The 225065-nt window shown below is 65.4% G+C and carries 207 protein-coding genes and 1 pseudogene (2 of these 208 running past the window's edge); 102 read left to right on the top strand and 106 right to left on the bottom strand.

The genetic code is table 11. The features are described 5' to 3' along the window. Positions 1 to 598 carry the 5' portion of an AbgT family transporter gene (locus tag L6Q21_RS01445; RefSeq protein ID WP_237828659.1) on the bottom strand. It extends 968 nt beyond the left edge of the window, so the window shows 598 of its 1566 coding nt (coding positions 1–598); the start codon lies at positions 596 to 598; the stop codon falls past the left edge of the window. 168 nt (positions 599 to 766) lie between these two features. On the opposite strand from L6Q21_RS01445, the gene L6Q21_RS01440 reads away from it, so the two are divergent. Then, positions 767 to 2605: an SLC13 family permease gene (locus tag L6Q21_RS01440; RefSeq protein WP_237828658.1), complete on the top strand. Its 1839-nt coding sequence runs from the start codon at positions 767 to 769 to the stop codon at positions 2603 to 2605. Positions 2606 to 2620: 15 nt separating this feature from the next. On the opposite strand, the gene L6Q21_RS01435 is transcribed toward L6Q21_RS01440, so the two are convergent. Next, positions 2621 to 3520 carry a LysR family transcriptional regulator gene (locus L6Q21_RS01435; protein ID WP_237828657.1) on the bottom strand — a complete coding sequence of 300 codons (900 nt, stop codon included), beginning with the start codon at positions 3518 to 3520 and terminating at the stop codon, positions 2621 to 2623. Between the two features lie 115 nt (positions 3521 to 3635). Between L6Q21_RS01435 and L6Q21_RS01430 the strand changes: the two genes are divergently transcribed. After that, positions 3636 to 5741, top strand: a complete 2106-nt coding sequence (locus tag L6Q21_RS01430; RefSeq protein ID WP_237828656.1) for a malate synthase G — start codon at positions 3636 to 3638, stop codon at positions 5739 to 5741. 49 nt (positions 5742 to 5790) lie between these two features. On the opposite strand, the gene scpA is transcribed toward L6Q21_RS01430, so the two are convergent. Together scpA and L6Q21_RS17920 are read right to left on the bottom strand one after the other, a co-directional pair. Beyond that, positions 5791 to 7986 carry a methylmalonyl-CoA mutase gene (gene scpA, locus L6Q21_RS01425; protein ID WP_237828655.1) on the bottom strand — a complete coding sequence of 732 codons (2196 nt, stop codon included), beginning with the start codon at positions 7984 to 7986 and terminating at the stop codon, positions 5791 to 5793. A gap of 125 nt (positions 7987 to 8111) precedes the next feature. Next, on the bottom strand, positions 8112 to 8246 hold the full coding sequence (locus L6Q21_RS17920) for a hypothetical protein (RefSeq protein WP_255696643.1): 135 nt from the start codon (positions 8244 to 8246) through the stop codon (positions 8112 to 8114). A 195-nt stretch (positions 8247 to 8441) separates the two neighbouring features. On the opposite strand from L6Q21_RS17920, the gene L6Q21_RS01420 reads away from it, so the two are divergent. Then, positions 8442 to 9842: a serine hydrolase domain-containing protein gene (locus L6Q21_RS01420; RefSeq protein ID WP_237828654.1), complete on the top strand. Its 1401-nt coding sequence runs from the start codon at positions 8442 to 8444 to the stop codon at positions 9840 to 9842. A gap of 7 nt (positions 9843 to 9849) precedes the next feature. Here the strand turns inward: L6Q21_RS01420 and L6Q21_RS01415 are convergent, their stop codons facing one another. From L6Q21_RS01415 to murI, 3 genes are read right to left on the bottom strand one after another with little or no spacing between them, the layout of a single operon-like run. After that, complete coding sequence (locus L6Q21_RS01415) at positions 9850 to 10875, bottom strand: enoyl-CoA hydratase/isomerase family protein (RefSeq protein ID WP_237828653.1); 1026 nt, start codon at positions 10873 to 10875, stop codon at positions 9850 to 9852. Continuing rightward, on the bottom strand, positions 10872 to 11339 hold the full coding sequence (locus L6Q21_RS01410) for a PaaI family thioesterase (protein WP_237828652.1): 468 nt from the start codon (positions 11337 to 11339) through the stop codon (positions 10872 to 10874). The genes L6Q21_RS01415 and L6Q21_RS01410 overlap by 4 nt, the downstream gene beginning before the upstream one ends. Beyond that, positions 11339 to 12133 (bottom strand): glutamate racemase, encoded by a 795-nt coding sequence (gene murI / locus L6Q21_RS01405; RefSeq protein WP_237828651.1) that lies wholly within the window; start codon positions 12131 to 12133, stop codon positions 11339 to 11341. Before murI ends, L6Q21_RS01410 begins: the two co-directional genes overlap by 1 nt. 97 nt (positions 12134 to 12230) lie before the next feature. On the opposite strand from murI, the gene L6Q21_RS01400 reads away from it, so the two are divergent. Further along, complete coding sequence (locus L6Q21_RS01400; protein WP_237828650.1) at positions 12231 to 12560, top strand: SMR family transporter; 330 nt, start codon at positions 12231 to 12233, stop codon at positions 12558 to 12560. A gap of 19 nt (positions 12561 to 12579) precedes the next feature. Here the strand turns inward: L6Q21_RS01400 and L6Q21_RS01395 are convergent, their stop codons facing one another. Further along, on the bottom strand, positions 12580 to 14388 hold the full coding sequence (locus tag L6Q21_RS01395) for a PHA/PHB synthase family protein (RefSeq protein ID WP_336246216.1): 1809 nt from the start codon (positions 14386 to 14388) through the stop codon (positions 12580 to 12582). A 242-nt stretch (positions 14389 to 14630) separates the two neighbouring features. On the opposite strand from L6Q21_RS01395, the gene L6Q21_RS01390 reads away from it, so the two are divergent. The 6 genes from L6Q21_RS01390 (at position 14631) to L6Q21_RS01365 (ending at position 20714) form a co-directional block, all read left to right on the top strand. Next, the gene (locus L6Q21_RS01390; protein ID WP_237828649.1) at positions 14631 to 14834 is read left to right on the top strand and encodes a hypothetical protein; all 204 of its coding nucleotides are present in this window, start codon (positions 14631 to 14633) and stop codon (positions 14832 to 14834) included. 163 nt (positions 14835 to 14997) lie between these two features. Beyond that, positions 14998 to 16206 (top strand): LL-diaminopimelate aminotransferase, encoded by a 1209-nt coding sequence (locus L6Q21_RS01385; protein WP_237828648.1) that lies wholly within the window; start codon positions 14998 to 15000, stop codon positions 16204 to 16206. An 11-nt stretch (positions 16207 to 16217) separates the two neighbouring features. Next, positions 16218 to 18455, top strand: a complete 2238-nt coding sequence (locus L6Q21_RS01380; protein WP_237828647.1) for a xanthine dehydrogenase family protein molybdopterin-binding subunit — start codon at positions 16218 to 16220, stop codon at positions 18453 to 18455. Then, entirely contained in the window at positions 18455 to 19471 is a 1017-nt protein-coding gene (gene hemH, locus L6Q21_RS01375) for a ferrochelatase (RefSeq protein ID WP_418895788.1), read from the top strand. Before L6Q21_RS01380 ends, hemH begins: the two co-directional genes overlap by 1 nt. A gap of 79 nt (positions 19472 to 19550) precedes the next feature. After that, positions 19551 to 20273 carry an acetoacetyl-CoA reductase gene (phbB, locus tag L6Q21_RS01370; RefSeq protein ID WP_237828645.1) on the top strand — a complete coding sequence of 241 codons (723 nt, stop codon included), beginning with the start codon at positions 19551 to 19553 and terminating at the stop codon, positions 20271 to 20273. Between the two features lie 225 nt (positions 20274 to 20498). Continuing rightward, the gene (locus tag L6Q21_RS01365) at positions 20499 to 20714 is read left to right on the top strand and encodes a ribbon-helix-helix domain-containing protein (protein WP_237828644.1); all 216 of its coding nucleotides are present in this window, start codon (positions 20499 to 20501) and stop codon (positions 20712 to 20714) included. Here L6Q21_RS01365 and L6Q21_RS01360 read toward each other — a convergent pair. From L6Q21_RS01360 to L6Q21_RS01330, 7 genes are all read right to left on the bottom strand, one after another. After that, complete coding sequence (locus L6Q21_RS01360) at positions 20692 to 21213, bottom strand: NUDIX hydrolase (RefSeq protein ID WP_237828643.1); 522 nt, start codon at positions 21211 to 21213, stop codon at positions 20692 to 20694. The genes L6Q21_RS01365 and L6Q21_RS01360 overlap by 23 nt on opposite strands. 43 nt (positions 21214 to 21256) lie before the next feature. Continuing rightward, the gene (locus L6Q21_RS01355) at positions 21257 to 21682 is read right to left on the bottom strand and encodes a beta/gamma crystallin-related protein (protein WP_237828642.1); all 426 of its coding nucleotides are present in this window, start codon (positions 21680 to 21682) and stop codon (positions 21257 to 21259) included. Positions 21683 to 21687: 5 nt separating this feature from the next. Beyond that, positions 21688 to 22254, bottom strand: a complete 567-nt coding sequence (locus L6Q21_RS01350) for a beta/gamma crystallin-related protein (RefSeq protein WP_237828641.1) — start codon at positions 22252 to 22254, stop codon at positions 21688 to 21690. A 289-nt stretch (positions 22255 to 22543) separates the two neighbouring features. Continuing rightward, positions 22544 to 24850: a TonB-dependent receptor gene (locus L6Q21_RS01345; RefSeq protein WP_237828640.1), complete on the bottom strand. Its 2307-nt coding sequence runs from the start codon at positions 24848 to 24850 to the stop codon at positions 22544 to 22546. A 78-nt stretch (positions 24851 to 24928) separates the two neighbouring features. After that, positions 24929 to 25099: a YezD family protein gene (locus L6Q21_RS01340; protein WP_237828639.1), complete on the bottom strand. Its 171-nt coding sequence runs from the start codon at positions 25097 to 25099 to the stop codon at positions 24929 to 24931. Continuing rightward, complete coding sequence (locus L6Q21_RS01335; RefSeq protein ID WP_237828638.1) at positions 25093 to 25791, bottom strand: RBBP9/YdeN family alpha/beta hydrolase; 699 nt, start codon at positions 25789 to 25791, stop codon at positions 25093 to 25095. Before L6Q21_RS01335 ends, L6Q21_RS01340 begins: the two co-directional genes overlap by 7 nt. 89 nt (positions 25792 to 25880) lie before the next feature. Continuing rightward, positions 25881 to 26333, bottom strand: coding sequence for an RrF2 family transcriptional regulator (locus L6Q21_RS01330; protein WP_237828637.1), 453 nt, complete (start codon positions 26331 to 26333; stop codon positions 25881 to 25883). Between the two features lie 153 nt (positions 26334 to 26486). Between L6Q21_RS01330 and L6Q21_RS01325 the strand changes: the two genes are divergently transcribed. Then, complete coding sequence (locus tag L6Q21_RS01325) at positions 26487 to 27185, top strand: 2'-5' RNA ligase family protein (RefSeq protein ID WP_237828636.1); 699 nt, start codon at positions 26487 to 26489, stop codon at positions 27183 to 27185. A 55-nt stretch (positions 27186 to 27240) separates the two neighbouring features. Continuing rightward, a complete protein-coding gene (locus tag L6Q21_RS01320; protein WP_237828635.1) occupies positions 27241 to 27885 on the top strand; it encodes a GntR family transcriptional regulator in 645 nt (214 codons plus the stop codon). A 12-nt stretch (positions 27886 to 27897) separates the two neighbouring features. On the opposite strand, the gene L6Q21_RS01315 is transcribed toward L6Q21_RS01320, so the two are convergent. Both L6Q21_RS01315 and L6Q21_RS01310 read right to left on the bottom strand, forming a co-directional pair. After that, entirely contained in the window at positions 27898 to 28866 is a 969-nt protein-coding gene (locus tag L6Q21_RS01315) for a calcium/sodium antiporter (RefSeq protein WP_237828634.1), read from the bottom strand. Continuing rightward, positions 28859 to 31558 (bottom strand): cation-translocating P-type ATPase, encoded by a 2700-nt coding sequence (locus L6Q21_RS01310; RefSeq protein WP_237828632.1) that lies wholly within the window; start codon positions 31556 to 31558, stop codon positions 28859 to 28861. The genes L6Q21_RS01315 and L6Q21_RS01310 overlap by 8 nt, the downstream gene beginning before the upstream one ends. Before the next feature lie 182 nt (positions 31559 to 31740). Between L6Q21_RS01310 and L6Q21_RS01305 the strand changes: the two genes are divergently transcribed. Continuing rightward, positions 31741 to 33033 (top strand): Hsp70 family protein, encoded by a 1293-nt coding sequence (locus L6Q21_RS01305; RefSeq protein WP_237828630.1) that lies wholly within the window; start codon positions 31741 to 31743, stop codon positions 33031 to 33033. Between the two features lie 24 nt (positions 33034 to 33057). On the opposite strand, the gene L6Q21_RS01300 is transcribed toward L6Q21_RS01305, so the two are convergent. Beyond that, entirely contained in the window at positions 33058 to 34002 is a 945-nt protein-coding gene (locus L6Q21_RS01300) for a LysR family transcriptional regulator (protein WP_237828935.1), read from the bottom strand. A 94-nt stretch (positions 34003 to 34096) separates the two neighbouring features. Here L6Q21_RS01300 and L6Q21_RS01295 point away from each other — a divergent pair, with 94 nt between their 5' ends. From L6Q21_RS01295 to L6Q21_RS01280, 4 genes are all read left to right on the top strand, one after another. Beyond that, complete coding sequence (locus L6Q21_RS01295) at positions 34097 to 34795, top strand: pirin family protein (RefSeq protein ID WP_237828629.1); 699 nt, start codon at positions 34097 to 34099, stop codon at positions 34793 to 34795. Between the two features lie 63 nt (positions 34796 to 34858). Next, positions 34859 to 35458 (top strand): NAD(P)H:quinone oxidoreductase, encoded by a 600-nt coding sequence (gene wrbA, locus L6Q21_RS01290; RefSeq protein WP_237828628.1) that lies wholly within the window; start codon positions 34859 to 34861, stop codon positions 35456 to 35458. 95 nt (positions 35459 to 35553) lie between these two features. Continuing rightward, positions 35554 to 36924, top strand: coding sequence for a TrkH family potassium uptake protein (locus tag L6Q21_RS01285; RefSeq protein ID WP_237828627.1), 1371 nt, complete (start codon positions 35554 to 35556; stop codon positions 36922 to 36924). Then, positions 36914 to 37585 (top strand): potassium channel family protein, encoded by a 672-nt coding sequence (locus L6Q21_RS01280; protein WP_237828626.1) that lies wholly within the window; start codon positions 36914 to 36916, stop codon positions 37583 to 37585. The genes L6Q21_RS01285 and L6Q21_RS01280 overlap by 11 nt, the downstream gene beginning before the upstream one ends. Before the next feature lie 42 nt (positions 37586 to 37627). Here L6Q21_RS01280 and L6Q21_RS01275 read toward each other — a convergent pair whose 3' ends face one another. The 4 genes from L6Q21_RS01275 to lgt form a co-directional block, all read right to left on the bottom strand. Further along, complete coding sequence (locus L6Q21_RS01275) at positions 37628 to 38293, bottom strand: superoxide dismutase (protein ID WP_237828625.1); 666 nt, start codon at positions 38291 to 38293, stop codon at positions 37628 to 37630. A gap of 78 nt (positions 38294 to 38371) precedes the next feature. Beyond that, positions 38372 to 40171, bottom strand: a complete 1800-nt coding sequence (locus L6Q21_RS01270) for an aminopeptidase P family protein (RefSeq protein ID WP_237828624.1) — start codon at positions 40169 to 40171, stop codon at positions 38372 to 38374. After that, positions 40168 to 41217: a class I SAM-dependent methyltransferase gene (locus tag L6Q21_RS01265; RefSeq protein WP_237828622.1), complete on the bottom strand. Its 1050-nt coding sequence runs from the start codon at positions 41215 to 41217 to the stop codon at positions 40168 to 40170. Before L6Q21_RS01265 ends, L6Q21_RS01270 begins: the two co-directional genes overlap by 4 nt. Continuing rightward, positions 41214 to 42035, bottom strand: coding sequence for a prolipoprotein diacylglyceryl transferase (lgt, locus tag L6Q21_RS01260; protein WP_237828621.1), 822 nt, complete (start codon positions 42033 to 42035; stop codon positions 41214 to 41216). The genes L6Q21_RS01265 and lgt overlap by 4 nt, the downstream gene beginning before the upstream one ends. A gap of 71 nt (positions 42036 to 42106) precedes the next feature. On the opposite strand from lgt, the gene L6Q21_RS01255 reads away from it, so the two are divergent. From L6Q21_RS01255 to pgeF, 5 genes are read left to right on the top strand one after another with little or no spacing between them, the layout of a single operon-like run. After that, positions 42107 to 43300 (top strand): acyl-CoA dehydrogenase family protein, encoded by a 1194-nt coding sequence (locus L6Q21_RS01255; protein ID WP_237828620.1) that lies wholly within the window; start codon positions 42107 to 42109, stop codon positions 43298 to 43300. Between the two features lie 4 nt (positions 43301 to 43304). Beyond that, positions 43305 to 44444 carry an acyl-CoA dehydrogenase family protein gene (locus L6Q21_RS01250; RefSeq protein WP_237828619.1) on the top strand — a complete coding sequence of 380 codons (1140 nt, stop codon included), beginning with the start codon at positions 43305 to 43307 and terminating at the stop codon, positions 44442 to 44444. 10 nt (positions 44445 to 44454) lie between these two features. Continuing rightward, positions 44455 to 46182 (top strand): class I adenylate-forming enzyme family protein, encoded by a 1728-nt coding sequence (locus L6Q21_RS01245; protein WP_237828618.1) that lies wholly within the window; start codon positions 44455 to 44457, stop codon positions 46180 to 46182. After that, positions 46179 to 46691: a GNAT family N-acetyltransferase gene (locus L6Q21_RS01240; RefSeq protein WP_237828617.1), complete on the top strand. Its 513-nt coding sequence runs from the start codon at positions 46179 to 46181 to the stop codon at positions 46689 to 46691. Before L6Q21_RS01245 ends, L6Q21_RS01240 begins: the two co-directional genes overlap by 4 nt. Further along, on the top strand, positions 46688 to 47443 hold the full coding sequence (pgeF, locus tag L6Q21_RS01235) for a peptidoglycan editing factor PgeF (RefSeq protein WP_237828616.1): 756 nt from the start codon (positions 46688 to 46690) through the stop codon (positions 47441 to 47443). The genes L6Q21_RS01240 and pgeF overlap by 4 nt, the downstream gene beginning before the upstream one ends. Here pgeF and L6Q21_RS01230 read toward each other — a convergent pair. Beyond that, positions 47427 to 48386 (bottom strand): DMT family transporter, encoded by a 960-nt coding sequence (locus L6Q21_RS01230; RefSeq protein ID WP_237828615.1) that lies wholly within the window; start codon positions 48384 to 48386, stop codon positions 47427 to 47429. The two genes, pgeF and L6Q21_RS01230, sit on opposite strands and share 17 nt — an antisense overlap. A gap of 104 nt (positions 48387 to 48490) precedes the next feature. Between L6Q21_RS01230 and L6Q21_RS01225 the strand changes: the two genes are divergently transcribed. Beyond that, positions 48491 to 48979, top strand: a complete 489-nt coding sequence (locus L6Q21_RS01225; RefSeq protein WP_237828613.1) for an Lrp/AsnC family transcriptional regulator — start codon at positions 48491 to 48493, stop codon at positions 48977 to 48979. Positions 48980 to 49106: 127 nt separating this feature from the next. Here the strand turns inward: L6Q21_RS01225 and L6Q21_RS01220 are convergent, their stop codons facing one another. Next, positions 49107 to 50195, bottom strand: a complete 1089-nt coding sequence (locus L6Q21_RS01220) for a tetratricopeptide repeat protein (protein ID WP_237828612.1) — start codon at positions 50193 to 50195, stop codon at positions 49107 to 49109. Between the two features lie 337 nt (positions 50196 to 50532). On the opposite strand from L6Q21_RS01220, the gene L6Q21_RS01215 reads away from it, so the two are divergent. From L6Q21_RS01215 to L6Q21_RS01165, 11 genes are all read left to right on the top strand, one after another. Continuing rightward, positions 50533 to 51423 (top strand): ACP S-malonyltransferase, encoded by an 891-nt coding sequence (locus tag L6Q21_RS01215; RefSeq protein WP_237828934.1) that lies wholly within the window; start codon positions 50533 to 50535, stop codon positions 51421 to 51423. Between the two features lie 95 nt (positions 51424 to 51518). Next, on the top strand, positions 51519 to 52253 hold the full coding sequence (gene fabG / locus L6Q21_RS01210; RefSeq protein ID WP_237828604.1) for a 3-oxoacyl-[acyl-carrier-protein] reductase: 735 nt from the start codon (positions 51519 to 51521) through the stop codon (positions 52251 to 52253). A 127-nt stretch (positions 52254 to 52380) separates the two neighbouring features. Further along, positions 52381 to 52617 carry an acyl carrier protein gene (locus L6Q21_RS01205; protein WP_237828602.1) on the top strand — a complete coding sequence of 79 codons (237 nt, stop codon included), beginning with the start codon at positions 52381 to 52383 and terminating at the stop codon, positions 52615 to 52617. A gap of 209 nt (positions 52618 to 52826) precedes the next feature. Continuing rightward, positions 52827 to 54074 (top strand): beta-ketoacyl-ACP synthase II, encoded by a 1248-nt coding sequence (fabF, locus tag L6Q21_RS01200; RefSeq protein WP_237828597.1) that lies wholly within the window; start codon positions 52827 to 52829, stop codon positions 54072 to 54074. Between the two features lie 3 nt (positions 54075 to 54077). Continuing rightward, positions 54078 to 55079 carry an endolytic transglycosylase MltG gene (gene mltG / locus L6Q21_RS01195; RefSeq protein WP_237828595.1) on the top strand — a complete coding sequence of 334 codons (1002 nt, stop codon included), beginning with the start codon at positions 54078 to 54080 and terminating at the stop codon, positions 55077 to 55079. A 46-nt stretch (positions 55080 to 55125) separates the two neighbouring features. Next, positions 55126 to 56550: a 3-isopropylmalate dehydratase large subunit gene (gene leuC, locus L6Q21_RS01190; RefSeq protein ID WP_237828592.1), complete on the top strand. Its 1425-nt coding sequence runs from the start codon at positions 55126 to 55128 to the stop codon at positions 56548 to 56550. Continuing rightward, entirely contained in the window at positions 56547 to 57479 is a 933-nt protein-coding gene (locus L6Q21_RS01185; protein WP_237828589.1) for an ABC transporter ATP-binding protein, read from the top strand. Before leuC ends, L6Q21_RS01185 begins: the two co-directional genes overlap by 4 nt. Before the next feature lie 3 nt (positions 57480 to 57482). Next, entirely contained in the window at positions 57483 to 59090 is a 1608-nt protein-coding gene (nadB, locus tag L6Q21_RS01180; RefSeq protein WP_237828586.1) for an L-aspartate oxidase, read from the top strand. A gap of 268 nt (positions 59091 to 59358) precedes the next feature. Continuing rightward, positions 59359 to 59751 carry a MerC domain-containing protein gene (locus L6Q21_RS01175; RefSeq protein WP_237828584.1) on the top strand — a complete coding sequence of 131 codons (393 nt, stop codon included), beginning with the start codon at positions 59359 to 59361 and terminating at the stop codon, positions 59749 to 59751. A 52-nt stretch (positions 59752 to 59803) separates the two neighbouring features. Beyond that, the gene (locus L6Q21_RS01170) at positions 59804 to 60682 is read left to right on the top strand and encodes an MBL fold metallo-hydrolase (protein ID WP_237828582.1); all 879 of its coding nucleotides are present in this window, start codon (positions 59804 to 59806) and stop codon (positions 60680 to 60682) included. Then, positions 60676 to 61314 (top strand): DUF4230 domain-containing protein, encoded by a 639-nt coding sequence (locus L6Q21_RS01165; RefSeq protein WP_237828580.1) that lies wholly within the window; start codon positions 60676 to 60678, stop codon positions 61312 to 61314. The genes L6Q21_RS01170 and L6Q21_RS01165 overlap by 7 nt, the downstream gene beginning before the upstream one ends. Before the next feature lie 308 nt (positions 61315 to 61622). Here the strand turns inward: L6Q21_RS01165 and L6Q21_RS01160 are convergent, their stop codons facing one another. Both L6Q21_RS01160 and L6Q21_RS01155 read right to left on the bottom strand, forming a co-directional pair. Then, positions 61623 to 64100 (bottom strand): caspase family protein, encoded by a 2478-nt coding sequence (locus L6Q21_RS01160; RefSeq protein WP_237828578.1) that lies wholly within the window; start codon positions 64098 to 64100, stop codon positions 61623 to 61625. Between the two features lie 16 nt (positions 64101 to 64116). Beyond that, the gene (locus L6Q21_RS01155) at positions 64117 to 64863 is read right to left on the bottom strand and encodes a hypothetical protein (protein WP_237828574.1); all 747 of its coding nucleotides are present in this window, start codon (positions 64861 to 64863) and stop codon (positions 64117 to 64119) included. Between the two features lie 206 nt (positions 64864 to 65069). Between L6Q21_RS01155 and L6Q21_RS01150 the strand changes: the two genes are divergently transcribed. The 3 genes from L6Q21_RS01150 to L6Q21_RS01140 all read left to right on the top strand — a co-directional run bounded on the left by L6Q21_RS01150 (position 65070) and on the right by L6Q21_RS01140 (position 74457). Next, positions 65070 to 68249 carry a CHAT domain-containing protein gene (locus L6Q21_RS01150; RefSeq protein WP_237828573.1) on the top strand — a complete coding sequence of 1060 codons (3180 nt, stop codon included), beginning with the start codon at positions 65070 to 65072 and terminating at the stop codon, positions 68247 to 68249. 3 nt (positions 68250 to 68252) lie between these two features. Next, entirely contained in the window at positions 68253 to 69470 is a 1218-nt protein-coding gene (locus L6Q21_RS01145) for a M64 family metallopeptidase (RefSeq protein ID WP_237828572.1), read from the top strand. Between the two features lie 352 nt (positions 69471 to 69822). After that, positions 69823 to 74457 carry a hypothetical protein gene (locus tag L6Q21_RS01140; protein ID WP_237828569.1) on the top strand — a complete coding sequence of 1545 codons (4635 nt, stop codon included), beginning with the start codon at positions 69823 to 69825 and terminating at the stop codon, positions 74455 to 74457. Positions 74458 to 74712: 255 nt separating this feature from the next. Here L6Q21_RS01140 and L6Q21_RS01135 read toward each other — a convergent pair whose 3' ends face one another. Further along, complete coding sequence (locus tag L6Q21_RS01135; protein ID WP_237828565.1) at positions 74713 to 76050, bottom strand: amidohydrolase; 1338 nt, start codon at positions 76048 to 76050, stop codon at positions 74713 to 74715. 51 nt (positions 76051 to 76101) lie between these two features. Beyond that, the gene (locus L6Q21_RS01130) at positions 76102 to 76494 is read right to left on the bottom strand and encodes a metallopeptidase family protein (protein ID WP_237828564.1); all 393 of its coding nucleotides are present in this window, start codon (positions 76492 to 76494) and stop codon (positions 76102 to 76104) included. A 27-nt stretch (positions 76495 to 76521) separates the two neighbouring features. On the opposite strand from L6Q21_RS01130, the gene L6Q21_RS01125 reads away from it, so the two are divergent. Then, a complete protein-coding gene (locus tag L6Q21_RS01125; protein ID WP_237828563.1) occupies positions 76522 to 76806 on the top strand; it encodes a 4a-hydroxytetrahydrobiopterin dehydratase in 285 nt (94 codons plus the stop codon). 151 nt (positions 76807 to 76957) lie between these two features. Next, complete coding sequence (locus tag L6Q21_RS01120; protein ID WP_237828562.1) at positions 76958 to 77536, top strand: fasciclin domain-containing protein; 579 nt, start codon at positions 76958 to 76960, stop codon at positions 77534 to 77536. 294 nt (positions 77537 to 77830) lie between these two features. On the opposite strand, the gene L6Q21_RS01115 is transcribed toward L6Q21_RS01120, so the two are convergent. The 6 genes from L6Q21_RS01115 to L6Q21_RS01090 all read right to left on the bottom strand — a co-directional run bounded on the left by L6Q21_RS01115 (position 77831) and on the right by L6Q21_RS01090 (position 84060). Continuing rightward, on the bottom strand, positions 77831 to 78613 hold the full coding sequence (locus tag L6Q21_RS01115; RefSeq protein WP_237828561.1) for an SDR family NAD(P)-dependent oxidoreductase: 783 nt from the start codon (positions 78611 to 78613) through the stop codon (positions 77831 to 77833). A 79-nt stretch (positions 78614 to 78692) separates the two neighbouring features. Continuing rightward, entirely contained in the window at positions 78693 to 79583 is an 891-nt protein-coding gene (locus L6Q21_RS01110; RefSeq protein WP_237828558.1) for a DMT family transporter, read from the bottom strand. Between the two features lie 14 nt (positions 79584 to 79597). Further along, the gene (gene purH / locus L6Q21_RS01105) at positions 79598 to 81172 is read right to left on the bottom strand and encodes a bifunctional phosphoribosylaminoimidazolecarboxamide formyltransferase/IMP cyclohydrolase (protein ID WP_237828555.1); all 1575 of its coding nucleotides are present in this window, start codon (positions 81170 to 81172) and stop codon (positions 79598 to 79600) included. 238 nt (positions 81173 to 81410) lie between these two features. Then, positions 81411 to 83174 (bottom strand): heparinase II/III family protein, encoded by a 1764-nt coding sequence (locus L6Q21_RS01100; RefSeq protein ID WP_237828554.1) that lies wholly within the window; start codon positions 83172 to 83174, stop codon positions 81411 to 81413. After that, entirely contained in the window at positions 83174 to 83833 is a 660-nt protein-coding gene (rpe, locus tag L6Q21_RS01095) for a ribulose-phosphate 3-epimerase (protein ID WP_237828552.1), read from the bottom strand. Before rpe ends, L6Q21_RS01100 begins: the two co-directional genes overlap by 1 nt. Positions 83834 to 83883: 50 nt before the next feature. Then, positions 83884 to 84060, bottom strand: coding sequence for a DUF1289 domain-containing protein (locus tag L6Q21_RS01090; RefSeq protein ID WP_237828551.1), 177 nt, complete (start codon positions 84058 to 84060; stop codon positions 83884 to 83886). A 41-nt stretch (positions 84061 to 84101) separates the two neighbouring features. On the opposite strand from L6Q21_RS01090, the gene L6Q21_RS01085 reads away from it, so the two are divergent. Further along, the gene (locus tag L6Q21_RS01085) at positions 84102 to 85715 is read left to right on the top strand and encodes an alkaline phosphatase D family protein (RefSeq protein ID WP_237828550.1); all 1614 of its coding nucleotides are present in this window, start codon (positions 84102 to 84104) and stop codon (positions 85713 to 85715) included. A 126-nt stretch (positions 85716 to 85841) separates the two neighbouring features. Here L6Q21_RS01085 and L6Q21_RS01080 read toward each other — a convergent pair whose 3' ends face one another. From L6Q21_RS01080 to L6Q21_RS01070, 3 genes are all read right to left on the bottom strand, one after another. After that, positions 85842 to 87563 carry an acyl-CoA dehydrogenase family protein gene (locus L6Q21_RS01080; protein WP_237828548.1) on the bottom strand — a complete coding sequence of 574 codons (1722 nt, stop codon included), beginning with the start codon at positions 87561 to 87563 and terminating at the stop codon, positions 85842 to 85844. A gap of 99 nt (positions 87564 to 87662) precedes the next feature. Beyond that, positions 87663 to 88565 (bottom strand): transporter, encoded by a 903-nt coding sequence (locus tag L6Q21_RS01075; protein ID WP_237828543.1) that lies wholly within the window; start codon positions 88563 to 88565, stop codon positions 87663 to 87665. 46 nt (positions 88566 to 88611) lie between these two features. Then, complete coding sequence (locus L6Q21_RS01070; RefSeq protein ID WP_237828538.1) at positions 88612 to 90582, bottom strand: alkyl/aryl-sulfatase; 1971 nt, start codon at positions 90580 to 90582, stop codon at positions 88612 to 88614. A 137-nt stretch (positions 90583 to 90719) separates the two neighbouring features. Between L6Q21_RS01070 and L6Q21_RS01065 the strand changes: the two genes are divergently transcribed. Continuing rightward, positions 90720 to 91403, top strand: coding sequence for a Crp/Fnr family transcriptional regulator (locus L6Q21_RS01065; RefSeq protein ID WP_237828535.1), 684 nt, complete (start codon positions 90720 to 90722; stop codon positions 91401 to 91403). 1 nt (position 91404) lies between these two features. On the opposite strand, the pseudogene L6Q21_RS01060 reads toward L6Q21_RS01065, so the two are convergent. From L6Q21_RS01060 to L6Q21_RS01045, 4 genes and pseudogenes are all read right to left on the bottom strand, one after another. After that, a pseudogene (locus L6Q21_RS01060) lies at positions 91405 to 91569 on the bottom strand (JAB domain-containing protein); the annotation flags it as partial. A gap of 103 nt (positions 91570 to 91672) precedes the next feature. Continuing rightward, positions 91673 to 91903: a helix-turn-helix transcriptional regulator gene (locus tag L6Q21_RS01055; protein ID WP_030538484.1), complete on the bottom strand. Its 231-nt coding sequence runs from the start codon at positions 91901 to 91903 to the stop codon at positions 91673 to 91675. A gap of 332 nt (positions 91904 to 92235) precedes the next feature. Beyond that, complete coding sequence (locus L6Q21_RS01050) at positions 92236 to 93609, bottom strand: MFS transporter (protein ID WP_051767941.1); 1374 nt, start codon at positions 93607 to 93609, stop codon at positions 92236 to 92238. A 332-nt stretch (positions 93610 to 93941) separates the two neighbouring features. Next, complete coding sequence (locus L6Q21_RS01045) at positions 93942 to 94673, bottom strand: enoyl-CoA hydratase/isomerase family protein (protein WP_237828532.1); 732 nt, start codon at positions 94671 to 94673, stop codon at positions 93942 to 93944. Between the two features lie 585 nt (positions 94674 to 95258). Between L6Q21_RS01045 and L6Q21_RS01040 the strand changes: the two genes are divergently transcribed. Both L6Q21_RS01040 and L6Q21_RS01035 read left to right on the top strand, forming a co-directional pair. After that, on the top strand, positions 95259 to 95603 hold the full coding sequence (locus L6Q21_RS01040; RefSeq protein WP_051767939.1) for a hypothetical protein: 345 nt from the start codon (positions 95259 to 95261) through the stop codon (positions 95601 to 95603). A gap of 49 nt (positions 95604 to 95652) precedes the next feature. Beyond that, positions 95653 to 97458, top strand: a complete 1806-nt coding sequence (locus L6Q21_RS01035; RefSeq protein WP_237828531.1) for an amidohydrolase — start codon at positions 95653 to 95655, stop codon at positions 97456 to 97458. 290 nt (positions 97459 to 97748) lie between these two features. Here L6Q21_RS01035 and L6Q21_RS01030 read toward each other — a convergent pair whose 3' ends face one another. Next, complete coding sequence (locus L6Q21_RS01030) at positions 97749 to 98645, bottom strand: LysR family transcriptional regulator (RefSeq protein WP_237828530.1); 897 nt, start codon at positions 98643 to 98645, stop codon at positions 97749 to 97751. 143 nt (positions 98646 to 98788) lie between these two features. Between L6Q21_RS01030 and L6Q21_RS01025 the strand changes: the two genes are divergently transcribed. The 17 genes from L6Q21_RS01025 to L6Q21_RS00945 all read left to right on the top strand — a co-directional run bounded on the left by L6Q21_RS01025 (position 98789) and on the right by L6Q21_RS00945 (position 114475). Continuing rightward, positions 98789 to 99442 (top strand): hydrolase, encoded by a 654-nt coding sequence (locus tag L6Q21_RS01025; RefSeq protein ID WP_030538478.1) that lies wholly within the window; start codon positions 98789 to 98791, stop codon positions 99440 to 99442. Positions 99443 to 99492: 50 nt separating this feature from the next. Then, on the top strand, positions 99493 to 100983 hold the full coding sequence (locus L6Q21_RS01020) for an alginate export family protein (protein WP_237751472.1): 1491 nt from the start codon (positions 99493 to 99495) through the stop codon (positions 100981 to 100983). 136 nt (positions 100984 to 101119) lie between these two features. Next, entirely contained in the window at positions 101120 to 101581 is a 462-nt protein-coding gene (locus L6Q21_RS01015) for a VOC family protein (protein ID WP_030538476.1), read from the top strand. 43 nt (positions 101582 to 101624) lie between these two features. Then, complete coding sequence (locus L6Q21_RS01010; RefSeq protein ID WP_030538475.1) at positions 101625 to 102665, top strand: LLM class flavin-dependent oxidoreductase; 1041 nt, start codon at positions 101625 to 101627, stop codon at positions 102663 to 102665. A 39-nt stretch (positions 102666 to 102704) separates the two neighbouring features. Further along, positions 102705 to 103568: an SDR family NAD(P)-dependent oxidoreductase gene (locus tag L6Q21_RS01005; RefSeq protein WP_030538474.1), complete on the top strand. Its 864-nt coding sequence runs from the start codon at positions 102705 to 102707 to the stop codon at positions 103566 to 103568. A 290-nt stretch (positions 103569 to 103858) separates the two neighbouring features. Then, positions 103859 to 104509, top strand: a complete 651-nt coding sequence (locus L6Q21_RS01000) for an FMN-dependent NADH-azoreductase (protein ID WP_051767936.1) — start codon at positions 103859 to 103861, stop codon at positions 104507 to 104509. A 137-nt stretch (positions 104510 to 104646) separates the two neighbouring features. Then, positions 104647 to 105489, top strand: coding sequence for an alpha/beta fold hydrolase (locus L6Q21_RS00995; protein WP_030538472.1), 843 nt, complete (start codon positions 104647 to 104649; stop codon positions 105487 to 105489). Beyond that, positions 105486 to 105782 carry a GNAT family N-acetyltransferase gene (locus tag L6Q21_RS00990; protein ID WP_030538471.1) on the top strand — a complete coding sequence of 99 codons (297 nt, stop codon included), beginning with the start codon at positions 105486 to 105488 and terminating at the stop codon, positions 105780 to 105782. The genes L6Q21_RS00995 and L6Q21_RS00990 overlap by 4 nt, the downstream gene beginning before the upstream one ends. Beyond that, on the top strand, positions 105775 to 106668 hold the full coding sequence (locus tag L6Q21_RS00985; protein ID WP_030538470.1) for a pirin family protein: 894 nt from the start codon (positions 105775 to 105777) through the stop codon (positions 106666 to 106668). The genes L6Q21_RS00990 and L6Q21_RS00985 overlap by 8 nt, the downstream gene beginning before the upstream one ends. Positions 106669 to 106802: 134 nt before the next feature. Beyond that, complete coding sequence (locus L6Q21_RS00980) at positions 106803 to 107693, top strand: retropepsin-like aspartic protease (protein ID WP_162180680.1); 891 nt, start codon at positions 106803 to 106805, stop codon at positions 107691 to 107693. 19 nt (positions 107694 to 107712) lie between these two features. Then, positions 107713 to 108162, top strand: a complete 450-nt coding sequence (locus L6Q21_RS00975; RefSeq protein ID WP_051767934.1) for an OsmC family protein — start codon at positions 107713 to 107715, stop codon at positions 108160 to 108162. Between the two features lie 50 nt (positions 108163 to 108212). Beyond that, positions 108213 to 109094 carry a hypothetical protein gene (locus L6Q21_RS00970; RefSeq protein WP_188084299.1) on the top strand — a complete coding sequence of 294 codons (882 nt, stop codon included), beginning with the start codon at positions 108213 to 108215 and terminating at the stop codon, positions 109092 to 109094. After that, on the top strand, positions 109091 to 109993 hold the full coding sequence (locus L6Q21_RS00965; protein ID WP_081856569.1) for a CPBP family intramembrane glutamic endopeptidase: 903 nt from the start codon (positions 109091 to 109093) through the stop codon (positions 109991 to 109993). The genes L6Q21_RS00970 and L6Q21_RS00965 overlap by 4 nt, the downstream gene beginning before the upstream one ends. A 63-nt stretch (positions 109994 to 110056) precedes the next feature. Next, positions 110057 to 110470 (top strand): RidA family protein, encoded by a 414-nt coding sequence (locus L6Q21_RS00960; RefSeq protein WP_237828529.1) that lies wholly within the window; start codon positions 110057 to 110059, stop codon positions 110468 to 110470. 69 nt (positions 110471 to 110539) lie between these two features. Beyond that, on the top strand, positions 110540 to 111580 hold the full coding sequence (locus L6Q21_RS00955; protein ID WP_051767932.1) for an alpha/beta hydrolase: 1041 nt from the start codon (positions 110540 to 110542) through the stop codon (positions 111578 to 111580). A 30-nt stretch (positions 111581 to 111610) separates the two neighbouring features. Continuing rightward, positions 111611 to 113395 carry a monovalent cation:proton antiporter-2 (CPA2) family protein gene (locus tag L6Q21_RS00950; protein ID WP_230188887.1) on the top strand — a complete coding sequence of 595 codons (1785 nt, stop codon included), beginning with the start codon at positions 111611 to 111613 and terminating at the stop codon, positions 113393 to 113395. Between the two features lie 69 nt (positions 113396 to 113464). Continuing rightward, positions 113465 to 114475 (top strand): pepsin/retropepsin-like aspartic protease family protein, encoded by a 1011-nt coding sequence (locus tag L6Q21_RS00945; RefSeq protein ID WP_125723805.1) that lies wholly within the window; start codon positions 113465 to 113467, stop codon positions 114473 to 114475. Between the two features lie 98 nt (positions 114476 to 114573). On the opposite strand, the gene L6Q21_RS00940 is transcribed toward L6Q21_RS00945, so the two are convergent. After that, entirely contained in the window at positions 114574 to 115455 is an 882-nt protein-coding gene (locus L6Q21_RS00940; protein WP_030540913.1) for an AraC family transcriptional regulator, read from the bottom strand. Positions 115456 to 115740: 285 nt separating this feature from the next. On the opposite strand from L6Q21_RS00940, the gene L6Q21_RS00935 reads away from it, so the two are divergent. Next, positions 115741 to 116481 (top strand): SDR family oxidoreductase, encoded by a 741-nt coding sequence (locus tag L6Q21_RS00935; RefSeq protein ID WP_030540912.1) that lies wholly within the window; start codon positions 115741 to 115743, stop codon positions 116479 to 116481. Positions 116482 to 116519: 38 nt separating this feature from the next. Here L6Q21_RS00935 and L6Q21_RS00930 read toward each other — a convergent pair whose 3' ends face one another. Together L6Q21_RS00930 and L6Q21_RS00925 are read right to left on the bottom strand one after the other, a co-directional pair. After that, positions 116520 to 117479, bottom strand: coding sequence for a quinone oxidoreductase family protein (locus L6Q21_RS00930; RefSeq protein ID WP_030540911.1), 960 nt, complete (start codon positions 117477 to 117479; stop codon positions 116520 to 116522). Between the two features lie 156 nt (positions 117480 to 117635). Then, on the bottom strand, positions 117636 to 117905 hold the full coding sequence (locus tag L6Q21_RS00925) for a hypothetical protein (RefSeq protein ID WP_125723807.1): 270 nt from the start codon (positions 117903 to 117905) through the stop codon (positions 117636 to 117638). Between L6Q21_RS00925 and L6Q21_RS00920 the strand changes: the two genes are divergently transcribed. From L6Q21_RS00920 to L6Q21_RS00890, 7 genes are all read left to right on the top strand, one after another. After that, the gene (locus L6Q21_RS00920; protein WP_080993748.1) at positions 117896 to 118348 is read left to right on the top strand and encodes a LysR family transcriptional regulator; all 453 of its coding nucleotides are present in this window, start codon (positions 117896 to 117898) and stop codon (positions 118346 to 118348) included. The genes L6Q21_RS00925 and L6Q21_RS00920 overlap by 10 nt on opposite strands. 429 nt (positions 118349 to 118777) lie before the next feature. Next, positions 118778 to 119680 carry a transporter gene (locus L6Q21_RS00915; RefSeq protein WP_062343895.1) on the top strand — a complete coding sequence of 301 codons (903 nt, stop codon included), beginning with the start codon at positions 118778 to 118780 and terminating at the stop codon, positions 119678 to 119680. A 24-nt stretch (positions 119681 to 119704) separates the two neighbouring features. Beyond that, positions 119705 to 121873, top strand: coding sequence for a PQQ-dependent dehydrogenase, methanol/ethanol family (locus L6Q21_RS00910; protein WP_107917704.1), 2169 nt, complete (start codon positions 119705 to 119707; stop codon positions 121871 to 121873). Between the two features lie 172 nt (positions 121874 to 122045). Then, the gene (locus L6Q21_RS00905; protein ID WP_011950407.1) at positions 122046 to 123449 is read left to right on the top strand and encodes an aldehyde dehydrogenase family protein; all 1404 of its coding nucleotides are present in this window, start codon (positions 122046 to 122048) and stop codon (positions 123447 to 123449) included. Positions 123450 to 123496: 47 nt separating this feature from the next. Then, positions 123497 to 125077, top strand: a complete 1581-nt coding sequence (locus L6Q21_RS00900; protein WP_049771327.1) for an AMP-binding protein — start codon at positions 123497 to 123499, stop codon at positions 125075 to 125077. 257 nt (positions 125078 to 125334) lie between these two features. After that, positions 125335 to 127245: a sigma-54-dependent Fis family transcriptional regulator gene (locus L6Q21_RS00895; RefSeq protein ID WP_030540404.1), complete on the top strand. Its 1911-nt coding sequence runs from the start codon at positions 125335 to 125337 to the stop codon at positions 127243 to 127245. Between the two features lie 277 nt (positions 127246 to 127522). Continuing rightward, entirely contained in the window at positions 127523 to 129535 is a 2013-nt protein-coding gene (locus L6Q21_RS00890) for a TonB-dependent receptor (protein ID WP_030540405.1), read from the top strand. Between the two features lie 8 nt (positions 129536 to 129543). Here L6Q21_RS00890 and L6Q21_RS00885 read toward each other — a convergent pair whose 3' ends face one another. Continuing rightward, positions 129544 to 130416, bottom strand: a complete 873-nt coding sequence (locus L6Q21_RS00885) for a LysR family transcriptional regulator (protein ID WP_030540406.1) — start codon at positions 130414 to 130416, stop codon at positions 129544 to 129546. A gap of 138 nt (positions 130417 to 130554) precedes the next feature. Between L6Q21_RS00885 and L6Q21_RS00880 the strand changes: the two genes are divergently transcribed. The 12 genes from L6Q21_RS00880 (at position 130555) to L6Q21_RS00825 (ending at position 143283) form a co-directional block, all read left to right on the top strand. Next, positions 130555 to 131670 (top strand): acyl-CoA dehydrogenase family protein, encoded by a 1116-nt coding sequence (locus L6Q21_RS00880; protein WP_223810981.1) that lies wholly within the window; start codon positions 130555 to 130557, stop codon positions 131668 to 131670. Further along, positions 131667 to 133268, top strand: coding sequence for a carboxyl transferase domain-containing protein (locus tag L6Q21_RS00875; protein ID WP_030540408.1), 1602 nt, complete (start codon positions 131667 to 131669; stop codon positions 133266 to 133268). The genes L6Q21_RS00880 and L6Q21_RS00875 overlap by 4 nt, the downstream gene beginning before the upstream one ends. Positions 133269 to 133273: 5 nt before the next feature. Beyond that, entirely contained in the window at positions 133274 to 134260 is a 987-nt protein-coding gene (bioB, locus tag L6Q21_RS00870) for a biotin synthase BioB (RefSeq protein ID WP_030540409.1), read from the top strand. A 14-nt stretch (positions 134261 to 134274) separates the two neighbouring features. After that, entirely contained in the window at positions 134275 to 136131 is a 1857-nt protein-coding gene (locus tag L6Q21_RS00865; RefSeq protein WP_030540410.1) for an acetyl/propionyl/methylcrotonyl-CoA carboxylase subunit alpha, read from the top strand. Then, a complete protein-coding gene (locus L6Q21_RS00860) occupies positions 136131 to 136586 on the top strand; it encodes a MaoC family dehydratase (protein WP_030540411.1) in 456 nt (151 codons plus the stop codon). The genes L6Q21_RS00865 and L6Q21_RS00860 overlap by 1 nt, the downstream gene beginning before the upstream one ends. Next, a complete protein-coding gene (locus tag L6Q21_RS00855) occupies positions 136583 to 137425 on the top strand; it encodes an HpcH/HpaI aldolase/citrate lyase family protein (RefSeq protein ID WP_030540412.1) in 843 nt (280 codons plus the stop codon). The genes L6Q21_RS00860 and L6Q21_RS00855 overlap by 4 nt, the downstream gene beginning before the upstream one ends. After that, a complete protein-coding gene (locus L6Q21_RS00850) occupies positions 137422 to 138129 on the top strand; it encodes a CoA transferase subunit A (protein ID WP_237828527.1) in 708 nt (235 codons plus the stop codon). Before L6Q21_RS00855 ends, L6Q21_RS00850 begins: the two co-directional genes overlap by 4 nt. Continuing rightward, complete coding sequence (locus tag L6Q21_RS00845) at positions 138126 to 138779, top strand: CoA transferase subunit B (RefSeq protein WP_030540414.1); 654 nt, start codon at positions 138126 to 138128, stop codon at positions 138777 to 138779. The genes L6Q21_RS00850 and L6Q21_RS00845 overlap by 4 nt, the downstream gene beginning before the upstream one ends. Before the next feature lie 235 nt (positions 138780 to 139014). After that, complete coding sequence (locus L6Q21_RS00840) at positions 139015 to 140142, top strand: acyl-CoA dehydrogenase family protein (protein ID WP_030540415.1); 1128 nt, start codon at positions 139015 to 139017, stop codon at positions 140140 to 140142. Positions 140143 to 140153: 11 nt separating this feature from the next. Further along, the gene (locus L6Q21_RS00835; RefSeq protein ID WP_030540416.1) at positions 140154 to 141353 is read left to right on the top strand and encodes an acetyl-CoA C-acyltransferase; all 1200 of its coding nucleotides are present in this window, start codon (positions 140154 to 140156) and stop codon (positions 141351 to 141353) included. Beyond that, entirely contained in the window at positions 141350 to 142111 is a 762-nt protein-coding gene (locus L6Q21_RS00830) for an SDR family NAD(P)-dependent oxidoreductase (RefSeq protein ID WP_030540417.1), read from the top strand. Before L6Q21_RS00835 ends, L6Q21_RS00830 begins: the two co-directional genes overlap by 4 nt. A gap of 272 nt (positions 142112 to 142383) precedes the next feature. Further along, entirely contained in the window at positions 142384 to 143283 is a 900-nt protein-coding gene (locus L6Q21_RS00825; RefSeq protein ID WP_237828526.1) for a LysR family transcriptional regulator, read from the top strand. A 16-nt stretch (positions 143284 to 143299) separates the two neighbouring features. On the opposite strand, the gene L6Q21_RS00820 is transcribed toward L6Q21_RS00825, so the two are convergent. From L6Q21_RS00820 to L6Q21_RS00680, 29 genes are all read right to left on the bottom strand, one after another. Beyond that, positions 143300 to 143524, bottom strand: a complete 225-nt coding sequence (locus L6Q21_RS00820; RefSeq protein ID WP_030540418.1) for a DUF2274 domain-containing protein — start codon at positions 143522 to 143524, stop codon at positions 143300 to 143302. A gap of 1 nt (position 143525) precedes the next feature. Further along, positions 143526 to 144662, bottom strand: a complete 1137-nt coding sequence (locus L6Q21_RS00815; RefSeq protein ID WP_255696669.1) for a TraB/TrbI/VirB10 family type IV secretion system protein — start codon at positions 144660 to 144662, stop codon at positions 143526 to 143528. Between the two features lie 80 nt (positions 144663 to 144742). After that, positions 144743 to 145792 carry a P-type conjugative transfer protein TrbG gene (trbG, locus tag L6Q21_RS00810; protein WP_030540420.1) on the bottom strand — a complete coding sequence of 350 codons (1050 nt, stop codon included), beginning with the start codon at positions 145790 to 145792 and terminating at the stop codon, positions 144743 to 144745. Then, positions 145789 to 146472: a conjugal transfer protein TrbF gene (trbF, locus tag L6Q21_RS00805; protein ID WP_030540421.1), complete on the bottom strand. Its 684-nt coding sequence runs from the start codon at positions 146470 to 146472 to the stop codon at positions 145789 to 145791. Before trbF ends, trbG begins: the two co-directional genes overlap by 4 nt. Continuing rightward, entirely contained in the window at positions 146472 to 147836 is a 1365-nt protein-coding gene (trbL, locus tag L6Q21_RS00800; RefSeq protein WP_237828524.1) for a P-type conjugative transfer protein TrbL, read from the bottom strand. Before trbL ends, trbF begins: the two co-directional genes overlap by 1 nt. 4 nt (positions 147837 to 147840) lie before the next feature. Next, positions 147841 to 148227, bottom strand: a complete 387-nt coding sequence (trbK-alt, locus tag L6Q21_RS00795; protein WP_030540423.1) for a putative entry exclusion protein TrbK-alt — start codon at positions 148225 to 148227, stop codon at positions 147841 to 147843. A 10-nt stretch (positions 148228 to 148237) separates the two neighbouring features. Continuing rightward, positions 148238 to 149008, bottom strand: a complete 771-nt coding sequence (gene trbJ, locus L6Q21_RS00790) for a P-type conjugative transfer protein TrbJ (protein WP_237828520.1) — start codon at positions 149006 to 149008, stop codon at positions 148238 to 148240. Beyond that, positions 149005 to 151461: a conjugal transfer protein TrbE gene (gene trbE / locus L6Q21_RS00785; protein WP_030540425.1), complete on the bottom strand. Its 2457-nt coding sequence runs from the start codon at positions 151459 to 151461 to the stop codon at positions 149005 to 149007. The genes trbJ and trbE overlap by 4 nt, the downstream gene beginning before the upstream one ends. Positions 151462 to 151473: 12 nt before the next feature. After that, positions 151474 to 151755: a VirB3 family type IV secretion system protein gene (locus L6Q21_RS00780; RefSeq protein ID WP_030540426.1), complete on the bottom strand. Its 282-nt coding sequence runs from the start codon at positions 151753 to 151755 to the stop codon at positions 151474 to 151476. Further along, positions 151755 to 152084, bottom strand: coding sequence for a TrbC/VirB2 family type IV secretion system protein (locus L6Q21_RS00775; protein ID WP_472908850.1), 330 nt, complete (start codon positions 152082 to 152084; stop codon positions 151755 to 151757). Before L6Q21_RS00775 ends, L6Q21_RS00780 begins: the two co-directional genes overlap by 1 nt. Then, complete coding sequence (trbB, locus tag L6Q21_RS00770) at positions 152084 to 153019, bottom strand: P-type conjugative transfer ATPase TrbB (RefSeq protein WP_255696637.1); 936 nt, start codon at positions 153017 to 153019, stop codon at positions 152084 to 152086. Before trbB ends, L6Q21_RS00775 begins: the two co-directional genes overlap by 1 nt. Positions 153020 to 153236: 217 nt before the next feature. Further along, entirely contained in the window at positions 153237 to 153671 is a 435-nt protein-coding gene (locus L6Q21_RS00765; RefSeq protein WP_030540429.1) for a hypothetical protein, read from the bottom strand. Between the two features lie 9 nt (positions 153672 to 153680). Then, positions 153681 to 155666, bottom strand: a complete 1986-nt coding sequence (locus L6Q21_RS00760; RefSeq protein ID WP_030540430.1) for a conjugal transfer protein TraG — start codon at positions 155664 to 155666, stop codon at positions 153681 to 153683. 25 nt (positions 155667 to 155691) lie between these two features. Then, positions 155692 to 157431 carry a relaxase/mobilization nuclease domain-containing protein gene (locus tag L6Q21_RS00755; protein ID WP_030540431.1) on the bottom strand — a complete coding sequence of 580 codons (1740 nt, stop codon included), beginning with the start codon at positions 157429 to 157431 and terminating at the stop codon, positions 155692 to 155694. Positions 157432 to 157675: 244 nt separating this feature from the next. Then, positions 157676 to 158437 carry a lytic transglycosylase domain-containing protein gene (locus L6Q21_RS00750; RefSeq protein ID WP_237828514.1) on the bottom strand — a complete coding sequence of 254 codons (762 nt, stop codon included), beginning with the start codon at positions 158435 to 158437 and terminating at the stop codon, positions 157676 to 157678. A 3-nt stretch (positions 158438 to 158440) separates the two neighbouring features. Next, positions 158441 to 158788 carry a DUF736 domain-containing protein gene (locus L6Q21_RS00745; RefSeq protein ID WP_237828513.1) on the bottom strand — a complete coding sequence of 116 codons (348 nt, stop codon included), beginning with the start codon at positions 158786 to 158788 and terminating at the stop codon, positions 158441 to 158443. A gap of 46 nt (positions 158789 to 158834) precedes the next feature. Beyond that, a complete protein-coding gene (locus tag L6Q21_RS00740; protein ID WP_237828510.1) occupies positions 158835 to 159380 on the bottom strand; it encodes a S26 family signal peptidase in 546 nt (181 codons plus the stop codon). Continuing rightward, on the bottom strand, positions 159377 to 159895 hold the full coding sequence (locus L6Q21_RS00735; RefSeq protein WP_237828509.1) for a DUF2840 domain-containing protein: 519 nt from the start codon (positions 159893 to 159895) through the stop codon (positions 159377 to 159379). Before L6Q21_RS00735 ends, L6Q21_RS00740 begins: the two co-directional genes overlap by 4 nt. Continuing rightward, complete coding sequence (locus L6Q21_RS00730) at positions 159892 to 160146, bottom strand: hypothetical protein (protein ID WP_237828508.1); 255 nt, start codon at positions 160144 to 160146, stop codon at positions 159892 to 159894. Before L6Q21_RS00730 ends, L6Q21_RS00735 begins: the two co-directional genes overlap by 4 nt. Next, a complete protein-coding gene (gene parA, locus L6Q21_RS00725) occupies positions 160143 to 160781 on the bottom strand; it encodes a ParA family partition ATPase (protein ID WP_237828507.1) in 639 nt (212 codons plus the stop codon). Before parA ends, L6Q21_RS00730 begins: the two co-directional genes overlap by 4 nt. 208 nt (positions 160782 to 160989) lie before the next feature. Beyond that, positions 160990 to 161877: a replication initiator protein A gene (locus L6Q21_RS00720; RefSeq protein ID WP_224558964.1), complete on the bottom strand. Its 888-nt coding sequence runs from the start codon at positions 161875 to 161877 to the stop codon at positions 160990 to 160992. An 11-nt stretch (positions 161878 to 161888) separates the two neighbouring features. Then, positions 161889 to 162170, bottom strand: a complete 282-nt coding sequence (locus tag L6Q21_RS00715; RefSeq protein ID WP_066115913.1) for a helix-turn-helix transcriptional regulator — start codon at positions 162168 to 162170, stop codon at positions 161889 to 161891. Positions 162171 to 162308: 138 nt separating this feature from the next. Next, the gene (locus L6Q21_RS00710) at positions 162309 to 162803 is read right to left on the bottom strand and encodes a DUF2285 domain-containing protein (protein ID WP_237828505.1); all 495 of its coding nucleotides are present in this window, start codon (positions 162801 to 162803) and stop codon (positions 162309 to 162311) included. Continuing rightward, entirely contained in the window at positions 162778 to 163068 is a 291-nt protein-coding gene (locus L6Q21_RS00705) for a transcriptional regulator domain-containing protein (protein WP_237828504.1), read from the bottom strand. The genes L6Q21_RS00710 and L6Q21_RS00705 overlap by 26 nt, the downstream gene beginning before the upstream one ends. A gap of 119 nt (positions 163069 to 163187) precedes the next feature. Beyond that, positions 163188 to 163451: a DUF2285 domain-containing protein gene (locus tag L6Q21_RS00700; RefSeq protein ID WP_237828503.1), complete on the bottom strand. Its 264-nt coding sequence runs from the start codon at positions 163449 to 163451 to the stop codon at positions 163188 to 163190. A gap of 126 nt (positions 163452 to 163577) precedes the next feature. Then, the gene (locus tag L6Q21_RS00695; protein ID WP_224558971.1) at positions 163578 to 163820 is read right to left on the bottom strand and encodes a helix-turn-helix domain-containing protein; all 243 of its coding nucleotides are present in this window, start codon (positions 163818 to 163820) and stop codon (positions 163578 to 163580) included. Positions 163821 to 164009: 189 nt separating this feature from the next. Beyond that, positions 164010 to 164339: a DUF736 domain-containing protein gene (locus L6Q21_RS00690; protein WP_224558973.1), complete on the bottom strand. Its 330-nt coding sequence runs from the start codon at positions 164337 to 164339 to the stop codon at positions 164010 to 164012. A 576-nt stretch (positions 164340 to 164915) separates the two neighbouring features. Continuing rightward, entirely contained in the window at positions 164916 to 165356 is a 441-nt protein-coding gene (locus tag L6Q21_RS00685) for a hypothetical protein (protein WP_237828501.1), read from the bottom strand. A 144-nt stretch (positions 165357 to 165500) separates the two neighbouring features. After that, a complete protein-coding gene (locus L6Q21_RS00680) occupies positions 165501 to 165668 on the bottom strand; it encodes a hypothetical protein (protein WP_224558976.1) in 168 nt (55 codons plus the stop codon). Positions 165669 to 166024: 356 nt separating this feature from the next. On the opposite strand from L6Q21_RS00680, the gene L6Q21_RS00675 reads away from it, so the two are divergent. Beyond that, positions 166025 to 167128 (top strand): restriction endonuclease, encoded by a 1104-nt coding sequence (locus L6Q21_RS00675; RefSeq protein ID WP_237828500.1) that lies wholly within the window; start codon positions 166025 to 166027, stop codon positions 167126 to 167128. A gap of 7 nt (positions 167129 to 167135) precedes the next feature. Here the strand turns inward: L6Q21_RS00675 and L6Q21_RS00670 are convergent, their stop codons facing one another. The 4 genes from L6Q21_RS00670 to L6Q21_RS00655 form a co-directional block, all read right to left on the bottom strand. Further along, entirely contained in the window at positions 167136 to 168065 is a 930-nt protein-coding gene (locus tag L6Q21_RS00670) for a DUF2493 domain-containing protein (protein ID WP_237828497.1), read from the bottom strand. 312 nt (positions 168066 to 168377) lie between these two features. Further along, positions 168378 to 169418: a DUF7146 domain-containing protein gene (locus tag L6Q21_RS00665; protein ID WP_237828496.1), complete on the bottom strand. Its 1041-nt coding sequence runs from the start codon at positions 169416 to 169418 to the stop codon at positions 168378 to 168380. 70 nt (positions 169419 to 169488) lie between these two features. Continuing rightward, the gene (locus L6Q21_RS00660; RefSeq protein WP_237828494.1) at positions 169489 to 171612 is read right to left on the bottom strand and encodes a ParB/RepB/Spo0J family partition protein; all 2124 of its coding nucleotides are present in this window, start codon (positions 171610 to 171612) and stop codon (positions 169489 to 169491) included. 172 nt (positions 171613 to 171784) lie between these two features. Then, a complete protein-coding gene (locus L6Q21_RS00655) occupies positions 171785 to 172981 on the bottom strand; it encodes a DUF932 domain-containing protein (protein WP_171376103.1) in 1197 nt (398 codons plus the stop codon). Positions 172982 to 173399: 418 nt separating this feature from the next. On the opposite strand from L6Q21_RS00655, the gene L6Q21_RS00650 reads away from it, so the two are divergent. From L6Q21_RS00650 to L6Q21_RS00635, 4 genes are all read left to right on the top strand, one after another. Further along, positions 173400 to 174899: a hypothetical protein gene (locus tag L6Q21_RS00650; protein ID WP_237828492.1), complete on the top strand. Its 1500-nt coding sequence runs from the start codon at positions 173400 to 173402 to the stop codon at positions 174897 to 174899. Continuing rightward, positions 174896 to 175588 (top strand): hypothetical protein, encoded by a 693-nt coding sequence (locus L6Q21_RS00645; RefSeq protein WP_171376101.1) that lies wholly within the window; start codon positions 174896 to 174898, stop codon positions 175586 to 175588. The genes L6Q21_RS00650 and L6Q21_RS00645 overlap by 4 nt, the downstream gene beginning before the upstream one ends. 192 nt (positions 175589 to 175780) lie before the next feature. Next, the gene (locus tag L6Q21_RS00640) at positions 175781 to 176287 is read left to right on the top strand and encodes a hypothetical protein (RefSeq protein ID WP_237828490.1); all 507 of its coding nucleotides are present in this window, start codon (positions 175781 to 175783) and stop codon (positions 176285 to 176287) included. Positions 176288 to 176308: 21 nt separating this feature from the next. After that, complete coding sequence (locus L6Q21_RS00635; RefSeq protein ID WP_237828489.1) at positions 176309 to 177619, top strand: hypothetical protein; 1311 nt, start codon at positions 176309 to 176311, stop codon at positions 177617 to 177619. Positions 177620 to 177958: 339 nt separating this feature from the next. On the opposite strand, the gene L6Q21_RS00630 is transcribed toward L6Q21_RS00635, so the two are convergent. Next, positions 177959 to 178873, bottom strand: coding sequence for a hypothetical protein (locus L6Q21_RS00630; protein ID WP_237828488.1), 915 nt, complete (start codon positions 178871 to 178873; stop codon positions 177959 to 177961). 226 nt (positions 178874 to 179099) lie between these two features. On the opposite strand from L6Q21_RS00630, the gene L6Q21_RS00625 reads away from it, so the two are divergent. Further along, a complete protein-coding gene (locus L6Q21_RS00625) occupies positions 179100 to 180485 on the top strand; it encodes an FRG domain-containing protein (protein ID WP_237828486.1) in 1386 nt (461 codons plus the stop codon). Positions 180486 to 180628: 143 nt separating this feature from the next. Here L6Q21_RS00625 and L6Q21_RS00620 read toward each other — a convergent pair whose 3' ends face one another. The 10 genes from L6Q21_RS00620 to map all read right to left on the bottom strand — a co-directional run bounded on the left by L6Q21_RS00620 (position 180629) and on the right by map (position 190876). Then, positions 180629 to 182950: an nSTAND3 domain-containing NTPase gene (locus tag L6Q21_RS00620; RefSeq protein ID WP_237828484.1), complete on the bottom strand. Its 2322-nt coding sequence runs from the start codon at positions 182948 to 182950 to the stop codon at positions 180629 to 180631. Next, on the bottom strand, positions 182947 to 184995 hold the full coding sequence (locus tag L6Q21_RS00615; protein WP_237828481.1) for an ATP-binding protein: 2049 nt from the start codon (positions 184993 to 184995) through the stop codon (positions 182947 to 182949). The genes L6Q21_RS00620 and L6Q21_RS00615 overlap by 4 nt, the downstream gene beginning before the upstream one ends. Then, positions 184992 to 185522, bottom strand: a complete 531-nt coding sequence (locus L6Q21_RS00610; protein WP_237828479.1) for a hypothetical protein — start codon at positions 185520 to 185522, stop codon at positions 184992 to 184994. The genes L6Q21_RS00615 and L6Q21_RS00610 overlap by 4 nt, the downstream gene beginning before the upstream one ends. After that, positions 185522 to 186805 (bottom strand): SIR2 family protein, encoded by a 1284-nt coding sequence (locus tag L6Q21_RS00605; protein WP_237828478.1) that lies wholly within the window; start codon positions 186803 to 186805, stop codon positions 185522 to 185524. Before L6Q21_RS00605 ends, L6Q21_RS00610 begins: the two co-directional genes overlap by 1 nt. A 32-nt stretch (positions 186806 to 186837) precedes the next feature. Then, entirely contained in the window at positions 186838 to 187209 is a 372-nt protein-coding gene (locus tag L6Q21_RS00600; protein ID WP_237828471.1) for an XRE family transcriptional regulator, read from the bottom strand. A 4-nt stretch (positions 187210 to 187213) separates the two neighbouring features. Next, positions 187214 to 187579 (bottom strand): type II toxin-antitoxin system RelE/ParE family toxin, encoded by a 366-nt coding sequence (locus tag L6Q21_RS00595; protein ID WP_237828469.1) that lies wholly within the window; start codon positions 187577 to 187579, stop codon positions 187214 to 187216. Positions 187580 to 187620: 41 nt separating this feature from the next. Next, positions 187621 to 188040, bottom strand: coding sequence for a thermonuclease family protein (locus tag L6Q21_RS00590; protein WP_237828467.1), 420 nt, complete (start codon positions 188038 to 188040; stop codon positions 187621 to 187623). Next, positions 188037 to 189278 (bottom strand): tyrosine-type recombinase/integrase, encoded by a 1242-nt coding sequence (locus L6Q21_RS00585; RefSeq protein ID WP_237828465.1) that lies wholly within the window; start codon positions 189276 to 189278, stop codon positions 188037 to 188039. The genes L6Q21_RS00590 and L6Q21_RS00585 overlap by 4 nt, the downstream gene beginning before the upstream one ends. A 156-nt stretch (positions 189279 to 189434) precedes the next feature. Then, complete coding sequence (locus L6Q21_RS00580; RefSeq protein ID WP_237828462.1) at positions 189435 to 190061, bottom strand: JAB domain-containing protein; 627 nt, start codon at positions 190059 to 190061, stop codon at positions 189435 to 189437. A 2-nt stretch (positions 190062 to 190063) separates the two neighbouring features. Continuing rightward, positions 190064 to 190876 (bottom strand): type I methionyl aminopeptidase, encoded by an 813-nt coding sequence (gene map, locus L6Q21_RS00575; protein WP_237828460.1) that lies wholly within the window; start codon positions 190874 to 190876, stop codon positions 190064 to 190066. Positions 190877 to 190932: 56 nt separating this feature from the next. On the opposite strand from map, the gene L6Q21_RS00570 reads away from it, so the two are divergent. From L6Q21_RS00570 to L6Q21_RS00535, 8 genes are read left to right on the top strand one after another with little or no spacing between them, the layout of a single operon-like run. Then, complete coding sequence (locus tag L6Q21_RS00570) at positions 190933 to 191697, top strand: competence/damage-inducible protein A (protein ID WP_237828458.1); 765 nt, start codon at positions 190933 to 190935, stop codon at positions 191695 to 191697. Further along, entirely contained in the window at positions 191694 to 192020 is a 327-nt protein-coding gene (locus L6Q21_RS00565) for a LapA family protein (protein WP_237828456.1), read from the top strand. The genes L6Q21_RS00570 and L6Q21_RS00565 overlap by 4 nt, the downstream gene beginning before the upstream one ends. A gap of 3 nt (positions 192021 to 192023) precedes the next feature. Then, positions 192024 to 192701, top strand: coding sequence for an orotidine-5'-phosphate decarboxylase (pyrF, locus tag L6Q21_RS00560; RefSeq protein ID WP_237828455.1), 678 nt, complete (start codon positions 192024 to 192026; stop codon positions 192699 to 192701). 7 nt (positions 192702 to 192708) lie between these two features. Further along, positions 192709 to 193347 (top strand): phosphoribosylanthranilate isomerase, encoded by a 639-nt coding sequence (locus L6Q21_RS00555; RefSeq protein WP_237828453.1) that lies wholly within the window; start codon positions 192709 to 192711, stop codon positions 193345 to 193347. After that, entirely contained in the window at positions 193340 to 194563 is a 1224-nt protein-coding gene (gene trpB, locus L6Q21_RS00550; RefSeq protein WP_237828451.1) for a tryptophan synthase subunit beta, read from the top strand. Before L6Q21_RS00555 ends, trpB begins: the two co-directional genes overlap by 8 nt. Further along, a complete protein-coding gene (trpA, locus tag L6Q21_RS00545; RefSeq protein WP_237828449.1) occupies positions 194560 to 195369 on the top strand; it encodes a tryptophan synthase subunit alpha in 810 nt (269 codons plus the stop codon). Before trpB ends, trpA begins: the two co-directional genes overlap by 4 nt. Further along, on the top strand, positions 195366 to 196211 hold the full coding sequence (accD, locus tag L6Q21_RS00540; RefSeq protein ID WP_237828444.1) for an acetyl-CoA carboxylase, carboxyltransferase subunit beta: 846 nt from the start codon (positions 195366 to 195368) through the stop codon (positions 196209 to 196211). Before trpA ends, accD begins: the two co-directional genes overlap by 4 nt. 10 nt (positions 196212 to 196221) lie before the next feature. After that, the gene (locus L6Q21_RS00535; RefSeq protein WP_237828443.1) at positions 196222 to 197538 is read left to right on the top strand and encodes a bifunctional folylpolyglutamate synthase/dihydrofolate synthase; all 1317 of its coding nucleotides are present in this window, start codon (positions 196222 to 196224) and stop codon (positions 197536 to 197538) included. A 52-nt stretch (positions 197539 to 197590) separates the two neighbouring features. On the opposite strand, the gene L6Q21_RS00530 is transcribed toward L6Q21_RS00535, so the two are convergent. The 5 genes from L6Q21_RS00530 to L6Q21_RS00510 form a co-directional block, all read right to left on the bottom strand. Next, complete coding sequence (locus L6Q21_RS00530; RefSeq protein ID WP_237828441.1) at positions 197591 to 197962, bottom strand: carboxymuconolactone decarboxylase family protein; 372 nt, start codon at positions 197960 to 197962, stop codon at positions 197591 to 197593. Further along, positions 197952 to 198401, bottom strand: a complete 450-nt coding sequence (locus tag L6Q21_RS00525) for a MerR family transcriptional regulator (protein ID WP_237828439.1) — start codon at positions 198399 to 198401, stop codon at positions 197952 to 197954. Before L6Q21_RS00525 ends, L6Q21_RS00530 begins: the two co-directional genes overlap by 11 nt. A 120-nt stretch (positions 198402 to 198521) precedes the next feature. Then, positions 198522 to 200036: a class I adenylate-forming enzyme family protein gene (locus L6Q21_RS00520; RefSeq protein ID WP_237828437.1), complete on the bottom strand. Its 1515-nt coding sequence runs from the start codon at positions 200034 to 200036 to the stop codon at positions 198522 to 198524. After that, positions 200033 to 200944, bottom strand: a complete 912-nt coding sequence (locus L6Q21_RS00515) for an alpha/beta fold hydrolase (protein WP_237828436.1) — start codon at positions 200942 to 200944, stop codon at positions 200033 to 200035. Before L6Q21_RS00515 ends, L6Q21_RS00520 begins: the two co-directional genes overlap by 4 nt. Further along, a complete protein-coding gene (locus L6Q21_RS00510) occupies positions 200937 to 201851 on the bottom strand; it encodes a crotonase/enoyl-CoA hydratase family protein (RefSeq protein ID WP_237828434.1) in 915 nt (304 codons plus the stop codon). Before L6Q21_RS00510 ends, L6Q21_RS00515 begins: the two co-directional genes overlap by 8 nt. A gap of 143 nt (positions 201852 to 201994) precedes the next feature. Here L6Q21_RS00510 and L6Q21_RS00505 point away from each other — a divergent pair, with 143 nt between their 5' ends. Further along, positions 201995 to 203317, top strand: coding sequence for a DUF1254 domain-containing protein (locus L6Q21_RS00505; protein ID WP_237828433.1), 1323 nt, complete (start codon positions 201995 to 201997; stop codon positions 203315 to 203317). Between the two features lie 9 nt (positions 203318 to 203326). Here L6Q21_RS00505 and L6Q21_RS00500 read toward each other — a convergent pair whose 3' ends face one another. From L6Q21_RS00500 to L6Q21_RS00490, 3 genes are all read right to left on the bottom strand, one after another. Next, the gene (locus L6Q21_RS00500) at positions 203327 to 204400 is read right to left on the bottom strand and encodes a cupin-like domain-containing protein (RefSeq protein WP_237828431.1); all 1074 of its coding nucleotides are present in this window, start codon (positions 204398 to 204400) and stop codon (positions 203327 to 203329) included. A gap of 33 nt (positions 204401 to 204433) precedes the next feature. Next, positions 204434 to 205540 carry an ATP-binding protein gene (locus L6Q21_RS00495; protein WP_237828429.1) on the bottom strand — a complete coding sequence of 369 codons (1107 nt, stop codon included), beginning with the start codon at positions 205538 to 205540 and terminating at the stop codon, positions 204434 to 204436. Between the two features lie 122 nt (positions 205541 to 205662). Next, the gene (locus L6Q21_RS00490) at positions 205663 to 206541 is read right to left on the bottom strand and encodes an MBL fold metallo-hydrolase (RefSeq protein WP_237828427.1); all 879 of its coding nucleotides are present in this window, start codon (positions 206539 to 206541) and stop codon (positions 205663 to 205665) included. Between the two features lie 67 nt (positions 206542 to 206608). Between L6Q21_RS00490 and L6Q21_RS00485 the strand changes: the two genes are divergently transcribed. After that, positions 206609 to 207118: a rhodanese-like domain-containing protein gene (locus L6Q21_RS00485; RefSeq protein ID WP_237828425.1), complete on the top strand. Its 510-nt coding sequence runs from the start codon at positions 206609 to 206611 to the stop codon at positions 207116 to 207118. A 47-nt stretch (positions 207119 to 207165) separates the two neighbouring features. Continuing rightward, a complete protein-coding gene (locus L6Q21_RS00480) occupies positions 207166 to 207960 on the top strand; it encodes a sulfite exporter TauE/SafE family protein (RefSeq protein ID WP_418895787.1) in 795 nt (264 codons plus the stop codon). Here L6Q21_RS00480 and L6Q21_RS00475 read toward each other — a convergent pair. Further along, positions 207935 to 209125, bottom strand: a complete 1191-nt coding sequence (locus tag L6Q21_RS00475) for a PQQ-dependent sugar dehydrogenase (protein ID WP_237828422.1) — start codon at positions 209123 to 209125, stop codon at positions 207935 to 207937. The genes L6Q21_RS00480 and L6Q21_RS00475 overlap by 26 nt on opposite strands. 152 nt (positions 209126 to 209277) lie before the next feature. Between L6Q21_RS00475 and ypfJ the strand changes: the two genes are divergently transcribed. Then, positions 209278 to 210216, top strand: coding sequence for a KPN_02809 family neutral zinc metallopeptidase (gene ypfJ / locus L6Q21_RS00470; protein WP_237828421.1), 939 nt, complete (start codon positions 209278 to 209280; stop codon positions 210214 to 210216). Between the two features lie 319 nt (positions 210217 to 210535). Continuing rightward, a complete protein-coding gene (locus L6Q21_RS00465) occupies positions 210536 to 212656 on the top strand; it encodes a TonB-dependent receptor domain-containing protein (protein ID WP_237828420.1) in 2121 nt (706 codons plus the stop codon). 114 nt (positions 212657 to 212770) lie between these two features. On the opposite strand, the gene L6Q21_RS00460 is transcribed toward L6Q21_RS00465, so the two are convergent. Both L6Q21_RS00460 and L6Q21_RS00455 read right to left on the bottom strand, forming a co-directional pair. After that, positions 212771 to 214417, bottom strand: a complete 1647-nt coding sequence (locus L6Q21_RS00460; protein WP_237828418.1) for an NAD+ synthase — start codon at positions 214415 to 214417, stop codon at positions 212771 to 212773. Positions 214418 to 214640: 223 nt separating this feature from the next. Continuing rightward, positions 214641 to 215840 (bottom strand): CaiB/BaiF CoA transferase family protein, encoded by a 1200-nt coding sequence (locus tag L6Q21_RS00455; protein ID WP_237828415.1) that lies wholly within the window; start codon positions 215838 to 215840, stop codon positions 214641 to 214643. A gap of 98 nt (positions 215841 to 215938) precedes the next feature. Between L6Q21_RS00455 and L6Q21_RS00450 the strand changes: the two genes are divergently transcribed. After that, the gene (locus tag L6Q21_RS00450; RefSeq protein ID WP_237828413.1) at positions 215939 to 216862 is read left to right on the top strand and encodes a hydroxymethylglutaryl-CoA lyase; all 924 of its coding nucleotides are present in this window, start codon (positions 215939 to 215941) and stop codon (positions 216860 to 216862) included. A 204-nt stretch (positions 216863 to 217066) separates the two neighbouring features. Here L6Q21_RS00450 and L6Q21_RS00445 read toward each other — a convergent pair whose 3' ends face one another. Further along, the gene (locus tag L6Q21_RS00445; protein ID WP_237828412.1) at positions 217067 to 217843 is read right to left on the bottom strand and encodes an SDR family oxidoreductase; all 777 of its coding nucleotides are present in this window, start codon (positions 217841 to 217843) and stop codon (positions 217067 to 217069) included. An 8-nt stretch (positions 217844 to 217851) separates the two neighbouring features. Next, entirely contained in the window at positions 217852 to 219420 is a 1569-nt protein-coding gene (locus L6Q21_RS00440; protein ID WP_237828410.1) for a spinster family MFS transporter, read from the bottom strand. A gap of 151 nt (positions 219421 to 219571) precedes the next feature. Here L6Q21_RS00440 and L6Q21_RS00435 point away from each other — a divergent pair, with 151 nt between their 5' ends. Further along, positions 219572 to 222328 (top strand): [protein-PII] uridylyltransferase, encoded by a 2757-nt coding sequence (locus tag L6Q21_RS00435; RefSeq protein WP_237828933.1) that lies wholly within the window; start codon positions 219572 to 219574, stop codon positions 222326 to 222328. A gap of 118 nt (positions 222329 to 222446) precedes the next feature. Here the strand turns inward: L6Q21_RS00435 and L6Q21_RS00430 are convergent, their stop codons facing one another. The 3 genes from L6Q21_RS00430 to L6Q21_RS00420 all read right to left on the bottom strand — a co-directional run bounded on the left by L6Q21_RS00430 (position 222447) and on the right by L6Q21_RS00420 (position 224565). Then, complete coding sequence (locus tag L6Q21_RS00430) at positions 222447 to 223067, bottom strand: outer membrane protein (RefSeq protein WP_237828409.1); 621 nt, start codon at positions 223065 to 223067, stop codon at positions 222447 to 222449. Between the two features lie 112 nt (positions 223068 to 223179). Further along, positions 223180 to 223692 carry an EF-hand domain-containing protein gene (locus L6Q21_RS00425; protein WP_237828403.1) on the bottom strand — a complete coding sequence of 171 codons (513 nt, stop codon included), beginning with the start codon at positions 223690 to 223692 and terminating at the stop codon, positions 223180 to 223182. Between the two features lie 186 nt (positions 223693 to 223878). Then, positions 223879 to 224565 carry a squalene/phytoene synthase family protein gene (locus L6Q21_RS00420; protein WP_237828402.1) on the bottom strand — a complete coding sequence of 229 codons (687 nt, stop codon included), beginning with the start codon at positions 224563 to 224565 and terminating at the stop codon, positions 223879 to 223881. A 298-nt stretch (positions 224566 to 224863) separates the two neighbouring features. On the opposite strand from L6Q21_RS00420, the gene L6Q21_RS00415 reads away from it, so the two are divergent. Next, a protein-coding gene (locus L6Q21_RS00415; protein WP_237828400.1) for an NAD(P)/FAD-dependent oxidoreductase crosses the window boundary here: on the top strand, positions 224864 to 225065 show its 5' portion. Its footprint extends 1025 nt past the window's final position; only the first 202 of its 1227 coding nucleotides appear in the window; it begins with the start codon at positions 224864 to 224866; its stop codon lies beyond the right edge, outside the window.

Below are 225065 nucleotides of genomic sequence, written 5' to 3'. Positions count from 1 at the left end.
TTTCGGTCAGCGCGCCGTCGAGCGGGGTGATGAGGAGGTTCACCCCGAACACCGCCGACACGCCCGCGAAGGCGGCCGCGATCCCCGCCAGCGGATGCCGGCCCAGCGACATGAAGGCCAGAGCGCCAAGCGGGATCAGCACCACATAGCCGGCGTCCGCCGCGATCGACGACAGGCCGCCCAGCAGCACGATGACGAAGGTGATGAGCCGGCCCGGCGTCACCTTCACGATTTTGCGAATCAGCGCCGCCACCAGCCCGGTCTGCTCGGAGACGCCGACGCCGATCATCGCGACGAGGATCATCCCCGTCGCCGAGAAGGCCATGAAATTGTCGACCCAGCTCGTCAGCATGAAGCGCAGGCCTTCGGTGGAAAGCAGGCTTTGCACCTCCACCACGCGGCTGACGAGCTTGCCGTCGGCGTCGGTCGTCTCCAGCGTGACGGCCGAACCCAGCGCCGACAGGATGACGGAGGCGACGATGACGACGCCGATCATCACCAGGAAGATGACCGCCGGGTGGGGCACCTTGTTGCCGACCCGCTCGATCACATCGAGCAGCCGGTCCATTCCACCGCGCTTGGCTGCCGTTTCGGCCATTCCCAGGATCCCCCCTCCCAGACTTTAAACGCCTTGATGACGCCTTGTCGGCCGAACAGACCGATCCGGCGGCAAAAGGCGCTTTCTTCCACCGCCTGTCAAGCGCAGGAAGCGGTTGATTTGCGAAGGGACTTGCCCCAGCGTGCGCGCGACCGGGGGAGAGGCGTTTTGAGCGACATCACCATTGTCTTTCTGATCATCATCGGCGCGGTGATATTGTTCATACAGAACAAGCTGCCCGTGGTGATCGTGGCGCTGGCGGTGCCCTTCGCCCTCTACATGACGGGGGTGCTGAGCCTTCAGGAGGTCTTCTCGGGCTTCGGCGATCCGACGATCATCTTCATCGCCACGCTGTTCGTGGTGTCGGCCGGGCTGGAGGCGGCCGGTGTCACCGCCTGGGTGGGGCAGAAGCTGATCAAATGGGCCGGGACGGAAAGCCGCTCCCGGCTGCTGGTCTTCACCATCCTCATCGTCGCGGTGCTGACGGCGATGATCAGCGTGAACGGCGCGGTGGCGGCGCTGCTGCCGGTGGTGGTGGTGATGGCGATCCGCACCGGCACCAAGACCTCGCAACTGCTGATGCCGCTGGCCTTCGGGGCGCATTGCGGCTCGATGCTGGCCATGTCCGGCACGCCGATCTCCGTCATCACCAACGATGCGCTGATGGACGCGACGGGGGAGAGTTTCGCCTTCTTCGAATTCGCCTGGGTGGGCATCCCGCTGGTGATCGGCGGCATTCTCATCATGCTGCTGTTCGGCAAGAAGCTGCTGCCGGAAACCCAGGGGCCGTCGCTTCCCGCCGACTTCTCGCGCCACGCCAGCACGCTCTCCGAACAATATCGGCTGGAGGGGCAGTTCTTCCGGCTGAAGCTGCGCGAGGAATCGCCGCTCGTCGGCACGGCCGCCCGCAACCTCGACCTCGCCGGCTTTCCGGGCCTGAAGGTGGTGCGGCTGAAGGACGCCGAAGGCGCGCCCATGGCGGCGGAAGCGCCGCTGCTGCCGGGCCAGTCCATCATCCTTTCCGGTCCGGCGGAAACGGTCGCGGCGCTGGCGGGCGCCAAGGGTCTCGCCTTCATCGGTGCCGGCGCCAGCGAGGATGTGGAGATCGACGACAAGCCGGGGATCGAGGAAGCCTTCTTCAACCGCGCCTCCGGCCTCGCCGAGGTGGTGGTGCCGCCGCGCTCCCGGCTGGTAGGGGAGATGGCTTTCCCCGGCATGACGGCGGGCGACGGGGAACTGGTGGTGCTGGCCATCCATCGCGGCGGCGAGGCGCTGCCGCCCGGCGCGCAGAAGCTGGCGGCGGGCGACACGATTCTGGTGCAGGGAAGCTGGGCGGCGCTCGACCGGCATCTGGCCGACCCGGCGGTGCTGGTGGTGGATTCGCCCGAGGTGGTGCGCAAGCAGGCGGTGCCCTTCGGCCTTGGCGCCAAGGCGGCGATCATCATCCTGCTGGCGATGGTGGCGATGCTGGCCTTCGATCTGGTGCAGCCGGCGATCGCCGGCCTGATCGCCGCGACGGCGGTGATCCTCACCGGGCTCTTGAAGGTGGAGGAATCCTATCGCGCCATCAACTGGACGACGATCATCCTGGTGGGGGCGATGATGCCGCTGTCCACCGCCATGTTCCAGACGGGCGCGGCGCAGATGCTGGCCGACAATCTGGTGCTGGTGCTGGGCGACGCCGGGCCGACGGCGCTGCTCGCCGGCCTGTTCCTGATTTCCGCGGTGCTCGGGCAGGTGATTTCCAACACCGCGACCGCGCTCATCGTCATCCCCATCGCCGTGCTGGCGGCCAGGGGGCTGGACGTGAACGTCACCCCGGTGCTGATGAGCGTGAACGTCGCCTGCGCGGCGGCCTTCCTGACGCCGATCGCCACCCCGGTGAACCTGATGGTGATGGGGCCGGGCGGCTACAAGTTCACCGATTACTGGAAGCTGGGCGGGCTGATGATGATCCTGTTCTTCCTCGTCAGCGTCTTCTGGGTGCCGGTGGTCTGGCCTTTCTGAGGCCAAGCCGAAGCTTCACGGCCCGGCCGGCCCCCATCGCGCGGGGTCGATGCTATGCTTCAGGAAGTCGATGAAGGCGCAAACCGCCGGCGGCACGCTGGCGGCTTTCGGATGCAGCGCGAAGATGCCGAGATCGCCCGGCCCCTCCCAGCCCGGGAGGACGGGCAGCAGTTCCCCGGCCGCGAGCTGATCGCCCACGTCCCAGATGGAGCGAAGGGCGATTCCCGCCCCGGTGATCGCCAGCTCGCGCACCATTTCGCTGGAGTTGGTCTGCACATGGCTGCGCCCGTCCACCAGCCGCTGCTGGCGGCCGTTCACCAAGCGCCAGGGCAACTGGCCGTCCGCCGCCAGCAGGCGATGCTGCGCCAATTCGCCCAGGTTCCCGGGTGCGCCGTGCCGCTTCAGATAGGTGGGGCTGGCGCAGAGGATCCGGCGGTTGCCGCCCAGCCGATGCGCTTCCAGCCCGGCGGGCGGATCGGCGGTGATTCGAATGGCGAGGTCGACCCGGTCGGCGATGAGGTCGACGTTGAGGTCCGACAGGTCCAGCCTGAGTTCCACATCCGGGCAGGCGCTGAGGAAGCGGTGCAGATGCGGCGCGACATGCAGCCGCCCGAACGAGGTCGGTGCGGACACGCGCAGAGGCCCGCGCGGGGTGTCGCGGATTCCGGTCAGCCGGCTTTCCGCTTCGCGGATGGACTGGAGGATGGTGAGGAGATCGGCGTGAAACCGCTCTCCGGCGGTGGTCAGCGCCAGCTTGCGCGTAGTGCGGTGGATCAGGCGGACGCCGAGGCGCGCCTCCAGCCGGGCGATCCGCTTGGAAACCATGGCGGGGGAAATGCGCAGCGCTCGGCCAGCGGCGGAGAGGCTTCCGGCCGCCACGACCGCCGCCAGCAGTTCATAATCCGGGTCCATCATCTTTTCCTGATAAGAAAAGCTGTTTCGAATTTTATGCGCCTACCGCAACGACTGCCGGCGGTCTATCGAAGCCGCATGGAATTGCCGGCGGCGCCGGTTTGAAAGGATGATGGGCATGGCCGGGACTTTCGCGGATCGCAGCGGGCTGAAGGTGGCGGCGGCGCTGGCCGATTTCCTCGAGCAGCGGGCGCTTCCCGGAACGGGGATCGCGGTAGAGCGCTTCTGGGAGGGCGTTGCCGACATCTACGCCCGCTTCGCGCCGGAAAATGCCGCGCTGCTGGCGGAGCGCGATTCAATCCAGGCAAAGATCGACGCCTGGCACCAGGCGCGGGCCGGGCAGCCGGTCGATCAGGCCGAGTATCAGGCCTTCCTTCGCGAAATCGGCTATCTGGTGCCGGAACCCGCGCCGTTCGAAGTCGCCCCGCGCAATGTGGACGCGGAAGTGGCGACTCTGGCGGGACCGCAACTGGTGGTGCCGATCCTGAACGCCCGCTTCCTGCTGAACGCGGCGAACGCCCGCTGGGGCAGCCTCTACGATGCGCTTTACGGCACTGACGCCATTCCCGGCGAAGCGGCGGGCAAGGGCTATGATCCGGTTCGCGGCGAACAGGTGATTGGCTGGGCCAAAGATTTTCTCGACCGGGCGGTGCCGCTGGCCAGCGGCAAATGGGCGGACTGGGCCGGCGGAGAGCCGGTGCTGGCCGAGCCTTCGCAACTGGTGGCGCGGTCCGGCGACAATCTGCTGCTGCGCCACAACGGCCTGCACATCGAACTGGTGATCGACCGCGCGCACCCGATCGGCAAGGACGACCCGGCGGGGCTGGCGGACGTGGTGCTGGAATCGGCGCTGACCACGATCGCCGACCTGGAGGATTCGGTGGCTGCAGTGGACGCCGAGGACAAGGTGCTGGCCTATTCCAACTGGCTGGGCCTGATGCAGGGCGACTTGCAGGAAAGCTTCGATAAGGGCGGGCGCATCGTCACCCGTGCGCTGGAGGCCGACCGGCGCTACACCGCGCTTGATGGCACGGAACTGGTCCTGCCCGGCCGCAGCCTGCTGTTCGTGCGCAACGTCGGGCATCTGATGACGACATCCGCCGTGCGGCTGGCGGACGGCTCGCAGGCGCCCGAGGGGATATTGGACGGGATCGTCACCAGCCTGATCGCGCTGCACGATCTGCAAGGCCGGGGCCGGTTCCGCAACAGCCGCGCCGGCTCCGTCTACATCGTCAAGCCGAAGATGCACGGGCCGGCCGAAGCCGCCTTCACCAACCGCCTGTTCGACGCCATCGAGGATCTGCTGGGGCTGGAGCGACACACGATCAAGGTGGGCGTGATGGACGAGGAGCGGCGCACCTCCGCGAACCTCGCCGCCTGCATAGAGGCGGTGAAGGGTCGTATCGTCTTCATCAACACCGGCTTCCTGGACCGCACCGGGGACGAGATGCACACCTCGATGCGGGCCGGCGCCATGCTGCGCAAGGGCGACATGAAGGCGAGCGACTGGATCGCCGCCTATGAGGATCGCAACGTGCAGATCGGGCTTGCCTGCGGGCTTTCCGGCAAGGCGCAGATCGGCAAGGGCATGTGGGCTGCGCCCGACAAGATGGCGGACATGCTGGCGCAGAAGCAGGGCCATCCGAAAAGCGGCGCCAACACCGCCTGGGTGCCGAGCCCGACGGCGGCGACGCTGCACGCCACCCATTATCACGCCATCGACGTCTTCGCGCGGCAGGCCGAGCGCGCCGCCGAGCCGGTGGCGCCGCTGGAAAAGCTGCTGAGCATCCCGCTGGCCGAAGGCCGCAACTGGTCTCCCGACGAAATCCGCGAGGAGCTGGAGAATAACGCGCAGGGCATCCTCGGCTATGTGGTGCGCTGGGTGGACCAGGGCGTTGGCTGCTCGAAGGTGCCGGACATCCATGACATCGGCCTGATGGAGGACCGCGCCACGCTGCGCATTTCCTCGCAGCATATGGCGAACTGGCTGCTGCACGGCGTAGTGACCGAGGCCGAGGTGGAAGCGGCGCTGGCGAAGATGGCGGCGAAGGTCGACGCGCAAAACGCCGGCGACTCGCTCTATCGCCCGATGGCCGGCGATCCGCAGGGCAGCCTGGCCTTCCAGGCGGCGCGGGCGCTGGTGCTGGAAGGGGTGCGGCAGCCCAATGGCTACACCGAGCCCTTGCTGCACAAATTCCGCGCGGAAGCGAAGCAGCGGGGCTGAGGTTTCGGCTGGATAGGCCCTCCTCCCGAAGGCGGAGGGCCGACGGCCTTCACTCCGCCGCTTCAGCGTCCACGCCGGCGGGCGGCATGTTGTGGCCCAGCAGGCGCAGCACGTCGGCGGCGCATTCCACCACATTCGATCCCGGGCCATAGATGCCCTGCACGCCGGCTTCGCGCAGATAGTCGTAATCCTGCGGCGGGATGACTCCGCCGGCGATCACCTTGATGTCGTTGCGGCCGGCAGCCTTCAGGCCTCGGATCAGCTCGGGGATCAGCGTCTTGTGACCGGCCGCCAGCGAGGAGGCGCCGACGACGTCGACTCCGCTTTCCAGCGCCAGCACGATGGTTTCCTCCGGCGTCTGGAACAGTGGGCCGGAGACGACGTCGAAGCCCATGTCGCCAAAGGCCGAGGCGATGATGTTGGCGCCGCGGTCGTGCCCGTCCTGCCCCATCTTCGCCACCAGCAGCTTCGGCTTGCGGCCAAGGCGGCGCTCCACGGCCTTCACGCCGTCCAGCACCTGATGCCAGCGGCTGTCGTCCTTGTAGGGCGCAGCATAGACGCCCTTCACCGGGGTAGGGACGGTGCCGTAGCGGTCGAAGCTTTCTTCCATGGCCGACGAGATTTCGCCGAGCGTGGCGCGGGCGCGCGCGGCCTCCACCGCCAGCGCCAGCAGATTGTTCTCCAGCGTGGCGGGGGCCGCCGCGCCCTTGCGCAGCGCCTCGAGCGCGGCCTGGCAGGCGGCTTCGTCGCGGCTGGCCTTCACCTGGTTGATTCGGGCGATCTGCGCTTCGCGGACCTTCGTGTTGTCCACTTCCAGCGTTTCCAGCAGATCTTCGTTCGCCAGCCGGTATTTGTTGACGCCGACGATCACATCGTCGCCCCGGTCGACGCGCGCCTGCCGCGCGGCGGCGGCTTCCTCGATCATCGCCTTGGGCCAGCCGGCCGCCACGGCCTTCGCCATGCCGCCTTCGGCCTCGACCCGCTCGATGATCTCCCACGCCTTGTCGACCAGTTCCTGCGTCAGCGCCTCCACATAATAGGAGCCGCCCAGCGGGTCGACGACCTTCGTCATCCCGGTTTCCTCCTGGATGACGATCTGCGTGTTGCGGGCGATGCGGGCGGAGAAGTCGGTCGGCAGGGCGATGGCCTCGTCGAGCGCGTTGGTGTGCAGCGACTGGGTGCCGCCCAGCATCGCCGCCATCGCCTCGATCGTGGTGCGGATGACGTTGTTGTAGGGGTCCTGCTCGGTCAGCGACACGCCCGAGGTCTGGCAGTGCGTGCGCAGCATTTTCGAGCGCTCGTCCTGCGCGCCGAGCCGCGTCATCACCCGGTGCCACAGCACGCGGGCGGCCCGCAGCTTCGCCACTTCCATGAAGAAGTTCATGCCGATGGCGAAGAAGAACGACAGGCGGCCGGCGAACTTGTCGATGTCGAGGCCGGAAGCGACGCCGTAGCGCACATATTCGGCGCCGTCGGCGATGGTGAAGGCCAGTTCCTGCACCTGCGTCGCCCCGGCTTCCTGCATATGGTAGCCGGATATGGAGATGGAGTTGAACTTCGGCATCTCCCGGCTGGTGTAGCCGAAGATGTCGGAGATGATGCGCATCGAAGGTTCGGGCGGGTAGATATAGGTGTTCCGAACCATGAACTCTTTCAGGATGTCGTTCTGGATGGTGCCGTCCAGCAGCTTCCTGTCGACGCCCTGCTCCTCGCCGGCGACGATGAAGAAGGCGAGGATGGGGATGACGGCGCCGTTCATCGTCATGGAAACCGACATCTGGTCGAGCGGGATGCCGTCGAACAGGATCTTCATATCCTCGACGCTGTCGATAGCGACGCCGGCCTTGCCGACATCGCCCACCACGCGCGGGTGATCGGAATCGTAGCCGCGATGGGTGGCGAGGTCGAAGGCGACGGAAAGCCCCTTCTGCCCGGCCGCGAGGTTGCGGCGGTAGAAGGCGTTCGACTCCTCGGCGGTGGAGAAGCCGGCATATTGGCGGATGGTCCAGGGGCGGCCGGCATACATGCTGGCGCGCACGCCGCGGGTGAACGGGGCGAAGCCGGGCAGGCCGGGATCGGTCGTGACATCCTCGGGCGTGTAGAGCGGCTTCACCGCGATGCCTTCGGGCGTCTGCCAGATGAGGTCCTTGCCCTTCACCTCTTTCGCCGCCAGCTTTTGCCAATCCTGCAATTCGGGCCCATTCTGCAATTCGGGCCCATTCTGCAATTCGGGTTTGTCCGCCATGGTTGCTGAACCTCCAGTCGCGAGCGGGAATGACCCTTCGCGCGCGGGCATGTCAATCAGGCTTTGGGCGCAGGATGCGACATGGCGGGGTGGATGGCCGGGCGCGGCGTCCCGGCCGGCCGGCGTCAGTCCACCATCTCGGCGACCAGCCGGCGGAGTTCGATGCGGCTCAGAAGCGGCGGATTCGCCTTGCGGGTCAGATTGATAAGGGTGTTGCGCCGTTGTCCGGCAGTGGCCGGGCGGCTTGTTTCGAAAGACATGAAATATCCATTAGAGGCGCTTCGCGGCGCCTTTTCCTTGTTTGTGAAAAATCGCCCTGAGGGCAGAATTGCCCGGGCGCTCGATCCGCCAGAATCACCGGAATGCGATTCAGCGGTTCCCATGCATATGGGTGTTGGTCTGCCATGAGACAAGGGGTGCTGGCCTTGCCCGGCTTGCGCCGCTAGTTTCGCCGCATGCGTCCCCAGCCTTTTCTCGCCGCCCTCCTGCTTTCGCTCGCGGCCTGCGGCCAGGTGCAGGAGACGGTCGATGCCGCCCCGGTCGCCGCCGGTCTGGTTGCCCGCACGCTCTGCACGGCGGTGTTCCTGCAAGGGCGGACGGAGGAGGATGTCCGCCTCTATGAACTGGGGCCGAAGCTGGACAAGCGGCTGGGCGACTTCAAGGCCGACATCGACCGGCAGAAAGGCGAAGTCTCGGCCGGCCCGCTGGGGCTGGCCTTCATGACGGCGGGGCACAAGCCGGGGCTGGGCTGTGCCGTCGGCCGCCCCGGCGACGGCGCCGGGCGGCCGTTGACGCTGACGCCCGACCCGCGCCCCTGGCCGCAGGGGGATTCGCTTTCGCCGCCTCCCGCCAAGGCTGTCCCAGGCAAAGCCATCGACGCCAAGGGGCTGGATCTGGCGATCGCCGACGCCTTCAAGCAGGGCGCCTATGGCAATCCGGAGGTGGATCCCGTCACCCGATCCATCGTCATCGTGCATGAGGGGCGGCTGATCCGCTCGGTGCATGCGCGCGGTTTCCACGCGATGACGCCGCAATATTCCGCCTCGATGGCGAAGACGGTCTCGGCGGCGCTGGTCGGGATATTGGCGGCCGAAGGCAAGATTTCGCCGGGCGACAAGGGGCTGCTGCCGGAATGGACGGCGAACGCCGGCGACCCGCGCGCCGGGATCAGCGTCGACAATCTGCTGAACATGGAATCCGGCCTCGACTTCAACGAGGATTATGGCGCCGGCGGCGACCCGGCGCGGATGCTCTATGCCGAGAATTCGGCGGCGCTGTTCGCAGCCGGCAAGCCGCGCCGCGAGGCGCCCGGCAGCCGCTTCTATTATTCCAGCGGCGACACCAACATCCTGATGCGGGTGGCGCGGCTGAAGTCCGGTCTTTCCGAGCAGGCTTGGAACCAGTTCCCCCGCGCCGCGCTGTTCCAGCCGATGGGCCTGCGCACCGCCGTGTTCGAGCAGGATGCGGAAGGGGATTTCATCGGCTCCACCTTCCTCTTCATGGGCGCCCATGACTGGGCGCGTTTCGGGCTGATGCTGGCGGACGGCGGGCAGTTCCACGATCGGCAGATCCTGCCGGCCGAATGGGTGGAGCGCATGTCCACCCCGACCGCGCTTTCCGGAGGCCGTTACAGCACCCAGACATGGTTCCGGGGCGGTGTTCCGGGGCAGAAGGGGAAGACTCTGGAACTGGCCGGTTTCGGCGGCCAATATGTGACCATCGTGCCGGAAACCCGCACGGTCATCGTCCGCCTCGGCTTCCAACCCGACCGTTCCGCCTGGGATCAGCAGCGTTTCCTAAAGCGGGTGTTCGAAGCGCTGCATGTCGAGGCGCCGGCGGAAAACCGCGCCGACTGACCGGCGCTCAATCGAAGGTCAGGTCGCCCCACTCCGGTTCCAGAAGATAGCCCGAGATGTCCACCTGGTCGAGCGACGCGGGGGACCATCTGGGGGAGCGGTCCTTGTCGATCAGTTGCGCGCGCACGCCTTCATAGAAGTCATGGCCGCCGCGAATGGCGGAGACCATGCGATATTCCAGTTTCAGCGCCTGCTCGATGGTGGCGCCCTCGGCTTCGCGCAGGCCGTGCAGGGTGAGCTTCAGCGAGGTGGGCGACAGGGTGCGGATGATCCGCGCCTGCTCCTGCGCCCAGTCGTCGCCATCGTCCAGCAGCGAGAGGATGTCCTCCACCTGATCCTGCGCGAAGAGATAGTCGATGCCGTCGCGCAAGGCAGGAAGCGTCAGTTCGCCGGGATCGGTGTCGAAGGTCGCCAGCACTTCGGCGACCGATTCATGGCTGTGCGCCAGCCGTTCCTTCAGCGTCGGGATCTCGGCCGAGGGCGTGTAATGGGTGCAATAGCCGATCGCCACGCAGTCGCCGCCCTTCACCCGCGCGCCCGTAAGCCCGGCCCAGGTGCCGAACTCTCCGGGGAAGCGCGCAAGGGCATGGGTGCCGCCGACGTCGGGGATCAGGCCGATGCCGGTTTCCGGCATGGCGAACAGCGTCTTTTCGGTTGCCACGCGGAAGGGCGCGTGCACGGAAATGCCCACGCCGCCGCCCATGCTGATCCCGTCCACCAGCGCCACATAGGGCTTGGGATAATGGGCGATCGCCTGGTTCATGCGGTATTCGTCGTGGAAGAAGCCCTGCCATTCGTCGCTGCCCATGCGGCCCGCGGTGTGCAGGCCGACGACATCGCCGCCGGCGCAGAAGGCACGGCCGCCGGCGCCTTCCACCACCACGGCCTGCACTTCGTCGTCCAGAATCCAGTCCATCAGCTGGCGGTGCAGCGACACGCACATGGAGCGGTTGAGGGCGTTCAGCGCCTGCGGCCGGTTGAGCGTCACCAGGCCGATCCGGCCCTCGCGGGAAAACAGGATTTCGTCGCTCATGCCTCGGTCTCCGCTCCATTTCCGGCGAACAGGCCGGGGCCTTCCACCTCCACCAAAACGCAACTGGTCGTCAACCGCGCCAGCAGCTTGCCCGTCTCGTCCAGCATGTCGGCCTCGGCGAAGCTGATGCTGCGGCCCATCTTCAGCACCCGGCCTTCGAAGACATAGCTGCCGCCCAGCCGAGCGGGCGCGAAGAAGCTCACCTTGAACTCGATGGTGGGCACGCCCACCCGGCGCCCCGCTTTCGCGATCACCGCCGTCGCCGCCGCGTCGTCGAGCGCGGTGGTGATGATCCCGCCCTGCAGATTGCCCATCGGGTTGCAGAATTCGGGCTTCGCCAGCATCCGGTAGCGGGTGGTGCCGGCCGACTGGCTGACCGCTTCGAGTTCCAGCCCCAGAAGCGCTGTAGTCGGGGCCTTTCGCCCGCGCATCCGTTCCAGCAATTCCGCGTCGGTCAACGCCATCAAAGCCCCTCCAGCCTTGTCAGGCCGAAGCCCTGGAGCGCGGGGCGCAGCGCGTCCAGCCCTTGCACGCCGCCCGTGAAGATCGCGCGACCCTCGGGCTTGGGGCTATCCCAGCGCACGCCTTGCAGCAAATGCGCCGCGCGCCGGGCGATGCCATCGGCGCCGTGGATGAAACGCAAAGGGCGGGGCGCGGCGCGGCGGAGTTCGTCTTCCACCAACGGAAAATGCGTGCAGGCCAGCACCACCATGTCCAGACGGTCGCCGCCGGCTTGTGCCAGCAACCCGTCCAGCGCTTGCGAATAGACGGCTGGATCGACCGCTTCGCCCCTCAGCTTCGCCTCGGCCGCTTGTACCAGCGATGGTGCCCCATGTTTCAACACCCGACAGCCGCTGGCGAAGCGCGACGAGAGATCCGCCACATAAGGCTGACGCACGGTCGCTTCCGTTCCCAGCACGCCGATCACATGGGTTTCGCTCTGCTCGGCGGCGGGCTTGATCGCCGGCACAGTGCCCACCACCGGCACGTCCAGCACCGGGCGCACATAACCGAGCGCGATGGTGGAGGCGGTGTTGCAGGCGATGACGACGAGGGAGGGGCGGATGCGCTCTGCCAGCCGCCCCAAAAGCCCCGCCACCCGGGCAGAGACCTCTGCCTCCCCCTTGATGCCATAGGGAAAACCGGCGGAGTCGGCGCAATAGACGAGCGGCGCATCCGGCAACCGCGTCGCCACGGCGGACAGGATCGAAAGCCCGCCCACACCGGAATCTAGGAACAGGATCGGGCCGGGCTGCATACCGGCATGCGATAACGCGCCGGGCGAAGGAGGCAAGTTTTTTGCGGCCGGGGTCGGCGCGTTGCGAGCCGGACCGCCAGCCGCTAGCAAGCTTTGCATGAGCTACGTCTATCTCGGCATCGCCATTCTGGCCGAAGTGATCGCCACTTCGTTCCTGAAGCAGTCGGACGGTTTCACGAGGCCGCTGCCGACGGTGGTGACCGCCGTCGGCTATGGGGTCGCCTTCTATTTCCTGTCGCTCTCGCTGCGCGAAATCCCCACGGGAATCGCCTACGCCATCTGGTCGGGTGTCGGCATCGTGCTGATCGCCACCATCGCCTGGGCGCTGCAGGGCCAGAAGCTGGACTTGCCCGCCATGCTCGGCATGGCGCTGATCGTGGCGGGCGTCCTCGTCATGAACCTTTTTTCCAGAACCACCGGGCACTGATCGCCCGGCGGTTCCTGCGTCAGACGATGCGCTGCTTCACATAGCGGCCCGGCGCATCCTCGATCGCCGGGAAGCCCTTGGCCTTCCCCGGCACCCGCGCCTTCACCTTCGGGCCGGAGCGCGGCGCGATCCAGTCGATCCAGTCGGGCCACCAGCTTCCCTTCACCTCGGTGGCCTGCGAGATGAACTCTTCCAGTGTCGGCGGAGTGTGGGTGCCGGCCGGCAGCACCCAGTGCTGATATTTCCCGGAAGCGGGCGGGTTCACCACGCCTGCGATATGGCCGGAGCCGGCCAGCGCGAAACGAAGCTCGCCGGAAAAGGCCTTTGTCAGCTTGAAGCAGCTTGTGAGCGGCGCGATATGATCGTCTTTCCCGGCCTGGACATAGGCCGGCGTCGCCACCTGCTTCAGGTCGATCGGCACGCCCTGCACGGAAATCCCGCCCGGCCGGGCCAGCAGATTGTCGCGGTAGAGCCCGCCCAGATATTCCTTCATGAAGCGGCCGGGCACATTCGTCGGGTCGCTGTTCCAGTAGAGCAGGTCGAAGGGGGTATATTCCTTTCCCTTCAGATAGTTGTTGACGACATAGCCCCACAGCAGGTCGGTCGGCCGCAGCATGTTGAAGGTGGTGGAAAGCCAGCGCCCGTCCAGATAGCCCTTGTCCTTCGCCAGTTCGTTCACCGTCTCCAGCATGGCGGGCGTCACGAAGTTCAAAAGGTCCCCCGCCTCGGTGAAATCCACCTGCGCGGTGAAGAAGGTGGCGCTGCGCACCTTCTCCGCCTGCCCGGTCGCCGCCATATAGGCGAGCGTCGCCGCCAGCACCGTGCCGGCGACGCAATAGCCGATCGCGTGCGTCGCCGGCGCCCCGGTCGCCTCCAGCACCAGGTCGATCGCCTTCAGCTCGCCTTCGAGCACATAATCCTCTAGACCATGGTCCTTCAGCGCTTCCGACCCCTGCGCCCAGGAAATCACGAACACCGTCAGCCCCTGCTCCACCGCCCAGCGGATGAAGCTCTTCTCCGGGGTGAGATCGAGGATGTAGAATTTGTTGATCCAGGGCGGGAAGATCAGCAGCGGGATCTCATGCACCTGCTTCGTAGCCGGCGCATATTGGATGAGCTGGAACAGCGGCCCTTCATAGACGACCTTGCCTTCGCTCGCCGCCACATTGCGCCCGACTTCGAAGGCGCTTTCGTCCGTCATCGTCAGCTTGCCGCGCTTCAGATCCTCCAGCATGTGCGACAGGCCGGAGAGCAGGCTCTCGCCGTTGCTCGCCTGCGCTTCCGCCAGCACTTCCGGGTTCAGCGCGGCGAAATTGGCCGGGCTCATCGCGTCCACGAACTGCTTCGCCTGGAAGGAGAGCTTGCGGCGCTCCTCCTCGGGCAGGCCTTCGAAGACGCCAAGCCCTTCCGAGACATAGTGGCTGGCCAGAAGATAGCTGCGCCGCACGAGGTCGAAGATCGGGGCGGCTTCCCATGCCTCGCCGGCGAAGCGTCTGTCCTTGCCGGTGGCGGTATCGGGGATGGCGTCGGGCCGCCCGGTCAGCATGCCGGCCCAGAGCAGCATGGAATCCGCCCAGTAGTCGCCCGTCAGCTTCAGGAGCTTTTCCGTGTCGGCGGTGGCCCAGGCGCGGCTCCAGTCCGCCCAGAGGCTGGTGAACTGCTCCATCTGCGTCAGCGCCTCGCCGGTGCGGGCGCCGGTCTTCATCCCCTCGCCCGTCCAGAACTCCATCATCATCTGCTGCGCGCGCCCGGAAACCTCCGTCAGGCGCTCGAACGCCTCGACGGCGTCGGGGGTGGCGTCGCCCTCCGCCTTGGAATTGCCCATCATGCTCTCCCTACCAGGGTTCAAGGTTTGGCCGCCGCCGCCGCCCGGTTCAAGCGGAAACTGACGGGCGCGGCAGCCCGGTCGCAAAAGCCGCCGGACCGCGCCCACGCCGGCGATTTCCCTTCAATAAGGGTGTCTTGGCGAATCCGTTGCCTGTGCTACTATGCCATGTCGGCCCGACCAGAGTCGGCGCTGGCCGGTGGCGCGGGAAAGCGGCATCGTCTCCGCATAACGGGAGCAAGTTGATGAGCAAGTTTGCAATGGGGGTTGTGGCCAGCTTCGGTCTGGCTTTCGCGGTTTCGGCCAGTGCGCAAACGTCTGCGCCCGCTGCTCCGGTTCATGCCGATTCGGGCCTGCCCTTCTGCTCGGCCAAGGTGAAGGACCGCTGCGTGCAGAGGGTCGACCTGAAGCGCGAAGGCAAGTCGGCCGCCACCAAGGCAGCCAACTGACATCCGGCTCCGGGGCCGGATGCCCCGGGTCGCCGCATCCTCCTGGAGGAACGAAACAGGCGGGCCGGGGAAACCGGCTCGCCTTTTTCGTCTTGGTGGGCCATGGCTGGCCTTCGGAGACTCTCCGGGGCGATCCGCGCCCGATCCAGAATGGACTGTTCGAATGACCGAGGAATTCTACCGCATCCGCCGCCTGCCGCCCTATGTGATCGCCGAAGTGAACGCGATGCGCGCGGCAGCCCGGGGCGGCGGGGAGGACATCATCGACCTCGGCATGGGCAATCCCGATCTTCCGCCGCCGCCGCATGTGATCGAGAAGCTCTGCGAAGTGGCGATGAAGCCGGACGCGCACGGCTACTCCGCCTCCAGGGGCATTCCCGGCCTGCGCCGGGCGCAGGCCAATTATTATGCCCGCCGCTTCGGGGTGGAGGTCGACCCGGAAACGGAAGTCGTGGTCACCATGGGCTCGAAGGAAGGGCTGGCGAGCCTCGCCACCGCCATCACCGCACCGGGCGACGTGATCCTGGCGCCCAACCCCAGCTATCCCATCCACACCTTCGGCTTCATCATCGCCGGCGCCACCATCCGCGCCGTTCCGACGACTCCCGACGAGGCCTATTTCGCCAGCCTGGAACGGGCGATGAAGTTCACCGTGCCCCGGCCTTCGGTGCTGGTGGTCAACTACCCCTCCAACCCGACGGCGGAGACGGTGGAGCTGCCCTTCTACGAGCGACTGGTGGAATGGGCCCGCGCGAACAATGTCTGGATCCTCTCCGACCTCGCCTATTCCGAGCTCTATTTCGACGGCAAGCCCACGCCTTCGATCCTGCAGGTGAAGGGGGCGAAGGATGTGGCGGTGGAATTCACCTCACTTTCCAAGACCTATTCCATGGCCGGCTGGCGCATCGGCTTCGCGGTCGGCAACAAGAAGCTGATCGCGGCGATGACCCGGGTGAAAAGCTATCTGGATTATGGCGCCTTCACCCCGATCCAGGCGGCGGCCTGCGCGGCGCTCAACGGCCCGCAGGACATCGTCGAGCAGAACCGCCAACTTTACCACAAGCGCCGCGACGTGCTGGTGGAAAGCTTCGGCCGCGCCGGCTGGGAGATTCCCAGCCCCCGCGCTTCGATGTTCGCCTGGGCGCCGCTGCCGCCGGCGGTGGCGCATCTGGGCAGCCTGGAGTTTTCCAAGCAGCTCCTCACCCATGCCGGGGTCGCGGTGGCGCCGGGCGTCGGCTATGGCGAGGAAGGCGAGGGTTTCGTGCGCATCGCCATGGTGGAAAATGAGCAGCGCCTGCGGCAGGCGGCGCGCAACGTGCGCAAATATCTCCAGTCCATGGGCGTGAACACGCCGGGCCGGGCCAGCGCCTGACCGCCGCCCGCATGCCTGCCGACCGGAAAGCCAAGGGCAAGGCCCGCTTCCTGCCGTCGCGCCGCGGTTTCCTGATCGGAACCGGGGCGGCGCTGGGGCTGGTGGTGGGCTACGCCTTGTGGCCGCGCAGCTACCCCAACGCCTGGACGGCGGGGGAGGGCGAACTTCTGCTGGGGCCATGGGTGAAGATCGGCCCGGACGGGCGGGTGACGGTGCCGGTGCCGCAGGCGGAAGCGGGGCAGGGTGTGATGTCCGGTTTTGCGCAGATCGTGGCCGACGAGCTTGGCGCCGACTGGCGGATGATGGCGGTGGAATCCGCGCCCTGGCATCCGGCCTATGCCAATATCGGGCTGGCCCGCACGGAAGCCGCCGGGCTTCCGGGCCTCGTCCGGGGCCTTGCCGCCCGCACCGGCGAGGAAGCGATCCAGCGGCTGAACCTGCATGTCACCGCCGGCAGCACCTCCATCAGCAGCTACCATGACGCGCTCCGCCGCGCCGCCGCCGAAGCCCGGCAGCGGCTGGTGATGGCGGCGGCGAAGGCGTGGGGCGTGGCGGCCGGCGAGCTGGACACGCGGAACGGCCAGATCGTCTACAAGGCGAACCGCATGGCCTTCGCAGAGGCGGTGAAGCTGGTCGACCCTGAAGTGCAGCCGTCGTCGGTCGCCCTGCGGGCGGAAAAGGCCCGGCCTCTGGCGGGGAAGGCGCTGCCCCGCCTGGACCTGCCACCCAAGGTGGACGGCAGCGCCCGTTTCGGCGCGGACGTGCGCCTGCCGGGAATGGTCTATGCCGCGATCCGCCACGGCCCCGTTGCCGGCAAGCTCGCCAGCGCTTCCGCGCCCGAAGGCGTGACGCTGGTGAAGGGGCCGAACTGGGTGGCCACGATCGGCCCCACCAACTGGGAGGCCCGGCGGGCGCTGAAGCAGGTGAAGGCCAGTTTCGCGGTGGAAGGCCGCAAGGCCGGCCCATGGATCGGCGAAGCCTTGCAGGCCGCGGTGCGCGGAAGCGACGGCGAAAAAGTTGCCGGACATGGCGATGTGGAGGCCCCGCTCGCCGCCGGCACGGGCGTGGTGACGGCGGAATACAGCCTGCCCTTCCTGGCGCATGCCTGCACCGAGCCGATGACCGCGACGGCGCGCCTCGTCGGCGGGCGGGCCGAGCTTTGGGGGCCGACGGAATCGCTGACCCTTGCCCATTGGAATGTGGCGGCGGCGCTGGGGCTGGAGGCGGAGCAGGTCACCGTCTACCCGACCCTGCTGGGCGGCGGCTTCGGCCGCCGGCTGGAATCGGACGCCATAGTGGAGGCCGCCCTCATCGCAAAGGCGATCGGCAAGCCGGTGCAACTGACCTGGAGCCGCGCCGAAGACCTCGCTTCCGGCCCGTTCCGCCCGCCCGTCGTGGCGCGGATGCGCGGGCTTCCCGGCACGGGTGCGGCGCTTGCCGCCTGGGACGGGCGGGTGGCGACACCGGCCTTCGGCGGCAACTTCCTCCGCCGCAACGCGCCGCGCCTGGCGCCGGATGCAGACTCCCCGAACGCGCGGGACATAGAAGGCCTGAACCGCATCCCCTATGCGACGGACGCCTTCCGCGCCGTGCATGTGCCGGTGGAGCAGCCGGTGCCGCTCGGCTATTGGCGGGGCGCCGCCAACAGCTTCTCTGGCTTCGTGGTGGAAAGCTTCCTCGACGAACTGGCGGAGGCGGCGAATGCCGACCCGCTCGCCTTCCGGCTGAAGCTGCTGGCGGACAAGCCGCGCCATCGGAAAGTGTTGAACGCCGCCGCCGAAGCCGGCGATTGGGCCGAGCCCGCCCCGAAGGGTTTCGCGCGCGGGCTGGCGCTGCACGAAAGCGCCGGCTCCATTGCCGCCATGGTGGTGACGGCCGGCGTGCAGCAAGGCCGGGTGCGGATATTGGAAGTGGTGAGCGCCATCGACTGCGGCCGCGCCATCGCGCCGGACAGCGTGCGCGCGCAATTGCAGGGCGCGGCGGCGATGGGTCTCTCGGCGGCGCTGGGGGAAGCCATCAGCTTCCGGGAAGGCGAGGCGGTGGAGCGCGATTTCCAGCGCTACAGGCTGGCGCGCATGGCCGATCTGCCGTCGCGTTTCGTCACGCTCCTCATCGACGGCGGCGAAGCGCTGGGCGGCGCCGGCGAGCCCGGCCTGCCGCCGGCGGCGCCGGCGTTGGCGAACGCGCTGGCGCGGGCCACTGGAAAGCGTGCCAGAACCCTGCCTCTGGCCGCGGCTTACGCCGGCTAGTGGCACTCCCGGTCGGACATCCTCCGGTGCATACGGGGAATGTGGGGCTGCTGCTCGTCAACCTCGGCTCGCCGGATGCGCCGGAGCCGCGCGCCGTCCGGCGCTATCTCGACCAATTCCTCTCCGATCCTAGGGTGGTCGAGATCCCGCCGCTTCTCTGGCAGCCGATCCTGAAGGGGGTGGTGCTGAACGTGCGGCCGGCGAAATCGGCGGCGAAATACGCCCTCATCTGGGACCGGGAGACGAACGAAAGCCCGCTTCGCCGCATCACCCGCGAGCAGGCGGAATTGCTGCAAGGCGCCTTCGGGCGGCAAGTGATCGTCCGCCACGCCATGCGCTACGGCAATCCGTCGATGCAGTCCGCCGTGGAGGCGCTGCGCGCGGCGGGTTGCGACCGCATCTGTGTCGCGCCGCTTTACCCGCAGTATTCGGGCGCCACGACGGGCAGCGCACTGGACGAACTGTTCCGCATCCTGAAAGGGCAGCGCTGGCAGCCGGCCATCCGCACCTTGCCGCCCTATCATGACCATCCGGCGCATATCGCGGCGCTGAAGGCTTCGCTCGAACAAAGCCTGTCCGCACTCGATTTCGAGCCGGAGCGGATATTGCTGAGCTTCCACGGCATGCCGCGCCGGACGCTCGATCTGGGCGACCCCTATCATTGCCAGTGCCGGAAAACCGCCCGCCTGCTGCGCGAGGCGATGGGGCGGAGCGAGGCGGAGATGCCGATCGCCTTTCAGTCGCGCTTCGGCAAGGCGGAATGGCTGCAGCCCTACACCCAGCCGATGGCGGAGGAGATGGCGCGGCAGGGGGTGAAGCGGCTGGCGGTGCTGACGCCCGGCTTTTCCGCCGACTGCATCGAGACGCTGGAGGAAATCGCGATGGAGGTGCGCGACGCCTTCCTGACCGCCGGCGGCAACCATTTCGCGGCTTTGCCCTGCCTCAATTTGTCGCAGCCGGGCATGGAAATGCTGCGCAACATATTGGGAGAGGCGCTTTCCGGCTGGATTGCGTGAGATTGTCTTGCGGCTGCAACTTGTGCGCGACATGGCGCCCGGCTAGCTTCGAGTCCGGAACGAGAGGGGAGAGATTGCCATGGCGCGCGTAGCATTGGTCACCGGTGGCACGAGGGGTATCGGCGAGGCTGTCTGCCAAGGGTTGCAGGCAGCCGGTTTTCTGGTCGCGGCGAATTATGTCGGTTCGGACGACAGGGCCAAGGCCTTTACCGACCGCACCGGAATCAAGGCCTGGAAGTGGAATGTGGCCGACCATCAGGCGACGCTGGACGCCGTTGCGGCGATCGAGGCGGAACTCGGCCCGGTGGACGTGGCGGTGAACAACGCCGGCATCACCCGCGACGGCACCATCCTGAAGATGAGCTACGACGCCTGGAAGGAAGTGATCGACGTCAATCTGGGCGGCTGCTTCAACATCGCCAAGGCGGTGTTCCCGGGCATGCGCCAGCGCGGCTGGGGGCGGATCGTCAATATCGGCTCCATCAACGGCCAGGCGGGGCAATATGGGCAGGTGAACTATGCGGCGGCGAAAAGCGGCATCCATGGCTTCACCAAGGCGCTGGCGCAGGAAGGCGCGAAGTTCGGGGTGACGGTGAACGCCATCGCGCCGGGCTATATCGACACCGACATGGTGGCGGCGGTTCCGGCGGACGTGCTGGAAAAGATCGTGGCGAAGATCCCTGTGGGTCGGCTGGGCAAGGCGGAGGAAATCGCCCGCGCCGTGGTGTTTCTGGCGGGTGAGGATGCGGGTTTCGTGACTGGGAGCACGATGAGTGTGAATGGCGGGCAGCATATGTACTGACGAAGGCGGCCGCGATTTCGGCGCAGCCGAAACTCGCGGACTCGCCGAAGTCACGGCCGGCTGAGTCGGCGATCTCTATCGCCGACCAGTCCGACGGCACGCGGCTTTGCCGCGTTTCTTTCTTTCTTTCTTTCTTCCTGTTTTCGCCGCCGGCCGGCCCTACCCACGCCAACGCCGCCGCCGATGGCACGCCCCAACCCCTCCCCTGAAGGGGAGGGCCCTGCTATGTGCCAGGCGATGCTCGCCAAACGCTCCTTCACCATCCAGGGCCATCGCACCTCGGTCGCGCTGGAGCCGGAATTCTGGATCGCGTTCGACGAAGCCGTGCGGCACGACGGGCTGACTCCGACCGCCTGGGTGACGCAACTGGACGAAGCCAGGACGACGCCGCTTGCCAGCGCCATCCGCGTGGAACTACTCAGACGAGCGAAAGCAGCATGAGCAGCCGCGTGTCGATGGCGCAGTCCCGCCCCCGCGCCGACTGAAGGAAAGCCGCGATGTCGGCCAGCGGCACGACATGCACGCGGATGCCTTCGCCATCGACGCCGCCGCCCGGCCCCACCCGGCTCAACCCCGTCGCGCGGTAGAAGTGGAAGATTTCGCCCACCATTCCAGGCGAGGAGGCGAATTCGCCGAACGCCTCCCAATGCTTGGCCTCGAAGCCGGTTTCCTCGAACAGTTCGCGCCGCGCGGAGGTGAAAGCGTCCTCGCCCTCGGTTTCGTCCCCCACCAGCCCGGCCGGCAACTCGATGGCCGGGCGCCCTAGCGCCGGCCGATACTGTTCCACCAGCGCCACCTCGCCGGCGTCCGTCAGCGCCAGGATCACGCAGGCGCCGATATTGCGCGTACGCTTCACATATTCCCATTGCCCGCCATCCCCCCAGGGGGCGACATGCATTTCCAGGAAACGGCCCTTCCAGACGGTTTCGTCCACGCTCATTCGGCAAGCCCTCGCCTGTATTCGGGCGGCGCGGGCGCCGCACTCATTTGGGATCGGCGGGCTTGTCCTTCTTCGCGGCGCTTTCGTCCACCGCTTTCTCGGGCTTTTCGGGCGGCGACGGCTTTTCGGCTTCCACCGGCTTCGGAACCTCCGCCGGCTTCTCCGCCTCGGCTGCGCCAGCGGCCAGTTTGCGCGCCGAGCGCACCTGCCCGGAGAAGGCCCGGGGCAGGTTCAATTTCGGGTCGCTCGTTTCCACACGGATGCAGTTGCCGCCGAAGAAGGGGCGCGGGCAAAGCTCCCAAGGGGTGTCCAGCAGGCGCACGGAGCGCGGCGAGAAATTCACGTTCGAACTGTCGTTCGTCAGGGCGTAGCTGGCGCCCTGAAAATTGCGCTGGCTGAACATCACCATCTCGGCGGCGGCAGGCGCGGGGGCGACGGCCAGAATCAGGGTAGCCAGTAACAAGCGCATAAGGATCAGCCTCCGGAGCGGACGCACAGCACATCCGCAAGATAAACACGGCGATTCACGGTTTCGAGCAGTTCATGCGCCGAAGCGCGCCAGCCACGTTGCTGGCAGAAGCGGTCCGCCGTGGCGGCGGCACAGTTGGAGGTGGCGTTGCCATTGGGGCAAGCCAGAACCCGGCCATTGCCCTGCGTTGGCGCGGGGAAGAATTCGGACGCCATGCCGCGCAGTGTCGGCTTGGGGCTTCCCCCGCCTCCGCCCCCGCCTCCGCCGCCGTTGACCGGGCGGATCGATTGCAGTGGCCCGGGCCAGTTGTAGGTGCGGCGAAGGTCCGGGGTGGATTCGCCCAGGATCAGGCAGCGCCCACGGAAATTCGGTTCCGGGCAAAGCTCCCAATTGCCGCGCGCGATGCGGATAGACTGCACCTGGAAGTTCAGCCGCAGATTGGGATTGGCCCGGTCGATGGCGACGGCAGGGCCGCGAAACCCGCTGTCCCGATAGATGGTCGCACTGGCGCTCTGGGCAGAGGCTGGCAACGCTGAAAGCAGAGCAACCCCCAATGCCAGAAGCCTTGCCATTGCAGATTCTCCCGATAGATGCCGCCCGGATGCTAGACCGGCCCGTTTCGGGTTGAAAGGCCGAATTGTGAGGCGACACGTCGCACCCTTGGGGCGAGCTGCGGCCTGCTGGAGTTTTTTGCCTCCGGCGGGCAGGGAAATGATTTCCCTGCACCCTCTTATGTTTAGGTTGGCGGATCAATTCCGGCTTAGCGCGCGAAAGGGGGGAGACTGCCTGCGGCGCTTGAGGGCGCTGATTGTCGCGAACCTGGGGAGAGGGGGCAGGGCCCCCTCTCATCGAGCGCTTGGCCTAGAAGTTCAGCTTCGCCGTTACCCCATAGGTGCGCGGGTCGCCCAATTGGCCGACGATCAGGCCAGTGGATCCGGGCGCCGCCGTCAGGAAGTCGAAATATTCGGTGTCGAAGGCGTTCCGCACCCAGCCGAACAGCTCGTAGCGGCTGTGGCGATAGCCGGCGCGGAAGTTGGTGAGGGCGTAGCCCGCCACATTCTGCACGCTGGAGGGAGTCGGGCTGGAAGAGAAGTCCGACCTGAGGCTGCCGTCCACCCCCAGATACAGGTCGGCGCCGTTCGCCAGCGGGATGTCATATTGAATGCCGTAGCTCAGCGCCCATTCGGAAACGCCTGGCAGCCGCCCGCCCGACGCGTCCACGGACTGGATGCTGCCGCCGGAAAGCTCGATGGGCGGCGGGGCGGAGGGGAAATCCACATATTCGGCGTCGGTGTAGGCGATGTTCAGATAGGCGTTGAGGTGGCGGACCGGCCGCACCGAGAATTCCGCTTCCACCCCTTGCGACCGCACCTTGGGCACATTGGCGAGATAGCCGCGGATCACCCCCACCGCGCCCGAAACCACTGTCGTCTGGAAGTCGCGGATTTCCGTGCGGTAGAGCGCCAGGTTGAAGGTGGCGGTGCCGTCGATCAGCTTCGATTTCAGCCCCAGCTCGAAATGGTCGACGGATTCCGGCTTCACCGTCGCCAGTTCGGTGGCGGGCGTCACGCCGTCCGCCAGTGTCGGCAGCCCGGAGAGGTTGATTCCGCCCGAGCGGAAGGAACGGGCGTAGGTGCCGTAAAGCAGCAGGTCGTTCGCCGGCTTCCAGCTCAAAGTCACGTCGCCGGACAGGTTCCAGTCCGAGAATTTCGCTCCGTAATTCTGGTTCTGCAGCACGCCGTCCTTCAGCCGTTGCTGCGCCGGTGTGGGGTTGGCGAGCCCGCCCGAGACGCGGGCGTCGTAGCTGCCTTTCTTCCAGTCGTAATTGAGGCGCAGGCCGGGCGCGAGGCTCAGCTTGTCGGAGATGTTCCAGGTCACCTTGGCGTAGAGCGCGGCGCTGTCGTTCTTGTAGCGGATGTCGTTGTCGGAGCGCAGCCCGTTCAGCAGCGCCGGGTCGGCGCCGTTGGTCGGCCCCAGCAGCCACAGCGAGGCATAAGGCCCCTGTTCCTGCACCCCTTGCGTGTTGATCGTCTGGTGGAACCAGAACAGCCCCGCCACATAATCGAAGCGGTTCTCGCCGTTGGAAGTTACGCGGAGCTCCTGGCTCCACTGCCGCTGCTGCGAGGGGTTGGCGGAAATGGTGGTGATGGGCAGGCCGGTGAAGTCGCGGTCGTTGGAGGGCAGCCAGTCCCACATGCGCCAGGCGCTGATGGAGGTGAGGGTGGCCGGCCCCACATCCCAGTTCGCGGTCAGCGAAACGCCGGCGATCGTCTGCTTGGCGTCCAGCGCGCTGTCATTGTCCACCAGGCGGTCGAAGGGGTTGGTGCTGGCCGGCTTGTAGTTGGAAAGCGCGGCCAGATGGGCGAACTGGCGGGTGGCCGAACGCTGGGTCGGCACCACCTTCACATAGGTCTGCGCGAACCCTTCGGGATCCTGCCGGTTGTAGTCGCCGGAGAGCAGCAGTTCGACGCTGTCCGTCGGCTCCCACAGAAGCTGGGCGCGCAGGCCCAGATTGTCGAGTTCGTTCACGTCGCGGCCGGTTATGGTGTTGTAGAGCGTGCCATCGCGCCGCGTGAACGAGCCGCTGACGCGGGCGGCGAGCTTGTCCGCCACCAGCGGGCCGGAGACGCTCGCCTTCGCCTGCCAGAAATTGTGGTTCCCGGCGCTCAGTTCGGCGCGGCCCTCGAAGTCGTAGCTGGGCTTGCGCGTGGTGATGACCACGGCGCCGGCCGTGGTGTTCTTGCCATAGAGCGTGCCCTGCGGCCCGCGCAGCACTTCCACCCGCTCGACGTCCACGAAATCCAGCGTGGAGGCGGCGATGCGGGCGTAATAGACTTGGTCGATGTAGAGGCCGACGCCCTGCTCGATGCCGTCGTTGGTCAGCCCGAAGGGCGCGCCGATGCCGCGGATGTTGATGGCGGAGTTGCGCGGGTTGGAGGTGATGAACTGCACGGAGGGCTGGATCTGCGTCAGCCGCGCCACATTGAAGGCGCCCTGGCTTTCGAGCGTGCTTCCCGAAACCACCGATACCGCGATCGGCACGTCCTGAAGGCTCTCCGCGCGCCGGCGGGCGGTGACGATGATCTCGCCGTCGGCTGTGGCGGCTTCGGCATATTGGCCGGGGGTGGCGGCCGCGGCGGCGGTTGCAAGGATAAGGCCGGAGAGCATGGGCTTCCTCCATCAGTTGGCTGGAAAGAGGCATAGCTCCGGTCGTCCGGTCGCCATGAGTGCAGGGTGATGAATGGATCAGTTGCCCGTCAGACGGGTTCGCTCGGTCACGTCGATCTGCACGAGGCGGCCCTCATGCACGGTCAGCCGGAGCTCGCCGAAGCGCAGCCGCTCCAGCGTTTCGGCGATCAGTTGCAGGGCGTGGTCGATCGGCTTGCCCGGAACGGGCTTGGGTGCGGGGTTTACCATGGAAAGGCTCCTGCCGGGGCGGCGTCCGGGGCGATCGACAGGAAACGCGCCGCCTCCGCCAGATTGCGGTCGGCGTCGGCGCGCAGGCTGGCGGCTTCCACCAGACGGTCGACGAGGGAAATGCCGAGCGGCCAGTCGCCCAGCCCGCTGTCGGCGTTCAGATGCCCGGCGTCGCCGGCGTCCACCAGATGGCTGCCCCATTGGCGGGCGAACTGCTGCGATCGGGCGAAATCCGCGTGCGGGTCGTTGCGGCTGGCCACCAGTATCGACGGAAAGGGGAGCGGTGTGCGCGGCGCCGGGCCGAAGCGGGCGATGCAATCGCTGGCCCCCGGCCGCTCCGGATCGGCGGGGGCCACCAGCAGCGCGCCGGCGACGGGGTCGCGATAGCCCTGCCCCGAAATGGCCGCCCACCAGGCCACCGAAAGGCAGCCCAGGCTGTGGGCGACAAGAATGACCGGCCGTCCGGCGGCGCGGATCGCCCGGTCCAGCCGCTCCACCCAGATGTTGCGGTCGGGGCTGTGCCAGAGGCCCAGTTCCACCCGCTCGAACCAGGGGTAACGCTGTTCCCAGCGGCTCTGCCAATGCAGCGCGCCGCTGTTTCCAAGGCCCGGAACGTTCAGAACCTGTGTCGCCCCCGTGCCGGGCGGCCCCGAACCGGATGACGAGGTGGTGAATTGACGCTGGTCTGGCATCGTCCTCTCCCTTTCCTGAATGGAGGGTGAGGATAACTCAACCTTGTCGATAGACAACCGGCTTTCCAGCCAAGGGGGGCTTTCCCCGTCTAAAGCGAAGCTTGTGTGACAGGCCGGGCCAGGCGCACCTCGGCCGGAGGCGGATCGGCGAGCGTCAGCCCGTCGAGCACATCGGCGGTCGCGTCCCGGACGGCCAGCATCACCAGCCGCAGCCGGCATTCGCTTTCGGGCACGCAATTCTCGCAGGGCTCGTAGGCGAGGCGGGCGGCGCAGGGCACCAGCGCCAGCGAACCGCGGGTGATGCGGACGATGTCGCCATAGCTGATCTTGGCTGGCGGCCGTTCCAGCCAATAGCCGCCGGCGCGGCCGCGCTTCGTGCCGACCAGCCCCTCGCGCGAAAGCTCGGAGAGGATGACCGTCAGGAATTTGCGCGGTATCCGTTGCGCGTCCGCGATCTCGCCGATCTGGATCGGGCCGTCGCCGTAGCGGCTGGCCAGATAGCCAAGGGCGCGCATCGCGTAGCGCGTTTTCATGTTCAGCATGGTCGATCGCCCATGAGCCTCCGCCGCGCGCTTTTCAACCCGTCCGGCAGACTTTTGGCGCGACTGTGGCCATCTTGCACGTGCCGGAATGCCACACAGGCTTTTCCCGGAGACATGTTCTTTATTTGTTCCAATTCGTCTAGAGATGCCCGAATGCAGGTCGAATCGCGCTGGAGCGGGCATAATCTCTATCTTGCCGCCATCCCGCCGCCGGAGGTGGCGAAGCGGCTTTTCACCGCCTGGCTGGCGCTGGGCGGGGACGGCCGGTTCCGCTGGCAGAAGCTGCACCTTTCCATATTGGGCCTCGCCTGCGCGCGGCATGTGGATGCGCGGCTGGTGGCCGAGGTGAAGGAAACCGTGGGGGGCCTGCATCTGCGACCGTTCGAAGTGCGGTTCGACCGCTTCCTTCCGTTCGGCTGGGGGCCGGATCCGCGACCGCTGGTTTTCGCCGGCGGCACGCGCAACGACCGCCCCGACCGGCTGGCCGGGCAATTGCACGAGGCGATCGCCGGACGCCGTCCGGACATCGGCCGGCGCCGTCGGGTCGTTCCGCATGTGACGGCTTCCTATGGAGCCGCTTTTCCCGGCGAGCGTCCGCTTCCCGAGCCGGTCTGCTGGCAGGTCACGGAACTGGTGCTGGTGGACAATTGGATAGGCGTTCCCCGCTACGACCATCTGGCGCGCTGGCCCTTGCGGGCCGGAGCCGTGCGGCCGCGCGCACCGGCAACACAACCGGCCGCCCTGCAACTGGAGCTTCCCGGCCTGATGCGCAAGCCGCCACCATGCGCGAAAATCCGCGTCCCCCGGATTGATCGCAGGGACGGCATCTGGGATGGAAACGGCTGGATATGAAACGCCTGCGCTTTCCATCGCCGCCGCGCGGACCTCGCCACCCGGAGGGCCGGCCATGAGCATCGTCGTCCGCACGCTTTCGGAGCATGTGTTCGACATCGTGCGCGAACGCATCGTGACCGGGCAATTGGGAACCGAAGCGCCCATCCGGCAGGACGCGCTGGCGGCGCAACTGGGCGTGAGCAAGATTCCCGTGCGCGAGGCGCTTGCCCGGCTGGAGCAGGAGGGGCTGCTGACCAGCCTCGCTAACCGGGGCTATTTCGTGAAGCCGATGTCGGCCGCCCGGCGGGACGAGATCTTCGAGCTCAGGCTGGCGATCGAGCCGGCCGCCGCCGCCCGGGCCGCGCTGCGCGCCACGGCCGCCGATCATGAGGCCGCCCGTGCGGCGTTCGAGGCGCTGGATACGGCAGCGGGGGAGAATCCGGCCGATGTCGCCGTCCGCAACCGGCAGTTCCACACCGCCCTCGTCCGCCCAGGAGAGCGGGCGCTGACGACGCAGCTCGTCGAGCGGCTTTCGATCCTCGCCGAGCGCTATGTGGTCGCCCATCTTCAGCCGGCCGGGCGCGGGACGCGGGCGCATCAGGAGCATTGGGAAATGCTGGAGGCCTGGATCGCCGGCGATGCCCCGGCGGTGGAGCGGCTGCTGGCGCACCACATACAGGCAACGCTCGACGATCTCCGCGAGCAGCCGGACGCCTGAGGGCGGCCGCCCTCAGGCGTGGGCGGCGATCAGATAGGCGAGATAGACGGCGTAGGCCGAGACGAACAGGCCGCCTTCCAGCCGCGACACCTGCCGGCCGCTGACGAACACCGGAACGCAGGCGAGCGCCACCGCCAGCATCACCGGTATGTCCACCCGCACAAGCTGCCGGCTGACTTCCACCCCGTCCGCCGGCACCAGGCAGATCACCCCCAGGATCAGCAGGATATTGTAGGCGCTGCTGCCGATCAGATTGCCGATGGCGATGTCGCGGTCGCCGCGCATCGTCGAGATGATGGTGGTGACGAGTTCCGGCGCGGAGGTGCCGATGGCGACGATGGTGAGGCCGATGAAGGCTTCGGAGACATGCCAGAGCCGCGCCAGCGCCACCGCCCCGTCCACCAGCCAGCCGGCCCCGGCGACGATGATGGCGATGCCCGCCGTCAGCATCAGGATCTCGGCCGCCGCCTGGCGGTTCATCAGCCGGGCGCGGCCATATTCGCGGGCGAACTCCTCCGCCACCGCCAGCGATTCCCGGCGGGCGACGCGAATCACCGCGAAGGTGAAGCCGACCCCCATCAGGATCAGCGCCAGGCCTTCGCCGCGCATCAGCCGCCCGTCCCATGCGAAGGCCAGCATCGCCGCCGAGGCGATGACGATCACCGGCAGTTCCAGCCGCAATGTCTGCATGCGGATGGCGAGCGGCCGCAGGGCGGCGCTCATTCCGAGGATGAGCAGGATGTTGACCGTGTTGGTGCCGGCAATGTTGCCGACCGCCAGCGCCCCGTCGCCTTGCAGCGCCGCATCTATCCCCACCGCCAGTTCCGGCGTGCTGGTGCCGATCGCCACCACCGTCAGCCCGATCAGCAGCGGCGAGATGCCCAGCCGCGCCGCCAGCGCCGAGCCGCCGCGCACCAGCAGTTCCGCCCCCGAGACCAGCGCCACCAGCCCGACGCCGATCCACAGCATGGCTTCACCCATCGGCGTCTTCGTTCAATTCCCTGAACCAGCCCAGCCGGCGCATCAGCAGCTTTTCCCCTTCCAGCAACAGCATCAGCGCGAAGCCGATCGCCACCAGCAGGGCCAGGTCGGCAAAGGCCAGCGGGCGGCTGTCGAACAGGCGGTTCATGAAAGGGGCATAGGTGAAGAGGGCCTGCGCCACCAGCAGCACGGCGATCGCCAGCAGCACGGCGGGCGTCCCCATGGCGCCCCGCCATGTGAACGACGTCATGTGCAGGAAGCGGACGTTGAACAGGTAGAAAATCTCGGCGACGATGAACATGTTGACGACCATCGTCCGCGCTTCCGCCAGATCGCGCCCCTGCCCCAGCGTGTGGAAGAAGATGCCGAGCGTGGCGATGGTGAACAGGATCGACACCAATATCACCCGCCACAGCAGGAAGGGGGACAGAAGCCCGTCCGATTTGGCACGGGGCCGGCGGCGCATGGCGTTCGGCTCGGTCGGCTCGAAGGCCAGCACCAGCCCCAGCGTCGCCGCCAGAACCAGATTGACCCACAGGATCTGCGTCGCCGTCATCGGCAGGGCGAAGCCCACCAGGATCGCCAGCACGACGGCCAGCGTCTCGCCGCCGTTGGTCGGGATCTCCCAGGAAATCACTTTGCGGATATTGTCATAGACCGTCCGCCCCTCGCGGATGGCGCGGACGATGGAGGCGAAATTATCGTCCAGCAGCACGATGGAGGCCGCTTCCTTCGAGGCTTCCGTGCCCTTTATCCCCATCGCCACGCCGACATCGGCCTGCTTCAGCGAAGGCGCGTCGTTGACGCCGTCGCCGGTCATGGCGACGATCCGGTCGTTCGCCTGCAAGGCGCGGACGATGCGCAGCTTGTGCTCCGGGCTGGTGCGGGCGAAGACGGAAACCTCGCCGACGCTCCCCCGCAGCTCGTCGTCGGAAAGCCGGTCCAGATCGGTTCCCGTCAGCACCCTGGGCTCGTCCGCCAGTTCCAGCTGGCGGGCGATGGCGAGGGCGGTGGCCGCATGGTCTCCGGTGATCATCTTCACGCCGATTCCGGCCGTCCGGCACTCGGCGATGGCGGCTTTGGCCTCGGCGCGCGGCGGATCGATGAAGCCGATCAGCCCCAGCAATTGCACGCCGCCCAGCACATGTTCGAACGACAGGCGCTCGACCCCCGGCGGCAGTGGCTTGGCGCCGAAGGCCAGCACGCGCTCCCCCGCCGCGCCGGCGGTGGCGATCGCCTCCTCCCACGGACCGGGGTCGGCGAGATCGGCCATGGCGAACAGCGCTTCGGGCGCGCCCTTCACGAACACCCATGGCGCATCGCCCGGGCCGCGGTGCAGCGTCGCCATGAAGCGGTGCGCGGCGTCGAAGGGAATCTCGTCGATCCGCTCCCAGTCCGTCCGCTCCGCGGCCGGGTCCAGCCCGGCCTTCATGGCGAGCGCATAGAGCGCGCCCTCCATCGGGTCGCCCTCCACCTGCCAGTCCGCGCCGTTGGGCCTCAGCGTCGCATCGTTGCAGAGCAGCCCGCAGCGCACCAGCGGCGTCGCCTCTTGCAGGGCCGCCTCCGCCCCGCTGTCCGGCAGTTCGATCCGCCCCTCCGGCGCATAGCCCGCGCCGGAAACGGCAAGGCAATGGCCGGCGGTGACGATGCGTTTCGCCATCATCTCGTTGCGCGTCAGCGTGCCCGTCTTGTCGGTGCAGATGACGGATGTCGCGCCCAGCGTCTCGACGGCGGGGAGCTTGCGGATCACGACATTGCGCGCCGCCATTCGCCGGACCCCGATCGCCAGCGTGATGGTGATGACGGCGGGCAGCCCCTCGGGCACGATGCCCACGGCCAGCGCCACCACGGCGATCAGCGCGTCGATCCAGTCATAGTCCCGCGCCATCACCGCGAAGGCGAACAGCAGGAGGCCGCCGGCCAGCACGAAGGAGGTGAAGCGCTGGGCGAAACGGTCGATCTGCCGGAGCAGCGGCGTTTCCATCCGCTCCACGGACTGCAGCAGCGAGCTGATCTGCCCGATCTGGGAGTGGAGCCCGGTCGCGACCGCAAGGCCGCTCGCCTGCCCGGCCACCACCAGCGTGCCGGAAAAGGCCATGTTCCGCCGCTCGGCAAGCGGCGTGGCTTCGGGGAGGACCGATTCGGCCTTTTCGGCGGCGACGGATTCGCCGGTCAGCAGCGCCTCGTCGATCAGCAGCCGGCGGGCGTGCAGCAGGCGGAGGTCGGCCGGCACCCGGTCCCCCGCTTCGATCAGCACCAGGTCGCCGGGCACGATGTCGCTGACGGCAACCGTCTGCCGCATGCCATCGCGCACCACGCTCGCCCGTGGGGCGATCATCTGCTGGATGGCGTCCAGCGCCTGCTCCGCCTTGCCTTCCTGTATATAGCCGATCACCGCATTCACGAGCACGACGGCCAGGATGACGGCGGCGTCGATCACATGGTCGAGGAAAGCGGCGGCGAGCGCGCCCGCCAGCAACACATAGATGAGGGTGTTGTGGAACTGCGCGAGGAAGCGCAGCAGGGCGCTTCGCCGCTTGGCCGGCGGCAGGGCATTCGGCCCGAAACGGCCCAGCCGCGCCTCAGCCTGCGTGCCTGAAAGCCCGTCCGTTCCGGTTTCGAGGGCTTTGCCCAGTTCGTTGTCGCGAAGAGCGTGCCAATGGCTGTTTTCCAGTCTGGCCGGCTCGGACATGCGGTCTCCTTCCTCAGTGGCCGCGCCCTTGCGGACGGCGTTTGGCGCCTTTCGAAAATCCTAGACGGGATTCGCCAGGATAAAATGCGCTCGATCAAGAGAGGTGTTTTTTCCAGCCATGGGCCGGATGGCGAAAGCAAGGCTTTGCACTGCGGACGGCAACTGTGTAGCAGCCGGCGCCCATGTCCGCTTCCGACCCACTCGCCCTCGGGCTCGATTTCGGAACCACCAATTCGGTGGCCGCCGTCGCGCGCGGCGGGATATCCACCCTGCTGGAGATCCAGGCGCCGGACGGCCCCGGGGCGGCTTTCCGGTCGGCGCTCTGTTTCTGGGAGGAGGAAAATGTGCGCGGCGGCATCGCCGCGGAGGCCGGGCCATGGGCGATCGCCGAGTATCTCGGCTATCCGCAGGGCAGCCGCTTCCTGCAATCCTTCAAGTCGGTCGCGGCCAACGCCGGTTTCGAACATGCCACCATCTTCGAACGCCGTTTCCGCTTCGAGGATCTCGGGCGCATCTTCCTGGAAAAGATGGCGGCGCGCGCGGGTGGCGCGCTGGCGGGCGCGGGGCGGGTGATCGTGGGGCGGCCGGTGGTCTATGCCGGATTCCGGCCGAACGAGGCTTTGGCGCGCCAGCGTTATGACGCGATGTTCGCGGCTCTGGGCGGCGAGGTGCACTATGTCTACGAACCGCTGGGCGCGGCTTTCAGCTTCGCCTCACGGGTCGAGGATCCGGCGACGATCCTTGTCGCCGACTTCGGCGGCGGCACCAGCGACTTCTCCGTCGTGCGGATCGACGCCCCCGGCGCCGCGCGCCGCTGCGTGCCGCTGGGCCATGCGGGCGTGGGAGTCGCGGGCGACCGCTTCGACGCGCGGATCGTCGAGCATCTGGTGCTGCCGCTGCTGGGCAAGGGCGGGCAATATCGCTCGTTCGACAAGCTGCTGGACATCCCGTCCGGCTATTTCACCGACTTCGCCGACTGGTCGCGGCTGGCGCTGATGCGCAACCGCCGCACCATGGCGGAACTGGAAGCCCTGCGGCGGACGGCGGTCGACCCGGAAGCGATCGGCCGGATGATGGCGGTAATCGACGAGGAGCAGGGCTTCCCGCTGCACGAGGCGGTGGGGCAGGTGAAGCGGGCGCTTTCCTCGGCCGAGGAGGCCCGCTTCCGTTTCAGCGGCGCCGGGCTGAGAATCGAAGCGGAGGTTTCCCGCTTCGAGTTCGAAGGCTGGATCGCCCCCGACATCCGGCAGATCGAAGCGGCGGTCGACCGGGCGCTGGCGGCGGCCGGGCTGCCGGCGGACCGGATCGATCGCGTGTTCCTGACGGGTGGCTCCTCGCTGGTGCCCCGGGTCGCCCGGCTGTTCCGGGAGCGCTTCGGCGAGGATCGGATCGCGACCGGCGGCGAATTGACCTCCATCGCGCACGGGCTGGCGCTGATCGGCGAGCAGGACGACATTGCCGCCTGGGCGGCCTGAGAAACAGGCTTTCGAGGCGAGGGGTCAGCCGGCCACGAGCTTCGGCTGCTCCATGGTTTCGGCGTTTCGCCAGGGCGGATTGCGCAGGCCGGCCGCCAGATGCTCCATCAGCAGCCGCACACGCAAGGGGCGCAGCGGGCTGGGCGGGGTGATCATGTAGAGGCCGAGCGGCGCCAGCCGCCAGCCCGGCAGCAAGGTTTCCACACGGCCGCTCGCCAGTTCGCTGCACAGGAGGAAATCGGGGTGGATGGCGATTCCGGCGCCCGCCACCAGCGCCGGTGTCAGGGCGCCGCCGCTGTTGGCGCGCAGCGGGCCGGATACGGTCACGCTATATTCCGCCCCTTCCGGGCCGACGAAGCGCCACACATCCGGCGGGGTGACGTTGGTGTAGATCAGGCATTGGTGGCGGGCGAGATCGGCCGGGTGTTTCGGGCGGCCGTGGGCGGCAAGATAGCCGGGGCTGGCAACGGCCAGCACCTCCACCTGGCACAAGCGGCGGGCGATCAGGCTGGAATCGGCAAGCTGGCCGATTCGCAGCACCACGTCATGGCCGGAGGCGACGATGTCGATTCGCGCGTCATCCAGGCTCAGCTCGATCTCCACATTCGGATGCGCCGCCAGAAACGGCGGCAGCAGCGGCGCGATATGGGCGCTGCCGAATTCCAGCGGCACGGCCAGCCGCACGCGGCCGGCGGGCAGGGTGGTGGCTTCACCCAGCCGTTCCTCCATGCGGCTGGCGGCCAGCACCAGCGCCTGCGCCTCGCCCAGCGCGTCCTCGCCCAGTGCCGACAGGGAAAGCCGCCGCGAGGTGCGGTGGAACAGCGCGCCGCCCAGCCGCGCCTCCAGCCGGGCTATGGCGCGCGACACGGTCGGCACGGAAAGCCCGCGCGAACGGGCGGCGCCGGCGAAGCTGCCGGCCTCGGCCACGGCCACGAACAGATCCCAGGCCTCGAAATCCGGAACATTCATTTTCTGCAAGGATTCCTTTCCATCGTTGCTCTTTTCTATCCGGTTCGGCGAGCTAAATGAAGAGGCGTTCGATAGCTCCGGCAGGAGAGAAGAGATGATCGAAGTCCGTCCCTTTGAAACGCTGGGCGCCGCCAACCATGGCTGGCTGGACGCGCACCACCATTTCAGCTTCGCCGATTACCATGATCCCGCCCGCATGGGCTGGGGCGCCATCCGCGTCTGGAACGACGACCGCATAGCCGCGCAATCCGGCTTTCCGCCGCATCCGCACCGCGACATGGAAATCATCACCTATGTCCGCTCGGGCGCGATCACCCATGAAGACAGCATGGGCAATCGCGGCCGCACGGAAGCGGGCGATGTGCAGGTGATGTCGGCCGGCACCGGGGTGCGCCATGCGGAATATAATCTGGAGGATGAGGAAACCCGGATCTTCCAGATCTGGATCCTGCCCGAAACGCTGAACGCGAAGCCCGCCTGGGGCGCACGGCCTTTTCCCAAGGGCGACCGCGCCGGGCAGTTCGTGCCGCTCGCCAGCGGGCTGGGCGATGAGGGCGCGCTGCCGATCCAGACGCCGGCGAAGGTGCTGGGCGCCACGCTGAAGGCGGGCACCTCCACCCATTATCGACTGGAGGAAGGCCGCGTCGGCTATCTTGTGGCCGCCGAAGGGCGCTTCAAGGTGAACGGCGTGGAGGCGAAGGCGCGCGACGGTGTCGCCATCCGCGACGTCGCCGATCTTCGGATCGAGGCGCTGGAGGACAGCGAGCTGGTCTTCGTCGACGCACAGAAATGAACCCCCTGGGGCCGTGCCGGCTGGCACGGCCCCTTTTTCATGTTTGCAAACAGGAGAAGCTGAATGACCAAGGTTCTGGTGCTCTATTATTCCTCTTACGGCCATCTGGAGACGATGGCGGAAGCCGTTGCCGAGGGCGCCCGCGCCGCCGGGGCCGAAGCCGTGGTGAAGCGGGTGCCGGAACTGGTGCCGGACGAAGTCGCCAAGGCCAGCCACTTCAAGCTGGACCAGAAGGCGCCGATCGCCACCGTCGACGAGCTGGAAGGCTATGACGCCATCCTCGTCGGCGCCCCCACCCGCTTCGGCCGCGTGGCGAGCCAGATGGCGAACTTCTGGGATCAGACCGGCGGCATCTGGTTCCAGGGCAAGCTGATCGGCAAGGTGGGCGCGGCCTTTACCTCCACCGCCACCCAGCATGGCGGGCAGGAAACCACGCTCTTCTCGATCCTCACCACGCTGATGCACCATGGCATGGTGCTGACCGGCCTGCCCTACAGCTTCCAGGGGCAGATGCGGAACGACGAAGTGACGGGCGGCGCACCCTATGGCGCGACGACGATCGCCAACGGCGACGGTTCCCGCCAGCCTTCCGCCACCGAACTGGAAGGCGCGCGCTTCCTGGGCCGCCACGCCGCCGAAGTGGCGACGAAACTGATCGCCTGATCTTGCGGCAACGCGCGGCACGCCTGTGCCGCGCGTTGCACCTTACCCCCGCCGCGCGCTAGAATGGCGCGAACCGGCAAGGACCTGGGGGGCATTTGAATCGGACGCAGCGGCGGGGACAGGTGGGGAGGCGCCGCATCGGCCATCCCGAGCGTGTCGTGCCGCTGGCCTTCCTTGCGGGGATAGCGGCCGGAACGCTGCTTCTGATGCTGCCGCTTGCCCGCTCCGGCGGACTGAGCGGCACGGAAGGCGCGCCGCTGCTGACGGCCCTGTTCACGGCGACTTCGGCGCTCTGCGTGACGGGCCTCACGCCCGTCGACATCGCTTCCTACTGGTCGCCCTTCGGGCATCTGGTGATCCTGCTGCTGTTGCAGGCAGGCGGCCTTGGGATCATGACCGGGGCGACCCTGCTGGGCCTTCTGGTCACCCGGCGGATGCCGTTGCGCGGGCGGCTGATGGCCTCGGCGGAAATGCGCAGCCTCGATCTGGGCGATGTGCAGCATGTGCTGCGGCTGGTGGTGATTTCCACGCTGGCGACGGAGGCGGTGCTGACGCTCTGGCTGGGGCTGCGCTTCTGGTCCTGGGGGATGCCGGCGGGCGAGGCTTTGTGGCACGGCCTGTTCCACGCCTGCTCGGCCTTCATGAACACCGGCTTCTCGACTCTTCCCGAGGGCCTTGTGCCGCACCGCGGCGATTTCCTCTTGCTTCTGCCGCTGATGATCGGGGTGATGCTGGGAGGCATCGGCTTCCCGGTGCTGCACGAGTTGCGGCTGGAATGGCGTCGGCCCGAGCGCTGGTCGATCCACACCAAGCTAACGCTTTGGGGCTCCGTCGGACTGACGCTGTTCGGCCTTCTGGCGGTGCTGCTGTTCGAATGGGCCAATCCGGCAACGCTGGGCGGCGAAGGCGTCGGCGGCAAGCTGCTGGGGGCGCTCTTCCATTCGGTGATGACCCGTTCGGGCGGCTTTTCCATCCACGACCCGGCCTCGATGGGGGTGGATACCACGCTCATCTCCTCGGCGCTGATGCTGATCGGCGGCGGCAGCGCTTCCACCGCCGGCGGCATCCGCATCACCACCTTCCTGCTGCTGGGCTTCGTGGTGTGGAGCGAGATTCGCGCCCGGCCGGATTCCGTCGCCTTCCGCCGCCGCATTTCGCCCGATGTGCAGCGGCAGGCGCTGGCCGTGGTGCTGACGGCGGTGGGCGTGGTTTCGCTGGGGCTGCTGATCCTCACCAATATCGTCGAGGCCCCGGTGGAGAAGATCATGTTCGAGGCGATTTCCGCCTTTGCGACGGTAGGCCTGTCCACCGGCCTTACCGCCAGCATGCCGCCGGCCGGGCAGGTCGTGCTGATCGTGCTGATGTTCGTCGGCCGCGTCGGCACCGTGTCGCTGGCCACCGCCCTTGCCCTTCGCGTGAAGAGCACCCCGTTCCGCTATCCCGAGGAGAGACCCATTGTCGGCTGACAGGAAGAACGGCGCCCCGCCGGTGATGGTGATCGGCCTTGGCCGCTTCGGCACCTCGGTCGCCCGCTCGCTGACGCAGCTCGGCCATGAAGTGCTGGGCGTGGACGAGAATATGGACATGGTGCAGGCCTTGTCCGAAGAGCTGACGCATGTGGTGCAGGCCGACACCACCAGCACCGCCACCTTGCGCAAGCTGGGCGCCGGCGAAATGGCGCATGCCGTGGTGGGGATCGGTTCCGACATCGAATCGAGCGTGCTGACGGTGGTGGCGCTGCTGGAATGCGGCTGCCGCGACATCTGGGCGAAGGCGGTGAACGCCAACCACGGCCGCATCCTGGAGCGGGTGGGGGCGACGCATGTCGTCTATCCCGAAGCCGAGATGGGCGAGCGAGTGGCGCATCTCGTCACCGGCAAGATGATGGATTTCATCGCCTTCGACGACGATTTCGCCATCGTGAAGACGCGCGCGCCCACTTTCATGGCCGGGAAGACGCTGGCGGAAACCAATGTGCAGGCGAGCCATGGTGTCGGCGTGGTGGGTGTTAAGCGCCCGCGCGAGGCCTTCCTCCAGGCCGCGCCCGACATGGTCATCTACATGTCGGACCTGCTGATCATTTCCGGCCCGACGGACGCGGTGGAGAAGTTCGCGGCGCTCTGCTGAAGCCGGGAAAGGGCGCCTTCTTCCTTTCTGCGGCGGATCGGCTTAGCCGTTGTCGATGCCCAGTTCCAGTTCATCGACATCGTCGGCGGCGAAGGCCTCGGCGGCGAATTCCCAGTTCAAATGCTTGCCGACCACGGCTTCCAGATAGGCTTTCCGCGCCCGCTGGTGGTCGAGATAATAGGCATGTTCCCAGAGATCGACGACGAGGAGCGGCTTCATGTCCTCCTCGATCAGCGGCGTCTGGGCGTCATGGGTGGAGATCAGCTCCAGCTCATCGTCGTCGGCGACCAGCCACAGCCAGCCGCTGGCGAAATGGTCGAGGCCCTGCTTCACCATTTCCGCCTTCAGCTCTTCGAAGGAGCCGAAGGTCTTTTCGATCGCCTTCAGAAGCTCGCCGGTCGGCTCGCCGCCGTTCGGGCTCAGGCTCTTCCAGTAGAAGCTGTGGTTGAAATGCTGCGCGGCGTGCACGAACAGCTCGCCCGCCGAAATGAGCTCGGACACCTCTTCCGGGTCGGCGTCGGCGCGTTCGCGGATGATCTCCACGAGGCTCGCGTCATCCAGCCCTTCCTCTTCCGCCAGAATGTTCAGCTTGTCCACATAGGCCTGGTGATGGCCGGCATGGTGCTGGGCGAAGGTTGCCGACGAAATGGCTGGGGCGAGCGCCTCGGGATCGAACGGCAGCGGCGGAAGGGTGAATTTCGCAGGCATGTTCCATCCTTGCCACGCCGGGGTGACAGGGGGGTGACAACCGCATGGCAACCGCGAAAGGCGGCGAAGCTTCCCGCCTCAGGCGGCAGCCTGGGCGGATTGCAGCAGCGGCGCCGTGGCGTCCAGCAGCCACTCCTTCGCCGCGCCGGACAGGAGCGGCTGCAGCGCCTCGCGCACGCGGGCGTGGTACTGGTCGAACCACTCTATCTCGGCTTCGGTCATCAGCGCCGGCTCCACCAGCCGCTTGTCGATCGGGGCCAGCGTGATGGTCTCGAAGGCCAGCATCGGCTCCAGATCTCCGGGGCGCGGGTCTTCCCGCACGATCACCAGATTCTCGATGCGGATTCCATATTCGCCGACCTTGTAATAGCCAGGCTCGTTCGACAGCAGCATGCCGGGCAGCAGCACTTCCTCCACGCCCGGGGCGCCGACGGCGGCGGCGATCCGCTGCGGCCCTTCGTGCACGCTCAGATAATGGCCGACACCATGGCCGGTGCCATGGGCGTAGTCGAGGCCAGCGGCCCAGAGGAACTGCCGCGCCAATATGTCGAGCTGGCCGCCGCGCGTGCCCTTGGGGAAGCGCGCGGTGGCGAGCGCGATATGCCCCTTCAGAACGCGGGTGTAGCGGTCCTGCATTTCGGCGGTCGGGGTGCCGATGGCGACGGTGCGGGTGATGTCGGTGGTGCCGTCCGGATACTGGCCGCCGGAATCGATCAAATAGATCTGCTCGCCAGCGAAGGCGCGGTTGGTGGCCGGTTCCGAATGGTAATGGGGCAGCGCCGCATTCGGGCCGATGGCCGAGATGCTGTCGAACGAGAGGTCCTTCAGCAGATTCGATTCGCGGCGGAAGGCCTCCAGCCGGTCGGAGGCGTCGAGTTCGTCCGCCGGCGGCGCGGTGTCCAGGCTGTGCAGGAAGCGGGAGATGGCCGCCCCGTCGCGGACATGCGCGGCGCGCATGCCGGCAAGCTCGGTCGGATTCTTGGCGGCCTTCGGCAATGTGGTCGGGTCCCGCGCCTCGACGACGCGCGCCTTCCCACGACCTAATGCCTCGAAGATCGCCGCCACCGACCAGGCCGGGTCCAGCATCACCGTGCCTTCCAGTCGCTCCAGCGCCGGTCCGAAGGCGTCATAGGGTTCGATCGCGACGTCCGGCCCCAGATGCGCCTTCACCTCCGCCGGGATCTTCACCGGATCGGTGTAGAGGGTGGCGCTGCCGTCCGCGCGCAGGATCGCGAAGGCGCGCACCACCGGGGTGCGGGAAATGTCCGTGCCACGGATGTTGAACAGCCAGGCGATGGAATCGAGCGCGGACAGCAGCACCGCGTCGGCGCCTGCCTTCTTCAGTTCGGCGGCGATCGCCCGGCGCTTGTCGGCCGAAGGGCGGCCGGTGAATTCGTCGCCCAGCGCTTCGGCCGGTGCAGTGGAGGGGGCGGGTTGATCGTCCCAGATGCCGTCCACGGGGTTGCTGGCCACCGGCACCAGCGCGATGCCCTTTGGCGCCAGAGCGGCTTCGGCCGTGCGCAGGAAGGCGCGGGTGGTGAGCCACGGGTCGTAGCCGATGCGCGCGCCTTCGCCCGCCTGCTCGGCGATCCACAGATGCGGCGGCTCGGCCGGGACCGAGCGATACTCATAGAGCGCGCCATCCACCTGCGCCCGCACCTGCACGGTGTAGCGCCCGTCGACGAAGATCGCCGCTCTGTCCGCCAGCACCACCGCCGATCCGGCGCTGCCCTGGAAGCCCGTCAGCCATTCCAGCCGCCGGGCATAGGCGCCGACATATTCCGACATATGCTCGTCGGTCAGCGGGATGATGAAGCCGTCCAGCTTCGCGTTGGAAAGGGCTTCGCGCAGGCGGGTGAGTCGGGTCTGGAAGGTCATGCCGTCGATGTAGGGAATCCGGCGGGCGCTGGCCAGCCGGGCGCGACGATCGCCAGCGCCTGGAACAGCCGGCCCATGGCGCCCGGCGACGAGAGACGCGCGCGTGCCGCCTCCACTTCCGCCCGCCGCTCGATGCTGGCCGGGCCTTTCAGCGCTTCCGCGCGGGCGCCAAGGCCGAGCGCTTCCAGAAACACCCCCTGCGCCGCCGGACCGAAGACCTGCGCCTGCCCGCCGACCGCCCGGCCGATGGCGGTGAAATCGACATGGGCGGAAAGGTCCGCCTCCCCCAGTGTTTCCAGCGGATCGGCGAACTGGCCGCCCTTGATCGCCTGCAAGGTGTCGCCCAGCGCCGGCCCCTGATAGCCATAATCGATGAAGAGGGCCGCTCCACCCTGCGCCGCCAGCCGCTTGGCGATGGCGGAGGCAAGCTGCTCCGAGCCGAAATTGCGTTCATGCACGCTGCCCATGCGCGCGTCGCGCAGTTCCGCAGGGATGAAATGCAGGTTCGCGCCCACCGAGCGGTCCCAGCGGGGGCCGGATTCCACCCGGCGCATCACCCAGCCATCCTCCAGCTTCTCGAACTGGGTCAGCGGCAGGGCGTCCAGAAACTCGTTCGCGACCAGCAGCAGCGGCGCGTCGACCGGCAGCGTCGACAGATCGTCGTGCCAGCGGGCGTCGGGCAGGGCGTTGGCCTGGATAGCGCGCAGGCGCGGGCTTTTCTCCACCAGATGCAATTGCAGCGCCTCGCGCAAAGCCGGCGCGGCGCGGCCGATGGCCCTCAGCGCGTCCAGCATCAGCGTTCCGCGCCCCGGCCCGAGTTCGGCGAGGATCACCGGCGAAGGCGCCTCGGCCCTCTGCCAGATGTCCGCCAGCCACAGGCCGATCAGCTCCCCGAACATCTGCGAGATTTCCGGCGCGGTCACGAAATCGCCGTAGGCGCCGAACGGTTCCTTCGTGGCGTAATAATGCTCCGCCGCCAGCGCCATCACCCGGGCGAGCGGCAGCGGCCCCTGCTGCCGCAGCATGTCCTCCAGCTGGGCGATCACGCGATGACGGGCTGGCGGCGGTTGCAGGTGGCCAGCAGCCACAGGCCGAAGAAGATCATCGGCAGGGACAGCATCTGCCCCATCGTCAGCCCCACCGGAAGCACGCCCAGTTGCACGTCCGGCTCGCGCAGGAATTCGATCAGGAAGCGCGAAAGCCCATAGCCGGTGATGAACAGGCCGCCCAGCAGGCCGGGCTTCATCCGGGCGCTGGTGAACCAGAAGAGGATGTTCAGCAGGAGCAGCAGCAACGCCCCTTCCAGCGCCGCTTCGTAAAGCTGGCTGGGGTGGCGCGGTTCCGGGCCGGCGTCCGGGAAGATGATGCCCCAGCTTCCGTCCGTCGGCCGGCCCCACAGTTCGCCGTTCACGAAATTGGCGAAGCGGCCCAGCAGCAGGCCGATCGGGGTGACGACCGCGACATAATCGAGAATTCGAAGCGCCGAGAGCCCCTTCGACCGGGCGTAGAGAAATATGGCGAGGATGACGCCCGCAAGACCGCCGTGAAAGGCCATGCCGCCTTCCCACAGCTTCAGGATCGCCAGCGGATCCTCCAGATACTGGCCGGGGTTGTAGAAGATCACATAGGCCATGCGTCCGCCCAGGATCACGCCCAGCGTGCACCAGCTCACTAGGTCGTCCACATGCTTGCCGGTCATCGGGCTGCCGGCGCGCTTCACCATCTTCAGCAGCAGCCACCAGCCGGCCAATATGCCCAATATATAGGCAAGGCTGTACCAGCGCAGGGCGAGCGGGCCGATCTCGAGGGCGACGGGGTCGAGCCCGAGGCTCTCCCATTGAACAGGTGCGTGGAAGAACTCCATGCTGCTTTCCATATCGGCAGAAGAGGCGAAGCGCCACCGGCTGCTTGCGTCCGGATGGATGTGGAGAGGACATGATGGACGAAACGCCCGAACTGCAGGCCTTCCGCGCCGAAACGCGTGCCTGGCTGGAGGCCAATTGCCCGGAAGAAATGCGCCAGCCGGTGCAGGGCGACGGCGACATCTGCTGGGGCGGGCGGAAATGGCGGTTCCAGAGCGAGGCGCAGAGGCTCTGGCTGGAGCGGATGGCGGCGCGCGGCTGGACGGTGCCGCAATGGCCGCGCGCCTATGGCGGCGGCGGGCTTTCGAAGGACGAGGCGCGAATCCTGGCGCAGGAGATGCGGCGGCTGAAGGCGCGCCCGCCGCTTTCCAGCTTCGGCATCTGGATGCTCGGCCCGGCGCTGCTGAAATATGGCAATGAAGCGCAGAAGCAGGCGCATCTGCCGAAGATCGCCCGTGGCGAGATCCGCTGGTGCCAGGGCTATTCCGAGCCGGGCGCCGGGTCGGACCTCGCCTCGCTTCGCACCTCCGCCTTGCCCGACGGCGACGAATATGTGGTGAACGGCAGCAAGATCTGGACGAGCTACGCCGACCAGGCGGACTGGATCTTCTGCCTGGTGCGCACCGATCCGGTGGCGCCCAAGCATCTGGGCATTTCCTTCCTGCTGTTCGACATGGAAAGCCCCGGCGTCTCCACCAGCCCGATCAAGCTGATCTCCGGCTACTCGCCCTTCTGCCAGACCTTCTTCGACGATGTGCGGGTGCCGCAGGAAAATCTCGTCGGCACCGCCGGCAAGGGCTGGGACATCGCCAAATATCTGCTGACGCACGAGCGGGAGATGATCGGCGACATGGGCTCCCTCGGCCGCGAATCAATGCACCAGATCGCCAAAAGATCGATCGGCACCGGCCGCGACGGGCGGCTGAAGGATGGCGTGCTCCGGGCCGACATCGTGCGCCACGAAATCGACTCCTACGCTTTCGCCCTCACCATGGAGCGGGTGAAGGACGAGGCGAAGGCCGGGCAAGGCGTGGGGGCGCTTTCCTCCATGCTGAAATATGCCGGCACCGAGCTTAACAAGCAGCGCCGCGAATTGCTGATGAGCATTTCGGGCAGCGACGGCCTTAGCTGGGAAGGCGAAGGCCCGGAGGAGGGGGATCTGGCGCGGGAGTGGCTGAGAAGCCGCGCCAATTCCATCGAGGGGGGAACGTCGGAAGTGCAGTTGAACATCATCGCCAAGCGCGTGCTTGGCTTGCCGGGGGCCTGATCCGATGGTGCTTGTCCTGAACGAAGAGCAGCGCATGGTGAAGGAAACCGCCGAAGGTTTCTTCGCCGAACACGCACCCGTCGGCCAGCTTCGCAAGCTGCGCGACAGCCACGACCCTGACGGTTTCGACCGGGGGCTGTGGGCGAAGATGGCGGAAATGGGCTTCGCCGGAGTCGCCATTCCCGAGCAATATGGCGGCGCCGGGCTGGGAATGGTCGCCGCCGGCCTCATCCAGGAAGCGATCGGCCGCAACCTGTCGCTCTCGCCCTTCCTGTCCGCCTCGGTGCTGGCGGCGACGGCGATCGCGAAGGCCGGCTCCGACGAGCAGAAGGCGGCCTTGCTGCCGAAGATCGCCTCGGCCGAGCTTATCGTGGCGCTCGCCGCCGACGAAAAGCCGCGCCACCAGCCGCATTTCGTGGCGGCGCGGGCTGAAAGCTCGGGGAACGGCTTCCGTCTGACCGGCGCCAAGCCCTTCGTGCTGGACGGGCATGTGGCGGACCGGCTGATCGTCGCCGCCCGCACCAGTGGCGAGGAGGGGGCGCCTGCGGGGATCACCCTCTTCCTTGTCGATCCGAAAGCGGCCGGCGTTTCGGTGAAGCGCCGCGCGATGGTGGACAGCCGCAACGCCGCCGAAATCGCGCTGGAGGGCGTGCAGGTGGACGGCGCCGATGTGCTCGGCGGAATCGGCGAGGGCTTCGCGACGCTGGAAGCCGCGCTCGATGTCGGGCGCGCCTGCCTTGCCGCGGAAATGCTGGGGGTTTCCGGGCAGAGCTTCGACGCGACCGTCGACTATCTGAAGAACCGGGAGCAGTTCGGGGTGAAGATCGGCAGCTTTCAGGCGCTGCAGCATCGCGCCGCGCATCTGTTCTGCGAGATGGAGCTGGCCCGTTCGGCCACCTTGAAGGCGCTGACGGCGCTGGACGAGGGCGATGCGCGCGCGCCCTTCTTCGTGGCGCTGGCCAAGGCGAAAGCCGGCGATGTGTGCAGGCTTGCGACGAATGAGGCTGTTCAGATGCATGGCGGCATCGGTATGACGGACGAGTTCGATATCGGCTTCTACATGAAGCGGGCGAGGGCCGCGCAGGAGACTTTCGGCGACACCGCCTTTCAGGCGGACAGGGTCGCCCGGCTGCTGAACTATTGAGGGGAGAGAAATGGCGCTGACCGAACTCGACAAGGCGATTGACGCCGCAACTGCCGCAATCACCGCACCGGGCGGCCAGCTTGGCGTCGGCAAGGCGACCGTGCGCGGGGTGGAATATCCCGTGTTCGACCATGCGCCGCAATCGCTGCGCGAATATCTGGCCTTCTTCCTGACCGCCAACGCCGACAAGGAGTTCATCGTCTATCAGGGCGAGCGGCTGACCTTCGCCGATGTGCAGAAGCAGGGGGTGCGGATCGCGGCCATGCTGCAATCGCGGCACGGCATAGCCAAGGGCGACCGGATCGCCATCGCCATGCGCAACTATCCGGAATGGGCGCCGATCTTCATCGGCGCGACCATGCTGGGCGCCGTCGTCGTGCCGATGAACGCCTGGTGGCGGCCGGACGAGCTGGCCTATGGCCTGAAGGATTCCGGCACGCGCCTGGTGTTCGCGGACGAGGAGCGGTTGCGCCGAATCCATGAAATCGAAGGGCTGAACCTGACGGCCGTCGCCGTTCGCACCAGCCACCAGGTGGCCGAACAGATGGGGGCGCAAACGCTGGAGGACGCGATCGCCGCCAGCCCGGAGACGCCCTGGTTCCTGCCGCCGATCTACCCCGAAGACGATGCGACGATCATGTACACCTCCGGCTCCACCGGGGCGCCGAAGGGGGCGGTCGCCACCCACCGCTCCATCGTGTCGGGCGCGCTCAACTATCTGGTGCAGGGCCTTGCCATGCTGCAGCTGGCGATGGCGCAGGGCGTCGCGCTTCCGGCGCAGCAGGTGATGCTGCTGAACCTGCCGCTGTTCCACATCACCGGCCTCGTGCCGATCCTGCTGGTGTCGATCGCCATCGGGCGGAAGCTCGTCATCATGTATCGCTGGGACGCGGGCGAGGCGCTGCAACTGATCGAGAGGGAGAAGGCGACCTATTTCGTCGGCGTGCCGACGATGAGCCTCGAGCTGATGCAGCATCCCGACCGGGACAAATACGACCTCTCCACCCTGCTCGACATCGCCGCCGGCGGCGCGGCGCGCCCGCCCGAGCATGTGGCGCGTCTGGCGGAGGCGTTTCCGGGCAAGAATCCGGCGATCGGCTACGGGCTGACCGAAACCAACGCCGTCGGCGCCGGGAATATCCGCGACAATTACCGGCTGAAGCCCGATTCCACCGGCCGCGCGACGAAGCCCATGGTGGAAATCGGCATTTTCGACGACGACATGAAGCAACTCGGCACCGGCGAGGTGGGCGAAGTCTGCATCCGCTCGGTCTGCAATGTCAGGGGTTACTGGAACAAGCCCGAGGCGACGGCGGCCTCGTTCACCGCCGACGGCTGGTTCCGCTCGGGCGACCTCGGCCGGCTGGACGAGGATGAGTATCTCTTCATCGTCGACCGCAAGAAGGACATCATCATCCGCGGCGGCGAGAATGTCTCCGCCGTGGAGGTGGAATCGGCCATCTACGCCCACCCCGCCGTTGCCGAGGCTTCGGTGTTCGGGCTTCCGGACGACCGGCTGGGCGAGATCGTCGGCGCCGTCGTCTATCCCAAGGCTGGCGAGCGGCTGGAGGGTGAAGCGGTGATCCAGTTCGTCAGCCGCGAACTGGCCGCCTTCAAGGTGCCGGCACGCGTGTGGGTGCTTGACGAGCCGCTGCCCAAGCTCGGCTCGGGCAAGATCGACAAGGTGTCGCTGCGCCAGCAGTTCCGCGACGTGCATCTGGGCCGGACGACGGCATGAGTTTCGCGCTCCGCCGCGCGACCGCGGCGGACGGGGCTGCGGTGCGGGCTCTCTTCTGCGAGAGCTTCACCGCAACTTTCGCCCATCTCTACCCCCCGCACGAACTGGCGGAATTTCTGGATGGGTGCAGCGTGCCGCGTTTCGAGGCGGAATGCGCGGCCGCCGACCATGCCGTGATGCTGGGCGAGGCGGCCGATGGGCGGCTGCTGGGCTATTGCACATTGGGTCCATATGATCTGCCGCTCGACACGGACAGGCGCTGGTGGGTGCTGCGGATGCTCTACCTGCGCGAGGAGGCGAAGGGCCTTGGCCTGGCACAGGCGCTGATGGACTGGGCGATCGGCGAAGCGCGGGCGCGCGGCTATCAGGAACTCTATCTGACCGTCTGGGTGGACAACCACCGGGCGCGGCGCTTCTACGAGAAATATGGCTTCGAGGAAGTGGGCAAATACGCCTATGTCGTCGGCACCACCGTCGACGACGACCGTATCCTGAGGCTGACGCTTTGATCACCCGCCTGACCGCCCATGGCCTGACCTTCCCGCATGGATTCCTAGGCCGCACCGGCGGTGTTTCCACCGGCCTGTTCGACAGCCTGAATGTGGGGCTGGGCTCATCCGACGATCCGGCGCTGGTGCGGGAGAATCGGGCGCGGGCGCTTGCCGTGGTTTCGCCGGATGCGCGGCTGGTGAGCCTGCGCCAGGTGCACAGCGCGACCGCCGTGGAGGCCGGCGACTGGACGGACGACGCCCGGCCGGAGGCCGACGCGCTGGTGACCGACCGGCCCGGCCTTGCTTTGGGCGTGCTGACGGCCGACTGCGGCCCGCTTCTGTTCGAGGATCGGCAGGCAGGCGTCATCGCCGCCGCGCATGCGGGCTGGAAGGGTGCGCTCGGCGGGGTGATCGGCGCCACCGTCGAACGGATGGAGAAGCTGGGGGCCTGCCGCGGCCGCATCGCCGCCGCCGTCGGCCCCTGCATCGGCCGCCGTTCCTACGAGGTGGACGAGGCTTTCCGCGCGCGCTTCGAAGCCGCGAATGTGGAAAATGGCGCCTTCTTCACCGATGGCCGGGCGGGCCATGCTCTCTTCGATCTGGAAGGCTATTGCCTGTTCCGTCTGGCGGAGGCTGGAGTCACCCGCGCGGAAGGCCTTGGCGTCGACACGAAGGCCGAGTCCGCCCGCTTCTTCAGCTATCGCCGCACGACCCTTGCCGGAGAGGCGGATTATGGCCGCCAGTTGAGCCTGATCAGCCTGCCTCGCTGAGGCGGGCGCCGGGTTTGCGATGCGCGGCGATGCAGGACAGCAAGCTTAGCACCAGAAGGGCAAAGGCCGCCATTTCCAGAGCTGTCGGCAGCCGGTTTTCCCAGAGGAAGCCATAGATCAGCGCGAACAGCGTCTCGAACAGGATCATCTGCCCTACCAGCGTCAGCGGCAGCAGGCGGTTCATCCGATTCCAGAAGGCGTTGCCGAATATCGACCCCGCCAGACAAACGGCAATCGAGACGGCGGCGAATCGCGCCCAGTCGGCTGCGCCATGCCTGCCTTCGGCCAGCATAAGGGCGAGTGGAATCAGCAGCAGCGACTGCGCGCCGGTCGTCAGGCCGATCAGCAGATTCCATTCATGGGCGGAGATATGGCGCAGCCGCGCCAGCCAGCGGCTGTTGCCCACCGCATAGGCGGTCCAGGAAACCAGCGCGCCGATAGCGGCTAGGAGCCCAACGAGTTGCGTGCCGACCGAGCCGGAAGCTGGAAGCGCGATAGCCTGCCAGCCTATGCAGATGGCGCCGGCTGCGCACAGCAGCAACGACGGCGCCAGCCTGCCCAGCGGCACGGCGCCGAAGGCCCGGCTGCCGACGATGGTGACGGCGATCGGCACGAAGCCGACCACCAGCGAGGTCATGGCGATGCCGCCCTTCTGCACGGCGGTGGAAAGGAGGATGTAATAAAGGGTGTTGCCGGCGACCGCGAGCCATGTGAGCCCGATCCAGGCTTGCCGGTCCAGCCCGGGCGCCAGCTTGCGCCAGCGCGGCGCGATCAGCATTGCGGAAATCAACCCGAACAGCAGGTAGCGGCCGATCGTCAGTTCCAGCGGGCTGAAACCGCGCGCCAGTTCCGGCCCCAGGAAAACCAGCCCCCAGAGCGCCCCGGCGCCGGCGCCATATAAGATGCCGGCCAGAGTGGAGCCGCTGCCTGATCCTCGATCCACGCCGATGCTTTCATGAACTGGGTTGCGAATGGGTGAGAAATATCATCGATAAGGTGGGAAATGCGCTCTTGATCAGGGCCTGAAACGCAACAATTACTCGCTTCATGGCCAACCCCCTCAAAGCCGCGAGCCGCACGCTGGATTCCTTCGACAGGGCGATTCTCCGCATCGTTCAGCGCGACAACAAGACGCCGCAACGGGCGATCGCAGAGGCCGTCCATCTTTCGACGGCGGCGGTGCAACGCCGGATCGCCGCCATGGAAAAGGCGGGGATCATCCGCTGGAACGCAGCCCTCGTCGATCCGGACGCGATCTCGCTCGGCATCACCTCGATCGTCGAGGTGCATCTGAGCGACGAGCGGACGGCGACGGTGGACCGGGCGAAGGCGTTGTTCCGGGCCGCGCCGGAAGTACAGCAATGCTATTATGTCACGGGTGGCACCAGCTTCGTGCTGGTGATTGTCTCGCCCGACATGCGTGTTTATGAAGCGACGACGCGGCGCCTGTTCTCGGAGAATGCGTTTGTCGCCAGCTTCCGCTCGCTGATCGCGCTGGACCGGGTGAAGGCCGGAATGGAACTGGCGATTCCCTGAACGTGGCGGAATCCGCATGCACTGCTGCCAGAGCAAAAAAAGGGGGGCCGAAGCCCCCCTAATGGTTCGAAAAGGCGGAGGACCTGTGCCCTCCCGTAACCGAACGCTTGCCTGAGCGGTCCGGATCTTACCCCTTGGTCGAGGCGTAAAGCTGCCACAAACCGGCGACTTCGGAAACAGGCCCGTTGGGCACGGCCGCGAAAGTCGCCTTGGCTGCGGCGATATTGCCGGCACGCAGCTGGGCGATTCCCTTGAACAGGGCCGCCTCGCCCGGATTCGGGCCTTTCTGCGCGGTGGTGAAGGCAGCGATGGCCTGCGGATACTGGCCGGCGCCCAGATAGGCGTTGCCCGCCGCAAGCGCGGTGTTCGGTGCCTTGGCAGCGTTGGGCGCGGCGGCGAGCGCTGCAGACTGCCGCTTGCCGGCGGCGTCGATCAGGCGCGCTGTGGTGGCGTCGCCCGCCGGGATCACGCCGCTGGCGCTCGCGGTCTTCACCACGTCTGCGGCCACGCCCGACTGGCCGCCAACGATGGCGACCTTGGCGAATTCCTGCACATCGGCAGCGGTGGTGAGGTTCCCGGTTTCCCGCATCAGATGGTAAAGCGCCAGCTTGGAATCGCGCGATTGCGGCTGATTCTTCATGTCCACCAGCAGCGCCCGCCAGCGGGCCGGCGTCGGATCCAGGCGGATCAGCTTCTGGATGGTGCCGATATAGGCCTTCTTGTCGCCCATCTTGAACTGGGCGCCGGCGAGGTTCTGAAGCGCCGACAGGTTGTTCGGGTTCTTCGCCAGCATGTCCTGGTAGATTTTTGCGGCTTCGGCCGGCTTGCCCTGCTGCAGATAGGACTGGGCGACGATGGTCGTCTGTCCGGACTTGCGGGCTGTGGCGATCGCCTTGTCGTACTGGCGGGCCTGATAATAGAGCGGCGCGAGCTGGCTGGCCGGGGCGTTGATCCGCTCCAGTTCGGCCGCCGCCTGCGCATATTGGCCGCTGCGGGTGTGCACGAAGGCCGCCATCTGCGCGACCTTGGTGCGCTCAGTGGGGGTCTTGGCGGCGGTGCGCGCCTGATTCACATAGTTGAGGGCGGCGGAGTTGTTGCCGGCCTTGGCGGCGTTGGACGCCTGCTGCAACGGCTTGCCGACTGCGGGAGAAAGTGCCTGCGCCATGGCTGCGCCCGACAGAAGCGGAACGCCTGCCATCGGAAGGGCAGTTGCCATTCCGAGCGAGAGAGCAAGCGAAAGCCTCGAAATCAGCTTCATTGACGACCTTTCTTCTCATGCCTCAAGGCAACAGCTTCCTTCTGCCACGCCATATCTGGCGTGAGACTGAACAGCCGGAATATGAGCCCCCTGGTTAAAGTCCGACTGCCAGTCATAAGGGAAGGCTTCCACTCTGAAAAGCTCAGATGTGCAGATGGCGCATTCTGCTGAGACGGACAGTTTTGACAGCAAGGCGGGATGCGCTAGTGCAACCGCCATCCTGAAACATCATGCGAGCAAGACAACCTTGACGACAGCCTTCATTTTCCCCGGCCAGGGCAGCCAGTCGGTCGGGATGGGAAAAGCCTTTGCCGACGCCAGCGCCGCCGCGCGCGAAATCTTCGAAGAAGTGGACGAAGCGCTGGGCGAGAGCCTTTCGCGCCTGATGTTCGAAGGGCCGGAAGAAGCGCTGACTCTGACCGCGAATGCCCAGCCCGCGATCATGGCGGCAAGCCTTGCGGCGCTGGCGGTGCTGGAAAAGGAAGGCGGTATCCGCCTTAGTGAAAAGGCCGGCTATGTGGCCGGGCACAGCCTTGGCGAATATTCGGCGCTCGCCGCGGCGCAGGCATTGCCGCTGGCCGAGACCGCCCGGCTGCTGCGCCTGCGGGGCGAGGCGATGCAGGCGGCGGTGCCGCCGGGCGAAGGGGCCATGGCCGCGATCCTGGCGCTTTCGATCGGCGATGTGCGGGCGATCGCCGCCGAGGCGGCTGGCGACGAGATCTGCGCCATCGCCAACGACAATGCGCCGGGGCAGGTGGTGGTTTCGGGCCACAAGGCCGCCGTCGAGCGGGCGATGGCGCTGGCGAAGGCCAAGGGCGCGCGCATGACGGTGCTGCTGCCGGTTTCGGCGCCCTTCCACTGCCCGCTGATGCAGCCCGCCGCCGAGGCCATGGCAAAAGCGCTGGAAACGGCGGCGCTGCTGGCGCCGCTGGTGCCGGCCTATGCCAATGTGACGGCCGCCCCGGTTTCCGACCCTGCGGAGATTCGCGGCCTGCTAGTCACGCAGGTGACGGCAACCGTGCGCTGGCGCGAATCGGTGGAGGCGATGGCGGCGGCCGGCGTTACCCGGCTGGTGGAACTGGGCGGCAAGGTGCTGGGGCCGATGGTGAAGCGAATCGCCCCCGACATCCAGAATCTGTCGGTGCAGAAGCCCGATGATATCGAGGCGGTGCTGAAGGCCCTCTAGACTGTCCGCAACCCTCCGCCGCGAAGCGGAGGGGAGCGAAACAACCCCGGCGCGCAGCGCCGCAAGCGCCCGAGAAAATGCGAGGAGAAACCAGAATGTTCAACCTTGAAGGGCGCACCGCGCTGGTGACCGGCGCATCGGGCGGCATCGGCGGCGCCATCGCCCGCACGTTGAAGGCACGAGGCGCGAAGCTGGCGCTGTCCGGCACGCGCGAGGAGGCGCTGAAGGCGCTGGCCGACGAATTGGGCGGGGCGGAAATCCTGCCCTGCCGGCTGGATGTTGCCGAGGAAGTCGAGGCGCTGGTGCCGGCGGCGGTCGAAAAGCTGGGGCAGCTCGACATATTGGTGAACAACGCCGGGATCACCCGCGACGGTCTCGCCATGCGGATGAAGGACGAGGACTGGGCGGCCGTGCTGAAGGTGGACCTGGAAGCGGCCTTCCGCCTGTCGCGCGCGGCGCTCAGGCCGATGATGAAGGCGCGCCATGGGCGGATCGTCTCGATCAGTTCGGTCGTCGGCTCCATCGGCAATCCTGGGCAGGCGAACTATGCTGCGGCGAAGGCCGGGCTGGAGGGCATGACCCGCAGCCTCGCCGCCGAAGTGGCGAGCCGGGGCGTGACGGTGAATTGCGTGGCCCCGGGCTTCATCCGCTCGGCGATGACGGATGCGCTGAACGAGGAGCAGAAAGCAAAGATGTTCGAGCGGATTCCGGCCGGACGCTTCGGCGACGGAGGCGATGTGGCCGCCGCCGTGCTGTGGCTGGCGAGCGACGAAGGCGGCTATGTGACGGGGCAGGCGATTCATGTGAATGGCGGCATGCACATGGCCTGATGGCTGTCCGCTGCCGCTTGCATGGGGGCAAGCAGACGGCTAGTGCGATTGGGCACAAACGACGGGCCAGGCTTTTCCCCGGGGGTTCTTTGGGAGGGGCTGGCAGCCGAGCGAAAGGGTTAGAGGAATGAGCGACGTCGCCGAACGGGTGAAGAAGATCGTGGTCGAGCATCTGGGCGTGGAAGCCGAGAAGGTGACCGAAGAGGCGAGCTTCATCGACGATCTGGGCGCTGACAGCCTCGATACGGTCGAGCTGGTGATGGCCTTCGAGGACGAGTTCGGCGTGGAAATCCCCGACGACGCGGCCGAAAAGATTCTGACGGTGAAGGACGCGATCGCCTTCATCGCGGCCAACGGCAAGTAAACAGGTGGCCGGGCCGCCGTCGCGCGGCCCGCTGACGGCCTCGTGGGATTCGATTCCCCGGGGCCGTTTGTTTTCGGGGGCCGCCGGTTTCGAAAGCGATGGCGCTTTCGCGCGGTTTTCCTTTTCCCATCCGCAAGCTATGCGGATGGTGAGGGCGCGGACCGGCAAAAGGCCGCGCGGAGTGAAATAGAGAGAATCAGGAGAAAGGCATGCGCCGCGTTGTCGTGACGGGCCTGGGGCTCGTGACCCCGCTGGGCGGGAATGTTCAGCAGACGTGGGACCGGCTGATCGCCGGAAAATCGGGCGCGGGCCCGATCACCCGCTTCGACGCCACGGACTATAGCTGCCGCATCGCCTGCGAAGTGAAGCCCGAGGATTTCGACCCGAACCTGCGCGTCGACCACAAGATCCAGCGGCAGGTCGATCCCTTCATCGTCTATGGGCTGGACGCCGCCGGGCAGGCGCTGGAAGACGCCGGGCTGACGGACATGCCCGAGGAGGAGCGGCTGCGCGCCGGCACGCTCATCGGTTCGGGAATCGGCGGCCTGCCGGGAATCGCCGAGGAAGCCATCGTGCTGCACGAGCGCGGACCCCGCCGCGTCAGCCCCCACTTCGTGCATGGGCGGCTCATCAACCTCATCTCCGGGCAGGTCTCGATCCGCTACGGGCTGATGGGGCCGAATCACGCCGTGGTCACCGCCTGCTCCACCGGCGCCCACGCCATCGGCGACGCGGCGCGGCTGATCGCGCTGGACGATGCCGATGTGATGGTGGCGGGCGGCGCGGAAGCGACCATCTGCCCGATCGGCATCGCCGGATTCGCCCAGGCGCGGGCGCTCTCCACCAATTTCAACGACGAGCCGCACCGCGCCAGCCGCCCATGGGACAAGGCCCGCGACGGCTTCGTGATGGGCGAAGGCGCCGGCATCGTCGTGCTGGAGGAATATGAGCGGGCGAAGAAGCGCGGCGCGAAAATCCTTGGCGAAGTGGTGGGCTATGGCCTTTCCGGCGACGCCTATCATGTGACGGCGCCGCACCCGGAAGGCTCGGGCGCCTTCCGTTCGATGCAGATGGCGCTGAAGCGCGCCGGGCTGAACCCGGGCGACATCGACTATGTGAACGCCCATGGCACCTCGACCCCGATGGGCGACGAACTGGAACTGGGCGCGGTGAAGCGGCTGTTCGGGGCCGATATCGGCAAGCTTTCCATGAGCAGCACCAAGTCCGCCATCGGCCATCTGCTGGGCGGTGCGGGCGCGGTGGAAAGCATCTTCACCCTGCTGGCGCTGCGCGACCAGGTGGTGCCGCCGACGCTCAACCTCGAAGACCCGTGCGATGGCGCGGAGGGCGTCGATCTGGTTCCCTGGACGGCGAAGGAGCGCAAGGTGGAAGCCGTGCTGAACAACAGCTTCGGCTTCGGCGGCACCAACGCGACGGTCGTTTTCAGGAAGGTCTGACGCATGGGCGAGGGGGGCACCAAGGCCGCGGGCCAGTCGCGCTGGCTGGTCTGGGGTGCCGTCCTCAGCCTGCTGGCGATGCTGACGGTCAGCGTCTGGACGGCGACCATGTGGCGCCGCGCCCCGGTGCCGGGCGCCCAGCGGGTGGAAGTGGAAATCCCGCGCGGCGCTTCCATCCGGGAAGTGGCGAAGCGGCTGGAAGCCGCCGGCGTGGTGGAGTCGGCGGAGCTGTTCGAACTGCTCGCCCGCACCATCGGCGACGATCGGGAAATCCAGTTCGGCACCTATGGCATCTTCGAGGGCGAGGGCTGGGGCTCCATCCTGGAGCGGATGAAGCGTGGGGACACGCTGGTGGTCCGGATTCCCATTCCCGAAGGCATGCCGAGCGTGATGGTGGCGGAACGGCTGAACGCCGTCGGCCGGCTGAAGGGCGAGGTGGCGCCGCCGCCCGAGGGCAGCGTGCTGCCGGCCACCTATGAAGCGAAGATCGGCGAAAGCCGCGAGGATGTGCTGAAGCGCATGCAGGTGGCGATGGACGCCGAGCTGGCGGGCATCTGGGAACGGCGTTCCGAGAATATCGCCGTCAAGTCCATCGAAGAAGCGGTGATCCTCGCCTCCATCGTCGAGAAGGAAACCGGGGCGGCGGGCGAGCGCCGGCGGATCGCCGGGCTTTACAGCAACCGGCTGAAGGCCGGCATGCCGCTGCAGGCCGACCCGACCGTCATCTATCCGGTGACGCAGGGCAAGCCGCTGAAGCGCCGCATCCGCCAGTCGGAACTGCAGGCCGAGAATGGCTACAACACCTACCGCATGCAGGGCCTTCCCAGAGGGCCGATCACCAATCCCGGGCGGGAAAGCCTGCTGGCGGTCGTCGATCCGGAGGTGCACGACTATCTCTATATGGTGGCGGACGGCTCGGGCGGGCACGCCTTCGCCCGCAGCTACGAAGAGCATCAGGCGAATGTGGAAAAGTGGCGGCAGTACCGCCGCGAGAAGGGCATCTGACGGCCGCTTGACCTGGGGTGAGATAGGGGCCTAACGCCAGAGCCCTATGTCTGGCCCTCGATCCACCGCACCACGCACGCTTTACGACAAGATCTGGGACGATCATGTCGTCGCCTCGCGCGACGACGGCACCAGCCTCATCTTCATCGACCGGCATCTGATCCACGAAGTGACGACACCGCAGGCCTTCGCCGGGCTGAAGTCCGCCGGCCGCCGCCTGCGCCGGCCGGATCTGACGCTGGCCGTGCCCGACCATAATGTGCCGACGACGGACCGCAGCCAGCCCATCGCCGACCCCGAATCGGTCGCGCAGCTGGCGGCGCTGAAGGCCAATTGCGCCGAGTTCGGCGTGGAATATTTCGAGATTGATGCCCCGGAACAGGGCATCGTGCATGTGATCGGCCCGGAACAGGGCTTCACCCTTCCCGGCCTGACGATGGTCTGCGGCGACAGTCATACCTCCACGCACGGCGCTCTGGGAGCGCTGGCCTTCGGCATCGGCACGTCGGAAGTGGAGCATGTCTTCGCGACGCAGACGCTTTTGTTGCAGAAGTCGGGGAATTTCGCCGTCACCGTGAACGGCAGCCTCGGTTACTCCATCACCGCCAAGGATGTGGCGCTGGCGATCTGCGGCGCCATGGGCACGGCGGGCGGCACCGGCCATGTGCTGGAGTATCGCGGCGCGGTGATCGAGGCACTTTCGATGGAAGGGCGGATGACGCTCTGCAACATGTCGATCGAGGCGGGCGCCCGCGCCGGCCTCGTCGCGCCGGACGAGAAGACCTTCGCCTATGTGGCCGGTCGCCCGCGCGCGCCAAAGGGTGCCGATCTCGAAAAGGCGATCGCCTGGTGGCGGCAGTTGCCCAGCGACGCGGGCGCCCGGTTCGACCGGGAGCTGGTGCTGGACGGCACGGCGATCGCCCCGCTCGTCACCTGGGGCACCAGCCCGGAAGATGTGGTCGCCGTCACCGGCATCGTGCCTTCGCCTGACAGCTTCGACGATCCGTCGAAGCGGGCGGCGGCGGAAAAGTCTCTGGCCTATATGGGCCTGACGCCCGGCACCCGGCTGGAGGATGTGCCGGTGGAGAATATCTTCATCGGCAGTTGCACCAACAGCCGGATCGAGGATCTGCGCGCCGCCGCGCTGGTGGTGGAGGGCCGGTATGTCGCCGCCAATGTGCGGCAGGCGCTGGTGGTGCCCGGCTCCGGCCTCGTCAAGCGGCAGGCGGAGGCGGAGGGGCTGGACCGCATCTTCGTCGAGGCCGGCTTCGAATGGCGCGAGCCGGGCTGCTCCATGTGCCTCGGCATGAACCCGGACCGGGTGCCTTCGGGCGAGCGCTGCGCGTCCACGTCCAACCGCAACTTCGTCGGCCGGCAGGGGCCGGGCGCGCGCACGCATCTGATGTCGCCGGCGATGGCGGCGGCGGCGGCGGTGACGGGGCGGCTGACCGATGTGAGGCAGATGAAGTGACGGCTGCGATTCGCCTGAAGGGCCTCGAAAAAACCTATGCCGGCGGCAAGCGCGCGCTGAACGGGGTCGATCTGGCGATTCCGCGGGGTTCGATGTTCGCGCTTCTGGGGCCGAACGGGGCGGGCAAGTCCACCCTCATCAACATCCTCGCCGGGCTGGTGCGCAAGACTGGCGGCAGCGCCGAGATCTGGGGCTTCGATATCGACCAGCACCCCCGCAACGCCAAGGCGTCGATCGGGGTGGTGCCACAGGAATTGCTGTTCGACGCTTTCTTCACCCCCTTCGAGACGCTGGAGCTGCAGGCCGGCCTTTACGGCGTGCCGCCGGAGAAGCGCCGCTCGATGGAACTGCTGGAAAAGGTGCGGCTGGACGACAAGGCGCATGTCTATACCCGCACGCTGTCGGGCGGGATGAAGCGGCGGCTGCTGATCGCCAAGGCGATGGTGCACAACCCGCCGGTCCTCATCCTCGACGAGCCGACGGCCGGGGTCGACATCGAGCTTCGGCAGATGCTCTGGGCCTATGTGCGCGAGCTGCACGCGGGCGGCACGACGGTGGTGCTGACGACCCATTATCTGGAGGAAGCCGAGGAGCTTTGCGACCGGATCGCCATCGTCAACCACGGCCGAATCGTCATCGACACCGACAAGGACAATCTGCTGTCCCAGGCGCAGGACAAGAGGGTGGAGGTGACGCTGGACCATGATCTGCAGCAGCCGCCCGAAATCGCCGGCGCCACGCGGGTGACGCTTCTCGACAGCCGCCGGCTGGACATTCTCTACGACAAGCAGACGGTGAAGGCGGGCGCGATCCTCGCCCGCCTGCAGGAGGCCGGTCACCCGGTGGTGGACGTGACCACCCGCGAGGCGGATCTGGAGGATGTGTTCCTGGACCTGACCGGCACGCCGCTGGAAGCCGCGAAAGGATAGCGATTGCCTGACCTCATCGAAGCCGATGTGATCGTCATCGGCTCGGGCGCCGCCGGGCTGACCGCCGCGCTGAACGTCGCGGCTGGCGGACGGCAGGTGCTGATGCTGTCGAAGGCGGGGATTTCCGCCGGCTCCACCAGTTGGGCGCAAGGCGGGATCGCTGCCGTGCTCGACGCGGGCGACACCTTCGAGAGCCATATAGAAGACACGATGGTGGCCGGCGCGGGGTTGAACGACCGGCGGGCGGTGGAATTCGTGGTGGAGCACGCCGCCCCCGCCATCGAGCGGCTGGCGGCGCTGGGCGTGCCCTTCAACCCCGGCGAGACGGTTTCCGAACGCTGGCATCTGACGCGCGAGGGCGGGCACAGCACGCGGCGCATCGTGCATGTGGACGATGCGACCGGCTGGGCGGTGCAGAAGGCGCTGGAGACGGCGGCGCTGGAAAATCCGCTGATCCGCTTCCTGCCCGACCAGGTGGCGATCGACATCATCACCGAACGCCACGCCGCCGGCCATGGCTTCGCCGGCCGCCGCGCCATGGGGCTTTACGCGCTGGACCGGGCGTCGGGCCATGTGCGCCGGCTGCTGGCGCGCGCGGTGGTGCTGGCGACCGGCGGCGCCTCGCGCGTCTACCGCTTCTCCACCAACCCGGACGGTTCGACCGGCGACGGCATCGCCATGGCCTGGCGCGCGGGCTGCCGGGTTTCCAACATGGAATTCAACCAGTTCCACCCGACCTGCCTCTACCACCCCAGGGTGAAGAACTTCCTCATCACCGAGGCGATGCGCGGCGAGGGCGGCATATTGCGCTTGCCCGACGGCACCGCTTTCATGGGAAGCCATGACGCGCGCAAGGAACTGGCGCCGCGCGATGTCGTCGCCCGTGCCATCGACGCGGAAATGAAGCGGCTGGGCATCCCGCACGTGCTGCTGGACATGACGCACAAGCCCGCCGGCTTCGTGGAAGAGCATTTCCCGACCATCGTGAAGCGCCTGCGCGAACTGGGGATCGATCCAGTGACGCAGCCGATCCCCGTGGTGCCCGCCGCCCATTACAGCTGCGGCGGCGTGCTGGTGGACCTGCAGGGGCGGACCGACCTTGCCGGCCTTTACGCCATCGGCGAAGTCAGCCAGTCGGGCCTGCACGGCGCCAACCGGCTGGCCTCCAACAGCCTGCTGGAATGCCTGGTGTTCGGCGCCAGCGCGGCGGACGAGATCCTCGCCCGCTTCGAGGAGACGCCGCCGCCCGCCGACATCCGCCCATGGGACGAAAGCCGGGTGACCTCGTCGGACGAGGAAGTGGTGGTGACGCACAATTGGGACGAGCTCCGCCGCTTCATGTGGGACTATGTCGGAATCGTCCGCACCGACCGGCGGCTGGAGCGGGCCGCGCATCGCGTGGGGCTGCTGCGATCGGAAATCCAGGAATATTACGGCAATTTCCGCGTGACGCCCGACCTGCTGGAACTCCGCAACCTGGTTGAGGTGGCTGACCTCATCGTCCGCTCCGCGCGCGAGCGCAAGGAAAGCCGGGGCCTGCATTTCACCACCGATTATCCCGGCCTTTCGGACCCGCCGCGCGACACCATCCTCTACCCCGGCGCCGCCTGAAGCCTCGCCGTAGGGCGGCCGCCTCTTCGTGGTCGGTTCGATTAGGAGCGCAGCGGTCGCCCAACCTCGTCACCCCGGGCTTGACCCGGGGTCCAGCTTTGCCTGGGCAAAGCGCTTCAAGAAGAAAGCTAGACCCCAAGTCAAGCCCGGGGTGACGAATGGGGCGCGGCCCATTCGAACCAGCGTGCTGCCGCCTCCCGAATCCCGTTGACGAGGCGGTTATGATACATTATCACACATTCCCAACGACAATTGAGGCCTTGGGCACGTGAAACTTCACCATAAGGAAAGCGCTTCTCTCGACGGCACGTCTGCGCTGCTTTCCAGCCTGTGCCTCGTGCATTGCCTGCTGCTGCCGCTGGCGCTGGCGATCTCCCCCATGCTGGCGGTCGGGCTTGTGGACGAGCTGGTGCATGGCCCTGTCTGGATGCACTGGCTGCTGATCGCGCTTGCGGCGCCGGTCTCGGTCTATGCGCTCTGGCGCGGGGCGCACGCGCATGGCAATCGTTACCCTTGGTGGCTGGCGCTTGCCGGCTTCGCGTTGATGGCCGCGGGTGCGCTGGCCCATGGATTTGGCCCGATCGAATCGGCTTTGACGGTGACGGGCGGGCTTGTGGTCGCCTTCGCCCATTGGCGGAACTGGAAAGCCCGGCAGGTCTGATTCGCCCGGTTGAGCTTGTGCGCAGGGCTGCTGCTCTGTAGGCATCGCAGTCGTGAACGACACCTTCGACAAGCTGGTGGCCGAAGCCCCCTATGGCCGGGTGGAGCGACTGAGCCCGCTGGTGCGGCGGGTGCTGGCGCCCAACCCTTCCCCCTTCACCTTCACCGGCACCGGAACCTACATCGTCGGCAATGGCAAGATCGCCATCATCGACCCGGGCCCGGCCGACGAGGCGCATCTGGAGGCTGTCGCGGCGGCGGTCGAGGGGGAAGAAGTGACCCATCATCTGATCACCCACACCCATGTCGACCATTCCCCGGGCGCCGCGCCGCTGAAGGCGCGGCTGGGCGGCAAGGTCGCCGGCTGCGCGCCGCTCATCCTGTCGGACGATGGCCCGCGCGCCGACGCCGCCTTCGACCGGACCTATGCGCCGGACCAGGTGCTGGCGGACGGTGAGGCGCTTCAAGGCCCCGACTGGACTCTGAGGGCCGTGCACACGCCCGGACATACGTCCAACCATCTCTGCTTCGCGCTGGAGGAGGAGGGAATCCTGTTCTCCGGCGACCATGTGATGGGCTGGTCCACCACGGTCGTGGCGCCGCCGGACGGCGACATGGCGGCCTATATGCGCTCCCTGCAGCTTCTGCTGGAGCGGGGCGACAAGCGCTATTTCCCGACGCATGGCCCGGCGGTCGAGGAACCGCAGCGCTTCGTGCGCGGGCTGATCGCCCACCGCCGCCAGCGCGAGACGCAGATACTGAAGCTGCTGGCCGAAGGCGTGGCGAAAATCCCGGACATGGTCGCGCAGATGTATGCGCCCGTCGATCCGCGCCTCTGGCCGGCGGCCGAGCGCAGCGTGCTGGCGCATCTGATCGACCTCGAATCCCGCAGCCGCGTGCAGCGTGACGGAGAGAATTGGAAGCCATGCTGACGCTGAGACGTGTTTTCGCCTGGGTGGGGGTGATCGCGCTGGTGCTGGCGGCCCTGGCGCTCGCGGCTGGTCCGCAGCGCCGCTACGAGGCGTGTCGCGCGATCGGCCTTTGCAAGGATCGCGATTTCCTCGGCGCCATGCTGGTCTCCGTGCGCAAGCAGAACCGGCTGGTGGTGCTGACGGCGCGCCTCGTCGCCCCGGTCACCTCCGCCCGCGACACGACGCTCGGCCCGGTCACGGTCGCCACCACGCGGCAGACGGTGATCCTGCCGGCGCGCGTGGACTATTCCGTGGACCTCTCCGGCCTCGCCCAGTCCGACCTCGACTGGAATGCCGACACCCGGACGCTGACGGTGCGCCGCCCGCCGGTGGAAGCCGGCCCGCCCGTCATAGAATGGGAGCATGCGCAGACCTATTCCGACGGCAATATCGCCAGCCTGCTGACGGACGTGCAGCGGAACCTCGAAAAGGACAATCGCCAGAAGGCGCCAGCCCTGTTCAAGGGCCAGGCCGCCTCCCGCGACCTGATGCAGATGGCCGACAATTCCGCCGACGACGCCCTCGCCACCCTGTTCCGCGCGCCGCTGGTGGCGGCCGGGCATTCCAATCCCAAAGTGGTGGTGACGCGCTAGGCTCGGGACGGCGGGCTTCGGCTTGCTCCTTGCTATGATGCGAGCGCGCGCGCCATGATACTGTAATTGCGGAAGAAGTGGAGTTTTCGCTTCGTCAAGTCTATCCTCTGCCACGCTTCGATTTCCATCCAGCTGCTTGTGTGACGGCCGCTCGCCAGGCGGGGAGATGCTGGCGTGGCAAAGCCGACCAAGCGCCGTGGATGCGGCGGAGACCCGGTAGTGGGATTCTCTCCTGCGGGGCAATGAACTGCCCGGCTGCGGACCGCTGCGTTCGATAGCTGTCGCCGCGCTTCGTGAAACTCCGGGGACTACCCCAGATCGGGCATGCCGGCCCGGCGTTTGTCGTCTTCCCGGCGCATGGTCCACAGACGATGGCCAACGGATTGTGAACGCTTTTCCGCGACCCAGCGCTGCTCTTTCCCGAACAGCCGCAACCGACTGGCAGAGGCCGCCAGACGGACAAGCAAGCGATCGACGACGGGTGCCGCACGCATCCCCAGCGCGTCGCGGATCAGCGCCATCTCCTGCGCCGGATCCGGTGTCACGGCCGCTTTCAGCACGGCCAGATCCGGTCCGTCGATACGCTGCTCCGCAATCCGCATCAGCAGCGTATCCAGCATCGGGCGGGCGGCCTCTCCCGCATCCAGCAGGGCCGCGCCCGCCAGCAGGGCAGAGAAGGGTTCGAACCAGCTGCCTGAAACAAGGCCGGCCAGTTGCGGGTCGGCAAGGGGGTCGCGCCCTTGCGCCCGCGCGCGCTGAAACGCCTCGGCCTTCACCAGTCCCTGCAACGCCGTCCGCACATTGCCAGCCCGAAGCTCGGCTCTGCGCGGGAGGGCCATCTGCAGGATCGCCACCCCGCCGGTCTGCAGCCGGTCGCGCAGCACGAGCGTCACATGTTCGGCGAACACCGCGGTTGCCAGTTTGAACCCGCGCCGGGCCTCGCGGTCTGCGTCCTGCAATTCCAGCCACCAGGGGCCGGGGCCCGCCGCGAAACCAGCGGAAGAAAAGGCGGGCTCGCCGGGCGACGCCCGAAGCCGCGCGTCAAGGCCATCGTTCTTGCGGGCCATTTCCCACAGCCGCGCCCGCGGCAGCCTGGCACGGGGCGCAACGCTGCCGGGCTCCAAATCGGGCTCCAGGCGGGAATTCACCATCAGCACTTCAAGTCCGGTCGTTGAGGCAGGATCGGGAAGCAGGCCCAGTTGCAGCGCATCAAGGCTACCCGCCCGGCCCAATTGCCTGCCCGCAGAGGCAAGCAGCGCCGTGGTCGCAAGCGAAATGTCGAACAGTTCGCCCGCCGCCTCCGACGGCATGGCAAAGCCGTCTGCTGCCACGGGCCTTCCCATCCGCATGAGCATTTCGGCCGATGCGCTATCCGGCCGGCCCGGCTGCTCCAGTTCGACCCTCGTGGTGCGCCCTTTCTCCACCGCAACCGAGTGCTCGGCCGCCTGCCCTCCGGCGGCTTCTATCCGCACCCGATACAGACCGGGCGGCAAGGGATTCACGCCCGATTGCAGCACCGGATCCAGCATCGTCGCGCCGCTGTCGTGCAGGATGCTGATCCGGGGCAAGGGCACCAATTCCTCGATCTTCCGCCCGGCAAGGGTGAGCCGGATGCCCGTCGGTTCCGGGGCTGCGAGCTGAAACGCCCCGCCACGCACCGGATCGTCGGGCAGCAGCACGAAACGCTCCGAGAGGCCCGGCCCATAAACCGCCACGGCCTTCAGGCGCGGCATGGCGATGCAGCCGGGTGCGGAGGCTGCGAATGTCCAGCCCGAGGGCGCAAGTCTCAGGCGCACCTCCTGGCCGGGGCGTGTGCTGTGGCGCACTTCGTCGAACGATTGGTCGCGCCGCCCGACCAGCAGCACCGTGTCTGCCGCGGCTCCGCTTTCCGCGACGGCCACCAAAGCCACTTCCTCGGCGCCGAAAGTTTCGGCCCGGAAGGTCGCAAGCAGCGGGTCGCTGCCTCCGCTTGCCTCGCCCGACCGGCTGACGAGTTGCTGACGAGCGGCGGCATGGCTTGTCGCGACGGCGTTCGCGACATGGTCGACAAGCGCGTTCCAGCGCACGGCATAGCCGCCGGCGCCGTCGAACAGGTCGGGATCCCAGCGTTTTGCATCGCCGGCACCTTTCAGCCCTTCCACCAGATGTCGGGTGAACAGCCCGCGATTGCCCGTTTCCGCGGCCTTGCGCCCGACCGTCGTGGCGCGAAGCACATGTTCGCGAAGCACGGCCTCGTCGCCTCTTCTCGCATCGGCAAGCCGACCGAATTGCGCCGTGTCGGCATTTACGGCGGACCGGCAGCCGTCGATCCAGACCAGGCGCTCCGTGGCCGGAAAGGCACGCAGCGTCTGCAACAATGACTGCAATTCCAGCGCGCGCCGCCAGCGCCTGCCCGAAAAGCCCGCAAGCCCAAGCGCCTCCGCCTCATAGACTGGATTGGCCGAAATCGCCCCATGCCCGGAAAAACTGAAGATCAGGCGGGGAAAGCGCGCTTTCGCCTCTGCCGGCGCTTCGTAGTTCGCCAGCAGGTCGCAAAGCAGTTCGTCAAGCCCGTCGATGTCGGGCGTAAAAGCCCGGCATTGCGCGAGGGCCTCTGGCAGCGGCGGCGAGCGGTCGGTCGGGGCAAGCCCCAAGTGCAAGCGGTTCGCCGAAACCTCGCCCGATTGCAGCAGCCACAGCGCAATGTCGTGCGCATCGGCCACCGCGCCCCTGAGGCTGGCAAATTCGGGCTCATAGGCATCGATCCCGATGACAATCGCAAGAGACTGCGAGAGGGACCGGGGCAAGGCCCTTCAGCCGCCTTCAGATGTCCAGCCGGGCAACCGCGTCCTGGCGGGATGGCCCCAGCTTGTCCTTCACCGCCTGGCGAACGTCGTCATAGGCCGCACGGCTGAAGACCGCGTTACAAGCCCCGCCCCACAACTTCACTTCCTGCTTGCGCCATTTGATGAACAGGATCTTCTTCTTCCGCTCGCTCATCGTGAACTGATAAGCGCCGAGCCCCAGGTTGAGATCGCCGGCCGCCCCCTCCTCGACCGCGCCGAGCTGGAAATTGCCGACGCTGCCATCGGCCCCATAATGTTCGAACAGGCGGATGTAGCCATCGTCGTCCGACATGGACTTCATCGCATCGACGGCCGCCTTCATGACCACCAGCGCAGGCCCGGTGATGGCGGTCGCCAACAGGTCGAGCGCGACCTCGGCCACATCCACTTCGGCCTCGTCGATCGACCTGCGAGTCGGCGCCCAATTCCGGATGACCCAGCCCGTCAGCTCCAGCACGCGGATATATTCGATGTACCAGCCTTCGATGTTCGATTGCCGGTTGGCCTTCTTGTTGGCGGAGGCGGCCGCGATCTGCATCGAATAGAGGATATCCTCCTGCGTCTGGAGGGGGATGCCCTGGCTGAAGGCGACGACCGACGAGCCATTGACCGCAGCCGAGGCGGCGCCATCGGAAAAGTCTTTCGAACGCTGGATGCCGAAGTCGATCGCCGGCTCCAGCATCAGATCGAGGGCGTAGATTTGAGCGACCGACTCCGTTGTCATGATGATCCCCCTGCAAACCACGCCAGCATTCTTCCAAAAGGACCAGGACTTTTCAAGCGAGATCGAGGGGGCATTTAATACACTTTCCTTGCCCATTAACTTTTGATATTTTGCGATACTGACATCGGATCATGCCCGTGGGGCTTTTTCGGGCAGAGTGATCCTGCAGCGCTGTTGACACCGGCCGATCAGTCGGGGGGCAAATCATGGCAGACAAGCGCCGCACCGGTGGCAGGCGGGCCATCGGCGGGGGAATGGAGGGCAAAGGCAAAACGCGCCGGAAAGCGGCGGACGCTTCGGCGCGGATGCTGGACGACGATAAGCCGCCCGGCCGTTCGCCTTCCATCCTGGAGCTGGACGCCGACGCTTTCGGAGATCTGCTTCGCGCCGACGCGAGCAGCCGGCAGGGTGCCCGGCCAGCAGCCGAAGCCGCGCTGGACGCGCAACTGGCCGGAATGGTCCCGCCCGAGGAACTGGCCGCGCTGAAACAGCTGGCAGCGCAAAGCGACGTCCGCAGCCGGTCTGGCCCGCGGGTTCTGATCCTGCCGGGGATTCTCGGGTCGCAGCTGGCGGTCCGCAAGGGGGCCCGCTCCGACCTCATCTGGATAGATCCATGGGACATCGTGCACGGCAAGCTCGGCCGCATCGGGATGGACGCGACGGACGAGGTGTTTTCGCCGGGCGTTATCGGAATCAGCTATTGGCCGCTGCGCCAGCATCTGCGGCTGGCGGGGTTCAACGCGGACTTCCACCCCTTCGACTGGCGCCTCGACATCGGGACCCTTGCAGACAGGCTGCTGCAAAGCCTGGCGCAGGAACGCGGCCCGGTGATGCTGGTCGCGCACAGCATGGGGGGCCTTGTCGCCCGGGTCGCCCTTGGCCGGAACCGCGGGCCGGTGACGCGGCTCGTCACGCTCGGCAGCCCGCAGCACGGCTCGTTCGCGGTGACCAGGGCGTTCGACCAGTCGAGCGATGTCGTGCAGTGGCTGGACCGCGTCGACGGGACGCGCGATGCCCGCGGCCTCGCGCAGCTGTTCGCGGCTTTCCAGGGCCTGGTGGGGATGCTGCCCGACCCGGACATCCTGCGCACCCCGGATTTCACCTCCGCCGCCAATTGGCCGGCATCGATCGTCCGGCCATCGGCTCCGGCGCTTGCGGCTGCAAGGGCGTTGCGCGACAGCCTGCCGGCAAAGCTGCCGGGGGCGGAAACCATCGCCATCGTCGGCACCGGGCAATCGACAGCCGTCGGAGCGGCAACCACCAGCGCAACCGGTCGAATCGACTATTTCCCCGGCGACGGCGACGGCACCGTGCCAACTGCATCGGCCGCGTGGAAGGGCGCCGATCGCATCTGGTATGTGCAGGCCGAACATGCCCGGATGCCGCTCATGCCCTCGCTGGCGCGAGCGGTCACGGCCATTCTGAGGGGCCAGGCACCAGATCTCGACAGCTCTCCACCACCACCGACGGCCTATCGGATGGCGGCCCTCACCCAGGCGCTGCCCAGGCCCGATACGGCCATCGCCGACGAGGAGGCGCTGCTGCGGGCCATAAGTCCGTTCATCGCCACGGCGGCCGGCGAATCTGCCGCGAACATCGGGCAGCTGAAACCGAAGGATGCCGCCGCTCCCGCCCTGGCAGCCACGCCGCTTCCGCGCTTCCGCAAGGCAAGCCGCGCGCGCTTCTCGGTAGGGGCTGGCGCACCGCTCCGGCTGGAAATCCAGCTACGGCATGGCAATCTGCTGGACTGCGCGGCCGATTGCTTTGCCCTGGGCCTGTTCAACGGCATCGACCCCGCGGGCGCTGCGGCGGCTGTCGATGCAGAACTGGACGGCGCCTTGCGGCGCATGCTGCAGCATCGGATGTTTTCCGCCAATGTAGGGGAGGTCGGCATCCTTCCCAATGGCGGTCATCTGTTGCGGGCGCGCGCAGTCGCGTTCGTCGGGCTTGGAGCGCCTGCCAGCTTCGCCACCGAGACGATGGATGCGGTTGGCGCGAGCCTGATGCGCACCATGATCGCGGCCGGGCTCGACGAGATGGCAATGGTGCCTCTTGGAACCAGCACGGCGCACTGGACGGAAGACAGTTTCGGCCATCTGCTCCAGGGCTTCATCACCGCCTTCCGCGAGCAGCCCGGGAACCGCTTCCGCTCCGTCACCTTCTGCGACCACAACCCGGACCGAATCGCCGACATACGCGAATGGCTTCGCACCATCCTCACCTCGCAGCTCTGCGAGGAGATCGAACTGGTGGTGGAGGAGGGAACGCTTGTCGAGCGGCAGCGCTCGCCCGCGCGCCAGGCGATCAACCCGCGCGCCTATCTGTTCCTCACACAGCGCCCCGGAGAGCCCGGCACCGCTTTGGAAGACGAACGGCGAACCCATGCCGCGCTGATCCTGCCGCGGCCGACGGCCGCCGCCGCCGCATGGCAGCCCCAGCCTGCAAGCCCCCGGGCGATGGAAAGCTTGCTGGACGAACTGGATAGCGCGCGCCGGAGCCTGAAGGGGGTGCAGACCTTCGGCGCGAAGCTGGCCGAGATGGGGCTTCCGCCAGACGTGGGAACTACGCTGGCGGAGCTGGGAGATACGCATCTGGCCGTGGTGCATGGCGAGTATGATTCCCCCATCCCCTGGGAGACGCTGCATGTCGAGGGAGCCGCCCCGGCGCTGAAGGGCGGGCTCAGCCACCGCTATCTGGTGCCCAACCGCTCGATCGCCAAATGGAACGCCGCCCGCGAGAAGGACAGCCCGCTCAGGATCCTTCTGGTCGCCGACCCGACCACGGACCTGCCGGGGGCCATGCGCGAGGCCGATGCGCTTGTGGCCCTCGCGGCCGCCCAGCCGGGCAGCTTCCATCTGGTCAAGGAACTGCGCCAGGGCGCGGCAACATTGAACGCGGTTCTGCAGGCCCTTACGGAAGGCGGGATCGATGTGCTGCACTATGCCGGCCACGCTTATTTCGACAGGATCAACCGGAACGACGGGGGGTTGCAGCTTTCCGGCGGCCAGGTGTTCACGGGGCGACACGCGATGAACCTCGGGAAACTGCCCGCGCTGATCTTCTTCAACGCTTGCGAAGCGGCGCGCGTGCGCGGGGAAGAGGGTGCAACCACCATGCGTATGGCAGATCAGGCCATGGAACAGTCGAGCGTCGCCGAGGTTCTGCTGCGGAACGGGGTGGGCAATTTCGTCGGCACCTACTGGAAGGTGGGGGACAGCGCCGCCTGCATGTTCGCCAACAGCTTCTACCGCGCGGTCGCAGCGCATGAATCGCTGAACGCGGCGGTGCTTGCCGGGCGCCGGGCGCTGCTGGACGCCTCGCTGCCCGACTGGGCCAATTATGTCTTCTATGGCGACCCGGACTTCACCCTTCTGGAGCGGGAGTGACCGATGCCCGGCCAATATGTCCCCGACCCGGGCCCACCCGAGCAGGCAGACGCCGCCAGCGTGACTCTCTCTTATGGCCCCGGCGGAGACGGCTTCACGGGCAAGATCCTGTCGGTCCGGCTGCTCGACGGGCCGCCGCCGCTGATAGACTTCGACCTGCCCGTAGAGCCGGCCGGCGCTTGGCTGGAAGTTCATGCGCCTCAGGGCCGCGAGCCTGCCTTCCTGTTTCCGCTGCCAGACCCAAGGCTGGGGCATGAAGTGGGCGCGGAGGACGGAACGCTGACCCGTTCGGCCGAGGCGGGGCCGCGCACGGCCTCGTTCGAAGTGCCCTGGTACGGGCCGGGAACCCGTATCACCCTTCGTCTGGGGGATGGCGACAGGCTGGACAGCCGCTCCCGGGCGGGGGCTTTCACCCTGGAACTGATCCCGAACGAAGGCGAGCGCGGGCAGCACCGGGCGGTTCCGATCGCGCGCTGGGGGCATGACAATCCCCGCGCGCTGCTTCTGATCCTAATCGCCGAAGCGTTCACCAGCGCGGAGGCCGCGAAGTTCGATGCAGCGGCAGACGATTGTCTGCGGGCATTCGAGAGCCTGCCCAGCCTGCAGCCGCTGTTGCGCGCCCTGGCGCCCGTGAAGCTGCTGCTGCCGTCAAAGGCCAGCGGCATAAGCCACAAGGCCGGGAACACGCCCCTCGGGGCACGCTGGCGCAGCGCCGCTGCTGACGAGCGGGTGATTCTGGTCGACGAGCGCAAAGTCGGCAGGCAGGTATCGAATGTGGCCGGCCGGCGGCGGGCGCAGGCGATCGTGATCGTGAACAGCCCACGTTATGGCGGCTCGGGCGGGGCGAGCGCGGTCGTCAGCTGCGATCCGCAGTCCATGCAGGGCGTGCTGGTGCATGAGCTGGGACACAGCCTGTTCGGCCTTGCCGACGAATATTCCGCCGCCAGTGGCTATGAGAGCGACGGCGAGCCTGTCCTCCCCAATGTGTCGGGCCCCTTTACGCCAGCGACGCTGAAATGGGGCGATCTTGTGGCGCCGGGCACGCCTGTGCCCACGCCCGCCGACCAGCCGGATCACAAGGTGGGTGCCTATGAGGGCGCGATGTACAGCGACCATCTGCGCTATCGGCCTGCCTTCAGCTGCCGGATGCGCGATCTGAATGCGGATTTCTGCCCGGTCTGTGTCCGGGTGATCGAACGAAAGCTGACGCCGCACCTCTAAGGGGGGCCGAGCCTCGGCGAGCAGATATGTGGATGTCCTGACGCGGAGTTACTGAGCAACAGGGGGTGGCCTTGATCGTGACGGGGTACATGCTCGAAAATGGAACGGCTCTTGCAACCGGACTTCCCGCATGACCGCGGCTGCCGACGGCGATGGCAAGCAGCCGGCGCGTGCCGCGCCCGGCCGCTTCGTTCAATGGCTCAGGGTCTTCGCCATTGCCGCCTTCGTGCTGGGAGTCGGGGCCGCCATCAGCCTCTATGTCCGCGGCCAGGACTGGCTTTCGGCCGAACATGCCCGCAACTACCGCGCGCTCGACATCGTGGGCCAGACCTTGGAACAATGGCCCTCCTCGATGGAGAGCATCGCCCGGACGAACTTTCTGCCGGACCGGATCACCTTGCATCCCGATCCGCACGTGCGGGACCGCGGCGTCTTCCCGGCCACCGAGATTCACCACCCGGACCAAGGCATCATCCGGATCGGCTATCAGCTGAATGCTGCCGGAAATTGCACAAGGCGCGGCGATACCGATCGCAACCCCGATGGCCTTTATCGCGCGGTCTTCCGCTTCGAAAGCCGCCCCACCCTGCGCCTCGTCGGCGCCCTCCCCCTCGCCGACCTCTGGTATGACGACATGGCGGCAAGCAAATCCCTCGGCGATTTGCAGGCCTTCGACGACGACAATGCGCTCGAATTGCTGGAAGGAACAGTTCGCGACGAAAAAGCGCGCAAACATGTGCTGAAGAGCAGCACTGTCGTCTATTATGAGCTTTCAAAAGAGGAGCTGGAAGCAGCGGGCAAGGACAAACCCAAAGGCCGCTGGAAGCTGAGCGAGTCGAGGGACAAGCCAAAGCTGATCGATCCCGCCTGCCTCGTCCTCAATTTCACGGTCGAGCAGCCTGTCACCGATCTTGGCGCCATCGCCTCGAATGCGCCGAACATGGAGGCGGTGATGCTGATCGACACCAGCAACCGGGTGGTCGCCAATCTTGGCGGCCGTTCGCTTCCGGTGCTGGACGTGAAGGACATATTGCCGGTGCTCGGCAGGAATCAGGAAGAAGCGTTGCTGAAGGCGGTTTCCACCGTAGCCGGGAAGCCCGGAGTCGACCGCAGCAGCGACGACATCCGCCGCGAACGGGAAGAGGCCGTGCAGCGGGCCCTGCGCGCCGGCCGGCCACTGTCGGTGAATGTCGCCGGCGAATCCTATGTCGCCTATTTCCGGCCCCTGCGCTTTGCAGGCGCCTGGACGCTGGAGTCCTGCGGTGGAGGGGGAACGAACGGGGATGCCCGTGAAACCTCAAGGATAGCTGAGACCTCGAAGAAGTCTGACAATAACAGAGAGTCTTCGAGCCCGGACTCCTTGCAGGGCCGGAACGATGCCTGTCTTCTGGTGGGGCTGGTCCGGGCCGAGGATGTTCGTTCGCGCACGCTCGAGCTTTCGCGCGACACCGTGATGCTGGCCTCCCTGCTGCTGCTGATCGCCATCCTGCTGGTGCCGGTGGCCAAGCTTCGCTACCTGGGCCCTGCCGGAGACCTGCACCCTGCCGAAGTCGCCGCCGCCATCTTCGGGCTGCTGGCGGTCTCGGCGCTGCTGACCCTTCTCGCCCTGTTCTCGTTCGACCTGCTGCGAAGCCATGCCCGGGCGCAGGCCTCGCTTGCCGCCACCGCCGACAGGCTGGCCGAAGACTTCGAGCGGGAGCGAAAGGCGATCCTGTCGTTGCCGATTGCCGCTACCCGCGTCGCTTCGACAAGCCATCCCTGGGTTTCCCCGCATGTGAATCTTCCAGAGGGGAGCTGCCGGTTTCCCGATGGCGCGGATACCGGTTCGGGCGCGGCGAAACAGCTGTCAGCCGAGTATGTGGACCTCCTGCCAAGTCTGAAGGAAGGCTTCCGAACCGGAGCGGCCTGGCCGCTGCGCGAAGTGGTCGGCTTATACGGTCCGCTTGGCCGCGCCTTTCCCAACATGCCGGCCGTTGCCAACCGCTGCCATTCCGGCGCACGGGCCCGAATCGACGGCCGGCCCTATTTCCGCCAGGCCATGGCCGGAGAGATGAGTGGGGAGTTGCCCGGAAAGGACTACTCCCGCAAAATCCCCGGTCTGGATATCTCATGCAACTACACGATCGGCGCGGTTCGCTCCCAGGCCGATGGCGTGGCCAAACTGGCCTTTGCCATCCCGTTCGACGTCCGCGATGAGAAGCAGACGCGCAACGACGGGCAGGTCTCCCTCAAGCCATGCGAGTCCGCGCCTGGGGATGCGAAAACCGCATCGGAGGACGGAAGTGCCGATGCTGCGGCATCAGGCGGGCCCAAAAGCGGGGTCATTCTGGTAACGGCGGTCAGTCGCACATTGCTTGCGCCCACCTTGCCCCCCGAACAGCGCTTCGTCGTCGTCGACGCCTCCGATCCGAAGCTTGTCTATCTGTTCGGTTCGGACCCCAGCCGGATCGGGATCGACACGCTCGCCCGGGCAATCGACGGCCGCGGGACCGCCGAAATCCGCACGGCCTTCCACAGGACAGGGAAGACTAAGGAAGGCAGCCGCAGCTTCGTCGCCGATCACGGCGGAGAAGCGCATCTGTTTGCCGCTCGCCGCTTGCAAGGCACGCCCTGGGTTCTTCTGGTTCACCGCCCTGCGGCAGGCGTGGACACCCCGGTGGCCCAGACGGCCCTTCTGGCGGCCTTCGCCTGGTTCGGCCTCGCGCTGATCGCGGGCGCCGCGCTGGCGGGGGTGGCTGCCTTTCGCGGCAACAGTATCTGGACATGGCTGTGGCCGGTGCCGGGGAGTCGGCCGCGCGCGCAGGCCGCCGCACGGTGCGTCGGCCTTGTCTGCCTTGTGGGCTTGCTGGCGCTCATTCTGTCCTGGGTGGCGCCCTGTCCATCGTTGCGGCCTTGGCTCATCTGGCTTGCCGTTCTGTTGCCGCTGGCCGCTGCCGCCAGCGCATGGGCCAGCCTGATCGGGCGTTGGCCATCGGGCGCTGAAGGAACAAAGCCGCAAAAGGCGCTGCTACCGGACGACGAGCGCGCGCACATGCTGCTGCTGTGCGCTCTCCTCGTATCGCTTGGGCCCCTGCCGATGGCGGCATCCTGGAGCAGCGCCCGCCATGCCACCAACATGCAGATGATCGACAAGGAGGTCATCCATTACAAGCGTGCCTGGAACGAGTATGGGCGGGCCATACGCCGGCAGATGGAGGTTGTCGGCCTGACAGCGATTTCCGTGCCGGAAGACGCCCTATTGAAGGCCACCCGACTTGACGCTGTCTTGCCTCCTGCCTGGCCTGGCGCCGTCGGTCTGGCAGCAAAGCTGGTACCGGGCGATCCCGCCACCGAAGTTCCAGGCGGTTTCCTCGGCTGGCTTGCGGAAAGAACGGGTTTCGGCTCCACCAGCCTATCGCGGACAAAATGTAAGAAAGCGAAAGTGGAGAAGGCCAATATCAGTGTGTCGAAGGGGGACAAGACCAAAAGCAGTCCGGCGACGGCTGACAAGGCAAACCCCGGCAAATCCCCGCGAGCGAACCCTCCGGCCATCGAACCGAAGAACGAGGCCAACCCCAGTCCCGAGCGCTTCTGCGTGGCATCCGACAGCGCAAGCGCCGGCAAAATCGGCCTTGTAGGGCCCCTCAGCCTTCCGCCCGTCACCCTGAACTGGGGCGTGGTGAACTGGCCTGCAGCCGTAGGCGTGCTGCTCGGCCTGCTGGCGCTGCTGGCGCTCCTCGGCCGCAATCTCTCGGGGACCGCCCAGGCCTTGTTCGGGATCGGCGTGCCGCTGGAGGCGGTCGAGCATCCCCGCATCCAGCGCAAGGGTGGCAAGCTCGATCTTGCGGGAATGAGCGTCATTCTGAATGGCCAGGTCGGGATATTGCAGGAACTGGCGAGCGACGGCGAAGTGCTGGACCTCGGCGAAGAGCTATCCGGCAGCCGACGCCGGACCAGCTTTCCATTTCGCCAGGCGCTGCTCCAGGGCAAGACCGTCGTCGTCACCGGCCTCGACCTGGCGCTGAAACTGCCCTCCTTGCGCAAACAGGCATTGTCGATCCTCGAGAAACTGTCTGCCGCCAGAAATGCCCCGGGTGCGGGGCGGGTCGTGGTGATGACAGATCTGTCGCCGCTCGACCGAATTCTCCAGGCCTATGAGCGCGAGCTATCCGGCGAGGATGGCAAGGACATGTCGGTGAACCGCACCGAGCAGATGCGCTGGAGCCGGCTGTTCGAGGATTTCACCACCTATTCGCTCGAGCGGATACCGAAATATGAATGGAAAAAGGACATTCCAGCCTCTTATTGGGAGGCGCATCCCGAACTGCACGACAAGTGGGAGAAACTCTCCCCAAGCCAGCAAGAGGGCGTGCGCGCGCTGATCGGTGAAGTTCAGACGCTTCCGGTCTCGATCATCGACTCGCTCGTGGGGCGGTCGCTGGTTACGCTGGAAGAATGGGAACACTGGTCCCAATCCGAATATCCGGTATCCACCAAGGATCTGCAGAGCAAAATCCTCGATCCCGTTCTTGCCTGGGCGCTCGATGTGGCGCCAGCCTCACGGGAAGCGGCGATCGATTTTCTTCGTGGGCATCTGATCGAACATTATCAGCATCTCTGGGCGGCCTCCTCCCATGCCGAACGCATCCTGCTCGACAGCCTCGCCCACGGCCGGGTCGTGAACATCAAGGCGGCGCTGGCCATGCGCTCGCTGATCCGCCGCGGGCTGGTGCGCCTCGATCCTGCCCCGCAACTGGTCAACCAGAGTTTCCGGGCCTTCGTGCAGCAGGCCGAGCGGCCGGAAGCCATCGCCGAATGGAGACGCGAATTGCCCCGAGGCCTGTGGGACCGCGCCTCCAGGCTGATTGCGATCCTTGTGCCTGTCGCAATCCTGGTGCTGGTCGGCCTGGGCTGGGCGGCAGGGGTCGGGCTCGATCGGCTGATGCCGCTGATCCTGGGAGTCGGGCCAGCGATGTTCGCGGTCGGTTCGGGCCTTCGCCGGGCCTGAAAACTCCGCGCCGCAAGATGGATGCCTTTCGACAGCGGCCGCTGTGGTTATCCCGGCGATGGGAATGTGCATGGTGGACGGCATGGATAACTTCACCGGCAAGGCGGTGCTGACGGTCGGGAGCCGCAACGGGCCCAGGTGTGGCGGCGTTGCGAAAGACCTTGGCGCGTGAAGAAGCTGGACCCCGGGTCAAGCCCGGGGTGACGGGTAGAGGCGGCGGAGTTTGAGGGGGGCGAAGGCTCCTCATCGGCTACCTCAGCCTTTCGGCTTCGCCAGCAGATCCAGCACCGCCGTGGTCATGGTCGCGGCGCCGGTCTTGACCGCGGCTTCGCCGTCCACCTTGAACAGCGGCGAATGGTGGCCGGCGACCGGCGGTCCGCCCGCCTTGGCGGCGTCGATCGCCGCCTGCGGCGTGCCGCCCACATTATAGTAGACGCCCTTCACGCCCGGCCCGACGAGATAGGGGAAATCCTCGGCGCCCATGCCTTCGCGCGGCATGTCCCACAAAATCTTCTCGCCGAAATCCCGCGCGAAGGTCGCGCGCAGGCGGCGGGTGAGTTCCGCGTCGTTGACGTTCGGGATGGTGCCTTCCTCCACGCGCACATGGACGACCGGCAATTTGTCTTCCGGCAGGCCCCATTTGCGCCCGGTGTTGACGGAGATGCGCTTGATGCCCTCGATCAGCGCGTTGCGGGTCTCCACATCGTCGGCGCGCACGGTGACGGAAAGTTCCGCCTTGTCGGAAATGATATTGTGCTTGGAGCCGGCGTGAAAGGCGCCGACGGTGATGACGGCGGGCTTCAGCGGCGCGATGTCCCGGCCGATCATCCCTTGCAGGCCCTGCACGATCTCGGAGGCGATGAACACCGGGTCTTTCCCCAGATGCGGGCTGGCGCCATGCGCGCCGATTCCGGGCACGATGATGTCCACCGTGTCGGCGGCGGAATAGGTTACGCCTTCGGCCAGATTGACGGTGCCGGTGGGGACGCCGGCGGCCACATGCCAGCCCAGCGCATAGTCGGGCTTGCCGAAGCGGTCGTAGAGGCCCTCCGCCATCATCTTCTTGGCGCCGCCGACGATCTCCTCGGCCGGCTGCACGACGAAGACGACCGTGCCCGACCACTGGTCCTTCAGCGCCGCCAGTTGCCGGGCGGTGGCGACGAGGCCGGTGATGTGGGTGTCATGTCCGCAGGCGTGCATCACCGGCTGCTCAACGCCGGTGCGGTCCTTCTGCCGCACCCTGGAGGCATTGGCGAGGCCGGATTTCTCCTCGACGGGAAGCCCGTCCATGTCCGCGCGCAGCAGCACGACCGGGCCGGGGCCGTTCTTCAGCACGCCGACAACGCCGGTGCCGCCGACCTTCTCCGTCACCTGCACGCCCGGCACGGCCCGCAGTTCCTTCGCCATGCGCGCCGCCGTGTTCACTTCCACGAAGGAAAGTTCCGGATTGCGGTGGAAATGGTCGTAGAGGCTGGCGAGATGCGCCTTCCAGTCCGCGTCTATCGCCTTGGTGAGGGCGGCGGTGTCCGCCGCCGCAGGGGCGGCGGCCAGGATCGACGCCGCCAGAAGAAGTCCAGTCGCAAGTCCGCGCATGAGCGCCCCCTTTTATTGCCGTTCGGTGAAAGCTTAAGGGGCGGTTCGCCTTCAGTCCAGAGCCGCTTCGATCGCTTCCATGTCGTCGTCGGACAGGCCGAAATGATGCCCCACCTCGTGCACCAGCACATGGGTGACGATATTTTCCAGGCTGTCCTCGCCATGCGCCCATTCGTCGAGCATGGGGCGGCGGTAGAGATAGATGGTGGCGGGCATGCTGCCCGTCATTCCGGCGCCCGGGTCGCCGACATGATGGCCCCAATAGAGGCCGAGGATATCGAAAGGGCTTTCCAGCTCCATCGCCTCAATCACCTCCTCGTCGGGAAAGTCCTCCACCTTCAGGATCACTTCGGCGAGGTGGGTGCGGAAGAGATCGGGCAGCCGTTCGACGGCGGCTTGCGCGAGAGCCTGGATGTCGGCGAGAGAGGGTGCGTGGAGAGCCATGCGGCTCGGTTACCGGAAGGATGAGAGATGGTCGAGAAGCTTGGGGCGGAGGCACGCGCGAAGCTGGCGGCGGAACTGCCGGAATGGACGCTGGAAGGCGAGCATCTGAAGCGCGGCTTGCGTTTCGCGGACTTCAGCGAGGCCTTCGGCTTCATGGCGCGCGTGGCGCTTCTGGCCGAGCAGCAGAACCATCATCCCGAATGGTTCAACGTGTGGAATCGCGTGGATATCGCGCTGACGACGCATGATGCGAACGGCCTTTCCGCGCGGGACGTGAAGCTCGCGAAGAGCATCGACTCGCTGCTCGGCTGACAGGGCGCCAATGGCCTCATGCCTGAGCGGCATGGGCATCGAATGGCTCCATTCGCCTGCAACATGGCTCGATTCGTCCCGCAAAGGGCGGATATCGGGAACAACCGGCCCTACGTCGGCTTCATCCGCTGCAAATGGAGGAGACTGACAGATGCAAAAGCTGATGCTGATGACCGGGGCCGCCATTCTGATGGCATCCTCGCCGACGTTCGCCCAGGAGGCTTCCGAGCCTGCCGCGCCGGCCGCCACGCAACCGGCCGCGCCCACCGCGGACCTGATTGCCACGGCGCAGTCGCAGGGGCAGTTCAACACGCTCGCCCGCGCGATCGAAGCCGCCGGCATGACCGAGCAGTTGAAGGCCGGCGAATATGTGACCCTGTTCGCGCCGACCGATGCGGCTTTCGCTAGCCTGCCGCCGGGCACGCTGGACAATCTGCTGAAGCCTGAGAATCAGGCGGAACTGAAGGCGCTGCTGGCGAACCATCTGGTGCCCGGCTTTGCCACCACCGAGTTCCTGGCGCAGCAGGACGATGCCGCCATGCGCACCGTGGGTGGCGGCCTCGTCACCATCGAGACCGCCGACGGCAAGGTTCAGGTGTCCGGCGCCAATGTGGTGACGGCCGACGTGCGCGCCAGCAACGGGTTGATCCACGGTATCGACAAGGTGCTGCTGCCGGCCGCCGACCAGCAGGCCCGCGCGGCCGGCTCCGGGGCCTTGGCCGCGCGCTGACGCCCGAGATCCTTCCGGGTTGGAGGGATGAAGCGGCGCTCCCCCGCGCCGCTTCCCCCGGCAGCGGCCTTCGGGCGGCTGTCGGGGTTTCTCATGGCGGCGAAAGCCGGCCGCAGGCAAAGCCTGCGAGTCCGGCCGATAGCAGGCAAGACACAAGAAAGCCCGGCAAAGCCGGGCCTCGTCGGACGGATCGGCGATAGAAATCGCCGATTCCGCCGGCCGGGCGTGCGCGGAGTCTGCGGGCCTTCGCCCGATTGCCTTGCAATCGGGCTCCAGGCCGCAGCCCGCTTCCGCTTAGCGTGGCGCCATCCGGATGGCGCCGTCCAGACGGACATGCTCGCCGTTGAAATAGGAGTTGCGGCACATCTCCACCGCGAGGCTCGCATATTCCGCCGGGTTGCCCAGCCGCTTGGGGAAGGGCACCGAAGCGGCGAGCGCTGCCTTCACATTGTCCGGCGCGCCCTGCAGCAGCGGCGTGTCGAAGATGCCGGGCAGGATGGTGTTCACGCGAATGCCTTCGCTCGACAGGTCGCGCGCGATCGGCAGGGTCATGCCGACGACACCGCCCTTGGAGGCGGCATAGGCGGCCTGGCCGATCTGCCCGTCCTCGGCGGCGACGGAGGCGGTGTTCACGATGGCGCCGCGCTCGCCATGTTCGCCGATCGGTGGCAGGCTCAGCATTCCGGCGGCCGACTTGGCGATGCAGCGGAAGCTGCCGACGAGGTTGATCTGGATGATCCGGTCGAAGGCATCCAGCGGGAAATGCCGGATCTCGCCGGTTTCCTTGGAACGGCTGGCCGTCTTCACGGCGTTGCCGGTGCCGGCGCAATTCACCAGGATGCGCTCCTGCCCGTGCGCGGCGCGGGCCTTTTCGAAGCCGGCGTCGACGCTGTCGTTGTCGGTCACGTTCACCAGGCAGAAGATGCCGCCGATCTCGGCCGCGACCGCTTCGCCCTTTTCGGCGTTGAGGTCGAATAGAGCGACCTTCACGCCCTCGCTCGCAAGCTTGCGCGCGGTGGCCGCGCCCAGACCGGATGCGCCGCCGGTGACGACCGCTGCCAGACCCTTCAATTCCATGCCAACTCTCCTGTCATGCGGAAAACCATTGCCGGGATTGCCTTACGCCGCCGACCGGCCAGGCGCATTCCCAAACTTGTCAGGTGTCGATAGAAGTTGCACTGCTGTGTTGTTTTGACGATGCCCTCTCCCGTAGCGCCAGCACCAGCCCGGCGACAAGGATGATTCCGCCGCCCAGCAGGGTCAAAAGGTCGTAGCGCTCGTTGAAGAGGAGGATGCCGGCGAGCGTCACCAGAGCGAAGCGGACGAAATCGAACGGCATCACCGCGCTGGCATCGGCAAGGCTGAGCGCCCGGGCGAGGCTCAGTTGCCCGGCCGCCGCGCAGGCGCCGATGCCGATCAGGATCGGCCAGAGCTGCGCCGAAGGCCAGCTCCACCAGGGGATGGCGAGCAGGATCGAAATCGGCGTCATCAGGATGAAGGCCCAGGCGGCGACGGCGCGGGAATCGTCCGCTCCGGTCAGCGCCTTGATGGCGATGTAGGAAAAGGCGGTGGCGAGCGCGGAAACGATGGCCGCGAGGATTCCCGGAGAAAGCGGCGCGGAGCCGGGCCGGAGAACCATCAGCACGCCGATGAACCCGGCCAGCAGCGCCAGACCCCGCACCCGGCGGATCTTCTCGCCCAGGAAGAGGATGGCGCCGATGGTCGCGAAGAGGGGCGCCGAATAGCTGATCGACAGCACATTGGCGAGCGGGGCGTTGGCGACGGCGTAGAAGGTGCCGAAGGTGGCGATCACCCCGGAGGCGGCGCGGCGCAGATGGCTGGGCATCCGCTCGGCCTTCAGCAAGCCCGGCGTCAGCAACAGCATCGGGGCCAGCCAGATCAGCCCGAAGAGGTTGCGCCAGACGACGATGGCGAAGGGGTGAAGCTCTTCGGAGGCGACTCGGATCAGCACCCAGAGGCCGGAGAAGGCGACGCAACTGACCACCATCCACCAGATGGCGCGCAGGTTCGCCGGCAGCAGGGGCAAGCCTCCCGCGCCCTTCAGTGGTTGAAGTGGCGCAGGCCGGTGAAGGCCATGGCGAGCCCGCGCTCGTCGGCGGCGGCGATCACTTCCGCGTCGCGCATGGAGCCGCCGGGCTGGATCACCGCCGTGGCGCCGGCTTCAGCCGCGGCGATCAGCCCGTCGGCGAAGGGGAAGAAGGCGTCGGAGGCGACGGCGCTTCCCGCCGTCCTCGGCTCGGCCCAGCCGGCGGCCTCGGCCGCATCCCGCGCCTTCCAGGCGGCGATGCGGGCGCTGTCCAGCCGGCTCATCTGCCCGGCGCCGATGCCCGCCGTCGCCCCGTCCTTCGCATAGACGATGGCGTTCGACTTCACATGCTTCGCCACCGTCCAGGCAAAGGCCATGTCGGCCAGTTCCTGCGCCGTCGGCTGGCGCTTCGTCACGATCTTCAGTTCGCCCATCAGCTGATTGTCGCGGGTCTGCAGCAGGAAGCCGCCGGAAACCGTGCGCATCACCAGCCCGGTGCGGGCCGGGTCTGGAAGCGGCGTCAGGAGGAGGCGCAGGTTCGGCTTCTTCGCCACCACCGCCTTCGCTTCTTCGTCGGCGCCGGGCGCGATGATCACTTCGGTGAAAAGCTCGGTGATGACGGCGGCCGTCTCCGCATCGAGCGGGCGATTGAGGGCGATGATGCCGCCGAAGGCCGAAACCGGATCGCAGGCCTTGGCGGCGCGATAGGCCTCGGCCAGATCGTCGGCGGTGGCGACGCCGCAGGGGTTGGCGTGCTTGATGATGGCAACCGTGGGCGCGGCGTCGCGGAATTCGCTGATGAGGTTCAGCGCCCCGTCGGCGTCGCCAATATTGTTGTAGGAAAGCGCCTTGCCCTGCACCAGTTCCGCTCCGGCCAGGCCGGCGGGAACAGCGGAGGCTGCGTAAAGCGCGGCCTTCTGGTGCGGGTTCTCGCCATAACGCAGTTCCGCCACGCGGCGGACGGCAACCGGCAGCACGGCGGGAAAGGCTTCGCCCTGGTCGGCGAAGGCGAACCAGCTGGCGATGGCCGAATCATAGGCGGCGGTCGCCTGGAAGGCCTTGGCCGCCAGCCGCTTGCGGGTGGCGAGGCTGAGGCCGCCGTCCGCCAGCTCGTCCGCCAGCGCGGCATAGTCGCCGGCGTCGGTCACGCAGGCGACGAAGGCGTGGTTCTTGGCCGCCGAGCGCACCATCGAGGGGCCGCCGATGTCGATATTCTCGATCACCTCGTCGCGCGGGGCGCCCTTGGCCACCGTCGCCTCGAAGGGGTAGAGGTTGATCACCACCATGTCGATCGGGGCGATATCGTGCGCGGTGGCCGCCGCCTGATGTTCTGCATTGTCGCGCAGCGCCAGCAGCCCGCCATGCACCTTGGGGTGCAGCGTCTTCACCCGGCCGTCCATCATTTCCGGGAAGCCGGTGTGGTCGGACACGTCGGTCACCTGCAATCCGGCTTCGCGCAGAGCCTTCGCGGTGCCGCCGGTCGAAAGCAGTTCGGCGCCATGCCCCGCCAGCGCGCGGGCGAAATCGACCAGGCCGGTCTTATCGGAAACGGACAGCAGGGCCCTGCGGACAGGGAGGGAATCGGTCATGCTAAACTCATGGTCTGGGAAATTTCCTTCCGCCTGCCCGACCATGGCGGCAATGGCAAGCTCCCGGCCCCGTCACAAATCCCCGTCACCCCGGGCTTGACCCGGGGTCCAGCTTTCTTCTCCGAGCGTTCGGGTGGTGGAAAAGCTGGACCCCGGGTCAAGCCCGGGGTGACGGGAGGGGTGCGCGGTTCAACTCGAACCGGCCGGCTACCCCCCTTGCCCGCCCCCCTTGCCGGCTTCAGTTCTTGCGGGCGCCCTGCTTGCGGAAACTCCACGAGACATCCGCCGTGCCGCCCGGTTCTACGAGGCTGGTCAGCAAAAGCTGCTGGATTTCATGCGTGCCGCCATCGGCGTCGACGAAGAGGCTCGGCTCGATCGCCAGCACGCCGGGCGCGTGGTTGAAGCTGGCGCGAAAGGCCCAGGCCGAATCCTGCCCGGGCCGCGCGCCGGGCAGGCGGATCAGCGCGCCGCGCCCGTCCTGCGTCAGCGTCGCCTCGGCCTCCGGCCCCAGGTGGAAGCGGATGGCGAACGGCAGGGCTTGCGCAGAGCGCGGGCGGACGAGGCCGCCGCGCACGGGCTCCAGCCGGTCCTCGCCGCGCAGGTCGTCGCCTTCCGGGCTCAGCCACAGGCGGCGCACATGGTCCTGGCCGAAGCGGCGGCGCCAGCCGTCGTGCCGGCCCTCGAACCACTGGCCTTCGCGGGTGGAACGCGCCTCCACCAGCACTTCCTCGACCCCGCCCAGCCGGCGCGGGCCGCTTTCGTGCAGGCGGCTGGAATTGGTGTCGGCCAGCACCAGCGCCGAATGGCCGGCGGTGGAGCGCAGCCCCATCGCCAGTTCGGGCGGAAAGCCGCGCGGCCCTTGCGGCCCGCATTCGCCGCCACAACTGACGATCAGATGCCGCGCCCCGTCGGTGGCGGTGAGCGCCAGTGTGGAGGCGTGCGCGGTGCCGCACAGGCGGACGGCGGGCGGTGGGCCGGCATCCACCATCACCCGCGTGGCGCCGGCCTGCAGCCGCTGATAGCCGGATTGCCGGCTTGGAGGCGCTTCCGAAGGGGCGGCGCGCAGCCGGGCCATCTGCGCCGCGTCCGGGCCGCCGCCATGCCAGGGCGAAGGCAGCCCGTCGCCCATCGCCAGCGCCGAGAGGCCGGTCCGCACCTGCTCCAGCGCGCGGGCGACGAGGGCCGACGGCTTTTGCGCCCGCGCCTGGTGGAAAGCGGCCAGCAGCAACAGCAGATCCCCCAGCCGCGCGAGGTCGAGCGGCGAGCGGCTGGCGTTCGCGGCCCCCTCTTCGGGCAGCAGTTGCTGCAGCGTCTCCGCCAGCAGGGTCTCCGCCCGCACCAGCCGCTCGTCTCCGCCCGGCAGCATCAGCGCGCAGCCGATGAGGCCGGCGGCGGCCTCGGCGCGGGCGAAGCCCGGTTGCAGGCGCGGCGCGGCGCGGTCCAGATGCCGGCCCCAGCGGGCGACGCCGTTCAGCACGGCGGAGCGGTGGATATGGTCGTGGCCGGGCATCACCATCGGCGCGTAACAGATGGCCATCAGGATGCGGCGGCCGGTGACGGCGGGGCTCCACGCCTCCTCGTCGTACTCGTGGAAGCGGGCGAGCCAGCGCTTGGCCAGCGCTTCCGCGCGCGCGACTTCCACCTTCGTCAGCGGGCCGGCGCTGGAAAGGTCGCGCAGCCAGCCCCAGCCATGCACCCACTGCCGCCAGCTTTCCGGCGCGTCGGGCGCGTCCAGCCGGGCTTCCTGCATCGACTGGCCGTAACCGTCCCGGAAGAGGCGGCCGCCCTTCAGCCTCTGCCCCAGCGCCGGATCGCCGGGAACCGGGTCTTCCGGCACGGCGATCAGCTTCAGCGGGAAACGGCCCTTCAACCGCATGCGGTGGAAGGGGGAGGCGAAGGAAAGCCTGTCCAGCCGTTCCGACAGGCGCTCGGTCAGCGAGGGGCCCCTGTCCCCCAGGTCCCGCGTCAGGCGGAAGCTGCCATCGTCCGCCTCGCCCGCCATTATCTGGCCTTCAATGCCGCGATGTTGGCGGCGTAATGCTCCGGCCCGCCCTTGAAGCTGGCGGTGCCGGCCACCAGCACGGTGGCGCCGGCGGAGGCCAGCCGCGCGGCATTGCCGGCATCGACCCCGCCATCCACTTCCAGCTCGATCGAAAGCCCGGCCTTCAGGGCGCGCTCGGCGATCGACTCCACCTTGGGAAGGGCGCTTTCGATGAAGCTCTGTCCGCCGAAGCCGGGGTTGACGCTCATCACCAGCACGAGGTCGGTGAGGTCGAGCACATGGTCCAGGCTGGAAAGCGGCGTGGCCGGGTTCAGCACCACGCCGGCCTTCTTGCCCAGCGCGCGGATACGCATCAGCGTGCGGTGCAGGTGCGGCCCGGATTCCGGATGGACGGACAGGATATCGGCCCCGGCCTCGGCGAAGGCCTCCACCAGCGGGTCGGCGGGCGTCACCATCAGATGCACGTCGAACGGCAGCGCGGACCAGGGGCGGAGCGCCTTCACCACCATCGGCCCGATCGTCAGGTTGGGCACGAAATGCCCGTCCATCACGTCGACGTGAATCCAGTCGGCCCCGGCGCTGGAGATCGCCTTCACCTCTTCTCCGAGGCGGGCGAAATCAGCGGACAATATGGAGGGGGCGATCTTCACGGGCGGCATTTGCCAGTGTTAGCCTTTGGCCGGGGCATCGCCAAGGGCGGAAAGGGCGCTCAGCGACGAATTCGTTCGGAGGCGCGCTGAATTATGGCGCGCCGGCTATCGTCGGGCGCGGTCGGCCAGGCGGCGATCTCGTCGGGCGTGCGCCCGCATCCCACGCAGATGCCCCGTTTCAGCCGGCAGATGTTGCGGCAGGGGGAGGGCACGGCGCTGGCGACAAGCTCGGGCATGCGCCGCCTCTGGCGTCTTCGCCCTGTCATGGGAAGAGGGCATGGCCCTGCCGGCAGGCGACATGGGTCTGCCGACAGGCAAGGAGAAGGCGATGCACGGCGGGTTCGACAGGCGGCAGCTTCTGGCGGGGATGGGGCTGCTCGCGGCCACGCCGCTCTGGGCGCAGCGCATGCCGCCGAAGATCCGCGCCTTCCCCTTCACGCTGGGAGTCGCCGCCGGAGACCCCGATCCCACCGGCTTCGTCATCTGGACGCGGCTGGTGCCCGAGCCCGGCGAGCCGCTTTCCGGCCTTGAGCCATTCCCCTATCCCCTGCGCTGGGAAGTGGCGGAGGATGAGGGGTTCTCCCGCATCGCCGCCGCCGGCGAGACGCTGGCGCGGCCGGAACTGGGCTTTTCCGCCCATGTCACCGTCTCCGGTCTTCGTCCCGAGCGGCCCTATCATTATCGCTTCCGCAGCGGCGACATGCTGTCGGCCACCGGCCGGGCGCGGACGATGCCGCTGGCGGGCGCCGATGTTCGGCAGGTGCGCCTCGCGGTCGGCGGCTGCCAGGAGTATCAGGGCGGTCTCTACACCGCCTGGGGCGATGTGGCGAAGGCGGATGTGGACGCCATCTTCCATTATGGCGATTACATCTATGAAGGCGGGCCGGTCGCCAGCCGCATGAACTGGTCCACCGGGCAGATGGAATCGACCGTCCGCCTGCACGACGGGCCGATGATCTTCAGCCTGGACGATTACCGCCGCCGCTACACCCTGACCCGGCGCGACGAGGACCTGCAGGCGGCGCATGCCTCGGCCGCTTTCCTCTGCTCGTTCGACGACCATGAGCTGGTGAACAACTGGGTGGGGGATGTCGATCAGGCGGAAACCCCGGCGGAAGTCTTCCGGCTGCGCCGGCAGGCCGCCATGCAGGCCTGGTATGAATTCATGCCGGTGCGGGCCGACGCGCTGCCGGTGAACGGTGTTTCAGGGCCTTACCGGCAATATCGTTTCGGCCGGCTGCTGGACGCGCGGATGCTGAACACCCGCAACTGGCGCACGGACCAGCCCTGCGGCGACAAATATGGCAGCTTCTGCCCCGAGGTGAACCGCAAGGACGCCGAAGTGCTCGGCCGGCAGCAGGAGGAATGGCTGGTGAAGGGCCTGAAGGCCGATCCTGCCCGCTGGAACGCGCTGCTGCAGCAGATCATGGTGATGGACCTCGACCGCGCCCGGGCCGAGACGAAGACGATCAACACCGACAGCTGGGCGGCCTATGCGGTGCCGCGCGACCGGCTTCTGGACGGGCTGAAGGGCGTTCCCAATCTGGTGGTGCTGACCGGCGACGAGCATCAGCATTTCGCCGGCGAGGTGCGCAAGACGGGCGAGGCGCCGGAAGCCCCCGCGCGGGCGATCGAGTTCGTGACCACTTCCATTTCCTCGGGCAGCGACGGCCCCGGCGAGCGCAAGGAGCATGCCGCTTTCCTCAGCCGCAACCCGGGCCTCAAATATATCCGCGACGAGCGCGGCTATTCGCTGATGACGGTGACGCCCGACGGCTGGACGGCGGACCTGAAGGTGGTGGACAGCATCCGCCGCACAGGCGGCAAGGTTTCGACTGCCGCAAGCTGGCGGGTGCCGGCGGGAGTGGCGCGACTGGAGCGGGCGGGCTGATCCGAGAGCGGTTGGCGCAATCTGGATTGAAAAAATTCCCTCATTCCCCATCCGTCACCCCGGGCTTGACCCGGGGCCCAGCTTTCTTCCTGAAGCGATTGGGCCGTGGAAAAGCTGGACCCCGGGTCAAGCCCGGGATGACGGGCGTTCGGGGCGAACGCTGACTTGGCCTGCCAGCTTCGCCTCTTTGGTTTGCTCCCGTGCCCGGCTCCTTCTCTGAAGGGGGGGGTAGCGGGGCATCGCCCTTTCCAGTATCGCGCCGGTATCGATGCTGCCCTCGAAGGCGCCATAGGCCATGCCGCGCTCGCCGAGGCGCAGCGTGCAGAAGGCGTCGGCCAGTGGGTTTTCCCATTCCAGCAGGGTCGCGGCCTGCGCCGCCAGCGCCAGCCGCTCGATCAGCAGCCGCGCCGTGCCTTCGTGGGCGGAGCGGAGGTCGATCCGGTCCAGCCATTTGTCATAGGCGGGGTGGCGCCCGCGTTGCGCGGCGAGGAAGTCCTGCAATGCCTGCACGCCTTCCGGTTCCCGCGCCAGCGCGCGCAGCAGATCCAGTGCGATCACATTGCCCGAGCCTTCCCAGATCGCGTTGAGCGGCGACTGGCGGAACAGCCGCGGCATGGGCCCACTCTCGACATAGCCGGCGCCGCCGAGGCTCTCCATCGCTTCGTAGACGAGGCCGGGGGTACGCTTGCAAACCCAATATTTGGCGATGGGGGTCAGCAGCCGGGTCAGCGGATCGCCGGAGTCGAACGCCTGCGCCAGCCGGAAGCCGAGCGCGGTCGCCGCCTCGCTTTCGATGGCGAGGTCGGCCAGAAGCGCCGCCATGGCCGGCTGGTCGATCAGCCGCTTCTGGAAGGCGGAGCGGTGCGCCGTGTGCCACAGCGCCTGCGCCAGACTGCCGCGCATGATCTGGGCGGAGCCGACGACGCAATCGAGCCGCGTGTGCTGCACCATCTGGATGATGGTGGAGACTCCGCGCCCTTCCGGCCCCAGCCGCTGCGCCAGCGCGCCATGATATTCGATCTCGGACGAGGCGTTGGAGCGGTCGCCCATCTTCTCCTTCAGCCGCATCACCCGGAAGCCGGCGTTGCGCTCCCCGTCCGGCAGCCAGCGGGGCACGAGGAAGCAGGTGAGGCCGCCGTCGGTGTAGGCAAGCGTCAGGAAGGCGTCGCACATCGGCGCCGAGCAGAACCATTTGTGCCCCGTCAGGCGGAACCAGCCTGCCTCGCCCGCCGGTTCGGCGCGGCTGGTATTGGCGCGCACGTCCGAGCCGCCCTGCTTTTCCGTCATCGCCATGCCGATGGTGACTCCGGCCTTCTCGAAGGCGGGGCGCGAGGCCGGATCGTAGCGGCCGGCGGCGATGCGCGGCACCCATTCCGCGGCGACGGCGGGTTCCGCCCGGAGCGCCGGGACGGCGGCATAGGTCATGGTCATCGGGCAGATCGGCCCGGAATCGGCCTGCCCGGCCAGGAACAGGATGGCGGCGTGGCCGACATGGCCGGCGGGCGTTCCGTCCCAGGCGATGGAGGCGATGCCGCTGTCCAGCCCCAGCCGCATCAGCTCGTGATAGGCAGGGTGGAATCGCACCTCGTCTATGCGGTGGCCGAAACGGTCGAAACTCTCCAGCACCGGCGTCTGCCGGTTCGCTTCCATCCCCCATTCGATGGCCTCGGCCGATCCGGCGCGGGCGCCCAGCGCCGCCAGCCGGTCTTCATGTGTTACGCCGCCGGCCTGGCGCAGCGCCTCCACCAGCGCCGCGTCGCCGGTGAACAGGTTCACATCCTCGAACGGCGGTGCCTGGTTGAAGACCTCATGCGTGTCCTGACGCGCGAGCGGCCGGATGCTGGACATGGCGTTTCCTCTCCCTCGCGGGGGATCGAAATCCCCGCTTCGCCTCTTTTCGCGCTTCGCCGGCTGAAGGCAATGCGCGAAAAGCATGGGGAGCCGCCTTTACCAGGCGTGGCTGATGCTGACCGAGAGGCCGGTGTTCTTCGGCGTATGGTCCCGCTTCGCGACCGAGGTGCTGAGCGCCACCGAGACGGCGTTCACCGGGGTGATGTTGAAGCTGCCGCTGCCGCCCAGGCGCAAGGTGGACTGGGCATTTTCCTGATCGAGGCCGTTCACCTTCGTTTCGCCGCCATTATGGTAGAAGGCGTCGGCCGACAGCCAGAAGCTGGGCGACAGATTCTGGCTGAAATGCCCCTCCAGCGTCCACAGCGGCTTTTGCGCCAGCACCCGGTCGCGGGCGCCATCCTTGTTGTCGGTGAAGAACTGGGCGTTGGCGTTCGCGGAGAACAGGCCGCCCGTGCCCACCGGCATGCCGTAGGAAAGCTGCGGCTTGAAGGCCCAGCGGTTCTTGCCGATGTTCACCGCCCGGTCGGAATCATAGGAGCCGGTCGGGGCCGTCACCCAGAAGGAGCCGGTCAGGAAGGGCTCCGGCTTCCAGGTGGCGAATTCCCGGATGTCGAGCGCCGGCGCGCCGAAGAAGTTGGCGATGAAGGAGGCCTGTATGTCGCCCAAGCCATTGCGGGAGGTTCTGGCGCGGGTGCCGTCGATCTCGGCGCTGACGAAGGCGAAGGGCACGACGACCTGAAAACCACCGGTCTGCCCGGCGATGCTCAGCGAGCGGGCGTAGCGCAGGATCGGCATGTGCACGTCGACCGAAGCGCCGCTGATCGGCAGCGCCTGGTCGAACGAGGTGTCGCTGTTGGAATAGGCATAATAGCCATAGAGGAAGTTCATGTTCTTGGGCGCGTTGATCCAGTCGCGCGCGCCGTCGGCCATGGCGGGGGTGGCCGTGGCGGCAAGGGCAAGGCCCGCCGCCATCATCAGGGCAGGTTGAAGCTTCGGCATGGGAAAGCCTTCTTGTTTTCGGCCCGGGCCGGGTTTCAGCCGGGTTTCAGGGCGTGACGATGTTGAACGAGGGGTTGAAGCTGTCGAACAGGCCCATCAGCTTCTGCAGCGTCTCGGCATTGCCCTCGATGCGGATTTCACCCGATTTCACCTTGTCGGCGATGCTGGCCTTGCCAAGGTTCACATCGTCCAGCGCCTGCTTGGAAAGATGCGCCGTGGCGGTGGCGCCTGGGTTGGGCTTGCGGCTGTAGTTCAGCACGCTGTTGTCCACCGTCAGCGCATAGGTCTGGTCGAGGTCGGTGAAATGCATGTTCAGCGCCAGCTTCTGGCCTTCCGCCTTCTCGGCGTTCAGGCGGACCGCCAGATAGTCGAACAGCATTTCCGGCGGCATGGCGCGGATCACGTCCGGGCTGGCGGTGCTGCCGCTGAGCTTGGGCACGCCCTTGCGCAGTTCGTGCGCGCCTTGCAGATAGACCGAGCGCCACGGACCGGATTCCGCCTGATAGCCCAGTTGCTCCAGCGAGTCTGCCAGCAGACCCTTGCCGGCCGCGCTTTCGGGGTTGGCGAACACCACATGCTTCATCGCGGTCGCCACCCAGCGATATTCGCCTTTGGCGAAGTCCTGCCGCGCCCGGGCGACGACGGCCGCCTCGCCGCCCATATAGTCCACATACTTCCGCGCGGCCATTTCCGGCGGCAGGTTGTCGAGATTGGCGGGATTGCCGTCATACCAGCCCATGTAGCGCTGATAGACGGCACGGCTGTTGTGCCGAAGCGTCCCATAATAGCCCCGGCCGGGCCAGAAATTCTCCAGGCTCTGCGGCAGGCGGATCATCTCGGAGATTTCCTCGCCGGTGTAGCCATGGTTCATCAGGTTCACCGAGCGGTCGTGCACGAACTTGTAAAGGTCGCGCTGCTTGGCGAGATAGTCCAGCACCTCCGCATTGCCCCATTTCGGCCAGTGGTGGGACTGGAACTTCACGTCGATCCGGTCGCCGAACAGCTCGATCGTTTCGTTGATATATTTCGACCAGGCGAGCGAATCCCGCACCTGCGCGCCGCGCAGCGTCAGGATGTTGTGCATGGTGGAGACGGTGTTCTCGGCCATCCACATTGCCCGCTGCTTGGGCAGATAGAAGTTCATCTCCGCCGGCGCCTCGGTGCCGGGGGTCATCTGGAAGATCATCTCCACGCCGTCCAGCACCAGCTTCTCGCCGGTTTTGTGCACGATGTGGTTGGGGGCGATGAGGGTGCCGGTGCCGATCGGAGTCGTCAGCCCCAGCCCGGCGCCGACGCTGCCTTCGGCGTTCCGCGCCAGCAGCGCGCCATACATATAGCTGGCGCGGCGGCTCATGGCGTTGCCGGCGATCACATTCTCGCTGATCGCATGCTCCAGAAAGCCGTCCGGCGCGACCAGCTTCACCTTGCCCGAGGTGACGTCGGCCTCGCTTACCAGTCCCTTGATGCCGGAGAAATGGTCGACATGGGGGTGGCTGTAGATGACTCCGACGATCGGCAGCCTGCCGAACTTCTGCGTCACGAGGTCATAGGCGGCCCTGGCGGTTTCCACCGTGGTGCCGACATCAGCGACGATCCAGCCGCTGTCGCCGCGGATGAAGGTGATGTTGGCCAGGTCGTAGCCGCGCACCTGGTAGATGCCGTCGGCCACTTCGAACAGGCCATAGTGCAGGTTCAGCTGGGCGTTGCGCCAGAGGCTGGGGTTGACGCTGGCCGGCGCCGGCGTTTCCAGCGCGATGAACTTGCGATAGCTTTCCAGATCCCAGGCGATGCCGCCGTCGGCGCGGCGGATCGTCAGCGTGTCCGGCTTCAGCAGCAGGCCGCGCGCCGCATCCTGGAATTCGCTGCGGTCGTTGAACGGCAGCTGTTCCAGAACCTTGGCGTTGGCGGCGGCGGTATGGCCGGTCGCCGGGTTGGCGAAAGCGGGCGCGGCGGAGCCCAGAAGCATCGCGGTGATGCCAAGGGCGAATGCAACGGTCTGGCGCGGCATGGATTTCATGATCGAGATACCCCCTTCAAGGCCAATCCTGATTGCTTTGGTGCAGTTTTGCGAGATATGCCCGCTTTGGGGCATGAATTGCACCTGAGGTGCAATGTGGCGAAAAATCGGGAGGGGAATAGTTGGGCGGCAGACCGTTGCGAACAGGCATCCGCAAGGACGAGGCCGATGCGATCGTCGCGAACAATGGCTGGCTGCTGACGCAGCCGGCGGATTTCCGGGAAGAGGTGCTGCGGCACAGCGTGCTGATGCATTTCGAAGCGGGCCAGACGGTGTTTCGCATCGGCGACGCCCCTGGCGGCATCTATGGGCTGGTGCGCGGGAATGCCACCGTGAACACCGCGCCTCCCAACTTGCCGCCCAAATTGCTGCAAGGAAGCCTGCCCGGCTATTGGACGGGGGAGGCTAGCTTCCTAACCCGCCAGCCGCGCCGGGTGGAATTGCAGGTGCGTATGCCGACATGGTTGCTGCACCTGCCGCTCAGCCAGATGAACCGCATGGCCTATGACGATCCGCGGGTGATCCGGAATTTCAGCCACATCCTGGTCGCGACCCTGGATATCGCCACCCGCATCATCAGTGACCTGCAGCAGTTGAACCCGGCGCGGCGGCTGGCGGCCACCCTGGACCGCGCGGCGGCTTCCGGCTCGGATGTGGTGATGCTGACGCAGGCGGAACTGGGGGAAATGGCCTGCGCCAGCCGCAGGCAGGTCAACCGCGTGCTGGGCGAGTTCGAGGAAAGAGGCTGGGTCCGGCTCGGCTATGGCGGCTTCACCATCCTGGATCTGGAGGCGCTGCGCCGCTTCGCCTACAGCGAATAGGCTATATCAACCCTTCGGCGCGCAGGCTTTTGTGCCCGGTGCGGGCGATCACCAGATGGTCGTGCACCTGCAGGCCAAGCGGTTTCGCCGCATCGGCGATGGCGCGGGTCAACTGGATGTCGTCGCGGCTGGGGGTGGGGTCGCCCGATGGGTGGTTGTGAACCATGCCTTTAAATACCATAAGACATTGATTATTATGGAATAAATTGGAATGTGGCGAGGACTGGGGCCGGAGGCTGGGAGCGGTTGATCATGCCCGAACGTGACCATCACGCCTGATCACCACCGTGCGCGCCGAAGCCCCTGGATGCACGGCACTGCACCTTATTCTTTTCATCCCATGCATCAAGCTCGTCGAGCGGGTAGAGCACGGCCTTGCCAATTTTGACGAAGGATGGGCCGAGACGCATCGCGCGCCAGTTTCGAAGTGTCCCGACCGAAATGCCGCCCCTATAGCGTTCAGCCACCTCGTCGGGCGTAAGGAATTTGCTATCTGGCACTACCGCCTCCTTCGGTAGCACAACCAGGGCCGTGTCACCGCGTCTTGAGTTTGATCATCGCGGTAGCCTGTCGAGGGTCGCTTCGGGTTTTTGTTCATGCGCCCGGGACTGGAGCCTCACGCTTCCGCACTGACATACATGCTGCGGCATTCACCGCTGCGAAAGACGTTCCAGGCAGGTATCGGAGAAACGGATACCATAGAGGCCACATAGGCGGGGTTGGCCGCGCGGTGCCTTATCGACGGCGCTAGGTGCCGAGCAGGTGCTGCGCCACGGATATGTGGACGATCTCTGCGATTGGGCGAGGATATGCGGCTGTTCCGTGTTTCGGATCACCGGGAGTTGACGTTAAGGTCAGAATTGACCTCTTCCTCCCTGATCTTCGCGAACGATATGATTGCTGCCGCCATGGCGAGGGCACATCCGACCCACGAGGCGTGGACGAGTCCGTTTAGAAGCTCGGACTTATCGGTGTTTGCGCTTGGGAGGACCAAACCCAGAAGAGACGTGGCAATCAGACCGGCTGTTCGCGAGATGGCGTTGTTCAGTCCGGAAGCGACACCAACGAACCTGTTCTCCACCGCGTTCATCACGGCGGTGGTGAGGGGCGCGACCGTGAGCGCCATCCCGAGGGATATCGTCACGAGACCGGGAAAAATATTCAGCAAATAGCTGACCCGCTCCTCGCGGAGGGTTGCGATAAGCGCGAATCCGATCGCGACTGCCACAGGTCCAAGCGACAAGGTTCGCCGGACTCCCCATTTCGTTGCAAGCCCTCCCAGAGGTCGCGATAGCGTCCCCATAACGAGCGGTAACGGCAGAAGGGCGAAACCAGCCCGTGTCGCGGAATAGCCAAGTCCGTTCATGAAGAAGAGGGGAAGCAGGACCATGAACCCGCCAAGGGCGCAGTAAAGGAGCAGGGTGAGGATCGAGATTCCCGAGAAGCTTCCGGAAGCGAAGATGCCGAGGGGCATGATCGCATCCGCTTTCTTGCGCCGTTCGACGCACAAAAAGGCCACAAGGCTCATAAGTCCTACCCCGGCTGTGCCGATCACGACCGGGTTCGACGTACCTGAGTGAGGGAGGTAGGTAAGCGAGACAACTAGATTTCCCAGTGAGACTACGGCGAGCGCGCCTCCGGCTAAGTCGAGCGGAACGCGCTGCGGTGGCGATACATCGGTTGGGATGCTTTGTATTGCCATCAAAAGAGCCGCCGCTGCAGCAGGTATGACAATCGCGAAAGACCAGCGCCAATCGGCGTGATCGACCACGACGCCTCCTAGCAGCGGAGCCGCCGCTCCGGCGATTGTGCTCGCGGCCGCCCATGTGCCGACCGCGCGTCCGCGCCTCTTCCCGGAGTAGGCATCGGCAAGGAGCGCCAAGCTATTGGGGATGACAAGGGCGGCGCCGACGCCTTGAACGAAGCGTGCGGCGAGCATCACCGCTAGGTTGGGCGCACATGCGCAGCCCAGGGTCGCAAGCGCGAAGATCACCAGGCCGAGTATGAAAAAGCGCTTGCGCCCGAGACGGTCGCCGAGCGCCCCCCCGAGCAATACCAACGCCGACATCGGCAGGAGATAGGCGTTGATGATCCACTGCAGACCGGCGGAGTCCGCGCCAAGATCGCGCTGCATCGAAGGCAGTGCGACTGTGATGATCGATGCGACGGTCACAGCCAAGCTCGAGGCTAGGATCGTCGCGACCATGGTTCCCGATCCCGGATTCGCGACAGCGCCTGACATACCGCGCGCAGTCAACTCGTCACAAGGGGGCGGGAGGACCATGGTCAAAAAGCTGGCTCCAGGTATGGCCGCAGCGATATGAGATCCCGCCGAAGCACCCGTTGCATTTCGGTGAGGGCCCTGCCGATCGTCTCCACATCAACTCCCAGCCATTGTTGCCAAGGCATCAGCCGTGAAGACGCACGCAACCTCGACACAACCGTGTCCAGTCGGGTCCTGTGGTGCGAAGCGCCGATCCGCGGCTCTCTTGGCCCGAACCATCGCTTGATGTCGCAAGCCGCGTCGTTCGAGCAGCGCTACGGCGATATGCTGCGCAGGATCTCCTCCAGACGCCTTTCTCCGTCCACCGTTTGGGCACCCCGCGCCAGACCGCCTCGGATCAGCGCCTCAGCCGCTGGCTCGGCGAAGAGCCTGCTCCATTCCGCTTGCTCGCGCACGAACCCGGCCCCGAGATCGGGAGGCGGCAGCACACGTTTGGCTGCCTGCACTACGCCAGCCGGCAAGGCGGCGATATGGCGGGCCAGCGTATCGACGAAATCGTCGAGCTCGGTCGCGGGCAGCGCCCGGTTGATCCAACCATAGGCGGCGGCCTCCTCCGCGCTGAAAACGCCGCCTCCCAGAATGATTTCCAGGATGCGCCCGCGGCTCATGCGCGTCGAAAGATATTGCATCGCGCCTCCGCTCGGCACGATGCCCATGAGTGCCTCGACCTGGCCGAGACCGGCTCGTCCGATCGCTCCAAAGGCCATGTCACAGGCGGCGATGAACTCGGCGCCGCCGCCCCGCGCTACGCCAGCGAGCTTCACAATGGTTACTTGCGGAAGCTCGCGAACCAGTTCCCCAAGTGCCTGGAAGACGTTTAGGCCAGCGGGCACATCACGCGCGATCTCGTCGAACGCATGCGGATCGTCGATCAACGCCATATCCACATGAGCGATGAAGAAGTCAGGAGAACCGCTCTCGAAGACGATCACGCGCGTAGCATCATCGTTGCGAACCTTGATCAGAAAATTCCGCAGGTCCGTCATGAGCGCGGCGTCGCAAATATGTTGACCGGTGGATTTTCGATCGTGACGGTCACGACGCCCGACCGGTGCGCGACGCGAAGCTTCTGATAGTGGTCCGACATTCAAGCCTCCTGATTTTTGGCGGCGGCCGCATTTGTCGAATCCATATCGTATCGAGAACGGGATCAGTAGCTCCGGAACCGGGGCAACTGTGTCACGCAAGCAGGAACGCCCGCGATGCCTGCGTCGCCGTGACTTGCGAGGCTGGGGCACGGTTGGAATGTCTCCGGGCATCAAGCGGGACCTTCCCAAATCAGTCGCTCCAACTCGCAGGCGCCGGGGTCGCCGGAGTGATCGACAGTGTGGCGCCGCGACCTGATGCCGTTGACTGATTGGGCAACGATAATTCGAAGTGATCGCGGCGCTTGACTGGTAAGGGCGATGGCGTTCCGCATTACGCGACACAGCAAGTCATTTTGTGGAGCTACTGGCGCGACCACAGGATTGTTAGTCCCATTAGGAGGCGGGTGCGACGAAGCCGACGACGAAACTGCTCGCATCGCACACGAACCGCGGCGCCTCGTCGGAACAGTACCAGGAGTCCCAATGCTACGCCTTCTCGCACGTAAACACGCCGCTCTCGTATCCGTTGGCATCGTCACCATGCTCTGCATGGGTTTCGGAGGAGATGACGCGAGCGCGCAAGGCTGGAATCGGAAGCAACGCGAGGACGCGCGCACGTGCGAGAGCTTCGGCAACAGGTATGGCACACCCGCCTTCAGCGATTGCATGCTTTCGCAGCAGCACAGGCGCGACACCAAACAACTCCGGTCGATTGAGGAGACCGAAAGGCTCTCACGCATCGCCAGGGACGGCCAGATCATGGCCGAACGGGCGCGCCAGCAGCGTTGCGAACGCAACCCGGACCGCCGCGAGTGCCGTCGCCGATAACTAAGCGGGTACGCCGAGCCATTTCGAACATCTTATGGGGCGAGTGAAAATGATCCGGAAAGCATTGATCGGGTTCGTAGCGATTGTTTGGTTCTCCGCAGTTCAGGCGCAGCCGGCGCCGCAGAACTCTGGCGCTGATCTGATCGTTTTCAACGCGAAGATTTTCACTGGCAACCGTGCCCAGCCAGAGGCGACGGCATTGGCCGTCAAGGACGGGCGGATCTATTCGGCCGGCCCCGATGAGGCCATCTTGGCCCTGAAGAACCCTTCGACCAAGGTGATCGATGCCCACAGCCGTAGGGTCGTGCCTGGCATTGTCGATGCCCATATCCACGTCCTCAATGACCTGGCCTTCAACTACAATGTCCGCTGGGATGGTGTGCCGACGCTGCGCCAAGCATTGACGATGCTTCGCGAGCAGGCAAGACGCACGCCGGAAGGTCAGTGGGTCAAGGTAATCGGAGGTTGGTCTCCTTATCAGTTCAAGGAGAACCGATTCCCGACGCTGGACGAGCTACACGAAGCGGTGCCCAATCACCCTGCGATCGTGCAATATGCGTACAATCAGGCCTTCCTGAACAAGCAGGCGATGACGGCGCTCGGCGTAGGGACTGATCGGTTTCCGAAGCTCGACGGCGTCGAGATCGAAAAAGACGGCCGCGGAAATCCCACCGGCGTGGTCCACGGCTACACGTGGCTGTTTCTTGCCTTGGAAGCGATGGTGCCGCAGCCCAGTTTCGACGAACAGGTGAGTTCGCTGGCTTATAGCGTTCACGGCCTGAACCGGTTCGGCGTGACCTCGATTATCGATAACGGCGGCAGGTGGCCATATCCCGACGCGCAGGCAAGGGTAAGCGTCCTTGCTCGCGACAACCGCCTCAATGTGCGTATGCCCTTTGTAGATCTGCAACTCGGCGATGGCGGGCCGGTGAACATGGTGGATCTGGAGCTTGAGGCGATCACGAAGACCGCGCCGATCAGCCCGGGACAGAACCTGTATCCCGCCTTGGCGCACGGGCATGAGTATCGCGGAGCCGGCGAGGTCTTGAGCGGAGAAGTGCACGACCACGAGAATTTCGACCGCCCAGCGGTCGTCATCGAGCCGGACACGATGCGGCGCTTCGTCGAGGAGGATGTGAAGAAGCTGGTCGAGCGGCGCATCCCGTTTCGCATGCACATCAGCTATAACGAGAACATCTCGCCTTTCCTCGATGCTCTGGAGAAGGTGAACGAAACCATTCCGCTCGGCGGGCTGCGGTGGAGTCTCGAACACGCCGAGACCATCAGTCCGCAGAATATCGCTCGGGTGAAGAAGCTGGGGGGCGGTATCGCCCTGGATGGCAAGATGGCGCTGCACGCAGATGGCTTCATCAAGACATATGGTCGGGAGAAGGCATTGGAGACGCCGCGCCTTCGCATGCTCGTCGACAGCGGCATCCCGCTGGCCATGACCACCGATGCCTTCCGGGCAGCGACGTACAATCCGTGGGTTGGCATAAGCTGGATGGTGACCGGCAAGTCCGTGTCCGGATCCGAAGCGCTCGCCAAGGACAACCGGCTTACCCGAGCCGAGGCGCTGAGACTTTTCACCATCGGAGGCGCGTGGTTCATGAACGCAGAAGCGGAGATCGGCGCCATCGCTCCCGGATATTTGGCCGACTTCGCGGTGCTCGACAGAGATTACTTCGCGGTGCCGGAGGACCAGATCAAGTCGGTCTCCTCTGTCCTGACTGTCATGAACGGCAAAGTCGTCTTCGGCGGGCAGGATTATCGCAACCTTTCGCCAGAGCTCCCCGCGATCCTTCCGGCATGGTCGCCCGTCAAATACTTCGGGAGCTACTACGGAGAGAAGTAAGTCCAAACGACAGACCTGGCGGCGGGCACAGATCTATGGTGCTCGCCGCGGGCACGATCCCAGCCACGAGACGCCGCATGCTTTCCTTGGCGCTCAGCGCTGATCCACGCTGCTGCGGGAGGAGAGAGGCAGATGGCGCCTTGCCTGAGTTCTGCCGACGTCAATCGACGTTCGCCGTCGACCGCGAAGTCCCAGCGGTGCGCGCCCGTTCCGAGGGGCCTCGCAAGCGTCGTGGGAGAAGGGCCGAAACCGCCTTCGCATTGAGGGCGAAGTCAAGCTGATGGGGGTCTTCATACTGAGAGCGTTTCCGTATCCTCGGTCGAGCGCCCGAAACACTCGATCAGCATCTCGGTGAGGACCCGAATCTTACGCGACGGGTGCTGTCCCGGCGGACGGACGACGTAAATGCCATGCTCAGGGATGGGATGATTCGGCATCACTGGCACCAGTGCGCCCGAGTCCAGATGTTCCTGGATAAGGTCGTTAGGAAGAGCTGCGATCCCGATCCCGGCCACCGCAGCGGCGACCAGGGCGCCGCCGTTGTCAGCCTTGAACCGACCTTGCGGTCGCATCGTGATGACCTTGTCATCGACCGTAGCGAGCCATGTCTCGGTTCCCTGCATCAGCGCCTGATGGGTCACCAGCTCTTCGGGCGTTTCCGGTGATCCGTGCTTTGCAATGTAGGCCGGCGACGCGACGTACTTACCGATAAGCGGGCCAATTCTTCTGGCGATCAGGTTAGAATCGGGCAGCATGCCGACGCGGATCGCGCAATCGTATCCCTCGCCGACCAGGTCGACGAACCGATCCGTATAGGCGGCGTGGATGTGTAGTTCCGGATGGCGCGAGGCCATATCGGCGAGGACCGGCGCGAAGTGCGTCGGTCCAAATGACAGCGGCGCTGCGACGCGGAGGCGTCCCCTCAACTCGCCTGCCGGCAGAACTGTTTCCTTGGCGAGATCTATCTCGGCGACCACCCGCGCGGCGTATTCCCGGAACGTCGCGCCGGCTTCGGTAAGCGCGGCACCCCGGGTGGTGCGAGCGAGAAGCTGGACGCTTAACTCCGCCTCAAGCCGGACAAGCCGCCGGCTGACCATTGATTTGGATATGCCGAGGCGGCGAGAGGCGGGCGTCACACCCCCCGCGTCGGCGACCTCGACGAACGTCCGCAAATCTTCAATTTCCATTCAGCGTTCCCCTTCGTGCGACACAGTACATCGTCCGCCGATGCTACCGCACCGGAAAGGGGAATGGCAACATTCGAACCCGGGACGTCGTCTTGATCGATGTCGGCGATCCACGGAACCAATTTTAGGAAGGAAGACCTGCCATGACATTCCGCAACGGCCTCGACTCGCTTCTTCGCCCCGAAGATTCAGTCCTCGTTCTGATTGACCACCAGCCCTATCAACTCGCGAACTTGAACAGCCACGACCCTCAGGCTGTGGTCAATCTCACGACCGCCCTGGCGAAGCTGGCGAAAGCCTTCAACGTTCCGACCATTCTCACCAGCGTGATCGCGGGCCGCGGCGGGCTCCTCTTCAAGCAGATCACCGACGTCTTTCCGGGTCAGGAGGTGATCGACCGGACCTGGGTCAACACCTGGCAGGACCAGAAGGTCGTGGACGCGGTCAAGGCGACCGGCCGTAAGCAGCTCATCATCGCGGGCCTTTGGACCGAAGTCTGCGTTGCGATGCCTGTGATCCAGGCCGCCGGCGAAGGCTGGGACGTGACGGTGATCACCGACGCGTCGGGCGGTATCTCGAAGGAGTCTCATGAGGTCGCCGTCCAGCGGATGATCGCGGCCGGTGCGAACCCGATGACTGTCATGGCGCTCGCTGGTGAATGGCAGCGCGACTGGGCGCGCACCGAGCATGTCGAAGACCTGACCGAGATCCTCATTCAGCACTTTGGCGGCAGCGGAATTGCGTATCTGTGGGAGCAGCAGCTCCTCAAGACCCCCGTCGAGTCCGACGCGGGCTGATCGCGATGGTTGGCGAGTATCGGCCAGGCGCGCTGTGGAAGACCGGTGTCATGTCGATGCTCGCCATCACCATGCTGCGGCTCAGACGCGCAAGACATCTTCTTTCCGGCGATGGCGGTCAACGCAACATTTCGCTCACCGATGCCGGGTGGCGCCTGCTCTTCGTCGCCGCCGCGGCGGCGATACCGTTCGCGGCAAACGCGCAGGTTTCGACCAACGTGGAACGCGCCCCGACGCTGACGATCGAGCGCTATTCGGAAGACTGGTCCTGGCTCGCCGATCCCGCAAAGCGGACGGGGGATTGGGCCGAGCCATTCAAATATATTTCGTTGAACGACGACGGCAGCGTTTACCTCTCGACCGGCCTCGAGGCGCGCACGCGCTACGAAGGCTATGACAATGTGCTGTGGGGATCATCGCCGAACGACGGTTACGTCTGGAACCGTCTGATGCCTTACGCCGACCTGCACCTCGGGAAGGTCCGCGTTTTCGCGATGCCGATTCTTTCGGGGATTTCGGGCACAGATCGGCCGAAGGGCCCGGCGGACGCCACCGGCATCGATATGCTGCAGGCGTTCGTCGACGTTGACCTGCCGGTGGCGGGTGACGATACGCTCCGCCTGTCGGCGGGCCGCAAGCTCGTTTCTTTCGGATCGGGGCGGTTCATCGACCGGCGCTATGGAACCGGCGTTCCTCTGCCGTTCGACGGGTTTGAAGCGATCTACACCGGCAAGACGCGCCAGGTGACCGGCTTCTACCTCCAGCCGGTCGACACGCGGCTGGGCGACTTCAACGACAGACGATCGCGCAGCAAGGAGGTATGGGGCCTTTACGCCACGCAGTGGCTCGACTCTAGCCACTTGAACGGCTTCGATGTGTATTACATCGGGTTGCAGGATCAGAACGCCGTCTTCGATCAGGGGGCCGGCAGGCAACTGGCGCACACCTTCGGTTCGCGAATCTTTGGAGACAACGGGACCTGGGCCTGGAATGTCGAGGCGGCGAATCAGCGCGGCACCTTCGCCGGTTACCAATCTGAGGCGTGGGGCGCGGGGTTCGAGACGCGGTATCGCTTCCGTGACGTATCGCTGCAACCCGAGCTTGGGCTCACAGCCGACGTCGTATCCGGCGACGGGAATCCAAACGACCACAAGCTGGGAACGCTGAATGCACTTTTCCCCAACGGCAAGTATTTTGGAGCGCTGTCGCCGGTCGGTCCGAGAAACCTGATCCACGTCCGGCCATCGATCACGGTTCATCCCCACAAGGACGTCGCGGTGTCGCTGACCGGCGTGGCCTATTGGCGCCAGAGCACCCAGGACGGGGTCTACTCGGTCCCCGGTTTCCTGGTCCGCAGCGGCAAGGACAGCGACGCGCGTTTCATCGGCAAGGAGCTCGAACTGGCCGTAAGCTGGCAGGCGACGCCGAACGTGAACTTTACGGGATCGCTCAGTGCGTTCCAGCCCGGGGAATTCATCCGGGAAACCGGGCCGGCGCGGACGATCAAGATGATTGGCTTCCAGACGACGTTCAGGTTCTGATCGTGCGGTGGTCGGCGCTCCCCATCCTCGGCCCGGCGGGGGCGATGGGCCTGCGGGGTCGATCGTCGCCTTACAGGTCTCTGCGGGCAGTGGTTCTACCGCGTTTTCGTATTTTTCATCACGAAGGAGGGCTCTCATGACCGACCTCGTTCCGCCCGCGTACAATGCTGCTTCGCCCTTCGCCGACATGCGCGGCCATCACGTCGCGGTGCGCGCGCCCGACTATGAAACCGTCAAGCGTTGGTATGTAGAGACGCTCGACTTCCGGGTGGTCGCCGAATGGGACTATGGCGACCAGAAGCTGGCCTTCATCGCACCGCCAGCCGACGACCGCTTTCACATCGAGATCCTGGGCGGCGGCGAGCCGGCCCCCCGCGATGTGCGGCCCTACGCTGATCTGGGCGAAAGCCTCGTTTATGCCGGATATCACCATTTCTGCCTCGAGGTCGCGAGCATCGACGTGACGCTCGAAAAGCTGCGGGAACGCGGTGTGACTATCGTGGCCGGGCCGTTCCTGGTCGAAGCCATCAGCCGCCGGCTTGCCTTCTTCGCCGACCCTTTCGGCAACCTGATCGAGATTGCCGAGGTGGTCGCCTGATTTCCCCGGCGTCGCTCGACATGGCTTCAGTGGAGTAGTTTCGATGGACATAGGTATCGACAGCTTTGCAGCGATTCTGCCCGATCCCACGACCGGCGCGCTGCCGTCGGCGACCGATCGTATGGCAGAGCTGCTTGAGGAGGTCGAGGTCGCGGACCGGGTCGGGCTCGACGTGTTCGGCATCGGGGAGCATCACCGGGCCGAGTTCCTCGATTCCGCTCCGTCGATCATTCTCGCCGCGGCTGCTGCGCGCACAAGCCGTATTCGGCTCACCAGTGCTGTGACGATTCTGAGCGCGGCGGATCCCGTGCGGGTCTTCCAGGAATTCGCGACGATCGACCTGATCTCCCGGGGGCGTGCCGAGCTCGTCGTCGGGCGGGGTTCGTTCGGCGAGGCGTTCCCTCTGTTCGGTCTCGATACGCGTGCCTATGACGAGCTGTTTGCGGAGAATCTTGCACTCTTCCTGAAGCTCGGCGAAACGAGCCACCCAACGTGGCAAGGTCGGTTTCGGCCGGCACTCAACGGTCAGGGTGTATTCCCGCGGCCTCATCAGCCGCGCCTCCCGGTTTGGGTTGGCGTTGGTGGCTCGCCGCAATCGTTCGCGCGCGCCGGAACGCTAGGCCTTCCGCTGATGGTGGCCATTATCGGTGGCACGTTTGATCGGTTCAGGCCGGCGGTCGATTCCTATCGCGAGGCAGGTGCCGAGGCCGGACATGATCCTGCCAAACTCAAGGTTGGCATTCATGCGATGGGTTTCGTCGGTGAGACCGACGCCGCGGCGCGCGACGCCTTCTTTCCTGGCTGGGCGCACCTGACCGGCAAAGTCGGCCGCGAGCGCGGCTGGTCGCCGCCGACACGCGCGCAGTTCGACGACATGGCCGGCCCGGAGGGCGCGTTCCTGGTCGGCAGCCCGGAAACGGTGGCGGCCAAGATGTTGCGCGCCAGCGAGGCGCTGGGCGGCGTCTCCCGCATCACCTTCCAAATGAGTACCGCGTCGCTCGAAACGGCCGCGATGAAAAGGTCGATCGAATTCCTCGGTGCTGAAGTCGCTCCCATGGTGCGGGAACGCCTTCGAACAGGATGAGGCTTTCCACTTTCGAGCAAAGGGCAAAGGGCACACGACATGCCGACGCGCATTGGACGGTCCGGTCGATCCGTCGTGGTAACGGGTGCTGGGCGGGGTCTTGGACGTGAGATCGCGCTTGGGCTCGCCGCCAAGCGCTACATCGTCTTCGGCACCGCCAATTCTTCACAGGAGGCGGAGGATTTACGGCGTGCATCCAACGGGCGTGTCAGTCTGGCGGTATGCGATCTGAAGAATGCAGGGCCGGTGAGTGCTTGGGCCGCAGGAGTGTCCGAGGCGATCGGAGCCTCCGGACTCGATATTCTCATCAACAACACGACCCACCTGTCGCCAGGTCCACTTGAACTTCTCCCGCTGGAGGAGGTCCGTCAGGGATTTGAAGTGAATGTGTTCGGCGGGCTCGCGGTGATCAACGCCTTCCTTCCGGCATTGCGGATGGCGCACGGACGCATCGTCCAGATCAGTTCATGGACGGCGGAGATGCCTCGTCACTTTGATGGCGTATCGGGTGCGTCGCAGGCGGCAATGGAGGCCTTCTCGGCTGCCTACCGGGCAGAGTTGAAGCCCTTCGGTATCGACGTCATCGTCGCATCGATGAGCGATCTCGAAGCGGCCGGTTCGCGCGCTACCGCGGCATTGGCGCAGATCGACCACAGCATGACGGCGGCTCAGCGGAAGCTCTATGGCAATCGCCTGCGCGTCTGTATGGAGAAGCTCGCCGGCTCCGCAGCGCAGGGCGAACCGACCACCGTTGCGGCGCGCGTGGTGGAGCTATCGATCCAACGGCATGTTCCGCCCAGATCGTCGATCGATCATGATGCGGAACGCATGATGCGCGCGATCCGCGAACAAACCGACGCGGAACTTGATGCGCTTCGGATCCAACTGGCCGGACCCAACTGATTTCACCACCCAAGGCCGGATAATTCGGCGCGTTAGCAACCCCATTCAGCCCCGTGGCGGTGACGTGCGGGTGGCGCCGTCGCACCATGCACGGCCGCTACAGGAACTGTCCGTCGGGCGAGCGCCGGTTCAGGAGGGAAGCACGCGTCGACTCCCGTGGATCTACTCCGCCCGGGGCCAAGACGGTCAGGAGAGTTCCGCATTCTGCGACACAGCTTGTCATCGGGCGATGCTACTGAGCCGCTTGGGGGAATGGTAGGCTGCGCTTCAGAGATAGAATGGAGCGCTGTATGGACCGAATTCTCGCGATTAATAGCAGCACTTCGGGCGAAGGATCGGTTTCGCGTGCCCTGGTGGAGGACACCGTGCAGTCCTTGCTGGCGGCGAACCCCGATGCCGTCGTCACCCGTCGCGACCTGGGCGGTGACCCGATACCGCACCTGACGCCGAAAACCGTCGCCGGCATTCGCGCCGTCGCGGCGACTGAGGATGAGCTCGTTACCAAGTCGCTATCGGACGATCTCATCGCTGAGCTGCAGCACGCGACGGTCCTCGTGATCGGCGCGCCCATGTATAACTTCAGCATTCCGTCGTCACTACGCACCTGGTTCGACCATGTGCTGCGTCCGCGCGTCACGTTCGCTTACGGCGAGTCCGGACCGGAAGGATTGCTCAAGGGCATTCGCGCCATCGTGATCCAGTCGCGTGGCGGTCTCTATACCGAGGGGCCGGCCAAGGTCATCGACTTCCAGGAGCCCTACCTCAAGCAGCTGCTCGGCTTTATCGGGATCACCGACGTCGCCTTTGTCCACGCCGAGAAGATCGGCTTTGGTCCCGAAGCGCGTGAAGCGGGGATCGCGCATGCCAGATCGCAGATCGCGGCCGCCGTCGCGCAGATCGCGGCCGGCGGAGCCACCTTCCCCAATCAGGCGGAGGGCTGAGCGGTTACGCGGGAAGCGTGACGCGGAACTGATGCCGGGCACCGTTCGCCAGACCATGGCCTCCAAGCCGGCCGCACTGCGATTGTGGCTGATCTGAGCCACAGGAAGACACTCCGACGAGAAGGATTGACCAGTAGATGTCAACACTAACGACAAAGGATGGCACCCGCCTTTTCTACAAGGATTGGGGACCGCGCGACGCCCAGCCCATCGTGTTCCATCACGGTTGGCCACTGAGCTCCGACGACTGGGACAACCAGATGCTGTTCTTTCTCGGCAAAGGCTACCGTGTGGTCGCGCATGACCGGCGCGGCCATGGCCGCTCGGATCAGACCGATATCGGCAACGAGATGGACACCTATGCGGCCGACGTCGCGGAACTGGCCGAAGCGCTGGATCTGAAGGACGCGGTGCATATCGGACATTCGACGGGTGGTGGCGAAGTGATCCGCTACGTTGCACGCAGCGCACCGGGGCGCGTCGCCAAGGCCGTCCTACTGGGCGCGGTGCCGCCCATCATGCTGGCGACGGAGCGCTATCCCGGCGGGCTGCCGATGTCGGTTTTTGATGGTTTCCGCCAAGCGCTCAGCCGCAACCGCGCGCAGTTTTTCCTCGCTGTGCCCAGCGGTCCATTCTACGGCTTCAACCGCGACGGCGCAGAAGTCAGCGAAGGCCTGATCCGCAACTGGTGGCGCCAAGGCATGATGGGCGGCGCGAAGGCCCACTACGACTGTATCGTCGCCTTCTCCGAAACTGACTTCACCGAGGATCTGAAGGCGGTATCGCTGCCCGTGCTCTTGATGCACGGCGAAGACGATCAGGTCGTGCCGATCGATGCCTCCGCCCGCACTGCGATCAAACTTCTCCCGAACGGCACGCTCAAAACCTACCCCGGTTTGTCGCACGGCATGTTCGCGACCCATCCCGACATCATCAACGCCGACCTGTTGGCGTTCGCCAAAGGGGAGGCCCTCGCGTGAGCGCCGTCGAGGACAATCCCCCCGAGCACCGCTTCGAGCTGCCGATCGAAGGCAGCCACGAGATGGCTGCAGCCTATTACAGGCTCGAGGGCGACAGTATCGTGCTAACCCATACGATCGTGCCGGAACACTTCTCCGGTCAAGGGCTCGGATCGAAACTCGCGTACGGCACCTTTGAGGCGATCCGTGCCACAGGACGCAAGGCAGTTCTGCTTTGCCCTTTCATGGCCGCCTACTACGCGCGGCATCCCGAATATGCCGACATCATCGCGCCGGAGAGCCCCCATGATTGAAATGGTCATCGAGCAGCGTCGCCGCGACCTGGGCGGCGGCTTCGAAGTCGGCCGCGTCCTGCCTTTCGCGAAGCGCCGTATGATTGGCCCCTTCATCTTCTTCGACCACATGGGACCGGTCGATCTGGCTCTCGGCCTCGACCGCAAGTTCGATGTAAGGGCACATCCCCACGTCGGGCTTTCGACCGTGAGCTATCTGTTCTCGGGCGAGATCATGCACCGGGACAGCCTGGGCTACGAGCAGCCGATTCGGCCAAGGCAAGTGAACTGGATGACGGCTGGCAGCGGAATCACGCACAGCGAGCGTTTCGAGCATGCCCGCGCGGTCGGCGACCGCCTGCATGGTATCCAAGCGTGGGTCGCGCTGCCTGAGGAGTTCGAGGAGACGGCGCCATCTTTCACCCACTATGCGGGAACGAACCTTCCGCACTGGAACGACGGCGGGGTTGCCGGTCATCTCATCGCCGGCAGCGCCTACGGCCTCACGGCGGGTGCCAAGACCCATTCCCCACTCTTCTACGCCCATCTCGAGATGGAGCCAGGCGCGGTTGCCGAGGTGCCGGACAAGCACGAGGAACGCGCGCTCTACATCGCGGCGGGCGCGATCGAGATGCACGGCACGCGCTACGAAGCCGGCCAGATGCTGGTGCTGGGTGCGGGTGCCTCGCACTTCAAGGCCAAGACGCATTCGACCGTCATGGTTCTCGGCGGCGAGCCCATCGGCGAGCGCCACATCTTCTGGAACTTCGTGTCGTCCTCGAAGGATCGGCTCGCCCAGGCGGCATCCGACTGGAAGGCGGGCCGCATGAAGCTGCCGGATGCGGACGATGGCGAATTCATCCCACTGCCGGACGAGCCGGCGCAACCGGCTAGCGCCGAAAAATGAGCGGCTCAGTGTCGAGCAGCGTCGCACTTGTGGCGGCGCTCTTCCTCGCTGGCAGCGGTCAGGCAGGATCGCCGGCAAGGGTGCAGGACGCACCTGCGCCCGCGTCCCGCGTCCCGACTCCAACGACCTCAGAGGTGACCGTCATACCCTTCGAGTTGGCGGACAACCTTGTCCGGATATCGGTGGACGTGAACGGACAGCGACGAAGCGGGGTTCTTGACAGTGGGGCGGGTGCGGTGCTCATCGACCGGCAGGCCAGCAAGGAACTCGGCCTCAGCGAGGGTGGCTCGGCCGGTGATGCCGCCGGTGGCGGCAACGAAGCGAAGGCGCTTATGCCCGTCACCATTTCACGGCTGGCGGCGGGGCCGTTCCGGTTCGAGAACCTCGCCGCATACGCGGTCGATCTTGGCAATCTGTCATCCTCGGCCGGGTTTCCCGTCGATGTACTTCTTGGTGCGCCAGCCTTCCAGAACGGAACGGTCAGTGTCGACTACGCGCGCCGGCAGGTAACCGTCGACAGATCAGGAGCTACGGTTCGATGTGCTTCTCCCATTCCGCTGGAGATCGTGCACGAGTCTCCAGTCGTTGAGATCGAAGTCCTCCCGGATGGCGGCGAACGGCCGGTTCGCCTCAAGGTGCTGGTCGACCTTGGCACCCGCCACAGTTCGTTGGTTCTGGGGGGCGACTTCGTTCGTAGCGAACCCGGCAAGAGGCTGCTCCAAAAGGCCGTCGCGAAAGAAATAGGCTATGGCGTCGGCGGTGCGGTGAAAGGTGCGGTCGTTCGCGTAGCCGATGTCCGTGCAGGCGCTTCCAGCTTCGGATCGCTGGAGGTCAGCCTTACCTCGGACGTCCCGGCTTTTGAAGGCACTGGGATCGACGGCACCCTGGGCGTCCCTCTTTGGAACGGTGGCGTGATCGCTTTCGACTATGCCGGTCGCCGCCTGTGCATCACGCGTCTCGAGAACTCAGGTCGTGCGGCCTCCATCAACGCCGACGCGCGGCGTCGCCATGCAGATCCGCGCTGACGGATCGGAGAGAAATCGAATGGTGGCACTGCGTACCCGCGCGACGGCTTCGGAAACCGGTGAAAGCCTCTTTGCAGTTCAAATCGAAATGGGTGCTCACAGCATTGTTGGTGATGAGCCGATCAGCGCTGGCGGCGAGGGACTTGGCCCAAACCCCTTCGAGCTAATGACGGCCGCCCTGGCCGAATGCAGTGCCATCACCGTGCGCTGGTTCGCCCGCCAGCAGAACTGGCCGCTTGAGCATGTGGAAGTGGTGGTCGATCACGCGAAGAAGCTATCTGCGGGCTCATCTACCCCTGCCGATGTCTTCGAGAAGACCGTCTTCATCCGAGGTGTCGAACTCGACGGTGCGCAGCGAAAGCGTTTGCTCGACGTCGCGGCCAAGTGCCCCATTCAACGCATTCTGGAGGGCGCCCCCGTCATCAATACGAAGCTCGGACGGTCCCTCGATGAATCCCTCGGCAAATGACCATGACTTCGCCAGCTAGCTCCGGACGCCCGAATCACGAAGGAGCATTGATGCAGCAGACTGCTCCCTTCGCCTTATCTGCAGTTCGAAGACCCGGCCTGCTATCCGCGAGCCTGGTTCTCGCTGGAGCCGTGGCGATGAGCGTTCACGTCGGTCTGCTGGCGGCCGGCGTGCCGTTTCCGCTGCCTCAGCCACCCGTCTGGGCTCAATGGCTGAATGAATTCTTCATGGCCGGTGCGTTGCTCGCCTTTCTCAAGCTCGCCCATCCCAGCATGGCTCATCGCAGCATCATGGCGCGGACGATCATCGCGTTCGTCATCATGGCTGCCATTCAAGAGACATTGCGCGTAGGGATCATGAGTGGGGTGGTGACGGGAGCCTGGGCCTATTCGGCGATCGGCCTGATCCGTCCGCTGATACGCGTTGCCATCGTTGCGCTGTCGTGCGTGGTCGCTGTGCGATGGGTTCTCGGCATTCCGTCGTTATTAATTGCCGCATTGGCGATCGGCGCGATCAGCACGGCCGCTCGAAAGCTTGTGGCCCACGCGCTTGAACCTCTCATCCAGCATTTCGCGTGGCTGGCCCGTCCCGATCTCTATGCGTTTCCATACCCGTTTCACGTCACCGTTGCCGCATATTTGTCCTTTGGTGAGGCAGTCGCCGGGGCGGTGCTGATGACGGTGCTTATCTGGGACGGGCTTCCAAGATCGAGGTCAGTCCGCGTGCTGATCATCGCCTTCCTCGTGGCGCTTCTCAAAGGCGTGATCGGCAACACGCTCTTGTACAGCGCTTTCACCGGCGAATCCGTCCTTGTGGGCGTTTTGAGCTGGAGCCAGTTTCTTTTGGAATTCCTCATTCTTGGAGCTCTCGTCGCTCTGGCTTGGGACGTATTCGGCCGCGACCGTGAGCCAGCGCGGGTGGGTGCTGAATGACTGGAGCCACCATCAACATTGAGAGTTTGCGCAGGCCCATGACGCTCCGGGCAATCGTGCTCTACGCGATCCTGGCTATCGCGCTGAGCTGGTGCATCCAGCTTCCGGCTATCCTTCTGCTCGGTCTCGACAACAGCCTCACAAAAGCGGTCTTCATCCTCGTGATGTGGTCGCCGACCTTCCTGGCCCTGGCGTTTATGACCCGCAGTCGAGCGGCGCGCGAGGGCGTCCGTTGGCGCTTGGGTAAATTAGGCTACCTCCCGATCGGGATCGGCGTGGAAACGATGATAGCCTTCGCCATGCTCGGGATCCTCATGTTGGCGGGATTGGCGACATCGGGATGGTTCACCTTTGCTGCGAGCGGGGTTTCTGTCGCGGGAGGACCATGGGTATTGGGCGCTGGTTTTCAACACTGGCCTCTCTTCCTGCTCAATGTTGGCGCCACTGCGATTATTTATTCGACCATCGGGCTTGTCGCGACGACCGGCGAGGAATTTGCCTGGCGCGGCTTTCTTCAAGGCCATCTGGAACAGCATTGTGGCGTTGTGGCTGCCATCTTATGGGTCGCGCTTATCTGGTGGGCGTGGCACTTGCCGGGGCTGATCGCCGGCTACAACTTCCCGGAAACCCCCTTGCTCGGCGCGCTGGTGCTGTTCCCGCTGCAGATGCTTGGCGCATCGTTGCTCTTTGGGTGGCTGACCGTTCGTTCGGGGAGCTTTTGGTCCGCGGCGCTTGCGCATGCGGCCGTAAACTCGATCCAGCAAGGGGTCTTCGACGACCTTCGGCTCTCCGGCTCCGCGCTCGACGGTCATCTCGTCAGGACGGCCCTGATCTTCGTTGTCGGTGCGATCTGTTGGTGGCGCCTGCGCTCGCCAGGCGGATCGAGCGAGGTTTCGTGAGCCAAGCAAGCATCGCCCCACCACCCGCCCGACATGTAAAGCGCCGTCGCACCTTTCCCCTTCGTGGAGACGATCATGCAACCACCCTCATTCTTCGTCACGCCCGGTTATGGCGACCGACTTCGAGACCTGCTCCATTACTCTCAGGCCGTGCGTATCGGGAACCGCGTGGAAATCTCCGGTCAGGGAGGTTGGAACAACGATCTTGTCATAGCCGCCGACCTCGAAAACGAGATCGCGCAGGCCTTTCAAAATGTCGAGCGCACACTCTCCACCGCGGGGGCAAGCTGGGCGAATGTTGTGCATGTGAACTCGTACCACGTCGGCGGATTCCCGCCGGTGGTCAACGAGACGATGGCAACGCTATTCAGGCGCTATATGCCCGATCATGCGCCGATCTGGACGCAGGTTGGTGTCGACGCACTTGGTCTTCCGGAAATGCGGATCGAGATTCGGGTGACCGCGATCGTGACATGACAACGCAGCGCTGGCGGAAGCCCTGGAGGCGGATATCCGTACCTGCATCATCAAAGAGTTCGAGCACAGATGAACGATCCGAACTTCGGCGTAGCCGTACCGCAGCACACCGTCCCTTTCCCGTCCTCGATAAGCGACGCCGCTCGTGCCGCGCTGGAACGTCTTGTCCGCGCCGACGGGAGCGTGCTGAACGCGGCCTTCGTCGCGCCCAGCCCCGACGACCTTCAGGCATGGCTGCACGTCAAGACCCAGGTCGACGGCCAATATGCGGTGGCGGTGAATGCGCTGGCCGGACAATCCGGCTCGACCGTCGAAACGCTTACCGGGCATGGCGCAACGATCCATCTTGCTACGCCGCGAACGCTAACGGACGAAGGGCGCGCCTATATCGACTTCCATGGCGGCGCGCTGGTGTTTGGCGGCGGTGAGGCCTGCCGTGTGGGAGCGCAGATGCAGGCCGACCAAAATGGCGTGAAATGCTACGGCGTGGATTACCGAACCCCGCCCGAGCATCCCTTTCCCGCAGCGTTGGACGACGCCCTGTCGGCCTATCGCTACGTGCTTGAGCGCCACCGACCGGAAGACGTCGTCATCGGTGGACGTTCGGCAGGCGGCAATCTTGCGGCCGCGACCCTGCTCAGAGCGCGAGACGAGGGTTTGCCATTCCCGGCTGGGCTGGTGCTGCTGTCGCCGCAGGTCGATCTGACGGAGTCCGGCGATAGCTTCGAGACAAATTGGCTTGTGGATCTGGTGCTGCCTACGCGTCTGACGTCGAGCAACCTACTTTACGCGGCCGGGGCTGACCTTTCGCAGGCCCACATATCACCGCTATATGGTGACCTGAGTGGCTTTCCGCCCACATTTCTACAGTCGGGCACCCGCGACCTCTTTCTTTCCAACACAGTTCGTATGCACCGCGCGCTGCGCCGGGCGGGCGTGTCGGCCGAATTGCATATCTTCGAAGCGATGCCGCACGGGGGCTTCGGGGGCGGAACCCCGGAAGACCTTGAGCTCCAACACGAAATCAGCCGCTTCGTGCAACTGCGATGGCCGAAGCAGGATGCACAAGAAACAGCCCCGATTACGTCCGACGGGAGGAATCAAAATTGAGCCCATTCCGAAAGAACCCCGAGGGCGACCATGGCTGATGTAAGCCTTGGACAAACGATTGGGCCTGCCGTCGCATTGATGGGCGCGGCTGTCCTTGCGGTGCCGCTATTCAGGCGGCTCGGACTGGGATCAGTGCTCGGCTATTTCGGCGCCGGTGTATTGGTGGGGCCATCGGTGCTGGGTCTTTTCACCGATGCGCAATCCATCCTTCACTTCTCCGAACTTGGCGTGGTGATGTTTCTCTTCGTCATCGGGCTCGAACTGCGACCCTATAAATTATGGGCGATGCGCGGCCAGATCTTTGGGCTGGGGCTTGCGCAAGTCGCTGCCGCTATCGCCACCCTGGGATTGACCGGCGCGCTCCTCTTCGGCTTGCCGGGCCCTGTCGCATTCATCGCCGGGACTGGCTTCGTCCTCTCCTCGACAGCCGTCATCATGTCGGTGTTGCAGGATCGCGGAGAGATATCGGGGAGCGAGGGGCAGAAGTCTGTCGCGATCCTCCTCTTCGAGGATCTGATGATCGTTCCGCTCCTTGCGGTGGTCGGCTTTCTGTCACCCTTGTCTCACGGGGAGGCATCATGGGCGAATTTGCTGGTTGCAGTTGCCGCGTTGTTCGCGCTGCTCGGCATCTCGCGCTGGGCGCTTAATCCATTCTTCGCGCTCCTCGCCCGTGCGCGGACCCGCGAGGTCCTGACGGCGGGAGCACTGCTCGTTGTGCTCGGGGCAGCGTTGCTGATGGACGTCGCGGGCCTCTCGATGGCCATGGGCGCATTCCTCGCCGGCGTCATGCTGTCGAACTCGAGCTATCGCCATCAGATAGAAAGCGACATCGAGCCCTTTCGCGGCCTACTGATGGGGCTTTTCTTCCTAGCTGTCGGCATGTCCCTCGATCTCGCGATCGTTGCGGCCGAATGGCGGCTTCTGCTTGCCATGCTGGCTGCCTTCACGGTCGCCAAGGCCGTGGTCGTCTATGGAGTCGCGCGGCTTTTCGGCAGCTCCAATCACCAGGCGCTCCATCGCACCTCCATGTTCCTCCAGGGCGGTGAGTTTGCATTCGTCCTGTACACGGCTGCAACGGCCGGTGGCGTCATCGACTCACGACAGAATGCCGTCTTCGCCACCGTCGTCATCCTTTCGATGGCCTTGACCCCGCTGCTGATGATCGCGGCCGAGCGGGTCTTGCGGACGGAGACGTCGATGGACGGCGTCGATGATGCCCGTGACCTGAAAGGACGCGTGCTGATAATAGGCTTTGGACGGTTCGGGCAAATCGCCTCCCAACTGCTTCTGGCCCAGGGCGTTGACCTTTCAGTCATTGACAACGATCCAGATCGAATCCGTGACGCGGAGCGATATGGATTCAAGGTGTTCTTTGGAGACGGCGCGCGGCTCGATGTGCTGCATCATTCCGGCGCAGGCGGTGCCGATGTCATCATGGTCTGCATCGATGATCCCAAGGCTGCGATGCAGATCGTAGAGTTGGCGCAGCATGAGTTTCCGCAGGCGAAACTCCTGGTTCGAAGCCGCGACCGTGCGCATGCGGTGGAATTGATCCGGGCTGGCGTAGGCTATCAGGTCCGAGAGACAGTCGAGTCCGCCTATGTGATGGGCGCTGAAGGTCTGCGCGTGCTGGGCTTTCCCGAGGCTGAGATTGCTGACGTTGCTGAAGATATCCGCCGTCGCGACGATGAGCGCCTTTCCGAGCAGGTCCAGGGAGACGCCATGTCAGGAAGCGATCGGCTGCTCCTTCAGCCCCGGCCCGAACCGCTAGTGGGCACGCTCGCGCGCGAGTCCGGGAATGAACGAGTGTTGTAAGAGCCGGACGGCCACTCACGTGGAAAGTGAACCAGCCAACAATGCCGACGAACGAAAGCGACCAGAAAAATGCAATTGGAGATTAAAGCGGCCATCACTACTTCCGATGAGGGCCCTCAATCAGGATTATCGGCCAATCTGAAAGTCATCATGCGATGTAAAGCGATACAGCTGTCGCTCTTGGTAGCGTTGGTGACACCTCTATCTGCGACCGCCAATCCTCCAATCTCAACCAAATCAGACCGCGCTCCGGAAATGCGGCTGGCCGGCAAGACAGTTACACTGCCTCTTGTCATGGTCCGGGAGTTTCCCTTCATCGAGGGCGAGATCGCAGGTGTGAGGGGCAAGTTCATGCTCGACACCGGTATGCAGGATGCCCTTGTGATCAACGATCATCGGGTGCCGTTAGTTGGGGGAAGCAAGATAGGCACCGGTCATTTCGGCAGTGGCCAGACCTACGATGTGCGCCTCCATTCTGAGGTCCGGAAGATTCGTATCGGGGATATCGACTATCCGCGCGTAACCAGCGTGCGGAGCCAGGACGCGCGTATGCTCGAGAAGATCACGCCAGATTTTTTAGGCTGGATCGGCTACGGATTTTTCTCCAGCTACGCTATGAAACTTGATTATCAGCATTTAGAAGTAACCTTCTACGAAGAAGGTCCTGACAGATTTCTGGGTGGCGAAAAGCTCGTTGCAGCATTGCCGTTCGAAACCCGGAAGCTCCCCAACATCCCTTTGATACGGGCGCGTATCGGCGATGTGGATGCGATCGTCAGCCTGGACACCGGCATGTATGGGTCTCTGAATATCGGTGAGGAAAAAAGACGGCGCCTGCTTGACGGTGGTCAGCTAAGCTCAACGGAAAACCCGGACACATTCGACCTAGCGACTGTTCGGATTGCCGATAGGATCGACGTCAGCGCTCCGGGCATCGAGGTCGAAGAGGGCGCGTCGGCCAGCGCAGCGCCGGTTGGAATTACCGAAGATACAGAACTCGAACTCGGTTTTGTCTTCCTGCGGAATTTCAAGACTGTCTGGGACTACCGAGAGAAACAGCTCTACCTCCTTGCGCAATGATTTCTGACGGACGGCGAAATACGTGTCTCGACCGTCCCGTTGCACGCGAGGACCCGGGTTTCTCAGCATTTGTTCCTGCTGAACATCATCAGGTCAGGTCAGCGCTGCAGATCGATCAGCGGTGAGTTGCCGAACATGTTCTTGTATTCTCGGCTGAACTGGGCCGGGCTTTGATAGCCCACCTCGAATGCAACACGCGCCACATTGGTGCTGCCAGCCACAAGCAACTTTCTAGCTTCGAGAAGGCGCATTTGACGCTGAAAGGCGAGCGGGCTGTATCCGGTAACAGCCTTGAAGTGCCTATGAAATGAAGTCACGCTCATGCCTGCGCTTGCTGCCAATTCCTGGATGATCACTGGTTCGTCGTTATGGGCGCCTAGCCAGTCTGCGGCCGCCTTGATTTGCCGAACACGATCGTTCCGCTCCACGATCTGACGTAGCGTACCGCCCATCGCGCTTTGCAGGAGACGATAATAGAGTTCGCTTTCGTAGAGTGGCGCGAGCACCCCTATGTCGTCAGGCGCGTTCACAAGGCCGACGAGCTGCGTGAACGCTTCGCCGACCACGCCACCCAGATCGCCCGCCGCTACCGCGCATGTCCATCGCTCCTGATGTTTAGGCATGTCGAGTACGACCCTTGTGAGCCTATCGACGTCCAGATGGAGGCTGATGCCGACATACGGAGCATACGGCGTCGCGCCAATGAGCTGATGAGAATAGGGCAGCCCAAAGGATGACGCAGCGCAGTCGCCGGCCGACATCTCGAAACGGTTGGCGCCCATCGTCAGGACTTTTGCGCCACGCGCGACGGCATAGAACATAGGCTCAAATACCGCCGCTGTGGGGGGCGTGACACTCGTGCTCGTCCATAGCGTCAAGCGTGGAACAGGTGTTGCCTGCCCAACAAGCCCGCCACGCGGAGCAATATGGGGTGCGATATCGTCAAGCAGGCGGCGGGTCGCGATCTCGAGATCAAACATACCCATTAGTTAGTCACTTGGTAGGATCAGGCAAGGGTAAGGTAGTATCGGGAATGCCGTTTCCTTGTCGCTGACCTATCTCAAGGACAAGGAAATGCGAAGCGATGACGAGGCTCCGAACCAAATTGCCGACGCCAATCGTGCACTTGCGCGAGGCGGACGTGACGGGCGGCGATAGCTTTCACACAACATGACGAGCTGAGACTGAGCTGCACACTGCTCGCGCCTTGCATCATACGGACTCGCGCCACCGGCAGCGTCAAAATGGTAGAAAAGGACAAATATATGATCGATCTGAATGGAAAACGTGCGTTGGTTACGGGAGCTTCGCGAGGCATCGGAGCCGCGATCGCGCTGGCGCTGGCCGAAAGCGGCGCGGACATCGCGTTCACCTACCAGCACGCCGCCGAAAAGGCTGACGAGGTCGCTCAAGCTATACATGGTGTCGGACGTCGCGCGGTCGCCATACAGGCCGATAGCGCAGACCCGGATGCGATCACGCGCGCCGTGAGCGAGGCCGTCTCGGCGCTCGGTGGTCTTGATATTCTCGTCAATAGCGCGGCGATCGGCCATTCCGGTCTGATCGCCGACCTCGATGTGGCCGAGTATCAGAAGCTGATGGACGTCAACGTGCGAGCACCAGTGCTATTCGCGAAGGCCGCCATTCCGCATCTCTCCGCTGGGGGGCGCATAATCTCGATTGGGTCGGGGCTCGGCGAACGCGTCCCATTTCCGGGCGTAACGGCCTATGCGATGTCCAAGGCCGCGCTTACGTCCTTCACTCGCGGGTTGTCACGTGAACTCGGGCCGCAGGGCATCACCGTGAACCTCGTGCAGCCCGGATCTGTGGATACTGACGCGAACCCCGCAGACGGCCCGGCGGCAGATTTCCAACGGAGTTTGACGTCTCTGGGCCGCTTCGCCAAGCCGAGTGAAATCGCGAATGCGGTCGTGTTTCTATCAAGTCCCGCGGCGAGTGTAATTACAGGCGCCACCTTGACCGCCGACGCGGGCGCGATCGCCTGACAGCGGGCGCTCGGTAGCGGTTGGGCGCGAAATCGGCGTCAGGGGATCAGCACGATACGGCCGAGGACCTTGTTGTCCTCGGCATACCGATGGGCGGCCCCTGCCTCGGCGAGCGGAAACCTTCTGTCGATTGGCACGGTGAGACTGCCTTTCGCAACGTCGGCGAGCATCATGTCGATGGTTTGGCGCACCGCTGCACGTGACAGGACGGTTCCCATGAATACGCCGATGACCGTTTGATTTCGCTGCACCGCTGGCCAAAAATCCACTGTCAGAGCCCCGCCGCCGGCATTGCCCACGGACACCAAGACTCCTTCGTCGCGGAGCGCGGCGAGGGATGTCGCCAAGGTGGAACCTACCGGATCGACGATGAGGTCAACGCCTCGGCCGCCGGTGAGGTCACGGACCACGTCCACGACCGATTCGACGTTATGGTCGATTACACGCGATGCACCGAGCTCGATGACGCTGCGGACGCGATCCTCACCGCTAGCGACGGCGATTACGGTCGCGCCGGCCTGGCGGGCGAGCTGTACTGCCGCGACCCCGACACCCCCCGCTGCACCTTGGATGAGGACGGAGCTTCCGCTTGAGAGCCGCCCTCTCGCGAACAGGCAATGATGGGCAGTTCCGAAGCCGATCGGGATCGCCGCGGCTTCTGCTACGCCTGCGCCTGCGGGCAGCAGCCAAGTCTGATCTGTCGGAACTGCGCGGAGTTGGGCGTGGGATCCATCCAAGCCCCATGAGGTAACTCGGTCGCCGGGCTTGCGGTCCGTGACCGCGTCACCGATCGCCACCACCGTGCCCGCTGCGGCATAGCCGACGACATATGCGGGGTGCCCCGGCGGCGAACTGCGACGGTTGATCAGGTCTCCGCCCTCAACGGATATCGCCTCGACCTGGATCAGGACATCCCGCGAACGAATTTTGGGGTCGGGCACGTCCGTGTAGCGAAGGACTTCCGGTGGACCGTTATGATCGTAGACAGCCGCTTTCATCGTCGTTCCTTTCGATGCGCGACGGACCGAGGCGGTTGCGTAGGAATTGCTGGGACCGGAACGCAAATTTATCTGCATGTGGCACTGCCGATCACGATCCGGTAGCATCGGCGAACGTGCATCTGTGTTGCATAATCAGGAGCGCTGCCGCCGACATCAATCGCCATCGGTGGAGTTAGGTGCTTCCTCAGCGTGCGCAGCTGCTGTCATCAGTGTTCCCCTATCGGCGACGGAGTTTTCAGGACGCGGGACTACCGAGACGGTGTTGGCAACGCCAAACTCCGGCACAAAACGCGGCCGTCCGAAGCGGATATTGGCATGGGGGAGTGATGTTTGCCGAATATGATCTTGGATCTGCGAAATCTGCGCTGCGCGATCGCGGCGGCGGAAACTGGCAGTTTCGATGAGCGAGAGAGATGCTGGCATTGTCCCAATCGTCACTCAGCCGACGCATTCAGCATCTTGAGCACCGATTAGGCGTTCCCCTGTTCAAGCGAAGTCGAATTGGTGTTTCGCCCACAACGGCAGGCGCTGCCTTCTTGGAACGGGCAATGGCCGGCGCCCAGCAATTAGATCTCGCCGCTCGTTACGCAGTTGCTGTCGACAGTGGGGAGGCGGGGCAAGTCCGCATCGGAGTTACATCATCGCGCACCGGCGGGTTGTTTGGTGATGTGCTGCGTCAGTTTAAAGCTCTATTTCCATCGGTGAACATCACCCTCACGGAAGATACGACGAGTAGGACAAGCCATAACGTGGCCATGGGAACGCTCGACGTCGCCTTCGCTGATGATGCCGAACGAAAAGGTATCGATAATCACGTCCGTGGGTCCAGGTCCATCACGAGCGCAATGGTCCGCGCATTTTGCTGATCCATAGGTCCGTTCCTCGACCTGCGGCAAGGGGTCGAGAAACGGCCTACGCGTGGGTGGTCGTGATCTCCATTGCGAAAGCCTCTGGCCGAACAACAAGATTTGCTCACGCCAGTCCGAAATTGCCTTGGCTCGCGTCCGACGTGCTGCTTGTCGGGCGGAATATCGGCGGATGGCTCCTCGCAAATATGACAGGAGAGATAGCAATCCTGTTTTGATCGGCCTGGATGCCGAAGTTCTCGGTTTGATCCATCTGCCAAGGTGAAACCTGACGATACGGGTGTCCGAATACACCTGTTCTATTTCGTTACAGTTAGCTGAGACGCGTTCCCCCAACCGTGGTCATTTTCCAGCAGATTGGACAATCTCCGATTTGGCACGCTTTGTGCTTAGGGGTTACCAACTATGATATAATGGAGGGAGAGGATAATGGGTAATCTCAATAAAGGTTCGCTTTTGAAGGCGGCCCTGTGGGGAGGCGTTGCGTTGTGTACGCCGATGGCCAGCACGGCGGCATGGGCGACCGACGTTGATGCCGGCGACTATGTCGCACTGCCGCCGGGATCCAATCTGGCCATTGTCTATGCGCAATTTGCCGAGCGCGACGCCATCTATGCCAAGGGCGACAAGCAGCCGGGTGATCCCGGATTGGACTCGACCGTATTCATTCTGCGCGGCGTTCACTATATGGACATTGCCGGCCTGACGGTCGACCCGCAGTTTCTGCTTCCGCTCGGTCAGCTGGAAGGGAAGGGCGATACGCACGCTTTGGGTAAAAGCGGCGGCGCGGCCGGCGATCTTATCCTCGCAGCCACCGTTTGGCTGGTGAACAAGCCCAAGAGCAATACCTATTTCGGTATCACGCCATTCGTCTATGTGCCGACAGGATCATATGATCGCACCCGCCCCCTGAACCTGGGCGAGAACCGTTGGAAGTTCGTGCTCCAGGGCGGCTTCGTTAAGGGGGTCACGCCCAAGATCTCGATCGACCTCGTCGGCGACGTGACCTTCTATGGCAAGAATAACGACTTCGGCTCGTCTTCCGCGCGTCTGACGCAATCCGCAAGCGGGCAGTTCCAGGCTTTCGCCCGTTATCAGCTCAAGCCGAACCTCGATTTCCGCGTCGGCGGCTCGTTCGTCACGGGTGGCGAGACGAGGATCGATGGCATCAGGCAGCAGGATCAAGCGAGCAATTGGAAGGGCAATGTCGGAATGGCCTGGTTTCCGGCGAAGACCGTGCAATTGCTCGCCACCTACGGCCGCGACATTTCGGTGAGGAGCGGATTTCGGGAATCGAACCGCCTCAATTTGCGTCTTCTGAAGGTCTTCTAAGTATTTGAGAGAAAGAACAAAGACATGTCGATCATCTTTTTCGGGCGGGGAAAGCCGGGGCGAATGGCCCTTGTGGGGGCGGGCTTCCTCTTGCTGGGTACGACACTGAGTGGTTGCTCGCGGTCGAACGAAGCGAGCAACCGGGCACCCGTCGATACCTCGAAAATCGCCGGGAAAATTAACGGTGACTTTATTGTCAAGAACGCTGCGACTTCCGAGGAATGGCCCAGCTACGGCCTCGACTATTCGGAAACGCGCTTCAGCAAGCTGTCCCAGATATCCACTGACAATGTCGCCCGACTGGGTTTGGCCTGGACCTATGATCTGGGCTCGACCCGCGGCGTAGAGGCAACGCCGCTTGTTGTGGACGGGATCATGTACGTGACAGCATCCTGGAGCGTCGTGCATGCAATCAATGTACGGACGGGGAAGCAGTTGTGGACGTTCGATCCGCAAGTGCCGCGCAGCGCGGGCGGCAAGGGGTGCTGTGACGTCGTGAACCGGGGCGTGGCCGTCTATGAGGGAAAAGTCTTCGTCGGAGCCTTCGATGGTCGTCTCATCGCGCTTGATGCGGCGTCCGGCGCCAAATTGTGGGAAGAGGACACCAGACTATCGCCGGACTCGCCAGCCACCATCACCGGCGCGCCGCGTGTGTACAAGGGCAAGGTCATCATTGGTAACGGTGGCGCGGAGCTGGGGTTGCGTGGCTATATCACCGCCTATGATGCGTCGTCGGGCAAGAAGCTCTGGCGCTGGTTCACGGTCCCGGGAGATCCATCGAAGCCGTTTGAGAACAAGGCGATGGAAGCCGCCGCCAAGACCTGGGACCCCAGCGGACGCTATTGGGAGGCGGGCGGTGGCGGCACCGTCTGGAACAGCATGGCGTTCGATCCGCAGCTCAATCTCATGTATATCGGCGTCGGAAACGGGGCGCCTTGGTCGCGCAATCGCCGCAGTCCCAAGGGCGGCGACAATCTCTATCTCGGATCGATCGTCGCGCTCAATCCTGATACCGGCGAATATGTCTGGCACTATCAGGAGACGCCGGGGGACAACTGGGATTACACGTCGACGCAGGATATGATCCTGGCCGACATGACGGTCGACGGCGCGCCGCGCAAAGTGATCCTGCATGCGCCCAAGAACGGCTTCTTCTTCGTCATCGATCGGACAAACGGCAAATTCATCTCCGCGAAGAATTTCGTGCCGGTGAACTGGGCCTCGGGCTATGACAAGGCGGGCAGGCCTATCGAATTGCCCGGCGTCCGCTCGGCCACGCCCTATGAGATCATTCCCGGTCCTTTTGGCGGGCACAACTGGCATTCCATGTCGTTCAATCCGGCTTTGGGGCTGGCGTTCATTCCCGCGCAGCATGTGCCGCTTTCGCTGGCGGACGATCCGAAATGGAAATATCGCTCCAACATTCCAGGCCAGCCCATGAGCGGCATCGGTTGGAACACAGGCAGTTTGCTGGGAGGCGCGGCGACGAAGGCCAAACCCTTCGGTCGCCTGATCGCATGGGACCCGGTGCGCCAGAAGCAAGTCTGGAGTCAGGAACAAGTTTCGCCGTGGAATGGTGGCACGCTGACCACAGCGGGGAATCTGGTGTTCCAAGGAACCGCAGATGGGCATTTCGTAGCCTATGATGCGCGCAACGGCCATAAAATGTGGGAGTCGCCGGTAGGCAGTGGCGTCATCGCGGCTCCGATCACCTACCAGATCGATGGCAAGCAGTATGTCTCGATTGCGGTGGGTTGGGGCGGTGTTTTCGGTGAGTCCCAGCGCGCTACCGACCGCAGTTCGCCTGGTACGGTCTACACCTTCGTCATCGGCGGCAAGGCGCCGTTGCCGCAGTTCGGAAAATATGAGCAGGGGGAACTGCTCTCGGGCGTGCCCTATGACAAGAAGGACGTCGCTCCTGGAGGCGCACTCTACGTCAGCAACTGTCTGTTCTGCCATGGCGTTCCTGGCGTCGACAAGGGAGGCAATTTGCCCAACCTGGGTTATGCGCCCCGCGAGGCGATCGCCAATCTTGAAGCGTTCGTTTTCGAAGGTGCGATGGCCGAGCAGGGTATGCCCGATTTCAAGGGCAAGCTTACCGCAGAGGACGTCAAGAAGCTCAAGGCGTTCATTCAAGGCACTGCAGATTCTGTGCGCGGACAACCTGCCGCGAGCGCAAAACCGAAAAAATAGGCTCGCTTAGAGAGGATGACCGGCGGTTTCGGCGCCCGCCGCCGGTCATCCGATCCTTTGTGAAAAGGCGGCGACAAACGCTTGCGCCGGTCAGGACTGAAGACCGGCGACCATGGGGCGCTCTGGATGCCCTGCATATTCGATTTTCCCACGTATGTGGCTGGAGACAAGCATGTCTGATTATAAGTTGCTGATTGGGGGCCAACTCGTGGAGGGCGATGGCACGCTCGAGGTCATCAACCCCGCACTCGGCGAAGCGTTCGTGACCGTGCCGCGCGCTTCAGCGGCTCAGGCCGACGAAGCCATCAAAGCCGCCAAGGCAGCCTATCCCGGCTGGGCCGAGACGCCCTTCGCGCAGCGCCAGGCCAAGCTCATCGAGCTTGCCGATGCCATCGCGGCCGATGGCGACAATCTCGCGCGCCTGCTGGTGCAAGAACAGGGCAAGCCCTTTGCCGAGGCCCAGGGGGAAGTTGCGTGGACGGAAGGATATCTCCGGCACTACGCCACTCTCGAGCTTCCCGACCGGGTCATACAGGACGATGAGCAGGCCCATATCGTCGTCAAGCATCGGCCGCTAGGCGTGGTCGTCGGGATCATCGCATGGAACTTCCCGCTGCTCGTCGCCTGCTGGAAGATCGGTCCCGCCGTGCTGGCGGGAAACAGCATCATCTTGAAGCCGGCCCCTACCACGCCCGTCACCGCCCTTGCATTAGGCGCGCTGTGCCGAGACATCTTCCCGGCGGGCGTGGTCAACATCATCACCGACGATAATGACCTGGGGCCGCATCTCACCGCCCATCCGGATGTCGCCAAAATTGGCTTCACGGGTTCGACCGCCACCGGCAAGCGGATCGCGGCGAGCAGCGCTGATACGCTCAAGCGCGTCACGCTCGAGCTGGGCGGCAACGATCCGGCCATCGTGCTGGAGGATGTCGATGTGCGTGAGACGGCGCTGGCGATCTTCAACGGCGCGTTCCTCAACTGCGGACAGGTCTGCCTGGCGGTGAAGCGGGCCTATGTGCATGAATCGATCTACGAGGCGATGTGCGACGAATTGGCAAGGCTGGCGCAGGAAGCCGTCGTCGATGACGGACTGAAGCAGGGAACGAATATCGGTCCGATCCAGAACCGCGCGCAATTTGAAAAGGTGAAGGGATTCCTGGAGGCGGCCCGGCGCGACGGCAAGATCATCGCCGGTGGCGAAGCCATGGAGCGAGCCGGCTATTTCATCCAACCGACCATCGTCCGGGATATCAGCGACGGCCATACGATCGTGGATGAAGAGCAATTCGGACCCATATTGCCGGTCATCGCCTTCTCGGATGTGGACGACGTGGTACGCTGCGTCAATTCCTCCGAATACGGCCTGGGTGGATCCATCTGGTCGAAAGATGTCGAGCGCGCCGCGGCGATCGCCGAGCGTATCGAAAGCGGTCAGATGTGGGTCAACCAGCATATCGCGATCGGCCCGCACATCCCCATGGCCGGCTTCAAAAATTCCGGCCTGGGTGTCGAGCAGTCCGTCGAGGGCCTCGCCGAATATACGCAGCTCCAAGTGATCAACATCAAGAGGTGACCGTGCTCTCAATTGCGAAAGGCGCGGCTGATGTTCCGCTGCTGGAGATGACGCTGGGAGAAGCCCTATCGGTGGCTGCCCGGCGCTGGGGGAGTGAACTGGCATTGGTTTCCCGGCATCAGAATATATGCTGGAGCTGGCAGGAACTGAACCGCGAAGCGGAACGGGTCGCGTGCGGACTGCTCGATCATGGGGTGCGTCGCGGCGATCGGGTCGGCATCTGGGCGCCCAATTGCGCCGAATGGACCGTGATTCAATTCGCGACCGCCAAGATCGGCGCGATCCTGGTAAACATCAATCCTGCCTATCGTGTCAGCGAAATCGAGTATGCGCTCGCAAAGGTCGGCTGCAGCGTGCTGGTGACGGCATCTGCCTTCAAAAGCAGTAACTACATCGCCATGCTACGCGAGATCGGGACGCGTAGTTTACCTGACCTTCGCCTGGTGATTTCGCTTGGTGAGCAGGCACATGACGGTTTCATTCCTTGGGAGCAACTGCGCGTGTCGGCGGATCCCCTGCTGCTGGGCGCGGCATCGGAAAGTCTGCGACCGGACGATGCCATCAACATACAATTCACCAGCGGCACGACGGGTTTTCCAAAGGGGGCAACGCTTACGCATCGCAACATTCTCAACAATGGTTATTTTTCGGGACAAACCATCAATCTCACCGTCAAGGACCGCATCTGCATTCCGGTTCCGCTCTATCATTGCTTCGGCATGGTCCTGGGTAATCTTGCATCCGTGACGAGCGGGGCTGCGATGATCTACCCCGGAGAGGCTTATGATGCGCGGATGACACTTGAGGCGGTGCGAGATGAACGTTGTACGGCGCTTTACGGAGTGCCGACCATGCTGATCACGATCCTCAACCATCCGGACCTCGATCAGTTCGACGTCTCGTCCTTGCGCACCGGGATCATGGCGGGCGCCCCTTGCCCGGCGGCCATGATGGAGCAGATCATGGATCGGTTGAACATGCGCGAGGTGACTATCGGCTATGGCATGACCGAAACCAGTCCCCTGACGACGCAGACGTCGATAGACGATCCCGTCGCAGAGCGAGTGGCGACGGTGGGCCGCGTCCACCCTCATGCCGAAGCAAAGATCGTAGGGTTGAACGGCGAGACATTGCAGGTGAACCAACAGGGCGAATATTGCTCGCGCGGATATGCGGTGATGCAGGGATATTGGAACGATCCGGAAAAGACCGACGATGCCATCGACGCGGAAGGATGGATGCACTCGGGCGATCTCGCGGTGATGGATGAGCGGGGCTATGTTCGCATTACCGGCCGCATCAAGGACATGATCATCCGGGGCGGCGAGAATATCTATCCGCGCGAGCTCGAGGAATTCCTGCTTGGCCACCCGTTGATCGTCGATGTGCAGGTCTTTGGCGTCAGCGACGCTAAATTTGGTGAGGAAGTCTGCGCATGGGTCATAGCGCGAGCCGGCCATCGGCTGAGCGCCGACGATGTGATTGCCCACTGCCGGGGTAAGATCGCCCACTACAAGGTTCCCCGCTATGTCCGCATCGTCGAGGGCTTCGCTATGACGGTCACGGGCAAGGCGCAGAAGTTCGAGATGCGCAAGACGATGGAAGCTGAACTGGGCTTGGTGGCTTGAGTATTCCTCTCCCCTTGAGCCACTATGGTCGGCCAGGCGCATGTGTCGCCTGGCCGACCATTTTTGTGATCGCCAGGCATCGATCTGTTTCGGCACGATCGGATCTTCCAGAGAAGGAGAGATGGTTGTTCGCGTCCGTCGAACAAGCTAGCATGACGGGCGATAAAGATGTTCGAATGGAGAGAGGGATCAGCGCCGTCCGGTCCAGGCGCCGGGCACCCCACCGTTCGGAAAGACAACGGTACGAGAGGCAATCCATGAATCTGGAACAGGTCCGCCAGACAAGGAGGGCACGAGATCTTTTCTTCTCGGGCGAGAGTATCGTGTCGCAGTGGGTGCCCGAGCCGATCACGCGTTCCTGGGAGCGATCAAGACGCCTGGGTTTGAGCGCGTCCGACAAGAGGTTGTTCGACATGGCGGCGCCTGGCGAACGCCGGATCGCCACAGAAAGGGGTGAACGGCTCATTCGCTATGCGATGCCGGAGATGACACGGCTTTACAAAGCGTTTCACACGCAGGATTGGGTGCTGGCCTGCCTTGACGTCAGCGGATTTGTCATTTGCTCGATCGGCGACGCCGAAGGGCCGTGCCGCGAACTGGAGAGTCTTTTCCGGAACGGGGTTTCCCTCAGCGAAAGTGCGATCGGCACCGGAGCGCCGGGATGCGCGCTCGTGGAACAGAAACCCTTTATTGTCCACGCCAACGAGCATTTCCTTGACGAGATTCATGGCTATTCTTGCGCGGCCGTTCCTCTGTTCGACGTTAACGGGGACCTGATCGGCGTCTTGAATGCCACCTGCCGCAGCGGCAGGGATCTGTCATCAGTTTGCGAGGCGTTGCGGGTTGCCGCCCGAGCCATAGAAAATCATATGCTGCTTGACCTTCCGGGCGCTCTGCACGTCTCGTTACATTATCACCCTGACCTGCTTCGCACGCCCTTGGCTGCCGTTCTCGCTTTCTCGGAACATGGGCAATTGCTCGGTGGGAACCAGATCGCGCGCAAGCTGCTTGGGCATACGCGTTCGGCGACAGAGTTCGATCACATGTTCGACCTGCCTTTTGCGCGTGCGGTTGACGAGCTTAGCGGCCGCAATGCCGAACCGATCGTGACAGACACGCCGGCCGGCATCCGCGTCCACCTCAGTCTCGCCCGCCATGCAGATGACGTTATGCGGGTTGGTAAGGCGCTCTTGCCGCCGCCCTCGGGCAAGCGTTCGTCTCATGCCTCTTCTGACATGTTCTGTTCCGATCCCGCCCTGCTGGACACCATTGGCGACGCGAAGCTGGCGTTCGCTCGTGATATTCCTGTTCTCCTAACCGGCGAGACGGGAACTGGAAAGGAGGTTCTTGCGCGGGAGCTGCACGCCTCAGGGCCGCGGCGAAACGGGCCGTTCGTGCCGGTAAATTGTGCGTCCATTCCCGACGGACTGATCGAGGCCGAATTGTTCGGATATGTGGAAGGGGCGTTTACCGGCGCTCGCCGGGGAGGCGCTCCGGGTAAATTTGAGCAGGCCCATGGTGGAACACTCTTCCTGGATGAGATCGGGGACATGCCGCTCTCGCTACAGGCTCGTCTTCTGCGGGTTCTGCAGGAGCGGGCCGTCATGCCGGTGGGCGGATCGAAGGACAGGCCGATCGATATCTCTCTGGTCTGTGCGACCCATCGTGACCTCAAGGCGCTCGTCGCCACGGGCGAATTTCGGGAAGACCTTTACTACCGCATTGATGGACTCTGCGTCACCTTGCCCCCCTTACGCGAGCGAGCGGATTTGTCGGAACTCATAGGACAAATCGTCGATCGCGAAATCGGCGATCGTTTGACACTTTCCCTCTCGGATGACGCACTGGAATGTCTGCGGTCCTTCGCATGGCCCGGGAACATCCGCCAACTGAGCCTCATTCTTCGTCGGGCCATCGCGCTCGCTGCCGGGAGCGCGCTGATCGCGCCAAGGCATCTTCCAGAGGAGATGAGGCAAACTCGTTCGAATGTGGGGCGCGAGGTGGCTTCGCTCGAACGAACGGAGCGGGATGCGGTATTAATGGCGCTCCATCAATGTGCGGGAAATATTGCCGCTACGGCTCGTCAATTGGGGGTCGGCCGGCCGACGCTTTATCGTAAGATGCGTAAGTATAATATCGAAGTGCAGGGCGTTAAGACCATATTTTAACTCTCCATGACGTGTTAGTTGGTTGCGCATTAGCCTTACCGCAAGGTTTTTCGGTTATTTGCGCGAAACAGATAAATGAGAATCATTACGTAGATTTGATCTGCATCTGCGACTTGCTCGGGCAATGTTGAGTGATATCCTGCTCATCTCATGCCGGCGCATGCTGTGATCTAACTCAGCTCTGTTAAGCCCGGGTTTCCGCGGCGTCGGCACATGCGTGCGACGCGCGATGGCCCAATCAACGAAAGCTCCAAACTCCAGAGGGCGTGGACGCATCATGAAAGACTATCTGCTGCTGATACTTCTGCTGGTGCCATCCGGAGTGCTGGCGCAGCCCCCCGATGATGCAGGCGCCGATGCACCTTCGATCATCGTAACGGGACAGGGGCTGGGCCTGCCACCCGGTACGCCCGCCTATGGATCGGTGGCGATCGACCGGCAACGGCTGCTCGACAATGCGTCGGGCCGGCTGGAGAATGTGCTGGCCAACGTCGCCGGCTCCCAGCAGTTTCGTCGGTCGGACAGCCGGGCGTCGAACCCGTCCAACCAGGGCGCGACCCTGCGGGCGCTGGGTGGCAATGCATCCAGCCGGACGCTGGTGTTGCTGGACGGCGTGCCCGTGGCCGATCCCTTCTTTGGCTATATTCCTTTCTCCGCGCTGGTTCCGGACCGTCTGTCCGTTGTGCGGGTGACGCGCGGCGGCGGGTCGGGTGCGTTCGGCGCGGGCGCTGTCGCCGGCACGATCGAGCTGGCCAGCGCCACGCGCGACCAGTTGCCGGATTTCGCTGCCAGCGCCTTCTATGGCAGCCATGACGCCGCCGAGATGTCGGCCAGCGTCACGCCGGACCTAGGCGGCGGCTATGTTTCGCTGTCGGGGCGCTGGGACCGGGGGAACGGCTTCCAGACCACGCCAAAGTCGCAGCGCGTCGCGGCGACCGTGCCCGCCGCCTATGATAGCTGGTCCACCAATTTACGCGCGGTCGCGCCGCTCTCCGTGACGTCCGAATTGCAGTTCCGCGCCACGATCTTTCAGGACGACAGGACGCTGCGGTTCAAGGGCGCGGACTCCGCGAACGAAGGGCAGGACGCCAGTGTTCGCTTCATCTCGCGCGGCGATTGGCAGGTTGATGCGCTCGCCTATATCCAGGCGCGCAACTTTTCCAATATCGTGATCTCCGCCTCCACCTTCCGCAAGTCGCTCGACCAGCGCAACACGCCGTCCATGGGGCTTGGCGGCAAGATCGAGATCCGCCCGCCGGTCGGGTCGGATCATGTACTGCGGCTGGGCGCGGATACGCGCTTCGCGCTGGGCGACATGTATGAGGACGCCTATGACGCCAATATCGCCAGCAATCCCGTCACCTTCCGCCGCCATGCCGGTGGGCAGCAGGTGACGACCGGCCTGTTCGCCGAGGACGACTGGACGCTAGAAGGCCTGGTGTTGACCGGCGGCGTGCGGGCGGATCACTGGACGATCAGCGACGGCTTCTATCATCAGGCCAACGCCAGCACCGGTGCAGTGACAGCGACCGATTACGCCAACCGGTCCGACTGGCAGTTTTCGGGGCGGGCGGGCGCGATCCTGCGCCTGAGCGGCGCGCTCGCGCTGCGCGGGGCGGGCTATACCGGCTTTCGCCTGCCGACGCTGAACGAGCTGTACCGGCCATTCGTGGTCTTCCCGATCACGACGCAGGCGAACGCGGCGCTGAAGCCCGAGCGCCTGAAGGGCGTGGAGGCGGGCTTCGACCTGACCCCGCTGCCCGGCGTGACCCTGGGCGCGACCGCCTTCTACAACCGGCTGGACGATGCGATCGCCAATGTCACCATCGGCACCAACACCCGCCAGCGCCAGAATGTTAACCGCATCGTCGCCAAGGGGATCGAACTTACGGCCAGCGCGCGTCTGGGCGATTTCGGCCTGTCGGCCTCCTATGCCTACAGCCACAGCGAGGTCGATGCGCCAGGCAAGGCGTTCGACGGCTTCGCGCCCGCGCAGACGCCGCGCAACAGCGCCAGCGCGACGCTGGCCTGGACGCCGGCGCAGGGGCCGACGCTCTCCGCGTCGGTCCATTATGTGTCGAGCCAATATGAGGATGATCTTCAGATCGACACACTGCCCAGGGCGCTGACCGTGGATGCGCTCGCGCGCTTGCCGCTGGGCCATGGCGTCGCGCTGACGGCGCGGGGCGAAAATCTGTTCGACGAGAAGGTGGTGACGCGCAACACCGGCGGATCGATGGACCTGGGCACGCCGCGCACGCTGTGGATCGGCGTCAGTTTCAAGGGCTGATTGTAGGATTACCCAGTCGTGGCCGCGGAACGAAGAGTCTCGGCGAAGAATTTGAGGCTTTGACTGTCTTTTACCCTGCCGGCCGTCACAGGATCGATCAGCATTCCGATCTTCCGGCGCATATGAAAGCCTGAAAGTTCCGGCATTGCGATACCTGGCTGCCGGAAGCAGCGTGGCATTACCGTCATGCCAAGACCCGCCCGTACAAAGACGACCGCACGGTCGTCATTGAATGTGCGGGCGGAAAAAGAAGGTCTGACGCCGCGCTGCGTGAAAAACCGACTGACATCGGACAGGGCTTCGCAGCTTCGACGAACGATCATGTCAGCATCTGCGATTTCCTGAGGATCGACGCTGCTACGCGTCGCGAGAGGATGGTTGTCCGAGAGCGCGAGACTGTAGGGCTCCTCAAAGAGAAGCCGTTCATCATCGACGTCCCCGTTCACGATGCCGATGACCACGTCTAATCGCCCTCGCTCCAGGCGTGGCGCGAGTTCGCTCATTCGTCCTTCGACGATCTCCAGCTTTTCGCCTTCAGCAATGCTCGCTTCACGCGTCGCGCTTTCGATCCACAGCGCGGGCAGGGTCGAAACGAGACCGAGCCGTATAAGTGTTCGCTTTTGATCCACGGCCATTGCCAATGTCGCCTTGGCAAACTCGGCTTCGATGCGGCGTGCGTGGAGAGCGAAAGTCGCGCCATGAGTGGTCAGTTCGACCCGCCTGTTCGTACGCTGGAAAAGCATATGCCCGACGAGGCTCTCGAGCTTGGCTATCCCGACTGACAGGGTGGGCTGGGAAATGCGGCACTGCTGTGCTGCACGCGAGAAATTTCCCTGATCCATTACTGCCAGAAAATAATGGATGAGGTAGCGCTCTATCATAGATGACATCTATCAAATGCTTGCGGTCCGGTCAATTTTTCTAGGGGAATGCCCGATGCTATGCCTGGGGTAGACCCGGCACAATGGAGTGGGCATTTGGCTGCTGATTTTGACTTCGGACTCGGCGACAACGCCGATATGGTTCGCGAGACGACAAGACGCTTCGCGACCGAACGCATTGCTCCGCTGGCAGTGAAGATCGATGCCGAGGACTGGTTCCCGCGCGACGAATTGTGGACCGCGATGGGAGATCTGGGCCTGCACGGCATCACTGTGGAAGAAGAATGGGGTGGTCTCGGATTCGGTTATCTTGAGCATGTTCTTGCCTGCGAGGAGATCAGCCGGGCCTCCGCCTCGATCGGCCTTAGTTATGGCGCCCATTCCAACCTTTGCGTCAACCAGATCCGCCGCTGGGGCAATGAGGATCAGAAGGCGAAATATCTGCCGCGGTTGATTTCCGGCGACCATGTGGGATCGCTGGCCATGTCCGAGGCGGGAGCCGGCTCCGACGTCGTGTCGATGAAGTTGAAGGCGCGAGAGACGAGTGTCGGCTTCGTTCTTGATGGCACGAAATTCTGGATAACCAATGCCACCTATGCCGACACGTTAGTCGTCTATGCTAGGACCGGCGAAGGCAGCAAGGGGATCACCGCTTTCCTTATCGAGAAGGGCATGGCGGGCTTTTCGATCGGGCAGAAGATCGACAAGACGGGAATGCGCGGCTCGCCGACGGCAGAGCTGGTGTTCGACGGCTGCGAAGTCCCGCGCGAAAATGTCATGGGACCGCTCAATGGCGGCGCGAAAGTGTTGATGAGCGGCCTCGACTATGAGCGTGCGGTTCTGGCGGGCATCCAGCTGGGCATCATGCAAGCCTGCCTCGATACGGTCATCCCTTATGTCCGGGACCGCAAGCAGTTTGGCCAGCCGATCGGCTCCTTTCAACTGATGCAGGCGAAGGTCGCCGATATGTATGTCGCGCTCAATTCAGCGCGCGCCTATGTCTACGCCGTGGCACGCAATTGTGACGCGGGCAGGACCACCCGCTTCGATGCGGCCGGCGCAATCCTTCTGGCAAGCGAAAATGCCGTGCGCGTCGCCCTGGAGGCGGTGCAGGCGTTAGGCGGCGCCGGTTATACGAAGGATTGGCCTGTCGAACGCTATATGCGCGATGCCAAGCTTCTGGATATCGGCGCAGGCACCAATGAAATCCGCCGTATGCTGATCGGTCGCGAACTGATCGGCGTGGCGCAATGAGCGGACCTGTCATCCAAACGGCGATCTCGCGCGAAAGCGACATATTTCGCGACAATGTCGGGCATAACCGTGCTCTCGCCGAGGATCTGCGCACGAAGGTCGCGGCCGCCGCGCGGGGCGGATCGGATGCGGCGCGCGAACGGCATGTGGCCCGGGGCAAGCTGCTGCCGCGCGACCGGGTGGAGCGGTTGCTCGATCCCGGCGCGCCTTTCCTTGAAATCGGGCAGCTCGCTGCCGGCGATATGTATGAGGGCGCGGCGCCTGGCGCTGGGGTGATCGGCGGTGTCGGCCGGGTTTCGGGTCGCGAGTGCATGATCCTTGCCAATGATTCGACGGTGAAGGGCGGCGCCTATTTCCCGATGACGGTGAAGAAGCATCTGCGGGCGCAGGAGATCGCCCGCGAGAACCGGCTGCCGTGCCTCTACCTCGTGGACTCGGGCGGCGCGAACCTGCCGCATCAGGCGGACGTCTTCCCCGACCGCGATCATTTCGGGCGCATCTTCTATAATCAGGCCCAGATGTCGGCACAGGGCATCCCCCAGATCGCCTGCGTGATGGGCAGCTGCACGGCGGGCGGCGCCTATGTGCCCGCCATGTCGGACGAGACGATCATCGTGCGAAACCAGGGCACGATCTTCCTCGCCGGTCCGCCGCTGGTGAAGGCCGCGACCGGCGAGATCATCTCGGCCGAGGATCTGGGCGGCGCCGAAACCCATGGGCGCAAATCCGGGGTCGTCGATCATGTCGCAGAGAGTGACGCGCACGCGCTCACGATCGTGCGCGACATCGTCGCGACCCTCAATCGGCCCAAGGCGCTCGACATCGACCTGCAGGCGCCGCGCCCGCCTCTCCATGCGCCAGAAGACCTCTATGGCATCGTGCCGCAGGACGTGCGCGCGCCCTATGATGTGCGCGAGGTCATTGCGCGCATCGTCGACGGATCGGAACTCCATGAGTTCAAGTCGCTCTACGGCACCACTCTGGTCTGCGGTTTCGCGCGCATCTGGGGCATGCCGGTGGCGATCCTCGCCAATAACGGCGTGCTGTTCTCTGAAAGCGCGCTCAAGGGCGCGCATTTCATCGAACTGGCTTGCCAGCGCCGCGTGCCGCTCCTGTTCCTCCAGAACATCTCCGGTTTCATGGTCGGTGGCAAATATGAAGCGGAAGGAATCGCCAAGAACGGCGCCAAGCTGGTGACGGCGGTCGCGACCGCGAGCGTCCCCAAGATCACCGTGCTCATTGGCGGGAGCTTCGGCGCAGGCAATTACGGCATGTGCGGGCGCGCATACCAGCCTCGCTTCCTGTTCACCTGGCCCAATGCGCGGATCTCGGTGATGGGCGGCGAGCAGGCGGCCTCGGTGCTCGCCACCGTCCACAGGGATGCTGACAGGTGGACGCATGAGGAAGCCGAGGCGTTCAAGGCGCCGATCCGCCAGAAATATGAGGAGGAGGGCAATCCCTATCATGCGACGGCGCGGCTATGGGACGATGGCGTGATCGATCTGGTCCAGACCCGCGACGTGCTCGGCCTCGCTTTCGCCGCCACGCTGAACGCGCCGATCCCGGATCGGGCGCAGTTCGGCATCTTCCGGATGTGATGGCGATGCGGACACCCATCACCCGGCCAGCGATCGCGGCCCTTTTCAAGCGACCATTGCTCGATCTCCTGGGCGAGGCCCAGGCGATCCACCGTTGGCACCATGACGCTAATGCCATCCAGCTTTCGACGCTTCTCTCCATCAAGACAGGCGGCTGCGCCGAGGACTGTGGCTATTGCTCGCAATCGGCCCACCACAAGACCGGGCTCAAGGCTGGCAAGCTCGTCGATGTCGACAACGTCGTCACCGCCGCCGCCGTCGCGAAAGCCGCGGGATCATCGCGCTTCTGCATGGGGGCGGCCTGGCGCAGCCCAAAGGCGCGCGACATGCCGGCGCTGCTCGACATGATTGCGCGGGTGAAGGCACTGGGTCTTGAGACCTGCATGACGCTCGGCATGCTGGAAGACGATCAGGCAGAGCGCCTCGCAGGCGCGGGGCTCGATTATTATAACCACAATATCGACACCTCGCCCGAACATTATGGGGCGATCGTCTCGACGCGCCGCTTCGAGGATCGGCTCGACACGCTTTCGCGGGTGCGGGCCGCCGGCATGGCAGTCTGTTGTGGCGGCATCCTCGGCATGGGTGAAAGCCGCGAGGATCGGGTGAGCTTCCTCCACGCGCTCGCCAACCTGCCCGAACCGCCGGAAAGCGTTCCCCTCAACGCCCTCGTACCGGTGCCGGGAACGCCGCTGGGCGACATGCTACGCGATGTGCCGTCGGCCCGGATCGACGATATCGAGTTCGTCCGTACCGTCGCGGTTGCCCGGATCCTGATGCCGAGGTCGGTGGTGCGCCTGTCGGCGGGCCGGGAAAGCATGTCCGAGACGATGCAGGCGCTGTGCTTCATGGCGGGCGCCAATTCCATCTTCACGGGCGACCGATTGCTGACAGCCGGCAATGCCGGCGCGAACAGCGACGCGGCCCTTTTCGCAAAGCTCGGGCTCTTCGCCCTCGACACACAAGATGGCGGCCAGGAGGCGGCCGCATGAAAGGCCGGACGTCCATGATAGAGAGCCTCCTCATTGCCAATCGCGGCGAAATCGCCCGGCGCATCATCCGCACGGCCCGCAGGCTCGGCATTCGCACCATCGCGGTGCATGCCGACGTCGATGCGGCAATGCCCTTCGTGCGTGAGGCCGATGAGGCGGTGTGCATCGGACCGGCGCCGGCGAGGGACAGCTATTTGCGCCAGGATCTTCTCCTCGAGGCCGCGCGTGCCACGGGCGCGCAGGCCATCCATCCGGGTTATGGTTTCTTGAGCGAAAATGCCGAGTTCGCCGAGGCAGTGATCGCGGCCGGGCTGGTCTGGGTGGGCGCGCCGCCGGCGGCCATCCGCGCCATGGGTCTCAAGGATGCCGCCAAGGAGCGCATGATCGCCGCAGGCGTGCCGGTGACGCCCGGCTATCTCGGCGCCGATCAGTCGCCCGATCATCTGCAGCGCGAAGCCGATGCGATCGGCTATCCCGTCCTTATCAAGGCGGTCGCGGGTGGCGGTGGCAAGGGGATGCGGCGGGTCGAGGCGGCGCCGGATTTCGCCGAGGCGCTCGCCAGTTGCAAGCGTGAGGCGGCGGCATCGTTTGGCGACGACCGCGTTCTCATCGAGAAATATATCCTCTCGCCCCGCCATATCGAGGTGCAGGTATTCGGCGACACCCATGGCCATGTCGTCCATCTGTTCGAGCGCGACTGCTCGCTTCAGCGCCGCCACCAGAAGGTGATCGAAGAGGCGCCTGCACCTGGAATGGACGCCGCGACGCGCGACGCGATCTGCGAGGCGGCGGTGCGGGCAGTCAAGGCGGTCGACTATGTCGGCGCGGGCACGATAGAGTTCATCGCCGATGGCTCCGAGGGCCTGCGCGCCGACCGGATCTGGTTCATGGAAATGAATACCAGGCTTCAGGTCGAGCATCCCGTGACAGAGAGCATCACGGGTCAGGATCTGGTGGAATGGCAGCTGCGCGTTGCATCGGGCGAGCCGCTGCCGAAGCGGCAAGAGGATCTCACGATCGACGGCTGGGCGATGGAGGCCCGCCTCTATGCCGAGAATCCGACCACCGGCTTTTTGCCGTCTACCGGCCCGCTCGATCATCTGCGCTTTCCCTCCGATCTGCGCATCGACAGCGGTGTCAAGCAGGGCGGCGAGGTCACGCCCTATTATGATCCCATGATCGCCAAGATCATCGCTCATGCGCCTTCACGCGAACAGGCCGCACAGCAACTTGCGCAAGGGGTCCGCCAGGTCGAGGTCTGGCCTGTCCGCACCAACGCAGCCTTTCTGGCGCGCGCGGCAAGCCATCCCGATTTTCTCGCCGCGCATATCGATACCGGCTTCATCGAACGTCACGCTGAAACGCTGATCCCGTCTGCCGAACCGGGAGCATCCGTGCTGGATGCGGCGGCGCGCGCCTTGCTCACGAGCGATGGCGACGATCCGTGGACGGCACTGCAGGGTTTCCGCGCCAACCGGCACGCTTCGCAGGAGATCGAGGTCGCCGTTGCCGGCAAGCCTTATCTGGTCAGTCTGTCCAAGAACCCTTCGACTGCTCGGGTGGAGGACGGCCTGATATTCGTCGACGGCGAAGCCTGGGCTTTCGAGCCGTGGCGTGCCGAGCCAGGGACGACCGGCGCGGCAGGAGGCGACGGAGCGATCCTATCGCCCATGCCGGGCCGCGTGATCGCGGTCGCGGTGAGGCAGGGTGATGCCGTCACAAAGGGGCAGCGCTTGGTCGTCATCGAGGCGATGAAGATGGAGCAGGCGTTACTCGCGCCCTTCGACGGGATCGTTGCCGAGTTCAAGGCCAGCGAGGGCGCGCAGGTTTCGGAAGGCACGCTGCTGGTCCGCGTCGAGGGAGAGGCCTGATGACTGGTCGCTATTATGACGAATGGCAGGTTGGCGACAGCGTCACGCATGACATCCGCCGGACGGTGACCGAGACCGACAATCTGCTGTTCTCGTGCATGACCCATAATCCGCAGCCGCTCCATCTTGATCGGGAGGCAGCTGAGGCCAGTGAATTTGGCCGGATCCTCGTCAACGGCACCTTCACCTTTGCGCTGATGATCGGCCTGTCCGTCGGTGACACGACGCTCGGCACGCTTGTCGCCAATCTGGGCTACGACAAGCTGGCCATGCCGGCCCCGGTGTTCATCGGCGACACGCTGCGCGCGGAAACCGACGTCGCGCAGCTGACGGATAGCCGCTCGCGTCCCTCAGCCGGCATCGTCACGTTCGAGCACAGGCTGCTCAACCAGCGCGACGAGATCGTGTGCAGATGCCTGCGATCCGCGCTGCTGCATCGGAAGGGGGAGGCATGAGGCTGCGTTCGCTGCTGTTCGTGCCCGGAGATCGTCCCGACCGGATGGAGAAGGCGCTACGAACCGGTGCAGATGCGCTCATTCTCGACCTGGAGGATGCGGTGGCACCCTCGGCCAAGCTCGCCGCGCGCGAGGCGACGGCGCGCTTCCTGCGCGAACAGGGCGACCGTCAGGTGAAACTTTTCGTTCGCGTGAATCCTCAGGATAGCGGATTGCTCGAAGACGATCTGACGGCGGTTTTGGATTGCGCACCCGATGGTTTCCTGCTGCCCAAGTCGGAAGGCGCATTAAGCGTGATGTCGCTCGCGCAGCGCATCGGCGCAGCACCTATTTTGCCGATCGCGACCGAGACGCCGCGTGCGATCTTCGGGCTCGGCAGCTATGCCGAGGTTTCGCGCCATCTTCTCGGTCTGACCTGGGGCGCTGAAGACCTGCCCGCCGCGATCGGCGCGGCGACCTCTCGCGAGGAGGATGGCCGCTATACCCCGCCGTACGAGCTCGCACGGTCGTTGACGCTCTTCGCCGCGCACGCCGCCGATGTGCCCGCTATCGAGACGGTGTTCCCGGCCTTTCGCGACCTCGACGGCCTTGCCGACTATGCGCGCCGCGCGCGGCGCGACGGCTTCACGGGCGTAATGGCGATCCACCCGGCGCAGGTCGCGATCATCAACCAGGCTTTTACGCCGGACGAGGACGAGCTCGTTCGGGCCCGCGCCATCGTCGCGGCGTTCGCCGCCCGGCCTGACGCCGGTGCGCTTCAGCTCGAAGGACAGATGATCGATGCGCCGCACCTCAAGCAGGCTCGGCGCATCCTTCAGACAGCAGGAGAGATTGCGTGAGAAAAATCTATGCCGACGCCGATACGGCGCTGGCCGGTCTATTGACCGATGGCATGACGATCGCGAGCGGCGGTTTCGGGCTTTGCGGCATCCCCGAGCGGCTGCTCGACGCAATCGAGACCTCGGGCGTGCGCGATCTGACCTTCGCCTCGAACAATGCCGGCATCGATAATGAAGGGATCGGCAAGCTCCTTCGCTCCCGTCAGGTGCGCAAGATGATCGCCTCCTATGTCGGCGAGAACAAAGAGTTCGAGCGACAATATCTGACCGGCGAACTCGAGGTCGAATTTTGTCCGCAAGGGACGCTCGCCGAGCGTATGCGGGCGGGAGGCGCGGTCATTCCCGGATTCTATACCCGCACCGGAGTCGGGACTCTCGTGGCCCAGGGGAAGGAGGTCCGGCGGTTCGGCGAGCATGATTATGTGCTGGAGCTCGCCATCACGGCCGACCTGTCGATCATCAAGGGCTGGAAAGCCGATGAAAGCGGCAATCTGGTCTTCCGTAAGACCGCCCGCAACTTCAACGCGCCGGCCGCGACCTGCGGGCGCATCTGCATCGCCGAGGTCGAGGAGATCGTGCCGACCGGCACCCTCGAGCCCGATCAGATTCATTTGCCGGGGATCTACGTGAATCGCCTGATCTGCGGCGCACCTTACACGAAGAAAATTGAGCAGCGCACGGTGCGCGCGCGGGAGGAGGCATGATGAGCGGCAGTTCGCAAGGCTGGACGAGGGACCAGATGGCGGCGCGTGCCGCGCGCGAGCTCCGGGACGGATTCTACGTCAATCTCGGGATCGGCATCCCCACCCTGGTTGCGAACCATGTGCCGCCGGGCGTCGAGGTCACGCTGCAATCGGAGAATGGCATGCTCGGCATCGGTCCCTTTCCCTACGAGGGCGAGGAGGATGCCGACCTCATCAATGCGGGCAAGCAGACCGTGTCCGAGCTTCCCCAGACATCCTATTTCTCGTCCGCCGACAGCTTCGCGATGATCCGCGGTGGCCATATCGATCTCGCGGTCCTGGGCGCGATGGAAGTAGCAGAAAATGGCGACATCGCCAACTGGATGATCCCCGGCAAGATGGTGAAGGGCATGGGCGGCGCCATGGACCTGGTCGCGGGTGTGAAGAAGATCATCGTCGTGATGGATCATGCCGCGAAGGACGGCACGCCCAAATTCATTCCCGACTGCACGCTGCCGATCACCGGGCTCAATGTGGTCGACATGATCGTCACCAATCTCGCGGTGTTCGAGCGACCCGATCATCACAGGCCGTTTCGCCTCGTCGAGATCGCACCCGGCGTGGATCTCGAAACGATCGAGGCGCTGACAAGCGCGCGCTTCGAACGCTGATGCAGGACAGTACTTCTTTTCGCAGATCGACATCCCCTCAAGGTCGACAGGCTTCGGCGATATTCGTCAGATCGCCACTTTCCTTTTCGCTGATGATGGGATCGTTGGCGAACGACAGCGCGCCTGTTGCGACGCTTAGTTACGGCACCCTCCTCATCGCGGACTACGTTTCATTTGGCAGTTGCTCCGAGCGAAAAGCGAGGTCGTTTAGCGATGTGCCATTTGGAGGAGGTTCATGATTCTCACCGAGACCCAGTCCGCCATCCGCGACGCAGTGCGCGATTTCGCGCAGGAACAGATTCGCCCGAACAGCGCCGCCTATGAAGCGGCGAAGGCCTATCCGCCCGAATTGTTCGAAGAACTGGCAGCGCTGGGCCTGCTGGGCATGACCGCGCCGGAAGCAGTCGGCGGCGCGGGCGCGGACTATGTGTCCTACGCACTGTCGCTGATGGAGATCGCCGCGGCGGACGGCGCGCTCTCGACCATCGTGTCGATCCAGAACAGCCTGATCGTGTCGGGCCTGCTGAAGGATGGCACGGCGGCGCAACAGGCTCGCTTCCTGCCGGACCTGATCGCTGGCAGGATGATCGGCGCCTTCGCGCTCACCGAAACCGACGCCGGCTCCGACGCATCGGCTATCCGCACCCGCGCGATAAGGCAAGGGGGCGGCTATCGGCTGATCGGGGCCAAGCAGTTCATCACCTCGGGGCGCATTGCCGGTATCGCCATCGTCTATGCCGTAACTGATCCGGCGGCGGGCAAGCGCGGCATTTCCGGCTTCATCGTGCCGACCGATAGCGAGGGCTACAGCGTCGACAAGGTTGAGCACAAGCTGGGGCAGGGCGCATCGGACACCTGCGCGATCCGCTTCGACGATCTGTTCGTGCCGGAAGAATTGCGGCTGGGTGCGGAGGGCGCGGGCTATGGTATTGCGCTCTCCAATCTCGAGGTTGGCCGCATCGGCATCGCCGCGCAATGCATCGGCATGGCGCAAGCGGCGCTGGAGTTCGCGATCGATTACGCCAAGGACCGCAAGAGCTTCGGCCAGCCTATTATCGCGCATCAGGCGGTGGGCTTCCGCCTCGCCGATCAGGCCGCCCGGCTGGAGGCTGCGCGCCAGCTGGTGCTGCACGCCGCGTCGATGAAAGATGCTGGGCTGCCGTGCCTGAAAGAAGCGTCGATGGCCAAGCTGGTCGCGTCGGAAACGGCCGAGGCTGTCGTGTCCGCCGCAGTCCAGACGCTGGGCGGCTATGGCTATCTTGAAGATTTTGGCATCGCCAAAATCTACCGCGATGTGCGGGTGTGCCAGATCTATGAAGGCACGTCCGACATCCAGCGCATGGTGATTGCGCGCGCCCTCTGAGGAGAACTGAGATGCAGGACGATCCGGTAGTCATTGCAGGCTATGCCCGCACGCCGATGGGCGGGTTTCAGGGCGCGCTGTCCGCGGTCAAGGCCACCGATCTCGGCGCGACGGCGGTGAAGGCGGCGGTCGAGCGGGCGGGCGTCGCCCCGGACGCGATCGATCGCATCTATATGGGTTGCGTGCTGCCCGCAGGCCTGGGCCAAGCCCCGGCGCGGCAGGCGGCGCTGGGCGCGAGCCTGCCCCTGTCGGTCGAGGCGACGACGGTCAACAAGATGTGCGGATCGGGCATGCAGGCAGCGATCATGGCGGCCGAGGCGCTGGCCGCCGGGACCGCCGACATCATCGTCGCGGGTGGTATGGAAAGCATGACCAACGCTCCCTATGCGCTGCGCAAGCATCGCGGCGGCGCGCGCATTGGCCATGACCGCATCATCGACACGATGATGATGGACGGTCTGGAGGATGCCTATGAACCGGGCAAGGCGATGGGCGTCTTTGCCGAGGATGCGGTGCGCGACTATCAGTTCAGTCGCGAAGAACAGGATGATTTCGCGATCCGCTCGCTCGACCGCGCCCGCGCGGCGATCGCCAGCGGGGCCTTTGCACGCGAGATCGCGCCGGTGACGGTCGCGGGCCGCGGTGGCGAGACGCTGGTGGATAGCGACGAGCAGCCGGGCAAGGCCAAGCCGGAGAAAATCCGCAGCCTGAAACCCGCTTTTGCGAAGGACGGCACGATCACCGCCGCCAATGCCTCCTCCATTTCCGACGGGGCCGCCGCGCTGGTGATAACGCGGCAGAGCGTCGCCTCGCGGCTGGGCCTGCCCATCGTCGCGCGTGTGGCGGCGATCGCCGCCCATGCGCAGGAACCCGCGCGCTTCACCACCGCGCCGGTGCCCGCGATCCGCAAGGCGCTGGGAAGAGCGGGCTGGTCGGCGGGCGATGTCGACCTGTTCGAGGTGAACGAAGCCTTTGCCGTGGTCGCGATGATCGCCGCGCGTGACCTCGACATTCCGGCGGAGAAGCTGAACGTCCATGGCGGCGCGACGGCATTGGGCCATCCGATCGGTGCGTCGGGCGCGCGGGTGCTGGCAACGCTGATTTCGGCGCTGGAGACGTACGGCAAGACGCGCGGCGTCGCGGCGCTGTGCATCGGCGGCGGGGAAGCGACCGCGATGGCGGTTGAACTGGTGCAGGGAGCGAAGGCATGATGATCGCGGGACAGGCTGCCATCGTTACCGGGGGCGCATCGGGGCTGGGCCATGCGACCGCGCGGATGCTGGCGGAGGCCGGGGCGCGGGTGACGATCCTCGACATGAATGCGGAGGCGGGGCAGGCCGCGGCGGCGGAGATCGGCGCATCGTTCGTCGCCGCCAATGTCGCCGATGATGCCAGCGTCGCCGCCGCGCTGGATGCTGCCGAGGCCACGCATGGTCCGGCCCGCATTCTGGTCAATTGCGCGGGGATCGCGCCGGCGATGAAGACGGTGGGCAAGGAATATGTGCCCCACACGCTCGACCTGTTCCGCCGCACGGTCGAGGTTAATCTGATCGGCAGCTTCAACCTGATTGCCAAATTTGCCGCGCGCGCCGCTGCGCTGGACGCGGTGGAGGACGAGCGCGGGGTGATCGTCAATACCGCCAGCGTCGCCGCCTATGACGGGCAGATCGGACAAGCGGCTTACAGCGCGTCGAAGGGTGGCGTGGTCGGCATGACCCTGCCGATCGCGCGCGACTTAGCCCCGTTGAAAATTCGCGTGATGACGATCGCGCCGGGCATTTTCCTGACCCCAATGGTCGCAGCCTTCCCCAAGCATGTGCAGGCGGCACTGGGCGCGCAGGTGCCCCACCCCAGCCGCCTGGGCCAGCCGTCCGAATATGCGCAGCTTATCGAAGCGATCCTGACCAACCCGATGCTCAATGGCGAAGTCATCCGCCTAGATGGCGCGATCCGGATGGCAACCCGGTGAGTGGAGCGGGACGGAAGAAATGATCGTGATCGCGGCAAAGTTGGAAGTCACTTGTTCAAGACGGCACCGTCCCGTGCTGTGAGGGGAAGTCTGATTTTGGTCGTTAGTAGCGCTTGTAGACTCCCGCGGGCGGCACAGGAGCGTGTTCCCTTATCGGCGACGAAGCTTTCGCGACGCAGGACTACCGCAAGGGTTTTGGCAAGGCCAAAGTCCGGCACAAAACGCGGTCGTTTGAAGCGCAAATTCGCATGGGGGAGTGATGTTTGCCCAATATGATCCTGGATCTGCGAAATCTGCGCTGCGCGATCGCGGCGGCGGAAACTGGCAGTTTTCGACGAGCAGCAGAGATGTTGGCGTTGTCACAGTCGTCACTAAGCCGACGCATTCAGCATCTTGAGCACCGATTAGGCTTTCCCCTGTTCAGGCGAAGTCGAACTGGTGTTTCGCCCACCACCGCAGGCGCCGCATTCTTGGAACGCGCAATCGCAGGCGCCCAGCAATTAGATCTCGCCGCTCGTTACGCAGTTGCTGTCGACAGTGGTGAGGTGGGTCAAGTTCGCGTCGGAATTGCATCATCGCGCACCGGCGGGTTGTTTGGTGATGTGCTGCGTCAGTTTAAAGCTCTATTTCCATCGGTGAACATCACCCTCACGGAAGATACGACGAGTAGGACGAGCCATCACGTGGCCATGGGAACGCTCGACGTCGCCTTCCTGATCGGAACCAACTGCAATCCCGTCTGCGAAACTCGGGTGTTATGGAGAGAAGCCATTTTAGCGGCCTTGGGGAACACTCACCGACTTTTCAATCACCAAGTCCTCACATGGCAAGACACTCGCAATGACACAATTCTATTATCCAAGGCTGAGCAAGGCTCAGAAGTTCAGCACCGGATAATCGCGAAGCTGACGCAGGGCGGGCATAGGCCGAAAATAGATATTCAGGACGTCTCAGAGGCCAGTGTGTTTGATCTCGTTGTCTCGGGATGCGGGATAACATTTGTCGATGAGTCTGCCGCCCGCCGAGTGGAAGGATTGCGTTTCATTCCGCTCGCTGGCGAATCCGACGCACTGCCAGCGTCGGCGATATGGCGCTCTGACAATGCAAATCCAGCAGTCCTCCGCCTCATAGCAGTTGCGGAAGCGGTAGGGCGTGGCGGCAGGAAGGCGTGAAAACCGACTGCGACTGTCATTGAGGTGAATGGCGGCGCGCCTTTGCAAAGCCGCGGTCGGTGGCAATGAAGCGCTGTACCATGGGCGCTATGAGTTTCGCCGGCTCGGCCACCGGCTGACCAGTCTCGCGGGCTAGGATCTCCGCATAAGCAACGAGATCGCGATGGAGCGGCGCCGGCAGTTCGACTGTGACTTTGACAGGCTTGTCTTCTGCGATCACGCCGAGTTTGAGCTTGGTCATCTCAACCTCCGTAGGGTTCGAGCACCAGGTCGCGCGTAACGATCACGCGCACTGGGAAGCCGGGTCGGATTGTCAGCGTGGGTGCGACGTTGAGCTGGCGGCGGATGATCTGCTGGCCAGCGTCATTGATCGTATCCTGGCCCCCGTTCCGGATCGCCTGGATCAGCCGGTCGTCATCGTTGGTGGCAAGCTCCGCGCCGACGCTGAGCAGCGTCGATAGCCCGGCTGCCTTGGCGAGGTCCCACCAGTGATAATCGACGCCGTCCTGCAGACCGGCGAACCCTTCAACATCGGCCCCAGGCTGCCGCTCAAGGACGATCGAGCGGCCGTTCGGGAAAATCAGCCGAGTCCAAACGAGCAGAACGCGGCTCTGACCGAACTGAACGTTGTTGTCGTATTGGCCGATGACTCGCGTACCTTGTGGCACGAGAAGGATGCGACCCGTCGGGCTGTCGTAGATGTTCTCGGTGACCTGCGCCGTGATTTGGCCTGGCATGTCGGATCTGATGCCGGTGATAAGCGCGGCCGATATAACCGCGCCGGCCTGGAGGATGTTCGGCGACGCCGGCGCAGCGACACGATCGGCCGCGACGGTGCGGCGATCCGGGGCCGCGTTGAGGAAGGCGTTCTGGCGGTCCTGCGCCGATGGCGTTGCCGGCTGAGGCGCGAGGCCAAGGCTCGCCAAGTCGGGCGTCGGCGGTGCAGCGATGGCCGGCGTTGCGGCTGAGGCTCCGGCGCGAGTCTCGGAGCCCGAGAACAGCCGGCTGGTCCTGGCCGTCTCGATTTCCTGCAATCTGCGCTGCTCTTCCGGACTGATGCCGGGATTGGGGGGGGCGATGCCGGGCGTTGGAACAGGCTGACCCCGCTCCCGTGCGCCGACGATCGGGCGGCCGAGATCGCCCGGCAGGGGCGGTCCAAGGCGAGGCACGCCGCTGTAGTCCCGCGGCAAGCCAGCGAGCCCATCGGCGGTCGAGCGGTTCTCCGTCGAGTAGAGTTCCTCGTTCGGACGGCCGCCATCACGGGTCTGAAGCGCATAGACGAGAGCACCGCCGAGTCCGACGCTGGCGACGAGGCCAATTCCCGCGAGGACCTTGCGCGATAGCCGGGTGACGCGCGGTGGCTCCGCACGCAAACGCATCGGCGCAGGCCCGACCGGCTCGCCGGTCAGCGGCTGCGTATCCTTGTCCGGGACTTCCTCATTCCAGGGCTCGTTCTCGCTCACGATGCCGGCCTCCCGTCGGTGCGGGTGATGCGGACGCGCCGCTGCCGATCGCCGGAGCCGAAGCGCAACTCGGCGGAGGCGAACAGGCGGTCGACGATCATGTGGTGGCCGCGCACGCGGTAGTTCACCAGCTCGGAGGTGTTGCCCTCGGGACCGACGACGAAGAGCGGCGGCATCTCGCCCTGACCGATGCCGCGCGGAAATTCGATGAAGACCTGGCGGCCGTCGTCAAAGGCGCGCAGCGGCCGCCACGGAGCACGGTCACCGTCGATGGCATAGCGGAAGTTGACGTTGGCGAGATCGACGCCGCTCGCCACCGGCTGGGTGGCTTGGGCCTCCGCGTTCTGCCGGCGCAGCGCGATGAGCTGGTCCTGAGGATATTGCCAGGACACCGAGGCCATATAGGTCCGCTCGGTCGAGCGAAGCTCCATATGATAGGTGCGCAGATTGGTGTTGATAACGAGGTTCGTCATCAGATCGGCGCGGGTCGGTTTCACGAGGATGTGGATCTGGCGGGTCGCGCCCGAACCACTCTCGGTATCGCCGATGATCCAGCGCACGGTGTCGCCGGCGGCGACAGGCCCCGAGCCGACAAGCTGCTCACCGGGCTGCAACGCAATGTCGGTGATCTGCCCGACGGCGGTGTACACTTGATAAAGCGCGCCCTGCGTGAAGGGATAGACCTGCATCGAGTTGATGAAGCCGTCACGCACCGGCTGGATACGCGCAGCGGCATTGGCCTGGTTGACCCTGGCCGTGGGATCGGTTGGCTCTGGCGCGCGCCGCGTCTCCGGCACACGCTGTAACTGGCCAGGCAGCGGCAGCGGCCGAGGCAGTTCGACTACCGTTACGGGCGCTGGCGGATCGACCGTCTGCACGGCTGGAGCCGCATTGTCGTAGGAGATCTCCGGTGGCGGATTTGTGGTGGCGCAGCCGGCAAGCGCGGTTGTCGCCAGCAGGACCATCGGGAATGACGCTCTGCGGAAAGCCGAGACTGCGGATATGTGTGAAGCCGGGTTTCCGGCTTTACGGAAATACGGCTTCATTGCCCAAGCTCCCGTGACCAGTTGATAGCGTTGACGTAGATGCCGAGCGGGTTCGCCCTGAGCCGGTCGGCGTTGCGTGGGACCTGCACCACGATCGTCAGGATCGCGGTCCAGCGAGTGGTCTCGGCGAGCTGGCCGTTCTCGTAGCGGCGCTCGACCCAGGCGACGCGAAAGCTGTCCGGAGACGCGCGAATGACGCTGGAGACGTCGATCGCGATCTGTTGGCGGCCGACCTTTGCAAACGGGTCATTAGACCGGGCGTAATCGTTCAGCGCCATGGCGCCGCGGTCGGTCGTGAAGTCATAGGCGCGCAGCCAGTTTTGGCGCACGATGATGGCGTCCGACGGAATCGAGCGGACCTGTTCGATGAAACGCGCCAGGTGGAAGGCGATCTGCGGATCGGTCGGACGGTAGTCCGCTTCGGCGGGTGCGACCGCCTGCGCCTGACCGAGCCGATCGACCTGCACCACCCAAGGCACGATGGTTCCGCGCGCCGACTGCACGACGAGCGCGGTGGCGAACCCCACCGAGAGGATCAGGGAGCCGAACGCCATGAGACGCCAGTTCCTGGCCTGCACGCGCGAGGCGCCGATGCGCTCGTCCCAGACCTGGGCGGCGCGTTGATACGGCGTCTCTGGCTCGGGAGCTTTGCCGTAGTGGGTCGAGGGTCGTTTGAACATCAGCGATCGCCTTCGGACAGATTGACAGAGGAGCCGCCGCCATGGGCATCGCCGGAGCGGACGGCGTGCGCGGTGGCCTGGACGGCATGGGTCATGTGCTGCGAGCGGCGCATGCGCTGTGCCCAGGCAGGGGGACCGCCGGCGTTCGCGGAGCTGGCGGCAGCGGCGCCGTCACCGGCCGCGTCACCGCCGATCGAGCCCGCGGTGGATGTGCCGCCCGTCGCTTCGAAGGCGGCCTTGCCGCCTGCGTTGAAGCTGGAGCGCATGCTTTCCGCGGCGCGCGAGGCGGCGCGGCGCAGTGGTGAGACGGCGGCGCTGCCGCCAGCGCGGGCAACGCCGCCGAGCCCGGATGCAACCCCGGCCGCGCCGGACTGACCGGCAGCGCCGAGGCTGTAGGCGGTGGATGCACCGCCAGCCATTGCCGCGCCGCCACGGGCGGCGGCGGCAGCGCCACCTGCCAGCGCGGCGCCACCCGACGCTGCGGCGCCAACGGCGCCGCCGGCCAGCGCGACCATGCCGCCTGCAGCCAGGCCCGTGCCGACTGCTGCGCCGGCGCTGAGTTGCGGGCCGCCGGAGACGAGGCCGCTCGCGATGCCCGGACCGAAGATGCCGAGGCCGAGCAGCGAGAGGGCGGCCAAAACGATCGCCATGGCTTCGTCGATGGTGGGCGTTGCGCCGCCGAAGCCGGAAGTGAACTCTGAGAACAGGGGCGATCCGATGCCGATGATGACCGCGAGCACCAACACCTTGATGCCGGAAGAGATGACGTTGCCGAGCACGCGTTCGGCCATGAAGGCCGACTTGCCGAACAGGCCGAACGGGATCAGCACGAAGCCCGCCAGCGTCGTCAGCTTGAATTCGATGAGCGTGACGAACAGCTGGATGGCGAGGATGAAGAAGGCGAGCAGGACCAGCGCCCAGGCGAGGAACATACAGGCGATCTGGATGAAGTTCTCGAAGAACGACCAATAGCCCATCAGGCTGGAGATGGAATCGAGCAGCGGCCGGCCGGCATCGAGGCCCGTCTGGGCGACCTTTCCTGGACGCATGAGGTCAGCGGTCGAGAAGCCGGTGCCGCTCGCCTTCAGGCCGAGGCCGGCGAAGCTCTCGAAGACGATCCGGGCGAGGTTGTTCCAGTTGCCGATGATGTAGGCGAAGACGCCGACGAACAGGGTCTTCTTGACCAGCCGCGCCATGATGTCGTCGTCGGCGCCCCAGCTCCAGAACAGCGCCGCCAGTGTCACGTCGATGACGATCAGCGTCGTGGCGATGAAGGCGACTTCGCCGCTGAGCAGGCCGAAGCCGCTGTCGATGTAGCGGGTGAAGACCTCGAGGAAGTGGTCGATGACGCCGGTGCCACCCATGACTTTATCGCGCCTCGTCGAGCTGCGAAGTGTTCGGTGCGGAGGGTGGCGCGGCGGGTGCGTCGGTTCGCTGCGACTGAGGAGTAAGGCCATCGCGCGGTGCAGGCGGCATGTCCGGCAACCGCTCGGCGGGACGGGCGCCGGGCGCGAGGAAGCGCTGGCGGTTCTCCGCCCAGGCACGGCGGCATTCCGGATCGCGCGGTCCCTCTTCGCCGAGCGCCTGGCAGCGGATCAATGCGTCCCGCAGGGGATCGGTCGGCGCCTCTGCGGCGCGGCCAGACGGCCAGGTCTCGGGCGCTTCCTCTTTCCGGGTCATCTCGATCGCGGTCGCGGTGACCGCGACAGCGACGAACACGACAGCGCCGAGTCGGGCGAGCATCTTCCCGTCCATCGCCGTGCCCTCAGTTGCCGTTCGGGAACATGCGGGCGTTGCCCGGTTGGTAGCCGCTGCCCGGTGTGAGGAAGCGGCGGCGCTGTTCTCGGCCTTGCTCGGCCGCTGCGGCCCGCTCGGCCTCGGACAAGCTCTGGGCGCGGCCATTGGCGGCGACGACGGCGGTAAGGTCGGCAAGCTGCTGCGCCTGGAGCGCCAGGAGCTCATTGCCTGCCTGTGTCGCCTGCAAGGCGCCCGTCGCGCCCTGGCTCTGGCCGACCAGCGCCGACATCTCGCTGCGGTTGGTGTCGATGTTGCCGACGACGCCGGCCTGCACGCGCATGGCATCCTGCAAGCCGCCGACGGTGTTCTGCCAGCGCTCGCGCGCCTGCGTCACGAGCGCCTGATCGGAGGCCGACATCGAGGCGTCGCCGTATGTGGTCTGGAACGCACGGTCGATCTGCTGGACGTTAAGCGCGATCCCCTGCGCCTGTTGCAGAAGCTGCTGCGTGCGCTGGACGGATTGCTGAAGCTGCTGGAGCGAGGAGTACGGCAAGCTCGCCAGGTTGCGGGCCTGATTGATCAGCATGGTCGCTTCATTCTGAAGCTGGGTGATCTGCTGATTGACCTGCTGGAGCGTGCGCGCCGCCGTCAGCACGTTCTGCGCATAGTTGGTCGGGTCGTAGACGATCCATTGCGCGGCGGCGGGCGGCGTGAGGACGGGAGACAGAGCAAGCGGGGCTGCAAGAATTGCGGCCGTCATGCGCAGAGTCCGCGCGCGGTTTTGAAGGAAACGGGTCATGGGCGTACCTCCGGTTCGCTTTTGGGGATAACATTGGTGAGGCCGGCGATGAGATCTGCAGCCCAGTCGAGCCGGTTCGCCGCGAGCCACTCGCGCAGGAACCCGTCCGTGCCGCTGCGGGCATGAATATCGGCTATCATCGCCTGATGCTGTTTGGATGAGGCCGCGCACAGCGCCAGGGCCACGTCCGACAGGCCCAGCTCGAACAGCCGATTGCCGCGCCGGGACTGGCAGTAGTAGTCGCGCTTCGGCATTGCGCGCGCCAGGATCTCGATCTGCCGGTCGTTGAGACCAAAGCGTCGATAGATGGCGGTGATCTGTGGCTCGATCGCGCGCTCGTTCGGCAGGAGGATGCGCGTCTGGCAGCTCTCGATGATCGCCGGCGCAATTGCCGAGCCATCGATGTCGGAGAGCGACTGCGTGGCGAAAATCACGCTGGCGTTCTTCTTGCGCAGCGTCTTCAGCCATTCGCGAAGCTGTCCGGCGAAGCCCTCATCGTCGAGGGCGAGCCAGCCTTCGTCGACGATGAGGAGCGTCGGCCGGCCGTCGAGGCGGTCCTCGATGCGGTGGAAGAGATAGGCGAGCACGGCAGCGGCTGCGCCGGTGCCGATCAGCCCTTCGGTTTCGAATGCCTGGACGTTCGCTTCGCCAAGATGCTCGACCTCGGCGTCGAGAAGACGGCCATACGGACCACCGACACAGTAGGGCCGCAGCGCCTGCTTCAGGTCGTTCGATTGGAGCAGGACGGACAGGCCCGTCAGCGTTCGCTCGGAAACTGGTGCAGAGGCCAGCGACGAGAGGGCTGACCAGAGATGCTCCTTGACCTCGGGCGTGACGGGCACACTCTCGCGACCAAGGATCGCGATCAGCCAGTCGGAGGCCCAGGCTCGCTCGGCGACGTCGTCGATGCGGGCGAGCGGTTGGAGGGACACGCTGTCGTCGGCGCCTTTGGTCAGGCCGCCGCCGAGATCATGCCAGTCGCCACGCATGGCGAGCGCTGCCGCACGGATCGATCCGCCGAAATCGAAGGCGAAGACCTGCGACTGCGGATAGCGCCGGAACTGAAGCGCCATGAGCGCGAGCAGCACCGACTTGCCGGCGCCGGTCGGCCCGACGATTAGCGTGTGGCCGACGTCACCGACATGGATGGAAAGCCGGAACGGGGTCGAGCCTTCGGTTCTGCCGTAAAGCAGTGGGGGTGCATCGAGATGCTCGTCCCGTTCCGGTCCCGCCCACACCGCCGACAGCGGGATCATGTGGGCGAGATTCAATGTGCTGATGGGCGGCTGGCGGACATTGGCGTAGACATGCCCGGGCAGCGAGCCGAGCCACGCGTCGACGGCATTGATGGTCTCTGCCATCGCGGTGAAGTCGCGGCCCTGGATTACCTTCTCGACCAGCCGGAGCTTCTCGGCGGCGATCCGGGGATCGTCGTCCCACACCGTGATGGTCGCGGTCACATAGGCCTGGCCGGCATAGTCGGCGCCGAGCTCTTGCAAGGCCATGTCGGCGTCGGCGGCCTTGTTGGCGGCGTCCGTATCGACCAGCGCGGAGGCCTCGTTGGTCATCACCTCCTTGAGGATGGCGGCGATCGACTTGCGCTTGGCGAACCATTGCCGCCGGATCTTGGTCAGCAGCTTGGTGGCGTCGGTCTTGTCGAGGAGGATCGCCCGCGTCGACCAGCGATAGGGAAAGGCGAGCCGGTTCAGCTCGTCGAGGATGCCGGGTGTCGTCGCCGTCGGGAAACCGACGATAGTGAGGATGCGGACATGCGTGTCGCCGAGGCGGGGCTCGAGCCCGCCGGTGAGTGGCTGATCGGCGAGCAGCGCATCGAGATACATCGGCGTCTCGGGGACGCGGACGCGATGCCGTTTCGTCGAGATCGTCGAATGCAGGTAGGTGAGCGTCTCGGCGTCATCGAGCCACACGGACTCCGGCATGAAGGCGTCGATGAGATTGAGGATGCGATCGGTGCGATCGACGAAGCCGCGAAGAATCTCGTGCGCGTCAACGCCGGCGTGGTCGCGACCTTCATAGAGCCAGGTTTCGGCGCGTGCGGCGTCCTCGGCTGGCGGCAGATAGAGGAATGTGAGGAAGTAGCTGGACTCGAAATGCGCGCCCGCCTCCTCGAAGTCCGCCTTGCGTTCGGCTTCGACCAGCGCGGAGGCGCTGTCGGCGAACATGCTGGCGGGATAGGTCGCGGCGCCGTGGCGCTGCGCCTCGACAAAGATGGCCCAGCCGGAGCCGAGGCGCCGGAAGGCATTGTTCAATCGGCCGGCGACAGCCACCAGCTCGGCCGGCACGGCGCTGTCGAGATCGGGGCCGCGGAACCGGGCGGTGCGCTGAAGGCTGCCGTCCTTGTTCAGCACCACCCCTTCACCGACCAGTGCCACCCAGGGCAGGAAGTCCGCGAGGCGGGCGTTGCGGTTGCGATATTCAGCGAGATTCATCATCGGCGGCGCTCCTCAGACCGACAGGTGGCCAGGGATGCGCAGATGCTTGCGCACGACGTCGACGAACTGCGGATCGCGCTTGGCCGCCCAGACGGCGGCGAAGTGCCCTACGGCCCAAAGGCCCAGGCCGACCAACCAGAGGCGCAGGCCGAGGCCGAGTGCGGCCGCGAGCGTGCCGTTGAGGATGGCGAGCGAGCGCGGCGCGCCACCCAGGAGGATGTGCTCGGTGAGCGCCCGATGGACCGGGACCGAAAATCCGGCCACTTCGCCACCGTGATGCACTCCGTCGGCCATCAGACGAGCGCTCCGCCGCCGAAGGAGAAGAAGGACAGGAAGAAGCTCGATGCGGCGAAGGCGATCGACAGGCCGAACACGATCTGGATCAGGCGTCGCGCCCCGCCCGACGTGTCGCCGAACGCGAGGGTAAGGCCGGTGATGATGATGATCATCACCGCGATGATCTTGGCGACCGGCCCCTCGATGGATTCGAGGATCGACTGGAGTGGGGCTTCCCATGGCATCGACGAGCCCGACGCATGGGCGGCCGGCGACAGCGCGAGCGAGAGGAAGGTGACGGACACCGCCGTTGCGATGTGGCGGCGGATGCGCAAGGCATGCTTGATCATGACGGGTCTCCTGTGAGGGGCTGGCTTGCGGGGGTGACGCGGTAGTCGCCGTCGGGGCCGAGGCCCTCGACGCGGGCGAGTTCGGCGAGGCGCCGCGAGGAGCCGCGGCCGGAGAGCACGGCGACCAGATCGATCGTCTCTGCGATCAGCGCGCGCGGAACGGTGACGACGGCTTCCTGGATGAGCTGTTCGAGACGGCGCAGCGCGCCGATGGCGGTGCCCGCATGGATGGTGCCGACACCGCCGGGGTGGCCGGTGCCCCATGCCTTCAACAGGTCGAGCGCCTCGGCGCCCCGAACCTCACCGATCGGGATTCGGTCCGGTCGAAAGCGCAGCGAGGATCGGACCAGTTCTGAAAGGGTAATGACGCCGTCCTTGGTCCGCATAGCGACAAGGTTCGGCGCGGTGCATTGCAGCTCGCGCGTGTCCTCGATGACGATGACCCGGTCCGAGGTCTTCGCGATCTCGGCGAGAAGCGCATTGGTGAGCGTGGTCTTGCCGGTGGAGGTGCCACCGGCGACGAGGATGTTGCGTCGCTCGCCGACGGCGACACGCAAGGCCTCGGCCTGGCCCGCCTGCATGATGCCGGCGGCGACATAGTCGTCGAGCGTGAACACCGCGACGGCGGGTTTGCGGATCGCGAAGGCCGGTGCGGACACGACGGGCGGCAACAACCCCTCGAACCGCTCCCCCGTTTCGGGCAGCTCGGCCGAGACACGCGGCGCGCCGGGATGAACCTCGGCCCCTACATGATGGGCGACGAGGCGGACTATCCGCTCGCCATCGGCTGGCGAGAGGCGTTCACCCGTGTCGGAAAGGCCTTCCGACAGCCGGTCGACCCAGAGCCGCCCATCGGGGTTGAGCATCACCTCGACGATCGCGGGATCTTCCAGAAACGTGGCGATCGCCGGCCCGAGGGCCGTGCGCAGCATCCGCGCACCGCGAAGTATCGCCTCCGATTTCTGTTGAGTTGCCGCCACGTCGTCCCCGTTCTCTTGCGGGTCCGCGATGCGCGGCCCTGGATCGGGGATGAGTAGAAGAGGCAGAATTCATGGCCTGACAACAACCATCATGTGGTCGTCGTACTGTGGCGTACAAAGACAGGGAAACGGCGGAATGGCCGAATACTTGTGATGGGTGGATCAGTGATTATTCCGCGTCGCGCGCGGGCGAGATGTCTTCCGAAATTTCCTGCCTGAGCTTCGGCCCCTGCGCGAGTCGACGGCCAAGCGCGGTGACGAAGGCCTCATAGCGTTCGCCCGCCTTGGCGCGTGCCGCGATCTGCGCCGGCTCGGGGAGCGGCGGGTTGGAGGTCAGCCAGAAGCGGATGAACACGGCGAGCGTCTCGACAGATATGCCGAGGTCGCGCTCCATGCGCGCCATGCGCCGGTCGAGCTGATCGAGGCGCTTCGTGGTTGCTGCCTCCTGCCGCTCGGCGGCGTCTGGCGACAGAAAGGAGGCGATACCGGCTTCGGCGACCAGGGAGAGGGACAGGTCGCGGCGCGCGGCGTGGGCGGCGAGCGCCTTCATCACGTCAGGGTCGAGATAGACGGACAGCCGTTGCTTCTTCGGAGGCTTGGTCACCGGCGCCTCCTACAATTCGATGCCGTCGCCCGGATCAAGCGAAGCCTGTCGGGCGACCTGGCGCATGGTCTGGGTCATGCGGCTGAGGCGGGCGGCATCCTCTTCGACGTCATCGCGAGGATCGATCTCGAATTCGTTTTCGATGACGGGCTTGCGCTCGACGGTCTTGGTGCGGCTCAGCTCGGGCTGATGACGGCGCTCGGAATCCGTCGGATCGTCGTCAGCTACGTCATCCACGGCGACGGGCGTGTTCAGCACCGGGCGTTCGGGCAAAACCAGCGCGCTCCAGTCGTCTGTCCTTGCGCTCGCCGGCTTGGTCTGGCCGGGCGGCGTGAGGATGCGTTCCTGAAAGCGCCGGTCCTCGTAGTATCGGGCCTTCTTGGCGCGGATCGGTGGGATGCCGGCGACCATGACGATCTCGTCGGACGGCGGGAGCTGCATGATCTCGCCCGGCGTGAGCAGTTGCCGGGCGGTCTCCGAGCGCGACACCATCATGTGGCCAAGCCAGGGAGAGAGCCGGTGGCCGGCATAGTTCTTCATGGCCTTCATCTCGGTGGCGGTGCCGAGCGCATCGGAAACGCGCTTGGCGGTCCGCTCGTCGTTGGTCGCGAAGCTCACGCGGACATGGCAGTTGTCGAGAATTGAATTGTTCGGGCCGTAGGCCTTCTCGATCTGGTTCAGAGACTGGGCGATGAGGAATGCTTTCAGGCCGTAACCTGCCATGAAGGCGAGCGCGCTCTCGAAGAAGTCGAGCCGGCCCAGCGCGGGAAACTCGTCCAGCATGAGCAGCAGGCGGTGACGGTTGCCCTTCGCCTGCAAATCCTCGGTCAACCGGCGACCGATCTGGTTGAGGATCAGGCGGATCAAGGGCTTTGTCCGGTTGATGTCAGATGGCGGCACCACGAGGTAGAGCGTGGTCGGATGCTTGCCGCCGACCATATCGGCGATGCGCCAGTCGCAGCGGCGGGTGACCTCGGCGACGACGGGATCGCGATAGAGGCCCAGGAACGACATCGCGGTCGACAGCACGCCGGACCGCTCGTTGTCGGACTTGTTCAGCAGCTCGCGGGCGGCGCTGGCGATCACCGGATGCGGGCCGGCCTCGCCGAGATGCGCGGTCTTCATCATTGCCGCGAGTGTCGACTCGATCGGCCGCTTCGGATCGGAGAGGACGGCGGCGACGCCAGCCAGGGTCTTGTCGGCCTCGGCGTAGAGGACGTGCAGGATCGCGCCGACCAAAAGCGCGTGGGACGTCTTCTCCCAGTGGTTGCGTTTCTCGAGCGAGCCTTCCGGATCGACCAAAATGTCCGCGATGTTCTGCACGTCGCGGACCTCCCATTCGCCGCGCCGCACCTCGAGCAGCGGGTTGTAGGCGGCCGACTTTGCGTTCGTCGGATCGAACAGCAGCACGCGGCCGTGTCGAGCACGGTAGCCGGCGGTGAGCATCCAGTTCTCGCCCTTGATGTCGTGGACGATCGCCGAGCCCGGCCAGGTCAAGAGCGAGGGTACGACCAGACCCACGCCTTTGCCGGAGCGGGTCGGCGCGAAGCAGAGCACATGCTCCGGGCCGTCATGGCGCAGATAGTCGCGCTCATGCTTGCCGAGCACGACGCCATCCGGACCGAGCAGGCCCGCGGCCTTCACCTCTTCCGGCCGTGCCCAGCGGGCGGAGCCATAGGTCTCGACGTTCTTCGCTTCGCGCGCCCGCCACACCGACATGCCGATGGCGACGGCGATCGAGATGAAGCCGCCCGACGCGGCGATATAGGCGCCCTCGACAAAGATCGGCGGGGCATAGGCATCGTAGAAATACCACCACCAGAAGAAGGCGGGCGGATAGTAGATCGGCCATCCGGCGATCTCGAACCACGGCTGCCCAAGCTGAGCTTGGAAGCCGAGACGGTAGGCTGTCCATTGCGTCGCGCCCCAGGTCGTCATCAGCACGATCAGGAAGACGGTGAGGATCTGGCCCCAGAGGATTTTCGTCGCCGACATGGCGGGTACTCCTTTCTTGGTTGGGCTACATGCCGAGGCCGCGATTGCGGCCGAAGCTCCAGTCGACGCCGCCGGCTCCGCGCGAGACGCCGGAGACGTGCTGGCCGAGCTGACGTTCGAGGGAGGGCGACCAGGGCACGAGCTGGAAGCCGAGGCCGTCGTCGATCATGGCGAAGCGGCCGGAGGCGAGCGCGAAGCGCTGCCGATAGGTACCCGCCACATACTCGCCCGTTCCGGCCTTCGCGAATTGGCGGCCGGTCTCGGCCGCGAGCTTCTCGCCGAGCGCCTCGACCTCGCGTTGACGGAGCGTGTCGATCAGTCCCCGCGAGAAGCTGACGCCACGTGTCTGGCGCTCGGCGAGCCCCTGGTTGATGAGATGTTCGGCGCGCCGGTCCATCGCCTGGCGCACCTCGGCGCCGAAGCCGCCGCCGCCGAGTGCGACGGGCTCACGGGCGATCGCCTGACGGTCGAGCCAGGTGGCGCCGGTCGCGTGAACTTGCCGTTCAATGTCGAGATCGGAGCGGACGGCAAGCGCCACGCGCCGACGGCCCTGGGCGTCGTCGAACTTGCGCAATTCGACGATCGACCCCGGCGCGCTGTCACCGGCGGCGTCGAGATCGGGCAGCTTGATGTGGTGGGTGCGCCCATCCGTGCCGTCGACCACGGCATAGGCCGTGCCCTTCAGCTCGTCGTCGAGCCCGCGATCGACCAACCGGCCAATGACAGGATCGTCGATACTCTCGCCGGCAAGCACATAGCTCGCTGCGCCGCGCTCGATGCCGCGTTCAGTGAGGCTGCGGTGGATGCGCTTGATAATGTCGCCACGCTCGCCGAGCGCGCGCAGGGTCTTCTCGGCGTTCTCCGATACGACCCACTGACCGGGGCCGACCTGATCGGCAAGGCCGAGTGTTTCCAGCTTCCGCAGCCGGCCGACCTTCATCGCGTGGAATTCGTCCGGCTGGCGATCGGGATGCGGGGCGAGGTCGGCGACGCCCGTGCGATAGCTGTCGCGGGCGATCTGACGATCGAGATCGGTCCAGCGCTCCGCGCCGATCTGCCGTTCGAGGTTGCGACGGATCTCGTGATCCGTTCGCGGACCCAGCTCCTGGGTGACGAGATCCTGCGCGCGAGCGCGCATTCCCTCCTTTATGTAATCGCGGGAAATGACGAGGTCCTGGCCGTCGTCGGTCCGGCCCCGCAGGATGATGTGGACATGAGGATTGTCGGTGTTCCAGTGATCGACGCCGACCCAGTCGAGCTTCGTGCCGAGGTCTTTCTCCATCTGCCCCATCAGCTCGCGGGCGAAGCCTTTGAGGTCGGACATCTCGGTCGCGTCCTCTGGCGAGACGATGAACCGGAAATGATGTCGGTCGTCCTGGGTCCGCTCGGCGAACGCCTTCGGATCGACGTCCTCGGTCTCCGGCCCGAACAGCCGCGCCTTCTCTCCATCCCGGGTGACGCCCTCGCGTCGCAGATAGCTGAGGTGGGCGCTGAGCGGCGCTGAACGGGCGGTATGGCGCACGACGCGCGTCTTGATCACCGTGTTGCGCGATCGGCTCGTGAGCAGCCGATTGGCCTGCACGGTCGCGCGCTGGCCGCGTCCGAACCGCGAGCGATTGCCCTTGCTGATCTGGCCGGAGCGTGAGACGCGTCCGCCGGCCCGCTGCGCGGCCGCGAGCGCCTGGGCGATGAAGGGGCGGGCAGCTTGAGCGCGGGTGGAGCGGATGCGGCCAGGCCGGATGCGGAAATCGTCCTCGTCGCTCATGGTCGAGGCCCCGCACATCGCGCAATCGCGCGGTAATCCTTGGCGAAATGGCGAATGCGCAGGCTGCGCCGATCAGGCGCACCTCGCGCCAATGCGCCATAAGCCTCTGAAAACACACGACCGCACCAAGCCGCGCATCGCCGGCTTTTATCTCGCCATCGTTCGGTTGTGCTGCTTGCTCTTCCCGCCTCTGACGCCAGATCCACGCCAGAGCCCGACAATGCCGCATGAGGTGCGAAGCCCATCATCGTGGCTCCGCACGATCGGTTCGCGCCACGAATAGGCCGTCCGATCGCGGTGCAGGCAGTACCGGATCGCGCGCGGACTCCTGCGCAGATGGTTCAGCCAGATCGCGGTCGTGCTGCCGTTGGACTGCACCCGCGCTGCTGTTGACCTGCACGATGAAGAGCGGCGCACGGGTCCAGGCGAGCGGATCGGCGGTCGCCACCGTAACCGGGGCAGAAAGATCGCCGCCGCCGATGATCGGTGCGAGAGCGGCGACATAGGCGCGCGTTTCGGCTGGCAATGGTCGGCCAGCGAGATACTCCTCATAGCGCCCGGGGCCAGCGTTGTAGGCCGCGAGGAAGCCCGGCGAACCGTAGCGGTCGTGCATGTTGCGCAGATACGCCGCGCCCGCCAGAATGTTGTCGCGCGGATCGTAGGGGTTCGCGCCGAGACCATGTCGAGCGCGCAGATCCGCCCAGGTGGCCGGCATGATCTGCATCAGGCCCATCGCGCCGGCCGAAGAGATCGCGCGCACGTCGCCCGCGCTTTCGACCCGCATGACCGCACGAATCCATTGCTCGGGAACGCCGAACCGTTGCGCGGCCTCGGTGATGAAGGCGGCGTAGGGATCGACGCGAGAGGGGCGCTCGGCCGGCACGGTCTGAGCATTCGCCGTGGCGCAGATTGGCGCGGCGAGCAGAAGGCCGGAAAGGAGAAGGAGGGCTGTGCGCCGGGCAGTGTTTGACCGCCCAGCGACAGCTTGGTGGCGCGGGATCGACATCGCTCAGTCCCGCTCCGCGCGCTTGGGCGGACGGTTCCAGTGCAAGCCCCATGCGGACTTATCGTCGGCCGACTGGAAAAGGTTGGCGCGGATCGGATGACCGAAGGTCGGATCGTCGATCTGCAGCGAGACGTAGTTGCCGGCCTTCTCGCCGGTGCGCTTCCACCCTGCACCGATCTCCGCGCCGGTTTCGTTGCTCATGGTGTCGAGCACATGGACGCGGTAGTCCGGCGCGTTCTCGGCATCGGACGGTTCAGCCGGAACGATGATGATGTCCTGGTGCAATGACAGCGTCATCAGGTGGCCGATGAAGCCGTCATTTTCGCGCGTGAATTGACCGATAACGGACATGGGGCGTCTCCTTCTGATTGCGGTGGCCAAGGTCATGGGCGTGCCGTCACCGCGTCGGCGCGCGCCAGACGAAGCGGTCATCGCCGTCCTCGTCAGTGTAGAGGGGGGTGGCCCGGCCGATGACCGAGCTGGCGGGCAGCGGTCCGAAGTAACGGCCGTCGAGGCTGTCGCGGACCTGCCAGTTCATCAGGAAGAGCTCGTCGTCGGCGATGACGCGGCATCCCTGCCAGGTCGGCAGTTCGCGGCCCCGGCGATCACGGTCGAGCGCATCGCCGATGGGTCGGCCATCGACGGTGATCGTGTGGCCCGATCGGCAAAGCCGTTGACCGGGCAGACCCGCGACCCGCTTCAGCAGGGGCACGCCGCGCGGCAGATATCCGCCATCGGCAAGGAACGTGGCGATCGGCTCCGGCGCCGCTACGGCGACGAGGTCGGACGCTTCCAATCCGTCGCTGGCGCTGATCGCATAGAGGCCGATCGGGGTGCTCGCGGAGGCATTCCAGATCAGCTTCGGCGCGAAGGACACGATCGACAGGATACCCATCAACATCACCGCCAAGTACGTCGTCATGACATATCCAAAGCGGCTCATGGCATGATCCTCCGGCGCAGGAGGAAGGCGCGATGCTGCTGCGAGTCGTAGGCGCGCGGTGCTTCACCGGCTGTCAGACGGTTGTGGACGTGTCGCCAGTGATCGGGCGAAACATCGATCGCACCGATGCCGCGCGCTTCGATGGCATCAATGAGCTGGAGGACGCGCTCGACCTTCGGCCAGCCGTCGGCGCGCAACAGGATGTCGCCGCCGGGGCGCACGAATGGCAGGGTCTGGCACCGCTCGCCCGCACTAACGGCGCGCACGATGTCGAGGCGCGAAAGTGCGGTGCCGTAGTCGTTGGAGGTCCAGCGGACGAAGGCGAAGACGCTGTCCGGCGCGAACGACACGACGCGCCGACGTCGGTCGAGGATCTGTTCGGCAGTCTCGCGACCGAACCTGATCCAGAATTCGATCTTCTCCTCGACCCACGTCAACTCGACATGGGTCAGTGCATCTGCCGCAGGCGCGTGCGGCAAGCCGCTGCGCAGCGACGTGTCAGCGACACCGATCATCGCGGCTCTCCTTCGCTGGTGGGGAACTCGCGCTCGAACAGGGCGCGCAGCATGTCGGCGACCGTCTGTCCGCGCTGGAAGGCGGCAAACTTGATCCGGCCTCGCATGTCGGCGGTGACGTCGATGGTCAGCCTGGCGCTGAATTCGGCGGCGGGGTCCGTGCGCGGCGATGGACGGTCTGGCGCCTTGATCCAGCTTTCCGGATCGGCAGGCCGGGACGCGAAACTGCGTTTGGAGGACCGCTCGCTCATGCCCCGATCCTCGTGACTTCGGCGGCGAGCGCGGCAATCTCCCGCGCGGCGGGCGATGTATCGTCCTGCTCGGCCGCGAGCCGTCCGGTCTGCACTACATCGGCGAAAGCGATGCGCTGACCGATGGTGGTCAGGAGTGGCGGCGGATCATGCTCGGCGAGCGTTTCGGCGGTTTCGCGGGCGAGGATCGTGCGGGTCGCACAGCGGTTCAGCACGAACCGCGCCTTGAGGTCCGGTCGATAGATTCGGGCTTCGCTGAGCAGCGTCAGCATCTCGGCCGATGCCCAGCCGTCGAACGGCGACGGCTGCACTGGGATCAGCACGAGATCGGTGGCGAGCAGCGCCGAGCGCATCAGACCGGCGACACGCGGTGGTCCATCGATGACGACATGATCGACATCGCGCGCCAGCTCCGGTGCTTCGCGGTGGAGCGTATCGCGCGCCAGGCCGACAACACCGAACAGCCGCTCCAACCCCTCCCGGCTGCGCTGCTGCGACCAGTCCAGCGCGGAACCTTGCGGATCGGCGTCGATCAGCGTCACGCGCTTTCCGTCCCGTGCCCATTCGCCGGCGAGGTGCAGCGCCAACGTCGTTTTGCCGACGCCACCCTTCTGGTTGAGAAACGCGACGATCATAACGGTCTCCCGGCGATCGGGGACTCGTCCACAGCAGTCGAAAAGCGCGGTTGCGTTAGAAAGATTCCGTAGGAATCTAGGTTAGATAAGTTACGGGGCTCGCAAGCTGCTGATTCAGCGCGATGAATCGACGATTCCGGTCCCCGATAGCACGAGAGTCCGGTCCCCGATGGCACGATAGCGCCGGTCCCTGATAGCACGAGATGATTCACAGCTTATCCCCAGGTCGAGTTGCCGAGCGGCGACGGCGGCGCGGGACGCCGAGCGCGTCGGGATCGGTGGGTACGAAGGACAGGATTTCGGGGCCGCCGAGGCACTGCTCGATGGTTAGGCGATAGCCCGGCAGCGGCTGGCGGCGGACGATGTCGCGCAGGTCGTAGGCGAAATGCTTGAGCGGCGAGAGACTGCCGGACTTCGCGTGCAGATGCGGGAAGTCAAAGCTCCAGCCGTGTTCCTGCTTGCCGCCATGCTTGCGCACGAGGCGGTAGAGCCAGCGCTCCAGACCGCCGGTCAGCCTGAAATAGTTGCGGTCGATCGTCAGGACGAGCGCGTCATCGAGGACAGCGGCGTAGAACCAGTCCGGCACGATCAGTTCGAGCCCGAGCGGGCGGCCACGGTGATCGGCGCGTTCCTTCCACTCGTTGATCCAGGAGAAGCGGTGCATCCGCCGCTCGGTCGGCTGGCGGATCGAGGTCGCTATGGTGGTGGACTGGAGGCGGTCGAGCGCGGCCTTCAGGCGGTCGTAATCGCGCAGCGAGACACCGCGTCCAATGAAGTTCAGAATCTCGTAAGGCGTGGTCGCCATCAGGCGTGACGGGCGCAGGCCGACGTCACGGGCCTCGACGATTTGCGAGGCCGCCCAGATCAGAACATCGGCGTCCCAGATCGTCGCCATGCCGTGCTCGGGCACGGCTTCGACACGGATCTTCACCGAACCCGCCTTGAAGTCGATCGGCGCCAGGCGCTTCGACTTGGCGAGCGAGAAGAACGGATAGGCCATGAGGTCCTGCGCGTCGCGCGGCGCCAGATCGCCGGGCAGCGCCCGGAACAGATCGAGCTGCGCACGCTCGTCGTGCTGTGTGTGACGGGACGACATGGCGGGTCGTCTCAGCGCGGCTGGCGGCCGGCAAAGCGGCGATCCGACGGCTCCTGCCGCTTGGCGGGGAGCACCGTGCCGCGCGGGTCAGAGGTCGAACTGACGAGGCCGCGATCCGCCCAGGTCTGGAGATCTTCAATAGCGTAGACGACGCGGCCGCCGAGTTTCCGGTAGGCCGGGCCGGTACCATAGGTGCGATGCTTCTCAAGCGTGCGCTCGGACAGTCCGAGGAAGCGGGCAGCCTCCTGCGTGCGCAGATAGCGTGGCGGGATGCCGGCGGTCGTATCGGCCATTGTCGAGCCTCCGTGGTCTCATCAGGGGCCGCTGCCGTCAGGCGGCGGTTCGAGAGCACGGTGGCGTGAAGACGGTGGGTCGGACGATGTCGGAGATAGGAATCTAATTTCGACACGCCCCAGGCGGTCGGTTACGGCCTATGATCGGCGGGGTCTGCGCAGGAGCGAACGGTAGCCGCCGCCGACCAGTTTCAGGCCGTCGCGGGCCAGGCGGATGGTGATTTCGCGCAGCGCGTCCCCGGCCCAGGAGGCGGAGTCGATTTTGTGACCAGGGAACAGAGCCTCCCCGATCGATCGATATGTCGCCCCGGAGCGACGCCCATCGAGCGCGCGCAGCATCTGTCGCGCGCGCTCGCGCCGCTGCGGGGTCATTCGAGGGTCGTTCGGGACGCGCTTGCCCTTGATCGCGCTCCAGAACCGGGTCAGCGCGGTCTGTCGATCCGGTGTGAGGTCATCGAACATGACCATTGCTGCGAGCGGATTCTCGTCCTGCGGGTCGGCTAGCGTGACGTCATATTGCTCACCGCGAATATCGAGCCGCAGATGAGCAGGGCCATGCTGGAATATGGCACGGAGGCGCAGTTCATCGGCCGTAATGGAGAAGCCGTCAGGACGCGGACCTGCGGCGAACATGATTGCCGCCGGGTCGACTTGCGGGGTCCAGAAGATCTGCTGGGTATGGGCCGAAATGAGAGGGTCTGCGCCGAAATCGCAACCCCCATAGATTTGCAAATTTTTCGGCGGCTTCAAATGAAAGCCGTCCGGTGGACACAAGATCCTGATAGGCTTTCTGGTAGTCTGGGTTTCTGCGCAGGAACTCCCAAGCAAGATCGCCTGGGGTTAGATCATCCACATAGTCGTAGGCGGTCTCTGACCGCCAACTTTCATCCTCAGACATCCTCCAACGCCTCCGCGCAAATTTGACGCAACGCGAGTTAAGCAGGCGGCACGATCTCAAGTTGAACCGGACTTGGGAAGAACGAAGGCGGATCCACGTGATGCAGGTTCTGCATCACCTCAATGGAGGCGGGCCCCGAGAAGCTCACAGAAGCCGTTCTCGGTCATCCATTTCGCGCGAGCGAGGTGGGCGGCATGGATTTTTGCCGCGCGGTTGGGATCGGTTACGGGGTCGAGGCCGAAAACTATTCTGACGACTTCCTCCCAGGCCGCGCCATCCGCCTCGGCGTCTAGCAGCCGGAGATACAGCTTCAGATGCGCCTGATCATAGGCGGTGAGCGCCGCGCTTGCCGGCGGTTCGTCGAGATATTCCTCTTTGGTCACGATAGTCCCCACGGAGCATTCGTATCCAATTTGGAGCGATTTGTTAACCGTGATGATGTTCCACAGCGCACCGTCGCGGTTCGATGCAAAATCGGGATGGCCGTGCGGGCACGTCCCGATACGAGGTCAAGGTTGGTCCTTGTCACCAACTAGCATCACTCCCACGCTTTGGCCGGAGTTGAGCAGGACGATGCCGCTGCCTTCAAAGGCTCGCCGGACCTGATCGCGCGTTGATTCATACACCTCGAGCCCGCTGTCGGATTCGAGGCGCTTCAAAGCGGTCAGTGATACCCGGGCCTTGTCAGCGAGCGTCTCCTGTGTCCAACCCAGCAACGCGCGTGCGGCCCGTGATTGTCGGGCGGTGATCATGCATGATCACCTCCCACTCGGACCTACTCGCACGCTAGAACTACGGCTATAATAGTCGCTCTTGCCAGGGATGGCCAGCGGTTGTGGCTTTCGCAGGCCCGTTTCCCGCTTCGGATGCCGCAGGCGATTCGCTTTATCTTCACGCGTTTGGCCCCGCCCGGATCAACCGGGCGGGGCGTCGCGCTGGTCTTACTCGCCGTTGCGGCGGCCGTTCGGGCGGGACCAGATGAGGCTGTAGCCTTCGCCTTCCTCGTCGTCGAAGAGGTTGGCGTAGATCGGGGCGTTGAAGCTGGGATCGTCGAGCTTCAGGCCCAGATAGGCGCGCCCCTCGTTGGAGGTCTTGGACCAGGCGGCGCCGATCTCGGCGCGGCCGACGAAGACGCGGTGGCTGGGGGCGTTCTCGCCGGAGGCGCGGGCCTCGGGGACAATGCGGACGTTCTTGGTCTGCAGGCTGAGCGTGACGATTTCGCCGGTGAACTCGTTGTTGCCGGTCTTCTTGAAGGTGCCGATGGTCGCCATGGTAGTTCTCCTTAAACTCTGTTCCGAGCCCGCACCATTGCGGCCTCGATGGCGATCGACGGGCCGGAGGCGATTGACGGCGCACCCCGTAGGGGCCTGACAGCAAAGGAGGGGCTTTCTTGGCTCGCGAGGAATGACGGCGCAGCCGGCAGGGGAAGAAAGTTTCGACGCCGCTGTTGCGGCATAGGCGATCGAGGCGCAGCCGACCTTCGGCCAGATCAGCCCATTGAAGAGGCCGTTTTGCAGCGGTCGACCTGACAGAGACGCATCAAAGGAGAACGTGGCGACCACCCCGGACCGACATGATCGTGACACCGCCCGACACCGCGGTTCAACATGATCCGTCAGACGCTAAGTGCCGCCGTCTCCTGCCCGCCGCCCGCAAGATCACCCCCTCTCGGCACTCGCACCGTCGGGAGGATTGTCAAAGCATTGCCTCCAGCACCGTCACCGAGGGCATGGCGCGTCAGTTGGGTTAGCCGTCGATCCGATCAACGCGATTGCAAACGACCGTGACGACGAGAAGCGCGACACGTAAGGCATCAACCCACCGCCCTGCCGCCGCCGGCAACGATGTCAGGCGCGCGCGACGTTCTGCCCGGTTGGCCCGGGCGCGGCCATTGCTGTCACCCGGATCAGCGCCGTGCCGCCGACGGCGATTGCACCGATGACGGAGAAGATGATCTGCCAGGTGTCGGAGGGCATGGTGTGTTTCACGAGGCCATGCGTCGCGTGGTAACCGGCGAGCGCCGCGGGCGCGACGAAGGCGAGTGCGATCGCGAGCCGCATCCAGAGCGGGCGGACGAAGGCGAGCAGGAACTGCCCGAGGCCGAGCGTCAGTGCGGCGGCGACAAAGCCGACGAGGATCGCGCCGAGCCAGCCGGCGCCGGTCTGATAGGCCCAAGTCCCGGCGCTGACGCCGGCGAAGAACGGCAGCGCGAATACGGCCAGTGTGAACAGAAGCCAGCAGAGAACGCCGATGGCTGCGATGCTGGAGAGGATGCCGATGAAGATCATGATGGTGTTCTCCGTGAGATAAAGGTCTGACGGTCGCGCCTCCACCACCATCGCGGCGCGTCGACAGTATAGCCGAAGAGAAGGCAGGACGGGAGCGGAAATCCCGTAGGATTTTCGCTTGCGGCCGTAACGCTTGGCCCGCGATCAGCGGGCGAAAGGATCGACCTCGTGAACGATGGCGGCGAATTCGCCGTCATATTCGCCAGCGGGCATGACACCCATGGTGCCGTCGCCGGCCTGGAAGATGACGATCGAGACCATGAGGGTGGTGGCGAGGCTGAAGGCGAAAGCGTGCGCTTGCTTGAGGGTCATCTGACCGGCTCCTGTCTTGGAGGCGGGAGACCATCTCCCGCGCGACAGGCGCCCGATGTGTCCGGCCAAGGGCCGCAATCACCGCGCAGGCAAAGCCAAAGCGGCGGCATGCCCGCATAGCCGACCCTTTATGGGTTGATGGCGTCAGGCCAGCGGCTGGACCAAGGATTAGCGCGATGGAAGCGGGAGATGGTCTCCTGGAGCTGAGAGGGGCCACCTGTCATGTCGCTGTCCACGCTGACGCTTCGACGGAAGCCTGTGCTAATGATGACGATGAGTTGCGAGCAAATGTGACGGATACAACGTAAGTAGAAAACCGACCCAAGAGAGAACGATGATTTATGACCACTAGATTCTTGGCTGACACGACAGTGAACGATGTTGATTCGACCTTCATCGGTCGACGTTCCGAGATCGATTGGTTGGATGAGCGTCTTTATAGGCGTCGCCAGGGCGCGCCGATTGTAGTGGCGGGCGCTGGAGGCGTCGGAAAGACGACGTTGCTGCAGCTCTTTCTTTCGTCGCGGCGGCGCGAGGATGAAACGACCTGGCTGAATTTGGACGCCTCGGTTGATCCTATGGGAGAGGTCTCGGCGTTCGTTGAAAACCTATATGCCTCAAGAGAGGGCGGAACCATTGTTGCGATCGATGGCGCCGAACGGTTGACCGATGAGCAGATGGAGGTCGTCAGCCGGCGGGTTCTCAATCTGAAGCGGGTCCGAGGGCTTATATTTTCGACGCGACGCACGCCGATCATGCCGCGCGCGGAGATTTTGAACCTCGGGGCGATGGCGCCGGCGGAATCAGAGGAGCTTCTACAGAAGCTTTTGAAGGGCGGCTTGCCGGAAGAGATGCTGGCGCGGGCTGTGCAGATCACGGCAGGTTACCCGGCTGCAGCAAAAATGCTCGCCCAGCTGGTGCGGGAGGGTCGCCGCGACGAAGTAGCAGAGCTTCTTCGCGGGGAGATTTACGATGTAGAGAAAGCTCTCGTTTTGCCTGCCCAGGAGATCATCTCCGAGGTGCGGCCGCAAATTGTCGTCGCGAATGCGGCGTTGGTCGAACGTCTCAAGCGCCAGCCTGAGTCGATTTATCGCCTCCCGCCACGCCAGTTCGAGGAGGTCATTGCGGAACTGCTCGATGGCATGGGCTTTGAGGTTGAGCTGACCAAGCAGACGCGCGACGGCGGGAAGGACATTCTCGCGTATATGAACACGGGAATCGGCAAATTTCTGTGCCTGGTCGAAGCCAAGAAGTACCGAAAAGATCGCAAAGTTGGCGTTGAGCTCGTGCGGACGCTCTACGGGACGCTGTGTGATTATCAAGCCAACAGTGCGATGCTGGTGACGACCTCTTCGTTTTCGACTGACGCTCGCGCGTTCCAGAAGAAGCATGAGTATCAGCTTTCGCTTCAGGGCTATGGCGACGTGGTCAAGTGGATACAGGATTACAAGAGGCGGTAGGCGGCGCTCACGCGCTGCCTGATCCGAATTTCCAGACCGGAATGCCGAGCTTCTTGGCCTTGTCGGCGAGGTTGTCCTGAATGCCGGTGCCAGGGAAGACGATGACCCCGATCGGCAGGACGTCGAGCATCTGATCGTTGCGCTTGAACGGTGCGGCCTTGGCGTGTTTCGTCCAGTCAGGGGCGAAGCCAACCTGCGGCACCTTGCGGGTGTCGGCCCATTTCGCCGCGATCTTTTCGGCACCCTTCGGCGACTTGCCGTGCAGCAGCACCATGTCGGGGTGCTTGGCGTGTACTTGGTCGAGTTTGGCCCAGATCAGGTGGTGATCGTTGAAGTCGAGCCCGCCGGTGAAGGCGATCTTTGGACCTGCGGGCAGCAGCACCTGATTGTCGGCCCGTTTCTTGGCGGCGAGGAAGTCCCGGCTGTCGATCATCGCCGAAGTCAGGTTGCGATGGTTGACCATCGATCCGCTGCGCGGTCGCCAGTTCGATCCGGTGTGGCGCTCGTAGTGCTCGGCGGCCTGGTCGCGCATTAGCTCGAAGGCGTTGCGGCGTTCGATCATGGTCTGACCCTCGGCCGTCAGGCGTTCCAGTTCGACGGCCTTCACTTCGCTGCCGTCCTGTTCGCGCTGGCCGCGGCGCTGCGCCTGCTCGTTGTCATCCAGCTCGCGCTCGATCCGGTCGGTAGCGCGGTGGAAGACGTTGACGGTCGACCAGAGGAGATCGTCGAGGTCGGGTTCGAGGCGGGTGTCCTCCAGGGTTGCGATCAGGGCGTCGAAGATATCGGCGATGGCGCCAGCGACATGGTAGCCCTCCGGAAGTGGTCTGGGATCGGGCTCATCCGTGAAGGGACGGTAGCCGTAAAGCTGGAGTTCGCTGAGGACATGGTCGGTGGGTGAAGAGGCGTGGTGCGGTTCGTAGTCGTCGTGATTGCTCATCGGGATGCTCCGTCGGTTCGACCGCGACCCTCGCGGCCTTCATGGCGACGAAAGCCGGCGGGCGGTTCGGACCTGCACCCGCAGCGGAGCGGAGGGCCGGAGTGCAGCGGAGGATGACGAAGGCGGGCTATTTTGCCTCGCGATGGAAAGGCCCGAAGGGCCGCCGGAAAATAGTCCGCCGCAGGCATTGCGGGTCAGGGCCGTTTGCTGGCCGATCGCCCTCTCGAAGGCCGGGGCGCGGTTCTCTCCGACCTGGGGATCATCCGAGCGATGCCGACGACGGCGCTCCGCCGCCTGCATTCTCCTGTCGGCCTATGCCGCCAGCGCCATGAAGCGTGCGACGTCCTGTGGCGCGATCTGCACCCTTGCCGTTGCCCGGAGGCTGTCCAAACCAGCGAGACGGAGATCCTCGTTGAAGTCGCCCAGTGTTGGAGACACCGCAATCGCCTCGATCCCGGCCGCGTTCGCCCGTTCGATCAACGTCGCCATCGCATCGTCACCGGCCGGATCATTGTCGCGGGCGATGTAGAGCCGGCGCAGCGTGTCGGGGAACAGGATGGCTGGGAGATGTGCCGCCGAGAGCGCCGCCGCCATCGGCATGGTGGGCAGAGCCATCCTGAGCGACAGCATTGTCTCGATGCCTTCGCCCGCCGCCATCACTTCGCCTGCCACGCCGAAGCGAACGGCATGCCCGAGGAGGTCGCCCATCGCCCGTCTCGGCGTTTCGATCGGGGCCTTGCCCGAGCCGTCAGGTGCGAGCCAGGTGCGATGCGCGCCGGTTTGACGCCCGTCGAGATCGGTGACCGATGCGATCATCGCCGGCCAGGTCTCGGTCGGGGAATGCTCGCCGGGCCGGTAATAGCAGCGGGGATGGAAGCGCAGGCTTCCGGTTCCGTGCAAATCCGTAATGCCACGTGTGCGCAGATACGTCGTTACGAGTGTGCCGGAAATCGGCTGCGCCATGGCAAAGAGCCGTCGTGCCGCTTCCGGTGACCCTGATGGCGCCGGTGACTTGCGCTCGCAACCCTGCGGACGGTCCGGTTCGGGATGTGGCATCGACAGGAAGGTGCGCGCCTCATCGGCGACGTCCTTGAAGTCGACCAGGCCGCAGCTCTCGCGGATGACGTCGAGAAGATCGCCATGCTCGCCGGTGGCGGCGTCGGTCCATTTGCCGGCGGCGCCCTTGCCGGTGTCGCCGCCCTTCAGCCGCACGAACATCGAGCGGCCAGGCGTATTGCGCACATCGCCGACCAGCCAGTAACGGCCCTCTCGATGTCCAGCGGAGAGATAGTGGCGACAAACGGCCTCGGCCTGAGCCGCGAGCCGTCGCGCAAGATTTGTGGCAGGTTGCATCGCGGACTCCGAGACGAAAAACGGGCCCGCCGTTGCCGGCGGGCCCTCGGGGGACGTGTTGCTCCTTCGGCTATTCAGCCGCGATCACATGCATGTCGATCTCGGCCGGCTCATCTTCGATCTGCGGCTCGGTTTCCGCCATAGCCGTTTCGCCGCCGTCTTCCACCGTATCTTCGACCTCACGATCTCCGGACTGGCCAGTCTCGACGGCTGATGCGTCATCGACCGCGGTGACCAGGTGCCCAGGCGTGCGCAACGGCTCCGGCAACCAGCCGGACCCGGCGAGCAGTTCCTGCGCCTTTTCGGCCATGTCGCCTTTCTTGAGGTGTTCGATCCGATCACCGGCACGCGTGCCTTTCGCCTCGCGCACTGATGCGACGATGCGTGCCTTGGTGACACGGCCGAGGTAGGTGTCGATCGTGGGCTCCCATCCGGCTGCCACCATGTCGAGATCGACCGCTTGGGCGAGCTGGTCGGCGTGTGCGAGCGCGCGGGGCCGACGATTATAGGCCTCATAGATCGCGTTGACCGACAACGACACGCAATGCGCGAACAGAGCGTATCGGCTGTCACCGCCGAACGCCTGTAGCGCCTCCCACAGATCGCCAGGCTCCTTCGGAAGCGCCGTCACCCACGTCTGATGGCGGCCAGCGACGGCCGAGGCCAGGCTGCTGTCATTCAGACCTGGCGCCTGCGCGCCGAAACTGACGCTCTTCAGGTCGAACTCCAGGCAGGTGTCCGAGCCATAGTGATAGAAGGCCCGAAGTGTGAGCGCATGGAGCGCGGCGAGGAAGGCGACATCGGGCTGCTCGCCGAGCGCATAGCGCAGAGCCAGCGTGCGATGGGCGGTCAGTTCGGTCATCAAGCGGTCCGGGATGGGCTTCAAGCCATCGTCTTCCTCGGGGTCCGCCGTCGTCTCGATGTCCGCGGTCAGGTGATCGTCCTCATGCTCCGCGCGCGCCGCGACGGCGTTCACGCCGTCCTCGACCTCGGAATCGACTTCCGGTTCGATCGGTTGTTCGTCCTCGGGGCGGACATAGCCGCGCTCGACCCGCAGGTTGCCCGATCCGTCGATGCTGACGAAAGCGCCGGCCCGCGCGATCTCCTCGGGATCGAAGACCATCGGCCGATCGTCGAGCGCGCTGATCGCGGTTTCGATCTCACTGAGCCGTTCGTCAACCTCGTTGGGCAGATCCTCGGCGTCGGCATAATTTTCTTCCAGTCCGTCCAATTCGGCCTGAAGGGCGTCGCGGGTGGCCTGTTCCTCCTCGGTGAGAGCGGGCTGCTCGCCACGGAGGTGGCGCAGGCCGTAGGTGTGGCCGTAGGGGAAGTCCGGCGCCACATCGATCCACTTCCAGCCTTCGGCGGAGATCGCCTCGGACTGCTCACGCAGCTTCTCGGCCACCAACATGTCGAGAAGGCCTATATCCTGCAGCCAACCACCATCGTCACCCTGGAACAGGTCGTGCATGATGACGCCGCCAGCTTCGGCGTAGGCTTCCAGCCCGACGAACTGTGCACGCTTGTCGGCGGCGCGAACCGCGCCCTCGGTGAGCATCCGGCGTATGAGATGCGGTTCCTTGCTGTAGCCCTGTGCGAGGCGCTCGAAGACCTGCTCCTGCCGCTCATGATCGCCGTTGACCGTGAACGCCATAAGCTGATCGAGGGTCATGCCGTCGGCGGCATAGACGTCGAGGAGCTTGGGCGAGACCGACGCCAGACGCAGGCGCTGCTTCACGACCGAGACTGAGACGAACTGGTTGGCGGCAATCTCCTCTTCGGACATACCCTTCTCGCGGAAGGTCAGGAAGGCACGGAATTGGTCCAGCGGATGAAGCGGCGCCCGCTGGATGTTTTCGGCGAGCGAGTCCTCCTCGGGCATGCCGCCCTCGCGGATGACGCAGGGGACCGGCGCGTTCTTGGCGAGGCGTTTCTGCTTCACTAGGAGTTCGAGCGCCCGATAGCGGCGTCCGCCGGCGGGGATCTCGAACATGCCGGTCTCGTTGCCGTCCGCATCGCGCACCGGCCGAACCGTGATGCTCTGCAGCAGTGTTCGCCGGGCGATGTCCTCGGCCAGCTCTTCGATCGACACGCCGGCCTTGATCCGCCGGACGTTCGCCTGGGAGATGACGAGCTGGTTGAAGGGAATGTCGCGCGACGACGACAGGGTGATTTTCTTCGCAGCAGTAGCCATGGGAATGTACTCCGCGACGGGCGCCGAGAGACTCTCTCTCAGCCCTAAACCCGTCACGAAGCGAAGCGCCGCCCTCTTCCTCTAAAGGGGGCAGCGCCACGGAGCGGAATTGGGGACACGCGGAAGCGCAAAGCCGGAGACACGGAAAACCGCATCTCTGGCTTTGCGGAAATCAGGCCGCTCGATCGAGCAGCTTCTTGGCCTTGCCTTCCATGTCGAGGCGGGCGTCCTGATGCGGCTTGTCGCGCGCGACCGCAGTGATGCCCTGCACGAAATCGAAGATGCTCTCGGGCGGACGGCCTTCCTCTGCCAGGACCGTGTCGATGATCTTGCCGGTCTCGGCCTTGGAGAAACCGCGTCGACGCAGGAAGTCGGTGCGGTCCTCGTCGCTGCGCGCCACGATCCGCTCGCGCGCCGCCTTGATGCCGTTGACGAAAGGCAGGGGTGAGGAGTTGGCAAAGTTCGCCAGCGCTGGCGCCGCCTCATGGGCGAAACGGTTGGCGGCATATTTGCTGTGGCGGATGGTGATCTCCTCGAAATCCTCCACGCCCCAGAGATTTCGATTCTGGCAGACCGCACGGAGATAGAAGCTCGCCATGCCCAGCGTCTTGGCGCCAACTTCCGAATTCCAGCAGTAGAAGCCGCGGAAATATAAGTCGGGCGAGCCGTCTGGAAGGCGCCCGGCCTCGATCGGATTCAGGTCGTCGACCAGAAACAGGAAGACGTCACGGTCGGACGCATAAAGCGTGGTCGTATCCTCGGTGATATCGACGCGCGGATTGTAGATGCCGGTCGACCAGTCTAGCACGCCCGGCACTTTCCAGCGGGTGTCGCCTGTGCCGTTGCCGGCGATGCGTTGCACCGCCTCGACCAATTCGTGGTCGAAGATGCGGCCATAATCCGGACCGGTGACGGCGCGCAGCGCGACCCGGCCGTTGTCAGTTTCCAGCGTCTTGATCTGCTCCGCCCGATTGGACGTCAGGCCATATTGCAGGTTGATCGCGGCGAGCGGTGCGGGAAGCTGGCGCAGATAGGCTGCCGGCGCGCCGACCAGGCTGGCCAGTTGGCCGAAGCTCCAATGGGTCGGGGCAATGGGCGTGTCCGTGCCTGGCAGGATCAACGCCAGCCGTTCGGGGTCGCTGCGGTTCGCCTCGACGTGGATCAAGGCGCTTTCCACCACGCGGGTCCGGCTGCGATCGGTGCGATCACGAACGGCCCACGCCAGCTCGGACAGCGACAGGTAGCGCTCGTCTGCGGGCCGGGAAAACCATTCCGACGAGACGCGGCCGATTCGCTCGCCGCGGCCGACATCCACTTTGTAACCGCCGCTGGTGTCGCGGCGGGCCTCTAGAACTGAAAGCTGGGTCATGGGACCAATCTCCATGACGGGCGCCGGAGACCTCTTCTCCAGCCCTCAACCCGTCACGGCAAAGCCGGTCCGTCCTCTTCCTCTCAAAGGGGCGTTGCGGGGCCTCCCGCAGAAGGGGTCGACCGAGACGCAAGGCTCGGGCGCAGGGGAAGGCTTTCCCCTTTCGGTAATCAGCGAGAGTCTGCAAGATTGCTGCGGGCATTTGCGCTACAACTGTAGAAATACAGAAGTGATTTCGGGGGCGGAGATGAGTGCGCGTTGGACGATTGAAGATTCCGAGTGTTCGGGGGATGTCTAAGGATCGTGCGGATTTCGCCGATCACATGCGGCAGCGGCGATGGATGGGCACATGAGGGGCGTCAAATTCCCGATGCCATCAGCAGCGTCGCGTAAGATTTCCGGGGAAGAGGCCAGGTCGTTGATCGAAGCGCAACTGGCCGCTCATGATGACGGCGTTCTTGCCGTCCTTGCGCGATATCGGTTGGCGGATGCCTTGGCTGCCTGGCACGGGACCATTCGCGCGGTCGAGGAGTTCATCAACCTTCCCCGGTTCGGCATCGACGATCCGCGTGTGAGGGCGCGGCTTTGTTCGATCCCTCTCGACGATCGGCTGCTGTCCAATGTGGAGTCCGCCTTCAGGGCCGTTCGGGAGATATTATCCCCGCGCTTCGAAGCCGGCGTCGTCAGCCGCTACCTCCAAACGATGCTGCAGACTGCGGCCATCGCCAGCGCGTTCAAAATGCACGGACAGACATTCGGACCCGGCATTACGCTCAACAGCGTGGGCGCGGCCGTCGATTATTTCCAATCGCGCCGCCGGCACATGGTCACTTTGCTCTACACCATGCCCCTTGTCTGCAAGGGAACAGACCTTCTCGTGCCGCTCGACACGCTGAATGTCCTTCTGCCCCAGGTCGAGCATAGCTGCATCACGATTACCGGGCTCCACCTGAAGCTGGCCCAATTGGAGATTCTCGACGACTTCATCTTGGAGGTTGACGGGATCGGAGCGATGGCCAGCCACGGGTTCGACACGCTCGATGAGAATTTCCTGGAGCCGGAACGGGCGTCCATCCATGTGATGGCCGAGCTTCGCCGAGACCAGATTGTGTTGCCTCCGATGGAGGCGCTCGATCCGAAGAAGATTTTTTCAGCGGCCGAGCTGCGAAATTCGGTGAGGCTGATCGGCGCGACCTACGCGGCCTTCGGGCTGAACGATTCCGATTTCTCGACGATGGCGCTGTTGATGATCGCCTTCGCGCGACAAGCCCGCGACGACTATTTCGTCGAGATCGGGAAGGCGAAATTTCAGGCGATGCTTCGGGCGCAGTCGGTTCTCGACGCGGACGAACTTGAACGCCTGCTGGTGAACGTGCCCTCTGACTACGCCACCAACAGCAACGCCTATGAGCCGTTTATCGACGCGGGCGATATGGTGATCTCGAACGTCAACCTGCTGTCGCGCTTCCTGTATGCCTTCAAGAACGTCCACCTGGGCAGCCGCCGCCGCTTCCAAATCCATGCCGGCTTCATCTTCGAGGACATGGTGAAGCGCGACCTGTCGGCCATGGGTTTTCAGGTGACTGACGTGAAGCGCATCAACCGCAAGGAGTTCGACGTCGTCACTATCCACGGCGGCGTGATCTATAATTTCCAATGCAAGAACAACTGGATTGACCTGGCGAAGGTCGAGTCAAACCGGGCCCTGTTCGTCCGCTACAATCGGTCTCTGACCAACTACTATCGGCGCGCACTTCAAAAAGAGCGCAAGCGTGAAGGTTTGCTCAAGGACAAACTGGGTCTCGATAAGGTGGAGCATTACCTGATCAGCCGCTTTCCGGTGATCGGGTCCGACGCCCGGGTCATCAACTACAATCAGATTGACCGATTGAATGCGGTCGTTGGGGGCGCCGCTTGAAGTCCGATCCAGCCAAGGTCATTCATCTCCTGTCGGAATTCACCGGGCCGGATCTCACCCATACGCTCGGGCGGATCGAGGGGGCCGTGCGGGGGATATCGGCCGACGACTGCGACGCCTTCCTTGAAGGGGCCGGCGCTGGTCGCGAAGTGCTTGCCGCGGCCGCCGAGATGAAGCGCCTGGCAGGTCAGATCAATGTGACGATCCACGCTCTGGGCATCCTACTGTGCTTGCCGCACATTCTGGAGCCAGGCGAGAAAGTCGAATATGTCTCGCTCGGCGCGGGCAACACAGGTCGGGAATTCGATCTGGAGACAAACCTGCGGGTGGCGGAGTTCAAGTTCATCCGCTGGCGCGGCGGCGCGGAATCGATCCGACAAAACTCCGTCTTCAAGGACTATGTCCTGCTGGCGGAGCATCCAACGCCCAAGCGGAAATACCTGTACTTGCTAGGCACCGAGCATGCTCTGAAATTCCTCCACGGCGGTCGGGCGCTATCCAGCGTGCTAAGCCGGAACGACAAACTGCAGAAGATGTTCTCCGAGCGTTTCGACGGCCAATTTCGGAAGGTTCGCGAGTATTATGCTGTTCATGGGGATGCGGTGCAGATCGAGGATGTCTCGGCATGGCTTTCGGAACTGGCGGAGGTGCTGATCACCGAGCCCATCCCTGACGATCTCATCGAGTAACTGCCGCCACGTCCAAGCTCGATGAAATGCGCTCGAAGCGCACATCGCGGTCAATTCATCTTCTCTACGCGCCTCGAAAGTCTTTAAGGCGCTGAATGCATGGAATTTTGATAGTCGATACTGTAGTAGCAGAACGGACATCAATGACGTTTTGCGTGTATTGCATTTTATTGAAGACGGGAGGGGAAGTAAGTGGCGAAGACGATAGACGAGGCGCACCGGAAGACGTCGAAGAAACCATACAACGAGCGATCGGATCTCGAGAAACTTCAATCGCAATGGAACAAACTATCTGGGCTTCATCTGAGGGATGAACCGTCCGCTGCGATCGTGCGCTGCGCTACCGCTGCTGAAATCGCCGCGAACTACTCCATCAGAACGGAATGGGCTCGTCAGACCGAGTTCGACGCGGCGATCGTCGACCAATTTTTGCGATGGGCCAACGGTCTCCAGCTCAAAGTCTCGCGCTTGTTTGTGCCAATTTACTTCGCTCGTCCCGAGAAGAGTAAAACAGGGAAGGCGCTCATCAAATCTGCTGATCGGATCAATTCCGTGCGGAACGCTGTCGTACACCAGGGGGCGTTCAGTAATGCAGAAGAGGCCGAGGCGGCGATTTCTGAAGCGAAGACGTTCATCAACCTGATCGTGGGCCTTTCCATTCCTGGCTTCGATATCGCGGCCAAGGCGACTAGCAAGTAGCGCACGGGCTTTGGGGGACGGATGAGCGCTTTGATCTCAATGGTAGAGTTGTGGGACGTCGACGTCACCGTTGGCCTGACCACCCATACAAAGCATCGGCACGTTCCCAGCCCGGTAACACCGCTCTTCCAGGCGCCCGGAGCCGCGCCGACTCTGACCTTCGGACCGATCGCGCTGGCCGCAGCCGTCGCCAGAACGGCGACGACGCGCCCAGCGCGACCGCGACTGCTCGCTGGTCTCCAGAAAAGCGCGCTCGCCCATTTAGAATGCCTGATCTCGAACGGGTCGTCGTTCGAGCTGACACCGGACTTTGCGGACTTGGCCGACACCGAGAGAACGCTGTTCACTGCGCGCTGTGGAGCCGGGATAACGGATCTCTATATGAACGCCTTGGGGTATGTCTGGCGCGCCAACGCAGCTTGCCTGTCAAAGGCGCTCAACCCGCATGCGGATTTTCTTTATGATGGCGGCAATGTCGATGGGCACGGCGTGGTTTTGGCCGAGGCGCACGGTTCGTTCGCCGCGAACGCGACCGCAAAGACCATCGCTTCTCAGGCGAAGCGAAAATATGCTCGACAGGTGAAGCCCTACGTCAACACGGGGTCGCCGTTTGGCCATGTCGTCCACGGCTACTCCGTCGCCTTTGGCTCGAAGCCGGGAACGACTGGCGCATTCCTGAGTGTGGCCGAGACACGGATTTCGAAGCCCAAGAAAAAGTCTCCGCCGGCGCCCCCTGGCCAATCGCCCGTCAGCAGCGGGGTTTCTACGCCGATCGCGCTGGCGACGCACCGCTCGAACTTCTTTCTCATGGGTGCGAGCCAGGTCGTCGATTGGATTGACTGGATCGGCGCGCCAGGTGAGTTGCCGGTGGATTCTGGACCAGTGGCTTTTGTTCGGTTGCCCTATGCCGGGCGTTGGTATCTCGGAAGCGCCTTTTCGATCTGGCCGGCTTTACTCCCCCACTGGTTGCACGACGGACTCTGGGACGATCCGATGTGGCGGCACCACGCTGTTCGCGAGGTGATCGCCCGGGGTTTCCCGGGTGAGTCGGTTGGCTGGTTCGTCATGGAGGAGACGGCCTGTACGGCGTTCCTCAACGGTCTCACTGGTATGATCCGGAGCGGCGGCGACGGTCGTCCAGAGCGGCTCGACCTGCCCACCTTCGGCCCCGTCGGTTTCGGTGTTGGCGAGGGTGGCCGCGGCCGGCGCGTCGATGGCTCCGAGTATAATTACGCGCTGTTTCGCGACGGCCTTGCGTTGCTGGGCGACCCTTTCCGTTCACGCAAACTCGAGATGAGACGGTGGTCGCCCAAACAGGGATTCGAGGGCTAGCCGCATTGCACACGATTCGATGGTCGCTACACGATAAGGCAGCGCGAAAGGGAAAAACGGGGGGAGCAGGATTAATCGAGGGTCGGAATGGCGCCGCTGGGAGCCACACATCCATGCGCCCGGCACAGTGATGAATAGTCAGTTCACCGGCCCAACGGCATGGGAAGATTACCTATCTGCGCTTGAGGTTGCCGCTCCCGTCATCGAGGCGATCGCCGTTACCGATTACTCGGCCATAGTGTAAGGCTTTCCCCATGATGTCGGATGATAGGCTAGGACTGTATCGGCGGATGTTGTCACTGTTCGGCAAGGTTCGAATGGGCTTGGCCGATATTGAACTCAACCGAAAGAGATGCGGGTATTGATTTCGGCATAGGCTGGCGGCGTTTGGCCGTCGCCACGCTGTTCCCGCAGTTTTCCGACACCGTCCGCGATCGCTTCGACGTCAACCTCGAACAGATGCGGCATGACATCTACGAGTTTGGGCAACTCGAAAATGCGACGCTCCTCAAGGTAACGCAGCGCAAGTTCCCGTGCTGGTCCACTGGCCCAAACGACCGTTGCGGCGGACTGGCTGAAATGGAACTCGCGCGCAATGCCGTTGATCCAGAGCCACGGATCTAGCCGTTCGACCGTCCCCTCGGCGATCCGCCACATCGGAAGATAGTCGCGGGCGAAAATCACCTCGGAACCGTCTTGCAGGGTCCAGTAGCCATACGGCAGCCAGAGCCGAGATGGCACGAAATCAGCGAGCGGAATCCGGGGCACCGCCACCTCGAAATCGGCGCGCACGCCCATGCCAGTGTCGAACAACAGATAGGTTGGCCGGCCGGCCTGACGAAGATAGGCCGGCTCGTTTGCCCCATAGGCTTTGTCCCTGACAATCGTTCCCGGCTTGCCACGGCCAGGCGGACCAAACACGCGCTGGCGCCAGATCGCTGAACGAAGGCTCAAGTGATTGTCGATAGACCAGTGCTGGAGCAGCCGCGCCTTGGAAATCGCATACTGAACATCGGGGTCGGGGAGTCCCAAAGCGTCAGCCAGACCGAGGACGACGCGCAATGCGTCGTCGGCTTCAAAGGGTGCAGTTGATGTGTTTGAACGGGGACTGCTCGAAAGCTCGTGCCAATCGCGATAGCCGAGTACGTGCGCAAGCGCTTCATGGGCTGCTGAGAGCTGCAGGTCAGGCGACATGCGGACAAGGTTTTTCGCGGCCTGTTTTGGCCGCGCGAGGTCGGGAAATTGGATTCGCATAGAACCACTCCAGCGGTGCTTATGAGAAGGCGTGTCCACTAGGCCCGCGCACCTGGAAGAGGTTCGGAGAGGGTGATTGAAACTTCCTGCCCTGGGGCTTCGCCATTGTGGACGGCATGGCCGGATCAGCCAGCTACCAAGCTAAGCGATTCGGACAGGAGAGCAAGCTGAAAGGTTTTGATGCTACTGGTATTGTGAGCGCCCGAAGGGAATGCGCTGGGGAGGTATGATGGAAACGGTCGACTGCCAGACGCTAGAGGAGTTACAGAAATTCTTCGATGCTTTAGCTCCCGGTGTCTTGTTTCGTGGTCAAACCAGGGAATATCTTCGCGCCGATGGCGGTCCCGATATTCGCACGAGCTTTGATCGGCACGGCTGTATTCCCTCGCGTATGCTGAAATGGTGGCACTATTCACGCGCCATCCTGTCCACCTACGTCAAAGGGTTCGACGGCCTCACCGATCTGGCGACGGATCAGGCCATCTTGCAGCACTATGGTTGGCGATCTTTCTTTCTGGATGCGACGGCGGACCCGGCCGTGGCCTGTTGGTTTGCCGCCAACAGCTACCGAAGCGAGCCTTGCGGTGAAATGATCGAGGATTGCTTCGAAGACCCGCTTTTCGTGGCTCGGCAACGAGCCTGGTATGAACCGGCAGACGATCGCAGCTGTATCTATGTGCTCAGTCGCAAGGCGTTGCGCGCGCGCGACCTTCAAACGGTCGATCTGGCTGAGATTACGACCGCCTCCGGGCGTCATCGCTGCTTGGCGCAGTCCGCGTTCATGGTGGGGCCTTTGAACGGACCCTTGCCCGATGATTGCATCGTGACTCGGGTTTTCGCCCCGTCGTCAGTCTTCCGGGACTATGCTGCACAATCGCCTGAACTGACATGCGAGGCGCTATTTCCTGGCCCGACCGTGGACCCGGTCATGGCGGCGCTGCTGTCGATCCCTTGGGTAAAGCGGGAGGTCGATAGCGATGGAATTGGCATCGACTTCTTTGACCGCGGCCTTCCGCTCCCCGAATATGAGATGAAGGACATTCGCCGCACGGGGCAGACGACAGCCTATTATCGGCGGTTCTGGTTGGCCGATGCGGCGAAGCCCGAGACGCTATTGGCCGAGACGACTTTCTACCTGACGGAAGAAACGCTCTTCCATGGCACGGCGTCGGGCGACCTGATCTTCCCGAATCTGACCCGTGTCCTGCGCGAGCGCACAAGCGTCGCGTTGGAAATCGACGGATTAGTCCGGCATCCTTACGCCGCCAACTCAGGCCAGTATGGCAAAGGCGTCTATCTGGAGGCGCATGAGGACGGAACGATGTTTCTCACGGAACTGGCGGTCGATCACTTCGGCGCCCGTCCCGGTGGGTTTGGCATCACCCGAGGCTGCTATTTTCGGGTTGATGACGAGTTCCGTTGGCATCGCATCGATCATCCGGAGCAATGCGACTGCGGCAGGGAAGCGCACCACGCCCACCACCTGGTCGTCGCCGAGCATTTCGAATATGCTCTGAAAGAGCAGGAATTCACTCAAATCCGTGAGCAGGTTTTTGCCGCTGTCGGCGTCAATGCCACGTCGGACCCAATGGCGTTGGAATGGATGGATTGAGGCGCGGGGAAACTACCGGACTAGGCCATGTGGAAGGCTCGAACGGCGAGGGCTTGTCTTAGGGCCGACCGACGGCGTGTACTTCCGCGGTTGGCTGGCCGTCGGAACAAGCAGCCGACGATCATCCTCCACCGATCTAGGAATCATTTATCGACGTCGTCGAATACCGAACGCTTCTTAGTGGTGGCGGCGGAAGGAGGTGGCGTCTCTTCCTTCTTCTGCGTTACGATATGCGTCCAGTCCGTCTCATCTTTAGATTGTTCATCACGTTCCCGCTTGCGTTCTTCGAGTGCCTCAACCGAACGCTTCACCTGGTCGCGCGCGTCGTCGATGACGGCCGTAGCGTCGGCGTCGATACCGATCGCCTCGACGCGATCAAGCACATCGAGAAGCTTTTTGAAATGACTGTCAGGCTCTTCGTCCAGATCAGCGTCCGCGGTGATCTCGTCGATGCGATCTTCTAGCGACGGCAAAATCGTTGCTCGCAAAGCCAGCCCGAGGCCTACGAGACGCAGCGGCGGGATGAGCGCCAGTATTTCTTCTTCGTCAAAGAAGGAGACATCAAGGTCTGTGAGCGCAGCAAATTCGAGTTTTTCGGCCACCTCCGAACGCAGATCGTCGGGCAAGATACCGAGATGATGGGCTCGAGCGTAAGCGGCAATTCTGGGATCGTTGCCGGCCAGGTCGGATTGCCAGCAGGAGCGCTGAAGCAAATTCGGAGACTGCTGAATCGCCTTTGCGAAAACAGCCTCGCTGGCGCGGTAGGACAGGAAGTGGAACAGCATCCAGTTGCGATGCAATTCGTCGGGGGTGCGGCCGAGCCTTGCGACTAAAGCGTCGTCGAGAGTGGTCGGGATGATAAGCGCATCTCGAATAACGGGCGAGCCCTCGCAACTGAAGCTGCTGAGGATGGTATCGATTGTCGCTCCTCGAATGAGCGCCGCCATCATGTGCGGCTTCTGGCGCAAAATCTCGGTCAGGGCGTCGGAAATCGTAGGGTGTGCAAAGGTCCATCTCGTGCCGGAGAGTTTCAGGAAGGAGCCTTTCAGCTCTGCGAAACAATCCTGAATCTTGGTGAGAGTGTAGCCCGTCAGTTCTGCGACCGCTTGTGCGGCTGAAGCGTCATGGTCGCTGGAATCGAAACCGGTCTGATGCACATAAACGAGGATGAGCGCGGCTTGCAGCTGATCGTCCAAGGCGTTGACGGTGTCGATCAGATGTTCTGTCGGCTCCTCCATAAAGCGAACGAGCGAACTCTCGCGCGGCGCCAGGCCCTTGGTAAAGTTCGGGTCGCCGAGACGCTCGGCGATGCCGGGGAGGAAGTCGCGAACGGCAGCGACCGCGGCGAGGTGGGGCTTGACGGTTGAACGCCAGCTTTGGCTCTGTTCGCCAAAATTCAAATGATTGTAGAGTATCTGCGCCTTCTCCTCAAAGGTCAGTTCGCCGACATCGACCACAGCGCCGCCATCAGCGAACTGCGCAAGGTTGCGCTGCCCGAGCCGGCGTCGCGCCGCCTCGTAGATGTGCTTGCGGGAGGTCAGGAGAAAACGGTTACCGTGCTTAATCGCCGCCCTCAGCTTCGAGAAGGCCGACGTCCAGTCCTGCACGTAATCGTCGCGCAGCACATTCGAGCCAAAGGCGTCGTCGATCCAGAAAAAGCGGCCCGGGTCGTTTGGATTCCAGCCCGCCTCGAAATCGCGAGGGCTGGTCAAAGCGAGGACGGTGTTGTCGGGGTTTTCCGAAGCGATTGTCGAGATGATGGCACCAATCGCAGACTTACCGCTGGACGGGTTGCCGAGCAGCAGCACCACGCCATGGTTGGAAATCGCGTTGATCGCGTCGCGATGGGCCTTGGTAGGAACATAGGTGCGAAGCTTCGGAATCCAGCTGTCGAGCAGCGCACGGCTCTGTTCGCTGAGCCTTTCGTCGACGATCGATGTTAGATCCCCCAGGCCGTAGACCTGCGGGACAAGCGCGCGCAGGCGCGCACTACTCCTGATGACCCGAACGATGTACTGGCGGCCGAGAATGTGCGGCTTGCGCACGCCGAGCGCGCGAAGCCTGACGCGCATGGCGGCTGCGACGGGTGCATCCACGCTCATATTGGTCATGAAGGCATAGGTGTCTGCCTGGCCGGCCTTCACCAGCTCTTCGACGTTATCGATCTCGGCGGTGAGATCGCTCGCCTTCAGGGCCTTTGAGGCCTCCGACGTATGCTTGCACTGGATCGTACCGATCGGCGGCGCGTCGCTTCCCGAGGGGATGAGAAAAACCGCGTCCTGCCCACCGTCCTGGGCTTCGCGGAAGATTTCCACGGGCTGGCCGAGCACGACCTCGCATACCTGCGAGCAGAGATCCTGAAACGCGCGCCAACCGATGGTATGGAGCGCTAGGTCGCTCCAAGGACCGTGCGCTTGACGCTCGTGCTGCGCCGGAAGTTCGATTTGCGCGCTCTCGGCCGTCATGCAGTGGCGACGCCACGTAGAACGCCGACCGGCATAGGATGAACTTCCTGCTCAATGACCACGCTTGTGGCGCCGAGCGGTCCAAGGTCGATGTCAAGACGCCGGCCTCCCTCCGTCGCGGTGCTTACCAAGCGCCGGCACAGCAGATCGGCCAGCGCGGGGTCTTCGACGGCGCAAATGATCTGGCGCCCGTCCAAGCGCAGAGCGGCTAGCACTTCGACTAGGTGAAGGGCTCTGAAATCGTCGATGTGCTGAACGGGGTCATCGAGCAGAAGGGACCTGAGTGGTGTCCACGCCCGAGCAAGGTGGACCGAGAGAAGGAAGGCGAGACCTGCTGCGCGACGCTGGCCGCTACTGAAGACAAATTGCGGGTTTAGGCCGTCCCCGACCTTGAGGCTGAGGAAACGCCGCACGTCGCCACGAATGCTATAATCGATTGTCCGCCAGTCGGCATGCGGTCGCAGGCGCTGATACAGTTCGTTGAGGAGTGGACTGATCTGAGCGAGACGCTCATCAATAATTTCGGCGCTCACACGCCTGACCGAGCGTTCGATTTCACGGGCAGCTGTGACGGCGTTTTGCGATTGACTGACCGCGTTGGCAAGCTTTTCGATATCGGCCCGCAGCGCCGTGATGTTGCTTTCAATCGACGACATCCGCGACACAGCTTGCGAAGCCTCCAGCACGAGGAGCGCACGCTCAAGATCTATCAAACGGTCCCGTTCGACAGAGATCGCCTGCTCCAGGCCATCAGGGTCTTGAATGAAGCGGTGATCGAGACCCCACTGCGTGTAGAAATCGACATGCTCGGCTTCCTCCTCGCGCAACCGGCGCAACTCGTCTGCGTGAGCTTCGATTGCAGCGGCCGCCGCCTTGAGGGCGAGGTTCGGTTGTCGGGCGTTCTCTTTGGCAGCCGCGAGAGCATCGCGGGCTCCCTGAACACCCGACGCAAGCGAAGTAATCCGATACCGGGCCGCGGCTAGGCCTGCTGCGAATTCATCCGACGTCCGATGGGCAGCACAAAGTGGGCAATGATCGTCGTGCAATCCGAGGCGCTCACCGTGCTCCACGAGAATGCTCAGAGAGGCCGCGATCGCGTCAACCTCTTCCTCACGGCCGAGGCGCTCTTCGGCATCCGAAATGGTTTTCTGGGCGGCCGCGTGTTCGCGCTGGGCGGTCTCATGCGCAGCCGATGCAGCCTCGCGTTCAGCAAGCGCCTCCGGAGCGTTGAAGGCCGCCTGGGTCGCTGCGACTTCACGACCGAGTTGAAGCGCTTCCCCCATCCGTGCCAGCCGGGCGCGCGCGTTGGCCAACGCATTTCGGCCTGCGGATAGCCGAGCAGTCAGCTCGGGGGGCGCATCTGGCGCCGCTGCAGCGATCACATTAAGTGCGGCGGAGACGTCGCCGGATCGGCTCAGGGCTGCTTGCGTCTCGGACTGCTGCGTAAGCCTGTCCGCCAGCCGGGTGCGAGCAGCATCATAGGCGGCTTCATCCTTCGAGTGGGCAGCTTCGGCGGCGGCCACGACTTCCTTCGCTCTACTGCCCGCTTCTGAGCCTTCCACTGCGCCGAGTGCCGATCGGACGAGATCGAACCTTTCCGTTTCGGTTAGGTCCAAGCTGAGCGCCGCGATCCATTCGTCGCGGATGATCGACGTCCGGGTGAGCTGACGAAGCGCGTCGTCCGGCGCCGGTCCGCGGCAAAGCGCGGCTTGGATCTCCTCTGGCGAACGATCGGAGCCGGACTCCCGAGTGCGCGTGATGGTGAATGGCTTTCCGTCATCGTCGATAAACGAGGCAGTCACGTAGTGGGCTTTGGGCACGCCTTCGCCCCGCCACCAGAGATAATCGCTAAGGCTCTCCTTCGCGGCTTTTTCGACGGCGTATTTGTCGATGGAGCCGATAATCGCGAACTCGACAGCATCGCATAGGGTGCTCTTGCCCACGCCGTTGCGTCCGGTGATGACGGTGAAGCCACGACCGAAGTTAATTCGGACGAGATCCCTGAACCCGCGAAAGCCACATATTTCGATGAAATCGAGCCTCATGAGGTCGCTCCCAATATTCGAGCGACCTCTGCGGGCGACGTATCATTGAGGAAAGCAGTGACGGCGTCCGGCGGAATATCTTTGAGCCGGGTGCGAAGTCTGGTCTCGAAGTTAGACGCGCCGAGCAGAGGTTTCGAGCGGATCGAGAGCAACGGCAGCAAAGCCTTTTCGACATCTTCCGTTGTCGTGACCGAGGCTCTTGCGATCTTTCGCGTTAGAGAGAAATCCTCTTCGATCCGCTCGATATCCCGTCCGCGGCGCGGATCCTGATCGGGAGTCAGCAAGACCGAATAAACGTTCCAGGCCTTCGCTCCGGCGCCGCGCAACGATGCGGCATGACGAGCGAGCGCAACCTGTTGATTTGCTTTCCAATCACCGAGGAGGGCGTCCGCCGTGTCGAAGACATGGACGAACCCTATCAGCGCCGCGTTCTCGAAGCAGGTTACGGGGCCGGCGGAGCCAGCCCATGTCCAGGTCTCGTACTGGGCGTCGCGAAGGACGATTTCGACTTGTGTGAAGATGTCCATCAGATGCCCAACGCCGCTCTTGCCCCAGGTAGATCGAACCATTCGCCCGCCGCGTCAGGACGAATGACGTCGCCTGCGCGCCCGCTGCGAACCACGTTGCCCGGCACCCCCAAGTCGGTCGCGCCGACGGCGACAACAATGTCCGACTGCATCGCAGCGGGTGGTTCAACAAACTTTCCACGCATCGTCCCGAGGACGGACTGGGCCCCGTTGATGACGCGAATGCTTCGACCGTTTAGCTCATAACCATCAGCGCGTTGTACGGCTCCAGCCTGGCGTAGCAGCAGGTGGAAAAAGCCCAGCGCTTCCGGACTGCCGGGGCGCAGCAGCTTCGCCGGCTCCGCCGCCGGAATGCCTTCCGCATCGCGCCTCAGGCCATACAGCGCCTCGCTGTCGAAATTTCCGATTTCGAGCCATGCCGGATCGCAGGCGACCCCGGTCGCTCGCTCGAAGGCCGCCCGTCCAGCATCCAGAACTTGACGCAAATAGTTTGATGAGAATGCGCGGCGAAGCTCGTCCAAAGCCATGGCCCCCGACTCCTGAACATGCTCGAAGGTCACGTTTTGCGCGTGCGCTATCTGCCATAGCTGCGGCGCCTTCTGCTCAAGTGCATTTGTCGGCGAGAGATCGATTACCGTTACAGAGAGAGGCTGCACGTCTATCAGGGCTTCGCCGATTACGGCGTTAAGATATTCCCAGTCCGACCAGAACCCGACGACGAGAAGATCCTTGTGCCGAAGGTTCGCTGCCATCCACACCTTGCTTCGGGCGATGCGGGCGGAGATGGTCGGATCGTCGAGTTGCGACGGCGCCCAGACGGTGGACGGTCTATCGCGGTGGGAGCAGCCGTGGAATTTCAGCAACGGTGCCTGACGAATGGCGTCGCCGATGGCCTCGTCGCCGTCGAGCGAGCCGCGGAAGTCAGCGCCATAGTCCCATGCGCGACGTTCGATGAGAGTGTCGTAGTTGCTAGATATCCCCGCAACGGCGGCACGGGTGATAAGGAAGTCGGCAATTGCGGCGTGCCCTGTGTTTGAAGGGCGCACGAAAGCGCGCCAAGGCACCAGATGTTCGATGAAGACCGACTGCAAGGTGCTGAGGCCGGCAAAGTGCTCAGCGAGCGCCTCAAGATTATCCCGAAGCACAGGGTCGCAGTTCGGATCCGATTCGAGACGGTATTTGTCGAAACAGCGCTCGGCGACCGTGCGTGCAGATGGCAGGCTGCTCGGCGGCGCCATTGATAGCCCAGCACCGCAGACAACCAGCAGGCGGCCCGCGTTCATGGAAGCCAGAAGCCGAGCAATCGTCTGAGGGCTCAAGCGGTCCTCCGTCGAGGCCCAGCCCTCCGACTTGACGCTTTCGTGGCCGGCTGAGTGAGGTCGCCAAGATGTTCGATCCTTACCGGCGGCCGGGCCGGCAGCTTCACCGTTAGTTCGAGCTTCCCGCCAATCGCCTCGACGTAGCTACGCAGCGTCGAGAGATACATATCCGCCTGGTTCTCGATCTTGGAAACGGACGGTTGCTTGATGTTCAGGGCTGTCGCGACATCTTCCTGGGCCTTGCCGGCGATCTGCCGCAACTCGCGGAGTCCTTCGACCTCCTGCCGAAGCTCGTCATAGCGCGCTTCAATCTGCTCCTGCTGGTGGCGGGGCAGGGAAGCTATGACCTCGTCGAGGCTCCGTCCCATAGGATCATCCCTTCTTCGCAGATTTCACGTTTTCCAGATGGTCGGAAAACCGCTTATCCGCCTTTGCGATAAGCTGCTTGTAAAAGCGCTTCTGACTTCCGCCCGACTTGTCACCCGCTACAAGCAGGATTGCGTTTCGCTCTGGGTCGAAGGCAAACGCGGTTCGCCACTCGCCATCGGCCGCTGAAAAGCGCATTTCCTTCATGTTGGCATGCTTCGAGCCCTTCAGCGTATCGACGTAAGGTCGACCAAGTTGCGGCCCGAATTCGGCCAGCAGCTTTGCGAGTGCGAGCATTTCCATCTGCACCTCGTTCGCGAAGGCCTGAAACTCCGCCTCGAAGGCATCATGCAGTCTGACGTCCCAATCCATATAGCTTCCAGGCTATGTTAAGTCAATAGTTGAGACCGGCATCAGTTGCCGCCCTCCGGCGCTCCGGCTTGGCGCAGCATGTCACCAATGGGCTGAGAGCCGACACGGCAGCGGGCAATGACCCGATCGAATGAGATCACGCGCCTGCTGCGGCCGCGCTCCGTCGTGCATGTCACCTCACGGTGAAGAGCAATGCGTTCGAGCGCGACCTTTCCTTGAGCCCCGCCGTCTTCGTGGAGCTCGGGGGCGTTGAAGTCGGCAAGCCTGACCTCGATCCACGCGTTGTGGTCGGCCGTCTTGCCTACGCATAGGCTGTCGCCATCGCCGACATAGCGAACCGTGCCAGAGAACTGCACGCCAGCTTGGGCTGGCAGAGGTGCGTTGCACGGGTCCGCATAGGCGGGCGCGACCGAGCAGAGGAAAACAAGCATGCCGGCAAGAAGGAGAGGCCGGTGGCTCATGCCGCCGCCTTCATGCGCTTCTTCGCAAGCATGACGCGGACGAATTTGTCCCATTTTGCCATGCCGGCACGTTTCTCCACCATGTAGTTCCAGCGGTCGTAGTGCTTTGAGCTGACGTCCTGCAAGGCGTGGTTCTGCAGGCGGTCGCGGATATCCTTGGGCACGCCTGCCTTTCCGGCGAGTGTCTTGAAGGTTCGACGCAGATCGCGGTTCGTCACGTAGGGAATCACGCCACGATCCCGCTGGCGCCACATGAACGAATAGAGCGTGCCATGGCTGACGGGCTTGGAGGGATCCTTGGCCGACGGGAAGAACCAGCCGTACTCGTTGACGTTGATTGATGAGATCAGTTCTGCGGCCAGATCCGGCACCGGAACGGCATGGGGCTGGTCGTTCTTGGTCTTAGACCAGTCGATAATCTTCTCCTTAGCGTCCCACTGATCGATGTGAAGGTTCGCGATCTCCTCGACCCGCTGACCGGTCAGCATGAGGATACGGACCGCGCGGGTGTAGGGAGGATGGACAGGCGTATCGGGGCACTCCAACCACCGATAGAGTTGGACCCACTCGTCCTCATCGAGCCAGCGCGTGCCCTGGACCTTGGGCTCGGTCGGGATGCCTGCTGCTGGATTGAACGGGATGCGGAAGCGCCGAGCGGATTGCTGGCGATAATCGTTGTCGGACTTCATGCCCCAGCTAAACGCGGCGTGGATATAGGATCGTACGTGATCGGCCATCGACTTGGCGCCGCGGTCATAGATCGGGCGGATCAGTTCGATGATTTCCTCGGACTCGATCTCGCGGGCGAGACGATTGCGCCCGAGCGTATCGGCAATCTTGTTCAGACCCTTTTCGGTTTCCTTCCAGGAGGGTTTGTTCGCGGCCTTCAGCGACGTGACATAACCCTCGAAAAGATCGGCGACGGTGCCGGGGCGCGTGTCGGTGGCGATCTTGATGCTTCGACCCTTCTGGATCACATCTGCATAGTCGCGTTTGAAAATCTCACGGGCCTGGCCGAGCGTCATTGACGGGTAGGCGCCGAGCTTCTTCTTGGTTCGCTTCCCGTCGCGCCACTGCTGGGCCATCCAGTCCGCTGTCACGCGCTTGGGCATAGGCTTCAGGACGAGGACGAGACGGCCTGTGCCGCGCCCTTCGCCGTCGGCGAGGTTTTCTTGCTTCTGACTCATCTCGACCCGCTTCAGCGCATGTCGGATGGCGGTGTCGGTCAGGCTTGGCATTGCACTTCCTCCTCTTCCGCAACTGGGATCGGTCGAGGAGAAACGGGGATCGTTTGCTGGGAGCGGAAAGCCGAATTCTACCCCTTCAACCGCCCCCAATTTGCCATAACCGCCCCCTCTACGCAACCTACAAAAATCGGCTAAACCACTGGTGTTTCAGCGGTATTGAGCGTGATCCAGCGGGATCGAAAAGGGGGTAGTGGGGTGGTTGTGCACCAGGATCACCGCCGACGCCTGCAATTCCATTGCCCGCTTGACGATCTCGCGCGGGTAGGCCGGCGCCTGGTTGACCGTGCCTTCGCCGAACTTCTCGTCGCGCACCAGGCGGTTCCGGTTGTCGAGGAAGAGCACGCGGAACTCCTCGGTCAATTCATGCGCGAGGCGGGCGTGCAGATAGTCGGTCACCGCCTCGAAGCTGGAGAGCAGGGGCTTGTCCAGCGCCTTCCTTTGCAACTGGCGGACGGACAATGCCTCCACGAACTTCAACGCGGCGGCGACGCTTTCGCCGACGCCCTTCACCCGCCTCAGCTCGCCGGGCGAAGCCGCCATCACCGCCGGCAGGTCGCCGAACTGGGCCAGAAGTTCCTTCGCCAGCGGCTTAACGTCCTGGCGGGGAATGGCGAGCGCCAGCAGATATTCCAGCAGCTCATAATCGTGGAAACCGTCCGCGCCGCCTTCCAGCAGGCGCTGGCGCATGCGATCGCGATGCCCGTTCTTGCGGGCTGGGTCGGGCTCGGCGCCATCGAACAGCCCCGGCGTCTCGCGCAACTGCCGGGGCGGCATCGTCAGCCGGCGTAGGGCGGGCGGTGAAGGCCGCCGGGCGAGAGGGTGAAGATCTCGCAGCCGTCTTCGGTGATTCCGATCGAATGTTCGAACTGGGCGGACAGCGAACGGTCGCGAGTCACGGCCGTCCAGCCGTCGTCCAGGATCTTGGCGTCCGCCCGGCCCAGGTTCAGCATCGGCTCGATGGTGAAGAACATGCCGGGGCGAAGCTCGGGCCCGTCGCCGGCGCGGCCGGCGTGGACGATGTTCGGCGCCATGTGGAAGCGCCGGCCAAGCCCATGGCCGCAGAAGTCGCGCACGACCGACAGGCGGTGCTTTTCCGCATGGCGCTGGATGGCGGCGCCGATGTCGCCGACGCTGTTGCCGGGCTTCGCCTGCTCGATTCCGATCATCAGCGCTTCATAGGTCAGGTCGACTAGGCGCCGGGCCTTCAGCGGCACATCGCCCACCAGATACATGCGGCTGGTGTCGCCATGCCAGCCGTCCAGCACCACCGTCACGTCGATGTTCAGGATGTCGCCGTTCTGCAACGGCTTGGGTCCGGGAATGCCGTGGCAGATCACATGGTTGATGCTGGTGCACAGCGCATGCGAATAGCCGCGGTAGAAGATGGTGGCGGAAACGCCGCCCTTCGAGACGACATACTCATAGGCGAGCCGGTCCAGCTCGATGGTCGGCACGCCGGGGCGGACGTGCGGCGCCAGCATGTCCAGCACCTCGGCCGCCAGTTTCCCGGCCGCGCGCATGCCGGCGAAGCCGGCTTCGTCGTGGATCACTATGGTGCGGTCGTCGGCGTCGAGGTCGATATCGGTCATGGCATGGGCTCTTTCAGCCCATGGATTTAGTGGGCGGCCTGCGTTAGGGCAATGGCATGGGCGAAGGCGGCACCTCGGAAAAGATCTGGACAGCGGCGCTGGTGATCATCGGCGACGAGATATTGTCGGGCCGGACGCAGGACGCGAACCTCGCCTATCTGGCGAAATGGCTGAACATCCAGGGCATCCGCCTGAAGGAAGCGCGGGTCGTGGCCGACGACATGGCGGCGATCGGCGAAGCGGTGAACGCCTGCCTCGGCGCCCATGACTATGTCTTCACCACCGGCGGCATCGGCCCGACGCATGACGACATCACCGTGGACGCTGTGGCGGTGGCCCTGGGCGTGCCGGCGGTGCTCCATCCGCAGGCGGTGGACATATTGAAGCGCTACTATGGCGACCGCATCACCGAGGCGCGCCTGCGCATGGCCCGCGTGCCCGAAGGCGCGGAACTGATCCCGAACCCGGAGACGGGCGCGCCCGGAATCCGCTGCGGCCGGCTGTTCATCATGGCCGGCGTGCCCAAGATCACCCAGGGTATGCTGCGCGGGCTGGACGGCAAGCTGGCCGGCGGGCGCCCGGTGATTTCCCGAGCGGTCGGCGCCTGGGCGCAGGAAAGCCAGGTGGCGGAGCTTCTGGCGCATGTGCAGGACAGCCATGAGGGCGTGCAGGTCGGTTCCTACCCCTTCTGGCGGGAAGGCAAGGGCGGGGCGAACTTCGTGCTGCGTTCCGTTGACGAGGACCGGCTGGCCGCGGCCGTAGAAGCGTTGAAGACAGGGCTTGAAGCGAGCGGAATCCCGGCGCAGGAGGGGGAAATATGAATACGGTCCGTGCAATCCTGATTGCCCTGCTGGTCGCGGGGCTGACACTCTTCTCGGTGGCGAACAGCATTTTCGTGCCGGTGAACCTCGGCTTCCAGCAGTTTGACGTCTGGTTGCCGCTGATGATCCTGCTGGCGTTCGCGCTGGGCTTCGTGCCCATCTGGGCCTGGCTCTCCACCGACCGGATGATGCTGCGCCGCCGCGTGCAGAAGCTGGAGGCGAGCCTCGGCAAGACGGAAACGGAACTGGCGCAGGCCAAGGTGGAGCTGCTGCGCCCGCCGGCCGTTTCCGCCGCGCAGCCCGCGCCGCCTCCGGGCACCTGAGGCGTGGCGCAGAACCCCATCTATGTCGGGCTGGACACGCCCGACATCGAGCATGCCGAACGTCTGGCCCGCGCCGTGAAGCCTTATGTAGGCGGGCTGAAGCTGGGCCTTGAGTTCTTCATGGCGAACGGGCCGGGCGGGGTGCGGCGCATGGGCCGCGTAGGGCTTCCGATCTTTCTGGACCTGAAGCTGCACGACATTCCGAACACGGTATCCGGCGCCTTGAAGTCGCTCTCCGTCCTCGATCTCGCCATCGTGAATGTGCATGCTGGCGGCGGCTTGCGGATGATGCAGGCCGCCGAGGCCGTTCGGCCGCCGGGCGCGAAGCTGATCGCCGTTACCGTGCTGACCAGCATGGACGAAGCCGATTTGTCCGGGATCGGCGTGTTCGGCAATCCGGCGGCGCAGGTGCGGCGGCTGGCGGCCCTCACGCGCGAGGCGGGGCTGGATGGCGTGGTCTGTTCCGCGCATGAAGTGGCGGAGCTGAAGGCCCAATGGGCGAACGGCCTGTTCGTGGTGCCGGGCATCCGCCCGGCCGGCGCGGAACTGGGCGACCAGAAGCGGGTGATGTCGCCGGCGGAGGCGCTGGCGGCCGGCGCGACCTTGCTGGTGATCGGCCGCCCCATCACGGCAGCGCAGGATCCGGCCTCGGCCGCGGCGGCGATCGCCGACACGCTTTAGGGCCATCATGCGGACACGGGTGAAAATTTGCGGGATCACTTCTCCCGAAGCGCTGGTGGCGACCCTGTCCGCCGGGGCGGACGCCTGCGGTTTCGTCTTCTTCCCCCCCAGCCCGCGCGCGCTGACCCCCGAAGAGGCGCGGCCGCTGGCGGCCCGCGCCCCGCATCTCTTGAAAGTGGGGCTGTTCGTGGACGCCGATGACGCGCTGATCGAAGCGGCGGTCTCCGCCGGAGCGCTGGGCGCGCTGCAATTGCAGGGCGCCGAGGGGCCGGAGCGGGTGGCGGCGCTGAAGGCGCGCTTCGGCCTTCCGGTCTGGAGGGCGGTGGGCGTGAAGACGGCGGCCGACGTGGCTGAAGCCGCCCGCCGCTTCTCGGCGGCCGACCTGCTGCTGCTGGACGCGAAGCCTCCCGAAGGCGCTACCTTGCCCGGCGGCAACGGCCTGCGCTTCGACTGGCGCATATTGGCGGATGCCCGCCCGAGCATGGCCTGGGGGCTGGCTGGCGGGCTGACGGCGGAAAGCGTCGGCGAGGCGATCGCCCGCACAGGAGCGCCGCTGGTCGATGTTTCCTCGGGCGTGGAAAGCGCGCCGGGTATGAAGGATATTGCAAAGATCGCCGCTTTCGTGGAAGCCGCACGCCGTGCCTGACATTCAAACCACCAAGCCCGCCGCGCTTCGCGCCGGCCCGGATGCGAATGGCCACTTCGGCCAGTTCGGGGGCCGTTACGTCGCCGAAACGCTGATGCCGCTGATCCTCGACCTTGAGCGCGAATATGAAGCCGCCAAGGCCGATCCCGCCTTCCGCGCCGAGCTGGATTATCTGCTGAAGCATTATGTCGGCCGGCCCAGCCCGCTTTATTTCGCCGAGCCGCTGACCCGGCATCTGAACGGCGCGAAAATCTATCTGAAGCGCGAGGAACTGAACCACACCGGCGCGCACAAGATCAACAACTGCATCGGCCAGATCCTGCTGGCGAAGCGCATGGGCAAGACGCGGATCATCGCCGAGACCGGCGCCGGTCAGCATGGCGTGGCCACCGCGACCGTCGCCGCCCGCTTCGGCCTGCCCTGCACCATCTTCATGGGCGCGCGCGACATCGAGCGGCAGGCGCCCAATGTGTTCCGCATGAAGCTGCTCGGCGCCGAGGTGCGCTCCGTCTCCTCCGGCTCGCAGACGCTGAAGGACGCCATGAACGAGGCGCTTCGCGACTGGGTCACGAACGTCCACGACACTTTCTACATCATCGGGACGGTCGCCGGCCCGCACCCCTATCCAGAACTGGTGCGGGACTTTCAGCAGGTGATCGGCGAAGAGGCGAAGGCACAGCTGCTGGAAGCGGAAGGGCGGCTGCCCGATGTGGCGGTGGCCGCGGTCGGCGGCGGCTCCAACGCCATCGGCCTGTTCCACCCCTTCCTCGACGATCCGGTGGAGCTGGTGGGGATCGAGGCGGCGGGCAAGGGGCTGGATACGGACGCCCACGCCGCCAGCCTCGCCGGCGGCCGCCCCGGCGTGCTGCACGGCAACAAGACCTATCTGCTTCAGGACGCGGACGGGCAGATCACCGAGGCGCACTCGATCTCGGCCGGGCTCGACTATCCCGGAATCGGCCCGGAACATGCGTGGCTGCATTCCATCGGCCGGGTGCGCTACGAAGGCATCACAGACGCCGAGGCGCTCGACGCCTTCCAGTTGCTCGCCAGGGTGGAGGGTATCATCCCCGCGCTCGAATCCGCGCACGCCATCGCCTGGGCGGCGAAGGCCGCGCCGGGGATGGCGAAGGAGAAGATCATCCTCGTCAACCTCTCCGGCCGGGGGGACAAGGACATCTTCACCGTCGCCGCCGAACTGGGGGTGCAATTGTGACGGACCGCATCGCCAGTCGCTTCGCCGCGATCCGGGGCCGCGCCGGGCTCGTCACCTTCATCAGCGGCGGCGACCCGACTCCGGACCTCGCCGTGCCGATCCTGCACGCGCTGGTGCGGGGCGGCGCCGACCTCATCGAAATCGGCATGCCCTTCACCGATCCGATGGCCGATGGGCCGGCGATCCAGGCCGGCAACATCCGCGCGCTGGGCGCGGGTATGAGCGTGCGGAAACTGCTGGCCATCGTCCGCGAATTCCGCGCGACGGACGAGGCGACTCCGCTGGTGATGATGGGCTATCTGAACCCGGTTCTGGCCTATGGCCCCGGCTTCGCGGCGGACGCCTCCGCCGCCGGGCTGGACGGAGTGATCCTCGTCGACCTGCCGCCGGAAGAGCGGCAGGAACTGTCGCTGGAAGGGTTGCACCTCATCCGCCTCGCCACGCCGACGACGGATGCCGCGCGGCTTCCCACCGTGCTCGATGGCGCGTCCGGCTTCCTCTATTATGTCGCGGTTGCCGGCGTCACCGGCCAGCAGAGCGCGGCCGCCGCCGATGTCGCCGCCGCCGTTCGCCGGCTGAAAGCGGCGACCGATCTGCCCGTGGCCGTCGGCTTCGGGGTGAAGACGCCGGAGCAGGCGGAGGCGATCGCCGCGCACGCGGACGCCGTCGTCGTCGGTTCGGCCATCGTCGAGCGGATCGGCGCGGCGCACGACCGCCAGTCGAACGATATTCCGGGCGAGGTCGAGGCCTTCGTATCCACCCTGTCCCGGGCTGTCCGGGGCGCGAGGAAGGAGACTGCGGCATGAGCTGGCTCACACGCTCCCGCCAGCGGCTGACCGGCTTCATCGCCCGGCGCGAGACGCCCGACAACCTCTGGACCAAGTGCAAGAGCTGCGGCGCGATGCTCTACACGAAGGAGTTCGAGGCCAATCTGTCGGTCTGCCCCGAATGCGGCCACCATGAGCGCGTCGGCGCGGTCGCGCGCTTCGACATGCTGTTCGACGAGGGCGCCTATCAGCGCCTGAAAGCGCCGGCGCCGCCGGAAGACCCGCTGAAGTTCAAGGACCAGAAACGCTACCCCGACCGGCTGAAGGCCGCCCGCGCCGCGACCGGAGAGACGGACGCCCTGCTGTTGGCGAAGGGCGCCATCAAGGGGCAGCAGGCGGTGGTGGGCGTGCAGGATTTCGCCTTCATGGGCGGCTCCATGGGGATCGCGGTGGGGGCCGCCTTTGTGGCCGGCGCCCGCGCCGCGATCGAGGCGCGCTGCCCCTTCGTGATGTTCACCGCCGCCGGCGGCGCGCGGATGCAGGAAGGCATCCTGTCGTTGATGCAGATGCCGGCCAGCACCGTCGCCATCGCCGAGTTGAAGGACGCGAGGCTGCCCTATGTCGTGGTGCTGACCGACCCGACGACGGGCGGAGTCACCGCCAGCTACGCGATGCTGGGCGACGTGCATATCGCCGAGCCGGGGGCGCTGATCGCCTTCGCCGGCGCCCGCGTCATCGAATCGACCATCCGCCAGAAGCTGCCCGAGGGCTTCCAGCGCGCCGAATATCTGCTGGAGCATGGCATGGTGGACATGGTGGTGAAGCGCCACGATCTCGCCGGCACGCTGGGCAATCTCATCCGCCACCTGATGAAGGCCTGACCCCGATCATATGAGCCTGCAGCCCGCTGACTTCGCCCGTTCGGACGATCCGGTTCTCGACCGCCTGCTGAGAGCCGCCGGGGCGCAGCAGGTGAAGGGGGTGGACCTGAAGCTCGACCGGATCGAGCGGCTGCTGAAGCGCATGGCCAGCCCGCATCTGAAGCTGCCGCCGGTGTTCCATGTGGCGGGCACCAACGGCAAGGGCTCGACCACCGCCTTCCTGCGGGCGGCGCTGGAAGCGTCCGGGCATCGGGTGCACAGCTTCACCTCGCCGCATCTGGTGCGGGTGAACGAACGCATCCGGCTGGCCGGAACGCTGGTTTCCGACGAGGAGTTTTCGGAAGCGCTGGCGGAAGTGCTGCGCTTCAACGCCGGCCAGCCCATTTCCTTCTTCGAGGTGCTGACGTCGGCGGCTTTCCTGCTGTTCGCGGCCACCCCGGCCGACGCAACCATATTGGAAGTGGGGCTGGGCGGGCGGCTAGATTCCACCAATGTCGTGCCGAAGCCGGTGGCGACGGGGATCGCCAGTCTGGCGCTCGACCATGTGGCGATCCTGGGGCCGACCTTGCGCCACATCGCCGGCGAGAAGGCCGGAATCGCCAAGAAGGGCGTGCCGCTCGTCACGCAGAAATATCCGAAGGCGATCGCCTCGGCGGTGGCGGAAGTGGCGGTGCCCAGAGGCGCGAAGCTGATGCTGCGCGGCGAAGCGTGGGATGCGGGCGTCTATGAAGGCCAGCTGCTGTTCAAGCGGGTGACGGACGAGGAGGCGCTGAAGTTGCCGCTGCCGAAGCTCCCCGGCGCGCACCAGGCGGACAATGCTGCGCTGGCGATCGCCATGCTGCGGGCGCAGCAAGACCTGTCCGTGCCTGACAGCGCCTTGCGTTCGGCGATGGGCTGGGCGCAGTGGCCGGCCCGGTTGCAGAGGCTTCCGGCCGGGCCGCTGCCGGCCGCCCTGCCGCCGGGCTCGGAACTGCTGGTGGACGGCGGGCACAACCCTTCCGCCGGCAAGGCGCTGGCGGCTTTCTACGCCGCCGAAGGCGCTCCGCTGCACATCGTGATGGGGATGTTGCCGACCAAGGACCATGCCGGTTTCATCCGCGCCTTCCCGCGCGGCACCCGCATGACCATGGTGCCGATCCCCGGCCACAGCCACGAACCGCCCGAGAGGCTTGCGGCGCTGGCGATCGCCAGCGGCATGAAGGCGGACCGCGCCGACGGGCTGGAGGAGGCGCTTGCGCTGGTGGAAGGCGTGAGCCGCGTGCTGATCGGCGGTTCGCTGCATCTGGCCGGCGAGGCGCTCAGGCGAAACGGCTCTTTCCCGCAATAGCGCCGGGCTCGGGCTCCTCGAACCTGCCCCCGCTGTTCCGGCGGCTTAGCCTTCATGCGTCGGCAAAAACATCCCGCGCGACGGCAATGGCATTGAGCGCGGCGGGAAAGCCGGCATAGGGGACCATCTGCACGATGGTCTCGACCAGCTCTTCCCGCGTCGCGCCCACCCGCAAAGCCGCCTGTATGTGGACCTTAAGCTGGGGTTGCGCGGTGCCCATCGCGGTCAAGGCGGCCACCGTCGCGATTTCCCGGATTTTCAGGTCGAGGCCGGGCCGCATGAAGATGTCGCCGTAGGCGAACTCGACAATATAGCGCCCGAGATCGGGGGCGATATCGTCGAGGCTCTGGACGACCGCCGCGCCCTGCGCCCCGCTGACCGCTTCGAGTTGCGCGAGGCCCCGCCGGTAGCGATCATCCGGCATGGGCGTTCGGGCGGCCGCCGGGTCGATCGAGAGGGGCAGCGCAGCCGCCCCGGTCATGGCTGTGCGGCGATCCATCATCTTCGACCGTCCCTTCCATTTCATGATAGTGGATGATTTTGGCATCGAGCGTGGCGACGAGGCCGGCCAACTCGGCCTGTCGGGCGACAAGCGCGGCGCGGTAGGTTTCGAGCATTTCCCGGCGGGCGCGCAGCGTCGCGTCGCCTCGGGCGCGCAGGCGGCTGTATTCGAGGCGGTCGCGCATCGGCATGTTGATCGCTTGCAGTTTCTGAAGGAAGGATGCCCAGGCGAGATCCTGCGCCCCATAGCTCCGCCGCCCGCCGCCGTCCCTGACGGATTGCGGCATCAATCCGATCCGCTCATAATAGCGGATGGTATCGGGGCTGAGGCCGCTTTTTGCAGCAAGGTCGCTGATCCTCATGGGCGAACACTCCTTGATGCGGAGAGGCGTACTTGCTGGAGCACGCTCCAGGTCAAGCAAAAAACTGTCGCCGATGCGAGTCTCGGCTTTCAGCGGCGCCGGCCAGCCTGTCGGCGAAGGTCAGGGGATCTCGCCCTGCCAGCGATCGCGCAGTTCGCGCTTCAATATCTTGCCGATGGCGCTGCGCGGAAGCTCGTCAGTCAGTTGCAGGGCGGCGAGGCGCTGCACCTTGCCCAGCCGTTCGTTCGCCCATTGCCGCAGCGCTTCGGGCTCGGCTCCGGGCGCCACCACGAAGGCGACCGGGCTTTCGCCCCAGGCGCGGCTGGGGATGCCGACCACCGCCGCATCCTTCACATGCGGATGTTCGGCCAGCACCTGCTCAATGTCGATCGGGTAGATGTTGAAGCCGCCCGAGATGATCATGTCCTTGGCGCGGCCGACCAGTTCGATGAAGCCGTCCGCGTCGCGGCGGGCGAGGTCTCCGGTTCGGATGAAGATGCGCCCGTCCGGATGCCGCCATCGCGCAGCCTCGGTCGCTTCCGGACGGTTGGCGTAGCCGCTCATGGTGGCGTCGGAAAAGCCAATCATCTCCCCTACCTCGCCGGTTTGCGCTTCCGTGCCGTCGTCCTTCACGATCAGGATTTCCGTGCCGGGGAAGGGCTGGCCTATGGTGTGAAGCTTGTCCGGGAAAGCATGGGCGACCAGCACGGTGCCACCGCCGCCTTCCGTCATGCCCCAATATTCGATGAGGCCGCCGGGCCAGCGCTTCAGCACTTCCGCCTTCAGTTCGGCGGGGAACGGGGCGGAGGTGCAGAGCTTCAGCCGGTAGCTGGAAAGGTCGAAACGGTCGAAGTCCGGCAGGTCCATAATGCGGCGATATTGCACCGGCACCAGCATGGAATGGGTGGCGCGCGCATCCTGCGCCAGTTGCAGGAAGCCCTGCGCGTCGAACTTCGGCATCAGCAGCAGATGCCCGCCCCAGGCGAGTGCCGGCAGCGCCGCGACTAGCGTGGTGTTGGAATAGAGCGGGGTCGCCAGCAGCGCGACGCTGTCCGGCCCATAGCCGACCGCCGCGCCGCCGACGAGATGCGACCAGCGCATCCGCCAACTGTGGATGATGCCCTTGGGAACGCCGGTGGTGCCCGACGAATAGATGATGTTGAAGGGCATCGCCAGCAGCGTCTCGTCGTCGACGGCGAGCAGAGCGGGCTGCTCTCCGGAGAGCCAGTCGTCCAACGCCTCGATGCCGATCCGCCGGGCGCCGAAATCGAGATGGGAAAGCGCCTGCGCGTTCGCCGCGTCGAGGAACAGCAGCGGCGCCCCGCTGTCCGCCACCATCGCCTGAAGCTGTTCCGGCGTCGCGGAAGGCGGCATGGGCGCAACCGCGACGCCGGCCATCAGCGCGCCCAGATAGAGCGCGACATAATCGGTGTTGCTGAAGCTGACGATGGCGATCGCCTGCCCCGGCCGCAGGCCGTCGCGCTGCAGGCTGGCGGCGACACGGTTGGCGCGCGCTGCCAGTTCCGCCCAGTTCAGACTGTGGCCGGAAACGGTGATGGCGGGGGCTTCCGGCCGGGCCGCTGCATGGGCGCGCACCAGATCGCCGATGCGCTGGAAGGGTGGTTCAGTTATCATGCGAATAGGCCTCTCAAGGCTGTCAGCAGCGCCAGCGGCTGGTCCGCCATCACATGGTGATACGCTTCCGGGATCGGGACAAGGCGCGTGCTCGCCGGCAGCCGCCCGATCATGTCGGCGACCAGCCCGGCGTTCACCAGTTCCGAGCGCTCGCCCCACAACAGCGCCACGGGGCAATGGGGGGAGCGGAGCGGGTCGCTGCTGTCGCGCCTTTCGAAATCGCTCCACAGGAAGGGGTCGAACTTCCAGGTGAAGCCGCCTTCTACCGGCTTCAGCGACAGGCGGGCGATGAAGTCCGCGATATAGTCGTTGGTGGTGGGTTGCGGCGGCGCCCAGCGGAAACGGGCCAACGCCTCCGCCATGGTGGGATAGACATGGTGCGGCCTCGCGTCTCCACCGGTGTCGCGCGGGCGGCGGCGCTGCTCCTGGTCGAACGGCGTGTCGAGGATGATCGCCTGCTTCAGCGGCGCGTCCGGCCGGCTGGCGAGCGCCATCATCGGAAAGCCGCCGAAGCTGTGCCCGACCACGGTGAAAGGGCCATGGTCCAGCAGGCCCGCCGCTTGCGCGACGGCCAGGATCTCCGCGACGAACAATTCCATGGTATAGGCTGGCCGATGGTCGGAATTGCCCATGCCGCTCCAGCTCAGCGCGGCGACGCGGTGGGTTTGGGCGAAGAAGGGCGCGGTGAACCGCCACCAGTCGGCATGCGCGCCGTTGCCGTGCAGGAACAGAAGGCCGGGGCGCCCGCGTTCGCCCCAGCCGAGCCATTCGATGTCCGCGCCTTCCACCTCCACCCGGCTGCGTTCGTGCGGGGTGTCGACGGCGTCGCGGAACCATTGCGGCGCCGGCGGTTCGGCGCCGGCGTAACGCGCCAGCGTCGGAGCCGGCTTTGCGCTCGGCTCATTCATAGGGGCGCGGCTCATACCAGGGGAAGAAGTCGGGCATGTCCGTCGAGACCTTGTCCGGATAGACGGCCGGCCGCTTTTCCAGGAAGCTCATCACCCCTTCGCGGGCATCCCCCTGCCGCCCGCGCGCGTAGATGGCACGGCTGTCGATCTTGTGCGCCTCCATCGGATGGTCCGCGCCCAGCATGCGCCACAGCAACTGCCGCGTCAGCGCGACCGAGACCGGGGCGGTGTTGTCGGCGATCTCACGGGCGAGGGCGGTGGCCGCCGGCAGCAGCTCGCCGGGCGCCACCACCTGCCGGACGAGGCCGCCCGCCAGCGCTTCTTCCGCGCCGAACACCCGCCCGGTCGCGCACCATTCCATGGCGCGGGAAATGCCGACGAGGCGCGGCAGGAACCAGCTGGAGCAGGCCTCGGGGGTGATGCCCCGGCGGGTGAAGACGAAGCCGAACTTCGCATCGGTGGAGGCGATGCGGATGTCCATCGGCAGTTGCAGCGTCGCCCCGATCCCGACCGCCGGGCCGTTGATCGCGCCGATGACCGGCTTCAGGCTTTCGAAGATGCGAAGCGTGCAGCGGCCGCCGCCGTCGCGCACGGCTTCCTTCGAATAATCGACCGTGCCGTCGGCGCGGACGGGGGATTCGCCGTCCGCCCAACTCTGGTCGTCGGTGCGGGCGTCGTAGTCGAAGGTGTCGGCCCCGGCGGACAGATCGGCCCCGGCGCAGAAGGCGCGCCCGGCGCCGGTCACGATCACCACCTTCACATCGTCGCGGGCATCGGTCTCGTCGAAGGCGGAAAGGATCTCGTGCATCATGCGCCCGGTGAAGGCGTTCAGCTTGTCTGGCCGATGCAGCGTCAGTGTCGCGATCCCGTCGCGCACGTCCAGCCTGGTTTCCTGTCGTTCGGACATGGTCCTCATTCTCCCTTGGGCCCCTATGCGCCCGTTTCTTGCGCGCTCGGGGACGGCTTGTCCCCTCTCTCTAATGGGGAAGGCTTGCGGCCGATGCCGTTCGGCACTTGCATGGCGCTGGAAAGCGCGCACAATTCCAGCCCATGCGCAAACTTCTCGTCACCCTCCTGTTCCTCGCCCTGCTGCTCGGCGGCTTCGTGCTCTGGTTGCGCGCACCGCTCGCGCAGACGACCGAGGCTGCGCTGAAGGCCTATCCGGCCTATAGCCTCGCCCGCGTCCGCAACGGCCAGTTGGCGCGATTCGCACATGAAGGGGTGAACGGCTCCAACCGCTTGCTGCATCGGCCCGATCTCGCCGGCCCGCGCGACCGTAGCGTGACGACGCCCAACAACGACACATTATATTCCTCCGCCTTTCTCGACCTGTCGGCCGGCCCGGTCACGCTGAAGGTGCCGGCCTTGCCGGATCGCTACCATTCGGTGGCGGTGATGGACGCCCGCACCGACAATGTGGTGATCGTCGGCACCCGGGATGGCGGCGAGGGCGGCGAGATTTCCCTGTATTTCGGTGACGAACCGGAGGCCGACGCAGAAGGCGCGCGGCGGTTCCGGATCCCATCGCCCGAGGCCTGGCTTCTGGTGCGCACGCTGGTGGACGGGCCGGCCGATCTGGAAGCGGCCCGGGCCGCGCAGCAGGGCTTCGTTCTCGAGGCGCTGGAAGCCGGCCCTGGCGGGCCACAGGCCGTTGCGGTGCTGCCGGTGCAGCCAGACCCGGCGACGCTGCTGCGCGTGGTGAACCCGATCGTGGCGCAAAGCCCGGCGCTGAAGGCGCCCGAGCTGGCGGCGACGGGCTATGGGCAAGGCGCGGACGCCTTCGAGAAGCTGCCCGTCTGGCGGCAATGGCTGTGGCGTCTGCTGCTGCCGCGCCTGTTCCAGCGGATCGAGAAGGGCCTGTTCCATGGCCTGCGCTCCACGGGGGACGGCTGGTCGCAAACGCCGCCCGGAATCGGCACGGCGGAAGCCAGCGACGCGCTGCGCGCCGCGGTGGCGCTTGCCGGGCTCGGCGCGCTTCCGGCCGAGGAAGCGATCTATTGGTCGGCGGCGATCGACAGGCAGGGGCGGGAATTCGACGGACGCAAGCGCTACCGGCTGACGGTGCCGGCGAACGTGCCGGCCAGGGCCTTCTGGAGCCTTTCCCTCTATGAGCGGCTGCCCGACGGGCGGCTTTTCTATGTGGACAATCCGATCGACCGCTACGCCGTGGGCAATCGCACACCGGGGCTGGTGCGGAATGCCGACGGCAGCCTGACGCTGACGATCGCGGCGGTCGATCCCGGCGAAGGTGCGAACTGGCTGCCGGCACCGGCCAGGGGGCCGTTCACGCTGATCTTCCGGGCCTATCTGCCGGAAGACCCTATCCTGAAGGGCGAATGGCGGCTGCCGGCGGTGGAGGCCGTCGGCGGCTGATCGCCGCGATCAGAGCGCCCCTTCGCTGCGGTAGAAGCTGGTGAAGTCATTGTCCCAGACGAAGTTGATGAAGCTCATGCCGATGGTGAGCGACAGCCCCGACACATGATGCCACCAGCCGACCGGGATGAAGAGGATGTCGCCCGGGCCGATGTCGACAGTGAAGATGCGTGGCCGTTCGTTTGCCGGCACGTCCGACAGGGTGGCATCGGCGCCGAAGCGGCTGAAGCAGTGGCGGTGGTTGCGCATGCGGTGCGTTTCGGCAGGCGAGACCAGCGCCACGCGCTTGGTGCCCACCATGTTCACCAGCAGGTTCTGCGTCAGGTCGTGGTGCCAGGGGGTGACGGTGCCGCGCGGCCCCATCCAGAAGAAGCCGTCCCCCAGCCGGCTTTTCCCGAGATACCCGGGCAGGTCGCCGACATCGCGCCACAGCGGGTCCAGCGCCTTGCGGTTCAGGCCGCTGTTGTTCGCCGTCACATAGAAATCGTTGGTGTCCGGGTCTTCGGCCAGCAGCGCCAGAATCTCGTGCCAGCGCATCCGCCGCTTGTGGGCGATGGAGTTCAGCTCGAAGTCGCGGTCCGCCTCGCGCTCCATCTGCACTTCGATTTCCGGATTGCCGACTTTGGCGGCCAAGGACTCCAGCGTCCATTGCCGCCCCGGCCAATGCTCCGTCAGGCCGGTCAGCACCACCGGGGAGAGGCGGTTGTAATGCTCCGCGAAGAAATCTTCCGCCGGCAGCCGGTCGCGCACGGGAATCCCGCCGCTGCCCGCGCGCTCCAGCTTCGCGCGGGATTCCAGCAGCCAGTCCCGCTTCGAGAGCCGCGCCTGCAACAGCGCCGCGCCCTTCAGATAGGGGTGTTGGGCGGCGGCTTCGATTTCCGCCTTTGCAGGCGCCAGCGGCACGCCTTCGCGCACCAGGTCGGCAAGGATGGAATCCTGAGTGTCGCCCGAAAGCAGGCGGGCGGCGATCCGCTCGCGCTGGTGGTCGTCCACCGCCGGCGGCGCCGGCTGGCGGAGCCCCAGCGCCCGCATCGGGTCGTCGGCGCGGAAGGATTTTCGGGCATCGAGCATGACGGTTCGCATATAACAGATTTGTGACAGGCCGGAGTCGGAGGCTCAGCCCCGTTCCGGCATGATCCGCTTCATGAAGCTGTCGAACATCGGCACGGTGAAGGCGGTATCCCCATGCGCGGGGGAGTGCAGCATCCCCTTCTTGATGAGGCTGTTGCGGATGGGGGCCAGTTGCGTCACCTGCTTGCCCAGAAGCTCGGCGATGTCGCCGGAGCGGTGCGGGCCGGGGCCGAGTTCCGCCATGGCTCGCATGTAGCGCTTCTCCGCCGGGGTCAGCCGGTCGTAGCGCACGCGGAAGAAGCTGGAGTCCAGTTCCGCCACCGCCGTCACCGTGGCGTTGGCCACATCCTGCAGGGTGATCGGCGAACAGAAGGCCAGATCCCAGGCGTGCTTGCCCCATTCCTGCAAAAAATAGGGATAGCCCTGCGTCTGGTGCACGATGGCGTCGACGGCGGCCTTTTCGATTTCCTCGCCCTCCCGCTCGATGGGGATGACGAGGGCGTTGCGCGCGGCGCCGGGGTCCAGCGCCCCCACCTGCACATATTCGAACAACCGCTCGGCATAGCTTTTCGCCCGCCCCATCCGCCCCAGAAGCTGCGGCAGCCCGGCCGCCACCATCGCCATCGGCAGTTGCGCCTGGGCGACGGCGTGCAGCGCGGAGATCAGCGCCGCCAGCTCCGCCTCCTTCACATATTGCAGCTCGTCGACGGCCAGAACCACGGCCGTCCCCCGTTCCCGGGCGGCTTCGCCGATGGTGGTGAAAAGCTCGGTCAGGTCGAGCTCCAGGTCGCCGGAGTCGGCAAGGCCCTTTTCCGGCTCGGCGTCGATCGTCACTTCGATGTCGTGGAAGCTCAGCTTCAGCTTGGCGAAGCTCGCCAGCGCCCGCAGGGCCTTCTGCGCCCCGGCTTTCGCCGATTCCATCCGGTCCAGCTTCAGAAGCATCGCCCGCAGCGAGGGGGCGAGCAGGGCGGGGAGCGATCGGCCTTCCGGCGCCTCCAGCCGCACGGCCTGCAATCCGCGCCGCTCGGCATCCTGCCGGATCTGGCCCAGAAGCACGGTCTTGCCCGTGCCGCGCAGCCCATAGAGGATGAAGCTGCGCGCCGGCCGCCCCCCGGCGATCCGGTCCAGCGCGATGGCTGCGCGTTCCAGCACCTCGTCGCGGCCGGCGAGTTCCGGCGGCCGGCCCCGGGGGCGAAGGGGTTGCGCACAGGATCCATCGGCGGAAGCCTGCGATATTATCTCCTACACGTAAACCGGGGAAAACTCGCTATCTTTCACGCCTGCCGATAGCCGTCCGGCAGGCAAAGCGGCAGAGCCAGGCGGCGAACCCCTCCGCTTCCCGGCTCGGGCAGGCGGCCGCCCTCCACATTCACCTGCAGCGAGGGCAGGATCAGCTTCGGGGCGCTCAGGGTGGTGTCGCGGCTGCGGCGCATGGCGACGAAGCCGGCTTCGTCGACGCCGTCGTGCACATGCACATTGCGGGCGCGCTGCTCGGCGACGGTGGTTTCCCAGGCATATTCGTTGCGGCCGGGAGCCTTGTAATCATGGCAGGTGAAGAGCCGGGTCTCCGGCGGCAGGGCCAGCAGCCTGCGGATCGAGCGGTAGAGGGCGGCGGCATCGCCGCCGGGGAAATCCGCGCGGGCGGTGCCATAGTCGGGCATGAACAAGGTGTCGCCCACGAACACCGCATCGGTGATCCGGTAGCTGACGCAGGCGGGGGTGTGGCCCGGCGTTGCGATCACCTCGAACTCGAACTGCCCCAGCGGCATGCGCTCGCCGTCCGACAGCAGGCGATCGAAACCTTCGCCGGACTTGCGCCCCTCGATGGCGAACTGCGGCCGGAAGATCGCCTGCACCTCGCCGATGGCGCCGCCGATCGCGATCGGCGCCCCCGTCTTCGCCTTCAGATAGCCGGCGGCGGACAGATGGTCCGCATGGGCGTGGGTTTCCAGTATCCAGCGAATGCCGAAGCCCTTTTCGGCGGCCTTTTGCAGGATGGCGTCCGCCGACCCGGTGCCGATCCGGCCGGAGGGCTGGTCGAAATCGAGCACGGAGTCGATGATCGCGGCCTCCCGCGAGTCCGGGTCCGCGACCAGGTAGCTGATGGTGTTGGTGGGTTCGTCGAAGAAAGCGTGAATGGCAGGGGTGGGCATGGGCGACTCCTTGACCTTCCTGTCGGTGGCAGTTAAATTAGGTTTTCCTAATATAAAGGTCAAGATCATGCCCACCCTTATTTCCGCATCGGAAGCCAGGCGCCTGCTGGAGTCCGGCGCGCGCCTCATCGATATCCGGACGGAAGCGGAATTCCGCCGCGAGCATGTGCCGGGCAGCCTCAACATTCCGCAGGAAAAGCTGGCATCCGCCGCCCTTCCGGGCGGAGACCTTGTGTTCACCTGCCGCTCGGGCGGGCGGACGGCGGCCTGCGCCGTCGAAATTGCCGGCAGAGTGGGGCCGGACGCCTGGATCCTGGACGGCGGCCTGACGGCCTGGCGCGAGGCCGGCGGCCCCGTGGCGCTGGATCGCAGCCGGCCGATAGACCTGATGCGGCAGGTGCAGATCGTGGCCGGAAGCCTGGTGCTGGCAGGCATCGCCCTCGGCCTGCTGGTCAGTCCCGGCTTCTTCGGCCTGTCGGCCTTCGTGGGCGCGGGCCTTGCTTTCGCCGGGCTCAGCGGCTGGTGCGGGCTGGCGCGGCTGCTGAAGCGGATGCCCTGGAACCGTGCGACCGCCTGATGCCTGTTTTAATGCCTGGCCCAATAGCTGGCCCAATATTTGGCCTTGTGCCGCTGGCGCTGGCTGCCGGTGCGGTGATCGGCCTCATCCTGGGGCTGATCGGCGCGGGCGGCTCCATCGTCGCCGTTCCGCTGCTCGTCTATGTCGTGGGCGTGGCGGATGCGCATGCGGCGATCGGCACGGCGGCGGTGGCTGTATCGCTGTCGGCGCTGATGGGGCTGGCGGGGCATGCGCGGGCCGGCACGGTGAAGTGGAATTGCGCGCTGGTGTTCGCGGCGGCCGGCAGCCTCGGCGCCTGGATCGGCGCCCGGCTGGGCAAGGCGACGGACCCGGATCTGCTGCTGGCGCTGTTCGGGCTGCTGATGGTGGCGGTGGGGCTTTCGATGCTCCGCCCGCGCCGTTCCGCGCCGGACCCGGACGTGCGGCTGACGCGGGCCAGCGCCGCCAGCCTGCTGCCCCGGTTGCTGCCGCTGGGCTTCCTGGCCGGACTTTTCGCCGGTTTCTTCGGCATCGGCGGCGGCTTCCTGATCGTGCCGGCGCTGATGCTGGCGACGGCCATGCCCATCGGTTTCGCGGTGGGCACCTCGCTGGTCGCGGTCTTCGCGCTGGGGGCGACGACGGCGCTCAGCTATGCGCTCGCCGGCCATGTGGACTGGGCGCTGACCGCTCTGCTGGTGGCGGGCGGCGGTGCAGGCGCCTTTCTGGGCGCCCGCCTCGGCCGGCATCTGGCCGGCGCGAAGAATCGGCTTTCCCGCATCTTCGCCTTCGCGGTGATCGCAACCGGCCTTTACGTCACCCGAAGCGGCTGGCCCGCGCTCAGCGGCTGGCTTTCAGCCGGATGATGCGGCCGGCGTCCTCGTCCGTCAGCACATAGACGAGCCCGTCCGGCCCCACCGCCACATCGCGCACGCGGGCGCCGATCACCACCCGCTTCTCGGGAAGCGGCACGCCGTTGGCGCCGATGCGCACCACCCGCACATCCTGGCTCATCAGGCCGCCGGCGAGGATGGCGCCGTCAAGCGAGGGGATTGCCCTCCCGCGATAGACGCCGAGGCCGGAGGCGGCGATCGAGGGAGTCCATACCGATACCGGATCGCGGAAGCCGGGGCGCGAACGTTCCTTCGTGATGGGCTGGCCGGAATATTCCAGGCTGTGGGTCACCAGCGGCCAGCCATAATTGCCGCCCGCCACCATCCGGTTCAATTCGTCGCCGCCGCGCGCGCCATGTTCGGTGGCCCAGATGCCGCCGGTCTTCAAATCGAGGGCCAGGCCCTGGATGTTGCGGTGGCCGATGCTCCACACCCGGCCATCCCACTGCCCCTTCTGCTTGCCCTCGGTCGGATTGCCGGGCGCCGGCCTACCCTCGGCCGTCATCCGCAGCAGCTTGCCGAAATAGGCTTTCGGGTCCTGCGCGTTGTTGCGGATCGGCTGGCCATCCAGCTGGATATTGGGGTTGCCGCCGTCGCCGATGCTCATCAGCAGCGTTCCGTCCGGCAGCCAGAGCAGGCGGGAGCCGAAGTGCGCGCCGCCCGATTTCGCCGTCGGGTTGCGCATCAGTTCCTTCACGTCGACCAGCGCATTGCCTTGCAGTTTCCCGCGCGAAAGCACTGTCCGGTTAGCCTTCGAATCGCCGACGCTGTGGGCGAGATAGACGAAGCCGTTCGTCGCGAAATCCGGGTGGAGCGACACGTCCAGCAGGCCGCCTTGCCCGACTGCGCCCACCGCCGGCACGCCGGCGAGCGGTTGGCCCGCCTTGCCGTCCCGGCCGAGGATGCGCAGCGTGCCGCCCTTTTCCGACACGAGGGCGCGGCCATCCGGCAGCCAGACGATGCCCCAGGGCTTGTTGAGCCCCGTCGCCCAGACTTCGGTGGCGATTCCCGGTTCCGCCGGCACTTCGAACGCGACGACCGGCGGCGCGGCGCATGCCGGCGCCGCGATCGCCGCCAATCCCACCAACGAGGCCATTGCCAGCTTGCGCATCCGCTTCTCCCATTTCCAGAACGACATATCTTCCCGAAAGTTTCGCCCAGAGGCGGTGCCGGACACAAGGCCAAGGGGTCCGGTCGTGCGACGGACCGCCCCTTTTGCTCGCATCGGGCGAGGAACTGCCCTATCGTCCGCGCGGGTAAATGGACTCCATCGGGGAACAGGGGACTGGAATGCGGCTCGACGATCAGCGGGAAAGCAGCAACATCGAGAATCGCCGGGGCGAAGGCGGTTTCGGCTGGGGCGGCGGTGGGCAGCAGGCTGGCGGCATGGGCGGCGGGCTGGGCAGCCTGCTCGGCATATTCCTGCCGCTCATCGGCTCGCGATTCGGAATCGTCGGCATCGTCGTGGTGATCGGGGCGGTGCTGCTGTTCAATTGCATGGGCTCGATGCAGACGGCGGCGCCCCCGACGCCGCAGGTGACCGCGGAGTCCGCCGGGGCGCCCGGCACGGCCTCGCCCGGCCAGATCCAGAATTCCACCGACAGCTTCGTCGCCAAGGTGCTGGCCACCACCGAAGACAGTTGGGGCAAGATCTTCGCGGCGTCCGGCCAGCGTTATCCGGCGCCGAAACTCGTGCTGTTCGACGGGTCCATCCGCTCGGCCTGCGGCGGGGCTTCGGCCGCCTCCGGGCCATTCTACTGCCCGGCCGACCAGAAGGTCTATCTGGACACCGCCTTCTTCACCCAGCTTTCCCGCCAGTTCGGGGCGCCGGGCGATTTCGCCGCCGCCTATGTGATCGCCCATGAAGTCGGCCACCATGTGCAGACGGTGACCGGCACCTCGCAGAAAGTGGCGCAGGCGCAGCAGCGCGCCGGCAAGACGGAATCCAACCAGCTTTCCGTGCGGCTGGAGCTTCAGGCCGACTGCTATGCCGGGGTATGGGCGGCGCATAACCGCAACCTGCTGGATTCCGGCGATTTCGCCGAAGGCGTGCGCGCGGCGCAGGCGATCGGCGACGACACGCTGCAGCATCAAATGCAGGGCCGGGTCGTGCCCGACAGCTTCACCCACGGCAGCGCCGACCAGCGCATCCGCTGGCTGACGAAGGGCTTCGAAAGCGGCGATCCGAATATCTGCGACACCTTCTCCCAGCCGTTCGCCCAGCTCTGAGGCGGCGGCCGGGTTCGAGGGAAAAGCCTGCGGCTAGCGGCCAGATCCGATCTGACTGAAGATTGCCCACCCCCCATGGCCGCATGGGGGAAAGCAGAGTCGCGTCTGGATTCGCGGTGAAGCCATAAGCCCAATTGTCGAAATGCCGCTTCCGCCGGCTGGGCCTTTCACCATGTCTTCACTCTGACGACGACAGTCGAAACATTGGCACCTGTTGCATTATGAACACAGGCTGACTGTTGACAGGGGGCAGCCTTCTCCGCATAGCCCGGCACAAATTGATATTGCTAATTCCTCGCAATATAGATTCGGAGAGATAATGACCGCCAACCCCTTCCGCGCGTCCGGCCTTCTGGCCGAAACCGGCCTTTTCGCTCTTGCCTGCCTTCTGGCGCAGCCGGCGCTCGCCGCCGATGCCGCGGACCAGAGCTCGTCCGACGTGATCGTGGTGACGGCGGCCGGTTATGAGCAGAAGATCACGCAGGCGCCGGCCAGCATCAGCGTGGTGGGCCGCGAGGAGCTTTCGGAAATCCGCTTCGGCAGCCTGGCGGAAGTGCTCCAGAACATCGAAGGCGTGGATGTCGGCGGCGAAGCCGGCAAGACGGGCGGCCTCAACATCTCCATTCGCGGCATGCCCAGCGACTACACGCTGATCCTGGTCGACGGCCGCCGCCAGAACACGCCGGGCAGCGTCACGCCCAACGGCTTTGGCGAGACCTCCACCAGCTTCCTGCCGCCCTTTGCGGCCATCGAGCGGGTGGAAGTGGTGCGCGGCCCGATGTCGACGCTCTACGGCTCCGACGCGATGGGCGGCGTCGTCAACATCATCACCCGCAAGGTCGGCGACCGCTGGGTGGGCACCTTCACCGGCGAAAGCACCATCCAGTTCGACAACCGCTTCGGCAACATCCAGTCGCTGAACGGCTTCGCGCAAGGCCCGGTGGTGAAGGATCTGGTGGGGCTGACGCTGCGCGGCAGCCTGTTCCACCGCGCCGGGTCGGACATTCCGATCCCCGGCAATCCGGCGCTCAGCCTGGGCCGCAACCCGGTCCAGTCCGACATCGGCAGCTATGGCGGCCGGATTTCACTGACCCCGCACAAGGACCACGACATCTGGTTCGAATATGACCGCAACCAGCAGCGCTACGACAACAGCCGCGGCCAGCTCGGCACGCTGGGCATCAGCGGCGGCTACACCAACGAACAGCGCTTCAACCGCTCCAACTATGTGCTGGCCCATAGCTGGCGCGCGGGGATCGGCACCCTCGACACCACGCTCAGCCGCAGCGACACGGAAACCATCGGCCGCACGCTTCCGCGCGGCACGCCGGGCAAGACGGCGGGCGACCCGCGCATATTGGAGGCGCGCAACGATGTGATCGATTCGCGCTTCGCGGGTGAAGTGGGGCCGGTCGGCTTCACCGTCGGCGGGCAATATTGGAAAGCCCGCATGGTCGACGGAGTGGCGCCTGCGCCCTTCAAGTTCACCCAATGGGCGGGCTTCGGCGAAGCCACCTGGGCCATCGTCGAGCAATTCCGCCTGACGGGCGGCGTGCGCTACGACGACCATTCCAGCTTCGGCAGCCACTGGTCGCCGCGTGCCTATGCTGTCTGGAACATCAACGACGCGCTGACGCTGAAGGGCGGGATTTCCAGCGGCTTCAAGACGCCGCGCCTGGAGCAGACGGCGGAAGGCATCGTCGGCTTCGGCGGGCAGGGCACCATCCCGCTGATCGGCACGCCGGGCCTGAAGCCGGAGAAGAGCACCACCTATGAAGCCGGCCTCTATTATGACGCCGATGGTTTCATCAGCGGCAACGTCACTTTCTTCAACAACAAGTTCAAGGACAAGATCGCCAGCGGCCCCGGCATCCCCAACTGCCAGTTCGCCGGCAATCCCAACCGCCCCGGCTGCCTGGACGTCGGGCCGTTCCCCGCCGTCGACCTGTTCGGCCAGTCGATCAACATCGACGAGGCCCGCACGCGCGGGGTGGAAGTGGGCACGCGAATCCGCTTCACGCCGGCCATCAGCCTGGGGGTGAACTATACCTATACCGACAGCGAGCAGTTGAGCGGGCCGCAGGAAGGCATGCCGCTGATCGGCACGCCGGAACACATGCTGAACGGCAATCTGCGCTGGAACATCAGCGAGGCGGGCAGCGTCTGGGCTCGAGCCGAAGTCCGTTCCAGCCGCTGGCGGGGCGACAACGCGCAGCAGAATGCGGTGGGCGACTTCCGCAGCTATGAAGTCTTCCACCTGGGCGGCACGGTGCGGATCGACCGGAAGTTCAGCCTTTCGGCCGCGATCTACAATATCCTCGACACCGATTATGCCGTCTATGTGCCGTATCAGAGCGGCGCGAACACGGTCTACACGCCGGCCTATTCCATCAACCAGGACGGCCGTCGCCTGTGGCTGTCGGCGACCGTCGACTTCTAGGGGCTTTCGTCATGGCGGAGGCCATGCCTCCGCCACCGCCGGGGGGCGGATCGAGAAGGGGTCGTCGGCCGGGAGGCCGGCGGCCCCTTTTCCCGCTATCGGGCGCGAAGTCCTTCAGATTCCAGTGCGGAAGGCGTTGGTGATCGGGTAGCGCCGGTCCCGCCCGAAGTTCCTCGGGCCGATCTTCACCCCCGGAGGCGCCTGCCGGCGCTTGTATTCGGCGATGTAGAGCAGCCGCTCGATCCGCTTCACCGTCTCCAGGTCGGCGACGCCGCGCGCGACGATGTCGGCGGTGGCGAGTTCCTCTTCCACCAGCGCGTGCAGGATCGGGTCCAGCACGTCATAGGGCGGCAGGCTGTCGTCGTCGCGCTGGTTCTCGCGCAGTTCGGCGGTCGGCGGCTTGGTGATGACGCGCTCGGGCATCACCGCCCCCTCCGGCCCCAGCCCGAGGCGCGGGCGCTGGCGGTTGCGCCAGCGGGAAAGGCGGAACACCGTGGTCTTGTAGGCGTCCTTCAGCACATTGTAACCGCCCGCCATGTCGCCATAGATGGTGGCATAGCCGACGGACAGCTCGCTCTTGTTGCCCGTCGTCAGCAGCATATGGCCGAACTTGTTGGACAGCCCCATCAAGGTCACCATCCTGAGGCGGGACTGGGCGTTTTCCTCGGCGGTGTCGCGCGGGGTGCCGGCGAACTGGCCGGCCAGCATCATTTCCATCGCCGTGACGGCGGGCTCGATCGGGATATTGTCCAGCCGCACGCCCAGCAGGCGGGCGCACATGGCGGCGTCGTCCAGGCTCTCGCGGCCGGTGAAGCGGCTGGGGAGCATCACGCACCAGACCTTGTCCGCCCCCAGCGCATCCACCGCGACGGCCGCCGCCAGCGCGCTGTCGATCCCGCCCGAAAGCCCCAGCACCACGCCCGGAAAGCGGTTGCGCGCCACATAGTCGCGCAGGCCCACCAGCATGGCGTGGTAGATTTCCTCCTCATAGCTGTCGGGCATGTGGCGAGTGGACTGGGCGAAGCCCGCGCCCTTCTGCCAGACGAGCGGCACGACGCTTTCATCCCAGTCCGGCAGGCGGGCGACCTGCTCGCCATCGGGGTTCAAGGCGAAGCTGCCGCCATCGAACACCAGTTCGTCCTGCCCGCCGGTGCGGTTCACATAGAGGAGCGAAAGCCCGGTTTCGGCCGCCCGCGCCCGGGCCAGTTCCAGCCGCCGCTCTTCCTTGCCCAGCTCATAGGGGCTGCCGTTGGGAACCAGCAGCAGGTCGGCGCCGCGCTGCTTCAGATGCGCCGAGACGCCGGGCGTCCACATATCCTCGCAGATGGGGAGGCCGAGGCGCACGCCCCTGAACTCGATCGGCTCGGGTGGCGGGCCGGGCACGAACACCCGCTTCTCATCGAAGACACCATAATTGGGCAGGTCGTGCTTCAGCGTGACGCCGGCGATGCGGCCGCCTTCCAGCAGCGCATAGCCATTGTGCAGGCCCTTGTCGGTCGCCCAGGTGGTGCCCGCCAGGATCGCCGGGCCGCCGTCCGCGGTGGCGGCCGCCATCCGCTCCAGTTCCACCATGCAGGCGGCGTTGAGCGCCGGCTTCAGCACCAGATCCTCCGGCGGATAGCCGATCAGCGAAAGTTCGGGCGTGACGATGAGGTCGGCGGCGGTGGCCGCGCGGGCCCTCAGGATGGCGGTGGCGTTGCCGGCGAGATCGCCCATCGACGGATTGAGCTGCGCGGCGGCGATGTTCAGCTTGGTCCCCATGGCCCTTGCCATAGGCGTTCGCGCGGCGCCCTACAATCGGCGCTCGGATGCTGGCTTGGGGACCTGTTCAAGCCATTGGATCATATTTTCCCGTCACCCCGGGCTTGACCCGGGGTCCAGCTTTTTCGCCCGCACAGCGCTGGAGAGACAAAGCTGGACCCCGGGTCAAGCCCGGGGTGACGAAGGGGAAGGGAATATGAGTCCCCGACCCGCAATCAGGCTCTCAAATGATCCCTTCGCCGCGAAGCCCGGCGATGTCGTCGTCGGAGAGGTTCAGAAGCTCGCGGTAGACATCCTGGTTGCTGGCGCCCATCGCCTTCCCGGCCCAGTTCACCTTGCCGGGCGTGGCGCTCAGCTTCGGGAAGACATTCTGCATCACCAGATTGGCGAACTCCGGATGCGCCACCCGCACCAGGGCCTCGCGGGCGGCGAAATGCGGGTCTTCCAGCATGTCGGGCGCCTTGAAGAGCCTGCCGGCCGGAACGCCGTTCGCTTCCATCGCCGCCAGCACGTCCGCGGCGCTGCGCTTGCGCGTCCATTCCGAGATCAGCTCGTCCAGTTCCGCCTGTCGCTCGCTGCGCGCCTCGTGCGTGGAAAAGCGCCTGTCGCGGGCCAGCGCCGGCGTCCCCATCGCGTCGCACAGGCGGGCGAAGATCGTGTCCTGGTTGGCGCCGATCAGCACCTCGGTATCGGCGCAGGGGTAGACGTTGGAAGGCGCGATCCCCGGCAGGATGGAGCCGGTGCGCTCCCGCACGAAGCCGGCCTCGGTATATTCCGGCACGGTCGATTCCATCATCGCCAGCACCGATTCATAGATGGCGGAATCGACAATCTGCCCCTCGCCGGTGCGCTCCCGATGGTGCAGCGCCATCATGGCACCGAGGCAGGCGAAGGTGGCCGCCAGCGAATCGCCGATCGAAAGCCCGATCCGGCTAGGCGGAAGCGACGGCTCGCCCGCCAGGTTGCGCATCCCCCCCATCGCCTCGCCGATGGAGCCATAGCCGGCGCGCGCCGCATAAGGCCCCGTCTGCCCATAGCCGGACACGCGGATCATGATGAGGCCGGGGTTGTCGGCGGCCAGCGTCGGATAGCCCAGCCCCCATTTCTCCAGGGTGCCGGGGCGGAAATTCTCCAGCAGGAAGTCCGACTTCTTCACCAGCCGCTTCAGCAGGTCCTGCCCGCGCGGGTCGCGCAGGTTCAGCGTGATCGTTTTCTTGTTGCGCCCCAGCACCGGGAACCACACCGGCTTGCCGCGCCCCCACTGGCGCATCGGGTCGCCCTCGGTCGGCGAATCCGCCGAAGCCGGCGACTCCACCTTGATGACTTCGCAGCCATGGTCGGCCATCAGCTGCCCGCAGAAGGGGCCCGCGATCAACTGCCCCAGTTCGATGAGCCGCAGCCCGTCCAGCGCGCCCTGTGCCATGCTATCTGCCTCATTCCCTGCCTTGCGGACCCTTGGCCCGGGGCATAGAGGTTAGCGGTATCGAGAGACAAGCCGCGAACGCGAGGATCGGCCGCCGCATGCAACAGAAGCCCAGCGTGGAAATCGTCGAGGTCGGCGCGCGCGACGGTCTTCAGAACGAAAAGGAAGTGATCGGCACCGAGGGCAAGCTGGGGCTGATCGGCCGCCTGCTGACAGCCGGCGTGAGGCGCATCGAGGTCGCCAGCTTCGTGAACCCCGCCCGCGTGCCGCAGATGGCGGACGGCGAGGCGGTGATCGCCGCCCTGCCGGACCGGAAAGACGTCTCCTACATCGGCCTCTGCCTCAACAAGCGCGGCGTGCTGCGCGCGCTCGCCACCCGCGACGGCGGCAGGCGCGGCGTGGACGAGGCCGGCTGCGTCGTCGTCGCCTCCGACAGCTTCGGCCAGCGCAACCAGGGCCAGACGATCGAGGAAGGCATAGCCGAAAACCGCGCCATGCTGCGGCTGGCGAAGGAAGGCGGGCTGGTGCCGCAGGTGACCATCTCCGCCGCCTTCGGCTGCCCGTTCGAAGGCCCGGTCCCGCCCGAAACGGTGGTGCGCGTCGCGCGAGAAATGGCGGAAGCCGGCGCAGTCGAGATCGCGCTCGCCGATACCATCGGCGTGGCGGTTCCCGCGCAGGTGGAAGAGCTGTTCGGCAAGGTGCGCGAAGCCGCCCCCGGCGTCCGCCTGCGCGCGCATTTCCACAACACCCGCGGCACCGGAATCGCCAACGCCTGGGCGGCCTGCAACTCCGGGGTCACAACCCTCGACTCCAGCCTCGGCGGGCTGGGCGGCTGCCCCTTCGCCCCCAAGGCCACCGGCAACATCGCCACCGAGGAACTGGTCTATCTCCTCGACCGCTCCGGCATCGAAACCGGCCTGGACCTCGATCAGCTGATCCAAGCCAACCACTGGTTCGAACCCCTCCTCGGCCGCCCCATGCCCTCGCTGGTCGCCCGCGCCGGCAACTGGCCGGCGGGGTGAGGGAGAAGGCCAGGGGGCTTTGCCCCCTGGACCCCCAGCAGGAGGGTGACCCTCCTGCACCTCCATAAGTTTGCAGAAGAGCCCCCCGAAGCCCGACGTGCGTGCACAGCTGTCGGTCCCGGGGGGCTCTTCTGCAAACTTAAAGGGGTCAAGGGGCGTCACGCCCCTTGCGGGGTGCAGGGGCAGAGCCCCTGCGTTCTCCATTCACGCCGTCGTCGCGTAGCCGCCGTCGGCGGTCACCGTGGCACCGCAGAGGTAGGCGGAGGCTTTGGAGCCGAGGAAGAGGGCGACGCCGGCCATGTCTTCGGGCGTGCCCCAGCGGGCCATGGGGGTGGTTTTGAGGGCGTTGTTGTTGATTTCGTCGGCTATTCCGGCGGTCATTTTCGAGGGGAAATAGCCCGGCGCGATGGCGTTGACCTGGATGTTCCGGGGGGCGAGGTTCCTGGCCATCATCCGGGTCAGGTGCAGCACGCCGGCCTTGGAGGCGGCGTAGCTGTAGGTCTCGATCGGGGAAACGTGCTGGCCGTCGATCGAGCCGATGTTGACGATGCGGGCGTTGTCTTCGGGCGTGGCGGCGGCTTCCAGCAGGTGGATCAGCTTCTGCGAGAGGAAGAATACGGACTTCAGGTTGATGTCCATGATCTTGTCCCAGCCGATTTCCGGGAATTCGTCGAAGCCCGCCCCCCAGGAGGCGCCGGCGTTGTTGAAGAGGACATGCACCTTGTCGGTGACCTTGGCGACTTCGGCGGCGAACCGCTCGATCTCGGCCATTTGCGAGAGGTCGGCGGGGATCGGGGTGGCGGCGCTGCCGAGTTGGCCTGCCAGCGCCTCGACATCGGCGGCCTTGCGGCTGGAGAGGATGACCTTGGCGCCATTTTCCACATAGGCGCGGGCGATCATCTCGCCGATGCCGCGGCTGCCGCCGGTGACGACGACCGTCTTGCCGGCGACGGAGAAGAGGTCTGCGATCCTCAGGCTCATGGATATCCTCAGATGGGCTCGCCGGCGGCGCGGGCGCGGTCGATCCGGGTCGCCTCCGCCGCCGGCAGGTTGCGGTAGACATAGTAGAAGCAGAGGAGCGGCAGCGGCGCGAAGGCCGACATGGCGATCAGCGCATGGCCGAGGTTGCCCATCAGCTCCGAAAGGCGGCCGGCCAGGAACGGGCCGAGGCCGAGGCCGATCACCGTCGTGCCCAGGAAGAAGGTGGCGGTGGCGGCGCCGCGCATGCGCGGCAGCACCAGATCCTGCGCGGTGGCGCCGGCCACCCCCACCCACATCGAGTTGAACAGCGAGGCCAGGAAGGCGAAGATATAGAAGAGGGTGACGGAACTGGTGGTGAACTGCAGCAGGATGAAGGGGATGGGCAGCAGCACGGTCGCGAAGCCGATGATGATGCGGCCGGACGGGTTGTCGCGGCGCAGCGTGTCGGCGATCTTGCCGCCGGCGATGATCGACAGGAAGCCGCCCAGCGCGCCGCCGCTGCCCAGGAAGAATCCGGCCATCGCCTTGTCCACCCCGAAGGTGCGGATGGCATAAGGGGCGGCCCAGAAGCCATGGGCATAGTTGGTCATGGAAACGATGCCGAAGCCCAGAACCATCAGCAGGAAGGTGGGCGTGCCCCAGATCAGCTTGTGCGTGGGCTTGTCCCGGTAGGACAGCGACTGCGACCAGGAGAAGACGGCATAGCCGGCCAGCCCCAGCGCCAGCCATTGCGGCCAGTTGCCGGTGAAATGGCTCATGCCCGCGATGAAGACGGCTGCCACGGCGAGCCCGACCAGGTTCACCGCCAGCGACCGGCCGCCGTGGCGGGCGGCGTGCAGGACGGTGAGCGGCGGCAGCACGCTGGAAAGCTCGTTCAGGAACTTGCCGAACGGCCGTTCCTCCGAAGGCATGACGATGCCTTCGGACAGGCCGCGGATCGGCTCGCGCAGGGTGGAGACCCAGATGGCGAGCAGCAGGCCGGGCAGGCCGACCGCCATGAAGGCCGCCTGCCAGCCGACGAGGCCGAAGGGGCCTCCGTCGGGGAAGGCGTTGTTCCAGCGTTCGACGGTGAGGCCGCCGATGAACAGCGAAAGGCCGCCGCCGATGTAGATGCCCGACGAGTAGATGGAGAGGGCGGTCGCCCGCTTCTCTTTCGGGAAATAATCGGAAAGCACGGAATAGGCGACCGGCGAGGCGGAGGCTTCGCCGACGCCGACGCCGATGCGGGCGGCGGCCAACTGGCCGAAATTCTGCGCCATGCCGGAAAGCGCCGTCATTCCCGACCAGAGCGCGAGGCCGATCGAAAGCAGGCGGACGCGGTGCCACATGTCGGCCAGCCGGCCGAGCGGGATTCCGAACAGCGCGTAGAAGACGCCGAACACCGTGCCGTAAAGGAAGCCGATTTCGGAATCGCCGATGCCGAGGTCTCTTTTGATGTCCTCGGCGAGGATCGACATGATCTGCCGGTCGATGAAATTGAACACATAGACCAGCACCAGCACGCCCAACACATACCAGGCATAAGGACCGCCCACGCGCGACCGTGCTTCGGCGACCTCGGATTCCGTCGGCTGCATCAATCCTCCCATCGCTTACCCTTCTTCGAAGGGCAGCTTCCCAAGGCCACGGACCTAGCAGGCATGTTGCGCGCGCGAAACGGGTTTTTTCATGAGGCGGGTCAACAACTCCCGGCTGTGCGCCGGGCGCAGCCGGCGCTATGAAAAAGCCATGACCGGGCTTTACGACCATGTGCCCCAGCGGCGCGCCATCATCGACCGCCGCAAGCTGGCGGAGCGGGTGGAACAGGCAGTGGCGCAAGCGCCGCCGGAAGGCCGGCGGCCGGCGATCGCCGCGGCGCTGAAGGAGGCGCTGGAGGAGGGCCGGGCGGAAATCCGCCGCCGTATCGCCACGACACCGGGCAGGGGGCTGGAACTGGCCAGCGCCCAGAGCTTCCTGACGGACCAGCTTCTGCGGGTCGCCTATGATGCCGTCACTCAGCATGTCTATCGGCTGGACAACCCTTCCGCCGCCGAGCGCCTGTCGATGGTGGCGGTCGGCGGCTACGGCCGCGCCGAGATGGCGCCCTTTTCCGACATCGACCTCATGTTCCTCTCGCCGCTCAGGAACACCGCCTGGGTGGAGCAGGTGGTGGAAGCGGTGCTCTATATCCTGTGGGACCTGGGGCTGAAGGTCGGCCATTCCACCCGCACCGTCGACGACATGATCCGGATGGCGAAGGGCGATCTGACGGTGAAGACCGCGCTTCTGGAAGCCCGCTACCTCTGGGGCGACCAGGCGCTTTACGACGAGGCCTCCGCCCGCTTCCAGCGCGAGATCGTCGCCGGGCAGGCGCGCGAGTTCATCGCGGAAAAGCTGAGCGAGCGGGACGAGCGGCACAAGCGCATGGGCGACAGCCGCTATGTCGTCGAGCCCAATGTGAAGGACGGGAAGGGCGGGTTGCGCGATCTCCAGACCCTGTTCTGGATCGGCAAGTTCGTGCACCAGGTCCGCGATTCGCACGAACTGGTGGAGAAGGGGCTTTTCAGCCCGGCGGAGTATCGCCAGTTCCAGCGGGCGCAGAACTTCCTCTGGGCGGTGCGGATCACGCTGCACGACATCGCCGGCCGCGCCGAGGAGCGGCTGACCTTCGACACCCAGCGCGAGGTGGCCGACCGGATGGCCTATGCCAACCGCCCGGGGATGTCGGCGGTGGAGCGCTTCATGCGGCATTATTTCCTGACCGCGAAGCAGGTCGGCAACCTGACCGGCCTGTTCCTGGCGCATCTGGAGGAACAGCATGCGCGCTCGTCCTGGATCCCGAGGCTGGCGCGCCGGCCGCGCCGGCTGAACGGTTTCCGCCTGGCGTCCGGCCGGATCGAAGCGCCTTCCGACGATTTCTTCCAGAAGGACCCGGTGCGGCTGGTCGAACTGTTCCAGCTCGCGGACCTGCACGGGCTGGAAATCCATCCGATGACCATGCGCCTCGCCGCGCGGGACGAAGGGCTGATCACCGAGGCCGTGCGGCAGGATCCGCGCGCCAACGCCCTGTTCCTGGACGTGCTCTGCTCCCCGCGCGACCCGGAGAAGGTGCTGCGCTGGATGAACGAGGCCGGGGTCTTCGGCCGCTTCGTGCCCGACTTCGGGCGCGTCGTCGCCAAGATGCAGTGGGACATGTACCACCATTACACGGTGGACGAGCACAGCATCCGGGCGATCGGCCTGCTCGCGGCGATCGAGAAGGGGACGCTGAGGCAGGACCATCCGCTGTCTTCGGCGGTGGTCCACCAGATCGCCTCGCGCCGCGCGCTTTATGTGGCGGTGCTTTTGCACGACATCGCCAAGGGGCGCGGCGGCGACCATTCCATCCTCGGCGAACAGGTGGCGCTAAAGCTCTGCCCGCGGCTGGGGCTTTCCGCTTCCGAGACCGACACCGTCGCCTGGCTGGTGCGCCAGCATCTGCTGATGTCGGCGACCGCCTTCAAGCGCGACCTCTCCGACTTCAAGACCATCCTCGACTTCGTGGAGGCGGTGGCTTCGGTGGAGCGGCTGCGGCTGCTGCTGGTGCTGACGGTGGTGGATATCCGGGCCGTCGGGCCGGGGGTGTGGAACAACTGGAAAGCGCAACTGCTTTCCACACTCTACGATTCCGCCGAGGAGGTGTTGCGCCTGGGCCACAAGCAGAGCGGCCGGCAGGAGCGGATCGAGGCGCGCCAGCAGGGGCTGCAGCAGGCGATGGGCTGGGCGGACGCCGGCTTCGCGGCCTATGCCGGGCGCTTCGCCGACAGCTACTGGCTTTCGGAGCCTGCCGACGTGCTGGCCGCCAACCTGGCGCTGGTCGCCGACGCGGATGTGGAAAAACGGCAGTTCACCATCCGCTCCACGCCGGATGCCGGGGCTGGCACCACCCTCGTCACCGTCTATGCCGCCGACCATCCCGGGCTTTTCTACCGGATCGCCGGCGGCATCGCGCTGGGCGGGGCGACGATCGTCGACGCGCGCATCCACACCACGCGGGACGGCATGGCGCTCGACAATCTGCTCGTGCAGGATCCGCTGGGCGGGCCGTTCGACGAGCCGGAGCGGCTGCGCCGCATGGAGGCGGCCATTCTCGATTCGCTCGCGGGCAAGGTGAAGCTGGCCGATCGGCTGACGGCCCGCCCGCTGCCCAGGCGCCGGCAGGAAGCGTTCCGGGTGGTGCCGCAGGTCTTCCTCGACAACCGCGCCTCCAACCGTTTCACCGTGGTGGAAGTGACGTCGCTGGACCGGCCGGCGCTGCTCTATGCGCTGACCTATGCCCTATATGGCGCGCGGGTGACGATCCATTCGGCGCATGTCGCGACCTATGGCGAGCGGGCGGTGGACACTTTCTACCTGACCGACCTGACGGGCGAGAAGATCGACAGCCCGGCGCGGATGAAGGCGTTGGAAAAGCGGTTGCTGGAAGTGGCGGCGGCACCGGGGCGCAAGGTGCCGGATGTGGCCTGACATCTGGCCTGAAGGCAGGGCTGGCGGAAACGAAAAAAGGCGGGCCTTTTGGCCCGCCTTTCCCGGAAGCGGCCGGGGTGCCTGAATAAGCCCCGGCCGCTCTGGTGCATGCTCCCGATCAGAAGCGGAAGTTCACGCCCGCCATCACCCGGTTGCGGTTGAAGCGCGCCGAGGCGTCGCCTTCCGTCAGGTCGACGTTGAAGCTGTTGAACTTCGTGTGGCGATATTCGACACGGGCCGAGACGTTCGGGGTGAGCATCTGCTCGAAACCGGCGCCGATCGTCCAGCCATCGCGGTTGCGGCTCACACGGTCTTCGCCGTCGAAGAAGGTGAAGCGGCCGTTTTCCCAGCCACCCTTCACATAGACGAGCGACTGCGGGCCGGCCAGCACGCCGGCGCGGGCAGTGAGGCCAAAAGCGCGGCCGCCGTCGGCCCAGGTGTCTTCGTCGCGGATCTTGCCGGTGTCGCCGCCCACGAAGGCTTCGGCGCCGAGCACGAACTTCTCGGACAGCTTGAAGTCATAGCCGATCTGGCCGCCATAGGCGAAGCCGGAGGCGTCGTCGCTGGCGGTCAGGGCGCCGATGCCGGTGCGCATCGTGCCGCGCAGCTTGTCTTGCTGCCAGCCGATTTCACCGCCGACATAGGGGCCGCTGAACGGCTCGGCGGCTGACGCCTGGGTCGCCGCGAAGAGCGAAGCCGTGCCGATCAGGGCAAGGGCGAGCTTGGTGGCATTGGCCATGAAAAAACCTTTCCTGTGCATAAGCTTGCCGCGCTTGAGGGAGGGGTGCGCGGTTGGCGGTGAAAAAGGCCAGCCGGCTTGAAGCGATCCTGAATCGCGCATTTTGCTGGCGTTAATCTTCGCCGGCCTCCGCGGTTGCGGCCGTGTCCTGAGCCGTTGGGCATTTGCAGCGGTCCGACGACGGCTTGCGCGGCTTGGGGGCGGTGGTCGCGAACTCGGCGGCGTTCAGATGCCCGTCGCGATTGCCGTCCGCCTTTTCGAAGCGGGCGATTCCCGATGCCGCATATTCCGCGAAGCTGAGCTTGCCGTCGCCATCCAGGTCCAGCTTGTCGAAGTTGCGCCGCCTTTGGTGCAGGAACTCGGCTTGGGTGATCCGCCCGTCGTCGTCCCGATCTGCCCTGTTAAATCTTTGTTCTTCCTTGCTCTTCTTTCGGGCCTGCGGGGCGGCGGGAAGCATCTGGGCGATAGGAGGCTCCAGTTCCGCCTCGCCGGGGTTCGCGGGCGGCAATTGCGGCGCGGCGATCGCCTGGCCATCGTCGGCCGAGAGCCACAGGGCCGCGCCCGCTCCCGCCAGGGTAAGCGCGCCGGCAACGGCCATCAGGCGGACCGGGAATCGGGAGGGCATGTTCGGGGAATCTCCATCGGCGGCGCTTTCCGGAAAAGCGCGACAAGCCGACCCCGCTGGCGCGCCTAGCAGGCTTTGCGCCGATGGCAAACCGTGCAGCTTTGGAACGGGCAGTTGCATAAATGCAACATATTGGGCGATCGCCCTGTTCATCTTCGCCGCCGCCCGGGTGCGAGACGAATCAGCTTAGCGGTGGCTCAGAGCTGCCCGGAGCATATTCCATTGCCGCCCAGGCGAAGCGGCCGCTCGCAGGCTTTTCCCGGCGGACAGGCGCGACCAGTCCTCGGCGGCCAGCGCATCCAATGTGCGCAGCGCTGCCGGGAGCGGGGAAATCGCTCGGCAAGGGAAGACGGGCGGCGACATGGCGCCGACCCGGGCTTCCGCTTGCCCCCAGCCGCCGCGCCAGAAGCGGGCGAGCGCCCAGCGACTGCCGGCGGCGCCGGCGTCCAGCCGCTCCGCCTGCGTGAGCGGCCGTTGCAGCAGCACGCCGAGCAGCGGCTCGAACAGCGCGGCCCCCCGAGCATGTGCCATGGCCAGCGGATCGAGAGGGCCCTGGGTGAGCAGCGGCAGGAAAGCCTCTTCCAGGCGGGTAAGGGCGGCGAGGTCGAGGCCGGGGGAAGTGGTCGCCGCCGCTTCGAGTGCCCGCAGCAGGGGCTGGCCCGGCGCTGCGCGGCCGGCGGCGAGCTTCTCCAACTGCTCGCGCCACCAGGCGAGGCGAATCTCGGCCAGCATCGGCTCCTTCGCTTCCGCGACGATCCGCTGCTGCTCCAGATCATAGGCGTGCAGCGCCAGAAGCGAGTCGCGAACCTCGCGCGGCGCCCACAGGACGGAGAGCCAGCGCTCCCTGTCCCTTGCCTTCAACTCTTCGATCATCACCGGGTCCAAGGCGTCATCCACCCCAGCGGGGAAGCCGTGGCCTCGTCCTTGTCTTGTTCTGCCGCATGCCGTTCGAAGCCTGGCCTGATTGTCGCCCGAGGGCAATGGCTGGAAATCGCCCTGCGCGGCGGGCGCCCGGATCGAGGACATGCGCGGCGCCCGGATCGTCCAGTCCGGTGGGCCTGCTTCGTGACCGCCGGGAAAACCCCATTGCAGCCGATCGCATGGTCTATCCCCTGTTTGACTTTGAATATTGTATACGATAATCCTTCTTCATGCTAAATGGGGGAGACCGGTGAGCCGCATTCTGGTGATCGGCGGCGGTGTCGTCGGCTTGTGCAGCGCCCTTGTTCTGGCCCGCGCCGGGCATGAAGTGACGGTGCTGGATGCCGACGAGGCACGGCAGGCGGCCTCCTGGGGCAATGCCGGGCATATCGCCACCGAACAACTGGCCCCGCTCGCATCGCCGGCGACGCTTCTGGGGGCGTGGAAGCGGC

The sequence above is a fragment of the Sandaracinobacteroides sayramensis genome (genome assembly GCF_022014495.1).
Classification (GTDB): Bacteria; Pseudomonadota; Alphaproteobacteria; order Sphingomonadales; family Sphingomonadaceae; genus Sandaracinobacteroides; species Sandaracinobacteroides sayramense.
The sequence above is the reverse complement of the archived record's forward strand: the minus strand, read 5'-3'. Positions and strand labels throughout refer to the sequence as shown.

Excerpts from the sequence above, each read along its gene's own strand:
- L6Q21_RS00570 (WP_237828458.1), top strand. The coding sequence starts at position 190,933 with ATGGGCGAAGGCGGCACCTCGGAAAAGATCTGGACAGCGGCGCTGGTG.
- L6Q21_RS01380 (WP_237828647.1), top strand. The coding sequence starts at position 16,218 with ATGCCTGCCGACCGGAAAGCCAAGGGCAAGGCCCGCTTCCTGCCGTCG.
- rpe (WP_237828552.1), bottom strand. The coding sequence starts at position 83,833 with ATGCCGCCCGTGAAGATCGCCCCCTCCATATTGTCCGCTGATTTCGCC.
- L6Q21_RS01205 (WP_237828602.1), top strand. The coding sequence starts at position 52,381 with ATGAGCGACGTCGCCGAACGGGTGAAGAAGATCGTGGTCGAGCATCTG.
- L6Q21_RS01030 (WP_237828530.1), bottom strand. The coding sequence starts at position 98,645 with ATGGAAATTGAAGATTTGCGGACGTTCGTCGAGGTCGCCGACGCGGGG.
- L6Q21_RS00745 (WP_237828513.1), bottom strand. The coding sequence starts at position 158,788 with ATGTCCGTTATCGGTCAATTCACGCGCGAAAATGACGGCTTCATCGGC.
- L6Q21_RS00425 (WP_237828403.1), bottom strand. The coding sequence starts at position 223,692 with ATGCCCTCCCGATTCCCGGTCCGCCTGATGGCCGTTGCCGGCGCGCTT.
- L6Q21_RS00535 (WP_237828443.1), top strand. The coding sequence starts at position 196,222 with ATGAGCCTGCAGCCCGCTGACTTCGCCCGTTCGGACGATCCGGTTCTC.
- L6Q21_RS00465 (WP_237828420.1), top strand. The coding sequence starts at position 210,536 with ATGACCGCCAACCCCTTCCGCGCGTCCGGCCTTCTGGCCGAAACCGGC.
- L6Q21_RS01120 (WP_237828562.1), top strand. The coding sequence starts at position 76,958 with ATGCAAAAGCTGATGCTGATGACCGGGGCCGCCATTCTGATGGCATCC.
- L6Q21_RS00670 (WP_237828497.1), bottom strand. The coding sequence starts at position 168,065 with ATGAGCAATCACGACGACTACGAACCGCACCACGCCTCTTCACCCACC.
- L6Q21_RS01315 (WP_237828634.1), bottom strand. The coding sequence starts at position 28,866 with ATGGGTGAAGCCATGCTGTGGATCGGCGTCGGGCTGGTGGCGCTGGTC.
- trbB (WP_255696637.1), bottom strand. The coding sequence starts at position 153,019 with ATGCTGCGCACGGCCCTCGGGCCGGCGATCGCCACGTTTCTGGAAGAT.
- L6Q21_RS01325 (WP_237828636.1), top strand. The coding sequence starts at position 26,487 with ATGCAGGTCGAATCGCGCTGGAGCGGGCATAATCTCTATCTTGCCGCC.
- L6Q21_RS00955 (WP_051767932.1), top strand. The coding sequence starts at position 110,540 with ATGAACGATCCGAACTTCGGCGTAGCCGTACCGCAGCACACCGTCCCT.
- L6Q21_RS00625 (WP_237828486.1), top strand. The coding sequence starts at position 179,100 with ATGATGGAAACGGTCGACTGCCAGACGCTAGAGGAGTTACAGAAATTC.
- L6Q21_RS01385 (WP_237828648.1), top strand. The coding sequence starts at position 14,998 with ATGACCGAGGAATTCTACCGCATCCGCCGCCTGCCGCCCTATGTGATC.
- L6Q21_RS00900 (WP_049771327.1), top strand. The coding sequence starts at position 123,497 with ATGACGCTGGGAGAAGCCCTATCGGTGGCTGCCCGGCGCTGGGGGAGT.
- scpA (WP_237828655.1), bottom strand. The coding sequence starts at position 7,986 with ATGGCGGACAAACCCGAATTGCAGAATGGGCCCGAATTGCAGAATGGG.
- L6Q21_RS00510 (WP_237828434.1), bottom strand. The coding sequence starts at position 201,851 with ATGTCCGAACGACAGGAAACCAGGCTGGACGTGCGCGACGGGATCGCG.
- L6Q21_RS01075 (WP_237828543.1), bottom strand. The coding sequence starts at position 88,565 with ATGCCGAAGCTTCAACCTGCCCTGATGATGGCGGCGGGCCTTGCCCTT.
- L6Q21_RS00995 (WP_030538472.1), top strand. The coding sequence starts at position 104,647 with ATGTCAACACTAACGACAAAGGATGGCACCCGCCTTTTCTACAAGGAT.
- L6Q21_RS01305 (WP_237828630.1), top strand. The coding sequence starts at position 31,741 with ATGTCCGCTTCCGACCCACTCGCCCTCGGGCTCGATTTCGGAACCACC.
- L6Q21_RS01150 (WP_237828573.1), top strand. The coding sequence starts at position 65,070 with ATGGCAGACAAGCGCCGCACCGGTGGCAGGCGGGCCATCGGCGGGGGA.
- L6Q21_RS00450 (WP_237828413.1), top strand. The coding sequence starts at position 215,939 with ATGCAACAGAAGCCCAGCGTGGAAATCGTCGAGGTCGGCGCGCGCGAC.
- L6Q21_RS01335 (WP_237828638.1), bottom strand. The coding sequence starts at position 25,791 with ATGCCAGACCAGCGTCAATTCACCACCTCGTCATCCGGTTCGGGGCCG.
- L6Q21_RS01320 (WP_237828635.1), top strand. The coding sequence starts at position 27,241 with ATGAGCATCGTCGTCCGCACGCTTTCGGAGCATGTGTTCGACATCGTG.
- L6Q21_RS00610 (WP_237828479.1), bottom strand. The coding sequence starts at position 185,522 with ATGGACATCTTCACACAAGTCGAAATCGTCCTTCGCGACGCCCAGTAC.
- L6Q21_RS00630 (WP_237828488.1), bottom strand. The coding sequence starts at position 178,873 with ATGCGAATCCAATTTCCCGACCTCGCGCGGCCAAAACAGGCCGCGAAA.
- mltG (WP_237828595.1), top strand. The coding sequence starts at position 54,078 with ATGGGCGAGGGGGGCACCAAGGCCGCGGGCCAGTCGCGCTGGCTGGTC.
- trbG (WP_030540420.1), bottom strand. The coding sequence starts at position 145,792 with ATGAAGCCGTATTTCCGTAAAGCCGGAAACCCGGCTTCACACATATCC.
- L6Q21_RS01080 (WP_237828548.1), bottom strand. The coding sequence starts at position 87,563 with ATGTCCAGCATCCGGCCGCTCGCGCGTCAGGACACGCATGAGGTCTTC.
- L6Q21_RS01010 (WP_030538475.1), top strand. The coding sequence starts at position 101,625 with ATGGACATAGGTATCGACAGCTTTGCAGCGATTCTGCCCGATCCCACG.
- L6Q21_RS00475 (WP_237828422.1), bottom strand. The coding sequence starts at position 209,125 with ATGTCGTTCTGGAAATGGGAGAAGCGGATGCGCAAGCTGGCAATGGCC.
- murI (WP_237828651.1), bottom strand. The coding sequence starts at position 12,133 with ATGCAGCCCGGCCCGATCCTGTTCCTAGATTCCGGTGTGGGCGGGCTT.
- L6Q21_RS00565 (WP_237828456.1), top strand. The coding sequence starts at position 191,694 with ATGAATACGGTCCGTGCAATCCTGATTGCCCTGCTGGTCGCGGGGCTG.
- L6Q21_RS01035 (WP_237828531.1), top strand. The coding sequence starts at position 95,653 with ATGATCCGGAAAGCATTGATCGGGTTCGTAGCGATTGTTTGGTTCTCC.
- L6Q21_RS00430 (WP_237828409.1), bottom strand. The coding sequence starts at position 223,067 with ATGGCCAATGCCACCAAGCTCGCCCTTGCCCTGATCGGCACGGCTTCG.
- L6Q21_RS00525 (WP_237828439.1), bottom strand. The coding sequence starts at position 198,401 with ATGAGGATCAGCGACCTTGCTGCAAAAAGCGGCCTCAGCCCCGATACC.
- leuC (WP_237828592.1), top strand. The coding sequence starts at position 55,126 with ATGTCTGGCCCTCGATCCACCGCACCACGCACGCTTTACGACAAGATC.
- L6Q21_RS00420 (WP_237828402.1), bottom strand. The coding sequence starts at position 224,565 with ATGATCGAAGAGTTGAAGGCAAGGGACAGGGAGCGCTGGCTCTCCGTC.
- L6Q21_RS00895 (WP_030540404.1), top strand. The coding sequence starts at position 125,335 with ATGAATCTGGAACAGGTCCGCCAGACAAGGAGGGCACGAGATCTTTTC.
- L6Q21_RS01220 (WP_237828612.1), bottom strand. The coding sequence starts at position 50,195 with ATGGCAACTGCCCTTCCGATGGCAGGCGTTCCGCTTCTGTCGGGCGCA.
- L6Q21_RS00945 (WP_125723805.1), top strand. The coding sequence starts at position 113,465 with ATGCAATTGGAGATTAAAGCGGCCATCACTACTTCCGATGAGGGCCCT.
- L6Q21_RS00985 (WP_030538470.1), top strand. The coding sequence starts at position 105,775 with ATGATTGAAATGGTCATCGAGCAGCGTCGCCGCGACCTGGGCGGCGGC.
- L6Q21_RS00555 (WP_237828453.1), top strand. The coding sequence starts at position 192,709 with ATGCGGACACGGGTGAAAATTTGCGGGATCACTTCTCCCGAAGCGCTG.
- lgt (WP_237828621.1), bottom strand. The coding sequence starts at position 42,035 with ATGGAGTTCTTCCACGCACCTGTTCAATGGGAGAGCCTCGGGCTCGAC.
- L6Q21_RS00435 (WP_237828933.1), top strand. The coding sequence starts at position 219,572 with ATGACCGGGCTTTACGACCATGTGCCCCAGCGGCGCGCCATCATCGAC.
- L6Q21_RS00735 (WP_237828509.1), bottom strand. The coding sequence starts at position 159,895 with ATGATCGGTGTCGCTGACACGTCGCTGCGCAGCGGCTTGCCGCACGCG.
- L6Q21_RS00715 (WP_066115913.1), bottom strand. The coding sequence starts at position 162,170 with ATGGCCGATACGACCGCCGGCATCCCGCCACGCTATCTGCGCACGCAG.
- L6Q21_RS01015 (WP_030538476.1), top strand. The coding sequence starts at position 101,120 with ATGACCGACCTCGTTCCGCCCGCGTACAATGCTGCTTCGCCCTTCGCC.
- L6Q21_RS01435 (WP_237828657.1), bottom strand. The coding sequence starts at position 3,520 with ATGATGGACCCGGATTATGAACTGCTGGCGGCGGTCGTGGCGGCCGGA.
- L6Q21_RS01215 (WP_237828934.1), top strand. The coding sequence starts at position 50,533 with ATGGGAAAAGCCTTTGCCGACGCCAGCGCCGCCGCGCGCGAAATCTTC.
- L6Q21_RS01040 (WP_051767939.1), top strand. The coding sequence starts at position 95,259 with ATGCTACGCCTTCTCGCACGTAAACACGCCGCTCTCGTATCCGTTGGC.
- L6Q21_RS00710 (WP_237828505.1), bottom strand. The coding sequence starts at position 162,803 with ATGTTCGCCGCAGGTCCGCGTCCTGACGGCTTCTCCATTACGGCCGAT.
- L6Q21_RS00445 (WP_237828412.1), bottom strand. The coding sequence starts at position 217,843 with ATGAGCCTGAGGATCGCAGACCTCTTCTCCGTCGCCGGCAAGACGGTC.
- L6Q21_RS00705 (WP_237828504.1), bottom strand. The coding sequence starts at position 163,068 with ATGTCTGAGGATGAAAGTTGGCGGTCAGAGACCGCCTACGACTATGTG.
- L6Q21_RS01250 (WP_237828619.1), top strand. The coding sequence starts at position 43,305 with ATGGTGCTTGTCCTGAACGAAGAGCAGCGCATGGTGAAGGAAACCGCC.
- L6Q21_RS01025 (WP_030538478.1), top strand. The coding sequence starts at position 98,789 with ATGACATTCCGCAACGGCCTCGACTCGCTTCTTCGCCCCGAAGATTCA.
- trbE (WP_030540425.1), bottom strand. The coding sequence starts at position 151,461 with ATGATGAATCTCGCTGAATATCGCAACCGCAACGCCCGCCTCGCGGAC.
- L6Q21_RS00820 (WP_030540418.1), bottom strand. The coding sequence starts at position 143,524 with ATGACCAAGCTCAAACTCGGCGTGATCGCAGAAGACAAGCCTGTCAAA.
- L6Q21_RS01155 (WP_237828574.1), bottom strand. The coding sequence starts at position 64,863 with ATGACAACGGAGTCGGTCGCTCAAATCTACGCCCTCGATCTGATGCTG.
- L6Q21_RS00695 (WP_224558971.1), bottom strand. The coding sequence starts at position 163,820 with ATGATCACCGCCCGACAATCACGGGCCGCACGCGCGTTGCTGGGTTGG.
- ypfJ (WP_237828421.1), top strand. The coding sequence starts at position 209,278 with ATGCGGCTCGACGATCAGCGGGAAAGCAGCAACATCGAGAATCGCCGG.
- L6Q21_RS01005 (WP_030538474.1), top strand. The coding sequence starts at position 102,705 with ATGCCGACGCGCATTGGACGGTCCGGTCGATCCGTCGTGGTAACGGGT.
- L6Q21_RS00750 (WP_237828514.1), bottom strand. The coding sequence starts at position 158,437 with ATGTCGATCCCGCGCCACCAAGCTGTCGCTGGGCGGTCAAACACTGCC.
- L6Q21_RS00915 (WP_062343895.1), top strand. The coding sequence starts at position 118,778 with ATGGGTAATCTCAATAAAGGTTCGCTTTTGAAGGCGGCCCTGTGGGGA.
- L6Q21_RS00600 (WP_237828471.1), bottom strand. The coding sequence starts at position 187,209 with ATGGGACGGAGCCTCGACGAGGTCATAGCTTCCCTGCCCCGCCACCAG.
- L6Q21_RS00460 (WP_237828418.1), bottom strand. The coding sequence starts at position 214,417 with ATGGGGACCAAGCTGAACATCGCCGCCGCGCAGCTCAATCCGTCGATG.
- L6Q21_RS00720 (WP_224558964.1), bottom strand. The coding sequence starts at position 161,877 with ATGTCGTCCCGTCACACACAGCACGACGAGCGTGCGCAGCTCGATCTG.
- L6Q21_RS00950 (WP_230188887.1), top strand. The coding sequence starts at position 111,611 with ATGGCTGATGTAAGCCTTGGACAAACGATTGGGCCTGCCGTCGCATTG.
- L6Q21_RS00595 (WP_237828469.1), bottom strand. The coding sequence starts at position 187,579 with ATGGATTGGGACGTCAGACTGCATGATGCCTTCGAGGCGGAGTTTCAG.
- L6Q21_RS01400 (WP_237828650.1), top strand. The coding sequence starts at position 12,231 with ATGAGCTACGTCTATCTCGGCATCGCCATTCTGGCCGAAGTGATCGCC.
- wrbA (WP_237828628.1), top strand. The coding sequence starts at position 34,859 with ATGACCAAGGTTCTGGTGCTCTATTATTCCTCTTACGGCCATCTGGAG.
- L6Q21_RS01410 (WP_237828652.1), bottom strand. The coding sequence starts at position 11,339 with ATGGCGTTGACCGACGCGGAATTGCTGGAACGGATGCGCGGGCGAAAG.
- purH (WP_237828555.1), bottom strand. The coding sequence starts at position 81,172 with ATGACCGATTCCCTCCCTGTCCGCAGGGCCCTGCTGTCCGTTTCCGAT.
- L6Q21_RS00615 (WP_237828481.1), bottom strand. The coding sequence starts at position 184,995 with ATGAGGCTCGATTTCATCGAAATATGTGGCTTTCGCGGGTTCAGGGAT.
- L6Q21_RS00755 (WP_030540431.1), bottom strand. The coding sequence starts at position 157,431 with ATGAGCGACGAGGACGATTTCCGCATCCGGCCTGGCCGCATCCGCTCC.
- L6Q21_RS00920 (WP_080993748.1), top strand. The coding sequence starts at position 117,896 with ATGCTGGCATTGTCCCAATCGTCACTCAGCCGACGCATTCAGCATCTT.
- L6Q21_RS00605 (WP_237828478.1), bottom strand. The coding sequence starts at position 186,805 with ATGAACGCGGGCCGCCTGCTGGTTGTCTGCGGTGCTGGGCTATCAATG.
- L6Q21_RS00940 (WP_030540913.1), bottom strand. The coding sequence starts at position 115,455 with ATGTTTGATCTCGAGATCGCGACCCGCCGCCTGCTTGACGATATCGCA.
- L6Q21_RS00885 (WP_030540406.1), bottom strand. The coding sequence starts at position 130,416 with ATGATAGAGCGCTACCTCATCCATTATTTTCTGGCAGTAATGGATCAG.
- L6Q21_RS01365 (WP_237828644.1), top strand. The coding sequence starts at position 20,499 with ATGTGCCAGGCGATGCTCGCCAAACGCTCCTTCACCATCCAGGGCCAT.
- L6Q21_RS00660 (WP_237828494.1), bottom strand. The coding sequence starts at position 171,612 with ATGGCTACTGCTGCGAAGAAAATCACCCTGTCGTCGTCGCGCGACATT.
- L6Q21_RS01340 (WP_237828639.1), bottom strand. The coding sequence starts at position 25,099 with ATGGTAAACCCCGCACCCAAGCCCGTTCCGGGCAAGCCGATCGACCAC.
- L6Q21_RS01360 (WP_237828643.1), bottom strand. The coding sequence starts at position 21,213 with ATGAGCGTGGACGAAACCGTCTGGAAGGGCCGTTTCCTGGAAATGCAT.
- L6Q21_RS01300 (WP_237828935.1), bottom strand. The coding sequence starts at position 34,002 with ATGAATGTTCCGGATTTCGAGGCCTGGGATCTGTTCGTGGCCGTGGCC.
- phbB (WP_237828645.1), top strand. The coding sequence starts at position 19,551 with ATGGCGCGCGTAGCATTGGTCACCGGTGGCACGAGGGGTATCGGCGAG.
- L6Q21_RS01070 (WP_237828538.1), bottom strand. The coding sequence starts at position 90,582 with ATGAAATCCATGCCGCGCCAGACCGTTGCATTCGCCCTTGGCATCACC.
- L6Q21_RS00825 (WP_237828526.1), top strand. The coding sequence starts at position 142,384 with ATGATCCTGGATCTGCGAAATCTGCGCTGCGCGATCGCGGCGGCGGAA.
- L6Q21_RS00685 (WP_237828501.1), bottom strand. The coding sequence starts at position 165,356 with ATGATCTTCATCGGCATCCTCTCCAGCATCGCAGCCATCGGCGTTCTC.
- L6Q21_RS00500 (WP_237828431.1), bottom strand. The coding sequence starts at position 204,400 with ATGCGAACCGTCATGCTCGATGCCCGAAAATCCTTCCGCGCCGACGAC.
- L6Q21_RS01270 (WP_237828624.1), bottom strand. The coding sequence starts at position 40,171 with ATGACCTTCCAGACCCGACTCACCCGCCTGCGCGAAGCCCTTTCCAAC.
- L6Q21_RS01045 (WP_237828532.1), bottom strand. The coding sequence starts at position 94,673 with ATGACGGACCTGCGGAATTTTCTGATCAAGGTTCGCAACGATGATGCT.
- L6Q21_RS00845 (WP_030540414.1), top strand. The coding sequence starts at position 138,126 with ATGATGAGCGGCAGTTCGCAAGGCTGGACGAGGGACCAGATGGCGGCG.
- L6Q21_RS00890 (WP_030540405.1), top strand. The coding sequence starts at position 127,523 with ATGAAAGACTATCTGCTGCTGATACTTCTGCTGGTGCCATCCGGAGTG.
- L6Q21_RS01240 (WP_237828617.1), top strand. The coding sequence starts at position 46,179 with ATGAGTTTCGCGCTCCGCCGCGCGACCGCGGCGGACGGGGCTGCGGTG.
- L6Q21_RS00935 (WP_030540912.1), top strand. The coding sequence starts at position 115,741 with ATGATCGATCTGAATGGAAAACGTGCGTTGGTTACGGGAGCTTCGCGA.
- fabG (WP_237828604.1), top strand. The coding sequence starts at position 51,519 with ATGTTCAACCTTGAAGGGCGCACCGCGCTGGTGACCGGCGCATCGGGC.
- L6Q21_RS00925 (WP_125723807.1), bottom strand. The coding sequence starts at position 117,905 with ATGCCAGCATCTCTCTCGCTCATCGAAACTGCCAGTTTCCGCCGCCGC.
- L6Q21_RS01135 (WP_237828565.1), bottom strand. The coding sequence starts at position 76,050 with ATGCGCGGACTTGCGACTGGACTTCTTCTGGCGGCGTCGATCCTGGCC.
- L6Q21_RS00965 (WP_081856569.1), top strand. The coding sequence starts at position 109,091 with ATGACTGGAGCCACCATCAACATTGAGAGTTTGCGCAGGCCCATGACG.
- L6Q21_RS00760 (WP_030540430.1), bottom strand. The coding sequence starts at position 155,666 with ATGTCGGCGACGAAAATCCTCTGGGGCCAGATCCTCACCGTCTTCCTG.
- L6Q21_RS00530 (WP_237828441.1), bottom strand. The coding sequence starts at position 197,962 with ATGCCGGATGATCGCTACCGGCGGGGCCTCGCGCAACTCGAAGCGGTC.
- L6Q21_RS00815 (WP_255696669.1), bottom strand. The coding sequence starts at position 144,662 with ATGCGTTTGCGTGCGGAGCCACCGCGCGTCACCCGGCTATCGCGCAAG.
- L6Q21_RS00730 (WP_237828508.1), bottom strand. The coding sequence starts at position 160,146 with ATGAGCGAGCGGTCCTCCAAACGCAGTTTCGCGTCCCGGCCTGCCGAT.
- L6Q21_RS00620 (WP_237828484.1), bottom strand. The coding sequence starts at position 182,950 with ATGACGGCCGAGAGCGCGCAAATCGAACTTCCGGCGCAGCACGAGCGT.
- L6Q21_RS01310 (WP_237828632.1), bottom strand. The coding sequence starts at position 31,558 with ATGTCCGAGCCGGCCAGACTGGAAAACAGCCATTGGCACGCTCTTCGC.
- L6Q21_RS01415 (WP_237828653.1), bottom strand. The coding sequence starts at position 10,875 with ATGAGCGACGAAATCCTGTTTTCCCGCGAGGGCCGGATCGGCCTGGTG.
- L6Q21_RS00860 (WP_030540411.1), top strand. The coding sequence starts at position 136,131 with ATGACTGGTCGCTATTATGACGAATGGCAGGTTGGCGACAGCGTCACG.
- L6Q21_RS01090 (WP_237828551.1), bottom strand. The coding sequence starts at position 84,060 with ATGCCCGAGCTTGTCGCCAGCGCCGTGCCCTCCCCCTGCCGCAACATC.
- L6Q21_RS01130 (WP_237828564.1), bottom strand. The coding sequence starts at position 76,494 with ATGGCTCTCCACGCACCCTCTCTCGCCGACATCCAGGCTCTCGCGCAA.
- L6Q21_RS01125 (WP_237828563.1), top strand. The coding sequence starts at position 76,522 with ATGGTCGAGAAGCTTGGGGCGGAGGCACGCGCGAAGCTGGCGGCGGAA.
- L6Q21_RS00665 (WP_237828496.1), bottom strand. The coding sequence starts at position 169,418 with ATGCAACCTGCCACAAATCTTGCGCGACGGCTCGCGGCTCAGGCCGAG.
- bioB (WP_030540409.1), top strand. The coding sequence starts at position 133,274 with ATGCGGACACCCATCACCCGGCCAGCGATCGCGGCCCTTTTCAAGCGA.
- L6Q21_RS01390 (WP_237828649.1), top strand. The coding sequence starts at position 14,631 with ATGAGCAAGTTTGCAATGGGGGTTGTGGCCAGCTTCGGTCTGGCTTTC.
- L6Q21_RS00830 (WP_030540417.1), top strand. The coding sequence starts at position 141,350 with ATGATGATCGCGGGACAGGCTGCCATCGTTACCGGGGGCGCATCGGGG.
- L6Q21_RS01000 (WP_051767936.1), top strand. The coding sequence starts at position 103,859 with ATGGACCGAATTCTCGCGATTAATAGCAGCACTTCGGGCGAAGGATCG.
- L6Q21_RS01255 (WP_237828620.1), top strand. The coding sequence starts at position 42,107 with ATGATGGACGAAACGCCCGAACTGCAGGCCTTCCGCGCCGAAACGCGT.
- L6Q21_RS00485 (WP_237828425.1), top strand. The coding sequence starts at position 206,609 with ATGCCCACCCTTATTTCCGCATCGGAAGCCAGGCGCCTGCTGGAGTCC.
- L6Q21_RS17920 (WP_255696643.1), bottom strand. The coding sequence starts at position 8,246 with ATGTCTTTCGAAACAAGCCGCCCGGCCACTGCCGGACAACGGCGCAAC.
- L6Q21_RS01115 (WP_237828561.1), bottom strand. The coding sequence starts at position 78,613 with ATGGAATTGAAGGGTCTGGCAGCGGTCGTCACCGGCGGCGCATCCGGT.
- L6Q21_RS00865 (WP_030540410.1), top strand. The coding sequence starts at position 134,275 with ATGATAGAGAGCCTCCTCATTGCCAATCGCGGCGAAATCGCCCGGCGC.
- L6Q21_RS01430 (WP_237828656.1), top strand. The coding sequence starts at position 3,636 with ATGGCCGGGACTTTCGCGGATCGCAGCGGGCTGAAGGTGGCGGCGGCG.
- L6Q21_RS00740 (WP_237828510.1), bottom strand. The coding sequence starts at position 159,380 with ATGAGCCGCTTTGGATATGTCATGACGACGTACTTGGCGGTGATGTTG.
- L6Q21_RS00680 (WP_224558976.1), bottom strand. The coding sequence starts at position 165,668 with ATGACCCTCAAGCAAGCGCACGCTTTCGCCTTCAGCCTCGCCACCACC.
- L6Q21_RS00975 (WP_051767934.1), top strand. The coding sequence starts at position 107,713 with ATGGTGGCACTGCGTACCCGCGCGACGGCTTCGGAAACCGGTGAAAGC.
- L6Q21_RS01145 (WP_237828572.1), top strand. The coding sequence starts at position 68,253 with ATGCCCGGCCAATATGTCCCCGACCCGGGCCCACCCGAGCAGGCAGAC.
- L6Q21_RS01050 (WP_051767941.1), bottom strand. The coding sequence starts at position 93,609 with ATGGTCGCGACGATCCTAGCCTCGAGCTTGGCTGTGACCGTCGCATCG.
- L6Q21_RS00840 (WP_030540415.1), top strand. The coding sequence starts at position 139,015 with ATGATTCTCACCGAGACCCAGTCCGCCATCCGCGACGCAGTGCGCGAT.
- fabF (WP_237828597.1), top strand. The coding sequence starts at position 52,827 with ATGCGCCGCGTTGTCGTGACGGGCCTGGGGCTCGTGACCCCGCTGGGC.
- L6Q21_RS01395 (WP_336246216.1), bottom strand. The coding sequence starts at position 14,388 with ATGATGGGCAATTCCAAGGCGGAGGGCGACGCCACCCCCGACGCCGTC.
- trbK-alt (WP_030540423.1), bottom strand. The coding sequence starts at position 148,227 with ATGGACGGGAAGATGCTCGCCCGACTCGGCGCTGTCGTGTTCGTCGCT.
- L6Q21_RS00910 (WP_107917704.1), top strand. The coding sequence starts at position 119,705 with ATGTCGATCATCTTTTTCGGGCGGGGAAAGCCGGGGCGAATGGCCCTT.
- L6Q21_RS01020 (WP_237751472.1), top strand. The coding sequence starts at position 99,493 with ATGTCGATGCTCGCCATCACCATGCTGCGGCTCAGACGCGCAAGACAT.
- L6Q21_RS00855 (WP_030540412.1), top strand. The coding sequence starts at position 136,583 with ATGAGGCTGCGTTCGCTGCTGTTCGTGCCCGGAGATCGTCCCGACCGG.
- parA (WP_237828507.1), bottom strand. The coding sequence starts at position 160,781 with ATGATCGTCGCGTTTCTCAACCAGAAGGGTGGCGTCGGCAAAACGACG.
- L6Q21_RS00635 (WP_237828489.1), top strand. The coding sequence starts at position 176,309 with ATGAGCGCTTTGATCTCAATGGTAGAGTTGTGGGACGTCGACGTCACC.
- L6Q21_RS00590 (WP_237828467.1), bottom strand. The coding sequence starts at position 188,040 with ATGAGCCACCGGCCTCTCCTTCTTGCCGGCATGCTTGTTTTCCTCTGC.
- L6Q21_RS00690 (WP_224558973.1), bottom strand. The coding sequence starts at position 164,339 with ATGGCGACCATCGGCACCTTCAAGAAGACCGGCAACAACGAGTTCACC.
- accD (WP_237828444.1), top strand. The coding sequence starts at position 195,366 with ATGAGCTGGCTCACACGCTCCCGCCAGCGGCTGACCGGCTTCATCGCC.
- L6Q21_RS00440 (WP_237828410.1), bottom strand. The coding sequence starts at position 219,420 with ATGCAGCCGACGGAATCCGAGGTCGCCGAAGCACGGTCGCGCGTGGGC.
- L6Q21_RS00880 (WP_223810981.1), top strand. The coding sequence starts at position 130,555 with ATGGTTCGCGAGACGACAAGACGCTTCGCGACCGAACGCATTGCTCCG.
- L6Q21_RS01165 (WP_237828580.1), top strand. The coding sequence starts at position 60,676 with ATGCTGACGCTGAGACGTGTTTTCGCCTGGGTGGGGGTGATCGCGCTG.
- trbF (WP_030540421.1), bottom strand. The coding sequence starts at position 146,472 with ATGTTCAAACGACCCTCGACCCACTACGGCAAAGCTCCCGAGCCAGAG.
- L6Q21_RS01140 (WP_237828569.1), top strand. The coding sequence starts at position 69,823 with ATGGAGAGCATCGCCCGGACGAACTTTCTGCCGGACCGGATCACCTTG.
- L6Q21_RS01295 (WP_237828629.1), top strand. The coding sequence starts at position 34,097 with ATGATCGAAGTCCGTCCCTTTGAAACGCTGGGCGCCGCCAACCATGGC.
- L6Q21_RS00515 (WP_237828436.1), bottom strand. The coding sequence starts at position 200,944 with ATGAATGAGCCGAGCGCAAAGCCGGCTCCGACGCTGGCGCGTTACGCC.
- L6Q21_RS00455 (WP_237828415.1), bottom strand. The coding sequence starts at position 215,840 with ATGGCACAGGGCGCGCTGGACGGGCTGCGGCTCATCGAACTGGGGCAG.
- map (WP_237828460.1), bottom strand. The coding sequence starts at position 190,876 with ATGACCGATATCGACCTCGACGCCGACGACCGCACCATAGTGATCCAC.
- L6Q21_RS00780 (WP_030540426.1), bottom strand. The coding sequence starts at position 151,755 with ATGGCCGACGGAGTGCATCACGGTGGCGAAGTGGCCGGATTTTCGGTC.
- L6Q21_RS01355 (WP_237828642.1), bottom strand. The coding sequence starts at position 21,682 with ATGCGCTTGTTACTGGCTACCCTGATTCTGGCCGTCGCCCCCGCGCCT.
- L6Q21_RS00520 (WP_237828437.1), bottom strand. The coding sequence starts at position 200,036 with ATGATAACTGAACCACCCTTCCAGCGCATCGGCGATCTGGTGCGCGCC.
- trbL (WP_237828524.1), bottom strand. The coding sequence starts at position 147,836 with ATGGGTGGCACCGGCGTCATCGACCACTTCCTCGAGGTCTTCACCCGC.
- L6Q21_RS01350 (WP_237828641.1), bottom strand. The coding sequence starts at position 22,254 with ATGGCAAGGCTTCTGGCATTGGGGGTTGCTCTGCTTTCAGCGTTGCCA.
- L6Q21_RS01330 (WP_237828637.1), bottom strand. The coding sequence starts at position 26,333 with ATGCTGAACATGAAAACGCGCTACGCGATGCGCGCCCTTGGCTATCTG.
- L6Q21_RS01100 (WP_237828554.1), bottom strand. The coding sequence starts at position 83,174 with ATGGCGGGCGAGGCGGACGATGGCAGCTTCCGCCTGACGCGGGACCTG.
- L6Q21_RS00905 (WP_011950407.1), top strand. The coding sequence starts at position 122,046 with ATGTCTGATTATAAGTTGCTGATTGGGGGCCAACTCGTGGAGGGCGAT.
- L6Q21_RS00970 (WP_188084299.1), top strand. The coding sequence starts at position 108,213 with ATGCAGCAGACTGCTCCCTTCGCCTTATCTGCAGTTCGAAGACCCGGC.
- L6Q21_RS01275 (WP_237828625.1), bottom strand. The coding sequence starts at position 38,293 with ATGCCTGCGAAATTCACCCTTCCGCCGCTGCCGTTCGATCCCGAGGCG.
- L6Q21_RS00875 (WP_030540408.1), top strand. The coding sequence starts at position 131,667 with ATGAGCGGACCTGTCATCCAAACGGCGATCTCGCGCGAAAGCGACATA.
- L6Q21_RS01225 (WP_237828613.1), top strand. The coding sequence starts at position 48,491 with ATGGCCAACCCCCTCAAAGCCGCGAGCCGCACGCTGGATTCCTTCGAC.
- L6Q21_RS01085 (WP_237828550.1), top strand. The coding sequence starts at position 84,102 with ATGGCCCTGCCGGCAGGCGACATGGGTCTGCCGACAGGCAAGGAGAAG.
- L6Q21_RS01420 (WP_237828654.1), top strand. The coding sequence starts at position 8,442 with ATGCGTCCCCAGCCTTTTCTCGCCGCCCTCCTGCTTTCGCTCGCGGCC.
- L6Q21_RS00835 (WP_030540416.1), top strand. The coding sequence starts at position 140,154 with ATGCAGGACGATCCGGTAGTCATTGCAGGCTATGCCCGCACGCCGATG.
- L6Q21_RS00490 (WP_237828427.1), bottom strand. The coding sequence starts at position 206,541 with ATGCCCACCCCTGCCATTCACGCTTTCTTCGACGAACCCACCAACACC.
- L6Q21_RS00930 (WP_030540911.1), bottom strand. The coding sequence starts at position 117,479 with ATGAAAGCGGCTGTCTACGATCATAACGGTCCACCGGAAGTCCTTCGC.
- L6Q21_RS00585 (WP_237828465.1), bottom strand. The coding sequence starts at position 189,278 with ATGCCAAGCCTGACCGACACCGCCATCCGACATGCGCTGAAGCGGGTC.
- L6Q21_RS00655 (WP_171376103.1), bottom strand. The coding sequence starts at position 172,981 with ATGACCCAGCTTTCAGTTCTAGAGGCCCGCCGCGACACCAGCGGCGGT.
- trbJ (WP_237828520.1), bottom strand. The coding sequence starts at position 149,008 with ATGACCCGTTTCCTTCAAAACCGCGCGCGGACTCTGCGCATGACGGCC.
- L6Q21_RS01345 (WP_237828640.1), bottom strand. The coding sequence starts at position 24,850 with ATGCTCTCCGGCCTTATCCTTGCAACCGCCGCCGCGGCCGCCACCCCC.
- L6Q21_RS00505 (WP_237828433.1), top strand. The coding sequence starts at position 201,995 with ATGCGCAAACTTCTCGTCACCCTCCTGTTCCTCGCCCTGCTGCTCGGC.
- L6Q21_RS01245 (WP_237828618.1), top strand. The coding sequence starts at position 44,455 with ATGGCGCTGACCGAACTCGACAAGGCGATTGACGCCGCAACTGCCGCA.
- L6Q21_RS00580 (WP_237828462.1), bottom strand. The coding sequence starts at position 190,061 with ATGCCGCCCCGGCAGTTGCGCGAGACGCCGGGGCTGTTCGATGGCGCC.